This window comes from Flavobacteriales bacterium, assembly GCA_016713875.1.
Taxonomy (GTDB): Bacteria; Bacteroidota; Bacteroidia; order Flavobacteriales_F; family PHOS-HE28; genus PHOS-HE28.
Window position 1 is genome coordinate 745,604 of the sequence record JADJOI010000003.1, and the last position, 227,386, is coordinate 972,989.

Genomic DNA, 227,386 nt, shown 5'->3' on the forward strand with positions numbered 1-227,386 from the left:
GGTGCACCACGGCGCGCACATCGCCCTTGTCGATGCCCATGCCGAAGGCGTTGGTGGCGGCCACATAGCGCAGGCGGCCCTCCTGCCAGTCGCGCTGCACGCGCTCGCGCTCGGCATGCGGCAGTCCGGCGTGGTAGGCCTCGGCCGTCACGCCCATGCGCTGCAGCACGCCCGCCAGTTCCACGGTCCCACGCCGGTCGCGCATGTACACGATGCCGCTGCCGGGCACATGCTGCACGATCCGCTGGAGGCGGGCCAGCTTGTCCTCGCCGCGGCTGCACCAGAAGGTGAGCTCGGGGCGGTGGAAGGCGGACCGCAGCACGTTCGGCACGCGGAAGGCCAGGCGCTGCTGGATGTCGTCCACCACGGCCGGGGTGGCGGTGGCGGTGAGGGCCACCACGGGTGCGTCGGGGAACACGGCGCGGAGCTCGGGGATGCGCATGTACGCCGGCCGGAAATCGTAGCCCCATTGCGCGATGCAGTGGGCCTCGTCCACGGCGATGAGCTTCACGGGCATGCGGGGCAACCGGCCGCGGAACGCATCGGTGCCGAGGCGTTCGGGCGACACGTAGAGCAGGCGCAGCCGGCCCAGCGCGGCATCCTCCAGGGCGTTGTCGATCTCGTAACCGGCCATGCCGCTCATCACGGCCATGGCAGGGATGCCGCGACGGCGGGCCTGGTCCACCTGGTCGCGCATCAGGGCGATGAGCGGGCTGACGACGATGGTGAGCCCGGCGAATGCCAGGGCGGGCAGTTGGTAGCAGAGGCTCTTGCCGCCGCCGGTGGGCAGCAGCGCCAGCGTGTCGCGGCCGCTCAGGACGGACCGGATGACCTCCTCCTGCATGGGGCGGAAGGCGTGGTGCCCCCAATGGCGCTGCAACAGGTCGTGCAGGACCGCTGTTGAAGCGTGCACGCCCATGGCCGGTCCTCCGCCCTCGCGGTTGGTTACCTTTGGACGCACCAACGGATCCTGCTGCATGATCACCACCGGGCAAAAGATAGCCATCCACCGCACCGAGCGCTCGCGGCTGCCGGGAACGGACCTGGCCCACGTGAAGTTCGGTCGCGTGTTCAGCGACCACATGTTCGTGATGGAGTTCCAGGACGGTCGCTGGCAGGATGCGCGCATCACGCCCTTCGCCGACCTGGTGATGAGCCCGGCCGCGCTGGTGCTGCACTACAGCCAGACCATCTTCGAGGGGCTGAAGGCGTACCGCACGCCCGAGGGCGGCGTCAACCTCTTCCGGCCGCAGGCCAACATCGCGCGCATGAACCACAGCGCGCACCGCATGTGCATGCCGCAGCTGCCCGAGGAGCTCTTCCTGGAGGCGCTCGTGGAGCTCGTGCGGCTGGACCGCGATTGGCTGCCCACCGACAAGGAGGGCTCGCTCTATATCCGCCCCTTCATGTTCGCCAGCGATGAGTACATCGGGGTGAAGCCGAGCGACAGCTACAAGTTCATCATCTTCACCTGTCCGGCGCAGGCCTACTACCAGGAACCTGTGCGGTGGAAGATCGAGACCACGTACAGCAGGGCCTTCTTGGGCGGCACCGGCGAAACGAAGTGCGGCGGCAACTACGCCGGAGGCCTCTATCCCGCCAAGCTCGGCCAGGACAAGGGTTTCCACCAGTTGGTGTGGACCGACGGGCTCACCCACCGGTACATCGAGGAGAGCGGCACCATGAACGTGTTCTTCAACATCGATGGCACGCTGGTGACGCCCTCGCTGGACGGCACCATCCTGAAGGGCGTGACGCGGGACAGCATCCTGCGCATCGCGCGGGACCAGGGCGTGCCGGTGGAGGAGCGCCGCGTGAGCGTGGAGGAGGTGGTGGCGGCGGCCCGTGCGGGCCGCCTGCGCTCGGCCTTCGGTGCCGGCACGGCGGCCACCATCGCGCACATCGCCACCCTGGCGCACGGCGACGAGGTGTTCGAGCTGCCCGCCCTCGACCAGCGCTCGCTGGCCAACGACATCGGTCGCGCGCTCGATGACATCCGCCGCGGCCGCGTGAGCGACCCCTACGGCTGGATGGTGCCGGTGGCCTGAGCGATCAGTGCAGTTTCGGGAAGTCCTCCCACAGGAGGCGCGCCGTTCCGCGGCCCACATCGGCCCAGCGGTCCACATCCAGTTCCAAGCATACCGTATGGCAGGTGGCCATCTCGCCCGTGGCCCCGCATAGGTCGTAGGCAAAGGCGCTGATGCCCGGATTGTGGCCGAAGAGCATCACAGTGTCGGCAGCGTCGGGCAGCGCCTGCACGATGTCCAGCAGGGTGTCCTCGACGGCGTGGTAGGCGTTGGGCATCGGCACGATGGCCCGTTCGGGGATCCCCAACGCAGCGGCGAAGGCCTGTGCGGTCTGCCAGGCGCGGCGCGCGGTGCTGCTCACCAGCAGGGGAGTGGGCGATCCGCGATGCACGAAGCGCTCCGCCATCGTCGGGGCGTCGCGTTCGCCGCGCGGGTTCAGCGGGCGGTCGAAGTCGCTCTGCCGCGGATCGTCCCAGCTGCTCTTGGCGTGGCGGGTGAGCAGGAGCGTGCGCATGGCGCGGGCGATCAGTGCGCGTGGTAGCGCTTCAGCCCCTCCACCAGGCCGTTCAGCAGCAGGGTGTGGTCCATGCTGGGGCGCAGGGTCACCTGCACGGCATGCGCATCGCTGAACTGCGTCAGGCGGCGGCCCGCCTTGGAGATGGTGAGGTGCAGCGTGTCCGGGTAGGCACCGGTGAAGTGCAGGTCCAGCGGTTCGCCGCCGGCCATGCGCAGCACGTAGTGCGGGTAGTGGTTCACGGCGTCCTTCCAGCTGTCGTCCTCCTCCAGCACGTGGCCCTGCTCGCGCAGGTCGGCGGCCCATTGGTCCATGACGAAGAGCAGTACATCCTCCACGAACACCTCGGGGTCGGTGGGGAGCTGGTGTTGGCGGTGGTCGATCGGGGCCAGCAGGCGCGAACGCGTGCGGCGCAGGGTGGTGGACAGGTCGTCCAGTTGGGCGGTGAAGGTCATTTCGGATGTCGCTCGCTCGGTCTTCGGGGGGCAAACTAGTCCCGTCGGGGATCGCACGACCTGTTGGACGTCCCGTTTTTTTACACGATCGATCGCGCGATCCGCTGATCCTCAACCGGTGGACCTGTGGATGATCGACGTTCGGGGCGGGGCAGGTGGAGTGGTGCGATGGTGCGGAGGCGGAGTTCCCCGCACCCTTACACGTATGGCTCCCCGTAGATCCAGCGAAGGCGTTCTCGCTCTTTCGCACCCTTAACCTTGTGCATGCCCACCGCCTACACGGTGTACGTCATCGAGCTCAGTCGGAAGGTGTACACCGAGCACTGGAAGTTCCGTGCCGCCAACCCGCAGTACAACGGCGCGCTGGAGTGCCTCTACGTGGGCATGACCAGCAAGACCCCGCGCGAACGCTTCGCGCAGCACAAGACCGGCGCGCTCAGCAGGAAGGGCCACGACCTCAGCAGCGCGATCGTGAGGAAGTACGGGCGCTACCTGCGCCCCAGCCTCTGCCAGCACATCGGTCCGCTCAGCCGGGCCGAGGCGCTGGAAGTGGAGAAGGGGCTGGCGTTGGAGCTTCGTCGGAAGGGGTATGCGGTGTGGACGAATTGAGGGGCTGGCGAACGCGTGGGGCTGACATGCGAGCGGCCCCGATCGGGGCCGTTACGCATTTCACGTGACGGTTGGCTCACGCCTCCGCCTTTCTTGTCCGCCAACGACTCAGGCGGCGGCGGGCGCCTTCCTCTTGCCATTCCCGTTCTTCTCCTTCTCGTCGATGGGTTTGCGGAACACGATCTTCCCGTCGAACACGTCGATCACCTGGGGCTTGCCAGGCTCGAGCGTGCCGGCGATGATCTGGCGGCTCAGCTCGTTGAGCAGCTCCTTCTGGATCATGCGCTTGATCGGACGCGCACCGAACTGGGGGTCGAAGCCCTTGCGTGCTGATGTGGGCGATCAGCTCCTCGCTGGGGAGCAGGTGGATGTCCTTCTCCTCCAGCTTGTGCAGGAGCATGTGCAACTGCAGCTTCACGATCTCGCGCACATCCTCCTGGCTCAGCGGACGGAACATGATCAGCTCGTCCACGCGGTTGAGGAACTCGGGGCGCACGGTCTTGCGCAGCAGGTCCATCACCTCGCGCTGGGTCTTCTCGATCACCTCTTCGGCGTCCTTGCGCTCCAGGTTCTCGAAATTCTCCTGGATGATGTGCGAGCCGATGTTGCTCGTCATGATGATGATGGTGTTCTTGAAGTTGACCACCCGGCCCTTGTTGTCGGTGAGGCGGCCATCGTCGAGCACTTGCAGCAGGATGTTCCACACGTCGGGGTGGGCCTTCTCGATCTCGTCGAGCAGCACCACGCTGTACGGTTTGCGGCGCACGGCCTCGGTGAGCTGGCCGCCCTCGTCGTAGCCCACGTAGCCGGGAGGCGCGCCCACCAGGCGGCTGGTGCTGTGGCGCTCCTGGTACTCGCTCATGTCGATGCGCGTCATGGCGTGCTCGTCGTTGAAGAGCACTTCGCTGAGGGCCTTGGCCAGTTCGGTCTTACCGACACCCGTGGTGCCGAGGAAGATGAATGAACCGATGGGGCGTTTCTCATCGCCCATGCCCGCGCGGCTGCGGCGCACGGCATCAGCCACGGCATGCACGGCCTCGTCCTGACCGATCACGCGCTTGTGCAATTCGTCCTCGAGGTGGAGCAACTTGGTACGCTCGGCCTCCAGCATCCGCGTCACCGGCACGCCGGTCCAGCGGCTCACCACGGCGGCGATCTCCTCAACGTCAACCTCTTCCTTGATCATCTTACTCTCGCTTTGGAGCTTCAGCAGCTCGTACTTGGCGGCGGCCAGTTCCTTCTCGGTCTCCTGGATGCGGCCGTAGCGGATCTCGGCCACCTTGCCGAAGTCGCCCTCGCGCTCGTACTGCTGCGCCTGGTGCTTCAGCTCCTCGATCTGGTCCTTGGCGCTGTTGATGCGCTCCACCAAGGCGCGCTCGCTTTCCCACCGTGCCTTGAAGCCGTCGCGCTGGCCGCTGAGTTCCGCGAGCTCCTTGTTCAGCTCGGCGAGCTTGGCCTCATCGTTCTCGCGCTTGATGGCCTCGCGCTCGATCTCCAGCTGCATGATGCGGCGGTCGATCTCGTCGAGTTCCTCGGGCTTGGAGTTGATCTCCATGCGCAGCTTGCTGGCGGCCTCGTCGATCAGGTCGATGGCCTTGTCCGGCAGGAAGCGGTCGGCGATGTAGCGCGTGCTGAGTTCCACGGCGGCGGTGATCGCGGCGTCCTTGATCAGCACCTTGTGGTGGCTCTCGTACTTCTCCTTCAGGCCGCGCAGGATGGAGATGGCGTCCTCGCGGGAGGGCTCGTCCACCATCACCTTTTGGAAGCGGCGCTCCAGGGCCTTGTCCTTCTCGAAGTACTTCTGGTACTCGTTGAGCGTGGTGGCGCCGATGCTGCGCAGTTCGCCGCGTGCGAGGGCGGGCTTCAGGATGTTGGCGGCGTCCATGGCGCCTTCGCCTCCGCCAGCGCCCACCAGGGTGTGGATCTCGTCGATGAAGAGGATGATGTTGCCTTCCGCGCTGATCACCTCCTTCACCACGGATTTCAGGCGCTCCTCGAACTCGCCCTTGTACTTGGCACCAGCGATCAGCGCGGAGATGTCGAGGCTGAAGACCTGTTTGCCCTGGAGGTCCTCGGGGATGTCGCCGCTCACGATGCGTTGCGCGATGCCTTCGGCGATGGCGGTCTTGCCCACGCCGGGCTCGCCGATCAGGATCGGGTTGTTCTTGGTGCGGCGACTGAGGATCTGCAGCACGCGGCGGATCTCCTCGTCGCGGCCGATGACCGGATCGAGCTTGTTGTCCTTGGCGAGCTGGTTGAGGTTCTTCGCGTACTTGTTCAGCGCGTTGTAGGTCTCCTCTTGGCTCTGGCTGGTCACCTTGCTGCCCTTGCGCAGGTCCTTGATGGCCGCGATCAGGTCCTTCTTGGTGACACCGCTGTCCTTCAGCAACTGGCTCACGGTGTCGCCGCTGTCGAGGATGCCGATGAGCATGTGCTCCACGCTGGCGAACTCATCGCCGAACTCTTTCAGCGCGGCGAGGGCCTTGGTGAGCGCATCGCTGCTGTAGCGCGAAAGGCTGATCTGCCCGCCGCTCACCTTCGGGTAGCCCTGCACGATGCGGTCGAGCGCCTGCGTCATAGCGGGCACGTTGACGTTGAGCTTCTTCAGCAGGAAGGGCGTGACGTCGGGGTCCACTTCCAGGATGCCCTTGAACAGGTGGCCGTTCTCGAGCATCTGTTGGCCATATCCGGTAGCGATGGTCTGCGCCTGTTGGATGGCCTGCTGGGAGCGGATGGTGAATTTGTTGAGGTCCATGGTCGAACAGGCTTCCAGCCTGTTTGGGATTTGGTTGTGTTCTATTCGTTGCCGGTCACCGCTAACGGAGCGAAGCGGTCTTGTGGTCTGCTTCGTGAACGCTCCGGACCCATCAACCCCCGCACCGCCGCACGATAACGGCGTTTCTGGCAGGTGAAGCTCACCATGGGCGCCAGAATGTCAAAGTGTATGGGCCCGGGCTGAAGGAATGGCGGACGCGCTATCCTTGCGCCATGCATGCCGCAGGACCGTGGATACCACCCTTCGAGGTGCCCGACGACCCGAGACGCATGTGCCTATTGCATGTGCGGAGCTTCCGGACCGGCGAACTGCGCTTGTTCCTGGCGAAGCACGTCCGCAGCAAATGGGTTTTTCCGGACCGCAGCTGGCTGAGCAACGAATGGGAGGTGCTGCGCTGGGCCCTGGTGGAGGTGCCTGCAGCGGAGTGAGCATGGCGCGATCCCAGTTGGACCTGCAGCCTGGGGTGCTGCGCGAAATGATGTACGGCCTACCTTCACCTTGCCATGCCGAGCCCGCTGTTCCGCTCGATCCCGGCCCTGGTGTGCATCCTCACCGTGTGTGTGGCGAATGCGCAGTCGCACTGGTCCCGAACCATCGCGTCGCCGAGCGTGGAGCACGTGGAGGATGTGGTGGTGTCCCCGAACGGTGACCTGTTCGTCACCGGTGAGTTCAGCGGCTTGGCGACGATCGGGGGCCAGACCCTGCTATCCGCCGGATCCACCGATGTCTTTGTCGCGCGGCTGAGCGCTTCGGGGAATCCGGTCTGGGTGAAGCAGGCAGGAGGCCCCGGCCTCGACCGCGGGCTTCGGCTCGCCTTGGGCACCAACGGCCGATTGATCGTCGCGGGCCAGTTCATGGCCACCGCCGACTTCCAGGGAACGGTGTTGAGCTCGCAAGGCGGTTCGGTGGACCTGTTCGTGGCGGACCTGGATGCGGGCACCGGTCAGCAGCAGTGGGTGGTGCAGGGCGGAGGGCTCACCGGCTTCGACCGGCCGGCGGGCGTGTCCGTGGCGCCGAACGGCGATGTGGTGGTGGTGGGCGAGTTCCGCGAGACCTTCACGTTCAACGGGGCCACGTTGCAGAGCACCGTCGATCCGCAGACCCAATTGCCCGGCACCGATGTGTTCATCGCGGCCATGACGGCCACGGGTGTACCGCTCTGGACCAAGCAGGGCGTGGCCCCCGCGGACGATGCGGCCACGGCCGTGGTGCACGATGCAGGCGGTTCCGCGTACGTGCTCGGCCAGTTCACCGACACCATCGCGTTCGATCAGCCCTACCTCAACACCTGGGACGATGCGATGTTCCTGATGAAGGTGGACGGCAACGGACAGGACCAGTGGTTCCGGCGGTGCGGAGGGGCGGCCTTGAACCGCGGTGCGGACCTACGGTGGCGGTCGGGGGATGGGCTCTTTGTGCTGGGAGAGCTGCAGGGGGTGATGAGCTTCGAGGACGGCGCGCCGGATCAGGTGAGCGAGCTCGCGCCCGAGGGGTACTTCATCCTGCGCGCCGATGAACAGGGCCAGTTCATCGCCTCGGCGGGCAGCGGTTCCGCCCATGCCGTGGAGCCAGCGCGATCGGCCTTGATCGGGGACACCATCGCCGTGTACGGCAGCTTCAGCTGCCAGTTCACCGACCTGGCGCAGCCCTACGGGACCGGTGTGTTCCTTGCGGTGGGCGCACCCGACCTGTTCATCGCCCGGCATGCGGTGAGCGACCTGACGCTCCTTGATGCTCAACAGGTGGGAGGGGCGGGGGAGAAGCGGGCGGGCGGCATCGCCGCACAGCCGAACGGCCAGCTCGTGTTCACCGGCTCGTTCGATCATGTGCTCGTGATCCCGTCGAACGCGTCGTTCGATGCATCTCTGAGCACGCCGAATGGTCTGGTCGTTTCCCCGCAGCCTCCCGGGTATTGCGGCGATCCGCACTACGGTCGTTATGCGGGCGAGGCCAGCGCCGGCATGCTGGATGGCTTCATCACCCGGGGTTTCGTCAGCGGCCGGTCGCCCTACGACATCTGGGAACGATCCGGCGGCGGCTGCGACCGCAGCGCCGGGTCCTTGTGCGTGGGGACCTTCGATCCGCTCCAGCAACGCATGACCGATACCTGCTTCACGGCGCACGGACAATGCGGCGGCTTCTGGCTGGGCATCGACACCACCTTCAGCGTGACCGTGGAGGACTTCGATGGTTCCTTCGACATCGGCCCGGTGGTGCAGTACCAATGGAGCACCGGCAGCAGCACGGACAGCACCTTCGTCGGCACGAGCGGCCCGGTGTCGCTATCGGTGAGCTTCGCCAATGGCTGCTTCTCGATGGGGGAGACCGTGGTGGCCGAGGTGCTGGCTTCGCCGGATACGCCCGTTATCAGCGACTCGAAGGGCTTCAACAGCACGGCACTGGTCACCACCACCATCGAGCTCTGCACGGGTGACACCGTGACGATCACCTGCGACAACTACACCGGCGGCCCCTTCTCGTACTGGACCGATGGCGACACGGTGATCGAGGCACAGTCCATCGTTACGGACACCGTCGGACAGTGGACCTTTCTCGTGGTGCAGCCGAACGGCTGTGTGGCGCAGAACAGCGTCCAGGTCGTCATCGTGCCGTACGACCCGCTGCCTGCCCTGGCGCTCGACCTGGTTTACGACTTCCCCCAGGACCTGGACGGCAACGACAGCCTGGTGCTCTGCGGGCTTGGGCTGCTCGACCTCGGCCTGGACCTCACGTGGACGGAGAACGGGCAGCCGTTCGCCTACGACCCGACGCTGAACTACACCCTGTCGACCCTCGGCTTCCTGCAGCTGGTGCTGTTGGACACCAACGACGTGAGCACAGGCCTCTTTCCGCCGCAGCAGAACGGTTGGTTCGTGTTGCACACCAGTGTGGTCGTCACGAACCATCCCTGTGCGGACACGCTGGCCTTCCTGTTCACCGACAGCATCCACCTTACGTTCGCCAGCCCTGGTCCGCCCGCGCTGACCCTGACGGCGCCGCCCTTCCTCTGCCCCGGCCAGTCGGCGTGGCTGGTGGCGGAGTGCCCCACCTGCTTCGATTGGCTGTGGATCGGCCAGCAGTTCCTGGCGATCGACCAGGACAGTGCGCAAGTGTCGCAGCTGGGTTACTACGCGGTGCAGGTGACGGCCGTGGACAGCAACGGATGCCCGAGCCAGGCGTACGCCGATGTGTTCCTGGACGGACCGCCGCTGCCGGAGGTGCTGGCGGTGCCGGAGGTGTTGTGCCCGGACAGCGGGGTCACGCTCATCGGCACGGTACCGGGCGTGTACAGCTGGTTCGGTCCGAACGGCATGCTGCCCGACACGACCCTGATCGCCTATGCCACCGACCCGGGTCTTTACTACTGCGACGTGATGACCGACCAGGGGTGCGCGGTGCAATCACCGCCGGTGGAGGTCTTCCCTTACGCACCGCCCTTCCTGAACCTGCTGCCCGACTCCACCTTGTGCGGTCCGGCGGACAGCGTGTTGCTCCAAGTGGCGGCCGACGCGGTGAACAGCATCGTGTGGGCCGCGCCGTTAAGCGGCACTGATCCGCTCCAGGTGGTCGATCAGCCTGGCATCTATAGTGTGGATGTGACCTCGTGCGGGATCGTCACCACCTTGCAAGTGGAGATCGGTGGCGCGCCCCCAGTAGCCCAATTGCTCACCCCTGGGCCCTATGCCCTCTGCCCTGGCGACAGTGTGCTGTTGGCCGTGGTGCCTCTTGGCGGTGGCGCGGTGTGGTGGCCAGGTGGCGTGATCGGCGACAGCATCTGGGTGAGCCAGCCGGGCGGCTGGTCGGCCGTGGTCTTCGACGCAGGCGGGTGCACGGCGCTTACTGATACCGTGGTGGTGGATGCTGTGGCGTTCGCTGAGCCTGTGAGCGCGACGGATACCATCGGTTGTGTGGGTGATCTGTTGCAGTTGCTCGCCGCAGGCTCCGGCCAACTGACATGGTATGCGGACGATGCCGGCCAACAGGTGATCGGGACCGGGCCGACGCTCAGCTTCACGGTGCCACCGGGCGGTTCGGTGCTGTATGTCGGCCAGGAGGAGGGCGGCTGCATTTCGGACCTGGTGCCGGTGCTGGTGCAGGCGATCGCGGCCCCGCCGGCGCCAGTGCTCGACACGCCGTGGGTGTTCTGTTGGGGAAGCGAAGCGCTGCTGAACGCGACAGGTTCCGCAGGGGCCGGTTACACGTGGACGACCCCGGGCGGTCCGGCGAGCGGGCCCACGATCACGATCGACCCGGTGGAAGAGGATGCGATGGGCCTGTACAGCTGCGTGCTCACGGCGAACGGATGTGCGGGCCCTGCGGCGACCGGCGAACTGGTGGTGCTCCTCGGCAGCATCATCGACTTCCAGCCGCTCATCGGCTGCTCCGGCACACCGGAGGTGGTGGTGCTGGGTCCGGAGTTCACGGACATTGTGTGGAGCACGGGTGCCGTGGGCGACAGCCTGCTGGTGACCGTGCCGGGGCTCTACTCCGTGATCGCCACGGGAGCGGACGGCTGCTGGGCGAGCGGCACCATCAGCGTGGACTTCGTGCCGTGCGACCTCATCGTGCCGAACGTCTTCAGCCCGAACGGCGACGGGGTCAACGATGCAGTGGTGCTGGACGCGCCGTGGGGTGGCACGCTCACGTTCCAGGTGTTCAACCGATGGGGGCAGCGCGTGCACATCGGCTCCGCCGCGCATGTCGAGTGGAACGGGCGCAGCAGCTTCAGCGGTGAGCTCGTTCCGGAAGGCACGTACTTCTACACGCTGGACGTGGACAGCTACACGGGGGAACGGCGCAGCCAGCAGGGGACGTTGCAGCTGTTGCGCTGAGATCGGACACCCTGCGCGCCGCGCGCATTTGTTGACGGAGGTGTCGCTGGGACGCGGGTATTCCGGATCTTTTTTCAACCACAGGCAGCGGGATCGGTCGTTCGGATATCTTTGAGTAAACCCCACGACCATGGCTCGGACATGCGAGCGGTGCTGGCTTGTTGTGGTGTTCTTCACGATGTCCGTCGCGATGACGGCGCAGCCTCATTGGGCCTGGAGCCTGGGAGGAACGGGGAACGATCATGTGGCGGACATCCTGAGCGATGCCGCGGGTCATCTATACATCACCGGGGAGTTCAGCGGGGTCATCGTGTTCGATGGCCAGGGTTTCATGGCCGGGGGAGGCACGGACCTGTTCGTGGCGAAGCTCGATCCCAACGGCGGGCTGATCTGGTGGCGGCAGGGGGGCGGGCCCGGCATTGATCGAGGGGTGAAGCTTGCGCTCAGCGCGGCGGGCGAGCTTGCGGTCGTGGGGGAGTTCATGGGTCAGGCGGACGTGCTGGGCACCCCCGTACAGAGCGCAGGAGGCACCCCGGACATGTTCATCGCTGAGCTCGACGGAGCCACCGGGGCGACCAACTGGGTGCGGCATGGCGGTGGCGCGGACGGGGCCGACCGACCCTATGGGGTGGGCTATGCACCGTCCGGCCAGGTGACGCTGGCCGGCGAGTTCAAGGGCACGGCCACATGGGACGGTGTTTCCCTGGTGAGCACCCTGGAGCCGCTGACCATGGTGCACAGCATGGACATCGTGGTGGCCTCCTATTCGGGGCAGGGCAACCTGCTCTGGCTCCAGCAAGGTGCCGCCGAGTTCACGGACCGGGCGATCGACCTGGCCACGGATGCGGCGGGAGCGATCTATGTGTGCGGACAGTTCAGCGACACCATCGCCTTCGACCAGGTGCATGAAAACGCCATGTACAACGCGTCGTTCCTGCTGAAGCTCGATCCCGCCGGGAACGAGGTGTGGTTCCGTCGGTTCGGTGGCGCGGTGTACAACCATGTGCGCGACATGCAGATGGCCGGTGATGGGCACCTGTTGATCGCCGGTGACCTTCGGGGAACGATGATCTTCCTGGACAGCGTGCCCGATATGGTGGCGTCCGTCACGGACCACGCGTACTACCTCCTCGAGGTGGATACCGCGGGGCAGTACGTGCGTCATGCACGCAGCGGTTCCGATGAGCTCATCAGTGCGCGCAGTGTGGTGGAACGCAACGACACGATCGCGGTGCTCGGGCATTTCGAGTGCAGCTGGACGGAGAAGGCCGCCGTGCATGGTGCCGGGCGTTTCCTGGCGGTGGGTGATGAGGATCTGTTCATCGAACGCTTCACCCTGGACAGCCTCGCCCCGATCGATGCGCAACAGTTCGGTGGGTCCCAGGAGAAACTGGCCGGCCAGATGACCCTGCAGCCCGATGGGGCACTGGTGTTCAGCGGTTCGTTCGAGCGCGGGCTGGTCTTCCCTGCGGACGACTCACCGTTCCCCACCACGGCGCCGCCGATCGGAGAGGGCCGGGATCTGGACGGCAATTCCATTCAGGCCTGCCAGGACAGCTTGATGGGGTCCTATGTCGGCCTGGTCAGTGTTGGACTGAAGGACGGCTTCATCGCCAAAGGCTTCGTGGAGGGCCGTTCGCCGTACGATGCCTGGATAAGGAACGACACGGTGTGCGCGTTCCCGCTGCTGGACGCGTGCATCTGGTCCAACTACGACTGTCAGGACTCCATCCGGGTCTGTGGTACGGCGCACCTGTCGACCCGCATACCGGTGCGGACCACCTGGCCTGGCCTGCTCACCTTGGGCCCTGAGGTCGATATCCTGTGGCCCGATGGAGGCACTCGACCGGATACGGTGGTCAACACCAGTGGCTGGTATTGGGTGCAGGTCAGTTGGCGCAATGGGTGCATCGTGTGGACGGACAGCATCCACGTCATCGTCGATCCCGTTCCGCCCAAGCCGTTGATCTCCGATGATGTCGTGGTGAACACGGCCGCCTACCATCCACTGGACCTTGTTCTGTGCTCACCTGATACGGCCCTGATCTGGGTCGCGAACCCGGTGCCATGGGCGGACTATGTCTGGACGAACACGGCCGATTCGAGCATCACCCTCGGCACCTCGGTGCAGGCCGACACGACCGGGTGGTATGTGGTCGTGGCCACCACCGTGGAGGGCTGCAGCAGCGTGAACCACCTCCACGTGCAGCTCTGGCCGAGCGACAGTCTGCCCGCCCTCGATGCCACGATCACCATCGACTATGGCGCGGACACGTTGTGGCTCTGTCCGCAGGAGCAAGGCAACCTGGGATGGACCATCGCCTGGTCGGTGAACGGTGTACCGTTCACCCCACCGGACTGGATGGACCTGGCTGTGCGGGTGAATGGAGGTCCATGGGGCTCCAATTACTCGTTCACGATGGGATCGGAACAGTTCACCCCCACCGGCAACGGCGTCCACACGCACGTGATCGAGTGGCGGCTCACCAACGGCCCTTGTGTGCCGGATACCTTGTACTTCAGCGCGGGCGACTCGGTGGTCGTCGTCATCCACCCTGCGGTACCGCTGAGCTTCGCCGTCTCGGGCCCCGGGATCGCTTGTGAAGGCGACACGGTCCTGTGGACGATGCAGTGCGTGGGGTGCAGCTCGGTGACCGCTTCCTGGGGGGTGAGCCTTCAAGGCGATTCCGCGTGGGTATCGGTGGCCGGGCTCCACGTCTTCCAAGCCACAGCGGTGGATACGACCACCGGGTGCTCGGCGAACCAAACGGTCTACAAGTTCCTGGTCAACCCCGGGATACCCGAGCTCCAGGTCCTGCCTCCGGATGGCGTGATCTGCCCTGGCGATTCCGCGCTCATCAGCACCCCGGTGCCCGGCACGGATCACATCTGGTACGGTCCGATGGGTCCACAGCCCAACGGACTGCCCTTCGTGTACACGAGCGTGCCTGGTGAGTACTACATGACCATGATCGACACGCTGGGCTGCTTCCTGGCGTCCGACCCTGTGCTGATCACCGGCTACGCCACCCCCTTCCTCAACGTCACCCCTGACGGCGTCCTCTGCGCGAGCGATCCGAACGATGAGGTCACCTTGCAGGTGGTGACCACCGGCTACAACTCGTTGATCTGGGACGCTCCGCTCTCCGGGAACAACCTGGTGCAGGTGGTCGATCAGCCCGGTACCTATGGGTGCTCGGTGTCCGCCTGTGGCATCAGCACCGTGCTGAGCGTGGATGTCGTCGCCGGGGTCCCCGAGGCCATCGTGCTCGCACCGGACACCGTGCCGTTGTGCCCCGGCACGCCCGTGGTGTTGGAGGCCGCGCCGGGGCAGGCCCTCTATATCTGGGAGCCAGGCACGGTCTACGGCGCGCAATTGACCGTCACGGCACCAGGGGCCTATGTGTTGACCGTCATTGATGCCAGCGGCTGCACAGCGACCTCGGACACGGTGTGGGTGATCGAGCACATGTTCACGCCGGCGACGGCGACCGGCGATACCGTGTGCGCCGGCTCGGATGCCGTCCTGACCGTGACCGGCTCCGGCACCTTCCTGTGGTACGCCGACCCGGGGCTCGATTCGTTGCTGGGTTCCGGTCCGCAGCTGGTGTTGCCGGCACTGACCACGACCACGACCGTTCTCGTGCAACCACTGGACACCGTGTGCGGGGGCGTGGCCCCGATCCCGGTGACGGCTGTGGTGCTGCCCGTGCCGGGAGGTGCCATCGATGCCCCCGTAGCGGTCTGCCTGGGGCAACCGGTCCTGTTCACGTTCGGCCCCACGGATGACGGAAGCGTGCTGTGGGTCACACCCGGCGGTGCGTTCCAAGGCGACAGCCTGTCCATTCCGTCCGTTCAGTTGTCCGATGCCGGGATCTACAGCGCTACCTGGATGAACACCTGCGGTGTCGCGGTGGACACGGTGCTGCTGACGGTGCTCGGCCCCGCCTCGTTCTCGTTGGGTCCGGATACGGCGATCTGTCCGGGTGAGGTGGTGGAGTACACGTTGCCCGTGTGGGCTGTGGATGGCCTGTGGAACGGACAGGTCCAAGGCTCTTCCTTCATCACCGGCGCTGAAGGTGCGGTGATCGCATCGGCTTTGGATATGCAAGGCTGTGCCGTGGCTGATACGGTCATCGTGGATCTGCTGTGGCCGGACATCCCCTTGGTGGTGGACGACGTGGAGGTCTGCGCCGGAGCTGCCGTGGTGTTGACGGCCCAGGGCAGCGGGTACCTGAATTGGTTCTCCGATGGGGTGCTCCTTGGAGTCGGACCGCTCCTGGACCTTGGCGTGCCCGTGGATTCCCTCTTGATCACGGTGGATCAGGTGCAGTATGGTTGCACCACCACCGTGCAGGTCCAAGTGTCCGTCACACCGATGCCGATGCAGGCGAGCCTTGTGGGCCCGACGACCGCGTGTCTGGGTGAACCGTTCACCTTGGAGCTGGTGGGTGGTCCGGGGATCACCGGTACATGGACCGGCCCTCAAGGGAGCAGTTGGTCAGGGCCGGTCTGGTCCGTGCCGGCCGCTTCATCGGCGGACAGTGGTGTGTACGAGGTACTGCCGGCCATCGGCCCCTGCGTCGGGGACACGTTGATGTGGACCCTGGCCGTGGTCGAAGCCCAACCGATGGACCTTGGACCCGACACGACGATCTGCCTGGGGTTGTTCGTGACGCTCACCGCACCGCCGTGGGCCGCATCGCCGATCTGGAGCACAGGAAGCACCGCGACCGCGATCATCGTCGGTGCCGCAGGGGTGTACAGCCTGGAAGCGTTGGACGCCAATGGCTGTACGGTATGGGACGACATGGAGGTGTTCACGATCGAATGCGAAGGGGAGCCCCCCACGGTGTTCAGTCCCAACGGTGATGGCATCAACGACCATTGGCACCTCATCGGTGTGGGCGGGCAGCAGGTGGAGGTGCGTATCCTGGACCGGTTCGGAGCGGTGGTGCATGAGGGCGTCCTCGGGCGCATGGGTTGGGATGGGACGCACTTCCGCACGGGAACCCCGGTACCGGACGGTACCTACTTCTACATCGTGGAGCAGCGAAGGGAGAGCGGTGAGCCGATCGCCAGGACGGGGCACATCACGCTGCTGCGGTGAGCGTCCGACAGCGCCCGGCTAACTTGCCGGCCCATGCTCCCCGCGGAAGTCGTACCGGTCGCCGCCGGTGACCGCGCCGCCTTCGAGGCGCTCTTCCGCCTGCACTATGGGCCGCTGTGCGCCTTCGCTCGGGGCTATGTGAAGGACGCGGACCAGGCCGAGGACCTGGTGCAGGACCTGTTCTTCCGCCTCTGGCTGGACCGGGAGAAGCTCCACATCACCACCAGTGTGAAGGCCTATCTCTACGCCTCGGTGCGTAACCGGTGCCTCAGTGCCGTGAAGACGGGCGCCCGGGTGCGGGCCCTGAACGAGGACCGCGACGACCGAGGTCAGCAGGAGGAACGGACGGAGGATGAGCATGCCGAGCGGATCGCCCGTGTGCAGGCCGCCATCGAGGCGCTGCCCGAGGAACGCCGCAGGGTGTTCAAGCTGAGCCGCTATGAGGGATTGAAGTATCAGGAGATCGCGGAGCGACTGGGCATCTCGGTGAAGACGGTGGAGAACCAGATGGGCAGCGCCCTGAAGACCCTGCGGGCGGAACTGGCCGACCTCGTCCCGCTGCTGCCCTGGTTGTTCTGGCTGGGCGAAGGATCCGGATAGGGGGAATGAGCATCATGATCGTCACATCCATGAACACATGACCCCGGACCCGTCCATCGATAGCGACCTGCTGGCCCGCTACCTCATGGGCGAGGCGGACGACGCCCAGCGGCGTGCGGTGGAGGACTGGTGCGCCGCAGCGCCGGAGAACGCCCGCGAACTGGAGCGCATGCGCGTGGTGTGGGACCTGGGTGGTGAGGCCACCACCATGGACGGACCGGATGTGGACCTCGCCTGGCAGCGCCTGGAGGCGCGCATCTCCGCAGCGGAAGGCCGCGGCAGGGTGCGCGGGATCGCCGGCGGTCGCCTCTGGCGCTGGATGGCCGCAGCAGCGGTGCTGACGGGGCTCGTCTTCGCCGTGCGCTGGTTCGCGCGCCCGACGCCGATCGAGCACCTCGCCAGGGTCGAGGTCGTCCAGGTGCTGCTGGCCGATTCGAGCCGCTGCGTGCTGGCTCCCGGCTCCCGGATGCGGGAACGCATGGGCGAGCGGCGTGAAGTGCAGCTTCAGGGCAGCGCCTACTTCGAGGTCCGTCGCGATGAGCAGCGCCCCTTCATCGTGGAGGCCGGTGATCTGGACGTGACGGTGTTGGGCACGGCGTTCGAGGTCAGCGCGCACGATACGGCCATGCTCATCACGGTGCGCGTGCGCAGTGGCCGGGTGCGTGTGGAGGCGGATGGAGCATCGTTGGTGCTAGGCGCACACGAACATGCGGTGTACCACCGCGGCGGTCATGTGCTGGAGCGGAGGCCTGCGCCTCCGGCGGAGTCATGGGGCGTGCGGGTGCTTCACTTCGAGAACGCCTCGCTCGATCAGGTGGCCGCCCATCTCGAACGGTCGCACGGGGTGCGGATCATGCTGATGAACGATCGCGTCGCTGCGTGCCGTCTCACCGCCGAGTTCGACGACGAGCCGATCGACAGCATCCTGGAGGTGATCGCAGGCACCTTCGGGCTGGACGTGGAGCGAGCGGCCGATGGCACTTACCTCGTGCAGGGTGATGGGTGCTGATGGTGTGGCGGATCGCGGCTCGCGGAGGAGGAGCGGGATCGAACGGCTCCTTTGCGTCCTGGTCCCCTGCGGATTCGCCTTGGCGCTGCAGGCGCAGCCCCTGCTCGAACGACGCGTGAGCATCGAGGCCGACGGCGTACGTCTTTCGCGCGCTTTGGAACTGCTGGCCAAGGAGGGCGGGTTCAAGCTGAGCTACGATGCGGCCGCGGTGCCGGCGGACAGCGTAGTGGTGCTGCGGGCGGACCAGGAGGTGGTGGGCCGGGTGTTGCGCAGGCTGCTGCCCCAGGGAGTGCGATGGAGCGTGAGCGGTTCGCACCTCATCATCACCGGCGAGGCCGGACGCAAACAGCCGTTCACCTGTGCGGGAACGGTGGTGGACGCGGTCGGCGGCATGGGCATCGCACGGGCCACCGTGCTGGATGTGCGCCACGGTGCGTTGACGAACACGGATGAACAGGGGCTGTTCCGCATCACCCTTGTGGCCGAAGTGGAGCGGATCCCGTTACGCATCGCACGCACCGGATACCGGGACACGATCGTGTACGTGGATCGAGGCACTGATGCCGGACGGATCCGGGTGCAGCGGCTTCCCGCACTGGAGCGCATGGACCCCATCTGTTCGTTCGAGCGGTGCGGCGTGGAGGACCTGGGCGTGGCCCGCCTGTTGGTGTCGGACGAGCGGATGGAACAGGCCGCCAACCTGGGGCTGGACCGCGTGCGGGGCATTCAGCTCTCCGTCGTTCCTAGCGTCAGCACCAATGGCGCGGTGGCCGCTTCCACGGTGAACAGGATCTCGGTGAACCTTCTGGGCGGCTACGCGCGCGGCGTGCAGGGCGTGGAGGTCGGTGGTGCGGTGAACCTCCTCAGCCGCGACATGAAGGGCCTTCAAGTGGGCGGGCTCGCGAACCTCGTCGGCGGCCGCACGCGTGGTGTGCAGATCGGTGGCGCCATCAATCATGGCATGCGTTCGCTGGAGGGCCTTCAGCTGGCCGGATTGGCGAACACGGTGTGGGACACGCTCGCCGGGGTGCAGCTGGCCGGCGGTGTCAACGTGGTGAAGCGCGGCATGACCGGTGTGCAGGTGAGCGGTGCGGGCAACGTGGCCCTGGGCGACCTGGACGGCGTGCAGGTGACCGGTGGCGTGAACCTCGCGCATGGTGTGGTGAACAAGGCCCAGGTCGCCGGTGTGGTCAACTATGCCCGGGGCGTGCGCGGCGGACAGGTGTGCGCCGGGGTGAACGTGGCCTTGGGTGAAGTGGGTGGCGGGCAGGTGGGCTTCGCCGCCAACTACGCCCGGCAGGTGAGCGGCGGGCAGTTCAGCTTCGGGGTCAACGTGGCTCCGGGCGAGGTGAGCGGTGGCCAAGTGGGCTTCGCGCTCAACTATGCGCAGCAGGTCGCGCGCGGTCAGTTCAGTTTCGGCGCCAACATCGTGCCCGGCCGGGCGGGCGGAGCGCAGGTCGGCGCCGTCAACCTGGCGCGCACGGTCGACGGAGCCCAGGTCGGCATCGTGAACCTGAGCGACTCGCTGGGCGACGGCGCCGTGGGGTTGCTCACCATCTCGCTCAAGGGCTTTCACCGGATCGAGCTCGTGACGGGCGATGTGATGCCGTTGAGCCTGCAGGTGCGCACCGGTACCCGTGGTTTCCACAATATCCTCGGTGGTTCGCCACCGGTGACCGCCGACCGGCGTTGGAGCGTGTTGTACGGCATCGGTTCGGAAGCCCGCCTGGGGGAGCGCTTCGTCCTCGATATCGACCTCACCGCCGAGCAGGTGGTGGAGCAGGAGGCGTGGGTGGACGCGCTCAATCTGGTCGGCCGGTTCAGCCTCAGCCCCGGCGTGCGCTTCGCCAAGCGCTTCCATGTGGGTGCTGGTCCCGTGCTCAGCGCCTTGGTGACGACCTGGCGCGATGCCGACACCGGGGCCTATCGCAGTGCGCTGGCCCCCGCATCGGCCCTCCTGAACGAGGAGAGCGATGAAGCCTTGATCGGCCTGTGGGTGGGCTGGAAGGCCTCGGCCGGCGTGGTGTTCTGAGCCCTCCCCTCAGGTCACTGGCCGTGGGTAGCAGCGCCACTTGCCCGCCTGTGACGGAACGTTCCATCCATCGGATAGGGGTTTTCCGCGGGTGCGCTGTCACAGGGCAAACAAGACGAACGACCATGCGATGCCCGCTTCTCCCTTTGTTCCTCGCTCCGCTCCTGATCGCCCACGCCGCGCACGCCCAACAACCGGATGACCGTCCGGCGCGCACCCTGCTGGGAGGAGAGCGGCCGATGCATCACGGTGGCTGGGCCGCTCCGGAGGCCGCGTACACGCGCATGTTGGATCAGGACGTGATGCTCGTGGGGCTCCGCGCCGGGTGGATCATCGATCATCGCTTCACCATCGGTCTCGCGGGCAAGGGTGCGGTGACCGACATCCTGAACGCGGACTACGACCTGCAGCTGGTCGAGGCCGGGCACGTGATCCGCAAGCCCAGCCGCTTCCGCATGGGCTATGGCGGTCTCTTGCTCGAACCGGTGATCGCCTACCGCTCGCCGGTGCACATCAGCCTGCCCATCCTCATCGGCGCTGGCGGGGGCGGGTATGAGACCTTCATGCCACCGGTGCAGGATCTCGAGCATCAGTATCACTGGGATGATGCGCAGGCCTTCTTCGTGGTGGAGCCCGGCATCGATCTCGAGATCAGCATGATCCGGTTCGTGCGCATCGGGTTGGGCGTCAGCTACCGCTACACCACCGACCTGGACCTGCCCGCCACGGCCAAGGACGCGCTGCATGGGATCAATGCGGGGCTCAGCCTCAAGCTCGGTCGCTTCTGAACAACGCTCCGGAACCGACTTCAAGCCCATGCCGATGCAAGCCTTGATCGCCCTGAACCACCTGCGTCCGATCATCCGCGGAGCGCTTCTTCTGCTGAACCTTGTGATGCTCGTCGCTCCGGCGGCGGCGCAACAACGGACCCAGGCCGTGCGCGGCACCGTGGTGGACGCCGACACCCAGCTTCCCTTGGTCGGTGTGAACATCGTGCTCGAAGGTGCCACTACGCCGATGGCCACCACCACGGACCAGGAGGGTCGATTCGTCCTGGACCACGCCCCGGTGGGGCGGATCACCCTGCGCGTGTTCATGCTCGGCTACACCGAACAGACCCTCGCGAACCTGCTGGTGAACAGCGCCAAGGAACTCGTGCTCGAGGTCCGTTTGCAGGAAGCGCTCAACCGCTTGCAGGAGGTGGTGGTGAACGATGACAGGCGCCGCGGCGAGGTGCGCAACGACATGGCGATGCTGAGCGCCCGGATGATCTCTGTGGAGGAGACCTCGCGCATCGCGGGCGGCATCAACGATCCCGCGCGCATGGTGAGCGTGTTCCCCGGCGTGGCCAACGATCCCACGGGGAACAACACGATCATCGTACGGGGCAACTCGCCGACCGGTGTCCTCTGGCGCCTGGAGGGGATGGAGGTCCCGAACCCGAATCACTTCGCCGATGATGGCAGCACCGGTGGGCCCATCAACGTGCTCAACAGCGATGTGGTCGCCAACAGCGAGTTCTACACGGGGGCCTTCTCCGCTGAATACGGCAACGTGACGAGCGCCGTGTTCGACATGCGGCTGCGCGATGGCAACGACAGGCGGCGCGAACACACGTTCAAGGTGGGCGTGCTCGGCACGGACCTCACCACCGAGGGGCCGCTGCCCGGGTTGAAGGGCGGTTCGTACCTGGCCAACTACCGGTACAGCACCCTCTCATTGCTGGACGCTGCGGGCATCGTGGACTACCAGGGTGTGCCCAACTACACCGATGCCGCGTTCAAGCTGAAGTTCCCCCGGACGAAGGCGGGCACCTTCACGGTGTTCGGCGTCGGCGGACGCAGCAGCATCCGGCAGCGCGATGAAGGCGTCACGGGCGACACCTTGTTCGCGGAGAGCACCTTCGGGTCGCGCGTGGGCGTGGTGGCCGTGACGCACACCGCCTCCATGGGCGACCACAACTACCTGTACAGCACCGTGAGCCTGAGCGGGAACGGAAGCGGAACGGTGTACAACGAGGCCGGGTCGATGGGGGAGACCCCGTTGGAGCTCCGGCATGAGGATGACCTGGCCCGCTGGACCATCCGCGCCGCCAGTACGCTCAACACCCGGATCTCGTCGGCGCACCGGCTGCGGACGGGGATCATCGTATCGCTGGACCGGTTCCGGATGTACGCCAACAGTTACGACCGGGAGCAGGACCGGATGAACGTGGAGCTGGACCAGCGGGGCGCGGCCACCACCGTGCAGGCCTTCGCGAGCTGGAAATGGCGGTGGAGCGAGGCCTGGAGCCTCACCAGCGGAGTGCATGTGCTGCACTTCGGCCTCACCGGCCGCACCAGCGTGGAACCCCGAGCGGCCGTTCGGTACCAGCAGAGCCCTGCACGGGCTTTCACCGTGGGGGGAGGGCTCCATGGCCGCCGGATGAGCCTCATGGACCACCTGGCCTGGAGCACCGATGCCGAAGGTGAACGGACCCAGCCCAACCGGGACCTGCGCTTCTCCAAGGCCGCCCACGCGGTGCTGGGGTATGAGCAGCATCTGGCGGAGGACGTGCAGGTGAAGGCGGAACTGTACTACCAATATCTCTACGAACAGCCCGTGGAGGATCGCGTGGGCAGTGCCTTCTGGCTGGGCAACAGCGAGGCGTGGTACACCACGAAGGACCTGGTCAATGAAGGCATCGGCCGCAACATGGGGGCCGAGGTGAGCGTGGAGAAGTTCTTCACCCGGGGCTGGCATGCCCTGGCCACGGCCACCGTGTTCGAGAGCCGCTACAGGGCCATGGACGGCACCTGGTACAACGCACGCTTCGGCCTCGGTGTCGTCGGGAACGTGCTCGCCGGCAAGGAATGGAAGGTGTCGGCCACCAAGGACAAGGTGATCCTCACCGGTGTCCGCTACAGCGTGCAGGGCGGGCAATGGCGCACCCCGATCGACCTGGAGGCCAGCATCGTGGCCGGCCAACAGCAGGAAGGCTCACCGGCCATGGGCGTGAAGGGCCGACCCATCCACAAGGTGGACATGGTGCTGGCCTACCGCATCGGGCGGGCGAAGGTGAGCCACGAACTGAAGGTCGATGTGCAGAACGTGCTCAATGCCCGCACCCCGGTGCAGGAGTATTACGACCAACGCACCCGAACGATCCGGAGCGTGGACCAGCTGGCCATCCTGCCGGTGCTCCAGTACACGCTGCGGTTCTGATTGTGGGGCGATCGCCCCTAGGGATCGCACTCGGTGCGATCACGCCTCCACCTTGCCCGGCTCGCTGGTTGGATGCGCCTAGGTCGATCGTCGCTGTGGAGCCCTTAGTGGAACATGCTCACGGCGAGCACCACGATGGCCAGGCTCGTGAGCATGACCAGCCTGCCAAGCAGCACCGCGCGGGGCAGCACCTCGGTTCGCCCGCTGCGGGCTTTGCGCGTCAGGCCCGTGAGCAGGCCCACCATCCCGGCCAGCGCCACGTACAGCAGCAGCTTCGCGATCAGCAGGGGGCTGCTGCCCAAGGTGCTCCAGTAAGGCGTCATCAGGTATCCACCGGAGAGCAGCAAGAGCACCAGCCCCCAATGCCCCATGCGGCCCAGCAGGGTGGCGTTCAGCATGAACTCCTGGCCCTTGGCCGGCTCCATGTTCCGGCTCGCGATGCCCAGGAAGAGCATCGCGAATGAAGTGCCCAGGCCCATCGCCAGGCCCAGGAAGTGGATGATCAGCATCGCGTCGCGCATCGGCAACTGGTATTGGTGGGCCCTAACATAGGCACGATGCCTTGGATGGCGATCGCCGCGGCCGTCAAAGGCGCCGTGTGCTCACAGCACCCTTCGCATCGCCTTCAGCTTGTGCGTGTAGCGCGCCTCCTCGGCGTTGTCCGGTGCAGCTCCAGGCGATGTGCTCGACTCGGTTCGGCCTGCCTACTTGGTTGTCGGGTCTAGCACGATTACGTGCAGTTCATGGTCCAAGCGCTTGAAGCCCTTGTCGGCCGTGATCAACGGAAGTCCCAGCGAGATGGCGGTGGCACCGATCAAAGCATCGGCGAGTTTCATCCGGTACTCGCTGCGGAGGCGGATGCATTGGTCCTTGATGGAGCTGCTCATGTCCCAGAGGGCGAGAGCGTTTGGCGGATGACCTCCTCCGAGGCGGATCTCAGCCGGCTCATGGTGCGCCGTTCGATCTCGGTGACCACTGAGATATGCACTTCGGCATCGAACAGCACCCTCCCCGAAGGTGCATGGCCTTCCATGAACAGGATGAGCGCGCTCGTATCAGCGACAAGCGCGGAGTCACTCATCACGGAGCTCTTTCAGCAGGGGGAATGCCCAGGCGCTCATGCCAGGCAAAGCGCCGAAGAGGCTCCGGTTGCTGAAGACCTTGCCCTTGGGGCGTTGTGCGGCTTGCTTGAGCCTGCCGCTGCGGGGCGGCTTCGACTTGGGCGTTTTGGCCTTGCGGGCAGCGGGTCGCTTCGTGGTCTTCGGCCTGGGCATGAGGCGACGCTAACCCAAGCGCTACAGAACCCTTCGCATCGCCTTCAGCTTGTGCGTGTAGCGCGCCTCCTCGGCGTTGAAGATGCCTTGCTCATCGAGCTTGTCGATCCGCACGCGGCCGCTGGTGTGGATGATGCGCAGCTCATCGTCGTCGTTGCGGGTGAGGACGATGCCCATGGGGATGATGCTCTCCACGATGGTGATGACCTTGAACTGTTGGGCGGAAAGGTCGATCGCGGTGACGGCCGACAGAAGGAGGGGGAGGAGGATGCGCTTCATGGGAACGGGTTCCGTGTTGGAGTGGTCGGGATGTGTGATCGGTCGGATCACGCCACACGTTTCACCAGGCGGAGCTTGTGCGTGTATCGCTTCTCCTCGCCGTTGAAGATGCCCTGTTGATCGAGCGCATCGATCCGCACGCGGCCACTGGCGTGCACGATACGCCGGTCGCTGAGCACGATGCCCACATGGATGATGCGCCCGTCCTCGTTGTCGAAGAAGGCCAGGTCGCCGGGCTCCGCGAGCTCCACGAACTCCACCGGGTCGCCCTCCTCGGCCTGCTGGTGGGCATCGCGCGGCAGGTAGATGCCCATGAACATGAAGAGGGCCTGGGTGAAGCCGCTGCAGTCCACGCCCCACGGCGTGCGTCCGCCCCAGAGGTAAGGCGCGCCCAGGAAAGGGTGCATGTAGGTCTCCACCAGTTCGCCGCGGTCGCCGCTGCCGTCGAGGGTGTTGGTCACGGCGTTCACCGGTACGCGATGGCCTTGGAACAGGATGCTCGCCTCCTTGAAGAAGGGGAGGACCGCTCCGTACGGTAGCATCACCTGCCGTTCGCCCAGGTCGACGATGGATGTGGTGTCGATCACCCGCAGGTCGGGCTCGGTGTTGGGCTTGTCGCAGGGAAGGAGCTGCTTGTTATCCACCCAGCCTTCGTACCCGTCGTGGTCGAAGCAGAGGCGGCTCCATTTCTCCGTGCGCTCCAGCACCTCGGCCGTTTCACCGAAAAGCCATTGGGTCACCATCTCGGCGCGGTCGCTCGGGTCCTTGCGGACCGGGACGATGGACAGGGGGCAGATGACGGAGGGCATGGGCGTTGCTTGTTGGGTTATTGCGCGTCACGTGTTGGGGCGTCTTCAACGCGCAACACGTAACGCCCCAACACGCAACGTGGGCCCGTAGGTCAGAGCGCTTCGATCACCATCGCGCTCGCGCCACCGCCACCGTTGCAGATGCCGGCGCCGCCATACTTCGCTCCGTTCTGGCGCAGCACGTTCACGAGCGTCACGATGATCCGAGCGCCGCTGCAGCCCAGGGGGTGGCCCAAGCTCACCGCGCCGCCGTTCACGTTCACCTTGGCGGGGTCCAGGCCCATGAGCTTGGTGTTGGCGATGCCCACCACGCTGAAGGCCTCGTTCAGTTCCACGAACTGGAGGTCGCTCATCTTCAGGCCGGCCTTCTCCACGGCGCGGGGCAGGGCCTTGGCGGGGGTGGTGGTGAACCACTCGGGGGCCTGCTCGGCATCGGCGTAGCTCAGGATCCGGGCCAGCGGCTTCAGGCCGAGGGCCTTGGCCTTGTCCGCGCTCATGAGCACGAGTGCGGCCGCACCGTCGTTGATGGTGCTGGCGTTCGCGGCGGTCACTGTGCCGTCCTTCTGGAACACGGGCTTCAGGCCAGGGATCTTGTCGAAGCTCACGTTCTTGTACTCCTCGTCCTCGCTCACCACCAAGTCGCCCTTGCGGCCCTTCACGGTCACAGGCACCACCTCCTCCTTGAACTTGCCGGCGGCCCAGGCGGCGGCGCTGCGCGTGTAGCTCTCGATGGCGAAGGCGTCCTGCTCCTCGCGGCTGATGCCGTGCTCCTTGGCGCAGAGCTCGGCGCTCACACCCATGGCGGTCTGGTGGTACACGTCGGTGAGGCCGTCCTTCACGATGCCATCGACCAACTGGCCGTGGCCGTAGCGGTGGCCGTAGCGGCCCTTCTCCACATAGTAGGGGGTCTGGCTCATGCTTTCCATGCCACCGGCCACCACGATCTCGGCGTCGCCGAGCAGGATGTCCTGGGCGGCCATCATGATGGCCTTCATGCCACTGGCGCACACCTTGTTCACGGTGGTGCAGGCCACCTCGTTGGGCAATCCGGCGAAGCGGGCGGCCTGGCGGGCGGGGGCCTGGCCGAGGTTGGCCTGGAGCACGCTGCCCATGATCACCTCGTTCACGTCCTCGGGCTTGATGCCGGCCTTTTCCACCGCGGCCTTCACGGCGGTGGCGCCCAGCTGGGTGGCGGGCACATCGGCCAAGGCGCCGCCGAAGCTGCCGATGGGGGTGCGTACTGCGGAAACGATGACGACTTCGCGGGCCATGGATGGGATTCGTTTGGGGCGGCAAAGGTAACCGGGGGTCGTGGTGGATCGGGATGGGCTTCTATCTTTGCCGCCCCGGTCCCGGCCGGGTGTCGTTAGGAACCACCTGGAGAGGTGGGTGAGTGGCTTAAACCAGCAGTTTGCTAAACTGCCGTACTGGGTTTACTGGTACCGGGGGTTCGAATCCCCCCCTCTCCGCCAAGCCGCCCCGCGCAAGCGGGGCGCGTTCGTTCCGGGCAGCGGGACGAGCTTGCTCGGCCGAGCGGACCGGGACGAACACCAGCTTGCGCAACGGGCGCGGCTTGAAGCCTCCCCGAACGGGATGCGCAGCCCCCCCCCTCTCCGCCAAACCGCCCCGCGCAAGTGGGGCGTTCTTATTCGGTGCGGCGAGGCGAGCGTGCTCGGCCGAGCGGACGAAGGTGTACGGCAGCCTGCCTGCTGGCTCGATGAGTGGCCACTCTCAAGATGGCCCGTCCGGCCGAGCTCTTTCGGCTTTTTCACGCCATTCCTGCCCGGGAGGGCATGGGCGGCTACCTTTGGCGCCCCTCGGGGTGTAGCGCAGCCCGGTTAGCGCACCTGGTTTGGGACCAGGGGGTCGTGTGTTCGAATCACACCACCCCGACAAGGGATGATCCCGCCTCGCGGCGGGATCGTTCTTGTAACGCCCCCTCCATGATGGCCCGCGCAGCGGGCGATCCACCATCCCGACAAGGGATGGGGCTGTCTCAAAAAGGCAGCCCCTCTTCGGTTCTCTCGGATCGCTGCCCGACCTGGCTTGTCGAATACCCCAGTCTCGAACGCCTCGGCGACCTGGGAGACGGCCCCCGGCCGTTGGTTCGGCTCCTACCGGGATGGCCCGGCGCGGTTCCTCCGGGGAACCTGGATGGAATGGAGGCGCACAACGACCGGCCAGCCTGCGTTCGCCACCTTTGCACGATCCGATCCCGTAGCTCAGTTGGATAGAGCACCTGCCTTCTAAGCAGGTGGTCGTTGGTTCGAATCCAACCGGGATCGCAGCAGACCTGGCCGGCTTGCCGGTGCCCGAAGGTCGCCTGTTCTCGACCTGCCCTGGCTGCACCTGGATCGGTGCGGACGCGGTCGTTCCACCCGATCCAGCCGCTTTTCCGGGCTGTACGTGGACGCGCTCGGCAGGGCGTCATCCGCGTCGGTCGGGTGTCAGGGGTGACTGGTCGAATTGTTAGATCCTGAGGGCCTTTCAGGGGCGTACCGATGGAGGCTGGTGGGCAATTTCGCGCCACCAAGAACCCGCCGGAACCCATGCGCACCACCCTGACCTCGATCGCCACGGCGATCGCCATCGTCCTCTCCGCGGAAGCATGGGCCGTCACCTACTACGTATCGCCGACCGGCAACGACGCCAGCGCAGGAACGTCCACCACCTCCGCCTGGCGCACGATCGACCGGGTCAATCAGCTCGGCACGGCTCTGAACGCCGGCGACCAGGTCCTCTTCCAACGGGGCGGCGTATACCGCGGCAAGCTCACCATCTCCGACAGCGGGGTGTCCGGCAATCCGATGGTGGTGGGCGCCTACGGTACCGGCGCCGATCCGGTGATCGCAGGAAGCGTGGCCGTTACCGGATGGACGGTGTACAGCGGCAACATCTGGCAGGCCACCGTGAGCCAGGATGTGAAGTACGTGTACTTCAACGGCACCCTGCAGAACCTGGCGCGCTACCCGAACACGGGCTGGCTGCGCACGGACAATGCGGCGAGCACGAGCACCGTGGACGCCGCCCTCACTCAAGGCAGCGGCTATTTCACCGGGGCCACGATGGTGCTGCGGACCACCAACTGGAGCTATGACACCGCACGCGTGACCGCGCACACGGGCACCACGCTCACGCACACGAGCACGGGCAACACCATGGGTGCCCAGCAATGGGGCTACTTCCTGCGGAACAAGCTCAGCCTGCTGGATGCCGCCGGCGAGTGGTTCTACGACAAGGCCACGGACAAGCTGTACATGTGGTGCCCGTCCAACGCCAACCCGAACAGCAACCTGGTGGAGGCGGCCGTGCTGGACAACGGCATCTACATGGGCTGGCAGCGCAACAACTGGCGCATCCAGAACATCCAGTTCAAGCATCACACGGACGCCTCCCTGCGCATGAGCGGCACCTACAACGTCGAAGTGGCCAATTGCTCGTTCAGCGACACCTACCAGACCATCCGCAGCACGGGTTCGCAGCAGAACTTCCATCACCTCACCATCACCCGCACGTATGGCACGGCGGTGCTGCTCCTGGACGACAACAGCACGTTCACCAACTGTTCCATCGCGGACGTGGCCCTGCAGCCCGGGCTTGGGGAGAGCAACTGGGGCTACTTCGGCATCCGCTCCACGGGCAGTGGCATGGTCTTCTCGGACAACATCGTCACCAACGTCGGCTACATCGGGATGGTGATCGAGCAGAACGCCCTGATCGAGCGCAACGTGGTGACCCAGCCCCTGGCGATCCTGAACGACGGCGGCGGCATCGCGATCGACAATGCGGATGGTCTCATCATGCGGAACAACCTGGTGATGAACATGGTGGGCAACACCGAAAGCGTCGCGCCGGAGCACACCAGCTTTTTCCCCATCTGCCACGGCATCTATTTCGGCAACATCAGCATCAAGAACACCCTGATCGAGAAGAACACCGTGGCCAACTGCGCCAGCAGCGGCATCCATGTGGATCATACCATGGTGAGCACGGGCAACCAGATCAAGGACAACGTGCTGTACAACAACGGGGTCCAGCTCTCCATCTCGGACTACAGCAACTACAACGGCCCCGGCGCGACCGCCCCCTACCATGTGCCTGCCTTCAACACGGTGTACTCCGGCAACACGATGTACTGCCTCACCAAGGACCAGTTGTGCATGAGCCAGCTGCACGTTTACAACGCCAACAGCTGGGTGGACTACGGGGCCTTCAGCAACAACTACTACTACAACCCCTTCAATGAGCTGAGCGTCGAGCTGTTCAACACCAGCGGTGGGGTGCGGAAGTTCTTCACGCTGGAGCGCTGGCAGACCGAGCGGGCGGAGGACGCGACCTCCATGCGCAGTCCGCTCCGCCAGAACGCGTGGAGCACCACCGCCGAGCTCACGGGCAACCTGGTGGTCAACGGCACCTTCACCAGCAACGTGACCGGTTGGGGCGGCTGGCCCACCAACGCCACGGCCACCCACGACATCACCCGGCTGGACAATGGCTGCCTGAAGGCCTACATCCCCAACAACAGCGTCTATTGGGAGTACAGCATCCAGAACCCGGACCAGTTCGCCATGACGAACGGCCAGTGGTACCGGATGCGCTTCAGCCTGCAGAGCACCGCCCACGGTGAGGTGTACGCCGGGGTGAAGGGCATGTCGCAGATGACCAGCGCGAACCAGATCTACGGTCGGGGCTTCCCCTTCAGTCCGGAGCGGCGCGAGGTGGAGTTCTACTTCCAGAGCAACCTGACGGATCAGGCGCTGGTGCGCTTCCTGAACCACTACACGGAGCCGCTGTACTATATGGACAACGTGCAGCTGCACCGCGTGAACGTGGCGGCCGTGGACCCCACAGTGGAGCACAAGCTGCTGGTGAACGAGCAGGCGACGGCACAGACCTTCACCCTCAGCGGCACGTGGAAGGACGTCACCGGCACCGTGCAGGCCTCGACCGTCACGCTGCAGCCGTACACCTCCAAGGTGGTATACCGCACCAGCACCACGGGCGGCACCACCGGCACGGTCGGCGCCAAGGTCTTCCTCGACGGACCGATGAACTACACGGCCGGCACCATGGCCACCACCTTGCGCACCCAAGGAGTGCTTCCGCAGGCCGAGCCCTATACCGCACTGGGGATCACGGTGGCCAATCCGGGTGCGACCGCTGCTTCCAGCGTCTGGAACGCCACGGGCAGCACGGCGGTGGTGGACTGGGTGGTGCTGGAGCTGCGGAACGCGGACGCCTCCTACTCGGTGGCCGAACGCCGGGCGGCCTTGCTCCGTGCCGACGGCAACGTGGTGGATGCCAGCGGAGGCACGCAGGTGACCTTCAGCACCACCACGGTGGGCAAGCGGCTGGTCATCCGCCATCGGAACCACCTGTCGGCCATGGTGAACAGCACCATCAGCTCGAACGGCCAGGTGATGGACTTCACGCTGACCAGTGTTGGGCTTTACGGAACCAACGCCATGCGGGTGAACGGCAGCGTGCGGGCCCTTTGGGCGGGCGATGTGTCGCGAAATGGCACGGTGAGCTACACCGGCTCGTCCAACGACCGCGACCCGGTGCTGGTGGCGGTGGGCAGCACGGTGCCGACGGCCACGGTGAGCGGCTACCGCATCGAGGACGTCAACCTGGACGGCATCGTGAAGTACGTCGGGAGCGGAAATGACCGCGACCACATCCTGACCACGGTGGGCGGCACGGTGCCCACGGCGGTGCGTGTGGCGCAGCTGCCGTAAGGTGGCTCAGAACCTGTTTGCAATACCCGCATTTGGCTGCGCGTTGGTCTTTAACGACCATACTTCGCCGCGAGAACAGTCACGTAGCTCCGGCTATGCTCCTATTCTCGCGTCTCGTCTGGTCGCCAAATCCTCAGCGCTCGCTTCAAAAGGGGGTATTGCAAACAGGTTCTCAGATGGCTTGCAGCGAAGCGGCGGGCATCCAGCCCACGTTGCCGTTGGCGAGCGTCACCTCCACCCATCCGGAACGCTCGGTTCCGAGGCTCACCTTGGTGCCCGAATGCAGCATGAACAGTGTGGTGGACCCGTCACGCGGTTCGCTGCGCACATCCACCCGCGGCTGCATCACGATGGCCGCCGCCGGGTGCTCCACGGCGCGAAGCCTGCGCGCGGCGAGGCCCACGGCCATCAACGAGAAGACCGCGCTCGCGGCGGCGAGGGCAAGTCCAGCTGTCCTGAGCCCCCCACGCAGGAGGAGGGCGAGCGCGGCGATCACGAAGGCCAGGCTCCAGCCCCAGAGCGCGCGTCGGGCCCACTGGTCCACATCACGACCACCGAGATAGCGCTCCCACGTGCCGCCCAGCCGGAAGGCCGGCAGCTCGTTCACGCGGTCCATGGTCCGCTGCCGGGCCAGTTCCAGGTTCGCCTTCACGTCCTCCGCTCCGGGCTCGAGCAACAGGGCCCGCTCATAGTACACGAGGGCCTCGGGCACATGGTCCAATTTGAAGTGGCAGTTGCCGATGGCATAGGCCAGGCCTGCGCTGCGCCAGTGCTGGTACACGGAGTCGAACAGGGCGAGCGCACCGGCGTGGTCACCGAGCGTGTAGGCCACCGTGGCGCGGCCCACGAGGGTGTCGGCCGTGGTGCGGTCCATGGCCGGAGCGATACCGGGAAACAGGCAGAAGGCGAGGGCGATGGTGCGCATGGTCAGGGGCGTTCGAGGCGTTGCACCAGGGTGATGGCCTCCTCGTACAGGGCCTGCCGGGGCTTCACCTCCAGCGGGGCGTAGCGCGCCATGTCGCAGGTGGCGATGAGGTCCGTGGCTTGGCGGGCGAGCGCAGCGGCATCGGGCCGCTCGCCGAGGGCGCTTTCAAGGGCGGCCGCGTTCAGCTCGGCGGCACCCAGCCCGAAGCGGTCGGCGAGGTAGCCGTGCAGCGCTTTGTTCATCGCGGTGTAGAAGGGCTCTCGGGCATCGCGCTGCAAGGCGTCGTGCGCATCCTTGAAGCGACGCCGCGCCACCTTGTCGGCCTCGCGGCGGCGGCGGCCCGCCGGGTCGGCCGCCAACCGGTCCTCGCGCCGGCGCCACACCGCGAACACCGCGAAGGCCAGCACCGGGGCCACCATGCCCGACCACCAGGCCCAGGAGCCGAGCAGGTGATGGCCCGCCGGGCGCAGGTCCAGGTCGCCGGTGCGCAGGAAGCGGATGTCGGTATCCAGCACCTCCACGTCGGCCTTGCTGGGGCGTAACAACTGGGCCTGCCCACCGCCGTTGCCCGGGGCCACGCGCACGGTGAACGGACCGGCCTGCACGGTGCGGTACGCATCGGCCTCTGCGTCGAAGTAGGAAAGCTCGAAGGGGCCCAGCACCAGGTCACCGGCGTGTCGGGGGATCAGCAGGTAGGTGAAGCTGCGGGTGCCGCTCATCCCGCTTCCGCTGATGCCGATCCGGTCGTTGATCTTCGGGTCGTAGCGCTCCACGTCCGGCGGCAGGTCCAGCGCGGGCGCCTCGATCAGCTTCAGGTTGCCGCTGCCGTTCACCGTGAGGGTGAGATCCAGCGCTTCATCGGCGCGCAACTGGTCGCGGTCCAGCGCGCCGGAGAAGGTGAAGGTGCCCACGGCGCCCTGCATGCCCGGTGGGGCGTTCGGCGGCAGGGGCAGCACCTGGAGCTCGGTGGCGTTGCTCATGGCCTCCACCTGACTGCCGCGGTTGAAGAAGGAGCGGTTGACGACGCAGGTGATGCGCAGCGGTTCGATCTTCAGGCTGCCGGCGCGCTGCGGGAAGAGGAGCTGCTTCTTCAGCACGGCCACACGGTACTGCAGGCCGTTCACCGTGCGCAACTGGTCCTCCCAGGTGGTCTCGCCTTGGTCGATCTCCTCGGCCCAGAAGCCGTTCAACGCAGGCAGGTCGTACTTGCTCAACTCCAGATTGGGGTAGCGCGAGAAGAGCGTGTAAGTCGCCACCACCTGTTCGCCCACATGCACCTTGGACTTGCTGAGGCTGATGGTGACGAATAGGTCACGGTCGCGTTGCTGGCCATCGTTGAGCAGCCGGTCGCTGGTGGCGCCGGAGCCTTTCTCCACCTTCACGGTGATGGGCTGGGTCTGCAGGGTGCCACCGCCCACACGGGCGGATGCAGGACCGATGGTGTAGCTGCCCGGTCGTGTCGCGGTGATCACATAGGTGCGGCTCACTGTGCTGCTCATCCGTCCGTTCACGTAGTTGAAGCTGCTGCTCTCGAAGGGCCCCTGCACCACGGTGAGACCGCCCAGATCAGGGTTGGAGAAGCTGCCCTGTGCGTTGGCCAGCGTGATGGTGAGGCGGATCGACGCGCCCACCTCGAAGGTGCTGCGGTCCACACGGGCGTCGAAGGTGATCTCCTGGGCGGCCACGAGCAGCGGCCAGACCAGCACGGACAGCAGGAGGGGAACGACGCGTCGCATCATCACCAGTCCTTTTCGATGGGTACGCGCACGGGTACACGGAGCTTCTGACGCACCTTGTCCTGCACGTCGCGTTCCTGCCGGTCCAGAGCGTCCAGCAGTCGTTCCGCCTCCTCGCGGCTCATGCGCTGCGGTTGTTGGGACTGCTGCTGCGGTTCCTGCCGGCCCTGCTCGCCGGGCTTCTGCTGTTGTTGCTCCTTCTCCTGCTGATCCTGCTCCTGCTCCTTCTTCTCCTGGCCCTGCTGCTGTTCGTCCTGCTCCTTCTTCTCTTGATCCTCCTGTTTCTGCTGATCCTTGTTCTGTTGCTGCTGCTGCTGTTGCTGCTTCAGCATGCGTTGAGCGTAGGCGAGGTTGTAGCGGGTGTCCTCATCGCTGGGATCGCGGCGCAGCGCTTCCCGGTAGGCGGCGATGGCCTCCTTGGGCCGCTGTTGGGCCAAGTGGCTGTTGCCCAGGTTGTGGAAGGCGCGGGCCTGATCGGCCGGGTCGCTCGATCCCTGCGCACTGCGCTCGAACTGCTGTTGTGCAGCGGCCGGGTCGCCCTGGCGGTAGAGCGCATCGCCCAGGTTGAAGGTGGGTCTCAGATCGGCGGGGGCCAGGGTGCCGGCGCGCTGATAGGCGGCGGCCGCACCGGCATGGTCGCCTTGTCGGTAGCGCGCGTTGCCTTCGCTCAGGGCGGCATCGGCCTTGCGCTCCTGGGCGCAAGCCCCGGTCGCCGCGACGGTCAGCAGGAGGACGAGGATGCGCGGGTTCATGGGCGGAGTTCGATGAGGCTGTTCCGGACACGACGCCGTTCGGGCCACAGCATGCCGATCACCAGCAGCAGGCAACCGGCCGCCAGCGGGATCTGGAAGCGGTCCTCATGGCCGGCGAAGCGGTAGGTGCCGATGTCGCGCTGGTCCATGGTGCGAAGTTCGTCCACCAGCTCGGTGATGCCGGCCGATGCGCTCGTGGCGCGCACATAGGCGCCCTTTCCTTCCGCCGCGATGGCCTTCAGCATGGGCTCGTTCAGCCGGCTCACCACGGTGGACCCGTCCTTGTCCTTGCGGAAGCCCATCAGCTGACCGCGCCGCTTGATGGGCAGCGGACCGCCCTGCGGGGTGCCCATGCCGATGGCGTGCACGGTGATGCCGGCCTCGGCGGCCGCACGGGCGGCCCCTTCGGCGTCGTCCTCGTGGTTCTCGCCGTCGGTGATGACGATGATGGTGCGGCTGCCGGCCGCTTCTTCCCCAAAGCCTTTGCGGGCGAGCTCGATCGCAGCGCCGATGGCGGTGCCCTGCGTGGGCACCAGGTCGGGGCCGAGGCTGGCCAGGAAGAGCTTGGCGGCGCTCCTGTCCGAGGTGAGGGGCAGCTGCACGAAGGCCTCCCCGGCGAAGACCACGATGCCCAGGCGGTCGCCGCGCAGGCGGTCCACCAGCTGGCTCAGCGCGCGCCGCGCGGCTTCCATGCGGTCCGGGCGCAGGTCCTCGCACAGCATGCTGTTGCTCACGTCGAGGGCCACCATCACGTCCACGCCCTTGGCGCGCACTTCCTCCAGGCGGGTGCCGAACTGGGGGGCGGTGAGGGCCAGGGCCACCAGGCCAAGGCCGTGGCGGAAGGCCAGGAAGCGCACCGTGGCGTGGCCGAAGCTGACGGCGGGCGCCATGCGGTGCAGCGTGGGCGCCTGAGCGAAGCGCCGCAGGGCCGCGCCGGCGCCGCCACAGGTCGATGGCGAAGAGCAGCACGAGCACGGGCCCCACCGCCAGCCCCCACAGCATCTGCGGACGTCCGAGGCGGAAGGCGGGCTCGCCCTGCAGCACGGTGAACCAGAGCGCGGCCAGCACACCACCGACCAGCAGCTCCAGCAGGAGCACCGTCAGCAGGGCGGGCCAGAGGCGAAGGCGGTTCATGGCGTGGTGCGCAGCAGGTGGCGGTCGGTGACGAAGGCGAAGAGCAGCAGGCAGGCGCCGGCCAGCGCGTACGGGAAGTACTCCTCGTTGCGGCGGTTGTGCTCGGTCACCTTGATGCGGGTCTTCTCCAGCGTGTCGATCTCGGCATAGATGCGGGCGAGCGACTTCTCGTCAGTGGCTCTGAAGTAGCGGCCTCCGGTGAGGGTGGCGACGCGCTCCAGCATGGTCTCATCGATCTCCACGTCCACCAGGTCGTACTTGTACTGGCCGTTGGGGTAGATGGCCACCGGGCTGAGCGCCTTGCCGCGCGTGCCCACGCCGATGGTGTAGATCCGCACCCCCAGCTCGGCGGCGATCTGCGCGGCGTCCTCGGGCTGCACGGTGCCGGCGTTGTTCACCCCGTCGGTGAGCAGGATCACCACGCGGCTGCGGGCGTCGCTCTCGCGGAGGCGGTTCACCGCGGTGGCCAGGCCCATGCCCACGGCGGTGCCGCCATCGATCAGGCCGGAGCGCGCCTGCTTGAAGAGGTCCTTCAGCACGTCATGGTCGCTGGTGAGCGGGCACTGGGTGAAGGCCTCGCCCTCGTACACCACGAGCCCGATGCGGTCGTTGGGCCGCGCGTCGATGAAGTCGGCGGCCACGCGCTTGGCGGCCTCCAGGCGATCGGGCTTCAGGTCCCGCGCCAGCATGCTCGCCGAGATGTCCACCGCCATCACGATGTCGATGCCCTCGGTCTCCACGTCCTGCCATGCGTCGCTGCTCTGCGGGCGGGTGAGGGCGGTGAGCAGCAGGCCCAGGCCGAGCAGCGAGGCGGCGAAGGGGAGGTGCCGCAGCGGGACGGTCCATCCGGTGGGCAGCCGGCGAAAGGCGTGCGCGGTGCTGAGGGTGAGGCTGGCGCGCTGGGCGTTGCGCCGCCACAGGTGCACCGCGGCGATCACCGGCAGCAGCAGCAACAGCCAGCGGAGACCGGGCTTCGCCGGCTCGAAGCGTTGCAGCATGGTGTACACCACCGCCGCCGTGCCGGCCATCGCCAGCAGGCTCCACGCCAGGCCGCTGTTCAGGTCACCGGGTCTGCGCATGGGCGGGTTCGGGGGTGGGGGACAGGGATGCGGTGCTGTCCAGGATGAAGCGTCGGGCGGCAGGTACCGATGCTTCGTTCTCGGTAGGTGACGGGGTCAGCTTGGCGAACTTCACCAGGTCGGCGAGCCGCAGGATGTTCGCCAGTTGTTCGCGTTGGGCCGGGAGTAGCGCCGTCACGCGAAGGGCCTGCGCCAGTTCGTCGGTGGTGCGCTCCATCGCGGGCACGTTCAGGCGGGCCTCCACATAACTGCGCAGGATGTCGGTGAGGGCGATGTAGTGGGCCTTCACCTGGCCCTGCTGCCAGAGCCGTTGCTGTTCAAGCGCGTCGAGCCTGGCCAGCATGGCCTCGTGGAGCGGCAGGGGCGGCGGCGGGAGGTCATCCTTCGTGCGCTTGCGGCGCAGACGTTGCACCAGGGCGGCGCCACCGCCGATGAGGCCGAAGGCGGCCCACAGGCCCACCAGCCACGGCCAGTGCTCCTCCAGCCAGGCCAGCAGGCTGGGCTGTGCCTCGTAGATGTCCTTGATGTCGCGGAAGGCCTGTGTGGTGTCCACGGCCACGGTGCGTACCTCCAGCAGCAGCGGCGCGGTCTCCATCGTGTCCCCGTCGATGCGCAGCCGGAAGGGGGGGATGGCCCAGAAGCCGCTGTCCCAAGCGGTGATGGTGATGTGCCGGCGCTGCACCAGCAGCGTGGGGTCGGCCTCGTCGGCGCGGGCGGTGTCCACGCCGCTGTCCCACACCACCTCCACCTGGCGGGTGAGCGTGTCGCCGATCGCGGGCCACTGCACCTCCGGGGCGCCGTCGCGCTGGGTGCGGTAGAAGGCCTCGATGTCGATGACCACCTGCTCGCCGATGCGGACCACCGCGCTGTCCAGCGTGGCCCGCACGGCGGGGGCCTGGGCGGTGGCGCCGTGGAGCGCCGCCAGCAGCAGGGTGGTGGTCGCCAGGGCCCTCATGCACGTTCGCGTTGGCGGAAGAGGTCCATCAAGGGCCGCACATAACCCTCGCGGGTGCCGATCACGGCGTGGTCGATGCCCGAACGGCGCAGCAGGTCGCGCGTGCGGGCGGCATGCTTGAGGGCCTCGGTGCGGTAGGCCTTGCGTACGCGGGCGCTGCCGGTGTCCACCCAGTGGCGTTCGCCGGTCTCGGGGTCCTGCACCAGCACCAGGCCCAGGTCGGGCAGCTCGCCTTCGCGGGGGTCGGCCGTGCGCAGCACCACCAGGTCGTGGCGCCGGTCGGCGATCTTCAGCGCATCCTCATATCCGGTGCCCATCAAGTCGCTGATCAGGAAGGCGATGCTGCGCTTCTTGATCACGCTGTTGAGGAAGCGCAGGGCCCCGGCGATGTCGGTGCCGCGCTGCTGTGGGGTGAACTCGATCAGCTCGCGCACCAGGCGCAGGATGTGGCTGCGGCCCTTCTTGGGCGGGATGTAGCGCTCCACCGTGCCGCTGAAGAGGATGAGCCCCACCTTGTCGTTGTTCTTGATGGCGCTGAAGGCCAGCGTGGCGCACACCTCGGTGATCAGCTCGCGCTTGGTGCGCTCGGTGCTGCCGAAGTCGGCCGATCCGCTCACGTCCGCCACCAGCATCACGGTCAGCTCGCGCTCCTCCTCGAACACCTTCACGAAAGGGTGGTCCAGCCGCGCCGTCACGTTCCAGTCGATGGTGCGTACCTCGTCGCCCGGCATGTACTCGCGCACCTCGCTGAACGCCATGCCCCGGCCCTTGAAGGCGCTGTGGTACTCGCCGCTGAAGATGTGATCGGTGAGACCGCGCGTCTTCAGCTCGATCAGCCGCACCTTCTTGAGGAGCTCCTTGGTGTGTTGGGCGGTGCTCATGGTTCAGGGGCAGGGGCAGGGGCAGGGGAAGGGGCAGGAGTATTGCGGCCTGCTCCTGCCCCTGCCCCTGATCGCTCAGGGTACCTCCACCGTGTTCAGCACGCGGTCGATGAGCTCGCCGACGGTGATGTTCTCGGCTTCGGCCTCGTAAGTGAGGCCCACGCGGTGGCGCAGCACGTCGGGGCACACGGCGCGCACGTCCTCGGGGATCACGTAACCGCGGCGCTTGGTGAAGGCCAGGGCCTTGGCGGCGAGGGCCATGTAGATGCTGGCGCGCGGGCTGGCGCCGAAGCCGATCAGGCTCACCAGGTCGCTCAGCTTGTGCTGGTCGGGCTTGCGCGTGGCGTGCACGATGTCCACGATGTAGTGCTCGATCTTCTCATCCATGTACACCTCGCGCACCAGCTGCCGTGCCGCGAGGATCTCCTCGGACCGGACCACCTTGTGCAGTTCGGGCTGCGCGCCGGGCCGCACGTTCTGGCGGATGATCAGCTTCTCCTCCTCCTTGTGCGGGTAGTCCAGCACCACCTTCAGCATGAAGCGGTCGGTCTGCGCCTCGGGCAGCGGGTAGGTGCCTTCCTGCTCGATGGGGTTCATGGTGGCCAGCACCAGGAAGGGCTCGGGCAGGGTGTAGGTCTGCTGGCCGATGGTGACCTGGCGTTCCTGCATGGCCTCCAGCAGGGCGCTCTGCACCTTGGCCGGCGCGCGGTTGATCTCGTCGGCCAGGATGAAGTTGCTGAAGATGGGCCCCTTCTTCACGCTGAACTCCTCGTTCTTCTGGCTGTAGATCAGCGTGCCGATGAGGTCGGCCGGCAGCAGGTCGGGCGTGAACTGGATGCGGCTGAAGCCCACGTCGATGGTGCGCGCGAGGGATTTGATCGCCAGCGTCTTCGCCAGGCCGGGCACGCCTTCCAGCAGGATGTGGCCATCGGCCAGCAGCGCCACCAGCAGCTTCTGCACCATGTCCTTCTGGCCCACGATCACCTTCTCCATCTCGCGCTCCACCAGGTCCACGAAGGCACTGGCGTGCTGGATGCGGTCGTTCAGCTGGCGGATGCTCTCGGCCGTCACCGGCGCGGGGGAAGTGCTCAGGGGTTCCATGGCAGGGGAGTGGGCCGCAAAGGTGTGCCGCAAAATTGACCGGAGCCCTTGGCCGTCAGGGACGACCCGCAGTTAAAGAGTGTTAACCGTTGGGCCCTGGATCGGTGCAGGCAGCCCATGCTTCCGGAGCGTCCCATCGGTGCGCGCGAGGTCATGTTCGCGCAAGCTGACCCCTGGCGGTGTGACCAAAAGGGTTCCAACGGTCCACCGCACCCCGCCACTAGCCTCTTCTACCTTCGGCCACATGAGCGACCGTTCCGGACCCCTGACCCTGGCCGAAGCCATCGGCCATGTGCGCACCTTCCACGACGCCTTCGGCATCCCGAACGCGCAAGCACCGGCCGGCTCGATCGGCGACCGCGATGCGCTGCTGCGCTACAAGCTGATCCGCGAGGAGAACGAGGAATACCTGGAGGCGGCCCTGCGCGGAGATCTTGTGGAGGTGGCCGATGCGCTGGGCGACATCCTCTACATCCTGTGCGGCACCTTGCTCAAGCACGGGCTGGAGCACAAGATCGACGAGGTGTTCCGCGAGATCCAGCGGAGCAACATGAGCAAGCTCGGCGCCGACGGCCGGCCCATCCGCCGCGACGATGGCAAGGTGATGAAGGGACCGGCCTATTTCCCTCCGGATATCGCGGGGATCCTTGGACCACAGGAGGGAGAAAGGAGCAAGTAGGAAGAAGAAAGAAGAAAGGAAGGAAGAAAGGACGACCTGGATCAACGAACCCCTGCGCACCATGCATCTGCCCACCTTGCTCCAGAAGGCCCGCACCTCCTCCTTCACGCGCTGGCAGCTGAACGCCCTGCTGCCGTGGATGATCCCCTTCAACCGGCCGCACGGCTTCAAGGTGGTGCCGTTGAAGGAGGGCGGCATCAGTGTGCGCATCCCGTACTGGCGCATCAACCGCAACCACATCAAGGGCATCCACGCGTGCTGCCTGGCCACTGCGGCCGAGATGTGCAGCGGCCTGTCGGTGCTGGAGCAGCTCGATCCGCGGCAGTACCGCCTGATCATGCGCAGCCTGCACATGGAGTACCGCTACCAGGCCCGGCAGGCCGCCGTGGCCACCTGCGCACCGGCCGCCGAGCACCTCGCCGACACCGTGGTGCGGCCCCTGGCCACGCAGGAAGCGGTGGACCACACCAGCACCGTGGAACTGCACGACCGCAGTGGCAACCACCTGGCCACCGGCACCATCACCTGGCAGGTGAAGAAGTGGGACAAGGTGCGGACGAAGGTGTGAGCGCCGGTCACCGCCGCATCGCCCGCTTGGCCGCGCTCCAGAGCACCATCGCCAGCACGGCCCCGCTGAAGGCCAGCGCCATGTCCTTCTGAGCGTCCCAGATGTCGCCCTGCGAACCCAGGTAGGCATGGCCCTGCGCCGGGAAGAACACGTCGGCCACGGCCCATTCGATCAGTTCATAAGCGGCGCTGAAGCTCATGGTGATCTCCACCGGCAGCACCCAGCACACCCAATTCGGCCATTGGAAGTGGTTCTTGAAGTGGTCGCGCATGGGGTAGGCCAGCAGGAAGCCGAAGCTGAAGTGCACGATCCGGTCGTAGTGGTTGCGTTCGCTGTGGAAGAGGTCCTGCAGCCAGTAGCCCAGCGGGTTCTCGGCGTAGGTGTACATCGCGCCGTAGACGTGCAGCAGGATGTACACGAACATCAGCGTGTAGCTGAGGTCGCTGAAGCGGAAGCGCCGGTGGGTGAGCGCGAGGCCGCCCACGAACAGGATGGTCAGTGCGTTCTCGGTGATCCAGTTCGCGCGGTCGGTGGTGCCGATGAAGGTCCAGGCCCAGATGACGACGAAGGCTCCGGCAAAGGCCTTGAGCAGGGCGTTGTCCGCGAAGGGCGTGCGCGTGGGGGAGGAGGCGGTGGTAAAGGTCATGGGAAGGGTTCTGGCGGATCGGTACGGGTCACTTGCGCTTGTCACCGTCCTTCTCGTAGTAGTCGTCCTCCGCAGGTTCCTCCTCCTCCGGCTCATCGGCCTTGGGCTTGGGGCGGAAGCGGAAGGTGGCGTGCAGGCCGATCACCAGGTTCTGGCGGCGCACCACCGTGTCGAAGGGCGTGATGCTGTTGGTGCCGCGCACCTCCAGCTCGAAGGGGCCTTTCTCGAAACCCAGGCCCAGGCAGATGCTGAACTGCGTGCGCCGGATGTTCTCGGTATTGATGCCGCGGTCGATCAGCTCCTGTCCGTCCTGCGTCACCTGCTCGCGACCGCTGAGCAGATAGCCCGGCACCAGGCCCGCGCCCAGGAAGAGGCCCTGCGGGTTCTTGTTCACCGACACCTTCAGCACGAAGGGCAGCTCCACGTAGTGCAGGGTGGTGCGCGTGGTCTGCCGGAACTGGGCCGCCTGCACCAGGCTGCCCTTGGCCACGTACATCGGCTCCACCATCAGGCTCACCTGCCCGTTCATCTTGAAGTCGAAGCTGTAGCCGCCGATGGGGCCGAACTTGGGTAGACCGGTCCACGCGAGGAACTGCCCGGCGTTCACCGTGGCCATGCCGATGCCCAGCCGCGGGCCATGCCAGGTCTGGGCGTGCAGCACACCCGCGCACACGGAGGCCAGGACGAACAGGGGAATACTGTGCATCGCTGCGAAGATGCGAACCGGGCGATCGGTGTTCGTCGAAGAACGTCCTATTTCGTCGATGAAAAATGGCCATTCGTCTTGACATGGGGTGTCTTGGTCGGTCATCTTTGCCCCCGCATGGCCGCCGCTCCGGCTGTGCAGGCAACGGACCGCTGGGCGCTTGGACACCCCCATTAACCCCGTTCGCCGAACATGTGGCCCGTACAGACCCTGACGCTCCTGCTCTGCCTCACCGACGAAGAGCAGCTCTTCGCGATGCGCCTTCCGGAACCGGCCCCCGTGCTGGTCGAGCAGGAGGCGCCGGCCACCCCGGAGGAACCGGCGTGCGCTCCGTTCGAGCCGGTGGAGGAGGCCGCCTGAGCCTTGCGGTTACCTTCGGGCTCCGTCGCCGGAGGCCGTCGCGCCGACGTGCACGGGTGCCCATGTCCTCCATCCTCCGATCGCTCCTTCGATCCTCGCTGTTCGCGTGGTGTGTGCTGGGCGGCCGCTTTGTGCAGGCCCAGGCCTGGACCTTCACCGGTGATTCCACGCCCACCTGGGAACAGGTCATCGACAGCTACCGTGCGCTGGCCGAAGGACGCCGCTCCGCACGCTTGATGGAGATCGGCCGTGACGATGGCGGCCAGCCCATCCATCTGTTCGTCATCAGCGATGGAGGCCCCTTCGCACCCGACAGCATCCGTGCGCGCGGCCGCAGCGTGCTCTTCATCGTCAACGGCATCCATCCGGGCGAGCCCGACGGTATCGACGCCAGCCTGCTGCTCGCCCGGGCGCTGCTCGACAGCGATCAGTTGATGGGCCTCACGGCCAACACGGCGGTGTGCATCGTGCCCATCTACAACGTGAGCGGCGCGCAGCAGCGCGACACGGTCTTCCGGGTGGACCAGAATGGCCCGGTCGAGCACGGACAGCGGGCCAACGCGCGCAACCTGGACCTGAACCGCGACCTGGTGAAGGCCGACGCCCGCAACACGCAGGCCCTTGTGCAAGCGCTGCATCGCTGGGATCCCGATGTGCTCATCGATACGCATGTGAGCGACGGCGCCGACCACCGCTACGTGATGGAGCTGCTCACCACCCGGCGCGAGAAGTTGGATCCGGGCGTGGCGCGCTTCATGGATCACGTGCTGGTGCCCGGTCTGCATCGCTGGATGGATCGCAAGCGCATCGCCATGTGCCCCTACTTCGAGACGATGGCACAGGTGCCGGACAGCGGGTTGATGGCCTTCTTCGATGGACCGCGCTACACGTCCGGCTATGCCGCTCTCTTCAACACGGTGGCCATCCTGGCCGAGAGCCACATGCTGAAGCCTTACGCCGACCGGGTGAACGCCACTTTTCAGCTGATGCTCGGCGTGCTGTCCGTGTTGGATGAGCACGGCGCCGACCTGCGCAGGGCCCGGGCCGATGCTGCTCGCCACACGGCCGAGGCCACGGCCTTCCCCCTGCACTGGCGGCTCGATAGCACCCGCGTGGAACGGCTGCCGTGGAAGGGCTATGCGGCTACGTGGGAGCCCAGCACGGTGTCCGGCCTGCCTCGCCTGCGTTACGACCGCACGCGTCCGGTGGACATCTCCGTGCCGTGGTACGACACCTACGTGCCCGGACCGGTGCGGACCAAACCCGCGGCCTACCTGGTGCCTCAGGCCTGGCGCGAGGTGGGGCAGCGGCTCGCCATGGCGGGCGTGCGCTTCGAGCGGATCATGCGCGACACGGTGCTGCGGGCCGAGGTGCACCGGATCGCCGACATGCGCACGGCACGCGAGCCCTACGAGGGGCACTACCTGCATCGCGACATCGAGATCAGCACCCTCGAAGAAGAGGTGATCGCGCGGTCCGGCGACCTGCTCGTTCCGATGGGCACCCGCCACGACCGGTTCCTCATGGAAGTGCTGGAGCCCGACGCACCGGACAGCTATTTCACCTGGGGATTCTTCGACGCCATCCTGCAGCAGAAGGAGTGGTTCACGGACTACGTGTTCGAGGATGTGGCGGCGGACCTGTTGAAGCGGGATCCCGCGCTGCGCGCGGCGCTGGAGGAACGCCGCGCTGCCGATCCGGAGTTCGCCGCTGATGGCTGGGCGCAGCTCGCCTTCGTGTTCCAGCGTTCGCCGTACATGGAGCAGGCCTACCGCCGGTACCCGGTGGCGCGTGTGCTGCGCTGAGCGGTGGCCGACGATCTTCGCACCATGGCGTTCCGCACGAAGGCACAGCGCACCGAGGATCCAGGCATCGGCTCCTCCTTCGACCGCACCCTGGACCGGCTGATGAGCACGGACGGGAGTTTTCGTGTGCGGCGGGCCGGCGCGGTGGGGGGGCTTCGCGAGGCCTTCGTTCATCTGGTGAGCATCAGCGTGGGCCGCCTGGTGCTGACGCTGCTGGCCGGCTACCTCGGGCTCAACCTCGTCTTCGGCGCCCTGTTCATGCTCGTCGGCGTGGAGCAATTGGGCAATGCCGACCTCAGCAGCCCGGCCACCCGGTGGATGTCCGCCTTGGGCATGAGCATCCAAACGCTCACCACCGTGGGCTACGGCAGCATCTACCCCAACACCTCGGCCACCTGGCTCATCGCCGCCGTGGAGGGGGTGTTCGGGATACTGGGGTTCTCCCTCATCAGCGCCATCCTCTATGCCCGGTTCGCACGGCCCACGGCGAGGCTAGCCTGGGGGGATGCCGCGTTGATCGCCCCCTTCCGCTCCGGCTGGAGCCTGCAGGTGCGTCTGGCGAACCGCCGCAGTTCCCTGCTCACCGAGGTGGAGGCCCGCCTCATGCTCGTGATGGCCGATGTGGACGACCAGGGCGAACGGCTCAATTACTTCAACCTGAAGCTGCAGCTGGACCGCGTGAGCTTCCTGCCCTTGAGCTGGACGCTGGTGCATCCGATCGGAGAGGACAGTCCGTTGGCCGGTCTGTCCCATCAGGACCTCCAGGACCGGCGTGCGGAGTTCATCGTGATGATCAAGGGGGTGGACGAGGCGTACATGCAGCAGGTGATGACCCGGCGGTCCTACACCTTCCGTGAGCTGCACTGGGGCGCTCGTTTCCAGCGCGTGTTCAGCGCGCAGGACGGGGTGATGCACCTGGATCTGGATCGCTTGAGCAGCATCCAGGGCACCGAGGCCCCTGTTGTTCTTCCGCCTGCGGGGTAAGCCGACGCAGGTCAGTTCCACGGCGGATCATCCGTCCCTTACTTTGCCGGCACACATACAGTGCACCATACTCCTATGGACCGAACGAGCATGAAGCAGCAGGTGATCGACGGCGCTCGCCGTCGATTGCAGGAGGCGATCGCCGAACATCGTGAGCGACTGGAGGACCTCCGGTCGGTGGCGATGGACGCCGACCTGGCCGAGACCGCGAGCCAGAGCGAAGGCCGACGCGGGGCCGAGGTGGAGCTGATGAACGGGCTCGGCGATCAGCTAGAGCACTTGGAGCGCGACATGGCCCTGCTGGGACAAGTGGATGCCGGCGCAGCGCACGAGGTCGTGTCCTTCGGTTCGGTGGTGCATACCGACCGGCGCGACCTGCTGATCGCCACCAGTGTGGAGGAGTTCGAGGCCGCCGGTCGGACCTACCTCGGGCTGTCGGTGCGTGCACCCCTCTACCAGGCCCTCAGCGGCAAGCGGGTGGGCGAACAGGCCACCGTGAACGGCGTTGCCTACATCATCCGCGACGTTCTTTGAGCATGGAACTGCATGACATCAGCATCGGGGCCCGCGTGAAGCACCCCACGATGGGTGTGGGCGTGGTGTACGACATCGATCCGCGCATCGTGCACGTGTTCTTCCGCGAGCACGGCGAGCAGCCCATCAGCCGCAGCTTCGAGGGCCTGGTCACCATCGCACCCGGCGTGGAGATCGGCCAGGAGCCGCTGGACATCGAGCACGTGAAGGACGCCCTGCGCGAGGTGCTGGAGGAACTGCAGACGCCCCAGCGGCCGGTGAGCATGGCCCGCCGCTACGAAGGCGGGGTGATGGAGCTGCGCCCCAAGGACCCCGCGCTGAAGAGCAAGGAGGTGCCCGTCGACGACTTCTTCCACAAGATCGTCATGATCCGTGACCGCTTCCGCGTGCTGGAGCAGAAGATCAACGCCCACGCGGCGCTCAGCGAGGCGGACAAGGTGGAGCTGCAGCAGTACATCACGCGCTGTTATGGCAGCCTCACCACCTTCAATATCCTCTTCGAGGACAAGGAAGATCACTTCGTGGGGCAGAAAGGGGAGTAGGAACATCTGCACATCCCGCAGGGCGGGACAAGTCGTGAGCATGTGTCCATGGGGACGTATGCCCGGGACAGGGAGCGATGGTCGGCCCGGTGGCGGCTGTGTGGGGCGGATGATTTTTCAACCGATGGTTGCACGAGGCTGCCTGTGCGGTATACATTCGTACCGCAGACGCGTTCTTTCTCAGCCGTGCGCTGATCAACGACCAGCCCACACAGGCCTATAGTCTCAGAACCAACATTATTTGCTCAGGGACGGAAGATCCAAAGGGCAAAGGCGGGCCGCGCATCGCCTCCGGGCGATGATGCCTCCGGGCACACCGCGGATTACTGACCCCTTTCTGTCCGACCCGCTCATGTGATCCATGGGTTCTTTGAACTTCGGTCCTGTGTGGGCTTTTTTTGTCCTGCCGTGAACTCCTTTCCCACCACCCATGCGGATCCCGCCGTGGCCGCGACCTACCCGGTGATGGAACTCTTCCACACGGTGCAGGGTGAGGGGCTGTTCAGCGGACAGGCGGCCTGCTTCATCCGGCTCGGAGGTTGCGACGTGGGTTGTGTGTGGTGCGATGTGAAGGAGAGCTGGGACGCATCCGCGCATCCCCGGCGTTCAGCGGCGGACCTGGCGGTCGAGGCGGCCTCCCAGCCTGCCCGCATCGTGGTGGTCACTGGCGGCGAGCCCCTGATGCACGACCTGAAACCGCTGACCGATGCCCTGCGCGCCCGCGGCCTTCGCACCCACCTGGAGACCTCGGGTACCCATCCCCTCACCGGCGATTGGCACCATGTGTGCTTCAGCCCCAAGAAGTTCAAACCGCCCGTGCCCGGGTTCCACCAACACGCCGATGAACTGAAGGTGATCGTCGTCAACCGCCACGACCTGGCCTGGGCGGACACCCACGGGGCGCTGGTGCGGCCTGAATGCGCGTGTTTCCTTCAACCCGAATGGGACCGCCGCGAGGCGGTGATGCCCTTGATCGTGGTTCGCCACCCAAGCCCAACCCCCGGGCGGCTACACCACCAAGGAGAGCAAGGCGATCAAGCTCTATCAGGACGGACTGGACGCCATGCACGCGCGCAAGTGGGACGCGGCGGAGACCGGCCTGAAGAAGGCGGCCGCCTTCGACGAGCGGTTCGTGGAGCCGCGCTTCGCGCTGGCCGAGCTGTACGACATGAAGGGCAACGACCCGGAGGCCATGAAGTGGTACCGCGAGGCCATCGGCATCGCCCCGAAGTTCTTCCCCAACGCTTACCTGCACCTGGCCGACATCGAGTTCCGCCACCAGGACTTCGCCGCAGCGGAGGGCCACTACAAGAGCTACCTGGAGCTGGAGGACGAGCCGGTGCGCCGGCAGCGCGCCAAGCTCGGGGTGGACAACTGCACCTTCGCCGCCGAAGCCATCCGCCAGCCGGTGCCCTTCGAACCCGTGAACCTGGGCCCTGCGGTGAACTCACCGAACGCGGACTACTACCCCTGCGTCACCGCCGACGACCGCACCCTGCTGTTCACGCGCGACCTGCCGGATGCGGCTTCACCGTGGGGTCACCAGGAGGACTTCTACGTCAGCACCCGCGACGAGAACGGTGCGTGGACCCCGGCCCGGCCGGTATCCGGCGTGGTCACTCCCGCGAACGAAGGCGCCGGCACCCTGTCGCCGGACGGTCGCTTCATCATCTTCACCGCCTGCGCGGGCATCGATGGCGACTACGGTGCGGGGCGCAAGGGGTTGGGCAGCTGCGACCTCTTCATCAGCCGGCGCATCGGCAACCGCTGGAGCCCGCCGGACAACCTGGGCACGCCGGTCAACTCGCGCAACTGGGAGAGCCAGCCCAGCCTGGGCAGCGATGGCCGCACGCTCTATTTCGTGCGCGGCATGCAGGCGCGGGACGGCATCCAGAACATGGACATCTTCGTCACGCGGTTGCAGGAGGACGGCACCTTCAGCACGCCCGAGAAGCTCGGATCGCAGATCAACACACCCTTCCAGGAGGAGAGCGTGCAGATCCACCCCGACGGGCGCACGCTCTACTTCAGCAGCAACGGGCATCCGGCCTTCGGCGGGCTGGACATCTACGTGAGCCGCATGGGTGACGATGGCGTGTGGGGGCCTGCGCTGAACCTGGGCTGGCCCATCAACAGCGGGGGCGACGAGAACAGCCTGCTGGTGAGCGCCGACGGCCGCATCGCCTACTTCGCCAGCGACCGTGCGGGCGGACAGGGCGAGCTGGACCTGTACAGCTTCGAACTGTATCCCGAGGCCCGCCCCGAGGCCGTGTCGTACATCCGGGGCGTGGTGAGCGACATCACCAACGGCAAGCCGGTGGAGGCGGATGTGGAGCTGTACGACCTCGGCACAGGCAAGCTGGCCACGGCGGCCTACAGCGATCCGAGCACCGGCGAGTTCCTGGTGTGCCTGCCTACGGGCCGCGACTATGCGCTGAACGCCACCGCCGAGGGCTACCTCTTCTTCAGCGCCAACTACAGCGTGGCCGTGGCGAAGGACGGCGTGCCGCCGGCGCTGGAGGCGAAGCTGAGCCCGCTCACCAGCGGCAGCAGCATCACCCTGCGCAACATCTTCTTCAACACGGCCAGCGCCGATCTGCTGCCCGCCAGCAACACCGAGCTGGACAAGCTGCTGCGGCTGATGAAGGCCAACCCGGCGATGCGCATCGAGGTGGCGGGCCACACCGACAATGTGGGGGCCGATGCGGACAACCAGCGGCTGAGCGAACAGCGCGCAGCGGCGGTGGCCAGGTTCCTCACCAGCTACGGCATCGATGCGGCGCGGGTGACGAGCACGGGCCACGGCGAGAGCCGGCCGGAGGCCACCAACGACACGGAGGAGGGGCGCGCGCTCAACCGGCGGACGGAGGTGCGCATCCTGTGAACCGCTCCTACCTCCGCGACGGCCGCGCGCCCGTGCCCACGGACCCGCGCGTGAGCGCCACCATGAGCCGCGGCATAGGTCCGCGCTGGCCCGTCGGCAGCTGGATTCGGTATCTGGCGTGAACTGTCTCCCTGTTCAAACAGCCGAAACCCCGGATGCGGCTCGTTCCATCGGTGCAGCGCACCTTGAACCGAAGTTCTAGGAGAGGCCATGTTGACATGTGCCTTTGGGATAGAGGTCACCGGCGCCAACAAGCCCAGGATTGAGAGCCTGTTCACGATTGTTCGGAGACCAGCTCGGCGATACATCGACGGTCGTTCACCGAAAGATATTGAGCGGCGATGCGTCGCTCGGGGTGCCGGTCGAAGGTGTAAAGCACGAGCAGGAAGATCCACTCCAGAGGCTTCATGGCCACATGCACCACGTCCGATACCCACTTGCGGTCCAGTAGGTGGTAATGGCGCTCCACCTGCTCGCCCACACTGTCGTAGTACTTGCGGATCATGCCGTGCAGGCTCGGCGCCCGTTGCTGCACCAGTTCCTCGAAGGCGTTGGCCACGAGCAGTTGACGGTTGCAGATGATGGTGTTGCCCGCACGCACACCCAGCCGTTGCGGACGCACGACACTTGCATGCCCTCGCGCCGCCACCGTGCAGAGGTAATGTCCGCCGCAGACCACCCCCGCGCATTCGTGGTCCAGTTGCGACAGCCCGTGCCGATAGGTGTCGGTGAAGGCCCGGAGGAAGCTGTCCGGTCGCTGACCGAAGAGTAGCAGGGCGCAGGCGATCAGCGCAAGCACCGGCACGCACAGCACTAAGAGCAGGGGGTACTTGGTCCATGGATACGCGTGGAGCAGTTGCCAGCATTGGTGCTCCAGTATCGACGCGGGCTCCAGGGTGTGTGACTGAGCGAGGAAGAGTCTGTGGTTGCGTACCAGCACCATCAGGAAGAGCAGGATAATGGGCACGTGGAACAGGGCCAGCGCGCGGCCGAGGTCCTCGTCCTTGTGGTGGATGACCACGACCCCGTTCACTACCACGCCAAGCACAAGCAGCACGTTCACCAGGACTTCGGGAATTGGTGGGAGTACGCTCTCTCTTAAAGAGCTGAAGTAGTATGCGATCACGCAAAGCGAGATCAGCACGTAAACGGACATCCTATGTTCTGGGGAGAAAAAGGCGGTGTCGTTACAGCAGTCGTTCAAGGCGCCGTTATCTCCGACGGCGAGGAATACAAGCGGTAGCGCTACAAGGCTCATGAACTCGGCATAGCGAAATAGGTATGGATGCCACCTTCTTCCCATCGCATTCAACAGGGGGGCGGAGAGGACCACTATCCCCGGTGAAAGGAGCAGGAACACCTGAGCTCCGTAGAACACGGCTATTCCCAGTTCACTGCTCATTGGACCAAGGCCACCATCACCCCAAGCACGCCGTCCAACTGCTTCAGCCCTTCCTCAGGGATATAGGCGCGGCTCACGGCGCCGTCGAAGTAGAGCGCGTTGGTGCAGCCCTGCTCCTTCAGGTGCGTGGCGAGGTCGAAGAAGTTCACCGGTTCGCGGCTGATGGTGAAGAGGAGCCCGCCATCGGGTCGGATGCCCACCGCGTTGCGGATGTGGAGGTTGCTGCTGCCCTGCCGGAACTGCGCGTTCACCACGCCGTCCACCAGCAACATGGGGCCGCTCTGCGTGGCGTGGCGCGGGGTGGGCGCCTGCTTCATGGCCTGCGTGGTGCGTACGAAGGCGGTGCCGTCCTGCTCAATGCCGAACACGCCGTTGGGCTGCATGGTGAAGTTGCCCGTGCCGGTGGAGGCCGTGTTCAGTTTGTGCAGGGTGCGGCCGTTCTCCACGTAAAACCCCACTGGCACCTGCTGCGGGTCGTACATGCCGCCGTTCATCGCGAAGCGGAGGGTCTTGCCCGTGCGCGTCACTTCCTGTTCCAGCGCACCGATGTTCCCCATCACGCCTCCTTGCGCATCCTTCCAATGCACGGTGATGGGTTCCTTCACCGGGTCGACCCAGCGGTCGGCGAAGCGTCCATCGGGCATTGGCCGCAAGGCCAGGAGCGCTCCGGTCGCGCCGATCAGGAGCAGCGCACGAGGGAAGAGGGGCACGACACCCGTGGTTCTTCCGCTGTGCATGCGCATGTCCGAAAGCTACGCCTGCGGTGCAGCTTTGCACCGTGCTCGCCCGACCCTACCTCCGCGACGGCCGCGCGCCCGTGCCCACGGACCCGCGCGTGAGCGCCACCATGAGCCGCATCCGGGCGAAGCACACCGGACCGGAGCTGCTGGTGCGGAAGGCCCTGCGCGAGCGCGGATCCACCGGCTATCGGCTGCACTACGTCAAAGCGCCCGGCAAGCCCGACATCGCCTTCGTGGGACGCAGGGTCGCCGTGTTCGTGCACGGCTGCTTCTGGCACGGCTGCCCGCATTGCCAGCCCCGCCGCCCCAGGACGCACAAGGGCTTTTGGAACGCCAAGCTGGACCGCAACCAGGCCCGCGATGCCGAGAAGGCGAAAGCGCTGAGGAAGTCGGGCTGGACCGTGTTCACCCTGTGGGAGTGCCGGGTGAAGGAGGATGTGCGGAAAGAGGTGGGGCGGGTGGTGCGCAGCCTGGACGCCGCAACGCACCTTCAGCGGTCGCGCCGCCCGAGCAGCCGCCCGAAGAAGCGCTTCTCAAAGTCCCAGAAGAAGCGGAACTGACCGAAGAGCGCGCCGTAGGCGAGCAGCAGCAGGTTGTACATGGGCAGGATCAGCAGGTAGTACAGCGCGGTGAAGACCGCGCGTTGCTCGCCACCGGTGAACCAGGCCACCACCGGCCGCTTGAGGAACATCACCGTGAAACCGGTGCAGGCGAAGACCAGAAGGATGACCAGGACGCGCGATGGCGAGACCTTCCACCGCTCGGCCAGCCGGTCCACCCAGCTTTTCCGCTCACCCGTTGTCACGGCGCGAAGATCGACGCGATTTCCATGCGCGCGACCTGTTCCGCTCCAGCGGGATGGGCACATGCTCAAATGAGCACATGCCCATATGAGCACATGGTCTCAATCCTTCCACTCGGCCAGGAAGAGGTTGGTGTCACGCGTGCCGCCGTTGTACCGGTTGCTGCTGAACACGAGGTGCCGCCCGTCCTTGGTGAACACGGGGAAGGCGTCGAAGGTGTCGCTGGTGGTGAGGCGCTCCAGGCCGGTACCGTCCACGTTGATCATGAACAGGCTGAAGGGGAAGCCGCGCTCGGACAGGTGGTTGCTGGCGAAGATGAGCTTGGTGCCCGAGGGGTGCCAATAGGGGGCCCAGTTGGCCTTGCCCAGCGAGGTCACCTGCCGCGCATCGCTGCCGTCCGCGTTGGCCACGAAGAGCTCCATGTTGGTGGGCTGCACCAGGCCCCGCTTCAGCAGGTCGGTGTACTCCTTCACGTCCTCCGGGGTCTTGGGCCGGCTGGCGCGCCACACGAGCTTGCTGCCGTCCGGGCTGAAGAACGCACCGCCGTCATAGCCCAGTTCGGTGGTCACCCGCTTCACGTCGCTGCCGTCGATGGCCATGGTGTAGAGGTCGAGGTCGCCATCGCGTACGCTGGTGAACACGATGCGGTCGCCTTTGGGGCTCACGGTGGCCTCGGCATCGTAGCCCGGGCTGTTCGTCAGCTTGCGGCGGATGCCGCCTTGCAGGTCGCTCACGTAGATGTCGAAGCTGTCGTAGAGCGGCCAGACGTAGGGGCCGCCGTGCTTCCGTTCGGGCACAGGCGGGCAACCGGGGCCGGCCTCGTGCGTGCTGGCGAAGAGCACCAGGCTGTCGCCCGGCAGGAAGTAGCTGCACGTGGTGCGGCCGCCGTTCACGCTCACCTTGGTGGGCGGCCCGCTGCGCAGGTCGTCCGTGAAGGGGTTGAACCAGCGGATCTGGTCGCAGCTGTCGCCCCAGGCCTTGTTGGTGACCTGGAACACGAGCCGGTCGTTGGCGAAGTTCCAATACGCCTCCGCGTTGTCGCCGCCGAAAGTGAGCTGCTTCAGGCTCTTGAAGTGCGTTTCACCGGGCAGGATGAGCGCGGTGTCCGCGGCGGCGGTGAGGGTATCGGCCGTGGTTGTCGGGTGCTTGTCGGTGGGGGCGGTGCCGCAGCCGAAGGTGGCCAGCGGGGCGAGCAGAAGGAGGCGCTTCATCAAGGGGTGGGGTCGAAGGGGCCGCGAAAATAGGCCGGGGGGATCGAGGGCCGTGTCACCCTTCGGCAAGGCCCATTACCTTCTGACGCGATGGATGACGGGATGTTCGTCAAAGGCCGCGGGGCCGACCGCCAGGTGGCGAACCGCTTCCTGCAGCGGCACTACGGGGTGGTGGAGCCGACCGGGATCGACGAGCCCGAGCTGGGGGTGGACCATGCCACGCAGGTGCTGCCCACTTTCCCCCGCACCATCCTGAACCGGGTGGACAGCCCCGACCTGCCCTTCACCTGGAGCCTGAACCCGTACCAGGGCTGCGAGCACGGCTGCAGCTACTGCTATGCACGACCCACCCACGAGTACTGGGGCTACAGCGCGGGCCTCGACTTCGAACGCGTGATCCTCGTGAAGCGCGAGGCGGCCGCGCTGCTCGAGAAGGCCTTGCGCGCCCCGGCCTGGGCTGGCGAGCCGATCATGCTCTCCGGGGCCACCGACCCCTACCAACCGGTGGAGCGCCAGGAGCGGCTGACGCGCGCCTGCCTGGAGCTGTGCCTGCGCTTCGGCCAGCCCGTGAGCGTGATCACGAAGAACGCGCTGGTGACGCGTGACATCGACCTGCTGGCCGAGCTGGCCCGGGAGCGCCGCGCCGCGGTGGCCATCAGCCTCACCACGTTGAACGAGGACCTGCGCCGGGTGCTGGAGCCCCGCACGAGCACCGCGGCGAACCGCCTGAAGGCCATGGAGCTGCTCGCGGCGGCCGGCGTTCCGGTGTTCGCCATGATCGCGCCGGTGATCCCCGCGCTCAACGAGCCCGAGATCCCTGCGTTGCTGCGGGCCGCCCGGGAGGCCGGAGCGGTGGGCGCGGGCTACACCGTGCTGCGCACCAACGGCCCGGTGGAACCCCTCTTCCGCGCCTGGCTGCAGCACCACTTCCCCGACCGGGCCGCCAAGGTGATCGCGCAGACCAGCGCGTTGCACGGTGGCCGCATGAGCGATGGCCGTTCCGGCGTCCGCATGCGGGGCGAAGGAGCCTTCGCGCTGCAGATCAACCGCCTCTTCACGGTCATGCGGCGGCGGATCTTCGGACAGAGCGCCTTCCCCGCGCTGGACAGCAGTGGCTTCAACCGCCCTCCGCAGGGGCAGCTGGAGCTGTTCCCGCCAGGGGAAGGGTGAGCAGCGGCGTGTACCGCAGGCCTTCGGACGTGCGCCGACTTTCGTACAGCGCCAGCCGGTCCACCACCAGCTCACCGGGCAAGGGCCGTGCGGCGACCGCCGAATGGTGTGGCACCGCGGCGCGGGCCAGGGTCACATGCGGCCAGAGTGGTTCGCGATCGTCGGGCGTCAGGCCGAGCGCGTGCGACAGCCGGTGATGCAGATCGCGGTGGGCCGGGTGCGGCGCAAAGCGGGACCAGATCATGCGGGGGCGGTCATCAGGCATCGAGCAGAGAAGGGCCTCGTGGAGCGCGTACGGAGCGGTCGTTGCACAGACGGTCCGCAGCGATGCGTGGATCGTGCCGAGCTCGTCCGCTGCGCGCTCACCGATGAAGCGCGCGGTGAGGTGCCAGCCGTCCGGGTCCGTGGCGGCCCAGCCCGTGAGGTCCTGTGCGGCGAGCGCGTCGTGCAGGAGGGTCGACCACAAGGCCGGCAGGGGAGCGGCGATGAAGAGGCGCATGGGTCAACGCACGATGGGGAACCCGGCGCCGTGCTCTGGAGGCTCAGGGCGAACGGTCACCCGGGTCACCCGGGCGAGCGGCGGGCCGCTGCGGCACCAGGCCACGAAGCGGTCCACCGCATCGGGCGACCCTTCGGCCGCGGCTTCTACACCACCGTCGGGCAGGTTGCGCACCCAGCCGGTGAGGCCCAGGCGAAGCGCTTCCTCGGCGGCATGCTTGCGGTACCACACGCCCTGAACGGTGCCTTCGATGTGCAGGCGAAGCCGGATGGTGGGGGGCATGGGACAAAGGTCGCTTGACAGGTGGTGGGGTTCCGAGGTAGATTCGTCGACATTTTCGATGTACTGGTCGAAGAAACTCGCACAAGCCTCCACCTCATGAAGCACCCCTTCCACCGCCTGATGATCGCCGGTTCCGTAGCGTTCACCGCGCTCTGCACGTCGGCCCAATCGGTGCCCTCGGGTTTCGCGGACGTGCTGGTGATGGGCGGATGGGTGGCCCCGCAGGGCGCCGTGTGGGATGCCAACGACCGCATGTACGTGTGGGAGAAGGCCGGCAAGGTGTGGATCGTGGAGAACGGCGTGCGGCTGCCCAGCCCGTTGATCGACATCAGTCCCGAGGTGGGCGACTGGCGCGACCACGGGTTCCTGGGCTTCGCGCTGGACCCGAACTTTCTGACGAACGGCTACATCTATCTGCTCTACGCCGTCGACCGGCACCACCTGATGAACTTCGGCACGGGCAGCTACAACGCCAACACGAACGAGTATTTCAACGCGACGATCATGCGCCTGGCGCGCTACACCGCGGTGGGCCCGACCTTCAACACGGTGAACTATGGCAGCCGTCTGGTCCTACTGGGGGAGAGCCCCTCCACGGGTGTGCCGCTGCTGCACGAATCGCACAGCACGGGTACGATCATGTTCGGCACGGACGGCACGTTGCTCATGAGCCTGGGCGATGGCGCGAGCTATACGAGCACCGATGTTGGCAGCGCTTCGGAGACATATTATCAGCAGGCCCTCACTGACGGGATCATCCGTCCGGCCGAGAACGTGGGTGCGTTCCGTTCGCAGATGGTGAATAGCTTCAACGGGAAGATCCTTCGGTTGGACCCGGCCACGGGGAACGGCCTGCCGTCGAACCCCTTCTGGAACGCGGCCCAGCCGCGGTCGGCGCAGAGCCGCACCTGGGCCCTTGGCTTGCGGAACCCGTACCGCTGCACCCTGCGGCCGGGCTCGGGGAGCGTCGATCCGGCGGCCGGTGACCCGGGCACCATCTACATCGGCGATGTGCAGTGGAACACGTGGGAGGACATGAACGTGTGCTACGAGGGCGGGATGAACTTCGGCTGGCCCCTGTTCGAGGGCATGACCCCGCTGACGAGCTACACGAACGCGCTGACGTACAACATGGACGCGCCCAACCCGCTGTACGACGGCATCAACTGCACGCTTCCTTATTTCCGCTTCCAGGACCTGTGCAAGCAGGACACGCCGATCCACCTCAACGGCCATCCCAACCCATGCAACAGCGGGGTGCAGATCCCCAACACCGTGCACAAGTTCTACCACGCGCGGCCGGCGATCGACTGGCGCCACGGGCAGAACTGGGCGCGCACGGCCACCTTCAACGGCAATACGGCCACGGCCACCGATCTCAACGACCCGAACTCGCCGGTGCCGGGCCCCATGTTCGGTGGCTACGCCTCCATCGGCGGCACCTGGATCAGCGGCACCGGATGGCCCGCCGGCTACCAGAACGTCTATTTCCATGCGGACTATCCCGGCGCCTGGATCAAGCGCTTTGTGTTCGACGGCCAGGATCATCCGGTGAGCGGCCATGACTTCGGCGCGAACCTGGGCGCCATCGTGTGGGTGGGTGAAGGTCCTGAAGGGTGTCTTTACTACTCGAACTACGCGACGAACGAGATCCGCCGCATCTGCTACACATTGGCGGTGAACCTGCCGCCCGTGGTGGCGGCCTCCCAGAACGTGCAGTACGGACCGGGCCCGTTGGCCGTGCAGTTCACGGGGAGCGCCTCCTACGATCCGGAGTCGGGTCCGCTCACCTATCTGTGGAACTTCGGCAATGGCCAGACCAGCACGGCGGTGAACCCGAGCCACGTGTTCACCGCACCGCCCAATACGCCCACGAGCTACACGGTGACGCTCACGGTGACCGACAACAACAACCAGACGAACCAGACCTCGCTGTTGGTGAGCGTGAACAACACCCCCCCCGTGGTGACCATCACCAGCTTCGCCGATGGCGGCACCTACCCAGTGGGGGTGGACACCACTTACCTGCTGGAGGCCGCGGTGAACGACCTTGAACATGGACAGGCCCAGCTCACCTATGCCTGGCGCACCACGCTCCACCACAACACGCACACACACCCTGAGCCCATCGATGCCGCGCCCGTGACCAGCACGGTGATCAGCGGTGTGGGGTGTGACGGAGAGACCTACAGCTACCAGATCACATTGACGGTGACCGACGCCGGCGGACTGAGCACCACGGACACGCATTGGTTGTACCCGCGCTGCAACGCGATCGCCCCGACCGCGGTGATCGGGACGAACGTCACGGTCGGGACAGGGCCGCTCAACGTGCAGTTCAATGGCGAAGCCTCGCACGATCCCGGGACCATCGTGAGCTACTTCTGGGATTTCGGCGATGGCACCACGTCCACGCAGATGAACCCGGCGAAGACCTTTACGGACACGGGCGACCGGACCGTGATCTTGACAGTGACCGATAACGATGGGCTCACGGGCCAGGCCACGGTGGTGATCACGGTGATCACGCTGGACCCGCCGCAGTGCATCGGTGCCTCGGGCAGCGTGCTGCGCCACTACTGGAGCGGTATCTCGGGATCAACGGTCTCCACGCTCGTGTCCAGCCCCAATTATCCGGACAGCCCGACGAGCACCAGCTTCCCCACGAGCTTCCAGGCCAACTCCGTGGCGTATGGCAACAACTACGGCACCCGCATGCGCGGCTACATCCTGGCGCCGACAACGGGCACCTATGTGTTCACTGCGGTCTCCGACGATGAGTCCATCGTGTACCTGAGCCCGAACGCCGACCCGCGTTACAAGCAGCAGATCTGTTCGGTGCCGGGCTGGACGAACGAAGCGGAGTTCACCAAGTACCCGCAGCAGACCAGCGCAGGGATCACCCTGCAGGCCGGCATCTACTACTATGTGGAGATGCTGCACAAGGAAGGCTCCGGCGGCGACCACCTTGCCCTGTACTGGCAGACGCCGACGAACAGCGCGCGGACCATCATTCCGGGAAGCGTGCTCTCGCGCTGGCAGGACTGCCCGCCGAGCGTGAACCTGCGGGCGGTGCTACAGGGCGCGTTCGACACCCAGGCCAACCTGATGCGTGATGCGCTCCGCAGCAACGGCCTGATCCCCGGCACTGAACCCTTCACTGCGCTCGGGTTCACGCATACGGGCGGCGGCGGCGGCGAAACGGTGGGTGCCGGCGTGCTGGCCACCACCGGGGCGAACGCCGTGGTGGACTGGGTGCTTGTGGAGCTGCGCAACAAGAACAACCCGGCCCAGGTGGTGGCCACCCGCAGTGCGCTTCTGCAACGCGACGGCGACATCGTGGGCACGAACGGGCTTCCGCGTCTGCTCTTCAATGTGGCCGCTGACAACTACTATGTGGCCGTTCGGCACCGCAACCATCTGGGGGTGATGACCGCCACCAGCACCCTGTTGAACAAGGACCAGAAGCTCGTGGACCTGTCCCTGGGGACAACGGCGGTGCATGGAACAAATGCGCGCGCCGTGCTGTCGAACGGTAAACGGGCCATGTGGTCCGGGAACGTGTTGCGTGACAGCCAGTTGAAGTACGCCGGATCCTCCAACGACCGGGACCCGATCCTGGTGCGGATCGGGGGTACGGTGCCCACGGCCACCGCCAGCGGATATTGGAGCGAAGATGTGAACCTGGACGGCGTGGTGAAGTACGCCGGCTCGTCCAACGACCGTGATCCCATCCTGTTCAACATCGGAGGCACGCTGCCCACCGCAGTGCGGCTGGAACAGCTGCCCTGAGCTCAGCGACCTCGCCCGGAACGGTGCTGTGCCAAGGCCATGAGGTAGGCTTCGAGCCGCTGACCACGCTGTTCGACCAGCACACGGTCGAGCACGCTTCGGGTCCGGTGGTCGAGGATGCGGCGCACGGAACGGTCGCCAGTGCGATCGGTGTAACGTTTTCCGGTGGTGGACATGGCTTCGTCGGTTGAGGCGAAGGTGCTCGTCCGCACAGGCCGGTTCCAATACCACGATCGGGGGAGCGGGCGCCCGAACGATGAACCGCGGATCGTGGACGATCGCCGGTCAGAGGCCCTGGCCGTTCTTCCGCAGTACCAACAGCTGTAATCCCAAGGCGTCGAAGGTGCGGCCCACGGCCCAGATGCCCGAGGCGTCCTCGAGGAGCCGTGCGATCCGCTCCTCCTGGCCCGTGTCGTAGCGGCGCTCCCAGACCGGCGCTCCGAGCGCCGTCCGGCGCATCAGCATCGCATCGGTCGAATGGTCGAGGCCCACTTCACCGGCCACGAGCAGGTCGCCGTTGGTGGCTTCGGTGAGCCCGTAAGCCGAGCGCGCATCCAACGTGTCGCCGACGGCCCATGTCCAAAGCGTATCGCCGTCGCTTTCCAGCGCCATCAACCACACCTGGTCCTTCCGCCGTCCCAGCTGATCGGCGATGCCGTAGCTGCGTGTGGTGCCCGCCATCACATAGGTGCCGTTGGAGCGTCGGATCAACGCGTGCCCGAGGTCGTTCGCCACGCCGCCCCAGCTGGAGGACCAGGACACACTTCCGTTCGCATCCACACCGATGAAGAGGGCATCGCTCTCCCCGCTGAAGTTCATCTGCCGGCCGGTCACCATCGCGCCGTTGGCATCCCCGGCCACGGCCAGACCCTCTTCGTCGAGCGGCCCGCCCTCGACGGTCGTCCACAGCAGCACCCCGGCCGTGCTGATGCGCCCGAGCAGCACATCGTGCGAGCCGCTGGCGTTGTCGATGCCCGTGATGTGGAGCCCGGTGCCGCCCGCTTCGGCCGCGGCCAGCACCTGCTGATCGTGCGGAAGCGCCTGGGTCACGATCCACTGTACCGCGTTCTGCGCGTTGATCCTCACCACCAGCAGGTCGTGGTCGTCATGGCCGTCAGGAACAAGGCTTCCCACCAGGTAGCCACCGCCGCCCTGCGCAGGCACGAAGGCCTGACCGAACACGCGTCCCGCCAGCGGTACGGTCGTGGTCGCGGTGACCTGTCCCGAGCCGTTCACGGTCACCAGGGCGGCCGCGCGGCCTTCATCGCCGGTCCATGCTGAAACGGCGGCCACGACGCCCGATCCCTGTGGGACCGGACCGAGACCGAAGGTGCCGGCCGCTCCCCAGCGTGTCTCGAACGACTGGGCTGGCAAGGACGCTGCTCCCAAGAGGCACAGGAAAGGGGCGAGGAGGGAGGGGGAACGCATGCCCGAAAGTAGCACCGGAAGGCTCGGTTAGTTTTGGCGCATGGACCGCACGCGGAACGTCTCCGCTTTCACAGGCACTGCACTTGTGCTTGCACTGCCGGCGGTCATCGCCGTGTGGCGCACTGAACAGGTGTCGTTACATGCCGCAGTGAACCGCTGGCACGCCCCGTGGAGCGATGCCCTCCTGAGCGTGGTCACACATCTTGGGGATGGGCTGGTCCCCACCGCGATCGCCGCGGTGCTGCTCTTCGTAGGCACCTGGCGGACCGTTCTCCTGTTGGGGCTGAGCACCGGGTTGAGCGCGATCCTGGTGCAGGTTCTCAAACGGCAGGTCTTCTCGGATCATGACCGCCCGGCGATGTACGCTCATGACATGCCCATGCTGCACTTGGTGGACGGGGTGACCATGAACCACCATTTCAGTTTCCCTTCGGGACATGCCACGTGTGCCTTTGCCATGTGCCTGTCGTTCGCGGTGATGGACAGGGGTGAAGGCCGCGCTGCTGCCTGGGCGGTGGTGGCTGCGGTGCTGGCGTTCACACGTGTATACCTCTCGCAGCACTTCACCGAGGATGTGCTGGCCGGAGCTGCTTTGGGGGTGGCCACGGGTGTGCTGATGTGGTTCATCCTGTACCGTTCAACATGGGCCCGTGCCGCCTGGCTCGGACGGCGGCCCTGGCCCACAGGGCGCACCGCATGAGGGTGTCTACACCGGTCTCACAAGATGAAAGAGCTGCTCGGTACTGGCAGGGTCCAGGCTGGTGACGGCTTCGGCCCAGGTGCGCACAAGACGTTCACCGAGCAGGGTCTGTGCATGTTCCTCCACCTGCCGGTACAATAGTGCTTTGGTCATGCCGCTGAGATGGATCAGCGGTGTGTCCATGATCGCATCATCCCGGAGCTCGATCTCGGTATGCGCTTCGATGGTGAGAAAGAGGGCCAGTTTGGCGCTATACAGCGCGCGCGCCAGTTCGATCGCGTCAGCGCGCTCACGGGTCAGGAAGGAGATCCTCAGCATGGTCAGGGGGTTCGTTCGGACAGAGAGCGCCACAGGATACCGGCTTCCAGGTCGGTGGCGAACCAGGCCTTGCGCAGTTTCGATTCCAGTTCCACCTGCTTGATGCGGGATTCAAGCAGGGCCACTTCACGGGCGTTCACCAGGAACAGGGAGCTCTCACCCACTTCGAAGCGGCGGTTCTCCCCGTCGAGCAGGATGCCGTAGTTCCGCACGGTGAGGGCTCCCAGATCGGTCTGTTGGCGTAAGGTGCCCGTTTCGTTGGCGCGCTCCGCTACGCGATTGGCGATCACGGTCCGGTCCCGTTCCAGGGCCAGTTCAGCGTCGGTCACGCGCAGTCGGGCCAGGCTGAGCTCGCCGCGCTCTCGGCGCAACAGCAGCGGCATGCGGAAGCCCACTCCCCACTGCTGGTCGCCACCATCGATCCAGGCACCACCCTCACCACTGAACCGCTGCGCATCGCCCAGCACCATGTACTTCAGGTCCAGCTGGGGACGGAGCATCTCGGCACGGAGCCGGCGGTCCACCTCGAGCTGGTCGATGCGCGCCTGTGCTTGGAGGAGCAGAGGGTGCGACTCTTCGGCCCGGAGCACAAGGCTGTCCATGGACGGCGCGCCGTCCGGACTTTCCAGGTCGCGTTCCATAGGGCGCGTGGCCGGATCGAGCTCAAGCGGGCGAAGGGCTTGGTCCCACAGGTGGTTGGAGAGGCGCAGGGCCGTGTTGCGGACGTTCAGTTCGGCCTGGGCCAGCCGCATCTCGCGATCCTGCAATTGAAGAAAGGCCTCAAGCGTATCGATGGCCGGCCGGTCGCCACCGCGCCAGCTGCCGCGCACGAAGTCGTTCCGTTGTCGGGCCAGTTGCACGGCCTCCTGCGCGATCCGGAGGGCCTGATGGGCGGCCACCCAGTCGACGTGATCGGCGAGCGCTGCGTACAGCAAGGCGTTCAACATCTGCTCCTGTTCGGCCGTTGCCGCGTCCTGGAAGGCCTGGGCCCGACGCAGCGCCGCCCGCCGTTGATCCATGAGCAGCCCCTGGCCCAAGGCGAGGCTGACGCCGGCCTTCACGAGCCCCTCGATAGGCGTCACCAGCATGGGGTCCAGCAGATCGCCTGAGTTGTCCTGGTAACCAGCGAGCACTTCGATGCCCCACCAAGTGGGCACCTTCAGTCCGACGTCGAGCAAACGGAAGTAGTCCTTCTGATCGAAGGTCTTCTCGTCCAATTCGGCCTGCAGCACCGGATCGAAACCGCCCCGCGCGCTGCGCACGGTGGCGGACCCCAGTTCAGGACGCAACGCGGCCTGGCGTGCCACGGGATGATGATCCAGCACCAGTCGCACCAGGGCCTCGCGGGACAAGGTGGGGGCGACCTCCTGGGCGGACAGCCCCAGGGGGATCAGCAGACCGATGGCGAGGACGATGCGCATCACTTGCTCGCTTCCGCCGAGGCGGTCCCCGGTCTGTTGGATGAGGAGTTGGAGGGGGTGGAGGGTTCCAGGTAGAGGTCAGGCGGAAAGCCGTTCAGCTGCCGCCAGAGCTCGTACCAGATGGGGACATCCTGAAGCAGGGCGAAGCCGATGGCGCCGCTGCCCACGCGCAGGGCCTCGGGCCAGGCGGTGTCCTCTGGGTCGGGGCCGATCAGGATGCGGTACTTGCCGTTCGGACTGATGGAGTTGTCGATGGCGACCACCCGGCCGCCGAAGGTTCCGTAGCTCGTGTTGGGCCATCCACTGAACACGATGCTCGGCCATCCGTCGAACATGAACCGCACCGTGCTGCCCGTGCGGATCAGCGGCATGTCCATCGGACGCACGTAGAGCTCCACGGCCAGGTCGAAGCGCGCTGGCATCAGGGTCACCAAGGGCTCGCCTTCCTTCACCGTCTCGCCCAAGCCCTGGCGCACGGCCTTGGTGATGTAGGCCCGCTGAGGGGCGGTGATGTAGTAGAAGCCGGAGCGCACGCTGTAGTTGGCGAAGTCGTTCTGGAGCTTCGTCACTTCTCCTTCGGTGGTGTACATCTGGCTGAGGCTGGCGTACTTCTCGCTCTCCGCTTTGCTCAGCTTGTCCCGGTAGTCCTGGCGGATCCCATTGAGGTCGAGCTGGGCGTTGAGCAGTTCGTTGCGGCTGTCGAGCAGCTGGTTCTCGGCATCGATCATGGTGGCATTGGCCCGCTGTTCGTTCACGCGGCGGCGCTCCAGCTCCACCATGCTCACCAGGCCTTCCTTGAACTGCTCCTCACCGCGCAGCAGCTGGTCCTTCGCCACCTTGATCTCGGTGCGCGCCGCCACCACCCGGATGCTATCGCTCTGCACCTTCAGGACCGCCTGCTTGATCTTGTTGCGGGCTTGTTCCAGCTTGATGGTGAGCGCGCCGCTCAGGGCGTCGATCTGGGCATCGAGGCTGTTCACCTTTTCGGCGTAGCTGCGGGCCGTGGCCTCCTTGGCGAAGATCTGTTCCTGGGTGCGGTCCAGCAGCTTGGGGTCCATGTACTCGGGCCTCACTTCGCTCAATCGGAGGATGGTGTCGCCTTGTTCCACCAGCTGGCCTTCCTGCACGTACCATTGCTCGATGCGTCCGGCGATGATGCTCGGGATGGTCTGCGGACGCTGTTGGGGCGCCAGGCTGGTGACCACGCCGCGTGCGCGGATGTTCTGGGTCCACGGCAGGAACAGGCCGGTGATGAAGAGCACGAGAGCGAGCGCGGTGAGACGGCCGAAGAACTTGCCGGCGCGTGCGGGCAGCACTTTGCGGAACGACTCGAAGCTGGTCCGGTCCAGCTCAGGCGTGGCACACTCGGGGGCGGGAGAGATGTTCAGCATCGCGGATGTGCTCAGGCGTGGCCAAGTTCGTGGAGCCTTCCGTCATCCAGGTGGACATGTCGCTCGCAGCGCGCCTGGACGGAAGGGTCGTTGCTCACGAGCACGAGCGTCCAAGGAGCCCCCCGCGTGGTGAGCTCGTGAAGCAGCGCATCCCGATCGGCCGTATCGAACATGGCCAGGTCATCCTCGATCAGGAGCAGCTTCGGCCGCGAGGCCAGGCATCGAGCAAGGATGACGCGCTTGACGAGCGAGCGCGGTAGGCGCGTGCCGTTCGGGTCCAGTGGGGTCATCAGGCCCAGGGGAAGGCGGGCGATCTGCGCGGCGAGGCCGGTGCGTTCCGAGGCGATCCGCACATCCTCGGTGGTGACCCAAGGTCGGCCCATGGTGATGTTGTCCTGGATGGTCCCACTGAACACCTCGTCCTGGTTCAGGCTGTCGCCCATCATGCTGCGCGCGTGGTCGAGGTCGAGGCTGCCCAGGGGATGACCATCGAGCACGACCGTGCCGGAGGTCGGGCTCACCAGGCCCCCGATCATCTGCAACAGGGTGGTCTTTCCGCTGCCATTGGGCCCACTGAGACAGATCTTCTGGCCCGCGGCGATGGTGAGGTCCACGCCGCCGATCACGTCCTGGCCGGTCCATGGTGACCGGAACGTCACACCGTGGAAGGCGACCTCCATCCCGGCCGCGCCATCGGCCGAAGCGGGGATGTGCACCTGTCCTCCCTGTTCGAGCGGCAGGTCGGTCACGTTCCCGATCTTCTCCAGGGCGGTGAGCACGTCATAGATCGCTTCGATGCTGATGGTGAGCTTCTCCACCGCGGCCATCACCAGCAGGATGATGATCTCCGCGGCGACGAACTGGCCGAGGTTCATCTGTTCGCCCATCACCAGAAGCCCGCCGAGGATCAGCAGGCTCAAGGTGATGATGACCTTGAAGAGCACCATGGCCCCGTACTGCTGCAACAGGACCCTGAAATGGCCGTTGCGCGCAAGGATGTACTTCGACGTGATCTGGTCGGTGCGGTCCAGGGCCAGGTGGGTCCGTCCCGCCAGTTTGAAGGTGTTCATGTTGCGCCCGAGCTCCTCGAGCCAGAAGGCCACCTCATACTTGTACTTCGACTCCTCCAGACTGGTGCGAAGACCGCGCATGCCGGTCCACCGGAAGATGACGTAGAGGAGCGCGACGAGGAAGAGGCCGAAGGCGATGAAGAAGGGGTGGTAGAACGACAGCAACACCAGACTCAGGACGATCTGCAGCGATGCCACGGGCACGTCGATCAGCACCTTGGTGAGGCCTTTCTGGATGGTGAGGGTGTCGAAGAAACGGTTGACGAGCTCTGGCAGGTACCGCCCCTGTACCGCCTCCGAGCGCAGGCGGGGCAGCCGGTAGGCGAAGTCGAAGGCGCTCCGGGCGAACAATCGCTGCTTGATCGTCTCGCCGATGGTGAGCTGCAGGATCTGCATCACGCCGGCGAAGGCGACGCCGATGGTGACGAAGGCGATGAGCACTCCCCAGCTGGTGGCGATCTGCCCCCCGCTGATCAGGTTGATGATGGCCTGAATGCCCAGCGGCAGCGTGAGGTTGATGGCCCCGCTGACCAGCGCGTAGAGGTAGATGTAACCCAGCTCGCGCCGGTCCATGCTCAGAAGGCGCACCAGCCGTTGGAACGGGGTGATCACGGTGCTCATGAGCGGGGGCGGTGGGTGATGGACGACTGGGCGAGGTGGACGAGGAAGTCGGCCGTCCGGTCCTTCCGACCGAACCCGGAAAGCCCCGGGATGTGCTCGTGGAAGAAATGCTGGTCGAGCGAACCCTCGGCGAGGGTGCAGGCCAGGGCGGCCGGGAAGGGATGGTCGCGCCGCACGAGCACGATCAGCTCGCGCAGCCGGTCGCAGAGCCGGCCGAACGAGCTGAAGTGACCGTCGCGCCCACGGGCATCGACCTCCTTCACCAGGTAGGCCTTCGGGCTTTCGGCCTTGGCGATGCGGTACAGCGCGCGAAGGTCGACATGGCCGAAGGCCCCGCGCTCCTCCACGGGCTCGGCCAGGGAGCGGATGGCACGCTCCAGGAGCTGCTTCGGGTCCGGGATGTTGGCCGTGTCGAACACGAGCTTGTACTCCCGCCAGCTCCAGTACCATCCGATGAGGTAGACGAGGAGGAGGTGCTTGTTCTCGAAGTAGCGGTAGATGGAGCTCTCGGCGGTCCCGAGCGCCTGGGCCAGCTTGGCGAAGGTCAATCGCTCGAACCCGAGCTCATCGATCAGGGCGATCGAGCGCTCGATGATGCGCCGGCCGAGATCGGTGGTGGACGGATCCTTCAGGAACACACGTTCCTGGACGTGCATGTCGAGCTGGGCAAGTCGTTGCATCGGGGTGTGATGTGGACAGTCAGCTATCAACGAACGTGCCAAAACTATTGTTCACGAAATAAATACAAGTGATACTGATAGTAATACTATCGAACTATGGGTCGTTGTACGACACGCGGTAGATCCGATCGGTTGCATCGTCGCTGATGAGCACGCTCCCATCGGGGGCCTCCAGCACGTCCACCGGCCGGCCCCAGGCGCTGCTGCCATCCAGCCAGCCGTCGGCGAAGACCTCCGTGCGGGCGGTGCCGTCGGGTCGGGGAAAGGCGGCCACCACCCTGTAGCCCACCGGGGTGCTGCGGTTCCAGCTGCCATGCTCGGCGATGAGGATCGCGCCCCGGTATTTCGGCGGGAAGGAGGTGCCCGTCAGGAAGCACATGCCCAATGGGGCGACATGGGCGCCAAGACGGGCGGCAGGGGCGGTGAAGCTGCTGCAGGGCCGCTGGTCACCATATTCAGGATCGGGGACGTCGCCTGCATGGCAGTACGGATAGCCGAAGTGCAGACCTCGGGTGTCCAACCGGTCCAGTTCGCAATCCGGAGCGTCATCTCCCATCCAGTCGCGCCCGTTATCGGTGAACCAGAGCTCCCCGGTCCCGGGCCGCCAGTCGAACCCCACGGTATTGCGCACGCCATGAGCCTCGATGCGCAGGTCCTTGCCGTCCGCCGTCATGCTCGTGATCGTCGCGAACAGGCTGTCCTCGCTCAGGCAGTTGTTGCAGGGAGCGCCCACCGGCACGTACAACCGGTCATCGGGACCGAAGGCGATGAACTTCCATCCGTGGTGGTCCTCTGCAGGGAACATCTGCGGCAGCACAATAGGCGCCGGTGGGTCCTCCAGGCGGTCTTCGATCGAGTCGTAACGAAGGATCCGGTCCACGGCGGAGACATAGAGCGATCCTTTGCGGAAGGCCACGCCCGCCGGCATCCGCAGGTCCCTGGCAATGATGCGATGGATGTCAGCCTGTCCGTCCCGGTCCGTGTCCGTCAGCGCATGAACCACCCCTTCGGCCCGACTTCCCACGAAGAGGGTGCCCCGATCCCCCCAACACATGGCCCTCGCGTTGGTCACGCCTTCGGCGAACACGCCGATCCCGAAGCCTTCGGGCAGCTTGATGCGTGCAAGCTCCGGCGGGCCGGAGCGGATGGTCGGCGCACAGACTCCTCCAAAAAGCAGCCAGCCGGAGCAGATGACGACGAGCGTGCCGGTGCCTCGTGGGCTCATTCCGTGACGGTTGACGGGACGATGAGCAGGGGAGTGCGGGTGGCGGCCAGGACCTGTTGGCAGACGCTGCCCACGAAGAGCCGATGCAGGGCTCCGTGTCCGTGGGATCCCAGAACAACAAGATCGGCATTGATGCGTGAAGCCTGGTCCAGGATGGTGGCCACAGTGGGGCCTTGGACGAGCAATGCCCGGGCGTCGACACCATGGGCGGAGCGATCCAGGGCGATTTGTTGCAGTTCCTGATGCTCATCGCGCAGTTCGTGCGCGCGCTGATCACGGATATGCTGCGGGCCGGGTTCGAAGCCGACCAGGTCCGGATCCGGAGCGGCCACATGAACGATCCACAAGGTGGTCTGGTGAACGAGGGCCAGATCACCGGCGATGCGCAGGACCTCGTGTGAGATGGGGGACAGGTCGATGGCGGCGAGGATGTTCTTCATGTGCATATCCGAAGGTAAGCCACGGACCGGTCGCCCTGAATGACGAAGGGCGGCCCATCGGCCGCCCTTCTTTCTGAGATCAATCGGATCAGCGTTCGATGACGAGCTTGTCCAGATGCGAGGGACGCAGCTTTCCGGTGCTCTTGAAGAACCAGTCCTTCAGGCCGTAGTGGTAGCCCCGCTGGAGTCCGGTGCGGTAGGTGCCCAGAAGGCCGCGCCGTCCGCTGAGCTTCTGAAGCGCGCGCGTGAGCTTGGCCTCGGTCTCATCCGCAGTGGTCCCGGGTTCGTTCTTGGCGGCCCACTTCTTCACCACATCGTAGAGCTGCTGTTTGGTCATCATGCGGTTGTTGTTGGTCACGGCCGTCATGATGGCAGTGTCCCATCCGCTGAGCCGATACCCACCGCCCGTGATCGTCCGCTTCTTCCGACGGCCCGGTTTCCGCTTGCTACCGGCGGCTGCTTTACGGGTGGACTTCTTGTTGTCCTCGGGGACAGGTTTGCCGGCGCGAAGGGCCCGAAGTTCGCGGAGGGCCTTCTTCACGCCTTCCAGCTGGTAGGCCAAACGTCGGCGTTCGCCGCGGTAATGTTGCAGCAGTTGATGGATGTCTTTTTCAGAGAAACGCTTCGTTGCCATTCCTTTCGTGTTTAAGTGAGGCGTTGTGGAGCAGAAAACAGGGCGAACTTAAAGCATTCCTCGGCAAACCTCACAGGAACCGCTTCATCGGCAATGTGCATCCATCAGTGGATCCGAATGCCGGGCGGGCCTTGCGCAAGCATGCCGATCCGCTTGGCCATGGTCCCGGTGCGCTCGATCATGCGTTGTACGTCCTCCACAGCGCTTGGATCGATGGCGATCAGCAGGCCGCCGTTCGTCTGGGGGTCCGCGGCGAGGATCATGCGTTCCATGGTGTTCGCGCCCTCGACGTGGGCATGCACGGACCTCCAGTTGCGCATTCCTCCGTCGGCGTAGACACCCTTGGCCAGAAGATCCGATGCGCCTTCGATGATGGGGATGGCGTCCCATTCAAGTTCTGCGGAACAACCCGATCCCGCGCACATTTCCCAGAGGTGCCCCAACAGACCGAAGCCGGTCACATCCGTCATGGCGTGCACGGAGTCGACGGTCCCCAGGATGCTGCCGATCCGGTTCAATTCGGTGAGCCGTGCGGTGAGCGCTTGGAGGCCCACGGGGTCCAGCTGGCGGCGCTTCAGGGCAGTGGCCAGCACGCCGGTACCGAGCGGTTTGGTGAGCAGGAGCACGTCTCCGGCCCGGGCGGTGTCGTTGCGTTTCACGTGCGCGCGCCGAACCGCGCCGGTGACGGCCAGGCCGAAGAACGGTTCGGGGGCATCGATGCTATGGCCGCCCGCGAGGGCGATCCCCGCGTCGTGGCACGCATCACGCCCGCCCTCGACCACTTCGGCGGCCAATTCGGGCGGCAGCTTGTCGGCCGGCCAGCCCAGCACCGCGATCGCGAAAAGGGGTGATCCCCCCATCGCGTAGACGTCACTCAGGGCGTTCGCCGCGGCGATCCTGCCGAAGAGACGTGCGTCATCGACGATGGGGGTGAAGAAGTCCACGGTGCTGATCAGGGCCTGGTCGCCGTCCAGGTCATAGATGGCGGCGTCATCCTTGGTGGCCGGTCCCACGAGCAACCGGGGGTCGACGACATGGGCGCGATCGCTGCGAAGGATGCGGTCGAGCAGGTCGGGCGCCAGCTTGCAGCCGCAGCCGGAGCCGCGGCTGAACTGCGTGAGCGGTATCGGGGATTCAGCGGAGTTCGGCGCGGACATGGTCGGCGAGTTGTTGGGCGAGGCCGCGAAGATCGGTGCCACGTCCCGGGACGGTGCGGACCCGCGCGGGGCCGCGTTCACCCGCGCCATGCAGGTAGGCCTTGTCGTAGTACTTCAGGGTGATCCGCGCCACCTCGGCGAGGTCTCCGCGGTCCAAGGCCTCCAGCGCAGCCTTGCAGTGCTGCGGGCCCAATCGCTTCTCGATCCGGCGAACGGGCTCGCGGAGCTCCTCCACCGGGGTGGCGCCGTAGTCCATCACCAAGCGTTCCACCCTGTCCTCGACCGGCATGTCCACGAAGAACAGGTCGCTGCTGCGCATGCGCGCGTGGAACACGTCCGGTATGCGCACCCGCCCGATCATCAGGCTCTCGTCCTCGACCCAGACAGGTCGTTGCGGGTCCAAGGCCCCCAACTTCAGCCAAAGAAGATTCTCGAAGTGCTCGGTGCTGGGCTGCGGGCCCTGCCCGAGCCCACCGAAGGCCGAACCCTTGTGTTGCGCGAGCCCCTCGAGGTCCACGACCTGCTCACCCAGATCCCTCAACAAGGCCAGCAGCTCGGTCTTGCCGCTGCCCGTGTAGCCACCCAGGACCCGCAGGTCCCAGGGCCGGGCGAACCGATCCTGGATGTGCCCACGGAACGCCTTGTATCCGCCGCGAAGCGTGCGCACCTCGGCGAATCCGGCCTTGTCGAGGAGCCAGGCCACGCTGCCGCTGCGTTCTCCTCCGCGCCAACAATGCACGGCGATCCGACCATCGGTCGCGATCGCGCGGGTACGTTCCACCAGATCGCCCAGCCGGGGACCGACAAGCCGAAGACCGAGCAGCACGGCCTCATCACGCCCACGTTGTTTGTAACAGGTGCCGACCTCAGTGCGCTCCGTGTCCGAGAACAGCGGAACGTTGATGCTGCCCGGGATGTGCCCGCGGGCGTGTTCTGCAGGGGAGCGCACATCGATCAACGGAACGCGGTCCTCCTGCACCAACAGGTCAGCGGGTGGGAGAGGACGGATCATGGCCGAAGGTATTCGCGGGCGCCGACGGGCTGATGATCTCCACCAGGACATCGGCCAGTACGGCCTGGCCGCGGTCGTTGAGGTGGATCCGGTCGGTGTACAACGCGCTGTCCATGCGTCCGAGCAACGGCACGACGGGAACGTTCCACGCCGAGAGGGAGTCCAGGATGCGTGCGCCACGGTCGTCGTACCGGCCCATGGCCAGTTCGCCCAGCTCGGGATGAAGGACCACGGTGAGTGGCAGATCTCGGACGACGGCAGTGTCCCGAAGGTCGCTCCAGCCTGTGGCGAATCCATAGTGGCTTCGTGGTGGTCTCCGGTCCCTGAAGCAATGCGTCCTCCTGTGCAGTTCGGCCGAGAGAGCGGATCGCGGGCGCTCGGCCGGATAGGAGGGGTGATGACCGACCACAGGCTCGAAGGTCATCCTGTCATAAGCGTCGTGGCTGCTTAGAACGATGACCACGGCGTCCGCCTGCAGCAGGCCATTTGCTCGGATCCACGCCATCGCGTTCTCGGTGCCCCAGCTGCCTGCGCTGAGGTTGATCAGGTCGATCCCTGTCCGCCGTGCGGCCCGCTCCGTGGCCAGGCTGTCCTGGGTGGTCTGCTGTCCCCCGTTGATCACCGAATCGCCGATGATGAGCACGCGGCGGCCGCGCTTGGGACCGATCGGCGGCGACCGAAGCCCGAGCGCGTTGGTCACGTAATGGATGGGCCCGCACCACACATCCTGATCGGGGCGCATCAGGTACTCGTACCGGGGATCGGCCACGAACAGGGGATGGTCCAGCCGGCCCAGGCCCCTGAGCACGATCTCTGTGATGGCCAGGCTGGTCAGGAGGACGATCGTCAGGAGCACCCCTCTGCGGCGCATGCGTCGAAGATCGCACCGTCCGGCCTGAAACGAGGAAGGCGGGCTCGTGCCCGCCTTCAGTTCGCGTTCCGGCACCGGTCAGTCCACCACCACAGGTGTGAAGTCCGGTGCGATGTCCGTTTCTCCGCCGGCGTTGCTGATGTCGCCGTTGGATACGCCGGGTGCCGCCTTGTCCGGTTCGTGGCGAAGGGTGAGCAGCATGGAACCGGCGCTGGAGGCGCCGACCGTCCAGATCGAGCGAAGACCGATGGGGCGGCCGTTCACGTCCGCATCGTCGTAGGCGACGGTGATGTTCACCCCGGTGGGTTGGAAGAAGAACTGGTGCTCGGCGCCTTCATCTTCGATCTCGTGGGTGATGGTGTCCGCCGGGCTGGCGCTCTCATCGAGCACGTCGATCTCCACATGGTACACGGAATCGGCCGAAAGGGTGTCCACCTCCAGAACGGGGTCGTTGCCACCGGGGCCGTCGATGTCCCGGTAGGTCCAGTGTTTATGCTCGGTGCCGCCCGCCGAGTGGAAGTGAAGGCGAACGGTGGTGATGAGCTCTTCTTCGTTGGCCGGAGGGCCACTGGTCCCGGGTTCGTCCTTTTTGCACCCGGGCAAGATGAAGGTGAGGGGAAGGAGGAAGGCCAGGCCGCGCCGGGCGGCGTCGAACGTCGTTGTCATGGCAAGGAATGATGTGGCGCAGTGCGCCGGTGGGTTGATGGTCGGAACTGCACCCGGCTCTGGATGACGCCGGGTGTGAGGGCCTCTCTCAAAGCCCTGGGCTGCACGGACCGGTCCGGTCCGGCGATGGATCAACCGCGCAGTGGAGGTCCCCGATCGGAAGGGATCCGCGCCGGATCCGCCAGCTTGGAACGCTCGCAGGCGTTCACCGCTTCCCAGGCGAGCGCCACAGGAGGCTGGATGACCGCTGCGACCGCTGCGAGCGCGGTGGGAAGGCCTTCGGAACAGAGCGAACAGGACTCGGAGAGCGTCGGCCCCTGGCCGGTATGCGTCACATCGTCCGCATGAATGGCCAGATGCCAGCCATCACGCCCCACACCGCCCAACAGCAGCAGGGCGATGAGGACGAAGGCACGCACCGGGCGCAAGCGCTCCATGCCCGCAAACCTAATCACGAACGCACCGGACCGGCTCAGACCTGGGGGATGAGCGCCAGCAGGCGGCTCATGTAAGTGCGGCCGATGGGGATGCGCTTGGCGCCCCCCTCCAGGACCACATCGCCGTCGTCAATGCTCTCGATCCGGTCCAGCCGCACGATGTGGGAGCGGTGGATCCGCATGAAGTCGCGCGTGGGAAGCATGGTCTCGAACTCCTGCATGGTGCCGTGCACCACATAGCGGCGGTCCTTCAGGTGGAAGGAGGCATAGTCCTTCAGGGCCTCGACGTGCTCGATCTCGCGGAAGGCGACACGCATCGCGCGCCCCCTGTGCTTGATGAACACATGCTCATCATCCTGGCCTTTGCCCACCGAGCGCTTCAGCCGGTCGCGTTCCATGCGGAGCTTGCTCTCCTCGCCCCCCTTGAAGAGCGCGATCTCGATGTTGGAGCGCAGGGCCGCCTCGGTGAACGGCTTCACGATGTAGCCCAAAGGTTCGGCCAGCTTGGCCTCATGGAGGGTGCTGTCCTCCGAGAACGCGGTCAGGAAGACCACGGGGATGCCCATGTTGGTGCGGATGACCTTGGCGGCCTCGATGCCGGTCATGGCGCTCCGCAGCCGGATGTCCATCAGTACCATGTCGGGTCGTTGCTCCATGGCCAGATCCACCGCTTCCGCAGCATCGCCGGTGCTGCCTGCCACATCATAGCCCAGCAGGGTGAGGCTGCGTTCGATGTCCTTGCGGATGAGGGCTTCGTCCTCGACGACCAGGATGCGGGGATGGTTCATGGGGCGAGGGTTTGAGCCGTCGGACCGACACCGGTCGAGGCTTACAACGATACGTGCCTCCGGACCGGTTGTTGTGCCGATCTCGACGAAGCGGGTCGGATGAGCGATGTAGCGGGCATCCAGGACGAGGGATGCCCGCTCATCGAAAGGCTCAATGCTTCACCAGACGGATGGTGCCGGCCCCTGCGATCCGGATGAGGAAGGTGCCGGCGGGGAGGGCGTCGGTGGCCATCGATGTGCGGCCGTTGCTCACCGTCGCACGCTGCACGTCCACGGTCCTGCCGGTGGCATCCTCCACCAGCAGCGTCGTCGGTCCATCGGGCAGGCCCCCGATCGTCACCCGGCCCTGGCTCACCGGGTTGGGAGCCACCACCAGGCTGAGCTGCGAGCCTTCGGGCACACCTGTGGAGATGCCCGTGGGGAAGAAACCGTTCGGGTCGGCACCATGGTCAAGACCGGTGAAGCTCGGGTTCTGGGCGCTTAACGTGAAGCGATAGTACCCGAGCATGGGCAGTCCAGGGTGGTCGAACACCACGCGGTATTCCCCGAAGGGTACGTTGACGAAAGCGAAGAGCCCATTGGCATCCGTGCGATCGAAAGCGACCGGTTCGTGGGAAGGCCACGCTTCGAGGAAGACGCTGACCCCTTCCCAAGGGGTGCCCTGCTGGCTGCGTACGATGCCGAGGTCGCCCAGATAGCCGCTCACATAGCCCGTACCGGCCAGGTTGCCCACGCCCACCAGCGTGATGTCGGCATCGATGGTGGAATCGCATACGGCGCTCAGCACCTCGGCGAAGTCCCAGTAGTGGGTGTTCAGGTGATAGGAGGTGGCGTGCCCCGGTGTGTTGGTGGAGTCGGGAATGGCGCGCAGGATGTACTGGCCGTTCGGCTGGCCGGAAAAGCTGTACTCGCCCTGGGCGTTCACCGGGGTGGTGCCGATCAGCGTGGAACTGAGGCTGTTGAGGCCGTATTCCCAGAGCTCCACGGAGCCGCTGCTGACCGCGGCGCCTGTGGAGTCCATCACGGTGCCCGTGAAGCCGAGCACGGCCGAGGGGCAGCTCACCACCCAGAGCTGCACCTCGCGCGTCGTGCTGCCGATCCACACTCCGTTCCGGTACTCATCGATGCGATAGCCTACGACCCAGGCTCCGGCAGTCGTGGGGATCGCGCAATGGTTGCCGCCCGCCACGTCGAAGGCATGGCCGTTCACGGTCGGGAAGGGGTCCGTGGGGCTGAACGGCGGGTTGTACGAGGCCGGTCCGAGCGTTCCGTTCTGCACCGGCACCATGCTGAAGAGGAGCGAATCCCCGTCCACATCGAAGGTGCTGTTGTCCTGGCAGAACATCACATTGGAGCAGATGAACGGCATCTGGAGCTCCTGGTACACCGGCGCGGAGTTGCAGGGTGCGTCCACGGTGTTGAGCCCGGCATGGAGGTAACTGTTCAGTTGGTCCGGCGTCACGAGGTTGGAGATCGCCGCGTTCCTGCAGCACGTGGTCCACGTGAACTCGTAGTCCGGGCACGCCATGGGCAGCGAGATCGTGTCGCGGTAGACATAAACCTCCATCCCTGGGGCCTGTCCACCATCACAGGTCGACAGAAGGCCCGAACAGGGTGACGCGATGGTGGCCGTGTCGACCAAGTACACCGTCAACGATTGGCTGTAGCCGCATGCGCTGGAATTGATGTTCACGGTCTCCTGGGCCGAGACGGGAATGCCGGAACAATCCCTGTACAGCACGAGGCTGATGAGGTAGTCCGAGCCGCCGAGGCAGCGGTAGGTGAGCTCGCCGCCCATGATGTGCGAAGCGCGGACCTCGGGACCGAGGCCGAGCATGAGCAATAGAAGGAAGGTGGAGAATTGGCGCATGAGTGGTCCGGTTTAATGGTTGACGTCATGGGCTGCCGAGCAGTTGCCCACGGAGTGAAGATAGCGGCCCCGTAGCTTCGTGCGATCTGACCCTCGATCCATGCGCCCGATCACCGCCGTTCTGGTCCTCTGCATTCTTTCGGCCGTCCACGCACAGCCCTACCGGATGGGCTGCCGGATCCTCCACGAGCCCTACCGTCCGGGTCCCGAGTTGAGCCCGCTGCAGCGCACCCAGATCGACCAGACCATCGCGCGCAGCGATACGTTCGACATCCTGCACTACGACATCCGGTTGGACGTGACCCGTGTCCAGGACCAGTGGATCGGCGGCGTGTGCGCCGTGTCCTTCGCTCCACGCCTGGCCGGGCAGAACAGCATCCGGTTCGACCTGTACGACCTCACGGTGGATTCTGTGACGAGCGCACTGGGTGTGCATCCTTACAGCTATGACGGAGAGTTCCTCACGGTGGACATGCTGAGCGTTCCGACGGTGGGGGAGCAGCGCACGTTGACCGTGCACTATCAGGGAACGCCGCACCGCGATCCCGACTGGGGCGGCTTCTACTTCGAGAGCGGATACATCTACAACCTGGGCATCGGCATCAGCACCATCCCGCCCAACTTCGGCAAGGTGTGGTATCCCTGTTTCGATTCGTTCGTGGAACGGGCCACATACACCTATCATGTGAAGAGCGCGGGCACCTACCGCCTCCGGGGCCAGGGCGACTTCCTGGGCGAGGTGCAGCTGGGCGGCGATACCGTGGTGCGCTCGTATGGCATCGGCCGTGCATTGCCCACGCACGTTTCCGCGGTCGCGGTATCCAACTATGTGGACAGCACTTACCTGCACACGGGCGCGTACGGGGCCATCCCGGTGACCCTCACTGCCAAGCCGGCGCAATTGGCGGGGATGGTCTCCCGGTTCGGCGATCTGGGCGGGGCCATTGACGCGTGCGAGCACTGGTACGGCCCGTACGGCTGGGGCCGGGTGGGTTATGTGCTGACGACCGACGGGGCCCTGGAGATCCCCACCAACATCGCCTATCCCCAGTTCATGACCGGGCAGCCGGTATCCGACAACCGGCAACTGCTGAGCCACGAGCTGGGGCACCATTGGTGGGGCGACATCGTGACGCCTTACATCCACAACGACATGTGGCTTAAGGAAGGTCCCGCCGAGTACAGCGGCCACCTCGTGGATGAATGGGTCTATGGCCACGATCAGTTCATCACCACGGTGCTGAACAACCAGTACGATGTACTGAAGAACAGTCACCTCCAGGACGGCGGTTTCCAGCCCCTGTCACCGATGCCCGATCCGTACATCTACGGTCACCACACCTACTACAAGGGGGCGTCGGTGATGCACAACCTGCGGGGCTATCTGGGCGACACGCTGTTCCGGCAGGCGATGAGCGGCGTGCAGGCGGCTTTCGCGGACACGGCCTTGGACGCGGCCGACTTCCGCGATGCGTTGGAGCAGGTCACCGGGACCGACCTCGACCCGTTCTTCGACGCCTGGGTGTTCGCGCCAGGCTTCAGCGTGTTCGTGGTCGATGCGCTGAGCGCCGTGCCGCAAGGCGGGTCCTGGGCGGTGGACCTCACCCTCCGCCAGCGGCTTCGCGGTACGTCCACCTTCCATCAGCAAGTGCCGTTGGATGTCACCTTGATCGGTGCGGGGTGGCAGCGAAGCGAGCACCAGGTGCTGGCCGACGGGGAGCTCACCACGGTGACCCTCCTGGCGCCATTCGAGCCGGTGATGGCCGTGGTGAACGGTCACCGGCGATTGAACCAGGCGCGCATGGACCACGAGTTCGTCATCCGTCCGGGTGAGAGCTTCAGCTCAACGCTTCCGCGGGTGGACTTCCGTCTGTTCCCGGAGGCGGTCACGGATTCGGCCCTGTTCCGCATCGACCACAATTGGGCCGCACCCGAAGCATCGCAGACCACTGCGGAGGTGGAGGCCATCAGTGGCACGCACTACTGGGTGGTGGACGGGTTGTGGCCGGCGGGCACCCACCTCTCGGCCCGCATCAACTACTACGGCGCTTCGGACAGCCAGCTGGACTTCGACCTCTACGACGCCACGGAAGCCGGCGCCGCCGTGCTGTACCGCGCACATCCCGGAGCGCCCTGGACCACCTATCCGCACCAGGTGGTGGTGGCCGGGTCGCTCACCAACGGCACCGGCTACATGGAGCTGGACTCTCTTCTCGCGGGGGAGTATGCGCTGGGCAAGAGCGGGGCGATCGCTTCCATTCCGGGCGAGGGGACGGGCCAGGTGCAGGAACTCGTCGTTCACCCCATGCCGGCCGCGGAGGAATTCCTGGTAGAGGTGCCGGTCGGCTCCTGGGCGGAGGAGCTTTTGCTTGTGGCCGCGGACGGGCGGCTGCTGCTGCGGCAGAAGACCACGCGCGAGCCCGTGCAACGCGTGCCCGTGGTCGGACTGCCTGTCGGCGCTCATGTATTGGAAGTCCGCATGCGCGATGGCGGCATCCTTAGGACTCCTGTGATCATCCGGCGTTAGTCGTTGTCGAAAAGTTCCCCCAGGGACCACCGGTGAGGAGAGGTGCCGTCGGTTAGTTTCGACGCCTCAACACCCACACCCATGATCAGACCTTACGCGATGAGCGTGGCCTTGGTGATCCTGGCCCTACCGGCCCTGGACGCTTCCGCGCAACGGACGAAACAGGACATTGAACGGAACCCGGTCGCGCGCAAGGCGAGCACCGACCGTGCGGCAGCCCCCGGGGAGAAACAACTGCATGTGCATTCCGGAGCGGCCCCCAAGTCACTTCGCCCGGCGAACACCGGGATGTTCCGGGGTGGTGCACCGGTGAACGACAACTGCGCCGGAGCCATCAACCTCACGGTGGGCGCCACCTGCAACCCGGTGACGGGGAATACGGCCGGAGCGACCAACAGCCTGGCCGCCATCTCGTGCAACACGTTCACTGGCGATGCCGATGATGATGTGTGGTACAAGTTCACCGCCACGGCCACCGCACTCACCGTTCGTGTGGATGGTTCGCTGGACTTCGATGCCGTGGTGGATGTGCGCAGCGGGGCCTGCAACGGCACCAACATCGGTTGTGCCGACGCCACCGTGGAGGATGGCATCGAACAGGTCTCCCTGGCCGGCCTCACAGTGGGCGCGACCTACTACGTGCGGGTGTACGACTACTACACGGGTGCCGCACCCACGACGGATCTCACCATCTGCGTGTTCGGCACACCGCCACCGCCCTCCAACGACCAGTGCGCCAACGTGGTGGCCCAGAACCTGACCATCGGCGGAACGCTGACGTTCACGGGCAGCACGGCCGGAGCCACGGTCACGAATGACGCCGTGGTCGGCGGCGACTACGACGATGCGACGCCCAAGGTCTGGCATCGGTTCACTACAAGCACCTGCGCGAACGTGACGTTGGACTACTGCGGCACTACCCCGTTGTTCGATCAGATCTACATCGCGCTGGCGACCAGCTGCCCGGCGGATGCGGGCATCCTCGGCACGTTCGACTTCACCACGTGCGTGGACGGCAACGGTACGGTGGTCTTCGCGCAACTGCCGGCCGGCAGCTATTACGTCCCGGTCGGCCAGTTCGGCGCAGGGAGCACGGGCCCGTATACCATCGAGTTGAACGCCACCGCCTGCGCCGCTCCCCCCGCGAACAACGAGTGCTCCGGCGCCCAGCAGCTCGCGGTGAACACGACCTGCACGCCAGTGACGGGCGACGTGGCCGGTGCCACCCAGTCCATCGCCGCGATCACCTGTGCCACCTTCACGGGGGATGCCAACGATGATGTATGGTACAGTTTCGTGGCCACCGCCGCGTCGCTCACCATCGAAGTGGATGGCTCGACCGGCTTCGATGCGGTGGTGGACCTGCGCAGCGGAGCCTGCACGGGAACCAACCTCGCCTGCGCTGACGCCACCGTGGCCGACGGTGTGGAGACCATCCAGGCCACTGGGCTTTCCGTGGGTCAGACCTACTACGTGCGTGTGTACGACTACGCAGCAGGCTTCCCGGCCACCACCACCTTCACCATCTGCGTGTACGGTGGCGGGACCGCTCCCGCGAACGACCAGTGTCAGAACATCGTGCCTCAGGCGTTGAACGTGGGCGGCTCGCTCAACTTCACAGGGACCACCGTGGGCGCCACGACCACGAACGATGCGGTACCCTTGTCCGACATGGACGACGGGATCCCCAAGGTGTGGCATGCCTTCACGCTCAGTAGCTGTGCGAACGTCGTGGTCTCCTACTGCAACACGACCCCGGCGTTCGACGAGATCTACATCGTGTGGACGGACTGTCCGGCGAGCACGTTCAACCTGGGCACCTTTGACTTCACCACTTGTGTGGACGGCAATGGCACGGTGTTCTTCAACGCGCTGCCGGCAGGCACCTACTACCTGCCCATCGGCCAGTTCGGTGCCGGAACCACTGGCGCGTACACGGTGCAAGTGGCCGCTACGGCCTGCGCCGGTGTTCCCGCGAATGACGACTGCGGCGGGGCTACGGCGCTCACGGCGGGCACCACCTGCCAGTACGTGACCGGTGATGTGGCCAACGCCACGGAGTCGCTGCCTGCTCTGACCTGCAACGGCTTCACGGGCGACGCGAACGACGATGTCTGGTTCAGCTTCGTGGCCACGGCGGCACAGCTCACAGTGGAAGTCGCGGGGTCCGATTCGCTGGACGCCGTGATGGAGCTGTTCTCGGGCGGCTGCGCGAACCCAACGAGCCTTGGCTGCGCGGATGCCACCCTGGAAGGCGGTGTGGAGGTGATCCAGGCCAGCGGGCTCACGGTCGGCCAGACCTATCACGTGCGGGTGTATCACTACTTCACGGACATCCCGGCCACGACCACCTTCGACATCTGTGTGTTCGGCGGCGGTGCGGCCCCGGCGAACGACAATTGTTCCAACGTGACGCCGCAGGCCTTGGCTGTCGGTGGGACGGTGAACTTCACCGGCACCACCGTGGGCGCCACCACCACCGGCGACGCTGTCCCAGGCTCCCCGATGGACGACAACGTGCCCAAGGTGTGGCATGCGTTCACGCTCGCTGCCTGTGCGGATGTGACCGTTTCTTACTGTGGGACGACCCCCGTGTTCGATCAGGCCTACATTGTGTGGACGGCTTGTCCGGCGGACACGTTCTATGCGGGAACGTTTGAGTTCACCACGTGCGCGGACGGCAACATCACCATCGAGTTCGTGAACCTGCAAGCCGGCACCTACTGGCTGCCGGTGGGGCAGTTCGGCTCAGGGACCACGGGTCCGTACACCATCGCGGTGAGCGCCGTGGCGTGCGTCGGCCCACCCTCGAACAACGACTGCGCCAACGCCATCGGGCTCCCGGTGTGGGCGACGACGGACTGCCCGCAGAACAGCGCGCAGGGGAACAACGTGCAGGCCACACAGGATGCCGGCGATCCGACCTGCGACACCACCACCGGTTCCTACCTCGACATGTGGTATGAGTTCAACTCCGGACCCAACAATGCCGTGACCATCACATTCAACAATGTGAGCATGGGCGATGCCGTGGTCGTGGTGTACGATGGGTGCAACGGGGCGGAGCTCAGCTGCGACATCAATCCTACCGCACCTTACGACGTCACCGTGGCCCCGAACACCGACCATGTGGTGCGCGTGTACTCCAACACGCAGTTCGGCGGCGGGGGCGATTTCGAGATCTGCCTGTCCGCGGCCATCAGCACCGCGGTGGCCGAGTCCGTGGTGAACGGCTGGACGGTGTTCCCGAACCCGACCGCGGGCAGCGTGTCCGTGGTCTGGCCCACGGCGGCGAGCGATGCCCGACTGGAGCTATTCGATGCCACCGGCCGGGTGGTGTGGAGCGACCGGCGCACGCTGAACACCGGGATGAACCTGGTGCGTGATGGCGCCGAAGCGCTCATGGCAGGCACGTACATCCTGCGCGTCAGCACCGACGACGCGATCAGCGAACAGCGCCTCGTGGTGCAGTAAGCCGTTCGATCGAGCAGGAGCGGGGCGGTCCTTCGGGCCGCCCCGCTTCCTTTTCCAGGCTGCGCGGTTGTGAACAGAGGGCTGTTGATCGATCGTCCGGCCCGGAGGCCAGGGAGCCTTGGATCCCGTTGGTCGCGCCGATAGTTTCGCCGCCCGGTCCGCGCACCAGCCGGACCACCGCACACATGGGACGTCTGCGTGACCTGATGCTGCTGGCCACCGTTCTGCTGACCTGGACCGCGGAGGCGGCCCAGCTCAGGATCGTCGGCACGGTGACGGACAAGTTCACGGCGGCTCCGCTGGCGGACGCCCAGGTGCGTGTGTACCGCAATGGCGAGCGCGTGCGGACCCTGACCACCGGGCACACCGGGCGGTACGAACTGCTGCTGGACAACAACGCGGACTATGTGATCCGCTTCGTCCTGCCCGGTCATGTCACGAAGTGCTTCACGGTCACCACCCACGGGCCGATCTGGGAGGGGGATCACAGCATCAAGGAGGTCTTCATCGAAATGACGCTGTTCGACCGGGTGCCGGAGTTGGACCTGACCTTTTTCGACCTGCCCATGGGCATCGCCCGGTTCGACCCATTGGACGGGCGGATGGACTGGGACGAGAAGTACGACGGCCGTATCCGAGGAGAGGTGGCCGCGCTGATGGAGGAGGTGACGCGGGCCCTGGCCGCCCGAGGAGCCCTGGCGAAGCTGAACTGATCAACCGCCCGAGCGTCCCCGGGCCCGGGGATGATGCTGCAGGATGTTGCTGCGCAGGTATTCGCGGTCCAGGTGCGTGTAGATCTCGGTGGTGGTGATGCTGGCGTGGCCGAGCATCTCCTGGACGGCACGCAGGTCGGCACCGCCCTCCACGAGATGCGTGGCGAAGCTGTGCCGGAAGGTGTGCGGGCTGATGACCTTGGCGATGCCGGCCTTGGCGGCGAGCGTGCGCACCAGGTTGAACACCGCCACCCTGGAGATCGGCCCGCCGCGGGCGTTCAGAAAGAGCGTTTCACCGGCACGGGGCACCGCGGGCAGATGCACGCGTTCATGCTCACGGTAGTCCCTGATGCGATCCAGCGTGAGCGAGGCGATGGGCACCAGACGCTCCTTGTCGCCCTTGCCCAGCACGCGGATGAAACGTTCCTGGTCATGGATGTCGCTGAGGCGAAGGCCGCACAGTTCGCTCACGCGAAGGCCGCATCCGTACAAGGTCTCCACGATGGCCCGGTCACGATGGGCGAGGGGTTTGGACAGGTCGATGGCCGCGATGATGGCGTCGATCTCGGTCACGCTCAGGAACTCCGGCAGATGGCGCCCGAGCCGAGGCGCCTCAAGCAGTTCGGTGGGGTCCGTCTCGATGCGCCGATCGACGAGCAGGGCGTGATGGAAGGCGCGGACGGCACTGAGGAGCCGGGCCTGGCTCCGCGGTCCGAGGCCCTGCTTCACGGTGTGCATGAGGAAGGCCTGAAGATCCTCCAAGCGCAGGGCATCCGCCGCCAGGGCCGGGGAATGGGATTCGGCGAAGGAGCGCAGCTTGGCCAGATCGGAGAGGTAGGCCTCGACCGTGCGGTCGCTCAGGGAGCGTTCCAGCTTGAGGTGGGTGCGGAACAGGGTGAGCGCGCGGGGCCAGTCCACCGCACAAAGATGCCATCGGGCGGGCCTTTCGTTACTTCGCCCGCATGGCGGACATCCTGGTGGTCAACGGCCCGAACCTCGGCCTGCTCGGGCGTCGCGAGCCCTCGATCTATGGCAGCACGGACCTGGATGGCCTGATCGCCGGGTTGCGAGCGGCGTTCCCCACGCACCGGATCGATCACCGTCAGAGCGAACTGGAGGGGGAGCTGATCCGCTGGGTGCATGAAGCGGACGGGGTGTACGCCGGTGTGGTGCTGAACGCCGGCGGGTACAGCCACACCTCGGTGGCGCTGCGCGATGCGGTGGCGGCGGTGTCCGTGCCCGTGTTGGAGGTGCATCTCTCCAACCTGCTCGCGCGAGAGCCCTTCCGCCACACATCCCTCGTGGGAGCGGTGTGCGCGGGCAGTATCATGGGTCTTGGGGCCGAAGGCTATCGCCTGGCCGTGGACCACTTGCTACGCCGCGTGGGCACCCTCTAGGCGCGTTTCACGAAGGCCTCGTCGGGCAGGTCGCTGAAGCGGTCGTGCTTGAGGATGAACCGGTCGAACGCGATGTTGCGCGTGTACATGCCGGTGAGGTCGGGCTCCCGATCTTCCCGCATGAGCCTTGCGCGCTCGCGCAGCAGCGTGGGAAGGCGACCGAGGAAGTGGACGTGGGCGCGGGCCACCTGCCAGCTATGGGCACCGTGCCCCTCGAGCAGGAATTTCCAACCGGCCGCACCGTCCAGCAGGAAGCGGCGAAGCAAGCGGCCCGGCAGCCAGCCGGTGTGCAGGTTCTTGGTGAGCACGATGAGGCTGTTGCGGAAGTTGAGGTAGGTCTTTCGCGGGCTGCCGTACCCGAGCGCACCACCGCCAACGTGCAGCACGCTGGCGCGAGCCGTATAGCCGATGCGCCAACCACGCCGCCGCAGACGCCAGCACAGATCGATCTCCTCCATGTGCGCGAACAGGGAGGCATCGAAGCCGCCGGCCTCGCGGAAGGCCTGAGCGCGCACCATCAGGCAGGTTCCGGTGGCCCAGAAAACCTCCCGATCATCGTTATACTGGCCGTGGTCCGGTTCGGTGATCTCGAAGATCCGGCCACGACAGAAGGGATAGCCGTTGCGGTCGATGTATCCGCCGGCAGCGCCAGCATGCTCGAACCGCTCCGGATGGGCATGGGCCAGGACCTTGGGCTGGCAGGCCGCCATGCGCGGGTCGGCATCCAGCATGGCCCGCATACCGGACAGCCAGCCCGGCAGGACCTCCACGTCCGAATTGAGCAGTACGAAGTAGGACGCCCGCACCTGCTCGAGAGCGGCATTGTAGCCACCGGCGAAGCCGAGGTTCCGCTCCAGACCGATGGTGCGTACGGCAGGCATGGACGAGCGCAGCCAGTCCAACGAACCGTCGGAGCTGCCATTATCGGCCACCACCACTTCGGCACCCTCGGCGGCCCGCACCACGCCGGGCAGGAAGCGTTGCAGCCAGGTGAGGCCGTTCCAGTTGAGGATGACGATCGCCGTATCGCGCATGGGGGCTGCGTGCGGCGGCAAAGATGGACGTGGTGCCGGGACCGTCAGCGCGGGTTCAGGAAGAACTCGTCCGAACGTTCACCGCTCAGGGAGTTCACCGAGCCGGGCTGCACGTTGTTCATCGGCGTGTCGCGTGAGTGCAGCACCTGGTTCCAGCGTGGGTTCTGGATCTCGCCCGGGACCTCCGAGTGCAGAAGCTCGTAATCGTTCGTCACCATGTCCGGCAGGTAGAACACGAAGCGACGGTCGGTGTAACGGCCTGCGCGGTAGTAATGCCAGATCTGATACGGATACACGCCCATGTCGCTGGGGCGGTCGACGATGGTGTTGGGTGCCCCGTACTTCAGGTGCACGTAGCCGCGGTCGGTCTCATAGCCCCGCTTGATGCGCGAACCGTAGATCCGGTTCACGCGGACCACCTCCGCCCGGTAGGCTTTCCACGCTCCTTCCGGGTCCAGCCCGTTGCGGTTGAACCAGAAGCTGTAGAGGAAGCGGCGCATGAGGTCCATCTCGCGGTCCTTCCAGCGGTCGTCGATCATCTTGCGCTCCAGGTCGTCCGCGATGGGGCGCAGGCAATGGATGAACTCGGCAAGGCTGTCGGGCTCGGTGATCCGATCGGCGAAGGTGCCGCCCATGGCCACGGTGGACAGGTCGTCCATGCGATAGGAGATCGGGTTGTTGCGCTGGAGGAACCGTTCGGTGCGGGCCAGAAGCTGCCCGGAGCGGTCGCGCGCCTCCAAGGCCAGCACGTAATTGCCGCTGGGCAGCGAACGGATGTCGAAGCCTCCGAGAACGGGTTCCACCTCGCGCGCCTTCACCCGTGCCGCCGCCCGGAACGCACCGACCGGGGTTCCCGTTCCCTGGCCCTCGATCTGGTAGCTCAGGAGATAAAGGCTGTCCCGACCAAGGCGGGCATCCATGCCGTATAGCTCGGCGTACAGGTCCAGGCGTTCCACCGCGCTGGGGTAATAGGCCCCCACGAAGGGGATGAAGGTGCGGCCTGCGTGGGCGTGCCCGGAGGAGCCCTCCTCTCCGGTACCGGAGATCAGCAGCACATCCGAGAAGGTCGGTCCATCGGGCATGGCCGGCACCATCAGCGGGCGGCGTTCCGTCCGTACCGAGTCCGGACCCTGCAGGTCGCGCACCTGGACCTCCAGTGTGTAGTCGCCGGGCGGAAGGGCGAAGGCCGAGGTATACAGCAGATCGGGTGGGACCTCGGAGGTGCGCGGCGGGCCCGTGAGCTCCACTTTCCGATGATCAACGATGGCGCTGGCCTTCTCGATCAGGGCCACCAGCTCCAACCGGGCCTGGGATAGACCGGCGGTGGAGTCCTCGTGATGGACCGAAGCCCCGAGCACGGCCACGCTGAGGTCCACGAAAGGCCCCTGCTCCGGCACTTCGAAGCGTCTGACCTCCACGAGAAACTCGGGCAGCGATTGGGCTCCGATGGGAAGGGCGAGGGGCAGCAGGACCAGCGGAAGGATGGAGCGTGACATGATCTCAAAGGTACTTCGGCCGCCGGGCGGATCACCACCGTTCCTTGGCATGGTGCCACCGTTCCCACGGTCCATTCCGAGCGGATCGAGCGGAAGGGTCGAGGGGTGGATGGGCATCCCGCAAGGGGGCAAACCCCCGGGTCCGCTCGTCCGAGCAAGCTCGCCTCGCTGCCCGGAACGAACACGCCCCGCTTTCGCGGGGCGGCTTGGCGGAGAGGGAGGGATTCGAACCCCCGTTACCCTTGCGGGTAAAGCGGTTTTCAAGACCGCCGCATTCGACCGCTCTGCCACCTCTCCGAGCGGTGGCGAAGGTAGCGCCCGCCGATCGGGTAATTTGCGCACCGCTCATGCGCTTCACCTTCCTTGGAACGGGCACCAGCCAGGGCGTGCCGGTGATCGGCTGCCGATGCGCGGTGTGCACCAGCACGGATCCACGGGACCACCGGCTGCGGACCGCGGGCTGGATCCAGGTGGGCGGGCGGTCCATCCTCATCGATGCCGGGCCCGACCTGCGACAGCAGAGCCTCCGCGCCGGGATCGATCATGTGGATGCCGTGCTGCTGACCCACGAGCACATGGACCACATCAGCGGCATGGACGAACTGCGCAGCTTCAATCACCGCCAGCGCACCGTGATGCCGGTGCATGCCTCCGAGGCCACCCTGACCGCGGTGCGTCGGATCTACGCCTATGCCTTCGAGGCCGTCCGCTACCCGGGAGTGCCCGAACTGGAACTGCACCCCATCTCGGCCGGTCCCTTCAACGCCGCGGGTACCGGGTTGGAGGCCGTGGACGTGCTGCACCTGGGCATGCCGGTGCTGGGCTTCCGGATCGGTGGCCTCACGTACATCACCGACGCGAAAGAGCTGCCACCATCGACCAAGGAGCGCGTGCGTGGTTCCGAGGTGCTGGTGTTGAACGCGCTGCGCCACGAGCCGCACGCGGCGCACCTCAACCTGAAGGAGGCCCTGGACCTGGCCCGCGGATTGGGCGCGCGGCGCACCTTCTTCACCCACATCAGCCATTTGCTCGGCCTTCATGCCGACGTGCAGCGCACCCTCCCGGAAGGGGTGGAACTGGCCCACGATGGCCTCTCCGTGGAGCTGCCCGACCCCTCCTGATGGGCTTCCACGCACAAGGCGGGGGTCGGAGTTGTTCCGTTACCGACGGAGCACGACCTTCGATCCTCCAACCCGTTGCGCAATGCGTCACATCCTCCTTGTCGCCGGTCTGATCGCCGGCACCCTTTCTGCCATGGCCGTTGAAGGCGGCCGTGATGAGCGGAGCATCACCTTCATCCGCGATCCACGGCGCACACCGGACATCGCCTGGCAGGCGGAGCTCCGCGCTCGTCCTCAATGGCGGAGTTTCGTCGCCGAGCACGGTACCTGGTGGGCGGAGTTCAACGAGGGAAGCGGGTTGCCCCACCGGGCTTTCGGCAAACCCATTGCCGCGATGGGCGCTGATCCCGTGTCGAAGGCATGGGACTTCCTCCAGCACCAGCTGGCGGGCTTCAACCTGCCATTCGCAGAGGTCAGCGTGCGTTCCGTGTACCCCACCGCCAAGCACACCTATGTGCACTTTGCCCAGACCCATGCCGGCCTGCCCGTCGTGTTCGGCCAGGCAATGGTGAAGCTGGACGCCCAAGGCCGGGTGATCGCGTTCGGCACCGATCTGTATCCGGGGATCCAGGTGGAGACGCAGCCGGGCATCAGCGAAGCCGCCGCGGTGGTGAACGCGTCGAGCGGATTGACCGGTATCGTGGGATCCGTGGTCAACGGACTGCGCATCCTACCGGTCCCGGGGGATCGCACCGTGGACCACCGTCTGGTGCATGAAGTGATCGTCAACACCATGGAGCAAGGCGTTCCCGGTCGCTGGTCGTGCTGGGTGGACGCCCATTCGGGCGAGCTGTTGTACCGCCAGGACCTGGTGGTCCATCATGCTCCGCCGGCCTCCGCGGGCGCCGAGATCGCCGCTACCGGCGAGGCGTACACGGTGAACCCGTATGTGCCGGCCACTACCGAGGTGCTGCCCGACCTGCGTGTGGTCGTGAACGGACTGAGCCAATACCTGGATGATCAGGGCTACCTGAACACGGGCGTCGGCGGTCCGGTGAACGCCACCTTCTTCCTGGACGGCCGCTGGTGCAACGTGAAGACGGGAGGCAGCACGCCGAGCTTTCAGACCACCTTGCAGGAAGGCCCGAACGCCATCAGCTTCAACGCGAACTCCACCCTGCGTGAGCGGAGCGCCTACTACCATGTGAACGTGGTGCACGACCACATGAAGTCATGGCTGCCCAACTTCACTTCGATGGACATCCCGTTCACCACCAACGTGGATGTGGCGGGCAACTGCAACGCGTTCTACGACGGGGGCTCGATCAACTTCTACCAGGAGGGCGGGGACTGCCAGAGCTACGCGCAGATCGCCGAGGTGGTGTACCACGAGTATGGACACGGCATCAACGACAAGTTCTATGGCACGCTCCTGAGCCAGTTCACCAACGGGGCCATGAACGAGGGCTACGCGGACGTGTGGGCCCTATCGATCACCGAGGACCCGATCCTGGCTGAGGGAAGTTCGCTGAGCGACCCGGACGATTTCATCCGTCGCTACGATGAGAACCGTAAGGTGTACCCTTTGTGTGGAGGCCTTCCCTGGTCTGCAGGCGAACACGGTGAACGGAAATGAAGGACAGGCATTCCGCGATGTGCTGCTGGATGTGCTGCAGGCGGACGACACCGACGGGGACATCACCAACGGTACACCGAACGCGGGAGCGATCGTGGAGGCGTTCGCCCTGCACGGGATCACCCTGCTGAGCAACGCGACGCTCGTACACAGCAACCCGGAGACGGCCCCGGAGGCCCAGGGGATCGAGCTTGACGCGCAGCTGATCCTCGACCTGAACTTCCTGCCCTTCCTCTCGCAAGTGAAGCTGTTCTACCGGGTGAACAACGGGGCGGTATGGAACACCCTGCCGATGGTGGACTTCGGCAGCAACGATTACCATGTGACCATTCCTCCGCAGTCGGCGGGGACGGTGGTGGCTTACTACATGGGGGTGGAGGACAGCTTCCAGCAACTGAGCGCGGTGGTGCCGATCGGTGCGGCCGAACCCGACCCGAACGTGCCGTACTACATCATGGTGGACTTCGGCCTTGTGGCCACGGACGACGCGGACAACAACACCCAGCTCGGGAACTGGGACATCGGGCTTCCCACGGACAACGCCACCACCGGCGAGTGGGAGTTCAACATGCCCGTGGGCAGCTATGCCACGCCGGGTGACCTAAGCACCGTGGTGCAGCCCGGATACCAGCACACGCCGGGCGGCGAGATCTGTTACGTGACGGGCAACGCCTCGACCGAGCTCGCCCAGCTGGGGGAGAACGATGTGGACGGCGGCACCACCACGCTGCGGAGCGCCGCGCTCGACATGTCGAACATGCAGGAGCCGGCCATGTCCTACTGGCGCTGGTACGTGAACGATCCCCCGAGCGGCGCCAACCCCGGCGCGGACTGGTGGCAGGTGTGGTTGAGCAACGATGGCAACAACTGGGTGCCCGTCGAGAACACGAGGACGAGCGATCGTAGCTGGCGCCGGGTGGCCTTCCGGGTGGGCGATCTCGTGAGCCCGAGTTCCACGGTGTACATCAAGTACAACGCTTCGGACAGCATCCGGCCCGGACAGAACCTGGACGGCGGCAGCCTGGTGGAGGCCGCGGTGGATGACATCCAGTTGTGGGACCTGGCCGATGGCATCGGCATCGAGGAGACGGCCACGGTGGAGCTGCTGGTCTTCCCGAAACCGGCACAGGACCAGTTGCAGGTGCGCGGGGCCATGGGCGATGCGCGCTCGGCGGACCTGGTCGTGCTGGACGCTGCGGGCCGTGTGGTCATGCGTCAGCAGGTGGGTGGCGCTGCGCTGCGCGATCGCATCGTGCTGAACGTTGCGGACCTGGCACCGGGCAGCTACGTGCTGCAGGTGATCACCGACCGGGCGCGGGGCGAGGAGCGCTTCCAGGTGGTCCGTTGAGGGTCATACCTGCTGCGAACGCCCCGGGGGATCCTCCGGGGCGCTCGCGTTCAGGGGGTGGCCACGGGGTGGGCGAGCAAGGCCTGGAAGCTGCCCACGATCGCCTCGGTGACATGCTTGTCCATGCGAAGGCCATCGGCCGAAGCGAAGCGCTGGTTCACCTCAAGCTCGATCCCGGCATACCCCACGGGGTGGGAGGCCCGGATGGCGGTGGTATGGCCATCATCGGTACCGAGGTAGGGCTCGTTGTGGCGGACCACGAGGTCCGGTGCCGCGATGTGCAATAGCTGCTCCCACGCGTCGACCAACGCCCGTTCCCAAGCGCGGGCAGGGTCGCACAGCAGGCCGATGTCCATCGGACGCTGCACGCCGTCCAGCTCCGGGGTGAAGGTGTGCATGCTGAGGTGCAGGACACTCTTTCGGTCGGCACGCCAGGTGGCCACGGCATCGGCGGCGGCCGTGCGGAAGGGGGTGTAGTGCTCGTCGATGAGGTGGCTGCGCTGTGCGTGCGGCAGATCGCGCGTGAACGCGGAGAACAGGGCCGGGCTGTCGAGCGAGCGGTTCAGCTCCACCACCAGGCGGGAGGTGGTGCCTTCCAACGCGAGGTGCGCCAGCGGACGCAAGGCCGTGAACAGGTCCCGGGCGCCGGGGTCCCAGCCGCGGTGGGAGCGCAGGACCTCGTCGGCCCCTGAGAACAGGGCCCGCAGCTCGGTAGGCACCTCATGGCCGCCGTGCTCGCAGGTGAGCAGCACGGCGGTCATGCGAAGAGCCGGTCGTCCTGTAGGCAGGCGGCGAGCTCGGCGTAGACCTGCCGGATCCTGTCCGCCGACGGCTTGCGGCCGGTGCGGGCGAGGATGCGCTGGGCCAGGCAGCCCTTGGCGAGCAGATGATCGATCACGGCGCGCGCCTCCTCGCTCAGCTCGCCGCGCAGCTCCTGCACGATGTGCTCCCACAGGCGTTGGGCGGTCATCCGCTGCTCTTTCATCACGCCGAACATCAGCAGGTAGTCCTTATTGGCGATGACGGCTTTACCGGCGTCCTTGATGGTCTGCAGGAAGATGGGCAGCAGGTCGGTCTCGCCCCAGGCGCGCTGCAGGTAGGTGCTGGTCCAGCGGCCCTTGGTCATGGCGCGGCAGAGGGCCACGATCAGTTCGGCGATGGCCAGATCGGCCCCCGGGCATTCCTGGATATCGATCACGCGCAATTCGATGGCACCGCGGTCGAACCGGGCGATGGCCCCGCGCGAGTTGGCGAAGTGGTGGTCCATCACCTGTTCGGTGTCGAAGGGGGCGAGGGCGCGGCCGATGGGGTCGAACACTTCGCGGTAGTAGTCCTCCTGGGTGAAGACCGCTTCGGGGATCAGGGAGCCCATGAGGGCGGGGAGGCGCTCCTGATGGTGCAGGTAGGCTTCCATGCGCGAGTCGAGGAAGCCGGTGGGCTTGCCATCGAGCAGGGGCGAGCTGGCGGTGAGGGCGGGGATGATGGGAAGCACCATGCGCACGGCGGCGTGCAACTTGCCGAACTCCTCATCGGTGGCGAAGGGGAGGTTGAGGTGGGTGCTCTGGAGGTTGCTCCAGCCGTGGCCGCGGCAGTCGAAGATGCGGTTGTACAGCGCGTACACCTCGTTGTACTCGTGGGGCCAGATCACCGTTTCGGTGAAGGGGTCCATGAGCGGATGGGTGGCCGTGGGCAGCAGCATGGCGTCGTGTGCGGCGAGGGCGGCGTTGATGGCACGCACCTCACTGGCGAACTTCCGTCGGAAGGCCGGGATGCGGCGGGTGGGCCGGGCGGTCTTCAGTTCGACCACGTGGCTCACGAGCTCGTTGCTCCATTCCACGTCGCCGCGCTCCACGTCGCTGGTGATGCGGCCGACGACATCCTTGAACAGCTGGTCCACGATGGGCATCACGCGCAGGGTGCTCCGGTGCACCACCATGTACTCCAGTTCGATGCCAGTGACCTCGAAGAGCTTGAAGGCGTTCCGCTTGGGAGGGGTCATTTGCGTTGTGCCGGCGCGGCCGGTGCGGCGGTCGGTCGGATGCCGATCCTGCGTTCGATGCGGTGTTTCAGGGAGCAGATGATGGCCTCGTACAGGGCTTCGCCCAGAACGACATCCTCCACGCCATGATCGATGTTGGGGCACTCGTTCACCTCGATCACATAGGGGCGCCCGTCGCGCTCCTTCACATCGACGCCGAAGAGGCCCTGATCGCCCACCACGGCCAGCACGGCCTTCACGGCCGCATCCACGATGGCCTTGGGCGCCTGGTCGACCGGCAGGGTGGCGAAGTCGCCCGTCTGGTCCTTCTTGGTGCCGCTGCTCCAGTTGTAGATCTGCCAATGGCCGCGGGCCATGAAGTACTTGCAGGCGTACAGCGGCCGGCCATCGAGCACGCCCACGCGCCAGTCGAAGTCGCTGGGCATGAACTCCTGGGCGATCACCAGATCGCTCTCGCTCAGCAGCTCGTCGAGTTTCCGTTCCAGCTCCTCGGGGTTGTGCGCCTTCGTGACCCCCCGGCTGAAGGTGCTGTCGGGGAGCTTCAGGACCACCGGCAGGCCGAAGCGTGCGATCACCTCCTGGCGGTTCTCGGCGTGCACGATCAGGGTCCGCGGCGTGGGCACATCGTGCGCCTCCATCACCTCGGCGAGGAAGACCTTGTTGTTGCACTTGAGGATGGCGTCCGGGGCGTCCATCACGGCGAGGCCTTCCTTCTGAGCCTTCCGGGCGAAGCGGTAGGTGTGGTGGTCCACATGGGTGTTCTCTCGGATGAACAGCGCGTCGTACTCACCCACGCGATCGATGTCGTCGGGGCCGAGGATATCCACCTTGAAGCCGAGGCTCTCCGCGGCCTGGCGGAATTTCACCACCGCGCGCTTGTTGCTGGGTGAGGCCTGGTCCTCGGGGTTCACCAGGATGGCCAGGTCGTAGCTGCTGTGGTCCTCGCGGGCGCGGTCGTAGCGTTTCTTGGCGAAGTACTCGCTGGCGAAGCGCCGAAGGAACGGCAGGTGGTCCTCGGGGATGTCGTTGTACGGGATGGGGCGGATGGTGCGCAGCTCCCATTCCCCGCCGGTGCGCTGGAAACGTGCGCGCAGCAATGGCGATCGGAACACCTTGTAGAGCTCGTGCGCAAGGCGATCGTACCTGCGGTTGACGTTGCGGCCGAAGTAGATGCTGAGGTCGAACTGGTCCTTCTTCTTGTCCGCCAGCTGCTGCTGGATGAGGCCGTGCAGGTCGCGTCCCAGGACCTTCACCAGGCGTGGCGAACGAAGGTCGAGGATGCTCTTCGCGTCGGGGATCACCTTGTGGCCGCGGGCCTCGGCCAGAAGGCTCACGTAGTATCCGCGGCTCTGGTAGCTGTAGCTGCGGGCCAGGTTGAAGATGCGCACGTTGCGCAGCGCGGCATAGGTGGGGTCGGTGAGGTAGTCCTTGCTGGACACCACCTCCACACCGGAAAGGCCGAGGTGGAACTCACGCGGCTCGCGCACCACGATGATCTTCCTCATGGGCTCACGGAGGGGTTCGGACGCTTCGGGGCGCGCTCCTTCACCAGCGGCGGTGGAAGGGGCGAGCGCGACAGGATGAGCATGTTGGCGTCGTAGGTGACGATGCCGAGCATGATGGAGTTGATCAAACGGCCCACGTGCACCGGGTAGTGATGCTCGCGGCTGTAGGGGTTGTCCATGTACGGGTCCGCCACATGCACGGTCTTGCCCTCCATGGAGGTGAGCACCACGAAGTGCCCCATGGGCTTTCCGCGGAGGTCATCGAAGACGCTCTGCCCGTTGGCGCCGGGGTGTTCGCGCTTGCTGCGGTAGAGGTAGGTGGCGCTGAGCCCGGTGAGGATCGGCAGGTCCCGGTCCAGGTAGTCGCGCAGGAGGTCGGGGGTGGGGTCATCGAACCGGACCTCGCCGCCCATCTTCAGGAAGCGGGCGTAGGCCAGGCAGGCCGCGGTGAGCTTCTTGCCGTCCTTGAAGCGGGTCTGGGCCACGAGCTTCTTCCGTAGGACCTCACCCGGAAGGCCCTCCCAGGTGGGGTCGAACACGCGGAGGTTGTAGCTGTGGATGCGCGCATGGAAGCCCTGTTTCAGCGCGTGCAGGCCCAGGAAGACCGCCAGGGTGCCGCCGTCCTCCAGGGCGTGCACTTCCTGGATCACCTGGTCCAGCGGCATGTCGAGGCCCAAGTGCGCATAAACCGCCTGCAAGGCCGTGGGCCCGCAGGTGTTGTCATCGGGCTGGGGGAGGATGCGGAGCCTGGGCATGGAAGCCGGTTGGGCGGATCGTGCAAAGGTGAACGTGACCGGGTCGCGCGCGCGATCGGGCGACGGCCGGCCATGAACAGCCCGCCGTTCATGGCGCCTTAGAACCTGTTTGCAATACCCGCATTTGGCTGCGCGTTGGTCTTTGGCGACCATACTTCGCCGCGAGAACAGTCACGTAGCTCCGGCTATGCTCCTGTTCTCGCGTCTCGTCTGGTCGCCAAATCCTCAGCGCTCGCTTCAAAAGGGGGTATTGCAAACAGGTTCTTAGGGCAGGAAGAATCCGCGTGTCTTGAACATGCGCGTCAGCTCGCGCGAGGGGTCGAACCGCATCTTCGATCCGGGGTCGAGCGAGGTGGTACTACCAACCCCGACCAGCCGGTGTAGATGCTGACCGCGATGGGCGCGCGGCCATCATCGAAGCTCACTTCCAGTCCGTAGTCGGGGTTCAGCCCGGCGATGTTCACCGTGTCCGCAAAGGCCTGGGTGCGTGAGCGGACAAGGGGGGCCAGATAGCCGTCCACCTTGCTCTGATCCGCGGTATCGGCGTCCACCATCCACATGTTGCCTATACGCTCCACCACGAAGGCGGTATCCATGGAATAGCTGAACCGGAGACGCTGGATCCGCGCGGGATCACCGCGTACCAGCCACTTGGGCCGCCATTCGGCCAGGGGTTGTTCCGCCAGCATGCTCATGGTGCCCTCCACCGAGAAGACCTCGTCCTCGCCCGGGAGGTTCACCGTGGACCACATGCCCACCTGGCCGGGTGCGAAGGTGTTCCGCCCGTAATGCACGGTGCGCTCCGGACCGTCCACCAGCCTGAACACGGCGGTCTCGCGAAGGCTGTCGGTGAGGTCATAGCGCTCCTTCACCAGGTCCATGAAGCCCGTGAGCCGCTTGCTGCGCATGTGGGCGTGGCCTCCGAGGAACTCGCGGACACGTTCATCGTCAGCGCGATGGGTGCGGCCGTCCAGGCTCACCGTCCATCCATCGGGGCTGCGGTCGAAGTGCAGTTCCGCGGGCCGCATCGCGCTGGGGAAGAGGGAGAAGCCGGTGACCGCGGCGGTGTCCAGGGTCATCACCACATCGCGGAAGCTGCGGTCCTTGGCGCGCGGGCTCCACAGGTTGGAGATGAGGAAGAGCAGGCCGAGCACGCCGATGGCGATGAGCAGGGCCCGGGTGCTGAGGTTACTCCACATGGCCGGGGGCCGTTCGGGCCTTTCGTTGGCGGCGTCGCCACTGCATGCGCAGCACGCCTCCTGCGATCACGAGCAGGATGGGGAGCAGCAGGTTGGACCACTTGAGCGTGCCGCGCTCGGCATCGCTCAGCTCATCGAGCGGCCTGTAGTTGACGCCCTTGCCGCGCAGGTCGATGAGTCCGGTCTGATCGCTCACCCAGTCCACGGCGTTCACCAGCAGGTTCACGTTGTCCGGGTTCAGCTGGCCGCCTTCCGCGCCCGTGGCGAAGTTGCCGTTGCCGATCACCACGAGGCGTGCGCCGGGTCCATTGCCGAAGGGCCCTTCAACGGCGAAGGCGAGGTGGCGAGGGGCCTGGGTGAAGTCGGCATCGGTCCATTGGCGCTGCAGGTCGACCTCGTGCGGAAGGGCCACCGAGCCGGTGCGGTCGCTGGTGGAGAGCAGCGGGGTGTAACGGTAGGTGCTGTCGCCGGTGACCGTGAACGAGCGGGCGAACTGCATCACGACGGCCTCAAGGCCTGAAGCCACCGGATGCTCACCGAAGCGGGTCACCAGGGGGAAGTAGGGGAAGGCCATGGCCGTTTGCAGATTGAAGAAACCCCTCTGCTGCATCACCTGCACCTGGCCGCACTGGGCGTCGGTCACCAGGTCGAGGTCGGCGCGCAGGCCGTGGCGTGCGAGCCACGCGTCGATCCCCGTGTAGCGCAGCTCCACGAGGGGCGTGCGCTGCAGGTCGGCGGCGGCATTGCTGAAGGCGACGACCACCCCTCCGCCGCGCGCCATGAACTCTTCCAACCGCTGCAGCGCCATGGGGCTGATGGTGTCCGCAGGGTCGATGATGGCGATGGTGCGGAAGCGGCCGTGCACCGGCATGGTGTCGTAAATGGTCATGGGCTCCACGCTGTAGAGGACGCTGAGGCCCTGCATGGCCTGGGCCATGGCGTTCACCGAGGGTTCGCCGTGCCCCTGCATGATGCCGACCACGGGCTTCTCCTGCACGCTCACTTCCTTGATGCGGGAGCTGAGCTCCCACTCCATGGGCGATCCGGGCTGCACAACAGGGATCACGGCCTGCTGCTCGCCCATGCGCACCACGGCGCCCATGAAGGCCTTGATCTGCTCGGCCTTGTCCTTTTCCCGCGTGTTGACCAGAAGAGGGCGGATGCCTGTCTCCAAGGCCTGTTGTTCCAGTGAGTCGGCCGTGGACGGATCGATCATCTCGTACACCACGTTGCCGCCGGAGCGTTCGGCGTACTCCACGAGCAGGTCGCGGAACTCATCGCGGGCCACGGCCAGGTCCGGAGGCAGGTCCTCGGTGAAGTAGCCGGTGATGGTGGCGGCCTCGGGGAGGTCCTTCAGGATGTCGCGCGTGGCTTTGCTCAGCGTGTAGCGCTGGTCGCTGGTGAGGTCGAGACGGACGTGGTACCGCGAGCCGACGAGGTTGAGCAGCACCAGCACGGCGGCGAAGAGCAGCCCGAAGCGGATCATGGCGGCCTTGGTCCTCATGGCATCAGCGCTGCAGTCCGCGTTTGGCCAGTTGAAGTTCCGCGCCGACGAGCCCTGCTGCGGCGATGCTCAGGAAGTAGAGCACATCGCGACTGTCCACCACGCCGCGCGACATGGAGTCGAAGTGGACGCCCATGCCCAGGAAGTCGAACACGCGGCCCATGGATCCGGTGAGCGACGCGGCCACGATCCCGAAGAGGAGGTGGAAACACGCTCCGATGACCAGGGCGATGAGGAAGGCCACGAGCTGGTTGTTGGTGATGGAGCTGGCGAAGACCCCGATGCCGATGTAGCTGGCGCTCATCAGTAGCAAGGCCAGGTAACCGCACACGGCGGCGCCATGGTCGATGGGCCCGATGCGGGCCACGGTGATGTAGTAGGGCAGGGTGCAGAGAAGGGCCGCCGCGATCAGCAGCAGGCAGGAGGTGAACTTGCCGAGCACCACCTGCCAGTCGGTGACGGCTTTGGTGAGCAGCAGGTCGAGGGTGCCGGTGCGACGTTCCTCGGCCAGGGTGCGCATGGTGAGGGCGGGGATGAAGAAGAAGAGCGTCCAATAGGCGATGTTGAAGAAGCTGCCGAGGTCGGCCTGGCCCTGCATGAACACATCCGCGCCGAACCACCAGGTGAAGAAACCGCTGATGCCCAGGAAGACCACCAGCAGGATGTAGGCCATGAGGGAGTCGAAGAAGGAGGCGAGCTCCCGGCGGGCGATGGTCCAGGTCGTACGCACGGTGGATCAGTTCAGCGTAAGGTCTCGGAAGACATCCTCGAGGCGCGAGCCCGGGGAGTGCAGTTCGGTGAGGGTCCAGCCCCGGTCCACGCACAGGCGATAGACCGGGCGGGCGATGTGGGCGTCAGCAGCGGCTTGCAGGAGGAAGGCCCCGTCGGCCGCGACCTCCATGGCCTCCACGCCTGGCAGGCCGCGTAGGGCCGCGGCCGGGGCGCCAGGGGGAGCGTCCTCGATCCGCACCCGCACCAGCGGGCGGCCTTGGGCCTGCCGTCGCAGATCGCCCGGCGTGCCATCGGCCACGATCCTTCCCTTGTTGATGATGAGGATGCGGTCGCACGTGGCCTCCACCTCGGGCAGGATGTGGGTGCTGAAGATGACCGTCTTGGCCCGGCCCACTTCCTTGATCAGCTCCCGGATCTCCACGATCTGGTTGGGGTCCAATCCGGTCGTGGGCTCATCGAGGATGAGCACCTCGGGATCGTGGACCATCGCCTGGGCCAGGCCGACGCGCTGGCGGTAGCCCTTGCTAAGCTCTCCGACGCGCTTGTGTTTCTCGGCATCGAGGCCGCACACGCGCACCATCTCGGCCAGGCGCTCACGGATCCGGCCATCGGACAGGCCCTGCACGCGTGCCGCGAAACGCAGGTGGTCGAGCACGGGCATGTCCTCGTACAATGGGTTGTTCTCCGGCAGATAGCCGATGTGGCGGCGGACGGTCTGGAGCTCGCTCAGCACCGACCGGCCTCCGATATGGATGCCGCCCGCATCCGGTGCGAGCAGGCCGCAGATCATCTTCATGGTGGTGGACTTCCCGGCGCCGTTGGGACCCAGGAAACCGAGCACCTCACCGGGCCGCACCACGAAGCTGATGCCATCCACCGCGGCCTGCGGGCCGTAGCGCTTGGTGAGGCCTTCGATGCGGATGTCCATGTGAGCGGCGCAAAAATATCCGGCCACGTGCGGCGGCTTCGGGTGGTGTGCGAAAAAACGTTAACGGCCTGGGTGGGTCAACGGGGTGGGTCGGAGAAGAGCTCCTTGGGCAGGGCCCCTTCATGCTCCAGCAGCCATTTCTTGCGCCAGAGCCCGCCCACATAACCGGTGAGCAGCCCGTCGCTGGCGATCACCCGGTGACAGGGGACCAGGATGGGCAATGGGTTGCTGCCGCAGGCGTGCCCCACGGTGCGTCCCAAGGCGCGGCCACCGATGCGTTCCCCGATGGCCTGGTAGGTCAACGTGCGGCCGTACGGGATGTCGTCGATCGCAGCCCAGACCAACCGCTGGAAGCGGGTGCCGAGCCGCTGTAGGGGCAGGTCGAAGGTCCGCCGCTTTCCGGTGAAGTAGTGGTCCACCTGGCGCGCGGCCTCGGAGAGCAGGGGCGGGGTCTTGCTGCGATTGCCCGTGATGGCTTCGTAGGATACGCGGGTGATCAGTGCTCCATCGCTCTCCAGGAAGACCTTGCCGAGCGGACCATCGACGGCAAGGACATGGAGCGGGGCGAACAGCTCAGGTGCGCGGGTCCTGCGAGCGGCCGTGGGCATGGGCATTGGATTAACTTCCGCGCAAAATAGGCAGCCATGGCGTGGTTCGGTCCGGACTTCAACCGCTTCTTCAAGGAGCTTGCGGCCCAGAACAACAAGGAGTGGTTCGACGGGCAGCGCAAGCGCTATGAAGCGAGCGTGAATGAGCCGTTCACGGCGTTCGTCGGCGAGCTGATCGCGCGGGTTGGCGCGCTGGACAAGCGGGTACGGATCACCCCGCAGGAAGCGATCTTCCGCATCAATCGCGACGTACGCTTCAGCAAGGACAAAGCACCCTACAAGCTGGCGTGCTCGGCGATCATCTCCGCGGCCGGACGCAAGGACCATGGTGTGCCCGGCATGTACATCGAGCTGGGTCCAGAGAAGGTGGCGATCTATGGCGGAAGCTACCAGCCGGAGAAGGAGGCGCTTCTTACCATCCGGGAACGGATCGCTGCCAAGCCGGCCATCTTTCGATCGCTGTACACGGCCAAGCCGTTCACCAGCCGGTTCGGAACGATGCTCGGAGAGCGGAACAAGGTGCTTCCCCCGGACCTGCGCGAAGCGGCCGAGCGTGAACCCATGCTCTACAACAAACAGTTCTACTGGTGCGCCGAGCTGCCTGCATCCAAGGTCACTTCGCCGGACCTGGCCGACGTGATCATGGAGCACTATATGGCCATGCGACCCTTGAACGAATTCCTTCTGGGCAAGACCTGAAACGACGGAAGGCGACCCCGGGGGTCGCCTTCCGCGCAACTTGATCCGGGCTTATTGCCCCTTGCCCACCAGCGACACCACGATCTCGATGTCGTCGCTGAGCACCATGTCCTTCATCGGGTTGGCCCAGGACACGCCGTACTTCTGGCGGTTGAACACCAGCTTGCCGCTGGCGTTGGCCATGCCGTTCTCCTCGCTGATCACGATGTCGGTGACGGTCTCGGTGGCCATACGGCCGCGCACGTTCAGTTCGCCGGTGGCGGTATTGCCGCTCACGGAGGTCACCTTGAAGCTGGCCGTGGGGAAGCTGTCGACCGCGAAGAAGTCAGGGCTGGCAAGGTGGCCGGTGAGCTTCTCCTTGGTGTAGTCCTTGTTGTAGTTGGTGTCGACGGGCATCATGCTCTTCATGTCCACCACGAAACCTCCGGAGACGAGCTGGCCGCCCTTGGCCGTGAAGCTGCCCTCGGTGAAGGCCATGGTGCCCTCGTGGTACTTCACACCGATCATCACCCCTTTCCAAGTGAGCTTGCTGGCCGCGATGTCCACAGCGTAGGTCACTTCCTTGGCCGCCATGGAGGCCGCGCTGTCGATCGCACCTTCGCCTTCGGCGGTGCTACCGCCGCCGCAGGAGGCGAGGGTAAGGGCCACCATGGCGGTGGCGCTGAACAATTGGAGCTTCATCGGTTCTATCGTTGGGGTTTGGGGCGGCAAATGTAGCCTTGAAAACATCCCATGGAAAATAAATGATCGACGATCGGATGTTGGATCACCCATGGAAGGTGCGACCCTCGCGGACCATCCTGCGCAGCAGGGGGGAAGGTCGATATCGGTCCTCCCCATATTCGGTCTGCAGGCTTTGCAGCATGGACAAGCAGCGGTCCAGGCCGATCTCATCCGCCCACCTCAGCAGGCCCTTGGGATAGTTGACACCCTTGGTCATGGCCAACTCCAGGGCGTCGCGGTCGGCGATGCCGTGGTAGAGGGCATCCGCAGCCTCGTTGATGAGCATTGCAAGGATCCGGCGGAAGATCATGTCCTGCAGTTCCGGATCGTTCTTGGGCGCGGGAGGGGCGGTCGTGCCGCTGTGGTCGTAGTAGCCGCGCCCGGACTTTCGTCCCAGGCGACCGCTCTCCACCTGGCGCTGCTGGGTGAGGCTGGGCCGGTAGCGGGGATCGAAGAAGAAGGCCTCGAACACGCTGCGGGTGACGGCGAAGTTGACATCGTTGCCAATGAGGTCCATCAGCTCGAAAGGCCCCATGCGGAAGCCGCCGACCGTGCGCATGGCATGGTCGATGGTGGCCATGTCCGCCAACCCCTCGTCGAAGATGCGCAGGGCTTCGCCGTAGAAAGGGCGGGCCACCCGGTTGACGATGAACCCAGGCGTGTCCTTACAGACCACCGGGACCTTGCTCCATTGCTCCATCCACATACTGCACCGTTCGGCCAGCCCCACATCGGTGACGAGCCCGGGTACCACCTCCACCAACGGCATCAAAGGTGCGGGGTTGAAGAAGTGAAGGCCGATCACCCGTTCGGGATGAGCGCAAGCCCCGGCGATGGCCGTTACGCTGAGGCTGCTGGTGTTCGTGGCCAGCACACAGTCGGCATCGACCACGGATCCGAGCCGGGTGAACAGTTCGCGTTTGGCCGACAGATCCTCCACGATGGCCTCGATGACCAGACCAGGACCGGCGAGCTCGGTCACGGCCCCCACGGCTTGCAGCCGCGCGCCGGCCTGAGCCGCTTCGGTAGGTGTGAGCCTTCCCTTGTCGGCCAGCTTGTTGAGCGTTTCGCGGATGGCGTCCACGGCGCGTTGCGCGGCCTCCGGCCGTGCATCCATCAGGCGCACCGGATGACCGGCCAGGGCAGCCAGCTGCGCAATGCCGCTGCCCATCGCCCCGGCACCGATCACCGCCACGTTCATCGAGCTTTCCATGATCAACACCGCGTTGATGGCGGTCAAGGAGGCGAAGTTCGGGGCTGGCGGGGAACTGGCTGAGAAGCGAATGTCCCGGGAACATATGTATGGCCATACATGCTTTCTGTTGGTGTGTGTGTCGACCTCTACTCGATCCAGGGACGCACCTGGGAGCTCCACGCTTGTTAATCAGGCGGTTGATATAAGCGTGGGGATGGGGGCGCATGGCTCAATGCCGATATCCCGGACAGGAAGTATGTATGGCCATACATATTTCCATGAGGTTTTCTGAAACCAAGGCTTCGAAGGTCAGTGCGTGTGTGGTCAGTGAATGGGCGAAGGGACAGAGGATCAGTGCTGGCTTCGGAGCCGGTCGTCCATGTTCTGATGCGTTCTGAACGTATGTATGGCCATACATACTTCCGGATCGAGAGCTAGCGCATTACGCCTCGCGCTCGCCCGGCAGAACAACGTTGAATGCGCTGAACATCAGAGCCGTGCCACGGAGGGCGTTCTTTCGAACACGGCCCTCGGACCGGATCTGAGCGTCGTAACGTATGTATGGCCATACATATGTCGGCAGAACGCGGCTCCGACCAGCCTCTACCTTGCGCCTCCCATGCGCCATCGCACCATCATCCGCGACCCACGCGACCGGGTCCGCAACGGCCATCCGTGGATCTTTGACAACCAGGTGGTGCGTGTGGAGGGCGATCCCAAGCCTGGCGACGTGGTGCAGGTCTTCGATGACCGACGGCGACCGATCGGTCAAGGGTATTTCAACCCGGCCAGCAAGATCCAGGTCCGGATCCTGACCGCCGACCTTGACGAGCCGATCGACGATGCCTTCTTCTTCAGAAAGGTGAAAGAGGCTTGGGCTTTCCGCCAACGGATGGTGGATACCACCTCATGCCGGTTGATCTTCGGTGAATCAGATGGTCTGCCGGCTTGTGTCGCCGACAAGTTCGGCGACACCATCGTGCTCCAGACCTTGAGCTTGGGCATGGACCGTTGGAAGCACAGCCTGGTGGAAGCGCTCCGCGAAATGACCGGTGTGACCCGGTTCTACGAGCGCAACGACGTGCCCATCCGGGAAAAGGAAGGTCTTCAGCCGATCAAGGGCTTCCTCAGCGACGCGTTCACGACGCGCTTCCCCATTGTGGAGAACGGGTTGAAGGTGCAGGTCGATGTGGCGGAAGGCCAGAAGACGGGCCACTTCCTCGACCAGCGCGTGAACCATGCCGCCATCGCTCCGGTGGTCGCAGGCGCGCACGTGCTGGATTGCTTCACCCACACGGGGGGCTTCGCGCTGCATGCCGCCCACTATGGCGCGGCGCGGGTGGAGGGCCTGGACATCAGCCCTTCGGCCATTCAGGCTGCGGCGGCCAATGCCGAGTTGAACGGATCGGCCGACCGGTGTTCGTTCCGGGAGGCCAACGTGTTCGACTTCCTCACGGAAGCAGGGCGCACCGGTCGAAAGTGGGATGTGGTCGTGCTGGATCCACCGGCCTTCGCCAAAAGCCGTGCGACGGTCGCTGGCGCCACGCGGGGTTATAAGGAGATCAACCTGCGCGCCATGAAATGCCTGCCGCGCGGCGGGTTCCTGGTCACCTGCAGTTGCAGCCAGCACATGGCGCCGGACCTGTTCCGCGCCATGATCGCCGATGCCGCAAAGGACGCCCGACGGCAGCTGCGGGAGGTCTACTACGGGACCCAGCCGCCAGACCACCCGGTGCATTGGAGCATCCCGGAGAGCCTGTACCTCAAGTGCCTGATCTTGCAGGTGCTGTAGCACTGCTGTCCATGGCGGTCGGCCGAAGCAGGAGCTGGACCACGGGCAGCAGGGCTTTTGCACAGACCTCTCCGCCGGCTCCGTTCAGGTGGCAGTAATCGATCAGGAGCTGGCGTCCGTTGTGCGATGGGTCGTTGAACGGAACGTTCAGGTCGACCAACGGTACGCGCCAGCGTTGCGCCATGTCGTTCAGCTCCTCGAGCACCACTGGGTAGAGCGCCTTCACGTTCGGGTCCTGATGAAGGAACGCACGCTCCTCGGTGGCCAGTAGCGATGTATCGCGAAGTACCAGCATCGGTTGCAGGCAAAGCACGGCCTTCACCCCATCGCGCCGGAGCAAAAAGAGATTGGTCTCGATGGCCCGTAGGAATTGATCGCGGGAGATGGCCTTGTGATCGCTGACCGTGGTCGCATCGTCCACAAAGGTCGCCTGCCAGTCCACGCGTTCACCACACCGCACCGCATCGCGGATCATGCTCCAGGCCATGAATCCCCTGAATGCGGCGCTATAGCGCGAGAGCCAGTGGCCCAGGTAGGTGAACAGGCCGCCTGCGGAGGGCTCCTGTAGGCGTGCACGCCAGAACTGATAGCGGAAATCCTCCATATAGCGGTAGTCCGGGTCGTTCACATAGTGGTCGTTCGCGCCATCGAAGAAGATGACCATGTCGGGGTCATAGGACAACAGCTCGGTGAGCAGGTACTGGGTGTGTTGGAACACCTGGTAGCCGGTGACGGCCGCATTGATCACTTCGATCCGCGTCCCCGGCATCGCTTCGTTGAGCAGTCGTTCCAAGTGGGCGTCCACGGTCGCGGTCTGGTCCACATGAACCACCGGATAGGGTGCTGCGCTGCTGATCCCATGGGCTGCCGAGCCCCCTAGGAAGAAGATGCGGACGGTGCCAGGCGGCTTGGTCAAGGGCACATCCTCCGAGCGCCGGAACCCGTTCGCATTGATGGCCAACCGGACCCGATCGCCGTCGCGCTCCTCATAGCCGGGCACATGTTCGTACACCCGATAGGAGTTGAACCGGAACTTATTCTCGCTGGCCTTGTGCAGCACATGGCCCAGGTAGTAGCGCGCGCCCAGTTCCACGCAGGCGATGGTGAACACCAACAGGAAGAGAACGTACCCGATCCGTCCCCAGGAAGAGCGGCGCACGGGTGCTGTAGGGTTGGACATGTGGACCGGGTTGATCGGCGAAAGTACCCACCGCCGCCGACGGTACGGGACGATCGGATACCTTGGGTCGGTGGCCATGGAGCGATCATCGTTGTTCTGGTCCGGATGGCACTGCGCGCCCATGCTGCGGTTCGCTCTGCCGTTCGCCGCCGGCCTGGGGCTCGGGTCGTTGTTCTCCCTCTCCACGACCCTTGTGGTCGTCCTGGCGACCTTGGCCCTGACGTTGGTCGCTCTGCCAGCGTTCGTTCCGTTCCCCTTCCGCCTGCGCTGGCTGCCCTATGCGGCCGCGACGCCGGCTTTACTGATCACAGGTGTCTGTTGGTGGGCCCTCCGTACCGCGGACACGCGACCTCCACAGGGTGCGGAGGGCGCGCATCTGGTGGAAGTGGAGGTTGTGCATGGCGCATCGGCCCGTCATGTTCGGTGCGACGCAAGGTTGCTGAGGTCCTGGTCCGCGGATGGCACGGCCGCAACGAGCTCGTTGACCCTGTTGACACTCGCCAAGGACTCCCTGGCTCCCCTCGTCCGGCCCGGCGATGTGCTCATGGTCCATGCTGGCCTGAGCCCACCGACGCGTACGCCCGACCCTGGGGGATTCGATGTACGTGCCTGGGTCGGTCCGCGCGGGATCCATGACCAAGGCTTCGTGGAGGCCGGTCAATGGCGCCACCTCGCACATCGATGGCGATGGACGGACCTCTTCCTCCCTGCCCAGGAACGCGTGTGGCGATGGCTCGACCGCAGTGGACTTCCCGATCGGGAACGTGCCGTGGTGCTCGCCCTGCTGTTGGGGATCCGCAACGAATTGGACGCCGCGCAGAAGGATGCGTTCGCCCGAAGTGGCACCATGCACGTGCTTGCTGTGAGCGGAATGCATGTGGCGTTGATCTACTGGGTGCTCATGGCCCTGCTCAAGCCGCTGGGTGGAGGGGGCGTTGCGCGTTGGTCACGCGCTGTCATCGCGTTGCTGGTGCTGTGGGGCTATGCCGGTATCACCGGTGCGACGCCCTCCGTGTTGCGTGCCACGGTGATGTGCTCGCTGTTCGTCATCGCCGGCCTCTCGGAGCGCCGCTCCGCCACACTGAACACCCTTGCGGGGTCGGCCTTGCTGCTTCTTGTCTGGGACCCGCGGATGCTCTTCCAGCTCAGCTTCCAACTGTCCTTCCTGGCCGTCCTTGGCATCGTGCTCTGCTATGATCCCATCCGCCGCTTGTGGTCTCCGGGTAACGTGGTGCTGCGATATTGTTGGTCGCTCATCGCGGTCTCCCTCGCTGCTCAGTTGTTCACCACGCCCGTCTCCCTCGCCGTATTCAAGGCTTTCCCGGTCTGGTTCCTGCCGGCCAACATCATCATCGTCACGTTGGTCAACATCGGGGTCATTGGTGGTCTGTTGCTCCTGCTTACGCTGCCGATACCTGTCCTCGGTCCGTTCATCGCCGACGCCTTGGGCGGGTTGGTGCTGCTGTTGGGCAGAGTGGGCCGGTTCTTCGCGGATGCACCGTTCGCTTATCCCGATGTGCGTGTCACCGATGTCCAAGGGGCGTTGATCATGGCCATTGTCCTGGCCATCTGCCTCGATCGCCTGGGCGGTCAACGGCTTGGGCGCTGGGTGGCGCTCGCCATTCTGCCGGTGCTGGCGATAAGCATCTCAACCCAGGTCCTGCACACCTCTTCGGCGCGGGAGCTCGTGATCTTCGAGGAACGGGCCGGTCTGGTGATGGCTCTTCGCGAAGGCCCGCATGCCGTGGTGCTGGAGAGCGTTCCGGGGCTGGCGAACGCACGACAACGGATCGAGCGGTTCACCCGGTCAAGCGGTGCCAACGTATTGGACACGCTCTCGGTCATCGATCTCCACGCCGCGCAGCCGGTCCGGGCCGGTTTCTCCGCGGGTGGTAAGTGCGCTTGGTTCGGTGCGGGGATGAGCGTACTGGTGGTGGATGCCACCCCCTTGGCGAGCGGTGGACCCGCGTTCGATGTCCTGGTCTTCATCGCGGAGCAGGAACAGGCGGCCGACGCTGCGCTCGCTCGACTTCGCTCCGGAGGCCAGGTGGTCCTGTCCGGCTCCATGGATGGGCTGCAGCGCTGGCGTCTTCGGAAGCGCTGCACCGAGCTCGGGTTGGCCTGCCACGACGTACGGCGTGACGGGGCCTTTGTCCGCGTAGCGTCGGGGCCAGCCTAGCTCCAAGAGGGACCGGGCCCGGCCACGGCGCCGTGGAACCTACTGGGCCACAGCCGCGTTCAACGGTCCGCTCAACGGACCGACCCATGCGCTCTCTGCACCTCGTCTTCTTGTTCGCCACCACCGGCCTTCATGCCCAAGTGATCAACGGCTACGCGGAGATCACCGCCATCGCCGGGAGTACGCTCACGGTGGGCGCGACCAATGAGGCGGCTGCCCTGTTCCAAGCCGGGAAGGACATCGTCATCATGCAGGTGCAGGACAACGTCATCGGAACGAACACGGGCAACAATGCAGCCTTCGGCAACTTGTCCGCCATCCAGCAGGCCGGCCGGTTCGAGGTGCGTCGCATCGCCTCGGTGACGCGGGTGGCCGGTACCCTCACTAGCATCACCTTGGTGACGGCGCCGGGGATCACGTTCAACATCGGCACCAACGCGCGGGTGCAGGCCATCACGCACGAGCTGCTGGGCGCCGGAGGCAACTACACGACGACGGGCAACATCAGCGCCCTGGCCTGGAACGGCACCCTGGGCGGGGTGGTCGCGTTCCGCGTCGGTGGCACGCTGACCCTACAGCACAGCATCACGGCCGATGCTTCGGGGTTCCGCGGAGGTGCGCGGGACCGGTTCAGCTACTCGTTGCCGTGCAACACCACCGACTTCCGGTGGAGCAGCACGGCGGCCGGCACGGAGTATTTCGCCGAGAAAGGCGAGGGCATCTATCGCCTCACGAACAACAACTGGCGCGACGGCAGGGGCAAGATCATCAACGGTGGTGGTGGAGCGAACCAGGTGAACGGCGGCGGCGGGGGAGGAGGCAACTACACGGCCGGAGGCAGCGCGGTCCTGGGCTGGAGCTGTACGGCGGATGCTGGCGGGATCGGGGGCATCGCCCTCAGCGGTCACATCAGCGGGACGCGCGTCTTCATGGGCGGCGGCGGTGGTGGTGGCGAAGGCAATGATGACGCATCCACCAACGGCGCGAACGGAGGGGGTATCATCCTCATCGAGGCCGGCGGCATCACCACCACCGGTACCTGCTCGTTGGTGATCTCGGCCAACGGGGCCACGGCAGCCACTTCAGGCAACGACGGCGCCGGCGGGGGTGGTGCCGGAGGCACCATCCTCATCGATGCGGCCACCTGGTCCGTGGCGGCCGGGTGTCCGCTCACCATCCGCGCGAACGGTGGCAATGGCGGTTCGGTGAACTCCAGCACCCATGGCGGCGGCGGCGGTGGTGGCCAGGGCGCGGTGATCTTCAGCGGTCCGCAACCCACCACCAACATCACGACCAACACGGTCAATGGTCAGGGGGGCTGCAACGAGACCCCCTGCAGCACCTACGCCAACAGTGGCGCCGGCTCCAACAACACCGGGATCCTCACCGGGCTGTCCACACCAATGCCGGTCGAGCTGCTCAGTTTCCAAGCCATCCCCGTGAACGCACAGGTGCGGCTGAGGTGGGCCACGGCCACTGAGCTGAACAACGCATACTTCACCGTGGAACGCTCACCGGATGGACTTCTCTGGGCACCGGTCCTCATGGTGCCTGGAGCTGGTGACTCACAAAGCGAACAGCAATACGTCGCATTGGACGACCGGCCGCTGCCGCGCCTGTCATACTACAGGCTCCGCCAGACCGATCACGACGGCACCTCCACCACATCCGATGCAGTGGCCGTGCAGTTCGATGCCGCGAACGCCGGTGTGCACGTCTTCCCCAATCCGGCCAGCGACAGGGTGGTGGTGGTGCATGGGCCCCTGGCCCCGGCGGTGAAGGTGGAGTTGGTGGACGAACTGGGCCGGTCGATCCAGGTGCCCCTGAGCCTGGGCGATGGGGTCAGCGAGATGGATGTGTCGGCCTTGCCTGTCGGGGTCTACACGGTGATCGTCGCCACCACCGATCGACGCGAGGCGCAACGGGTCGTGGTGCGTCGCTGATGCGCGACGCTTACGCTCTCGCATCTTTGCCCGCATGTGGGTGGAGCGGATCCGATGGGCGCAGGTGGAGGATCCCCGGGCCCGTGCGCTCGCGCTGGACGCCCATCTGCGACTGACGGTCGATGGTCACGTGCTCCGGTTGGTGCGCACGGAGGCCGGGCTCTTCGCGTTGGAGGACCGCTGCCCGCATCAGGGTCGCAGCTTCGAGGGTGGATGGTGTGAGGAAGGCCGCCTGGTGTGCCCTTGGCACCGGTTCGCCTTCGACCCGGCCACGGGAAGGGCCCGGCATGGAAGCACCGTGAACGTGGGTACGCATCCGGTGGAACAGCGCCAGGACGGCTTGTATATCGGTTTCCCCTACACCACGTTCAGGCTGTTCGGCCTCGATCTGTGGTGATCAGGCGAGAAGAACGGCGGCGAGGGCCAGCAGTGCCGGAAGGCCCTGGACGAAGAAGATGGTGCGCTGTGCGCTGACAGCGCCGTAGATGCCGGCGACGGCCACACAGCCCAGGAAGAAGCAGGCTACGTTCCTCGCCCAGGCCGGATCGTCGATCAGCAGGCTCCAGAAGAGGCCCGCCGCCAGGAAACCGTTGTACAGCCCCTGGTTCGCGGCCAGCGCACGGGTCCGCGGGAAGAGGTCCGCTGGCATCGATCGGAACACCTTGGGCGCACGCGTGGTCCACGCGAACATCTCCAGCCACAGGATGTACAGGTGTTCGACGGCCACAAAGGCGATCAGCAGCTGGGCGACGAGGTGCATGGGTTCTCGGGTCAGACCGCGCTCAAGGGCAGCGCCTCCTTCAGCTTCACGCCTTTCTCCGTGCGCTCAAGCGTGGCGCATTCATTCATGTGGTCGTGCTCCAGGAACAGCACGAAGTCCCCGTCGGCCGCACGCTCCAGGAAGGCGCCCTTCTCCTGCATCGTGAGCAGCGGGCGCGTGTCGTAGGCCATCACCCACGGAAGAGGGATGTGGTGCACGCTGGGCAACAGGTCGGCCATGTAGCACACTGTGCGGCCCTTGTAGCGGATGTGCGGGATCATCATGGCGTCGGTGTGGCCGTTCACCACCAGCACGTCGAAACCGGGGAAGAGGTCCTGCACGATGCTGTTCGCGGTCGGGTCCGTGCGCCCGATGTCCACGAACTCCAGCTGGCCGCTCTCCTGGATGGGCAGGATGTTCTCCTTCAGGAAGCTGGCCTTCTCGCGGGCGTTGGGCTTGGTGGCCCAGTCCCAATGGTGCTTGTTGCTCCAGTAGGTCGCGTTCTTGAAGGCGGGTGCGAAGCCTTCGCCCCGGCGCACGATGCTGCCGCCGCAATGGTCGAAGTGAAGGTGCGTGAGGAACACGTCGGTGATGTCGTCCTTCGAGAGCCCCAGCTTCTTCAGCGATCCATCGAGCGTGGCCTCGCCGTGCAGGTCGTAGTGCCCGAAGAACTTGGCGTCCTGCTTGTCGCCGATGCCGTTGTCGATCAGGATCCGGCGGTCGCCATCGGTCACCAGCAGGCAGCGCATGGCCCAGGTGCAGAGGTTCTTCTCGTCGGGCGGATGGGCCTTGCTCCAGAGGGTCTTGGGCACCACGCCGAACATGGCGCCGCCGTCGAGCTTGAAGAAACCGGTGTCGATGACGTGGAGTTCCATCTTGGTGCGCCGAAGCTACGCCGCCGGCCAGCGGCGGTCGGTGCGCCGCTGCCCACACCCCCGTTGAAGCATTCCATGGGCACATGGGCGCAACATCGGTCGAGCACGTGCACCTTCGCGCCATCGCCTTCGCTTCAGCTTCGGCGAGCCAAGCATGCGCACCGTCCACTTCATCGCCATCGGCGGCAGCGCCATGCACAACCTGGCCATCGCGCTGCACCAGAAGGGCTACGAGGTCACCGGCAGCGACGACGAGATCTTCGAGCCCAGCCGCAGCCGCCTCGACCGTCTGGGGCTTCTGCCCGACAAGCTGGGCTGGGACCCGCTGCGCATCCACACCGGCATCGACGCGGTGATCCTGGGCATGCACGCCCGCGCCGACAACCCCGAGCTGGTCCGTGCGCAGGAGCTCGGCATCCCCGTGTTCAGCTACCCCTCGTACTTCCACGAGCAGACCAAGGACAAGACGCGCGTGGTGATCGGTGGCAGCCACGGCAAGACCACCATCACCAGCATGATCATCCACGTGCTGCGGCATGCGGGCGTGGAGTTCGACTACCTCGTGGGTGCGCAGCTCGAGGGCTTCGACTGCATGGTGCGCCTGAGCCCTACCAGCCGGGTGGCGATCATCGAGGGGGACGAATACCTCGCCTCGGCGCTGGAGCCCGTGCCCAAGTTCCACCTGTACCGACCCGACATCGCGCTCATCAGCGGCATCGCGTGGGACCACATCAATGTGTTCAAGACCTTCGAGAGCTATGTGGACCAGTTCCGGAGGTTCGTCCAGGTGATCGAGCCCGGCGGAAAGCTGGTGTACTGCACCGAGGATGCCGAGGTGAAGCGCGTGGCGGAGGAGCCCGAGGTGCAGGCCGTGCGCATCCCGTATGACGTGCCGGCGCACCGCATCGACGACGGCACCACGGTGCTGCTGACCCCCCGCGGTGAGGTGCCCCTCAAGGTCTTCGGCCGCCATAACCTGATGAACCTGGAGGGCGCGCGCCATGTGTGCCACCAGCTCGGCATCGGCGACAGCCTGTTCTTCGAGGCCATTCGCAGCTTCCACGGGGCGGCCAAGCGGCTGGAGAAGCTTGCCGAGCACGGGCGGAAGGTGGTGTACAAGGACTTCGCCCATAGCCCCAGCAAGCTGAAGGCCACGGTGGAAGCGGTGCGCGAGCAGTTCCCCGGCCGCAAACTGGTGGCCTGCATGGAGCTGCACACCTACAGCAGCCTGAGCGAGGGCTTCCTCGACCAGTACGCCGGCGCCATCGACCGGGCCGATGCGGCCATCGTGTTCTATGACCCGCACGCGGTGGAGCTGAAGCGGCTGCCGCCGATCCCGCCGGAACGCATCCAGCGAGGTTTCGCACGCGCCGATCTACAGGTGCTCAGCGATCCCATCCAGTTCATGGGCGCGGTGCGTGCGGCACAGGCCGACCCCGGCGTGCTGCTGATGATGAGCAGTGGCAACTTCGGCGGCCTCGACCTTCAGGCCTTGAGCGAGGCGTTCATCGCCTGATCCGCCCTGGTTCAGCTCATCCTGCGCAGCACCTTGTGCACCAGCAGGGTCGTGAGCAGCGTGTTGAACGCGCCCAACAGCAGGAGCAGGAAGAACGAAAGACCGGCGTAGTTGAACGGGGTGAAGAACCGCTCGAACCGCGCACGCGCGTCGGCCTCCGGATGGCCGGCGGCCACCGCCTGGTCCACCAGTGCGTTGATGTGCACCGGGAACGAGGTGACGTCCATCCAGGTGTAGAACGCCAGCAGGAAAGCGGCGGTGAGCAGGATATAGAGCGCCGAAGCCCTGAACCCCACGCGGAACAACTGCGGCATCCCGCTGCGTGGTTCACCGTGCAGTTGCGCCCGCGCCGCGATGAAGGGGATGAGCACCAGCGCGAGCAGATGCACCGGCATGTAGAACGGAGGATCAGGGGCCCGGCCTGCGCCCAGCAGCACCACGCGCAATACCATCGCGGCCAGGGCGACGAAGAAGGCGATTTTCATGAGGGTTGTGGGATCGCTGCGTGGAGTGGCGAGCATTGAGTGACGAGTGGCGAGTGAATGCGCCCTTCGACAGGCTCAGGGTGATACGCATTCACTCGCCACTCGCGACCCGCCGATCATCACGTTCCGGCGTTAGCCGTTCATCGATACCAGGAACTCCTCGTTGCTCTTGGTGCCCTCCATGCGGGTCTTGATGAACTCCATGGCTTCCACGGGGTTCATGTCGGCGAGGTGCTTGCGCAGGATCCAGGTGCGTTGCAGCACGTCCTTGTGGTGCAGCAGGTCGTCCCGGCGGGTGCCGCTGCTCTGGATATCGATGGCCGGGAAGATCCGGCGGTTGCTGATCTTCCTATCGAGCTGGAGTTCCATGTTGCCCGTGCCCTTGAACTCCTCGAAGATCACCTCGTCCATCTTGCTGCCGGTCTCCACCAGCGCCGTGGCGAGGATGGTGAGGCTGCCGCCGTTCTCGATCTTGCGTGCCGCGCCGAAGAAGCGCTTGGGCTTCTGCAGGGCGTTGGCGTCCACTCCGCCGGACAGGATCTTGCCGCTGGCAGGCTGTACGGTGTTGTAGGCGCGGGCGAGGCGCGTGATGGAATCGAGCAGGATCACCACGTCGTGCCCGCATTCGGTGAGGCACTTGGCCTTCTCCAGCACCATGCTGGCCACCTGCACATGCCGGCTGGCCGGTTCATCGAAGGTGCTGGCGATCACCTCGGCGTTCACGCTGCGGGCCATGTCCGTCACTTCCTCCGGACGTTCATCGACGAGCAGCACGATGAGATACACCTCCGGGTGGTTGGCGGCGATGGCGTTGGCCACGTCCTTCAGAAGGATGGTCTTGCCGGTCTTGGGTTGCGCCACGATGAGGCCGCGCTGACCCTTGCCGATGGGGGCGAAGAGGTCCAGCACGCGCATGCTGAGGTTCGGGTTCTTGCCCGTGAGGTTGAACTTCTCATCGGGGAAGAGCGGTGTGAGGAACTTGAAGGGCACCCGGTCGCGCACCCACTCGGGGTCGCGGCCATTGATGCGATCGATCTTCACCAAGGGGAAGAACTTGTCCCCTTCGCGCGGCGGGCGCACGAACCCGCTCACGGAATCGCCCAGCTTGAGGCCGGCCTGCTTGATCTGCTGCTGGCTCACGTACACATCGTCCGGAGAGGCCAGGTAGTTGTAATCGCTGCTGCGCAGGAAGCCATAGCCCTCGGGCATGATCTCCAGCACCCCTTCGCACTCCACGAAGGCATCGAAGGTGATCTGCTCACGCGGCTCCTGCCGGGGACGGTCGTGACGTTGCTCCTGTGGTCGCTGTCCCTGACCCTGTTCGCGAGGGCCGTCGGGGCGTCCCTGGTCATGCCGCGGTTGATCACCGCGGTCGCGGCGGTCATCGCGGCGGTCGCCGTTGGCCTGTCCACCGTCGCGCCGCTCGTCGCGGAAGCGCTCACGCCGGTCATCGCGCTCACCACCTTCGCGGGGCGGTGTCACCTGGTCGCCGCGCTCACGGCGCTCTCGCCGCTCGAAGCGTTCGCGCCGGTCGTCCCGACGCGGCTCGCGGTTCTCGCTCCGCACGACCTCCGGCCCGGGTGATGGAGAGGCTTCCGGCTTGGCTTCGGAACTGGACTTGTCGCCCGCCGTTCCGTCCTGATCCTCCTCCTCATCATCGTCATCCTCTTCGTCGCCCTCCTCATCATCATCGTCCCCGTCCTCTGCAGGTACGGGCTCCGGATCGGGGGTGGGGACGGGGTCCTCGTCGGCCACGGCCTCCAGGGCGATGGCATCGGTGTCCTGACGGGCTGAAGCGATGGGCGCTCCGCCCTGGGCCTCCACGATGCGGGCGATGAGGTCCTGCTTCTTCAGCGTATCGGCCTTCTTGATGTTGAGCTGCTTGGCGATCTCCCGGAGCTCGGCGAGCTTCAAGCTCTCCAGCGCGTTCTTGTCTGCCATGGGGTAGGGCTATGGGGCGTTGGCGCGTGCTGCGCCTTGGCGGAGGACCCGGAGGGGTCTCGTGCGGTTCGGAAAGGACTTCGGGTGGGGCGCTGGCCACCATGGGGGGGCCTGCGCGGAACGGTCGGCGCAAACGTAGATCATTCGGCGTGAACCGCAAGGGGGGAGGTGCCATCTTTGCCAGCCCATGATCCAGCGCAAGCAGACCCTGTTCCTGGCCCTCGCCGCCGTGGTGGCGGCCCTGGCCAACCTGTTCCCCTTCGCCACCTACACCGTGGGCGACCTGCACGTGGTGTTCCGTTCCACAGGCCTGTTCATGGGCGATGGCACCGCCCTGGAGGAGGCCAGCCCGAAAGTGCCGTTCGCCGCCGTGCTCGGCCTGCTGGCCGTGCTGCCGCTGGTCGCCATCATTTTCTACAAGGACCGGGGGCGCCAGCTCCGGTTGGTGCGCTTCACCTACCTCCTCGCGTTGGGAGCCCTGGCCTTCGGTGTCATCACCGACCGCTCGATCCAGGTGTACATGGCCGGGCGGGGTGCGGTGGCCGTGTCCTACGGAGCCGCGTTCGCCGCCCCCCTCCTGGTGCTGGTGCTGGCCTTCCTGGCCGAGCGGGGCGTCAAGGCCGATGAGGCGCTGATCAAGAGCATGGACCGGCTCCGGTGAACTGGGTTTTCTGGTCTCGAGTGGCGAGTTGCGAGTGGCGAGTGAACGGCCTTAGCGGCACTTCACTCGCCACTCGTCACTCAGTACTCGCCACTCGTCACTCAGTACTCGCCACTCGTCACTCAGTACTCGCCACTCGTCACTCAGTACTCGCCACTCCTCCCCGTTTCCCCAGCTCGACCACCTCCAGGTCCTTGAGCTGACCGGCGGATATGGTGAACCGCAGTATCGTGCGCACCTGGTGCCACCCGTGCCGACCGCAGGCGCCGGGGTTCATGTACAGCATGTTCAACGCCTCATCGAACCTCACCAGGCAGATGTGGGAATGCCCGCAGACGAACAGGGTGGGCGGGTCGCTGCGTAGCGCGTTGACGATCCCGCGCTCGTAGCGCGGAGGGCGACCGCCGATGTGCGTGATCCATACGCGGACCCCGTCCAGCTCGAAGCGCAGGTCGGTGGGGAAGGCCCGTCGCGAAGCGGCATCGTCGATGTTGCCCACGATGGCCCGCAGCGGCTTGTCCGGGTACCAGGACCGGATCTCGTCGGTGATGTGCAGCCCGCCGATGTCGCCGGCGTGCCAGATCTCGTCGCAGGAGGCGAGGTGGTTGCGCAGGCGTGGGTCGAGCCAGCCATGCGTGTCGGACAGCAGCCCGATGCGCCGGCCCGGTGCCAGGGTCGCGGACATGGAGGCGAAGGAACGCAGGCGACCGGACACCACCGAAGGCGGAGCTAGCTTTGCCGCCCGCCGGACCAGCAGAGGGCCCGAGCGCCTAGGCTTCGCATCGGGTCGTTCAGGGCCCACCACCGATGGAGATCATGCCGCGCTACTTCCTGGAGATCGCCTTCCTGGGCACGGCCTATCGGGGCTGGCAGCTACAGCCGGACCGGCCCAGCGTGCAGGCCGAGGTGGAGCGGGCCATGCGGTTCGCGCTGCACCGGGAGCGCGTGAGCGTGGTGGGATGCGGCCGGACGGATACCGGAGTGCACGCTTCCCAGTTCTTCCTGCACTTCGACCAGGGCGGCGAGGCCCCGCTGGACGTCCGCTTCGTGTACAGCCTCAACAGCCTGTTGCCCGACGATATCGGCGTGAAGCGCCTCATCGCCGTCCCCGATGATGCACATGCGCGGTTCAGTGCCATCGAACGCGGGTACAGGTACCGGATCCATCGCCGGAAGGACCCCTTTCTCGAAGGACGCAGCCATCAGCTGAGGCCGGCATTGGACGCCGAGGCCATGAACGAGGCGTGCGCCGTGCTCCTCGGTAAGCAGGACTTCAGCAGCTTCTGCAAGGCCGGCAGCGATGCGCGCACCATGCTGTGCGACGTTCGGCTCGCCCGGTGGACGGAGCACGCGAACGGATACGACTTCGAGATCAGGGCGGACCGTTATCTGCGCAACATGGTGCGCGCCATCGTGGGCACCTGCCTGCTGATCGGTCGGGGCCACCGCCCTCCAGGGCACATGGCGGAGGTGCTGGCAGCGCAGGACCGTGGAGCGGCGGGCAAGTCGGCCCCTGCGCGCGGGCTCTATCTGGAGCGTGTGGTGTATCCCTTCATCCCCGTGCCCGGATGAGCGGCCAGGCCAGGGCCTTCGACCGGCGTCTGTTCGTGCGCGTGATGGCGTTCGTGCGGCCGCACAGGACGTTGTTCCGGGCCACCTTCGGGCTCACGGTGCTGCTCAGCGCCATCGGTGTGGTGAGGCCACTGCTGATGGGCGACATGATCGACGGCTACGCGCTCACCGGCGACGGCGCCGGGCTGCTGCGCATGACCCTCATCGTCCTGGGGCTGCTCGTGCTGGAGACCCTGTTGAGCTTCCACCAGGCCTTCTGGACCAGCTGGCTGGGCCAGGCCGTGAGCTTCCAACTGCGCACCCGCCTCTTCGATCATGTGCTCGGCTTCAAGCTCCGCTTCTTCGACCGCACCCCGATCGGCACCATGGTCACCCGGGTCATCAGCGACATCGAGACCATCGAGGACATCTTCTCGCAGGGGCTGCTCTCCATCCTGGGCGACCTGCTGAAGCTCGTGGTGGTGGTGGTGGTGATGTTCGCGGTCAACTGGAAGCTGGCCCTGCTGAGCATGGCGCCGGTGCCCCTGCTGCTCTGGGGGACGAACATCTTCAAGAACAGCATCCAGCGCAGCTTCGAGGACGTGCGGACCTATGTGGCCCGGTTGAACGCCTTCGTGCAGGAGCACATCCAGGGCATGGCGATCGTGCAGGTCTTCGGGCGCGAAGCGCAGGAGATGCGCAAGTTCCAGGCGATCAACCGCGAGCATCGCGCGGCGCACATCCGTTCGGTGCTGGCCTATTCCATCTTCTTCCCCGTCGTGGAGATCCTCTCGGCCCTGTCGCTGGCCTTCCTGGTGTGGTGGGGCGTGAAGGACGCCCTGGCCGGAACGGCCTCCTTCGGTGACATCGTCGCCTACATCCTCTTCATCAACATGCTCTACCGGCCGATCCGCCAGCTGGCCGACCGCTTCAACGTGCTGCAGATGGGCATGGTGGGCAGCGAACGCGTCTTCAAGCTTATGGACACGGCATCCACGATCACGGACGAGGGAACGCGCGGTTCCGCGGCCGTGCGGGGGCACATCCAGGTGACGGACCTCTGGTTCGCGTATGGTGAGGTGAAGGAAGGTGAAGCGCCTGAGTGGGTGCTGCAAGGCATCGACCTGGACATCCCGGCGGGGACCACCGTGGCGCTGGTGGGGGCCACCGGATCGGGCAAGAGCTCGATGATCAACGTGCTCAGTCGGGCCTATGAGCACCAGCGGGGCCATGTGCTGCTGGACGGGGTTCCCGTGGAGGCGTATCGGCTCGGTGAGCTCCGGCGGTGCATCTCGGTGGTGCTGCAGGACGTGTTCCTTTTCAGCGGAACGGTGCACGATAACATCACCTTGCACGACCCCTCGATCACACGGGCGCAGGTGGAGGCCGCGGCCCGGGAGGTGGGGGCCGACGCCTTCATCCAGCGCCTGCCCCGGGGCTACGACACCGACGTGCGCGAACGCGGTGGCATTCTCTCCACCGGTCAACGGCAGCTCCTGGCCTTCATCAGGGCCATGGTGCATCGCCCCGCCGTTCTGGTGCTCGACGAGGCCACCAGTTCGGTGGACAGCGCCAGCGAGCAGCTGATCCAGGAAGCCACCGAGCGCATCACCAAAGGCCGTACGAGCATCGTGATCGCCCACCGGCTGAGCACCGTGCAGAACGCCGACCGCATCGTGGTGCTGGACAAGGGGCGCATCATCGAGCAGGGAGGGCATCAGGAACTGCTCGCTCTCAACGGAGCTTATCGTCGTTTGTACGATCTTCAGTTCCGGTAAGCGTTCGTATTTTTTCGACGTTCGGCAACGGCGGATCCGTTGGCCGCGTCTCTTCGACAACCCCATCAAGGAACCATGGACAGCCCCCTGTGCAGCCGGCTTGCGCGCCTGACGCTTCTCGTTCTTCTCCTGTCCGCCATCGGCCGGAACGCGTCCATGGGGCAGGGTATCGTGCCCACCATGGGCACCGAGTTCTGGTTGGGCTTCATGAAGAATTATCAGGGCAATCCGGTGCAAAGCCTCGACATCTTCATCTCGTCGCCCACCAACACCTCGGGGCTGGTGGAGATGCCCCTGATGGGGTTCAGCCAGGCCTTCACGGTCACGGCGAACGTCACCACCACCGTCACCATCCCGCTGGCCCAGGGCATGCACCAGGCGAGCGAGGTGGTGGAAGGCCGCTCCGTGCTGGTGCGCACGCAGGACACCGTGGCGGTCTTCGCGATCAACTTCGAGCAGTTCACCGCGGATGCTGCCGTGATCTATCCAGTGCAGTCGCTGGGGAGCGACTACCGCATCATGGCGTATCCGGGCCTCAGCGGCCTGCCCGAGCTGGCCTCCGAGTTCTTGATCGTGGCGCGGCAGGACGATACCGAGGTGGAGATCACCCCGACGGCCACCACCTTCGGCGGCCAGCCGGCGGGTGTGCCGTTCACCGTGATGCTCGACTCGGGCCAGACCTACCAGGTCATCGCCGCCAACGAGCTGGGTGACTTCACCGGCACGGTGATCCGCGGCACGCCTGGCAGCGGTGAGTGCAGGACCTTCGCAGTGTTCTCCGGCTCCGTGTGCACGAACATCCCGGATGGATGTTTCGCCTGCGACCACGTCGTGGAGCAGAACCTGCCTCGTCGGGCCTGGGGCACGCGCTACTACTCGGTGCCCTTCAGCACCACCACGCAATACACCTACCGCGTGCTGGCCGATCAGGACGGCACCCAAGTGACGGTGAACGGCGGTCCGCCCCTCAACCTGAACGCCGGCCAGTTCGTGGAATTGAACTCCTTCCCCGACGCCGCCTGCTTCGAGGGCAACCTGCCTTTCGTGGTGGCCCAGTTCATGGAAGGGATCACCTGCGGTTCCAACGGCGATCCGGCCATGTTGCTGCTCAACGCCGAGGAGCAGCGGATCGACCGCATCACCTTCGCCACGGTGGTGTCCACCGTGATCACGAACCATTACGTCAACATCATCGTGCAGCAACCGAACGTGGACGACGTGGTGTTGGACGGGGTGCCCGTGCCGTCGTCGGCGTTCACACCCTATCCCGCCTGCCCCACGGTGGCCCACGCCTCCCTGCCGCTCCCCGTCGGCAGCCACACGCTGGAATGCATCGGGGGCCTCACGGCCTACGTGTACGGCATGGGCAGCGCCGAGAGCTACGCGTATTCGGTGGGCTCCTTCACGCCGGAGCCCATCCTCCCACTGGACACCGTGCTGTGCCTGGCGGACACCAACACCACCATCACCCTGTCCATCCCCGAACCGCTGAACGATCCCTACTGGACCACCCAGAGCGACCCCAACACCGTCCTGTTCCAGGGGGCCACCTACACGTTCACGCCCACGGCCTCCGACGTGTACATCGTGACGGGCACTTCCGGCATCAGCGGGTGCGAGAAGCAGTTCTTCTTCAGCATCGAGCTGGCGATCCCGCCGATCATCCAGGCCTTGGCGAGCGGCGACAGCACCGGGGTGGAAGCCTGCCTGCTGCAGCCCGTGCAGCTGGGGGTGGACGTCTCGCCGCCTGGGACCTACGTCTACTCGTGGAGCCCGGGGGCCGACCTCAACGACCCGTCCATCGCCGACCCGGTGGCCAACCCCGCGCACACCACCTGGTACACGGTCCAAGTGAGCACCTTGAACGGTTGTGCGGTCATCACCGATAGCGTTCTGGTGACGGTGGTGAACGGGGATGTCCTGGCGTTGAACACCACCGCCGACCCGCCCTTGATCTGCTCCGGTGAACAGAGCCAGCTCGGCCTCACCGCCCAGCAGGTGATCCAGGGGCTGGACGTATTGGACGTGGCCCCTTCCTCCTTGTGGAACGGCATCCTGAACGGCAGCATCAGCAACGCATGCGGCTCGGTGGCCGGCAACGCCCTCTACTTCGATGGACCGGGCCAGCGCAGCGCCACGGCCGGACCTGTGGACGTGTCGACCGGCGGCACGGTGCGCTTCGCGATCAAGATCGCCACCGGTACGGCCCCCTGCGAGGATGCCGATCCCGGGGAGCATGTGGTGCTGGAGTACAGCACGAACGGGGGAGGGGCGTGGACCATCATGGACACCTACTATGAATATGCGCACCCCACCTTCACGGTGATCCAGGTGAACATCCCCGGCCCGGCGCAGACGGCCAACACCTTGTTCCGCTGGCGGCAGCTGGCGAACGGTGGTGTGGGCGAGGACAATTGGAGCCTGGATGACGTGGCCATCGCCACGAACACGGTGGGCGGGCTGACCTTCACCTGGACGCCGGCCGCCACGCTCAACGATCCGTCGATCGTGGACCCCTTGGCCACGCCGCCCACCGACCAGTGGTACGCCGTGAACGTGTTCGATGCCCAGTTCGGCTGCACCTACACCGATTCGGTCTTCGTGCAGGTGGGCCAAGCCTTCGACGTGCTACTGGTGGACGACACCACGATCTGCAGCGGTGGCTCGGTGGTGCTGAACGCGCAGCCCACCTCGGGCACCGGCCACTCCTGGTCCTGGTCGCCCGGCACGGGCCTCAATGCCACCTTCCTGCAGGCGCCGACGGCCTCTCCGACGGCCACCATCACGTACTTCGTGACGGTGACGAACGCCGAGGGCTGCGTGCGTACCGACAGCGTCACCGTGCAGGTCGACGTGCCTCTGGTGGTGGTGGCCTTGAACGGCACCGACCCTATTTGCAGCGGAAGCAGCACGCAGCTCACTGCCGTGGTGAGCGGTGGCCAGGGCGGCTACAGCTACACCTGGTCGCCCCCGACCGATCTGAACGATCCCTCGGCGCAGGCTCCGGTGGCCTCACCCGACATCACCACGGCGTACACGGTGACCGTGACGGACACCTTGTGCGCCACGAGCGCATCGGCCAGCGTGACGGTGAACGTGATCCCGGGCGTGACCGTGGACCTGGGCCCCGATCAGGTGCTGTGCCCGGGCGCCAGCACGGTGCTGTCCACCGGCCTCAGCGGTCCTGACCATGCCTGGAGCACCGGCGCCACCACGTCGTCCATCACCGTGGACCAGCCCGGCAGCTATTGGGTGCAGGTCACCCTTGCCCAGTGCGGCGGCACCGACACAGTGGATGTGTCGCTGGCCCCCGACCCTGGACCGCTCGACTTCGATGCGGTGGCCTGCCCGGGCGACAGTGTGCTGCTCATCATCCCCTATGAAGGGGTGTCCTACACCTGGTCGGGCGGTGCCACCACGCGCGGCATCGTGGTGGGCGAGGAGGGCAGCTATGGCTTCAGCGTCACCGATGCGTTCGGCTGCACGTATTCGGGCGTCGCCTCCGTGATCCCCGATCCGCTCGGTACGGACATCGTGGTGCCGAACGTCTTCAGCCCGAACGGTGATGGAGCCAACGACCGGTTCGAACCGCAGGCCAACGGCAGCCAGGACGTGGAGGTCTCCGTGTACGACCGGTGGGGGACCGAGGTGTTCCGCTCCACCAGCCTCGCGGTGACGTGGGACGGTAACAACCCGGACCGGAAGGCCAGTGAGGGGACCTACTTCTACGTGATCCGGTACACCCCCTCCTGCGATGACACGCTGCGCGAACTGCGCGGGCATGTCACCGTGCTGCGGTAGGGCCGTCAGTACCGGGTGATGAGCGCAATGCCGTCGTAGTCCTTCAGGCTGCCAGAGGGGAGCATGCGGACCTCCCCGCCATGATGCAGTTGCGCGGTGATGATCCGGTCCACCAGGTCGCTTCCGTCGTTCGGCGCATCGGGCTGAACGCGGCCTTCCACCACCACGCCGGGGATCACCAGATCGCGTTCCACCAGCAGGGTCTGCCCCCGGCCCTCCTGCACCCGGGCCCAGATGTCGTCGACGGTGGTCACGTGCTTGTCGGCCGGGGTGCGGGCGAGGATCTCCAGGTCGGCCATGTGCCGACGCTTCTGATCGTTGTAGGCCAGCGTCCACGCCTGCCGCACGAGCTCGGCCGGTGCGTCGTGCTCATGGTTGCCCTCGAGGTGCGCGATGAAGAGCGCAGCATGAGGTGCGGCATCCAGGAACGGGGCGTAGTGGGTGGCTGTGGTCGCGACCACCACACGGCCCTGAGGACCGACGGTGTGTTCCACCGCCTTCGCCACATCCGTATACCAATGGCGCGCCTGGTTGTCCTGTCCGCGGGAGGTGGTCACCTGTGCCGCGTCGGTGGTGTAGTGCCTGTTCTCCAAAGGCAGACCGCCGCGGACCTCAGCGACGAGGTGATCATCGGTGGCGGCGAATAACCGGGCCGTGTGCTGGCTGAGCGCGAGGATATGATAGTGGACCGATCCGAGCCGGGCGCGCACCACATCGCGCACCACATAGGCATCGCCCACCGCGACGCGCGGTTCGATGCTGAAAGGCAGCTTCACGGTTTCGGCGTGGTCGGTGGACGCGAAGAGCGCTAGGCCATCCATCTGGTGCTTGTGGTCCAGGGACCCGGCCAGTGTCTGCAGGTGCTCGACGATGGGCGCCATGGCCCGTTTCTCGCCCATCCCGGCCAAGCGTTCCCCGGCCTCCCGGAGGAGGTCCTTGAGCAGGATGATGTCCCGGTTCGCATCGGGCATCGTCCGGTGCGTGGGCAGGGTGATGGTGACGCAGGGGCCGGGGCGGGCCTCCATCAGGCGTTCGATCACCGGGTCGAGGAGCAGGGTGCGGGTGGTCATGGGTTGGTCGCTTGGGGACCTTGAAGGTCCGACACCATCGCTTGGGATAGGATGACGGGCGTCGATCCGGCCGGTGACAGGCGTCAGGCCAGCCGACCGCGGAGGTGGGCGCCGGTGAGGCTGGTGGGGTGAGCGGCCAGGGCCTCCGGCGTCCCTTCGAACACCAGCAGCCCTCCGGCATCGCCGCCGTCGGGGCCGAGGTCGATCACATGGTCGGCGCAGGCGATCACCTCCGTGTTGTGCTCGATGCAGATCACGCTGTGCCCGTTGTGGATCAGCATCTCCAGGGCCTTGAGCAGGCGGGCGATGTCGTGCACGTGCAGGCCGGTCGTGGGCTCGTCGAAGATGAAGAGGGTGGGCCGCTCCTCCTGGCCCTTCGTCAGGAAGCTCGCGAGCTTGATGCGCTGGGCCTCTCCGCCGCTGAGGGTGCTGCTGCTCTGCCCAAGCTTCACGTAGCCGAGGCCCACGTCCTGGAGGGGCTTGAGGCGCTGGACGATGCGGGCGCAGGCCGTTGGTCCGGACGCCCCGCCGAAGAAGGCGATGGCGTCGTCCACCGTGAGGTCGAGCACCTCGGCGATGTCGCGGCCCTGGAAGCGGACATCGAGCATCTCCTCCTTGAAGCGCTTGCCGCGGCAGGCTTCACAGGTGAGCCGGATGTCGGCCATGAACTGCATCTCGATGTGCACCTCGCCCTCGCCCTGGCAGGTCTCGCAGCGGCCGCCGTCCACGTTGAAGCTGAAGAAGGACGGTTTGTAGCCACGCACGCGGGCCACATCCTGGTCGCTGAAGAGCTGCCGGATCTCCTCATAGGCCTTCACATAGGTCACCGGGTTGCTGCGGCTGCTGCGGCCGATGGGGTCCTGGTCCACCAGTTCCACGGCCTCGATGCGCTTGAGGTCGCCTTCCAGGCCGCGGTGCTCGCCCGGGCGCTCGCTGAAGCCATCCAGTTCGCGGCGCAGGGCGGGGTGGAGGATGCGTTTCACGAGGGTCGTCTTCCCGCTGCCGCTCACGCCCGTCACCACCGTGAGCATGTGGAGGGGGAAGGCCACATCGATGTCCTTGAGGTTGTTGGCCCGGGCCCCGCGCACGATGAGCCGGTCCTTCACCGGCCGCCGGTGTGCCGTACGGGGTATGCGCAGGCGGCCAGTGAGGTACTGCGCCGTGAGGCTGTCGCTGGCGAGCAGGTCGGCGTGGCCGCCCTGGAAGACCACCTGGCCGCCGTGGGATCCCGCTTCCGGGCCCATATCGATGATGTGGTCCGCGGCACGCATCACCTCCTCATCGTGCTCCACCACGATCACCGTGTTGCCCAGGTCGCGAAGGCGCTTGAGCACACCGATCAGGCGCTGGGTGTCGCGCGGGTGGAGGCCGATGCTGGGCTCGTCGAGGATGTACATGCTGCCCACCAGGCTGCTGCCGAGGCTGGTGGCCAGGTCGATCCGCTGGGTCTCACCGCCGCTCAGGGTGTTGCTGCGCCGGTCGAGGGTGAGGTAGCCCACGCCCACATCGCTGAGGTATTGCAGGCGATTGCGGATCTCGGTGAGGAGCCTGGAGGCCACATGGCGGTCATGCTCGTTCAGGTCCAGCCCGCGGAAGAAGGCGAGCAGCTGATCGATGGGCATGCGCACCAGCTCGGTGATGGTGCGGTCGGCGATGCGCACGTAGGAGGCCTCCTTGCGCAGCCGTGATCCATCGCAGGTCGGGCAGGTGGTCTTGCCCCGGTAGCGGCTGGCGAGCACCCGGTACTGGATCTTGTAGCTTTTCTCCTCCACATAGCGGAAGAAGGCGTCGATGCCTTGCAGACCGCGAGCTCCCTTCCACAGCAGGTCGCGCTGCTCCGGCGTCAGGTCGCGATACGGGCGGTGGATGGGGAAGTCGTGGCGTTCGGCGCGTTCGATGAACGTGGCGCGCCATTCGCCGAGCTTCTCGCCGCGCCACGGGGCCACGCATTCATCGAAGACGCTCAGGCCCTGGTCGGGGATCACCAGGTCGTGGTCGATGCCGATCACGCTGCCGTAGCCTTCGCACCGGGGGCAGGCCCCCACCGGGTCGTTGAAGCTGAACAGGTTGGTGCTCGGCTCCTCGAAGCGGATGCCGTCGCGCTCGAAGCGGTCGTTGAGGATGGTGCGTCGCTCATCGCCGCGACCGTCGGTCCCCAGCACGTGCAGCTCGCCCTGGCCTTCGAAGAAGGCGGCTTCGGCGCTGTCGGCGATCCGGCTGTCGTTCTCGGGGTCATCGGGGTTCACGCTCACCCGGTCCACCACCAGGCACCAGTCGCCCTTGGGCAGGGATCGGAGGCTCAACAGTTCCTCGATGCGGTGCACCGTGTTTCCGTCGTGCACGCGGGCGAAGCCCTGCTGATGGAGCACATCGAGGTGGGCGGCCAGGGTGCGGCCCTGCGGCAGGTGGATGGGGCAGAGGAGAAGAACGGCCTCCCCTGGGGGATGGGCGTGCACTGTGCGCAGGACATCCTCCACGGTGTGGCGCTTCACGGGTTCGCCGCTCACCGGGCTGTAGGTGCGGCCGATGCGGGCGAAGAGCAGCTTGAGGTGGTCGTACACCTCGGTGCTGGTGCCCACTGTGCTCCGCGGGTTGCGGGTCATCACCTTCTGTTCGATGGCGATGGCCGGGCTGATCCCGAGGATGCGGTCCACATCGGGCTTCTCCAGCCGGCCCATGAATTGGCGGGCGTAGCTGCTGAGGCTCTCGACATAGCGCCGCTGGCCCTCGGCGTACAGGGTGTCGAAGGCCAGGCTGCTCTTGCCGCTTCCGGAGAGGCCGGTGATCACCACCAGCTTGCCGCGCGGGATGTCGACATCGATGTTCTTGAGGTTGTGGACGCGGGCACCCTGCACCCGGATCAGGCCGGCGGACCGGGGCGGGGCGGGGGGGGCACCGTTCGTTGGGGCGGGTGCTGCTCGTCGAGTGCGGGAGGGGGCAGGCAAGGGCGGCGCGAATTTAGGCATCGGTCCGCGCGACTTTGCCCGGGGATCACTATCTTCGCCTTGGTCCGACGAAAATTCCACCTGGTCGCACAATACGGACGATCAGGCAACGTTCTCTCCCCGGGCCACGTCTCATTCCCGAACCCGGCCGACAGGCCCGCACCTTCAAACCCCCTTCGCCCATCGCGTGACCACTACCCTGGATCGTTGATCCGAACCGGACTAAAGGGAAGGTCACATGCGTACGAAGGTGCTCACCGATACGGAGCTCGTGCACGCCTACACGGCGGGGAACGAGCAGGCATTCGAAACCCTGCTGCTGCGCCACAAGCGCAAAGTATGGAGCCACATCTACCTGATGGTGCGTGACCGGGAGGTCACCGAGGACCTCTTCCAGGAGTCCTTCATCAAGGTGGTCCACACCCTCAAGACGGGGAAGTACAACGAGGAGGGCAAGTTCCTTCCTTGGGTGATGCGCATCGCGCACAACCTGGTGATCGACCACTTCCGCCGCAGCAAGAAGATGCCTCTGGTGCGCGGAACGGAGGACCACGACGTGTTCGCCACGGTGGCCCGGCCCGAACAGAATATCGAGCAACAGCTCGTGAACGTACAGATCGACGAGGATGTGCGGAAGCTGATCGAGCATCTGCCCGAGGAACAGCGGGAGGTGGTGATCATGCGCACCTACCTCAGCATGAGCTTCAAGGAGATCGCCGAGCACACCAACGTGAGCATCAACACCGCCTTGGGTCGGATGCGCTATGCGCTGATCAACATGCGCAAGCTCATCAAGGAACACGACATCCATCTGGAGCGCGCATAGGCCTGCCAGCTGCATGTCCTTGAACGCCGGCCCGTAAGCCGGCGTTCGCATTTTCAGGGGATGATAATCGTCTGAACGTCAGGTGGTCGAGGAGTCGTTCGTGATCCTATGCAATAGCGAGGGATGCCCCGGCGTTCATCATCACGCACACCAACCATATGGCATGAAGCACACTACCCTCCGCCGGCGCGATCGCCGGTCACCAGTCCGCCGCACCACCATGGACCTTCAACCGGGTCCCCGTCCCGCCACCCTCCAGGCCATCCTCAGCTACAGCAAGGCCCTGTCCGTGGTGGAGGCACCTCCGCTGGGCACGGTGGCGCTGGTGCTCAACTGAGTCTGGGATCACCGCCCCGCGGTGAACGATTCCTTGCGCCCGATCACGCTGCAGATGGGGCACTTCCGAGGGTCATGGCCCTTGGCCGGGCAGTGCTCGCGCCCGAAGTAGATGATGCGCAGGTGCAGGGCGTTCCAGCTGTCCTCCGGGAAGAGCCGCTTCAGGTCGGCCTCGGTCCGCTCCACGTTGTGGCCCGTGCTCAAGGTCCAGCGGTAGGCGAGCCGATGGATGTGCGTGTCCACCGGGAAGGCCGGCACCCCGAAGGCCTGTGCCATCACCACACTGGCCGTCTTGTGCCCTACGCCCGGCATACGCTCCAAGGCCGCCATGTTCGCTGGCACCTTTCCTCCGTGCTCCTCCAGGATGATCCGCGAAAGACCATGGATCCCCTTGCTCTTCATGGGTGAAAGACCACATGGCCGGATGATGTCCTGGATCTCCTCCACGCTCAGCTTCACCATCTGCTGCGGCGTGCGCGCCCTGGCGAAGAGCAGTGGTGTGATCTCGTTCACCTTCTTGTCCGTGCACTGCGCGCTGAGCACTACGGCCACCAGCAGGGTGTAGGGGTCCGCATGGTCGAGGGGGATGGATGTGCGCGGGTAGAGCTCGGCGAGCTTGGCGGCGACGAAAGCGGCCTTTTCGGGGCGGGTCATCGGCGCGAAGGAACAACGCTCACCGGATCCGTTCGTGCAGGTGTGTGCAGCGGCCGTGGGCCTTCTCGATGTGCTGGTGGTCCTGCGGCCGCTGCCAGCGTCCGCCCCAGGTCCAGCCGTGCGGGGCCAGGTGCTTCAGGATGCGGGGGTGGGTGAGGGTGCCCGGGCGCCGCGGATCGTAGCGGCCATGGGCGGGCTCGCGCACCGTGCCGTTCGTGCCCGCGCGCACCAAGGGGTTCAACAGCGGGTTGATGTCGATGGCGATGCCCTGCGCGTGCTTGGAGGTCTCCGGCACGTGGGCCTTGCCGCGGAAGTTGAAGGCGCTGGTGTTGTTGTCGGCCATGGAGGCGGCATCGTCCCAGCCGGTGCTGTCGGCGTTGAGGCCGTAGCGGTTGATCGGGATCACATGCGCGATGGGGAAGCGGTCGAGCAGCAGCCCGTCGAAGATCGCCCGCACCTCGCCGGCCACGCACGCATGCACCAGCAGGACGCCTGTGCACAGGCGCGTGCTGTCGACCGCCGTGCAGCTGCTGTCCGTGAAGCCGTAGTAGGTGACCTCCACGGCCTGCAGGTGGTCGCGGATGTCAGCATCCAGCGGGCCCAGCTTGCGCTCGATGATCCGCAGGTCGGCCTCGAGCCCTGCCGTATCCGCCAGGGTGCTGTGGGCGATCAGGGTGTCGTGTTGGGCGGTCGGAGGCCGGATCGTGGGCTCTGGATCGGAACTGACCGGCCGGCATGCCACGGCCAGCAAGGGTATCAGCAAGAGAAGGGTTGGACGATGGTGGCGCATGACCGGGCCGACGCCTGCGAAGGTCGGGGCCTTCCGCTCACTCGGGTTTCTTCGAAAGGGGGCGCCAGCTGTAACTCTTCTGCACGATCCTCCACGAACCTTCGTAGCGGAGCAGCAGGAAGTAGTCCGTGAAGACCCGCCAGCCCGGCACCACGATCTCGGCTTTGGCCATGGCGGTGTTGTTCTCCACGTCGATGGAGATGATGCGGCCCTGGCGGTCGTTCCGTTCGCCCGGCTTGATGCCTGCGATGTACTTCTCCCCCGACCGTACCCACAGGCTGTCCTGCTCGTTCACCGTGTAGAGGTTGAAGTCGGGGTCGAACGCGCGGCGCAGGCGCTCCGGTTCGCCGTGCCCTCGATGTAGTCCATCAGGGTGGCGCGGACCTGTTCGATGTCGGAGGGCGCTGTCTGGGCGCACGTAGCCGCTGTGGACAGCAGTCCGGTGAGGAGGAGAAGTGTGCGCATGGGGGCGGACCAGTTGCGCTGCGCGCACAAAGCCTGGGCCACCCGTCCGCGGTTCATCCGCTGGGCGCGAAGACCCTTACGCCCGGCGCTCCGGCACCTGTGCCATGGCGCGCTCGGCGATGGCGGTGATGGTGAGGCTGGGGTTCACGCCGGGGTTGGCCGAGATGGCGCTGCCGTCGCACACCCACAGGTCCGCGTACCCGAACACGCGGTTGTCGCGGTCGATCACACCGGTGGAGGCATCGGCCCCCATGCAGGCACCGCCGAGGATGTGCGCCGTGGTGGGGATGCCCAGCAGCGTTTCCTGCATGAGCACCATGGCCTTGCCGTTCACGATGCGCTCCACGCGGTGCGCGATGTCCTGCGCCTGCGGGTTGAAGGCGGTGGGCGCGGGGCCCGACTCCAACGCGGTGCCGGTGCCGCCCAACGGTCCGCGCTTGAGCCGCAGGGTGGAGTCGATGGCCTCCATGTACAGCAGGATGTGCGTGCGACGGCTCCAGTCGCTCACGAAGAAGGTGCGCAGGTAGGTCCACGGCTGCTTCAAGGGCTGTACCACCATGTTCACCAGGCGCATCGGCCACGAACTGCCCTTCACCATCGGCGCCATCAGGATGCGCCAGATGCCGTTGCCCGGCGGGTACTTCACGGGTTCCACGTGCCGCTGTGCGTCGAGCTCCACGATGGAGCCGATGGCGATGCCCTCCGAGAAGGTGACGTCGCGGTCGAAGGTGGTGACGCCGATGAGGCTTTCGGAGTTGGTTCGCACGCCGTGGCCTACGCGGTCGGAGAGCTTCGGCAGGCTGCCGGCCTTCAACTTCAGGAGCAGGGGCAGGGTGCCCATCACGCCGCCGGCGAACACCACGCCTTTGGCGGTCACGGTGCGGATGCGCGGGAACCAGGCTGAAGGGTCGCGGTAGCGGATGCGGTAACCGACGCTGCCATCGGGGCTCAGGGGCTGCACATCGACCACCTCGGCGTTCGCGCGGATGCTGCAGCCGAGCTGTTGAGCCAGGTGGAGGTAGTTCTTGTCGAGCGTGTTCTTCGCATTGTGCCGGCAGCCGAGCATGCAGCCGCCGCACTGGATGCAGCCAGTGCGGTCGGGGCCCTTGCCGCCGAAGTAGGGGTCCTTCACGGTGACGCCCGGGGCGCCGAAGTGCACGGCGGCGTCGACGGTGTCGAAGCCCTGCGGGACGCCCATGTCCGCGGCGAGGTCGCGCATCACCCGGTCGCTGCGGCTGGTGTAAGGGTGGCGCTCCACGCCGAGCATGCGCCTGGCCAGGGCGTAGTAGGGGGTGAGCTCGCGCTCCCAGTCGCACAGGTCCTTCCAGCTGCCGGTGCGGAAGAAGGGCGTGCGTGGCACAGGCAGGGTGTTGGCGTACACGAGCGAGCCGCCGCCCACGCCGGTACCACTGAGCACGGTGATGTGCCGGAAGAAGCTGATCTTGAAGAGGCCTTTCCAGCCCGCACGCGGCCACCACAGCCAGCGGCGCAGGTCCCAGTTGGACGCGGGGAAATCCTCGGCCTTGTTGAACCACCGGCCCTTCTCCAGCACGAGCACGCGGTAGCCCTTCTCGCTGAGGCGCAGTGCCGCCACCGAGCCACCGAAGCCGCTGCCGATCACCACGTGGTCGAAGTCGTGCGTGGGCTCGGCCATGGGTCAGGCGAGCGCCCCGTGACCGGCGCGTTGTTTCAAGCGGTCGATCTCGCGGTCCATCACGCGGAACCAGAGGGGCGGCAGGAAGGCCAGCACCATCATGGCGGGATATCCGGCGGGCAGCTGCGGGCTCTCGTCGAAGTGGCGCAGGACCTGGTATTTGCGGCTGGCCAGGTAGTGATGGTCGCTGTGGCGCGTGAGCTCCAGCAGGATCAGCCGGCCGAGCGGGTGGTCGGAGTTCCAGGAGTGGATGGGCAGCGGGCGTTCGTAGCTGTCGCCGACCTTCCTCCGCCGGAGGCCGTAGTGCTCGATGTAGTTCACCGTTTCGAGCAGCAGGATGCCGATCAGGGCCGCACCCAGGAACCAACCCATCGCCTCCGGCCCGAACACGCCCGCAATGGCCGCCACCAGCGCGAGCTGGATCATCTGGAAGCGGAGCATCTCGTTGTGCAGGCTGAACACGGGCAGGCCCTTCTTCTGCAGCCGCGCCGCCTCCAGCTTCCACGCGCTGAGCCAGCTGCCCGCGATGGTACGCAGAAAGAAGGCGTAGAGCCATTCGCCGCGGCGGCTGCTCGCGGGATCCTCGTCGGTGCTCACGTGCTTGTGGTGGCCGCGGTTGTGCTCGATGAAGAAGTGCATGTACAGCGTGGTGAGCAGCAGCGCCTTGGCCATGAACTGCTCGTGCTTGGTGGCCCGGTGCCCCAGCTCGTGCGCGGCGTTGATGCCCAGCACTCCGCAGGCCATTCCGAAGGCGGAGGTGAGCCCCAGCTTCAGCATCCACGACAGCTCGGCCGCGCTGACCTGCACGAGGAAGAACAGCAGCAGCCCCCATTGGATGGGCACCAGGCTGAAGAGGATCAGGTCGTACAGGCGGTCCTCCTTCGCCAGAGCCTCATGCGCCGCGTCCAGGTTGCGGGGGTCGGGCTTCAGGATCAGTTCGAGCACCGGCAGGAAGCCGAAGATGAAGGCCACCGCCGCGAAGGACCATTCGTTCCGCACCGCGAGCGAGGTGGCGACCACCACGGGGACCAGGTACACCAGGCTGTACTTGAGGGCGGAGGGTCGCATGGGTCAGGCACGGGTGGAGGAGACCCGAAGGTACGGAGGCGTAGGGGGGACTACCTGATCCGGCCTGGCGGTGTATGACCCCGGAGGAAGGTGTGCGACCGCGTCATGGGCATCCCGCCCTCCAGGTGCACCAGGTACCAATGGTCGAGGATGATCAGCACGACCGGGACCACTGGCCGTGTCCCGGGTCATTCGACCACATTGCCGTCGCCGTACCGGTGATCCTTGTCCTCGGCATCGGCCTCACCGAGGTAGTGCGGATACACCTTGAACGTGAGCGGGTCGGCGCCGTGCACCCGTTGCATCCGGAAGTACACGCCATTGATGTCCACGGTGTACTTCTCATCCAGGATACGAAAGGTCGCGCGGTCCACTCCCTCAAAGGGCATATCGTTCACGTAGATGTGCCCCGTATCCTGCGCATAGAGCACCTCACCACTGGAGCGCTCGTTCTCAGCGAACAAGGTGAAGGTCGCAGGATCGGCGCCCGCGACATGCCGTCCGCGGAAGAACACGCTGCGACCGTCCCTGGCGTAGCCTGAGCCGAGCAGCACGAAGCCTTCGGGCAAGGCTCCCGGGATGCGCCGACCCTGGTGAAAGACATGAGCCCGGTCCACCGCATAGGTGTGGTCCAGAATGCGGAAGGTAGGCGGGTCACAGGGGATGGCGGCGACGGCCACCTCATTGCCGCTCCCCTGGATGTAAAAGCGGTGCAGCGTGTCGCGCGCATAGGTGTGATCGATGAGCGCGAAGCTGCGGCCGTGGCTCCCGGGGATGGGCTTGCGGTCCAGGTAGGCGCTCGTGTCGTCCTTCACGATCCGTGGGCTCAGGGCTTGCAGGCTCCGCAGGTCCTTCACCCGGAAAGGCTGATCGCGGTACCACGCCTGCCGGTCATCCTTGGCGTACGCATGGCCAAGCACTTGGAAGGATGCTGCATCGGCCCTATCCAAACGGTCGATCACGTGCTTCTTCGTAAGGAAGTAGTCGCGGCTTTCGCGGTAACTGTCGAAGTGGAACACGCGCCCCGAGTCCTTGCAGAACGACGCGTCCAGCACTTGGAATGAGCCGGCATCCACCCCGTCCAGGACCATGTTGTGGTACAGGATGCTGTCCCCACTTCGCCTGAAACCCTCCGGCAACCGGCCATGGGCATCGCCGTTCCGCGTGCAGTTGGACGAGCATGTCGCCAAGATGATCAGAACCGCCAGGGCGGGTGCGGATGGCCGCAGAGGTCGATGTGGACGGAGGTCAGCGTGCATGATCCGGGCTCACCACGCGAAGGTGTGCGGTGTGCTTCCCCGGATGAACGTGTGCGAACGCGTGGGCAACTTCTCGCCCTCCACGTGCACCAGGTTCTGCTGTTCGAGGAAGACGTCCTGCAGCAGGCTGTTCTGCACGAGCAGGTCCTTCGGTGAGGCGATGTCGTCCACCTGCAGGTAGCAGTACAGCGTTTCGCCATCGAGCTCCTTGCCGACCCAGGTCCAGGTGAGCTGCTTGTCCTGCATGAGCATCAGATGCTGGATGAAGTAGGCGTTGAGCAGGCTGTCGGCCTTTGGGTGCTCCTTGTCGGAACCGAGCTTCAGCGGGGCCATGTTCTCCAGCGCGTGCTCGATGTCGTGCGCCGTGATGCGCCAGGTGAGGTCGAGGGTCTGCGTGGCCGGCGTATGGCGGATGGTGAGGATGGAGACGAAGAAGTCGTGGACGGCCAAGGTGCCGGAGGTCAGGAGGGCGAGCAACAACATGTGCATGGCACAAAGATGGCCTGCGGCCCGGCTGTACGGCACCGTCCAACTACTTCAGGAAAGGATCCGCATCTTTGATGCATGAGCACACCGTTACTCTGTATCTCTTGGATCATCGCCGCCAATGCGGCCGCACTTTCGCTCCTGGCCCAACCGGGATCGCTCGACCCCACCTTCGCCACCGCCGGTAAGTACGTGCAGAACTTCGGCGCCAACGATAACCTGACCTGCGTGAAGGTTCAGCCCGATGGGAAGATCCTGGCCGCAGGCACCGCCATCGACGCGAACTTCTCGGGCAAGTTGCTGGTGGTCCGGTTGAACCCCGACGGCACGCTGGACAGCGGTTTCGATGGCGACGGCACGCTGGTCGTCAACGCCTTCAACGAATCCTATGCGTACGACCTTTTCGTTCAGGCGGACGGCAAGATCGTGGTGGTGGGCACGCGCTATGATGGGAACTTCTCCGCCTCCATGCTGGCCCTGCGTCTGAACGTGGACGGGACACTGGATACATCATTCGGTACTGGGGGCTACAGCGAGCCGAACGTGAGCACCGGAGATGACTTCGCGTTTGCGGTGGCACCCCTGGTCAATGGGCAGTTCCTGTTGGCCGGATCGCGGATCGACGCCAACTTCAACAACCAGCCGGTGGTGATCCGGCTGAACGCGGACGGCTCGGTGGACAACACCTTCGGTAACAACGGCCTGGCCGAGGTCACGGTGAACCAGATCGAGAACCAGTTCTGGAGCGTCGGCGTGCAGGTGGACGGGCGCATCGTGGCCAGTGGCAGCTTCTCGCGCGACATCGGCGGCGGCCTCAGCGACCGTGATGTGCTGGTGGCCTGCTTCGATGCCAACGGTGTGCTGGACCCCGGTTTCGGCACGGATGGCATAGTGATCAAGGCGATCAACGCAGGCGAGCAGGAAGTGGCGTTCGGCCAGGCGCTCGACCCTGCGGGCAACATTTTCCTGTCCGGCTTTACCGAAGACCCCGACTTCTCTTTCGATGGCTTCCTGATGGAAATGGATGCCGATGGGGGCGACGTGCCCTCCTTCGGCACGAACGGCACCGTGCTGTTCAACACACCGGCGTTGCAGAACGTCTTCAACGACCTCATCCTGCAACCCGATGGCAAACCCTTGGTTTGCGGCACATCCGGCGGTTTCTGGTTCGATCCGCGCGACCAGGTCCTGGCACGCTACACTACAAGCGGTGCCCTGGACAACACGTTCGGCACGAACGGCTACGTGCTCAACAGCATCAATGGCGGATTCGATGAGGCCAATGCGCTGGCCTTGCAGAGCGATGGCGCGATCCTCGTCGCTGGCCGCGGCTACTCCGGCACGAACAACGACATCACGGTGTTCCGGCACATCAACGACATCAACACATCGGTCGCGGAGGCGGTCGGGCCGATTGCCTTGATGGCGCATCCGAATCCGGCGCGGGCGGGCATGCCCATCACCATAGGGTCGGTGGAGGATGTGTCGCTCGTTCGGTTGTTCGATGCGCGTGGGGCGGAAGTGGTGGTCGACGCGCGTTCACTGAACGGCCCGGTGCGCATCGTGGAGCTGCCTGCCGGCCTCGCACCGGGCACCTACCTGGTTCAGGTGGTCGGCGCTTCGGGCCGCACCTCGGGCGCACGGTTGGTGGTTCAGGACTGACCCGTGCCGAGCCCGCTGATGGAGCCCTGGCTCCGCATGGCGTGCCGGATGAAGGACTCGATCTCCTTGAGCAGCTCCACCATCCAGGAGTAGCTGAGGTTGTCGTTGGTGAGCCGCTGGTAGAACACGTCGGTCACCACGTGGAGCATTTCCCGGGCCGGTCCGAGCTGGCCCGGGATGCCCAAGGCTTCGGCCCAGCGCGGCATGATCCGCTCCACCACGCGCTGGTGCGCCTCCTCGAAGCAGCGTTGGAACGCCGCGTTGCCGCGGGACACCCGTAGCTGCCGCTGGAACAGCAGGTCAATACGGTGCTCCACGAGCAGCTGGATGAACCCCGGATCGAAACTGGCGCATGTCCCCGCCTTGGACGCGAGCACATCGGCCCGCAGCAAGTGGAAAGCAAGCAGCTGCTCGATGAACGCCGGCACGTCCTCGAAGTGATGGTAGAACGACGACTTGCTGATGCCCACCTGACGGGCGAGCTGCTCCACCTTCACGCCATCAGGGCCGTGGAGGGCGAACAGGCCGTAACCTGCTTCGATCCAGGGTTGTTCGGCGGTGGTCGGCATCGGCGCCAAGGTATCGCCCCCTTCCGCACGACCGGCAGCGGACCATCCCGGTCGGCGTGTGTGGGACGGTGAGGATCGAGACGAAGATGTCGGGGGGGGCTACCATGGTGTCCAGGAACGAAACCAGCAACAGGGACTTGATGGAGAAGCAGAACTGAGGAAGTGGATCGTGTTGGGATCCGAATGATCACCTTCAAGGCCGGAAGGCCCGGAGCGACTTCCGGGTCATTCCCTGATGAGCCGCTCGACAACCGTCCGTTCGCCGATCCGTATGTTCAGGAAATACACGCCGGCCTCCAGTCCGCTCAGGTCAAGTGTTGCTTGAGCGTCGGTCAGTGGCACCCGAAGAACAGTGCGTGAGCGCAGATCCAGAACACCGACGGAGCCGGCAGGTGCACCTGTCGGAATTTGCACGGTGACCAGGTCTTCCGCCGGGATCGGGAACACCCGGACCTCCGGGGTCGGATCGATCGAACTGATGCCGACGGTCCCAAGGTTGATCGCATGGTCCATGACGACCAGGGTCCGTGGTCCTTGCTCAAAGGCGTTAACCCTGATCCAGCCGTACAGCGTATCGATCCCGGCCAGCATCCGAAGCCCGATGAAATGTTCACCGATACCAAGCCAATCATTGATGATCGGTGCCATGGCCCAGCCGTAGGACCCGGACCATAGATAGACCTCATCTTGAACGAAGCTGTCCTGAGCGGAGATGGTATCTCCTATTCGGATCGTATCGGCCAGAAGCGCGATGTACTGCCCTGGACAGCATCCGTTCGATGTATCAAGATGAGCCATGATGGAAACCCACGGTTCCGGTTGAAGCTGGCAGCCTCCCGCTCCACCTCCCAAGCCACCTCCGCCGTAGGTGACGAATCGTGCATCGTACATCCCGTCGCTGTCCAGGTCGATCCGGAATTGCTCCCCTGGGTAGGGCGAAAGGTGAACGTTCAATTCGCTCAACAGGGTGTCCGGCACCACGTCGACATAATGGTCATCAAGGCCGACCATCCCTGCTGCGATCGACTGGCCAGAGGCAGCGCCGACGATCACGAGGCAAACAAGAAGGAGAACAGATCGGCGCACGTCCGGCGGATCGACCAAGAGGGCTATCCGGCACCTCAGCGGAGTCAGCGAAACCATGTCGGAGGATGAAAATGCCAGGCGGTTCCAACCTGGTGTGAAGTTAGGGGGTCGGACTGCATCGGTGGCTTGTTGATGTCCTGTGGTCAGGACGATCCGGTCACCTTTCAGGGCACCCTTTACCTTCGCCCAATGCTGTTGAAGCGCACTCTTCCCGTGCTCGGCCTCGTGGCCGGCCTCACCGCCCTCGCCCAGGACAGTCCCCGTTACGGCCGCGACAAGTTCCGCCAGCTCGACCAGGAACTGCCCACGCCCAACGAGCAGCGCACCGCCAGCGGAGCCCCCGGCCACGCCTACTGGCAGATGAAGGCCGATTATGACATCCATGTGGAGATCACCGAGCCGAAGGCCGGAGAAGGCGAGCTGCCCAAGCTCATGGGCTACGAGACCATCACCTACCACAACCAGAGCCCGGACAAGCTGGAGTACCTCTGGTTGCAGCTCGACCAGAACATCTTCGAGCCTGGAAGCGATGCGAACACCACGCGCACCGGCACCATGCCGGACAGCGTGAGCATTGACCAATTGGACAAGTGGGTACATCCCTTCGATGGCGGATACAAGATCACCGGCGTCACCGATGCCAGCGGCGGCAAGCTGAAGTACACGATCAATAAGACCATGATGCGTGTGGACCTGCCGAAGCCGCTCGCGCCCGGCGCCACCTTCAGCTTCAAGGTGAGCTGGTGGAACTGGATCAACGACCGCATGAAGTGGGGCGGCCGAGGCGGCTACGAGTACTTCCCCGAGGAGGACAACTACATCTACACCATCGCGCAATTCTACCCGCGCATGTGCGCTTACATGGACTACAGCGGGTGGATGCACAAGCAGTTCCTCGGCGCCGGCGAGTTCACCCTCGACTTCGGAGACTATACCCTCAGCATCAGCGTGCCGAGCGATCACATCGTAGCGGCCACCGGCGAATGGGCGAATGCTTCAACCGTACTCACCGCCACCCAGCAGAAGCGCCTCGCTCAAGCGCGCACCAGCGACAAGCCCGTTATGATCGTTACGCCACAGGAGGCGCTGGACAACGAGAAGGAGCGCAGCAGCGGCACCAAGACCTGGGTTTACAAGAGCAAGAACGTGCGCGACGTGGCCTTCGCCAGCAGCCGCAAGTTCATCTGGGATGCCATGAACCAGCCGGTGAAGACGAATAATGTCCTGTGCATGAGCTACTACCCCAAAGAGGGCAATCCGCTCTGGGAGCAGTACAGCACCAAGGTCGTTGCGCACACCATCAAGACCTACAGCAAGTTCACCGCGGACTACATCTACCCGGTGGCCATCAGTGTGCACACCGACCGCATCGGCATGGAATATCCCATGATCTGCTTCAACGGCGGAAGGCCGGAGAAGGATGGCACCTACAGCGAGCGCACCAAGTATGGGATGATCGGCGTGATCACGCACGAGGTGGGTCACAACTTCTTCCCCATGATCATCAACTCCGACGAACGGCAGTGGACCTGGATGGATGAGGGTCTCAACACCTTCGTGCAGTACCTCACCGAGCAGGAGTGGGACAAGGATTATCCCAGCTGGCGCGGCAAGCCCCGCAACATCGTCGATTACATGAAGGGCGACCCCAACGCCGCGCCGGACAAGGTGAAGGCGCGCATCGAGCCGATCATGACCAACAGCGAGAGCTTGCAGCAGTTCGGCAACAACGCCTACGGCAAGCCCTGCACGGCGCTCAACATCCTGCGCGAGACCGTCATGGGCCGCGAGCTCTTCGACCACGCCTTCAAGACCTATTGCGAACGCTGGAAGTTCAAGCACCCCACGCCCGCCGACTTCTTCCGCACCATGGAGGATGCCAGCGGCGTGGACCTCGACTGGTTCTGGCGCGGCTGGTTCTACACCACGGACCATGTGGACATCGACATCGCCAGCCTGCGGTACACGCACCTGCATCCGCGCGACCCCATCCTGGCTGAGAAGCTCCGCCGCGAGGAGAAGGCCCGCGAGGTGCCCGACCTGAGCCGCCAGCGGAACATCGATAGTGAGATCGACTTCGTGGTGGACATCGACCCATCCACGCGCGACTTCTACAACAGTTACGACCCGCTCACCGCCACTGAGCGCGATATGGCCGCCTATGAGAAGTGGAAGAAGGGCCTGAAGCCCGAGGAGCTCGCCCTGCTGAACGAGCAGCTGCACCTCTACGAGCTCCGGTTCAAGAACATCGGCGGGCTGGTGATGCCGCTGATCTTGGAGTGGGAGTACCTCGATGGTACCAAGGAGGTGGAGCGCATCCCCGCGGAGATCTGGCGCGTGAGCGACGACATCTCCAAGGTCTTTGTGAAGCGCAAAGAGGTGGCGCGCGTCACGCTTGACCCCTTCCTCGAGACCGCCGACTGCGACCTGAACAACAACAGCTGGCCGCCGAAGATGGTGCCTGCTCGCTTCGATGTCTTCAAGGAGCAGCAGTGGCGCCAGCCCAATCCCATGCAGCAGGAGCGCAACCGGATCACGGGTGGGGAGATGAAGGGGCAGTGAAAGGGATGCGGCCCTCGATCACCTTTATTGTCGCGATCGCGCTGTTGTGCTGTTCATGTGATCGAGAGGTCGGGCGCGGAACGGTTTGGAGCCACTACATGATGTACGCCTGCGGGACCTGTGCAGCGCAGTTTCACGTGGATCCGGTCAACTCAAAGGATCTGGAGGATATCACGGATCAGGATATTCGGGTGGTCAGGATACTGAATGGCGAAGAGCATGATGTGTCTGAAGAGCTTGATCGCTTGATCTGCCATGATTTCGTCACTCGCGACCGAGTGGTTCTGACAGCAAATGGCTGCACGATGATCGCGGATTCAGTTGTGACCACCTTGCGGGCGGATCGTTGTGACGAGTGAAGCTCAGCCCTGATCCTCCGCCCACGCCCTGAACCGCTGCCGGATCTTGGTGCTCGCTGAGTGCGGCGAGCCATATTTATCATCAGCCAAATATGACCTCCTGAGCCTACATTTGGCTGCGGATAAATTTACCTGCCACCATGCTCATCGGCCGTGATGAAGAACGCGCGTTACTGCTGGATGCCCTGGAGTCAGGGCATTCGGAGTTGATCGTGGTGCATGGCAGGCGCAGGATCGGTAAGACCTTCCTCATCCGCAGCGTGTACGAAGGGCAGGTGAGCTTCGAGTTCAGTGGCATGCACCGGGGCGCGCACAGGCAGCAGCTCAAGAACTTCCACATGGCCTTTCCGGCCAAGGCCCGGCCCAAGGCACCACCAGCGGATTGGATCGATGCCTTCGATCGCCTCGGCCGCTACCTGGACAAATTGAAGGGGAAAGCCAAGAAGGTCGTCTTCATCGATGAGTTCCCCTGGCTGGATGGGCACAAGAGCGGCTTCCTCGCGGCCTTCACCAACTTCTGGAACGGCTACGCCACCAAGCGCAACGACCTGGTGGTGGTGATCTGCGGCTCGGCGGCCTCGTACATGATCAAGCGGGTGATCAACAACAAGGGCGGGCTGCACAACCGGCTCACACGGCGCATCCGGCTGGCGCCCTTCAACCTTTGCGAGACCGAGCAGTTGCTGCGGCACAACAAGGTGCTCTTCACGCGCTACGACATCCTGCAACTGTACATGGTCCTGGGCGGCGTGCCCTACTACCTGCACATGGTGAAGCGGGGCGAGAGCGTGGCCCAGGCCATCGACCGCTTGTGCTTCGACCGGCAGGGCTTCCTGCGCGGGGAGTTCAACAACGTGTTCGCCTCGCTCTTCGACAATGCCGGCAACCACGAGGCCATCGTGCGTGCCTTGTCGCTCGTGCGCAAGGGTCTTACGCGTAATGCGATCCTCAAGAAGAGCAAGGTGCCATCCGGCGGCACGCTCAGTAACACGCTCATGGAACTGGAGGAGTCCGGCTTCATCGAGCACTATGCGCCTTACGATGCCAAGAAGGACCCGCTCTACCGCATCACGGATGAGTACACGCAGTTCTACCTGCGATACATCGAGCCTAGCACGCCCTCGAAGCGTGGCGTTTGGAGCAAGCTCAGTGGCACACCGGGCTTCAAGGCCTGGGCGGGCTTCAGCTTCGAGACCATTTGCATGAAGCATGTGGAGGGGATAAAGGAAGGCTTGAGGATCGGTGGTGTGCGGAGCGTGGAGGGCAGCTGGATCGGCAAGGGCGATGAGAGCGGCGCGCAGATCGACCTGCTCATCGATCGTGACGATAACGTGATCAACCTCTGCGAGATGAAGTTCGCGGGCGGATCCTTCACCATCGACAGGAAGTACGCGAACGAACTGATGACCAAGGCCGGGGCGTTTCGCACGGCCACGCGCACGCGCAAGAGCATCTTCATCACGTTCATCACCACGCACGGCCTGGCGCATAACGCGTACAGCCGCCAATTGGTGCAGAACGAACTGACGATGGACGCGTTGTTCACATCCGTATGAGCACTAACTACCGCAGCCAAATGTGCCTGCAGATGGCCACATTTGGCTGCGGATAATGAACAGGCCGCATCAGACCTGCTTCTCCGCCCACGCACTGAAGCGCTCCTGGATCTTCCTGCTCTCCTTCTTGAACGCGCCCGGCATCAGCAGGGCCATCACCTTCATGAAGCCGCGCATGCGGAACTCGTTGTCCGAATGCCAGACGGTCCGGGTGGGACCCGCCTCCTCGAAGGTGTTGCGCACCTCGTTCCACACACCTTGCGCCTCGTAGGTGCCGCTGAACTCCCGCGGGAGGTCGCGCTGGGTCACCGTTCCGACCATCTCGATCTCGCGGTTGCCCATCCTGTACCGCGACCGGCTCTTCGCACCCACCTGGCCGGGTGTGCCGCTGATCGGCTCGAAGCTGATGAGGGTGGGTTGCCACTCCTTCATCGTGGCCGGGTCGTCAAAGAGCTGGGTCATCCGCTCGCGCGGCAGATCGATGGTGATGGAGGTCCGGAACTTCATGACCACCCAGGTGATCGGGGGCGCCGGGCGTCACAACACGCTGGGCCGGGCGGTGGATCACCGCACCACCCACAGCCGCTTCGGCTCCAGCCGGAAGCGCACCTCGCTCCCGATAACGACGGGTTCTCCATCCAGATGGGCCAGTGATCCGGCCTGGTGCACCTGGGCCTCGCGCGTCACAAGGGTCTTCACGTACCTGCTTTTATCCGCACGGTTGGTGTACACATCGTAGAAGGCCTTCATCAGCGGGAGGAAGGACGGCTTGCTGACGAGCTGCAGCTCGGCCAACCCGTCATCGGGCAGTGAGCCGGGGCTGATGATGGCGCCATTGCCGAACTCGCGCGTGTTGCAGAAGACCAGCATGAGCACGTCGTGCTCCGTGGTGTCGTTGTTGGCCTTCACCACCACGCGCATCGGCTTCGCGCCCAGAATGTCCTTGAGGATGATGCGCATGTAATTCCACATGCCCCTGGCCTCGCTGCGGTCGAAGTCCCATGCCACGCGTGCATCGAAGCCGATCCCAGCGGTGCCCAGGAACAGCTTGTCGTTCAGGGAACACACGTCCATCAGTGTGGGCGTTCCTGTGAATGCGCGGCGCAGTGCTTCCTCCGGCTTCAGGGGCAGCCTCAACGACCGCGCGTAGCCGTTGCCGCTGCCCATGGCCACCACTCCGAGAGCGACCCTGGTGCCCACCAGTCCGGCGGCCACGGCGTTCAGGGTGCCGTCACCGCCCACACTGAGCACGCGTTCCGCACCGTTCCGCACCGCCTCCTGCGCGAGGGTGGCACCCTGGCCGGGCGCTTCGATCACCCGCACCTCCAGCGACCAGCCGAGCTCCGCGGCGATGCGCTCCGCGGCCTGCCGCACGGTGAGCGCACGCTTCCTTCCGGCGCGCGGGTTGAGCAGCAGCCAGGCCTTCATGGCACCTGAGGGTCCGCCGTGAGGCTGTTGTTCAGCAGGTGACCGTTGAACTGCTGGATGGCGGCCTGCAGACGGGTGAGCATGTCGAAGGCCACCAGGTCGCGCGGTTCGCCCAGCGGCCCGGTGCTGTCCGCCCCGAGCGGGTCCACACCGAGAAGGCGTTCGCCATCGTAGTGAAGGATGAAGCGGTCACCGACGGCATGGAAGACCTGGTTGTTCGCCATCACGGCATAAGGCGGGCTGGACGGCCGCAGGGCGCTGTGACCGAAGCTGAAGAAGGGTTTGCGGTGCCCGATGAGGTCGAGCACGGTGGGCAGGATGTCGATGTGCTGCGTCACCCGGTGCTGGTCACGTGCCGGCAGGTGTGCAGGCATATGGAAAAGTAGCGGCACCCAGTAGTCGATGGCCTTGCTGTAGTTCTGCCCGTCCCGATCCAGGTCGGCCGTGTGGTCGGCGGTGATCACGAACAGGGTGTTGGCGAACCAGGGCTTGGTGCGGGCCGTGTCGAAAAAGCGGCGCAGCGCCTCGTCCGTGTAGCGGAGCACGGGGTGGATCTTGTGCGTGCCTCCGCTGAACTGCGCGGCCAGGTCGGGCGGCAGGTCGTAGGGATGATGGCTGCTGAGGGTGAAGACGCAGCTCATGAAGGGCTGCTGCTCCCGGCTCATCTCCTCGGCGAAGTACTGCAGGAACGGCGCGTCCCAGATGCCCCAGTGGCCGTCGTAGTGCTCCTGCACGGGATACTCGTTGCGCCCGATGTAGCGGTGGAAGCCGGCGCTGCGGGCGAAACCATCGAAGCCCATGGTGCCGTTGTTGCCGCCATGGAAGAAGCTCGTGCGGTAGCCCTCCGCGGCCAGCACGCCGGCCAGCGAGGTGAAGGGCTGCTGGGCGTAGCGCGAGGTGATGAAGGCCTCGTCCATCAACTCGGGGATGGAGGCCAGCACGGCGGGGATGCCGTCGATGCTGCGACGGCCGTTGGCATAGGCGTGCGTCATCGTCAGGCTCTGGTCCATGAGCGCATCCAGAAAGGGCATGTGGCCCGGACCACCGGTGAGGCGGGCGCTGTACGCCGCGCTGAAGCTCTCCAGCACGATCACCACCACGTTGGGCCGGGCGGGGATGTGGCTGAACGGATCGGCCGGTGCGTCGAAGCGGTGGGTGACCGGCCAGAGCAGATCGGCCTGCATCGGCGCCATGTACGGACGTTCCTGCACCGCGGGCTTGCCGAGGGTCATCAGGATGGTGAACGGTGTGTTGAGCACCACCGGCACCTGGGTGGGCGGAGCGTAACGGGCCGCATCGATCACCTGCAGGGGGATCAGCTGCAGGCCCCCCCGGGAGGCGACCACGAGGGCGGCGATGGCGATGCCGGCGCCCGCCAGCCGTCTCCCGGTGCGCAGGGGGGATCCGTCGTCGAGCCGGGCCGCCCACCGGTAACCCCAGGCCAGCAGCGACAGCAGCGCCAGGTAGATGAGCACGATGTACCAGTAGTCGCGGGCGAAGGCCGGGGCCAGGTTGGCGGTGTCGCTGCCGGCGGTGAGGATGTGCAGGAAGTCGGCCGTGCTGCGCTTGAGGCTGAACTTGTAGTACTCCAGGTCGACGCAGGCGAAGAAGAGGGCCACGGCGTTCACCCCCAGGTAGAGGCCGGCCAGCACGCGGCGCCAGGCGTGCGCGGGACGTGGCATCGCCAGGCTGCCCACCACCCAGAGAGCGTTCAGCCAGGCCAGCGCGCTGAGGTCGAAGCGCAGTCCGCCCCAATAGGCAGCGGCCGGCGCGTCGGCGAACGACCCGGCATTGAGCAGGACGAAGAGGACGCGCAGCAGGGCATACACCCCGAGCAGCAGCCCGGAGCGCACCGCCAACACCGAGAAGGGACCGCGCAGCATCGCGCGAAAGTAACGGGGCGCCGGGAGCCCGACGAAAGGCGGCGCCGCGGATACCTTTGGGCCGCCGGACCGCCCGGGCGCCCGCCCCACCGGTGCATTCCATGACCCCATTGACCATCGAGGACCGCCAGCTGCGCTTCGAACGCGGCACGCGCGACGACGCCTTTCTGCTGGACACCTACACCAAGCTGGTGTACCCGCGCATCATCGAGGAGAAGATGCTGAGCCTGCTGCGGCAGGGCAAGATCAGCAAGTGGTTCAGCGGCATCGGCCAGGAGGCCATCGCCGTGGGGGCCACGATGGCGCTGCGTGATGACGAGTACATCCTGCCCATGCACCGCAACCTGGGCGTGTTCACCACGCGCGGCATGCCCTTCCGCAAGCTCTTCGCCCAGTGGCAGGGCAAGGCCACGGGCTACAGCAAGGGGCGGGAGCGCAGCTTCCACTTCGGCAGCCAGGAGCATCGGGTGGTGGGCATGATCAGCCACCTCGGCCCGCAGATGGGCATCGCCGACGGCATCGCCCTGGCCCACAAGCTCAAGAAGGAGGACCGATGCACGATCGTGTTCACGGGCGACGGCGCCACCAGCGAGGGCGATTTCCACGAGAGCGTGAACGTGGCCGCGGTGTGGGACCTGCCGGTGCTTTTCATCATCGAGAACAACGGCTACGGCCTAAGCACGCCCAGCAGCGAGCAGTTCCGCATGAAGAGCTTCGTGGACAAGGCCGTGGGCTACGGGATCGAGGGCGTGCAGATCGCGGGCAACAACATCCTGGAAGTGCAGGAGACGCTGGCCCGCCTCGCCGACAGCGTGCGCGAGAGGCCCCGGCCCATCCTGGTGGAGTGCATCACCTTCCGTATGCGCGGCCACGAGGAGGCCAGCGGCACCAAGTACGTGCCCAAGGAGCTCTTCGAGGAGTGGGGCCGCAAGGACCCCGTGGCCAACTACGAGGGTTGGTTGCTGAAGCATGGCGTCCTCACCATCGCCACGCGCGACGAGATCCGCGCCCGGTTGAAGGATGGCATCGAGGAGGACCTGAAGCACGCGTTCGAGGAGCCGGAACCGGTGCCGGTGATGGATGCGGAACTCGGGGATGTTTTTGCTCCGGACCAGTTGGCAGTCGGTAGTTCGCAGTTGGCCGTTGATCCCGGTTCCGCTGGAGCTCCTGAGAAACGCATGATCGACGCCATCCAAGAGGGCCTGGAGCAGAGCATGGAGCGGCACCCGCAGCTGGTGTTGATGGGGCAGGATATCGCGGAGTACGGTGGCGCCTTCAAGATCACCGAGGGCTTCATGGAGCGCTTCGGCAAGGACCGCGTGCGCAACACGCCGCTGTGCGAGAGCGCCATCCTGGGAGCGGCGCTGGGGCTCAGCATCAAGGGCATGAAGGCGATGATGGAGATGCAGTTCGCCGACTTCGTCAGCGAGGGCATCACCCAGATCTGCAACAACCTGGCGAAGGTCCATTACCGATGGGGGCAGCACGCCGATGTGGTGGTGCGCATGCCCACCGGCGCCGGTGTGGGCGCGGGGCCCTTCCACAGCCAGAGCAACGAGATGTGGTTCGTGAAGACGCCCGGCCTGAAGGTGGTGTACCCCAGCAACCCATACGACGCGAAGGGCCTGCTGATGACCGCCTTCGACGACCCCAACCCGGTGATGTTCTTCGAGCACAAGGCGATGTACCGCAGCATCACCGGGCCGGTGCCCGAACAGCCCTACGGCATCCCCTTCGGCCAGGCGCGCGTGGTGCGCGAAGGCTCAGCCATCAGCATCATCACCTACGGCATGGGCGTGCACTGGGCCGTGGAAGTCCAGCGGGAGACCGGTATCGACATCGACATCATCGACCTGCGCACGCTGGTGCCACTGGACGTGGGGACGATCCTCTCCAGCGTGAAGAAGACCGGCAAGGTGCTGCTGCTGCACGAGGACACGCTCACCGCCGGTTTCGGGGGCGAGCTGGCCGCGATCATCGCCGAGCATGCCTTCCAGCACCTGGACGCCCCGATCGTGCGCGTGGCCAGCTGGGATACGCCGGTGCCCTTCGCCATTCCGTTGGAACAGGGGTTCCTGCCGAAGGGCAGGTTGAAGGCGGCGGTGGAACGGTTGGCGGGGTATTGATCGTTCGTCGGCAACGCGCCGACGTTCCATCATGGCACCGGCAGCGTCGAACCTCCGCGCAGCCCGCCTCACTCCTTGACGAAGGGCCAGGCGCGCACCTCGGTCCCGCTCGACCTCCGCAGCCAATAACTGCCTGGCCGCAGGCCTGAGACGTCGACCCCGTTCCGCGCTGCGGTGGTGCGGAGGACCTCCCGGCCCAGGGCATCCAGGATGCGCAACTCGGCACCGGCCCATGGGGCGGGATCAGCGAGGAAGAGGCGGTCGGTGGTCGGGTTCGGGTACAGGTTGAGCGTGGTCCGTTCGGCATCGTTCAACCCCATGGGCATGGTGCCTTCCACCACCGTGAGCAGGGTGTCCGCCGCAGGCATCGGCACCACGTCCACGATGCCGCTGGGCCAACGGACGACGACCTGGTCGATGGCGGGGGAGGCGCCCAGCCCGAAGTGAGCATAGAGACTGCTCATGAAGCGTGCGCCCTCGCCGCTGCGGATGTCGCGGATCTGTAGGCCCTGCGCCGTGTGCACCTCCACCCGCGCGCCGATGCCGCTGCGGTTGCTGACGGTGCCCACGGTGCGCACGCGCAGCCAATGGTTCGCCGTGCCGCTGCTGAGCATCACCACGTTGTAACCGGTGAGGTCGAGGCTGCCATCGTTGTTGAGGTCGCCCACGGCCTCGGGCATCAGCACCCCGCCGCGCACGAACTGCATGTTGCCCATGCCATAATGCACGCGCCCGCCGCCCAGGATGTCCAGCCGACCGTCGTTGTTCAGGTCGTGGGTCACCCACTCCGAGCCCGTGGCGTGGAACACGTCCAGCCCGGAGCCCAGGATCACGTTGGTGAACGCGCCGTTGCCGTCGTTGCGCAGCAGCAGGTGGCGGAAGCTCCAATTGGGGCTGCCGCTCGCGCCCACGAAGGCGTCCATGTCCCCGTCGTTGTCGAAGTCGCCCCAGGCGCTGCTGCGGGCATCATGGTCCTGCACCACCACGGGGTCGTTCACCGCGGTGAGCACCAGGCTGCCGTCGTTGTGCATCAGCACGTCCTCCTCGGTGCAACCGCTTTTGGTGAAGTAGGCGTCCACCCGACCGTCGTTGTCCACGTCCGACCAGATGGACGCTTTGTTGCCGCAGATGGTGCCGTAGGTGTGGTTGGTGAACGCCAGGTTCCCGGCGCCATCGTTGTGCAGCAGCAGGTTGAGCGCCAGATCGCTCGTCACGAAGCCGTCCAGATGCCCGTCCGCGTCCACGTCCACCAGGTTGTTGCGAAAGGTGGCCCCGCCGAGGCTGATGGCGGTCGGGACGTAGCTGGTGCCGTTGGCATCGGCCATCATCACCTGGAAGCTGTTCTGCGCGCCGGCGTAGAAGAGGTCGGGCCGCCCGTTGTTGTCGATGTCGCCCACGGCCAGACCTTGCGAGGCCGGGTTGACGATGAGCCCATGCGGGGTCACCTGTGGCACGAAGGTGCCGTTCGCCTGCTGGTGATGCACGGTGAGCGCGAACTCCCCCGGCACAACGAGGTCGTCCAACCCGTCGTCGTTCAGGTCCACCACGCCCAGGATGGGCTGCGGGTCGTTCAGGCCGAAGCCGCTGAAGGTGACCATGTCCACCGGAGCGGATGGGTTGGCGAACTCGGAGAGCTCGAAGGCGCAGCCCTGGTTGCCGTTCGTGTTCTCGATGATGATCCGGTAGGTGGTGCCCTGTTCGGCGCGGAAGCTGAAGGCTGAGGTGAGGTTGGGACCCGAATCATCATCGCCCGTGAGGCAGCCCAGGGCGGTGCACAGCCCGACGGCCACACTGACGCGGGTATCCTGGTCGGGCTGGCCCTGCACATGTGTGACGATGCGCACATTGGTGTCCTGGGCGGCGGTGTAGGCGTACCAGGCGCTGGCCGAGGCCATCACGGCATTCTCGCTACAGACCAGGGTGGCCGGTGCGCCAGTGATGGCAGGCACCACGTGAATGCCAGGGCCGATGGGGAGCGCGGTGCTGCACGAGTTCTGGGCGGCCATGGACGGGCTCAGCACGATGGTGGCGAGGAAGAGGTGGTGGCGCATGGGCAGGACTGGTGGGAACATGACCGACGAGGATGCTTCGAGGTTGTCCGGCCACGGCGGCGCGCGTCCCATCTTTGCGGCATCACCCCCGACCATGCCGCAGAAGAGCAGACAGAACCGCAACCGAAAGCGCAAGGCCACCCTCAAGCTGGTGAAGCGCATGATCGCCCGTGAAGAGCGGGAGCAGGCAGCGCAGGGTGTGGCGGGAAAGGAGGCTCCCGGCAAGGAGGCGTGAACGGATGCCCGCCCACAGCGGGCGGGTTGTGCACAAGCAGCGGTGAACAAGCCGCGCGGATGGCGACACCGCTTGACGGCCAAGCGGATAGCACGATCGGACCCGTTCCTTCAAACGAGCCCTGTTGATGAACGCCGTGGGGCTGCCCATCCGAACGGGTGGTGCCGGCCTTCACTTTGGCACCATGAGCTCGGCCGTGTTCGATATCCGCTGGAACAGGATCCTCCGTGCCCGTGAACAAGGGCAGGAGGAACTGGACGATTTCCTCGGCCCCCGGGCCGATCGGGGCCCCCTGGTCCGCCTGGGGCTGATCCGCCGACGCGAGGTCAACGGCGAGTTCCAACGCTACCACGGTTACGTGCCCACGCCCAAGGGCAGCGAGTACCTGCTCCATATTCCCGAGAAGGAGCTGATCCTGGTGCGGCAACAGCGTGGGGCGGCCCTGATGGCCGAGCTGCGGAAGGACCCCGCCAGCGACGCGGTGTTCAAGCCCACCTATGCCGAGCCCACGCACGACCAGTTCGAGCTGGTGCGGCAGATGCGCGAGCAGGCCGGCCGCGACGTGTGGAGGGTGCAACGCGCCGATCACCTGCGCGATCGCCTGATGGAAGGCTTCATGGACTTCCGCTCCTTCACCAAACGCACCGGCATCGGCGAGGGTGCGTTGCTGCGCCACATGCTGTGCACGCCCCGCAATGAACGCGCCCATGAACGCGCGCTCCACCTGGAGCTCACCCCCTCGGGCGCCCGCTTCCTGGCCGTGGCCGACCCGTGGGAACTGTTGCTTGTGCGTCCGGGGATGGAGCTGCCGTTGTTCGAGCGGTGCGACCCCATGGCCGCGGCCTACCACTGTGCGCTTCCGTGAGCGCGACCGGTGATGCGCCGGTGCTGCCAGGCGGCCTCCACCGCGTGGAGGTGTTGGGTGCGGTCTTCCTCAACGCCACCGTCAAGCGGTTCACTCTCAGCCGCCCGAAGGGGTTCCGGTTCACCCCCGGGCAAGGCTGCATGGTGTCCATCGATAGGGACGGTTGGCGCGACAAAGCGCGGCCATTCACGTTCACTGCGCTGCCCCGGGCGCGCACCCTGGAGCTCATCGTCAAGATCTACGACGCGCACGAAGGGGTCACGCGGCAGTTACGCACGGTGGGGACGGGCGAGCACCTGTTGCTGGGCGAGGCCTTCGGGACCATCAGCTACCAAGGGCCGGGCGTCTTCCTCGCGGGTGGCGCCGGCATCACCCCCTTCCTGGCCATCCTGCGCCAGCTGCATCAGGACAAGGCCCTGAGGGGACACACGCTCATCTGGTCCAACCGTCGCGCGGACGATGTGTTCCTGGATGACGAACTGGGCCGGATGCTGGGCCGGCACTACCTGAAGACCTTCACCCGCGAGAGCGTCATCGGGTTCCGCGACCGCCGGATCGATCGGGATGACCTGGTGAGCGTGGTGCACGACTTCGACCAGCGCTTCTACCTCTGTGGTCCGGAGAACTTCGTGACCGACCTGAAGGTCCAGCTACTGGACCTCGGCGCGGCGGCGGAAAGCCTGGTGTTCGAGGCCTGAGCCCCGGTGTACACGGTGCGTTGTTCGTCGCTTGCGATGGACGGCCCGGCAGGGCGTTGGAGGCCCGGCTATGTTTGGCCGCACTGACCGCGATCACGGTCGAGCGCCCACCACCCATGAGCATGGACAACGCCTTCATCGCCACCACCTTCGACTGGGACCACCGCACGCCGACCGCGTGGCAGCTGTTCATGAACAAGGCCTTCCGCAAGCTTCGGCTGCCCATGCGGCTCACGCCCGCTCCGAGCGACATGGCCAACGTGGAGGCCCGCATGAACCTCTTCCACCTCCTGGAGCAGGTGATCGCCTACAAGGTGCCCGGCGATATCGTGGATCTGGGCTGCAATGCGGGGGACAGCACGATCGTGATGCAGAAGGTGGTGAGCGCGCTCGTTCCGGAGCGGCAGGTGCATGCCTTCGACAGCTTCGAGGGCCTGCCCGAGCTCACCGGCACGGACGTGGCCGACGGGGTCTACGGCAAAGGCTACATGGCCGCGCCGTTGGACCTGTTCAAGCGGAAGTTCGATGCGCTGGGCTTGAAGCAGCCCCACATCCACAAGGGGTGGTTCCAGGACACTGTGCCGCAAGGGCTGCCCGACCGCATCGCCTTCGCCCTCATCGACGGGGACCTGTACGAGAGCACCAAGCACGTGCTGCCGCACGTGTATGCCCGCATGGCGCCCGGAGCCATCGGCATGATCGCCGTGTACTACGATGAAAAGGTGCTGGCGCGCCGCGGGCTTTCCGGCGGATACCGCTCGCCCGGCGTGAAGCGGGCCTGCGATGAGTTCTTCGCCGACAAGCCGGAAAAGGTGCACGTGCTCTACGCGAACGAGTACTCGAACGGGTACTTCCGCAAGCGCTGAGCGCTCACCGCACCGCGATGCTGTCGAGCACCGCTGGCGTCCCCTTGTCGCATCCGCCCGAGTGGATGCGCGAGAGGGTGTAGGTGAAGCTCAGCTTCAGCCCCTCCTTCCGGAAGCGCTCGTCCAACCCGACGGGCATCAGGTGGCCGATCTCCCCGGGCGGCTCCAGCGCGATCAGCACCGCACAGCCCTCCGCGGCGTGCGCGAGGGTCACCGTGCCGAGCGTGTGCCCCTGCGGAGGTCCGCCTGTGCCGCCGGACGGGGTGCTTTTCCCGCCCGCGCAGCCGACCAGCACCGCGATCGCGGCCAGCAGCCCGTTCACACGCCGCCTCATGGCAGCACGATGCGTTGGACCTTCTGACCCGCAGTGTGGCCCACCCGCACGAAGTACACGCCGCCGGCGAGGCCCTCGGTGCTGAAGCGGCCCTGCCAACTGCCGGCCGGGGCGCTCACTTGCTGGGTGCGGACGATCCGTCCGTCCATGCCCATCAGATCGGCCACCAGGTCGTCGCCCGGAGCACCGACATACAGCACGCGGAGGTCCGTGCCGTCGAGCCAGGCGTTCAGCGTGCCCTGTGGGATCACCGCGTCCCCATCCAGGCCCACGGTGGCCACCAGGTCGAAGGAGGCGATGCGCGTGCGGGGCTGCCCGCTGGCGCTCAGGTACTCACCGGTGAACCAGAAGGTGGTGCCGTTGGGGTCCAGCGCGGTATGCGAGTAGTCGCCGTAGCGGTTGAAGCCCGTTTGCGATCCACCGCCGTCGATGATGGTCTGTTCCGGCACGGTCATCACGCCGGCGGGATCGTTGGCGTAGCGGCCCGTGTAGCGCAGCCCTGGGAACACGGACGTGCTGGCGTTGGTGTGGCAGTAGCCCATGCCGATGTTGCCTTGGTTGTCCATGGCGATGCTGGCCATCCAGCGGTTGCCGTTGTCGGGGGCCCAGGTGCCCTGCTGGTGGATGCTGAAGTTGCCGTCGTTGGCGTCGCGCAGCTCATACCAGCGGATGCCCGCGCGGTTGCCCCCGTTCACGTCCACCACATGGCAGAGCATCACGCTGCTGTGGCCCACGAAGCGCACGTGCTGGGCGCGGAAGTAGAGGATCTGCGCCACGGCGTCGAGCTTGTCCGAGGTGCCGGGCTGGCTGATGTTGCTGAAGCCGAAGCCGAAATTGGTGTCGAAGGGTTGGGTGTTCAGCGTCTGGCTCTGCACCACCTGGGTGTTCCCCGGAGTGGCCCAGTCGGTGGTCATCTCGTAGACCTTGATCCGATCGTCCGGCACGCCGCCCCAGGCGTCATCCTCCAGGTTGAAGAAGTAGCAGGGCGTGCCGTTGGGCGGCAGGTCGCCGTCGGCATCGGCGGGCAGCACCGACCGGAACCCGGCGTTGGAGGCGCTGGGGGCCGATAGCTGGATGCGCTGCGCCGGAAGGCCCTGCAGCATCTTCTCGCGCTCGAACACCACGGCTGTGTGGGTGCTGTTCGAGGTCATGTAATAGCCATCCCACCAGATGGAGAACTTGGGGTAGTCGGGGAATTGCGAGAACGACCACGAATAGGTGTAGTAGTCGCCTGTGGGGTCGTTGGTCTCGCTGACGGCGATGAGGATCTCGTTACCGCTCACCTGGAACTGGCTGACGAACCAGCGGTCGGCATGGCGGTCGTAGAGCACGATGGGGTCACCGTCGTTGGAGCTGCCGGGCCACAGGCTGGCCAGGCTGAAGGAGCCGCCGGCGCTGCCGCCGGTCTTGGTGAACGGGCGGCACGAGGTGTTCACGCACTGTAGATAGTGGTTGGGGCCGGCCGAACCGGTGGGGTCCGGCGGGATGCCCGAACCGTTCTGCCCGGCGAAGCTCACCAGGGGCTGGCGGGAGAGCCGCGAGGCCGCGCTCTTCTGCAGGGCCGGGTCCTCGCCCTTCGGCAGCGCCTCGGGGTTCACGGACTCGCGCTGCACCTGGATGTTGCGCGTGAGCTTGCGCTCGGCCGCGCTCAGCTCTTGCTCGGAGAGGGTGGGAAGGTCGCGGAGCGGACCCACCTTCCGGGCGGGCACCGGCGCGCTGATGGCGATGTGCTGCCCGAGGGCGTTCACCCAGATGCGATCACCGGGCAGCGCGTTCGGGACCTGGGCGAGGAGGGGAAAGGCGGACAGTACAAGGCCGCCAAGGGTGAGGATGCGAAGCATGGGTGGTCAACAAGGGTGCCCAAGGTAAGCCGGGCAACCGTCCGTCACCTCCGCACCGGACCGACCCTTCGCCCGGCCCGACGGAGCAGGCCCGTTCACCGACGAGGTGGGCGATCGCCGGGGCCCTTGCCCACCTGGAAGTCGCCGGCCTCGAAGCGGCGGAGCAGCTCGGCCACCCGCTTGGCCTGCGTAGCCTCGGTCTTGGCGCTGCCCACCCAATAGCACATGCTGCGCCGCATGCCGGGCGTCAACGCGTCCCACGCGGCCTTCATCTCGGGGAGGAAGTCGAGCGTCTCGGCCAAGGCTTCAGGCAGCTCCAGCTCATCCGGGTCCGGGTGCTTCCAGAACTCCACCTGGACGATGTCGCCCACACGCTTCAGCTTGGCCGCCCTCCGGATCTCACCGCCCAAGATGATGATGTGCACGCCGCTCTTCTGGGGCATCAGGGCGCGGTCCACCGCCACGCCGTTCACCGTGCCTTGCACACGTACGCGGCTGCGGGTCCCGAACTCCTTCTCCACGTCGATGGGCACCTCCACGTACATGAAGGCCATCTGTGCGTTCATCTTCTCCAGCGGAGCGGTGAAGCGGTAGGTCCTGAGGGCGGGTTTCCGGGCGGCCACGGGGCGAAGGTGGTTCACCGCCTCGTGATCCGCTGCAGCACCCCATCCTCCGCGCGGATCTCCCCCCCGCTGAATACGCCCAGGACCTCCACGCGAAGGCCCCGGGCAGCGCAGGCGGCCGGATCGATCGGTGCATGGCTGAGGACGTGCACACCGGGACGGGCGGAGCGTTCCGCCAGGTCGATGAGTTGCTCGGGCGAGGCTTCCGGCGTGGCCGGATACCACCGGGCGAAGCTGTGGAGCTGACCATCGGTGGCGAAGAGCACGCGGCGGCCCAAGGTGGCGCTGATCGCGGGTGCCAGCGACGGGCGGTCCACCGCGAAGGGCAGCTCGGCCAGGCCGTCCTTGCGCACCGGGTCCACCGCGGCGGCGGCCAGGGAAAAGGGCCGTTGTGCGAAGTGCCAGGAGGCCAGGACGCCGCCGGCCACCTGGAGGAGGAGCAGCGCTGCGACCAGGGCCCGCTTGACCGTGCGCCACAGGGGAGCCGGACCGGTGGCCGTGCCGTGCCTCCAGGCCACCGCGAGCGCCACGAACACCAACGGGCCGGCGTAGCGCATCGCGTGGAAGGGTGCGACCAGGGGAGTACGATTACGGCGAAGGCGCAGGCCGCGAAGCGCCACCGACCGGGGCCATGGACGGGCAGCAGGGCGATGGTCGTCAGCAGAGCGGCCAGACCGAACGACTCTGCGATCCACACCGGCGCGCGCCACATCCACGAGCTCCCCCACAGATGGGCTGCGGCCGGGTCGGGCCATGGGAACGCCACGGCCGTCAGCAGCCGCAGCAGCCGCGAGCGATGATCCGGGTCCAGCAGCCGGGCCGGGTCGGGTCCATAAGGCAGGGGGTCGGTGGGCAGGGCGCAGGCCAGGGCGAGCCCGCACGAGGCCAGCACGGGCAGCGCGTGCCGCACGATCCAGGAGGGGGAGCGCTGCTCCCACAGGTCCGCCGCGATCCAGGTGGCGGCCACCAAGGTGCCCCACAGATGGGTCTGGGCCAGTAGGACGAGCGCCGCAGTGCGCCACGGCGAACGCCGCTCCATGCCTGCGGCCACCAGGAGCAACAGCCCGCCCAGCGCGTAGTTGCGCGAGAGCGCGGCGAACTCGAACACGAAGAAATGGCCGAACACCACGGCGACCCGGACGAGCAGGGGGAAGGGAGCCCGGAAGAGCACGACGGCGACCGTGGTGCTGGCGATCACGCCGTGCAGCACCTGCATGCTCCAGGCGGGAAGGCCGCCCTTGGCCAGCGGGACCAGCAGGGCATACCAGAGCCAGGGATGGCCTTCGTTGCGCATGTTCCATCGCCATTCGGCCCAGGATGCACTGTCCCGCACCAGGCACCAGGCCTGCGCTTCATCCAGCCAGACGGCATGGTGCGCCAAGTTGAAGGCGATGAGCACCGTGGTGGCCGTCCAGATCGATGCTTCGAACCATGGCGAACGGGTGCTGGGGCGTCCACGAGCGGTCGACATCAGAATGGAAAGGTCGGACATCCAGGGCCGTGCCGGGCAGCCAACTAGGCTCCCGCCTGTTCCTATTTTCGCGCCGCAGAACTTGCATCAGATGATCCGTTCCCTCATCCACAGGACCGTTCTCACCCTTGCGATCTGCGCCGGGCCAGTGGCCGTCGCGCAGGAGGTGGCCCTCAGCAGCGCATACCTGGTCGAGCCGGGCAGTCCGTATCCCGTATTCGACGGAGAGAAGCGGTACTTCGCCTTCGGCGATGCGCTCATCGCCGTGAAGAACCGCGGTGCGTTATGGTACCTGCAGCGGTTCGATGTGAACGGGCTCCAGGAGACCGCCTCGCGTGAATACGATGATATGCCCAAGGACATGACGTTCGAGGGCGTGCGCCGGATGGGCGACCACCTGTTCCTGTTCTACTCCACCTGGGTCAAGGACAGGGAATTGGAGCAGTTGCACGTTCGCGAGATCGATGTGGCCACGGCCACGTTCGTGGATCGCGGTAGAATGGTGGTGGAGGTGAAGGGGAAGCTCAGCGGGGATCTGGTGCAGAAGGCGGGCATCTATCGGTACGCCGTCCAGAACAAGTACGCCTTCACCCCCAGCCTCGACCGGAAGTATCTCGGGATCAGTTGGTCCATGAAGCTGGACAAGAAGGAGGCGGAGCCGGCGAAGACCGCACTCCAGTCGTGGCCCATGGTGGTGTTCGACCAGACGATGACCGAGGTCTGGAAAGGCGAAGTGACCATGCCCTGGCCGGACGAGAACGTTTCGGTCATCGATGACATGGTGGACGCCCAGGGACGCCTGCATGTGCTCGCTTCGGTCTTCAACACCGAGAACGGTCGGCAGATCGCGGATACAGGCCGCTTCCTGTTCACCTATGATCATCTTACGAATGACTGGTCCCGGGTGCCCGCACCTTACGACGTGCGGTCCCAGGGGACCAACTTGATCGAAGGCGGTGATGGCTTGTTCCGTGTTGTCGGCTACTACGGGACCGAGGGAGACCCAAGCGTGAAGGGCATCTTCGTCGGGATCATCCGTCCGGGTGAGGGGCTCGTGGATCTCAAGGAGCATGCGATCCCCGATGAGATCCTCAGCATGTACTCCACACCCAAGGAACTGCGCAAACAGACCAGGAAGGAGGAGAATGGGGAGGAGGTCGGATTGAACGATGTGGAACTGGTCGGGAGCTACCATGACGATGATGGCAGCATGCTGCTGATCGGCGAGGAGCGCTACACCACCACACAATGCTTCACGGATTCCAAGGGCCGCACCCGATGCACCGACCGCTACCATGCCGACGATCTGGTCCTCAGCCGGTTGGACCCCAACGGGGAGCTGCGCTGGACCCGCCGGCTCGCAAAGCGCGAGATCAGCGGTGCCCCCATCGGGGGCGCGTACGAGGTCCTGGTCACGGACGGCTCCATCCATGTCCTGCACTATGGCTTCGGGGACAACTTGGACATCCGGCCGGAAGAGCCACCGACCATGAAGGGAGGAAGGTTCCTTGTGGTGGACCGGATCGACAATGCGAGCGGGGAGGTGGTCCGGGAAGCGGTCCTGAACCCGGCGAACGTCTCCGGGATGAAACTGGGCCAGTTCCATATGGACAGGGTGGTGCGGACGAAACGGGACCAAGCCGTGTTCGAGGCCTACATCGGGGGCAAGAAGGACGTGCTCTTCCGTATCGCCCCGACGCAGTGAGCGACCTCCGCCGCCGCGTTCGCACCATCCATGGTCCGATGGATCCGCGAGGGGGCCCCATCGGCGCTTGTTGATCGGAACCTGCCGTCACCGCAGTCCCGACCGGCACTGAGTGCCCAGGCCTCCAGCTCCTCCGGCGGCCCGCAGGCCTGCTGAAGGTGATCCACGATCGGTCCGTGAACCGGGGTCCAGGTCGGCAACGCACCGTTCAGCCGCTCGGAGGGCCAAGGAGGAGGGTGGCTGCATCGCGCGGCAAGAAGGAGCGGACGGCTGGACCCATGTGCGCGACTTGTCCCGCCCAGCGGGATGTTCACGACCTGTCCCGCCTCGCGGGATGGTCACGACTTGTCCCGCCCAGCGGGATGAGCACATGGAGCGGCAGGTAGCGGATGGATCGCATGGTCACCTGACCTACCCCCCCGCCTTCTTGGCCTTGTACCCCTTCTCCGTCAGGTAGGCCAGCACCTTGTCGCGGTGGTCGCCTTGCAGCAGGATCACGCCGTCCTTGGTGTTGCCGCCCACGCCGCATTTGCTCTTGAGCGTGCGGCCGAGGTCATCGAGGTCGCCGGGCTTGCCCACGAAGCCCACGATCCGCGTCACCACCTTGTTGCCCCCCAGGCGGTCCAGGTGGATGCGGAGGTCCTGCTGCTGCGGTGGCAGGGTGGCAGGCTCGCGTTCGGTGCTGAGGCCCTTGTTGGTGCTGTACACCAGGCCACCGAGGTCGGAGAGGGTGTGGCGTTTCTTCATACCGTGCAAAGATCCACCACAGAGGCACAGAGCGCACAGAGGGTGTGTTGAAGAACGTCGACCTCAATTGTGTTTTCTCTGTGTCCTCTGTGACTCTGTGGTGAAGCACTCACTTCCACCACGTAATGAGGGGCCTTGTCATCTCCAGCCCGAACCTCCGCGCTTCTTCCAGCTTGAACGGCCCGTGCATCTTCAGGTAGAGGTCGAAGGTGATGGGCCCTTCCTGGTCGGCTTTGAAGTTGGTGTGCCAGGTGTTGTTGAGGGCGTAGAGGTAGAGGGTGCTGCTGCTCTTCGCCTCGGTCTTCCACGCCTTGTACAGCTCCGGGTTCGTGCCTTTGCCAGGGTTCACCTTGCGTTCGTCCACCATGTCGCCGACCTCCCAGATCGCGCCTTGCGGGCATACGATGGTGACGCCCATGCTGTCGTTGCTCACATCGATCCAACGCTGTGCGCAGAAGAAGTCGTTGTTGCTGCCGGGGATGCGGCCGCTCTCGGGCGTCACGCAGGTATCACCGATACCGATGCGCACGATGGCGTTGGGGATGTTGAAGGGGAGGGCGAGGTGGCTCGAGTGCTTCGAACGGCTAGGGTTAGGGTCGATCTTGTAGTGAACATGCTGGTATGCTTCGTCCATTTCATCCTCTACCAACCCTCCAGCATCCTGTCTTCGAACCATCGTCGGATCCAATCCTTCGACGAAATACCAGTCAAACTCAGGCGGTAAAGCATCGATTGAATATCCAGTCATCGCCGCTGGCTTCACTCCACTCCGCTTTTCGAGCTCCATAAGATACCATCCCGCACTATCCGCGAACGCCTTCTTCACCCTCCATTGGTCCTTGGTGAAGTGCGCATCCGGATCGCTGATGCTGCACCACGCGCCCCAGGTGTGCTCGTGCCACATCACGATGCTGCGCTTGGCGCGGTAGAGCAGGTGCGGGTCGATGGGTTTGTCGAGGAGCTTCGCCGCTTCGATCAGGTTGCTGAGCCGCGCGCTGAGCACGCGCACATCGCCTTCCTCCTTCGCCGTGCTGTAGGCGCCATCCTCCCAATAGGGCGTGAAGTCACCGCTCCAGGTGGGGATCTGCTTCCCGTGCTTCTCTTCGAACTCTTGCAACATCGTGCCCGCATTGGCGAAGATCAGGCGCGGTGAGATGTACTTCTCGTTCCAGTCGCGCACGAAATCGCTGAGGGTACTGTCCACCGGACCGTTGTCGCTCACGATGTTGTAGCGCCACTGCACCATCTCGTAGGGATAGCCCTTCGCGGCGAGCTCGTCCATGTAGGCAGCGATCTTCCGCGTGCCGCGCTCCTTGATCGCCCCGGCGGTGTACCCGTGCCAGCCGCCGTAGCCCTGGCCGGCCGTCCACACGAGGATGCTGTCCCTGCCGGTGGTGCCCTTCCACCAGTAGGGCTTGTCGCCTTGTTCGCGCAGGGTGCTGCCGATGCGGTCGCCGCCGTCGGGCATGTCGGGGATGTAGTTCGGTCCCTGGCTCAGGTGGCGGATGCCGTGCGCGGCGTAGGCGTCCACCATGCTCCAGCTCATGCCGGGCACGTCGGTCTGCATCGCCATGGTGATGGGGAGGTCGTACCAAGCACGCAGCGAATCGGCGTACTCCACGATCCAGTGCATCTCTTCCGGGGTGCAAAGTCCGGTCATCAGGTTGGCGTAGTTCGCGCTGAGGGCGATGCTGCCCGACTTCACCGCCGCGATGAAACGTTGCTTGTCCTGCTCGCTGGCGATGCCCAGGAAATTCTCCACGGCCCAGAGGCTCTCCACGTTCCACACGAAGCGGCTGTCTTCGGGATAGTCCTTCGTGCGGTCGATCAGCTCCAGCGCCTTCCAGATGTTGTTGTTCTGGATCTTCTCCACCTCAGCCTGCAGGTGGCTGTAGCCAATGTCGGTGTGGCTGTGATGGACCAAATACACATTGCGATGGATGACAGGCTTTGTTTCGATAGTTGCGTCTATGAGAAGGCGCCCATCGATCCAAGCGCGAACCGACATACGCCCGGGACTACGCACCAATGTGATCGGCGTTTCGATGGTTTGAAGTCCATTCCTGATTTCGAATGTGCGCTCATGGAACGGACCCTCAACCTTCAGCTTCGACGGTCCCCCGAAGTGCATCACCGTAAGCTGTAACGGTTGTGTCTCCTTATCCGCGGCGCCATAGATGAACGGCAACACTTCCACCTCCACCTTCTCCTCGAACGTGTACCGGAAGGTCATGAACCAATCCGGACTGTCCTGCGCGTGGCCCACCACTTTCAATTTCACTGGCTCACCAAGCGTGATGTACTTCCTAGGTACTCGCAGATGCGCGAAGCCGTGCGCATCGCCGTGGCGGTCCGCCTTGATGAACTCGAAGAGGAGCTTGGTACTGTCCGCACCGGCTGCCGACCATGTGCCCGGCTTGGTGCTGTGGTGCGTGGTGAAGGTGAGCGCCTTCGCATCGTTGATGTAGAGGTCGAAGCTCCGGTCCCCACCGCTGGTGGTGCTGTTGTGCGCCGCGATCCAGCTGAAGTAGTAGTAGGGGACCGATTCGCGTTCCGAGAGCGGTGTCGCAGCCGTTTCCCACGCGATGGCCTTCTTCCCATCCGTGCAACGCGTGAGCAACGCCGTGGTGGCATGCTCGGGGTACACGCTGAAGTAGGAGAGGACCTCGCCCTCCCCGTCCTTCGCGTAGCCGTTGATCACCTGCTGCTTGCCGAAGACGGGCAGGTTGACCTGGGCGTGGAGCAGGGCGGGCAGCAGGCTGAAGGCGAGGGCGGCGTGCATGCGGGTGGTCGTGATCAACCGTTCGGCACCTCGGCCCGGGCGCTGGCGCGGGTGGGCACCAGGAAGCGCAGGGGGTGGCGCCGGGCATGCCGGCCGATGGCCAGCAGGATGGCGGACAGGTCGCGGTAGGGGATGGCGCGGCTGCGCATGGCCAGGGAGAGGCTGAGGCCGAAGCTCACCGCGAAGTTGACGAAGCCGATGAGGCCGATGCCCGCCACGCTCCACATCAGCACCCACGGGCCGAGCTGCCACCCGGAGCCGAACAGGCCGATGGCCAGGTTGCCGGCCGCGAAGGTGATGTGGCGGATGTCCAGCGGAAGGCCAAGGAACAGGCCGATGGCGGCGGTGCTGCCCATGAAGACGCCGAACCACAGGTTGCTGGCGATGCCCGCCCATCGGCGCGCGTACAGGTCGGCCAGGCGGCGGGCGCCCCGGGTGCCCACGGTCCGCTTCAGCCACGGGTGCTCGGCGATGCGCTCGGGGATCCGCTCGTGGCGGGTGGTGTTGGCCACGCTGCCGGCGATGAGGCCCGACAGGAAGAGGAAGACCCCGGCGATGGCGGCATGGGGGAGCGCCAGGGACGTGAGCGGGTTCAATTCGCTCACCAGCTTCAGCCAGATGTGGCCGCCGACGTTGAAGCCGGTGAGGGCGTGGAGGCCGGCCACCAGCCCCAGCGCCACGGGGAAGGCCAGCAGCACGTTGCCCATGAAGGCCACGAACTGCGAACGGAACAGGCGGGCGAAGAGCTCGGCGAAGGCCGCATAGTCACCACCCCGGTCCTCCTTGAGGCTGCGCACCAGCGTGGCGGCGGTCATCGCGGGCTGCTTGGTGGCCAGGGTGGCGCCAGCGAGGTAGATGAGGATGAAGCCTGCGGCGTAGTTGAGGCTGGCGAGCAGCGCCTTGACGAACAGCGGCGGGTGCAGCAGGCCGAGCATCACCTTCACGATGCACATGAAGGCCACGATGGCCCCGCCGCCTGCGGCGCTCAGGAACATGTGCCGGTACTCGGCGGCCGTGGACGTGATGTAGTGCTCGCCGGTGCGGCCCGTGTGCTGGGTGATCTCGAAGGACACCTGCTGGGTGCTGTCGGCCAGCAGGTCGCGGATGTTGTTGCGGCCGCCGTTGATCACCGCCAGGGTCCGTGCGAGGGCCACGGTGCGGTCCTCCGCATCGGCCTCCGGTGCCACGGCCGCCAGGTGGAGCAGCACGCGCATGCGCTCCAGCTGCTGCCGCATGCGCAGCAGGCTCTGGTTCACCCGCAGGCTGATGCCCTGGGTGGCGCTGTTGGCGAAGGCCTGGTCGATGGTGGCCATGCACTGGCCCAGCAGCACCAGCAGGTGCCGGTGGTCCAGGTCGTCCGTGCGGATGAGCTGCCGGTCGCGGTGCACCCGCTGCTGCAGGTCGTCCAGCTCACGCTGCAGGGCGAGGAAGGGGTTCTCGTAGCGGTCCAGGTCGGGCACCATGCGCAGCAGCTCGGGTTCCATGGCGCGGCCGGTGACCCGATGGCCCAGCACCACGGCCGCCTGCAGCACCTCGGCATAGGCCCCGTCGTCGCCGCCGTCCGCGCGGAAGGCCCGCCCGCCGAGCAGCCGGAACAGGGTGCGCGCATCGTCATCCGGGATGCGCGACAGCCAGCGGTCGTCGCCGCGCTGGTAGAAGAGCTGCACGAGCAGCCGTTGGATGGAGCCCTCCTCGGGCAGTTCGGGCAGCAGTTTCTTGCGCACGCGGCGCAACACCTCGCCGAAGAGGTCGCTGTGGGCCAGGATGCCCGGGTCGGTGAGGGCGCCGCGCAGGCTGCGGCCCTCCACCTGCGCGCGCAGGCAGGCGGCCAATGCGGCCCGGTGCGCAGGCATCTGCTCCAATAGCTCGATCAGGGCGGTGAGCGGCACGGGAGCCTCCGGTCGCCGCGGACGATGGCGGCGCAGGGCGTTCACCAGGTCCACCAAGGGGCGCAGCGGGTCCGACGCTTCGCGCCAACCGTCGGGCGCATCGAAGTGGTGCCGGAGCACGGCCTCCAGTGCGGCTTGCAGGGTGGGGGAGACGGCGGAGGGCGCGTGCACGGGTCGCGCCAAGATAGCCGCCGCTCAGCGCCCGAAGCGGTAGGCCAGCCCCAGGTTGGCCACCAGGCTGCGGGTGAGTCCGTCGGGCCGCACCGTGCGGGTCACCAGCGGCGAACCATAGCTCAGCTCCAGCGCCCAGCGATCGCTCAGGCGCCAGCGGGCATCCACCGTCACGTTCAGCGTGAGGCCCTCGGAACCGGGAACACCCTCTTCCACGGCGGCCAGCAGGTCATGGGTGAGCGTGGTATCGGTCGGTGTGGCCAGCCGACGGTCCTGCCCCAGGTGGACGATCGCGAGCAGGCCAGGCTGCACCGTCACGCGACCGATGGGCACGGCATATTGCAGGCGCACCACCGCATCGCTCGCCCGTTGGAGGAAGGCGCTCTCGAAATAGCCCGCGGCGCGCATGTCGTCCATCCAGACCTCGTGCGAGAACCGGTTCTCGTTGTGGTGGACGAGCACCTGCTGGTAGGCCATCGCCACGGTCCACCGGTCGTGCCGGTAGTGGATGCCGGCCAGCAGGTCGGTGGTGCCCAGGCTGGTCTGGTAGGGCATGGGCAGCGGTTTGCCGTCGTCGGTGGTCGCGTCGGCCTGGTTGCTGGGGGCCTTCACGCCCAGGAGGACATCCAGCCGTCGGGCCCCTCTCCACCGGATCTTTCGACCATCCATCAGGACCGGATCGCGGCGCCAGGCGGCGTAGCTGAGGGTCGCCACCGGGTCGCCGACGCCGCTGACGGAGCCGAGCTCACCGCTGGCCTGTTGGAAGGGCAGGCGCACGTGAAGGCCGAGCCGGCGGGTGAGGCCCAGGCTCAGCTCGGCCACCTCCTGGATCACCGTGGTGCCCTGCTCGCCCACCGCGTAGCTGAAGGTAAGGCGCAGGAGGTGGCGGGGCTCGTTGGTCACGGCCGCGCTGTCGCCCAGCAGCAACGGGGGTTCGCCGAGCGGACCTGCCGTGCACACGCCGGCATCGCTGCACCCTTGGGCGTAAGCGCGATGCATGGTGAACAGCAGGACGGGGGTGAGCAGGAGCGCGCGTTTCATGGGGTGAAGCTAACGCCGGACCCGGGGCCCTATTGTCGGCTCGCCGACAACGGGGCGACGGCCCTTGGCTGGCTACTTTCGCGGTCCCAACGACACGCAACCCATGCCCGGCACCGAACTTTTCGGCGAAGAGGAGAAGAAGGAAGTGATGGACGTCCTGAACACCGGCGTCCTGTTCCGCTACAACCACGATGCCCAGCGCAAGGGCATCTGGAAGGCGAAGGACTTCGAGGCCGAGATCGCGAAGTTCACCGGCGCGAAGCACGCGCTGGCGGTGAGCAGCGGCAGCACGGCGGTGAGCAGCATGCTCGCGGCCTGCGGCGTAGGTTACGGTGATCATGTGATCGTGCCGCCCTTCACCTTCGTGGCCACCATCGAGGCGGTGCTGCTGGCCGGCGCCATCCCCGTGTTCGCCGAGATCGACGAGACGCTCTGCCTCAGCGCCGAGGGCATCCGCAACGCCTGCACGCCACAGACCAAGGCCGTGCTGCTCGTGCACATGTGCGGCGCCGCGGCCGACATCGACGGCATCCTCGCTGTCTGCAACGAGAAAGGCATCATGCTCATCGAGGACACTGCCCAGGCGCTCGGCGCCACGTACAAGGGCAAGCACCTCGGCCTCTTCGGCAAGATGGGCAGCTTCAGCTTCGACTTCTTCAAGATCGCCACCTGCGGCGAAGGCGGCGTCATCATCAGCAACGATGAGCAACTGCTGAAGACCGCCGAGTACATGAGCGACCACGGCCACAACCACGAGGGCGACAATCGTGGCATGGAGCAGCACCCCATCATGGGCACCAACTTCCGCATCGGTGAGATCAACGCCGCCATCGGCCTGGCCCAGACGCGCAAACTGCCCATGATGGTGGCGAAGCAGCGCGCGAACAAAGCCGTCATCCAGGCGCGACTTTGGAAGATCCCTGGTCTATCCTTCCGCAAGCAATGCGACGATGCGGGCGACAGCGCCACCTTCTTCCACCTGCTGCTTCCCACGGCCGATGCGGCCTTCGCGCTGCACAAGGAACTCGGCGGGCAAGGCATCGGCACCATGTACTGGTTCAACAACATGTACCACTACATCAAGCAGTGGGACCATGTGAAGAACCTGAGCATGCCCTACAAGCTGGTGGCCCACGAGCTCGGTCTGCCGCAGGACCTCAAGACCATGACCTTTCCCAAGAGCGACGCCGTCATCAGCCGCTTGGTGAGCTTCAACATCCGCGTGACGTGGACCGTGGAGGAGTTGGATGCGTTGCTGGGGAAGATGGAGGGAGCAGTGCGGAAGGCGATGGAGTCCGCCTACGCTTAGGCTTCGGCGGATGATAGGGGTGGTGGTGTATACGCTTGAATAACGCTGAGATGAAGGTCTGGCGTATCGCAGCATGGGCAGGTGCGGCTGCGGTCCTTTTGACCGCTATTGCCTGGCTTGCTCTGCGCTTCGCCATACAGAGTGAGCGCGATCGCATCTACAGGACGGCTTGGATAACTACACACTTTGTGGAGCCCTTCGACAGTTTGGAATGTGTCAACTTCAGCTTTGGTGGGGAAGTTCACAACTACTCTGTCGAACAACTGTTGGACACCACCGGGGAGAACATGCTCATAGAGGACAAGCCGATGCCATTTCCAGTTCGGTTGACTTATCGTTTCATCGGCGGCCGCACTCGGGAGCTGGTCGCGGACAGCTTCGATTGCAGCAGGTGTTCAGGTGCCCATGAGTATGTGCTCTGGCGCCATTCAGTGAGCTACCGGTACCACCCTTGAACGATCGGATCCGAGTCGGCTGCACCGGTACTTTGAGGACACTACATGTCGCTACCTGCTCCCCTCCCTCACGCGGGCTTCTGAGCGCATCCAGTACAACCGCTCACTGAACCTGCCTGCTGCAGGCAGGGCCGCCTTCCTGCTCAAAGGTCTTGACCTTGCTGTTCAATTGGCGGTTCAGCAGCACGATCGCGGTGGCCGTGCGTGCAGGGGCGGTAGGAATGAGCACCGGCTGCGACCCCTTCGGGGTCGGAACCGGACCGGATGGATCATTCAACATGCTGCGACCCCTTCGGGGTCGAATACACGCATGCTGAACGCATGCTACAAGCTGTGCCCCTTCAGGGTCAAATGCCATTCGACTGGTTCGTGCAGCATGCTGCGACCCCTTCAAGGTCGTGTGGTCTGGGGCGTTCCTTGCTATGCGCTGCGACCCCTCCGGGGTCGAATACACGCATGCTGGTCGCATGCTACAAGCTGTGCCCCTTAAGGGTCAAATGCCAAACGGCTGGATCGTGCAGCATGCTGCGGTTCCTTCAGGGTCGTGTGGTCTGGGTGTTCCTTGCTATACGCTGCGACCCCTCCGGGGTAGAATACACGCATGCTGGTCGCATGCGACAAGCTGTGACCCCTTCGGGGTCAAATGCCATTCGACTGGTTCGTGCAGCATGCTGCGACCCCTTCAAGGTCGTGTGGTCTGGGGCGTTCCTTGCTATACGCTGCGACCCCTCCGGGGTAGAATACACGCATGCTGGTCGCATGCGACAAGCTGTGACCCCTTCGGGGTCAAATGCCATTCGACTGGTTCGTGCAGCATGCTGCGACCCCTTCAGGGTCGTGTGGTCTGGGGTGTTCCTTGCTATGCGCTGCGACCCCTCCGTGGTCGAATACACGCATGCTGGTCGCATGCTACAAGCTGTGCCCCTTCAGGGTCAAATGCCATTCGACTGGTTCGTGCAGCATGCTGCGATCCCTTCAGGGTCGTGTGGTCTGGGGTGTTCCTTGCTATGCGCTGCGACCCCTCCGTGGTCGAATACACGCATGCTGGTCGCATGCTACAAGCTGTGCCCCTTCAGGGTCAAATGCCATTCGACTGGTTCGTGCAGCATGCTGCGACCCCTTCAAGGTCGTGTGGTCTGGGGCGTTCCTTGCTATGCGCTGCGACCCCTCCGTGGTCGAATACACGCATGCTGGTCGCATGCTACAAGCTGTGACCCCTTCAGGGTCAAATGCCATTCGACTGGTTCGTGCAGCATGCTGCGACCCCTTCAGGGTCGTGTGGTCTGGGGTGTTCCTTGCAATGCGCTGCGACCCCTCCGTGGTCGAATACACGCATGCTGGTCGCATGCGACAAGCTGTGACCCCTTCGGGGTCAAATGCCATTCGACTGGTTCGTGCAGCATGCTGCGACCCCTTCAGGGTCGTGTGGTCTGGGGTGTTCCTTGCTATGCGCTGCGACCCCTCCGGGGTCGAATACACGCATGCTGGTCGCATGCGACAAGCTGTGACCCCTTCGGGGTCAAATGCCATTCGACTGGTTCGTGCAGCATGCTGCGATCCCTTCAGGGTCGTGTGGTCTGGGGTGTTCCTTGCTATGCGCTGCGACCCCTCCGGAGTAGAATACACGCATGCTGAACGCATGCTACAAGCTGTGACCCCTTCGGGGTCAAACGCCATTCGACTGGTTCGTGCAGCATGCTGCGATCCCTTCAGGGTCGTGTGGTCTGGGGTGTTCCTTGCAATGCGCTGCGACCCCTCCGGAGTAGAATACACGCATGCTGGTCGCATGCGACAAGCTGTGCCCCTTAAGGGTCAAATGCCAAACGGCTGGATCGTGCAGCATGCTGCGACCCCTTCAGGGTCGTGTGGTCTGGGGTGTTCCTTGCTATGCGCTGCGACCACTCCGGGGTCGAATACACGCATGCTGAACGCATGCTACAAGCTGTGACCCCTTCGGGGTCAAACGCCATTCGACTGGTTCGTGCAGCATGCTGCGATCCCTTCAGGGTCGTGTGGTCTGGGGTGTTCCTTGCAATGCGCTGCGACCCCTCCGGAGTAGAATACACGCATGCTGAACGCATGCTACAAGCTGTGACCCCTTCGGGGTCAAACGCCATTCGACTGGTTCGTGCAGCATGCTGCGATCCCTTCAGGGTCGTGTGGTCTGGGGTGTTCCTTGCAATGCGCTGCGACCCCTCCGGAGTAGAATACACGCATGCTGGTCGCATGCGACAAGCTGTGCCCCTTAAGGGTCAAATGCCAAACGGCTGGATCGTGCAGCATGCTGCGACCCCTTCAGGGTCGTGTGGTCTGGGGTGTTCCTTGCAATGCGCTGCGACCCCTCCGTGGTCGAATACACGCATGCTGGTCGCATGCTACAAGCTGTGACCTCTTCGGGGTCAAATGCCATTCGACTGGTTCGTGCAGCATGCTGCGACCCCTTCAGGGTCGTGTGGTCTGGGGTGTTCCTTGCAATGCGCTGCGACCCCTCCGTGGTCGAATACGCCATCGGAACCGATGCGCACGAATGACCCCGAAGGGGTCACAGCATGTAGCCCGTAGGGCGTTGTCACGTCGCGGGTATTTCGACCCCGAAGGGGTCGCAGCCGGTGTTCCCTACGGCAGATAGTTCGGATCGAATTCCACGCCCGCCTCGTTCAGCATGTGGATCAGTTCTTCACGGAAGGACGTGTGCCGATGATGGTCCTCCTGCCCAGCGATGTAGGACTTGATCGCATCCCGTTCGCGCCAACCGACGGAGAACACACCATAGCCTTCCTGCCACTGAAAGGTCTTCTCTCGTGTGTTCTGCCGCACCCATTCGGTGGATGCCTTCTTCAGTTCGCGCACCACATCAGCGATCACCTGCGTCGGCTTCAGGTCGATGAGCAGATGCACATGGTCATTCCATCCACCAACTCCATGCGGCACACCACGCAGTCCGCGAATGGTTCCGCCCATGTACTCCCATAGCTGTGGTCGCCAGGACTTGTCCAGGCAGGCCACCCTGTTCTTGGTGCCGATCACGATGTGAAAGTGCAGCTTGAAATAGGTGGACATCTCTGCTGGTATTGGTGCTTGGTGAATGTAAAACACCGGCTGCGACCCCTCCGGGGTCGTGTGTCTGCCGGCTCAGGACATGAACACCCACATCCCCCCCGCGCACAGCAGGAAGTAGGGCACCAGGCTCGCCGCCCCCGCATAGTCCTTCGCCACGCGCTGGCCGAAGAAGAGCATGGTGATCGCCAGGGCGCCCAACAGGCAGCCCCAAGCCCCGAGGGTGGCATCCCCATGGAAGGCCACCTGCACAAGACCGATCGCCGCACAGGACCCGGCGGACAGCTCCACCGCCGTGATCACCGGCAGCAGCAGCGGCACGGAGTCCTTCAACGGCGACTTCGCGAAGTGCCCCGTGAGCCACTCCAGGTTGCCCTTCCAGTTCAAGGCCTTGTCCAGCCCCGATTGCAGGAAGAGGATGGCCACCATAGCGGCGAAGGCCATGCGCAACAGGTCGATCCCGGTGTAGCCGAGAAGCAGGTCTGTACCCATGGGTGTGAAGATGGGGGTTCTCCGGCTTCCTCCGGCTGCGTTCCTTTGCACGATGCAACTGTTCCGCAACTTCAAGTCCGTCACCAAGACCTGCTACGGCCGCGGCAGCTTCGGCAAGCTGGGCGAGATCCTGGATCCGCACCGCAGCACCGGCAAGGGCTACATGGTCTTCCTCGTCGACCACTACTTCGAGGGCAAGGCCGACTTCCTGGCGCGCATCCCCAAGCAGGCGCAGGACGAGCAGATCTTCTGCAGCACCAAGAAGGAGCCCAGCACGGAGCAGATCGACAGGCTGCGCGACGACATCCTCACGCGCCGCGGCCTGCCCGCGGGCCTGGTCGGCATCGGTGGTGGCAACGTGATGTACGTGGCGAAGGCGCTCAGCCTCATGTTCACCAACGAGGGCAGCAGCGTGCAGTACCAAGGGCTCAACCTGATCAAGAAGCCCGGTATCTACCATTGCGGTGTGCCCACGATCAGCGGTACGGGCGCGGAGGTGAGCATGACGGCCGTGCTCACCGGACCCGTGAAGAAGCTCGGCCTCAAGTGCGATTGGACGGTCTTCGACCAGATCGTGCTCGACCCGGACCTCATCGCCACGGTGCCCACCGACCAGTGGTTCTACACCGGCATGGACACCTACATCCACAGCGTGGAGGCCATCACCGGCACCAAGAAGAACACCTTCGCCGAGGCCTACAGCGAGAAGGCGCTCGACCTATGCCGCGAAGTGTACCTGAAGCGCGACCGCAGCGACCCCAAGAGCGACGAGCTGCTGATGGTGGCCAGCTACATGGGCGGCCTCAGCCTCACCTACAGCGAGGTGGGCGTGTGCCACGCACTGAGCTACGGCCTGGGCAAGGTGCTGGAGATGCACCACTGCTTCGCGAACTGCGTGGCCTTCAACCAGCTGGAGGACGTGTACGGAGAGTACGTGCACGAGTTCAAGCACATGGTGAAGGAGCGCGGCGTGAACCTGCCCGCCAACCTGAGCAGGGACTGGGACGAGACCACCCTCGACGCCATGGCCGAAGTGGCCTACAACCTGCCGCACATGTGGGACCACGCCTTCGGCCCCGACTGGATGCAGGTGCTGGACCGTGAGCGGATCAAGGGGTGGTATCGGAGGATGTGATCACTTCAGGAATTCCCCATCCACCGCGATCATCTTCATCGGCCCGTTCGTCCGCGAACGGTGCGAACTGAGCCCATCGCTCACGTGGTAGGACATCCCGGCCTTCAGGACGTTCACGCGGCCGTCCTCGTGTTCGTTGATTCCCCGGCCTGTGAGCCGGGGTCGCCCTCCAGCACGAAGACCAAGTGACCGAGCGGGCACCAATGATCGGCGAGGTAACCGGCGGAGTATTCCAGCATGCGGATGCGGAGCCCGTCGTGCTGCACAGTGCGCAGGGTGGCCGTGCCGTTGGTACCGTTCACGGTGGTGATCGGCAGCTGCGACCAGTCGATGGTCTCGAAGGGGATCTTCATCCTTGTGCAATGGGTTCGGCGAGGGCCAGCACATGGCCATCGGGGTCGGCGAAGTAGGCCACGCGGTGCCCCCAGTCATGGTCCTTCGCCGCCGCAACGACAGTGGCGGACGCCAGGTGGGCACGTTCGATGGCTGGACCCAGGGCCTCCAGCAATAGGTAAAGCTCACAGCGCGGGAGGCCGGTCCCTTCACCGGGATGTGGCAGGGCAGGCGTGATGATCCGCGCGATGCCGTCCTCCGGCATCAGGCCCAGCTTGCAATGGCCGAGGTCGAACTCCGTCATGCCCGGCACATCGAGCACCGGTTCAGCGCCCAGCAGGGTGCGGTAGAAGTCGCGGCTGACGGCCTGCGAGCGGACGTATAGGATGAAGAGCACGTGCATCACCTCAAAGATGGCGATCATCCCCATCTTCGGTGCAACGATGCATCACCTGCTGCACCTGATCTTCGAGCTGGCCGCCTTCGCGGTGGGCTACGCCTACTTCCAACGGCTGCGCGCAGGGCAGGGCGATCCGATCCCCGAGCCGAAGCGCGTGTGGATCATCATCGGTGCGGCGGCCGGTGCCTTGCTGGGTTCACGCCTCCTCGGTGCCCTGGAGGATCCCGCCAAGCTGGCGGCCGATGGGTGGTCGCTCTTCATCGCCTTCAACAACCGCACGATCGTGGGCGGGCTGCTCGGCGGACTGGTGGGGGTGGAGCTCACCAAGAAGGCCATCGGCGTGCGCACCAGCAGCGGCGACCTCTTCACCTACCCGTTGATCCTGGGCATGGTGATCGGCCGCGTGGGCTGCCTGCTCGGCGGGCTGGAGGACAACACCTACGGCGTAGCCACCGACCTGCCCTGGGGCATCGATCTGGGCGATGGCGTGCGCCGGCACCCCACCAACCTGTACGAGATCCTGTGGCTCGGCGCGCTGTGGCTCGGGCTTCGCGCCATCGAACGGCGCTGGACCCTGGCGAACGGCGCGCGCTTCAAGCTCTTCATGGTCGGCTACCTGGCCTTCCGCCTCGCCATCGAACCCATCAAGCCGCAGCCCATCCTCGCCCTCGGCCTTTCCACCATTCAGTGGGCCAGCGTGGCCGGTCTGCTGTATTACTTCCGGGTGTGGATGCAACCGCGGACGCTCTTTATTTCAACCACAGATGGACACAGATGAACACAGATGAACACGGATAGGGGAGGCGAAGGCGCGTACCTGTTCGCCAGCGAAACGGAGGAGATCATCGGGTGCGCCATGGAGGTGCTGAACGTACTGGGGCATGGGCTCCTGGAGAAACCCTATGAGAATGCCCTTGCGGTGGAGTTCCGGCTCCGGGGCATTTCATTCGAGCAGCAGCCGGCGTTCGACGTGATCTACAAGAACGAGCAGGTTGGTTTGTACGTTCCTGATCTCATCGTTCGCGGCGGGGTGGTGGTGGACGCCAAGACCATCGACCGGATCACCGACCATGAGCTCGGCCAGATGCTCAACTACCTGCGCATCACCGGCCATCGTGTCGGACTGATCCTGAACTTCAAGCGCGCCAAGCTCGAATGGAAACGTGTCATCCTCTGACCATGCGCATTCATCTGTGTCCATCCGTGTTCATCAGTGGTTCCCCTTCTGCGCAGGCGAAACCGAGCGCCACCCTCATGGAGTTGGGGGCTAATTCGGAGACGCGCATTCATCTGTGTCCATCCGTGTTCATCAGTGGTTCCCCTTCTGCGCAGGCGAAACCGAGCGCCACCCCCATGGAGTTTGGAGCCAATGCGGAAGAGCGCATTCATCTGTGTCCATCCGTGTTCATCAGTGGTTCCCCTTCCGCGCAGGTGAAGCCGAGCGTCACCCTCATGGAGTTGGGGTCTAATTCGGAGACGCGCATTCATCTGTGTCCATCCGTGTTCATCAGTGGTTCCCCTTCTGCGCAGGCGAAACCGAGCGCCACCCTCATGGAGTTGGGGGCTAATTCGGAGACGCGCATTCATCTGTGTCCATCCTTGTCCATCTGTGGTTCTTCCTCCTCCCATGCCTGAACGCCCCTACACCTACTACGACTTCACGTTGAGCCTTTGCCCGGAGTGCCTCAGGCGCATCGACGCCAAGGTGGTCTTCGAGGATGAGCTCGTGTACATGCTGAAGCGCTGCCCGGAGCACGGCGCGCAGAAGGTGCTCATCGCCACCGACGTGGACTACTACAAGCGCTGCCGGCACTACCTGAAGCCCGGGGAGATGGTGCGCATCTTCAACACGAGGACCCACTACGGCTGTCCGTACGACTGCGGCATCTGCCCTGATCACGAGCAGCATGGCTGCCTGACGCTGATCGAGGTCACCGACCGGTGCAACCTGGAGTGCCCGATCTGCTACGCCAGCAGCGGCCCCCTGCACGGGAAGCACCGCACGCTGGAGGAGGTGGAGCGCATGCTCGACGCCGCGGTGCGCAACGAGGGCGAGCCCGACGTGGTGCAGCTCAGCGGCGGTGAGCCCACGGTGCACCCGCAGTTCTTCGAGATCCTCGATGCGGCCAAGCGGCGCCCCATCCGCCACCTCATGGTGAACACCAACGGCATCCGCATCGCCAAGGACAAGGCCTTCGCCGAGCGGCTCGCCACCTACATGCCCGACTTCGAGCTCTACCTGCAGTTCGACTCGTTCAAGCCCGAGGTGCTGAAGCGGCTGCGCGGCGAGGACCTCACTGCCTTGCGCATGAAGGCCTTGGAGCACCTGAACGAGGTGAACCTGAGCACCACGCTGGTGGTCACCGTGGAGAAGGGTGTGAACGACGACGAGGTGGGCGCCATCATCGACTTCGCGCTGAAGCAGCGCTGCGTGCGGGGCGTCACCTTCCAACCCGTGCAGGCGGCAGGACGCACCGGGCACTACGATCCCGCCACCGACCGCATCACGCTCACCGAGGTGCGTCAGGCCATCCTGGACCAGGCGCCGCTCTTCACCCCCGAGGACATCGTGCCGGTGCCCTGCAATCCCGACGCGCTGGCCATGGGCTACGCGCTGAAGCTGGGCGGCGAGGTGTTCCCGCTCACCCGCATGATCGATCCGGACGACCTGCTGAACAACAGCCGCAACACCATCGTGTACGAGCAGGACGCCCGCCTGAAGGAGCACATGGTGAAGCTCTTCAGCACCGGTACGCCCAGCGACAAGGCGCATGAGACGCTCCACCGCATCATGTGCTGCCTCCCCGACATCGACGCGCCCGAGCTGAAGTACGAGAACCTCTTCCGCATCATCATCATGCGCTTCATCGACGCGTACGACTTCGACGTGCGGGCCATCAAGCGCAGCTGCGTGCACATCATCGACCCGCGCACCATGAACGCCATCCCGTTCGAGACCATGAACCTGTTCTACCGGGAGGAGGCGCAGCGGAATCGGTTGGCGGAACTGCAACACGGCGAACCTATCTTGTGAGCCGATGAACTCCAAGCTCCTCCGCACGAACCTGCTGGTGCTGCTCGGTTACGCCGTGTTGATCCAGTTGCTATCCCTGTTGGAGAAGAACGGTGCCAGCATGGTGGTGCTGATGGGCATGATGGTCGCCGTGGCGGTGCATGTCTGTGTGCTGGTATTGGGCGCGGTGGTGGTGCTGTTCACCGAAAAGCGGCGTGATGCGGCCACCTGGGTCCTGTGCGCGTTGGCCGTGGGGGTCATCGGCTTCGGCACCTGCTGGGGCGGCGCCTCGCTGGCCGAGCTCTGCTCCGGCCCGGCGAACTTCCACTAAGAACCTGTTTGCAATACCCGCATTTGGCTGCGCGTTGGTCTTTGGCGACCATACTTCGCCGCGAGAACAGTCACGTAGCTCCGGCTATGCTCCTATTCTCGCGTCTCGTCTGGTCGCCAAATCCTCAGCGCTCGCTTCAAAAGGGGGTATTGCAAACAGGTTCTAAGGAGCCTCGGGGTCGAATCCCTTCAGCAGCGCCGCGGCGCGTTCGGCCGCCTTGGCGATGAGCAGGCTGCGCACGGAGGCACCCCGGCCCAGATCCTGCTTGGCCACATGCACGAGCTCCGACCGGTGGATGCGGCCGGTGCCGACGTCCATCAGGTTCACCTGCATCTCCAGGTGCCTCCCGAGGCCTTCCTCATACCGCAGCAGCTTGGTCATCAGCACGTAGCGGGCGCCCAACAGCTGGCCGGCCCGCGCGGCGGAGCGTTCGTCATAGATGCCGTCCAGCGCCCGCTGCTGTTCGGCGAGCAGGGTTTCGGTCTGCTCCCGGGCCACCAGCACCATGAACGGGTCGCGCAGGGCCAGAAGCTCCTCTTTGATGGCAGTGGCAAGGGCGGGAGGCACACCGTTCACCCGGGCCGCATAGGTGGCACGGGCGGCGATGCCCTGCTCCTCCACCGCCACCAGGGCCAGGGTGTAGCTGGCGTTGGCACGGGCCGCATCGCGCAGCGAACGGGCATCCTTGTACGCGGGATCTTCGGCGAGCAGCGCGTCAAGGCCGGCATGCGCCTCGCGCCAGCGGCCTTCCTGGTAGGCCCTGCGGGCCAGGCGGTACTTCGGCACCAGTTCGGCCATGCGAAGCAGGTAAGGGGCTTCGGCGTGGTCGGGCTCCAGGGTCAGCACCTCGTTCAGCAGCTCGCGGCACGGCTGGAAGCGCTCCTCTTCGAAGGCCTGAAGCGCACGCTCGTACAACCCCGCCACGTGCGATCGCCGGGCCTCCAGACGCCGCTCCTCCACCTGCGGCTCCCGCCGCAGGACGAGGCCTTCCGCGGTGGCGCGAGCGGCGAACTCGTTCACGGTGCGCCACCGCTGCTCGCCCAGCTCGTGGTCACCGGCGAGGAAGGCGCTGGACGCCGCGGCTTCCAGCTGCATCAGCACCTGCTGACCCGTCCGCTGCGCACCGGCACGCGCCCTGGCATGTCCCGGTCGCTCCAGCATCGCGGTGCGGTAGGAGGAGAATGCCGCTTCGGGATCGCCGGCCCGCTCGGAACGTTCACCCTCCTTCGCCAGGCGACCGGCCCCCGAACAGGCGGCCAGCACGAACAGCAGGGGGAGCAGTGCACGCATGGGGCGAAGATGGCACAGCGAACCGCATGCCGGACCGCGCTTGCACCCGGCCGTATGTTTGCCCGATGCGTCCCGTCGGTGCTCTGGCCGCCGCGCTCCTCGCGCTGTCGGCCCTGCTGCTGTTGCATCTGGGCACGGGGCCTGTCCCGGTCCCGATGCGTGAGGCCGTGCGCGCGCTCCTGGGCCTCTCCGGCGTCGATCCGGCGCTCATCACGGTGGTGCGCGAGGTCCGGCTTCCTTCCGCACTGACGGCCATGCTCGTGGGCGCCGCTCTGGCATGCAGCGGTGCGGTGATGCAGACACTGTTCGCCAATCCGCTCGCGGGCCCGAGCGTGCTGGGCGTCAGCTCCGGCGCGGGCTTGGGCGCGGCCCTGATCCTGCTGGTGCCCGGCCTTTCCACGGCGCTGGGTACCGCGGCCGACGGCGCCCTTGTGCTGGCCGCATTCGCCGGTGCGCTGGTGGTGCTTCTGGGCATCGTGTACGCCGACAGGCGTCTGGGGGACCCGGTCACGCTCCTCATCCTGGGCCTCATGGTGGGGCACCTCAGCGGCGCCCTCGTCAGCGTGCTTGAGGTGGCGGCCGGAGAGGGCTCCCTGCGGGGCTTCGTGCTGTGGGGCATGGGCTCCTTCGCCGGCGTGGGCCTGGACCGGATGCCGTGGCTCGTGCTGCCCATCGCGGTCGGGCTGCTGCTGGCCCTGGGGCACGTCCGCATGCTGGATGCCCTGCTGCTCGGGGAGGAGTATGCCCGGTCCATGGGCGTAGGGGTGCGTGCTGCGCGCACCCGCCTGATCCTGGCCACCGGCCTCATGGCCGGCGCGTCCACCGCGTTCTGCGGCCCCATCGCCTTCATCGGGCTGGCCACCCCGCACCTGGCCCGCGCGGTGCTTCGCTCGGCGGACCACGGCCTGATCCTGCCCGGCAGCGCCCTGCTCGGCGCCCTGCTGGCGTTGGCCTGCGATATCCTGGTGCGCCGTGTGGACGGATTGCCGCTCAACGCCATCACCTCGCTGATCGGTGCGCCGGTGGTGGTATGGGTGCTGTGGAGCGGACGGCGCTGGGCGCGAATGGCCACCGGATGACGAGCACGACGCTGCATACCGAGGAGTTGGTGATCGGGCATGCGCGCCGACCGTTGCGCCCGACCCTCGAGCTGCTCTTGCGGCCGGGCACCGTCACGGCCCTGCTGGGCAACAACGGTTCGGGCAAGTCCACGCTGTTGCGGACCCTTTCGGGAGCACTGCCGACGATCTCCGGACGCGTGCTTCTCAACGGTCGACCGGTGCACGGCATGACGGAGCGCGATCGGGCCCGCCAGGTGGCCGTGGTGCTGGCCCACCGCCCGCGCACCGGCCTGATGCGGGCGAAGGAGGTGGTGCGCCTCGGCCGCGTGCCGTGGAGCGCGGGCTGGTTCCGGGCACACGCCGATGATCACGCCCTGGTCCTTCAGGCCATGGCGCATACCGGCACGGCGGCGCTGGCCGACAGGCTGTTCAACGAGCTCAGCGACGGCGAGGCACAACGTGTGCTGATCGCCCGCGCCCTCGCGCAGGACGCGCCGGTGCTGTTGCTGGACGAACCCACGGCCTACCTCGACGTCAGCCAGCGCGCGGTGCTGATGCAGCTGCTGCGCCGAACGGCACGGGAGCGCGGCCTCACCGTCCTGCTGGCCACGCACGACCTGCAGCAGGCGCTGGACAGCACGGACGCCGCGCTGGTCCTCGGCCGGGACGGGACCTTCTTCCATTGACCTCCCGAGGAGGCTGTGCGGAGCGGTGCGATCGCGGGAGCCTTCGCGGTGGACGGGCTGAGGTTCGATGCGGAGCACCGGGTCTTCAGGCCTCTGGAATGACGAAGCCCCGGCAGGCCGGGGCTTCGCGATGGGACAGCAGGACCGCTTACTTGCGCAGCGAGTCGCGGATCTCCATGAGGAGCTTCTCCTCGTTGCTGGGGCCTGGCGGCGGGGGCGCCGGCTCCGCCTTCTTCATCTTATTCACGGCCTTCACCACCATGAAGATGGCGAACGCCACGATGAGGAAGTCGATGATCACCGTGATGAACGCGCCGTACTTCACGGAAACTTCGGCGACCGCTGGTGTCACCACCGCCCCGGCGGCATCCTTCACCTCCGCCACACCGTGTTGGATCACCCACTTCAGCTCCTTGAAGTCGACACCGCTGGTGAGCATGCCCACAAGAGGCATCACCATGCCGTCCACGAAGCCGCTGACGACCTTTCCGAAGGCGCCGCCCATCACGAACGCGACCGCCGTGTCCACCAGGTTGCCGCGCATCGCGAACTCCTTGAACTCCTTCATCATGCTCATGGTCAACAGGGGTTGATTGGTTTGGGTTATGAGGCGAAGCTAGCGATCGGCGCGATGTGGCCTGCGTGGTGATCAGCGTGACGCGAACCGGTAGTGGTCTTCCTGCGGTGTGCCCTTCGCCAGGCCCGAGACGACCGCATGCCAACCGGACCCTTCACGGAAATAGCGGATGTGCTGGGGGAAGTCGTGCGCCAGGTTGGTGAAGTGCAGGGTGTCACCCCCGGCGGGCACGGCGTTGAAGTCCGTCCACTCGCCATTGTTCTGCCCGCCGGGCAGAGCGGAATACACCAAGGTTCCCCCGCGCCGCATCAGCTTCAGCCCTTCGATGAACACCGTGTCCGCGCCGGCCAGCACGCGGCCCGCTCCGGACAGCGTGCTGTCGTCCACCTGCGTCCAGGCCTCCACCACCGTAAAGGTGTCGCTGCTGGTGCTGTCCACCCAGTCGCCTAGCAGGGTGCGGGCGAGGTCCCACCCGTCCTTCGACGCCTCGGCGAGCGCGGCGGACGGGGGCTGACAGCCGGGCAGGAGGGTAAGCAGGATGAGCAGGGAGTGGAGCGTGGTCCTCATGTCAGGGTCTCGATGGCAGCGCGGATGGGGGCGGGGATGGGCACCTTATGACCCTTGGCATAGTCATACATCACCTGCACGCTGGTGCCTTCGGCCAGCAGGGAGCCTCCGGCATCGGTGAGGCGGTAGGCCAGGGTGAAGCTGGTGGTGCCCACATGCACCGCGCCGGTCCGGATGTGGAGCGTGGCGGGCCAGTGCACCGGGTACTTGAAGTCACAGGTGGTGCTCGCCAGGATCACGCCGATGCCGTGCTCGGCGTGCGAGCGCAGCGCCCCGATGCGGTCCAGATAGTGCATGCGCACGCTCTCCATCCAACGGAAGTAGACCACGTTGTTCACGTGGCCGAAGAGGTCCTGCTCGCCCCAGGCGACGGTGATGTCGAGCCCGATGGGCAGATCGCGGTCGGCTGCGCTCACGCCTGTCGCAGCTCCTTCACCAGCTGCTTGTGCTGTTCGCGCAGGCGCTCCACATCACGACGGGTGCGGTCGGCCTGCTTCTCCAGTTCCTTCCGCATGGCCTCGCCGCTGGCGCTCTTGAAGTTGAACATGCCCATCTTGTTCTCGAACTGGCGCAGCTCGTTCTCCAGCTCCTCGATCTTGCGTTTCACGAAGCGGGTCTCTCGCTCGATACGGTCACGGCCGTCGGGCGCGCTCTTGAGGCTCTCCACGTGGTCGTGGAACTGGGCACGCCGGCGCTCTTCGCCTTCCACCTTCAACTGGCCGTAGTGCTTGTCCAGCGCCGCCCGGTAGCGGTCCTGCAGGGTGTCGAAGTGCTTGGGGGACACCCGGCCGCATTCCAGCCAGCGCCTGCTGAAGGTCTTCAGGGTGTCCAGGTCGGCATTGCGGTCGCTGGTGAGGGCGAAGCCTTCCAGCTCCGCCAGCAGGGCTTCGCGGGCCTTGAGGTGCTCGGCCTGCTCGCCGTCCAGCTTGTCGAAGTGGGCCTTGCGGGCGGCGAAGAAGCCGTCGCACGCCTCGCGGAACCGGTTCCACAGCTTCTGCTCGTCGCGCGGACCGGCCGACCCCGCCCCCCTCCACTGTTGCTGCAGGGACTTCAGATTGTCGGCGGTCTGCCGCCATTCGGTGCTGTCCTTCAGGGCCAGCGCCTGGTCCAGCAGGGCCTGCTTTTTCTCACGCGCACCCTTGAACTGGTCCTTCAGGGTGTCGAAGTACTGCTTCTTCCGGTCGAAGAAGGCGTTGCAGGTGTTGCGGAACTCCTTCCAGATGCGCTCGTTGTCCTTCTTGGTGGCGAAGCCGATGGACTTCCAGGCGTTCTGCGCCTCCAGCACCTGGTCGGTGAGGGCCTTCCAATCCTTCACGGCCACCTCGGCGCTCTGGTCCACCAGGGCCTGCACTTTGTCGATCAGGGCCTGTTTGGCGGCCAGGTTGGTCTCGTGCTCGGTACGGCGGGCCTTGTAGTACTCGTGGATGCGCTCGTACACCACGCGGGTGGCGTTCCAAAAGCGGTCGCGGACGGTCTCCCATTCCTCCTTCACCACCGGGCCGATCTGGTGCCACTTCTCCTGGTAGTCCTTCACCAGGGCCTCGGCCTCCTTCACGCTGTCCACGCGTTGCACGGCCTCCATGTCGGCGATCAGGGCCTGTTTCAGCGCGGTGTTCTTCTTCAGGTCGTGGTCGCGCAGCTCCTTGTAGATGCGGATGTGGTAGAAGAAGTCGTCCAGCAGGTGGGCGTAGTCGCGCTGCAGGTCACGGTAGGCCTGCTGGGGCACGGGGCCGATGGTCTTCCACTTCTCCTGCAGGTCCTTGAAGCGCTGGAACGCGCTGCCGATGTTCTCCTCCTGATGGATGAGGGCTTTGAGCTCCTCCATCACGGCCAGCTTGGCGGCCAGGTTGTCGGCCTCCTCCTTGGCCTTGCGACGGCGCACATCGTTCACCTTCGTGTGGAAGGCGTCCACCAGCTGTTTGAACCGCTTGTCGTCCTCGTCGCCCAGCGGCGCTGATTCAATGGGGACCTGCGCGGGTGCATCGGCACCCTCGGCAGGCGGTTCTCCCGCGGCCACGGTGGCGGCATGCTGGGCCTCGGCCACCAGCGCCTCATAGCTCTCCTTCACGGCATCCACCAGCTCAGCGGTGTGCTCCAGGTCTTCGTTCTGGAGCAGCGCCTCCATTCGGGCGATAAGCTCCGCTTTCGTGGTCATGGTCAACTGCGGCCGACCGCTCAGGCGCACCGCCGACCAAAGATAGACGGCCCTTTTGGAACGGGGCGCGCGCTAGACGGCCAGCCCGAGCACGCACACATCGTCCATCTGCTCGTGGGCGCCCTTCCAGGCGTCGAACGCGCGCTCGAGCTCCTCGGCCTGCAGGGCCAGCGGAAGGTGCTGGTGCTGCTGCAGGATGGCGCTCAGCCGCGTGGCCATGAACTTGCGGCCGTCGGGCCCGCCGAACTGGTCCACGTAGCCGTCGCTGAACAGGTAGATGCGGTCGCCGGCATGGTACGCCAGGCGATGCACGGTGAAGCGGCGTTCCGCATCATGCTGGTTGCCACCGATCGGCCGGCGGTCGCCGTTGATCACGGTGAGCTGGCCATCGTGCATCCAATACAGGGGCCGGAAGGCACCGGCGAAGAGGATCTCGCGCTGGGCGCGGTCCACCCGGCACAAGGCGATGTCCATGCCGTCCCCCGCTCCCAGGTGTTCACCGCGCTGGTTCAAGGCCTGGATCATCCGCTGATTGAGCAGGGCCAGCAGCTCGGCCGGGTCCTTGTCCGGATGCTGGGTCACCAGCTCGTTGAGCAGCGAACAGCCGATGGCGGCCATCATGGCGCCGGGAAGGCCATGCCCGGTGCAGTCCGCCTGGGCCACCAGCCGCACATGCTCGCTGAGGCGGTGCACCCAATGGAAGTCGCCGCTTACCACGTCCTTGGGACGGTTGAGCACGAAGTGGTCATCGAAGAGCTCACCATAGCGCTCGGGCCGGGGGATGAGCGCCGATTGGATCTTGCCGGCGTAGGCGATGCTGTCGGTCACTCCATCATGCCGCTGCTGCAGCGCATTTCGCGCCTCTTCCTCCCGACGAACCAGGCCCCCCACGAACCGCATGAGGAAGCCGCCCACCAGGACCAAGGCCAGGGCCAGCAGTCCCACGTTGCGCCACAGGCGCCCCAGGGCCAGGGCATCGAGCTCCGCGGTGGGCAGCTCGGCCACCAGCGCGGCCACCACCTTGCCGCGGCCGTTGCGCACGGCATCGAAGGCCACCACATGGTCGTCCGCCAGCGCCCGGCCGGGGTCGATGCGGCCTTCGATGATGGTGGCGATGAGCGCGGCCTGGGCCGGACCGGTGTAAGCCTCGCGGAGCACCGGCGTTCCTGCGCTCGTCACCACCACCTGCAGTTCCTGTTTGCCGGCATCGTAGGCCACCAGGCGCAAGGGCAGGCTCAGCCGGTTGGCCTCGGCCGGCTTGCGCAGGTTCTCGTGCAGCACGTAGTACCAGGGGTCCTGGGCGTTGTGCAGCAGCATCCCGCGCGAGTCGTACTTCTCCAGCAGACGCGTCACCCGGCTGCCATCGAGGGCCGTGGCCAGCGTGCCGGTGATGCCGCTCAACCGCGCCACCGCCTCGTGCCGCAGGGTGCGCCGGGTGGCGGCATGCGACCAGGCCACCAGCGCCGCACCCACGGTGAGCAGGGTGGCCAGGAGCACCAGCAGCACGGTGCGGGTGGTGGAAGGGCGGTGCAGGTCCAAACGCGGAGCGCCCGGGTGGTCCGGGCCGGGTGTTCATACGGGCCCGGACGGAGGTGGGTTGCCCCCGCCTGCCGAACTTCGCGCCGCATCAACGCGCACCCATGAACGACGGCTACGTCAAGCACGCCGTGGCGGACGGCATCGCCACCGTCACCTTCCATCACCCCAAGAGCAACAGCCTGCCCGGGCATGTGCTGCGCGACCTGGCGGACGCCATCACCCGCATGGGCGCCGATCCGGCGGTGCGCGTCATCGTGCTGCGGAGCGACGGCGACAAGGCCTTCTGCGCCGGGGCCAGCTTCGATGAGCTGCTCACCATCGATACGGCCGCCAAGGGGCTGGCCTTCTTCAGCGGGTTCGCGCTCGTGATCAACGCCATCCGCACCGCGCCATGCCTGGTCATCGGCCGGGTGCATGGCAAGGCGGTCGGCGGTGGGGTGGGCCTGGCTGCGGCCTGTGATGTCAGCTATGCGCACAGCGGATCGAGCGGGCGTCTCAGCGAACTGGCCATCGGCATCGGCCCCTTCGTGGTGGGCCCGGCGGTGGAGCGCAAGGTGGGCACCGGGGCGTTCGGGTTCATGAGCTTCACCCCGGCGGCTTGGCGCGACGCGGAGTGGTGCCGGCAGCACGGCCTCTACCAGGCGGTGTTCGCCACGGTGGAGGAACTGGACAAGGCCTTGGACGCCCATGCCCGCGAGCTGGCCGCATACAGCCCGGATGCCATGCGCGACCTGAAGCGCGTGCTCTGGCACGGCACCGAGGATTGGGACAGCCTGCTCGCCGAGCGCGCAGCCACCAGCGGGCGGCTCATCCTCTCGGACTTTGCGGTGAACGCCATCAACCGGTTCAAGGCCGAGGCGGCGAAGCGGTAGTCCCAGGGGTCGGACGGGGAAGCCCCCGGCTCACACGCCGGTATACGCCGGCTTGCGCTTCTCCAGGAAGGCCTTCACGCCCTCGTTGTAGTCGTGGCTGCGGCCGGCGATGCTCTGTAGCTCGTTCTCGTGGTCCAGCTGAGTGTCGAGGCTGCTGTGCTGCGCGCGGTTCAGCGCCTCCTTGGTAAGGGCGATGGCCTTGGTGGGCATGGTGGCCAGCTTCTTCGCCAGCGCGGTGGCCTCGTTCATGAGCTCGGCATCGGGCACAGCCTTCCAGATCATGCCGAGGGCCTGGGCTTCTGCGGCGCTCACCTTGGGCGCCAAGATCATCTGCCCGAAGGCGCGCTGCATGCCCACCAGGCGGGGTAGCGTGGACGTGCCGCCGCTGTCGGGGATCAGCCCGATGTGGATGAAGCTCTGGATGAAGGTGGCGCTCTCGGCCGCCAGCGTGAGGTCGCAGGCGTAGGCGATGTTGGCTCCGGCACCGGCCGCCACCCCGTTCACCGCGCATACCACCGGTTTGGGCAGGTTGCGCAGGCGCCGCACGATGGGGTTGTATTGCGTGGAAATGATCTCCTCGATCCGGGTGCCGGGCGCGATGGCCTCGGCCAGGTCCTGCCCCGCGCAGAAGGCCCGCCCTTCGCCGGTGAGCAGTACGGCCCGCACGTTGGCATCGTCCTTGGCCTTGTCCAGCGCATCGATGGTCTCCAGCGCCATCTCCCGGTCGAAGCTGTTCAGCTTGTCCGGACGGTTCAGGGTGATGGTGGCGACGCCGTCGGCGACGGTGTAGTGGATCTTAGTGTAGTTCATTGATCGAGCTTATCGAGTCCGGTTTGGCGGAGGATGGCGAGCAGGGTGCCCTTCGGCAGATCGCCACGGTGCAAGGGTACCACGGTCATTTTGCCGGTAGCGCGGTTCTTGAAGATCTGGTGCGATCCCTTGGATCGAATGTGTTCAAAGCCGTGCTGCTTCAACAGGCGGATCAGGTCGGCCGCCGTCATGCTGGGCGACTTGGCCATCAAGAAGCCAGGACGAGGGAATACTCGAAGGTCTTGCTGTCGTCCGGAACCGGGTCACCTTCAGCTTCCAATGTTTCCACATAGAGTTCGATGGCTTCCTTGGCCATGCTCAACGCGTGGTCGATCGATTCCCCGTAAGTGATGCAACCGGGAAGGGCCGGTACGGAAACCGTGAACCCTCCTTCAGGTTCTTGTGTCAGTAGGACGCGGTAGGTGCGTTGCGACATGTATGCAAGATACTACCGGTCACAAACACTTGAACTGATCGAACGGCTCCAGGCAGTCATTGCACTTCCACAGCGCCTTGCAAGCCGTGCTTCCGAAGAGCGAGAGCATCACGGTGTTGGTGGAACCGCACTGGGGGCAGGCCACCACGGGCTGTTCGCCCTTCAGCGCGCGGATGTCGGCGGTCTTCTCCGGCGGCGCGATGCCGTAGGTCTTCAGCTTGCGCTTGCCGGTCTCGGTGATCCAGTCGGTGGTCCAGGCGGGGGAGAGGCTCATCTTCACCTCCACGGCCGGCACGCCCGCTTCCAGCAGTTCCTTCTTGATGTCGGCCGCCATCACGTCCATGGCCGGGCAGCCGGTGTAGGTGGGGGTGATGGTGACGATGGCCTTGCCGTCCGCTTCCACCTCCACCTGCCGCACCACGCCCAGCTCCAGCACATTGATGGCCGGGATCTCCGGGTCCTTCACGTAATCGAGGAGCTCGAGGATGCGGTCCTTGGTGATCATGCGAACGCGATTAACCGCGACGACGCAACGGCGCAACGGTAACGCGGAGAAAATGGACTTTCACGTTGCGCATCCGTCGCGTCGTCGCGTCGTTGCGGTTCTTTTCTACCACTCGGCTCCCGGGTACGCCCGCTGCAGGTACTGCATCTCGGCCAGGATATAGCCGAGGTGCTCGCTGTGCTTGCCTTGGCGACCACCCGTGGCCATGAAGCCGTCGGCCGGGCGCTTCAGTGTGGCCTCGGCCAGCACGCGGTCCACCGTGGCGTCAAAGGCGGCCTTGATCGCCGCCATCGCGGGGGCGATGCCGGCCTTGACCAAAGCTTGGTGCACGGCGTCCTCCTCGAAGAGCTCACCGGTATAGGTCCAGAGGTGGTCCAGTGCTTCCTGCGCACGGCGGTGGCTTTCCTCCGTGCCATCGCCGAATCGGACCAGCCACTCGCTGTCGCGCTTCAAGTGGTAGGTCACTTCCTTCACCGCCTTCGCGGCGATGGCGGCGATGGTGGCATCGCCGCTATTGGCCAGCGCCTCCTGATAGGGTAGGTGCCAGGCATCAAAAAGGAACCCGCGGACGATGGTGTGGGCATAATCGCCGTTGGGCTGCTCCACCAGTTTGCAATTCACGTACTGTCGCTCATTGCGCAGGAAGGCCAGGTCGTCCTCGTCGCGGCCCTTTCCCTCCAGCCCACCGGCGTAGGTCAGGTAGTTGCGCGCCTGCCCGATGAGGTCGAGCGCCACGTTGCTCAGGGCCAGGTCCTCTTCGAGCACGGGTCCGTGGCCGCACCATTCGCCCAGGCGATGGCCCAGGATGTGCGTGTCATCCGCACGGCGCAGCAGGAATTGGATGAGCGCTTCCTTCTGGTCCATGGCTCAGATGTACTTGGCGCCTTCAGGCATCACGTAAAAGGTGGGATGCCGGTAGGCTTTGTCGTTGGCCGGCTCGAAGAAGGGGCCGATGTCCTCGGGGCTGCTGGCGCTGATGGCCGCTGCCGGCACCACCCAGATGCTCTCGCCCTCGTTGCGGCGGGTGTAGATGTCACGGGCGTTCTCGATCGCCATTTGGGCGTCGGCGGCGTGCAGGCTGCCGCAGTGCTTGTGCTCCAGGCCCCGCTTGCTCTGGATGAACACCTCCCATACGGGCCAATCCTTCTCGTTGCTTGCCATGGTTGTTGTCCTGTGATCCGCCTGGCGGCGGTGGGTTCGAAATGCTCAGGCTGCCACGACGGTCTTCCGCGAGGCCTTCTTCGCCGCGTGGGCTGCGGCAGCCTCGCGCACCCAGCGGCCGTTCTCGTGGGCCTCGATGCGCGCCTTCATGCGTTCACGGTTGCACGGACCATTGCCGGCGACAACGTTGTTGAACTCGGTCCAGTCGATGGGGCCGAAATCGTAATGGCCGCGCTCCTCGTTCCACTTCAGCTCGGGATCGGGCACGGTGAGGCCGATGGCCTCGGCCTGTTGCACGGTGCGGTCGACGAAGGTCTGGCGCAATTCGTCGTTGCTCTGACGCTTGATCTTCCACTTCATGCTCTCGGCGCTGTGCGCGCTCTGGGCGTCGTTCGGGCCGAACATCATCAGGCTGGGCCACCACCAGCGGTTCATGGCGTCCTGGGCCATCTCCCGCTGCTCGGGGGTGCCCTTCATACAGCTGGCCATGATCTCGTAACCCTGACGCTGGTGGAAGCTCTCCTCCTTGCAGATCCGCACCATGGCGCGGGCATAGGGGCCATAGCTCGTCCGGCACAACATCACCTGGTTCATGATGGCGGCACCGTCCACCAGCCAGCCGATCGCACCGATGTCGGCCCAAGTGAGGGTGGGGTAGTTGAAGATGCTGCTGTACTTGGCCTTGCCGGTGAGCAACTGCTCGATGAGCTCGTCGCGGCCGATGCCCAGTGTTTCGCAGGCGCTGTAGAGGTACAGGCCGTGCCCGCCCTCGTCCTGCACCTTGGCGAGCAGGATGGCCTTGCGGCGCAGGTTCGGGGCGCGGGTGATCCAGTTGCCCTCAGGCAGCATGCCCACCACTTCGCTGTGCGCGTGCTGGCTGATCTGGCGGACGAGGGTCTTGCGGTACTTCTCCGGCATCCAGTCCTTCGGCTCGATCTTCTGCTCGTCGTCGATCTTGGACTGGAAGCGTTCCTCAAGGTTCTGTACGTCGGTCATGGCGGGTGTGCGAACGGCAAAAATAGGCCTTGCGACCCAGCTTGGGCTGACGCCGGTCAACCCGATGAACAGAAAGTCGGCCACAGCGGTTCACGGATGGCGCACGCGACAACGACGTTGCTTGATGACGACATGACCACTTGGACCCTAATTTCGCGCCCGCCGATCGGCACCCTTTCCATGGCCCGTTTCCATCCTTTGACCGTATCGCAGGTGACACAGGAGACCCCTGACGCCATCGTGATCGGGTTCACCGTACCGTCCGCCCTGCGTGACGAGTTCCGCTTCACCCACGGTCAGTATGTCACGCTCAAGCTCTCCATCAACGGGGAGGAGCTGCGGCGCAGCTACAGCATCTGCAGCAGCCCACTGGACGTGGACGGCTTCCGTATCGCGGTGAAACGCGTTCAGGGCGGGCGGGCGAGCACCCAGCTGGTGGAGAAGCTCCAGGCGGGCATGTCTCTGGAGGTGATGGCCCCGATGGGCCACTTCACCACCGCGCTCGACCCGGCGAGCAGCCGGCACTTCGTGGCCTTCGCGGCGGGCAGCGGCATCACCCCGATCCTCAGTATCCTGAAGACGGTGCTGAGGACCGAGCCCAACAGCAGGTTCACGTTGTTCTATGGCAACACCGACACGGACCGGATCATTTTCCGCGGCAGGCTGGCCGAACTTCAGGCCCAGTTCGGTGCCCGCCTCGCGGTACACCACATCCTCAGCAAGGGCCGTGAACAGGATGCCCTGTTCAACGGGCGGATCAACGCGGAAAAGGCCCGACAGTTGCTGACGCGCTTCGTGACGGACGGCATGGACAAAGAGTTCTTCATCTGCGGCCCCGAGCAGATGATGGTGAACGTGAGCGAGGCCCTGGAGACCGCCGGCGTGGAGAAGAAGCGCATCCACATCGAACTGTTCACCAGCCCGGTGACCGCCGAGGCGAAACGGGAGGTGGCCCATGCCACCACTGCGGCGTTCACAGGCCAGGCAGAGGTGGTGGTGCGGCTGGATGGCCGTGAGCAGGTGCTGCACATGACGGCCAAGGGCGACCCCGTTCTTGATGCGGCCATCGACGTCGGTATGGACGTGCCCTACGCCTGTAAGGGAGCGGTCTGCTGCACCTGCAAGGCCCGCGTGGTGGAAGGCCAGGTCGAGATGGACATGAACTACGCCCTTACGGACGAAGAGGTGGCGCAGGGCTATGTGCTCACCTGCCAGACCCATCCCCGCAGCGCACGGGTGGTGATCGACTACGATCAGCACTGAGCCACGGGCAATGGAAAAGGCGGGCTTACGGGCCCGCCTTTCGTGTTCCTGCCGGCCGGGTTGGTGGTGGTTGTGGCCGGGCGGGGAACAGGCTTTTCAGAAGGAGGCCTGCGCGTGGCCGACCACTTTGGTCTGGATGTGCTCCAGGTAGCGCTCACTGTGGTAGAAGCCGCCCATCTCGGTGTTCCAGCGCACGATGGCGCTCGGGAAGTCGGCATAGAACGGATCGATGCCGGCGGTCTTGCCCTTCGGGATGAGGTTCACGTAACACTCATAGTCCGGATAGGTGACCAGGTCGGGCGGAAGGCTGGTGTCGATCAGCACGAGCTTGTCCTCGAAACCCTCCTTTGTGACCCGCACCAGGAAGCTCTGGTCGATGTCCAGGTCCAGGGAGAATCCCCCTTTCTTGTCCACGGCGACCTGGCCCATCTTCTCATCACCTTTCCAAAGTTCGACTTGATAGTCCTGGACCTGCTTGCCATCGGCCAGCACCTCGCCGCGAATGGGAACGTACCAACCATCGGCCTGGTCGCGCCGGTCCACGAGCTTGCGTTTCTGGGCATGCACGGCGGGCAGCGTGAGCAGCACGAGCAGGGGGAGGGTCATCAACTTCTTCATGGGAAATGGGTTCTCAAGGGTGGTCGTCCTGGTCGTGGTCACAGAGGTGTTGTTCCTACGCCGGTGCCGGGGAAAGGGTTACGGACGGTCCTTAGGACGCGAAGGGCAGCGCGGTGCGCTCGGCGACCGCGCCGTTCATGCGCAGGTGGATGGTGGTGCCCTTGCCCACGGTGCTCTCGGCCCGGACCTCGCCCCCGTGCTTGTTCACGATGCGTTGCACGATGGCCAGGCCGATGCCGCTTCCTTCGAACTGGTCCGCGCGATGCATCCGCTTGAAGGCGCCGAACACGGCCTTGGCCCCGGTGCTGTCGAAACCGACCCCGTTGTCCTGCACACGAAGCACCTCACCGCCGGCGTCCTGGTCCAGCCGTACCTCGATGCGCGGGGCTTCCACCTGGCGCGTGAACTTCACGGCATTGGACAGCAGGTTAACGAGCACGACCTTCAACATGGCAGCGTCAGCGTGCAGCACACTTTCCGTGGGCACGGCGTTCACCAGCTGCGGTGCATGGGGCGCGGACGGCAGTTCGTCCATCACCTCCTGCACCAGGTCGCGCAGGCGGATGTCGCTCCGCTGGAGGTCGCGGTTGTTGGTCTGGGAGAAGCGGAGGAGGTCATCGACGAGCTCGAGCATCCGGCCCGCGCCACGCTGGATGCGGCTGCTCAGCTCGCGTCCGTCGACGTCGGTGGAGGGCTGGTGCTCCTGCAGGAGCTGACACAGGGCCAGTACGTTCTTCAATGGGCTGCGCAGGTCGTGCGCCACCGTGTAGGAGAAGGCGCCCAGGTCCTCCAGGGCCTCCAAAAGCTGGCGGGTGCGCACGGCCACGCGGCGGTCCAGGTCGCTGTTGAGCTTTCGGAGCTGAAGCTCCTCGGCACGCCGATCGGTGATGTCCTTGATGATCACCTGGAAGCTGCGGTGTCCGTCATCGGTCTTCCCCAGATAGCTCACGGTGAGCAGCCCGTCGATGGGGTCGCCAGCGCTGTTCCGAAGGGTGAGGTCAACGTTGCGGAACGAGCGCCCCCGCAGTCGGCCGCTCAGCGCAGGGCCCAAGGAGGTGGGATCGGAGAGCAGGTCGTTGAAACTCCGCGCCAAGAGTGCCGCACGGTCCAGGCCCACCAAGCGCTGCGTGCTCGGATTGGCATCGTGGATGCGCCCGGTCTCATCGAGGATCACGATGGGGTCGCCCGAGGTGGCGAAGACCTGTTCATACCGGCGCAGCAGCCGGTCGCGGTCCACACGAAGGCGGAACACCTCGTGGGCCTGCTGGATGCGCAGCAGCAGGTCGCTCGCATCCCAGGGCTTGGTGACGTAGGCATAGATGCGGCCTTTGTTCACCGCATCGATCACGGCCTGGATGTCGGCGTATCCGGTGAGCAGCATCCGAATGGTGTCCGGGTGCCGCTGTTTGACCTGAGCGAGGAAGTCCACCCCGGTCACCTGGGGCATCCGCTGGTCGCTGATCACCACGGGGATCGGCGTACGCTCCAGGATCTCCAGGGCCTGCTCTGCGGTGGAGGCGGTAAAGACCTCCAGATCACGGCGGAAGTTGGCGCGGAAGGCGACCAGGTTGCCTTCCTCATCGTCCAGGTAAAGGACCTTGATGCGTTCCTTGTTCATGTCTTCAAGCGCGTTGCTCCTGTTGCTCATGGCGCTGGTGAGGCTGGCGCTGAGGCAGGGTGACATGGAAGGTGGCGCCCGCTCCCGGCAGGCTCTCCACGGTGATCCGGCCGCCGTGCTTCTCCACGATGCTATAGGCGATCGACAGCCCCAGCCCCGTGCCTTCGCCCACGTCCTTGGTGGTGAAGAAGGGCTCGAAGACCTTGGCCATGACGGCCTCGGTCATGCCCGGCCCGTCGTCGGCGATGGAGATCCGCACCGCATCGCCGACCGTCGTCGAGCGAACGGTGATCGTGCCACGGCGCAGGTCCTTCCGGGAGGCGATCGCTTGGATGGCGTTGTTCAGGATGTTCATGAATACCTGGTTCAGCTTGCCCGGATGGCACTCCACGGCGGGTAGCTGGCCCAGCTCAAGCTGCAATTCGGCATGGTCTTTCAGCTGGTTGGCCAGCACGGTGAGGGTGCTTTGCAGGCCCTCGTTCAGGTCGGCCAGCTTGAGGTCGTCCTCATCGAGCCTGCTGAAGTTGCGCAGGCCGCGGACGATCTCCGCCGTGCGATCCGCACCTTCTTCGATGCTGCGCAGGATCTCGCCGAGCTCGACGATCGACCCGTCGAGGTCCAGTTCGGCCTCGCGCTCCCTGAGCGCCGGTAGGGAGGTGGTGGCCTGCGCTGCATCCACCGAACGGTAGCCGTTCAGCACCTCCAGCACATCGGCCAGGTCACGGCGCAGCGGGGGGATGTTGCTGGTGATGAAGTTCACCGGGTTGTTGATCTCGTGCGCGATGCCCGCCGTCAGCTGACCCAGGGAGGCCATCTTCTCGGCGTTCACCAGCTGGCTCTGCGTGCGCTTCAGGTGGTCGTTGCTCTCCTGCAGCTCCTTGGTGCGCTCCTGCACCTTGGACTCGAGCATCACGTTCTGCTCGCGGATGATGCGTTCGTTCTCCTGGGCCATGGACAGCGCATCGGCCTGGCTCCGTTCCTTTTCGCGTCGGAGGATGTTGATCCGGTCGGCGAGACCGAAGGAGAGCAAGAGCACCTCGGCCACGGAGCCGATCGGCATGGTATAGTTGGAAAGGGCGTTGTAAGGGATGATGTCCTTGTCCTTGAGCACGAAGAGGATCACTCCGGCCAGGAACATGCTCCACGCAAGCAGGAAAAAGGAGGCCTCACGCGCACCGCGACGATGAAGGACGATAGCGACCCAAAGCTGATAGACCGCGTAGGAGCCTGCGGCGGCCTGGGCAAGCTGGTACCCGATGAGCGGCAGACCGACGGTGGCCATGACCACACAGGACAAAAGGACCAGGATGGCCAATATCCGAACCGGAACGTACAGGGCCACCTTCGACCTTACCTGGAGGAACCGTCCCATGAACTCGCCCGCCACGATCGCCGTGGCACATGTCAGGACGAGGGATGAGTTCGTTGCGAGCCAATTGCTGTATGGGAGCAGTTCGAATCCGAGGGTTCCGAGGAAACTGAGCTGCGTCAAGCAAACGAGTCCGATGTAGATCACATAGAGCAGGTAGCTCCTGTCCTTGATCGAGAAGAAGACGAAGAGATTGTACAGCCCCATGACCGCCATGATCCCGATGAAGGCACCGATCCAAAAGGTCCTGGTGGTGGCGTAGTTCTGGAAGTAGGTCTGGTCGCAAATGGCGATCGGAGCATGCAGTTGTTTCAAACTGCGCAGTCGGATCAGAATGGTGGTGCTCTGGTCTTTGGGGAGCGGTACACGGAAACCGTACAATGGTGTGCTCTGTGCACTCAGGTCCAACGCCCTGCGCTGTCCAACACGGGCGACGGCGATCATCGTGCCGCCGGAGACGGCGTATACATCGACCTCTTCGACCTCTGGATACTGGAGGAGCAGCACCGGGTCGGTGCTGGTTCCATTGTTCATGATCCGAAGTCTCAACCATGTGGTTGATGCGGAGATACCAAGGTTCGGGATCTCCTTTCCCGCCATCGCGAAATCCCCGTTGGCAAGCACCTCACGAGCCTCCATGGTGGACGTGCTGTCCACAAAGACACCTGTCTGCCTTCCCAGCCAGCCGGTGTAGGGTTCGCCACGATAGACGACCAGGTCGTTACCAGGCTGGCTCGCCATGCCCGGAACGGCCGTCGCAAGAATGACCAGGCACGCAATGACCGCACGCATCCCGCGCTTCTACGCGGTGCTCGGTGCAGTTGTTCCGCCCAACGGTTAAGCGGAGTACTTCAGGCGCTCCATGAGGATGGCAGAGTAGGTCTCCATGCCTACGTGGCAGTTCGAAAGGCAGAGATTGTAGTGCACCTCGAGCGGTTTCCCGGAAGGCGACTCCTCTCGCACCTGGGTCGGACGAAGCCTGAGGCTGAACAGTAGCTGCCGGTGTGCCTCCTTCGCATGAGGAAGAAGGGTGGTATCGGGGTTCACCATGGCGACCGCCGTGTGGGTCTCGATCGGGTAGTGAGGGAAGGTCCCGCCCTGCCCGATCGATCCCATCCGGATGAACCCGTTCGAGCGCGGGTGCCTTTCGGTGTAGTGCGCGACCAGGCACACCATGCGCTTCATGCCGACAGGCAGGCTAACGGCAGTGACGGCATGACTAAGGAGCACCGGGACACCGAATCCCGCGAACCGGTGAGCGTTCCAAAGACCACAGACCTCTCCCAGTCCGAAAGGACGAAGAGCGGATATCTCATCCGTGATCATCGGTGCGAGCGTGAGCAATGACCGCTCCATGGGAAGCAGATGTCCTTCCATTGAACGTTGCAGGCGGATGCCGCCTACCATACCGAGCTCGCGATGCAAGGCCACGATCACGATGCAGTCCGGGTCGGTCGTCCATTCGTTCGTGTTCGACGATACTTTGGAGATGCCGTAGTCAGCAAGTACCTGCCGATGCTCAGAAAGGAATTCCCCGCACAGGTCGGGACGTTCCGGCGCCCGAAAGGCGTGCAGTTCAATGGAGTTCGTTCTCATGGGTCGGATCGATCAGTGAGGAACAACGTGCTCAAGGGCCGCCTGACGGACCGTGTGGTCGGACCCTTGGTCCTGGACAGGCGGATCATGAAGACCGGTTCCAGGCCGTTCAGGTGGAAGACACTGGTCAGAGAGGTGAAGAGCGAGAGGGCCTCTTCGCGTTCCTGAGCGGAAAGCGAAGTATCTCCCGGTCGCCGCGCGGGACTTGCGAGAAAGATGGGTGCGGACAGCGGATGCACGGCCAGCCCCAGCTGCGTGGCCTGAAGCCAGAGCCGCTCCGCCGCCCGCCCTCCTTCAATGCACCGTTCTGCGTCGACATCGGGCATGGTCAGTAAGGCCACCGCTGAAGCGGTCCGGACCGCGTTGGCGGAGAGCTTCTCGAGCGCTTTGCCCCCGGACACTCCGCGCAACGCACGCATGGCCAGGGTGGATGAGGCCATACGGAGACCCACCCGGTCGGTGGCCGAAAGTTCCAAGGTCTCGATGTCCAGACCATCACCAGCGCGCACGGCTTCCTCGTGGCTCCACCGGATCTGCTTGGTGAAGAACTCCTCATGACCGTGCTCGTTCATGATCCTCAGGCGGTCCGCCTTGCCACAGATCTCAGCGATCCGTTCGATCTCGACCCTGTCGGTGAGCAGGCGCACTTCAGCACCACGGATCGATGAGGCAGCGTTGTGCAGGCTGTCCATCTCGGACGTACGCAAGGGACTGCTGTCGCCATGGGTCCGGTCCGTATGCCGGTGCTTTATTTGTGCTGCAAGCGATCGATCGAGAGCTTCTGGGTCACGGTCAACGCTTCTGTGCAGAGCGGCGACCAGTGAAGGATGGTCTTGGTCCGGGAACAGGGTGTGCTCAAGTGGCCTGCCCGCCTCCGCGGAGGACAGTAGGATGTTCTCCAGGCACATCCCAAGGCCGATGTGCGGGATCATCTCCTCGCTATCGAGTTCGGAACGGGACCGAAGCCGGTCATGAAAGAGCAACAGCCGACCGTCGCGAAGTACGATCCTCCAAGGCTGCATGTTGTCCGCCCCAAGGGAGGTGAAGCCAGAGGCTGCGGCTCAAGTAGGATGCCGGAGTCCAGCTGAAGTTCCGCGGCTTCAGGAAGGCGTTCGATCTCCTTCGCAGGCGTCGCCGTCGTGTCGTCGGTGACCAGCTCCTCCAGATCAACGTACCATCGACCGGAGGAGCGCATCCCATCCAGCGCCATACGCCGGTGCAGATCACCGACCAACGCACCCCCGAGTTGCACGCCAGTGGCTAACTGAGGCCAGGTCGTCAGGCTCTGTCCCACCTCGACCATGCTCGCCTTCATGCGCGCGCTAAGTCCGTCCATACCCGCGATCGGTGCCAGGAAAGGCAGTTTCTCCTCGTTGGTCCGGGCCGCTGCCGCCGCCTCGGGGTCGAGGTGGTCGATCAGCCCGTGCAACAGCGGTCGCTCCGGCTCCAGATCGAAGCGTTCCACGTCGATCATGCCCCGGTCACTGGTGTCCATCACCACAGGGATCCGATGCGCTTTGGCGCGCTGACGGGCCAGGATCTTGATGTCCACACTGTCGCACTCCTCCACCAGCATGTCCAACTTACCGCCGTCCGTCAGGAACCGGTCAAGGTTATCGCGGGTGATGCCGTCGTGGAAGCAGGTCACCTTCAGGAAGGGGTCGATCTCGGCGATCTCGCGGGCCACGTTCACGGTTTTGGGCAGGCCCAGGTTGTGCACGCCGCTGCGCAGGCGGTTCAGGTTGCTCAGGTCGAGGCGGTCGTGGTCGGCGATCCGAAGCTCCCCGAAGCTGCGCTCGAGCGCGAGCGCCAGGCTGACGCTCTGGCCCACGCTAAGGCCGATGACACCGATGCGTTTGGTGTAGAGGAGCTCCTGCTCCTCCCGCGTGATCTTGTTGCGGTTCCGGTCGGTGCGTACCCGGGCGAAATCGACCTCGTCGAGCAGGTGCACCAACCGGCCGCTCCAGGGGTAGTAGACCCAGACCCCGTGATCCTCCATGCGGGTGCCGGCCAGATGATCGCTCACCGCCAAGTCCAGCTCGTGCGCCGTGAACCGACGGGCCGGGGACTGGATCCGCAGCAGTTCGCCGAGCTGTTCCCGGAGGCGGTCATGCACATGCAACACCCGGCCCGCTCTGAAGAGGGACTCAAGGCCGGCCCGGTCGGCCTCCACGGTGGGCCTGAACACCTGCGCTGCGCAGGTGAGCGCATCCGTTCCCGCCTCGCGCAACCGCGCGTGGAGTCCCATGTCCATGGTCCTGAAGAGATCGCCGGTGAGGTGTCCAAGTTCACCCGGCGGGTCAAAGCTAATCAACTATGGATTATTAACAACTTATGAACATTTATCGCCGTGGAGGCATCGTAACCTGGCAGGCCGGCGTTCCGTAAAGGCGAACGCGGACGAACCCATGTCCGGTGCTAGCCATGGCCACACGCGTGTTCAACCTGGGTACCGATCCCGACCGCCCGGTCGTGCTGTTCGTCGACGATGACGCGGGCAATAGGCAGGCGTTCCACGCAACGTTCCGGCGCTCGTTCGAGGTGCTCACGGCGAGCGGGTTCGAGGAGGCCTGGCAGTTCCTGTCGAACCGGCCGGTGGATGTGATCATCACCGACCAGCGCATGCCGGGCACCACGGGCAGCCAGCTCCTTTCAATGGTCCGCGAACGATTTCCCCAGGTGCGCCGCATGCTGGTCACGGCCTATTCGGACATCCAGGCCGTGATCGACGCGGTGAACCTGGGCGGGGTCACCAACTACATCGCCAAACCATGGGATCCGGCACGCCTGGAGGCCTTGGTGATGGCGGCCCACGCCGAGATCAAGGCGGAGCGGCAGCGCGAACAGTACACGCAACAGCTCGTGGAGGCCAACCGCCAGCTCGAGTTCGCCCTGCGCCAGCGGTTGCTTTCCTGACCAGCGGTGAGCCGCGCGCGCCGTCCATGGCGCACCGGCCGCAGCGCTGCGCCATCTTTGGCGCCCCATGAGCATCATTCCGCGTTCCGCGCTGCTGTGCGCGATCATGCCGTTCGGTATCGCGGCCTCCGGCCAGTGCGACCGGTGGCAGCAATGGATCGACGTGGACCTCAGCGTCGACCTGGACGTGCGCACCCACCGGTTCGCCGGCCACGAGCGGCTGGTGTACCACAACCAGAGCCCGGACACCCTGCACGAGCTATGGTTCCACCTCTATTTCAATGCCTTCAGGCCCGGTAGCGAAATGGACAGCCGCTCGCGCACCATCGCCGACCCGGACCCGCGGGTGGGCGCACGGATCGCCGCCCTCGGGCCGGATGACCAAGGTGAACTGCGGTGCACCGCCGGAAGCCAGGACGGCCGGCCTGTGCAGATGGAGCACCTGGGCACGGCCTTGCGGCCTGACCCGCCACACCCGTTCCACCGGGTGCCCGGAGCACGTTCGAGCTGGACTTCACCGGCCAGGTGCCCGTGCAGATCCGCCGCTCGGGCCGCAATAACGCTGAGGGTGTGGCCTACAGCATGACCCAGTGGTACCCCAAGGTGGCCGCCTATGATGATCGGGGCTGGCACGCCGGGCCGTATGTGGGGCGCGAGTTCTACGGGGAATGGGGCGGCCATACCCTGCGCATCACCATCGACAGCGCGTACACGGTGGCGGCCACGGGGGTGTTACAGGACCCTGCGGCGATCGGGCACGGCTACGCAGCCCCTGACCCGGCGCGGGCCGGTCGTGCCGCGCGCAACACCTGGGTCTTCCGGGCCGACAGTGTGCACGATGTGGCCTGGGCGGCCGATCCCGACTACGTGCAGCTCACCGCCCAGGTACCCGGTGGTCCACTGATCCGGTGCTTCTTCCAGGATGATCCGGAACTGCGGTCCGTGTGGGAGCAGCTGCCCGGATACATGGTGCGGAGCTTCGAGTTCATGAACGCGCACTTCGGGCGCTACCCCTGGCCGGAATACAGCTTCGTGCAAGGTGGCGACGGCGGCATGGAGTACCCCATGATGACGCTGATCACCGGCAAACGCAAGCTGGGCAGCCTGGTCGGCGTCAGCGTGCACGAGAGCGTGCACAGCTGGTACTACGGCGTGCTGGCCAGCGATGAGGCGCACTACGCCTGGATGGACGAAGGCTTCACCGAGTTCGCCAGCGCCCGGGTGATGCAGCACCTGTTCGGCGGGGACAAGGACCCGCATGCCGGTGGGTACGAGGGATACCGCATGCTGTTGTCGCTTCCGGACAATGAACCGATGACCGTGCATGCCGATCACTTCATCACCAACCGGGCGTACGGCATCACTGCATACAGCAAAGGGGAGATGGTGCTGCACCAGCTCGGTGCCGTGATCGGGGAGCGCACCGTGGAGCAGGCCTTCGGCGGCTGTACGACAAGTGCCGGTTCCGCCACCCGCGCCCGGTGGACGTGGAGCGCAGCATGGAACAGGTGAGCGGGGTGGAGCTGGACTGGTATTTCGATGAATGGATCAACACCACGCGCGTGCTCGACCTGGCCGTGGACAGCGCCATGGCCGTGGGCGAGGGCACCATGGTGGTCCTGCGGCGTGCGGGAGAGATGCTGATGCCGGTGGACATCCGGGTGACCGCTCGCGATGGGGGCATGGTGCATGTGCACGTTCCCCTGAGCCTCATGCGCGGGCACAAACCGGCGGGCTCGGAAGCTTACACCTTCGCTGTCGGGCGCCCCTGGTCGTGGCCGGAGCACACGCATCGTGTGCTGGTGGACCTACCGTTCAAGGATGTGCTGAACGTGGAGCTGCTGACCGTGGGCCGCATGGCGGACATGGACGCGACCAACGACAGTTGGTCACCCTCCACACCGCCGGAGGAAGTGCCGCAGAAGCGGAAGGGGAAGCGCTGATCCGCTCAGCCGCGGGCCAGGAGCGTGCTCTCGGTGACCACTTGATCGGAGCCCCGACCGCGCAGCATGTTGGCGAGCTGCCCCAGGATCCGGTCATGACGGGCCACGAAGGGGTTCTTGCGGTCCCACACATAGCCGGCCAGCACCGAGATGATCTGCTGTTTCACCTTGGGCTCAACCACCGGATTGAAGAAGATGGTCTGCAGGTCGCCGTTGTACCAACCGTCGATGTAGCTGCGGAACACCGCTGCGCCCCACCGGATGTGGTCGCTGTAGTCGTGCTCCCAATCCACTGCCTCGCCTTGCAGCACACGTTCGGTGAGCTTGGCGGCCAACAGGCCGCTCTCCGTGGCGAGCATCACCCCGCTGCTGAACACCGGGTCGAGGAAACCTGCACAATTGCCGGTGAGCACGTAGTTGCGGCCGTACAGCTTCTCGTTGTAGTGGGTATAGTCGTGCAGCACATGGGGGTCCCACAGCGGGGCCTGGTCCATGAAGCGCTCGCGGAAGCGGACCGACCGCTCCACCATGGCCCTCCAAGCCTCGCGCAGGGGCCGTTCCGGCGTGAAGGGGTCGAAGTGCCGCGGATCGCCGACGAAGCCCAGCGAGGTGCTGCCATCGCTGAAGGGGATCACCCAGAACCACAGATCCACCGCCATCACCTCGAAGGTGATCTGCATCGGCTCGGGCCAAGCGTCGCGATCGCGTTCTCGCACATGCGTGAACACGGCCATCCGCGGGTTCGGGCTTCGATCGTCGCGAAGTCCCAGCAGCTTCACCAAGGTGCCGCCATAGCCGCTGCTGTCGATCAGGAACCGGCCTTCCACCTCCAGTGCACCGTTCCCGTCCCGCGCTGTCACCCGCACACGGTCCTCCCGGGAGAGGTCCACCTCCTCGGCGCTGATGCCGTAGCGGATGTCCACCCCCTGCGCGGCCGTGGCATCGGCGGCCACCTTGTCGAAATGGGCACGAGGGGCTTGCCAGGTGCGGGTCCAGCCGGTGGTGAAGTTGTCGTTGAACTGCAGGTCGATGAGCTCGTGATCGCCGCGGATGAAGCGCGCACCCAGTTTGGGCGCGTAGCCTTGCTCCATCAAGGCAGGCAGCAGGCCGGTCTGCTCCCAGTGCTCCATGCTGCGTGGCAGCAGGCTCTCACCGATCACGAAGCGGGGGAACACCTGCTTCTCCAGGATCATCACACGTCGGCCCTGCCGGGCAAGGTGCGCGGCGGCCACACAGCCGCTCGGTCCGGCACCGATCACGATCACGTCCACCTGTTCCATCGCTGCAATGCTAGTAAAGCTAGCGTTCACGGCCACTGATCACCGTCATAACGCACAGCACCCGGACCTGCGCCCGGGTGCCGATAGCGGTGTACGGATCAGGCCTCGACGACCTCATCCCGGTGCGATCCGATCAACCGGGCCTGCACCTCATGCGGCACGGGCTGGTAGGTATGGAACCGCTCGGTGTGGGTGCCGCGCCCCTGGGTGAGGCTGCGCAGGGTGGTGCTGTAGCGGTCCAACTCGGCCAGCGGCACCAGGGCCTTCACCACCTGGAACCGCCCCTGGCCTTCCACGCCCACGATCACCGAGCGGCGCCCTGCAGGTCGGTCATCACCTCGCCCATGAGCTCCTCGGGCATGCGCACCTCCAGCTCCTGGACAGGCTCCATCAGCAGTGGGTCGGCCATGGTGAACGCCTCCCGGAAGGCCTGCAGACCGGCGATCTTGAAGCTGATGTCGTTGCTGTCCACCGGGTGCATCTTGCCGTCGGTCACCAGCACGCGGATGTCGCGCGCGGGGCTGCCCGTCAGCGGTCCTTTCTCCATCTTCTCCATCACGCCCTTCAGGATGCTGGGCAGGAACTTGGTGTCGATGACCCCGCCGACGATGCAGTTGTAGAAGACCAGATGGCCGCCGGTGGGCAGCGGATGCATCTCCTTGTGGCGCACGCTGATCCCGGCCGGCTCGGGCATGCCCTCGAGCCATGGCCCGATCCGCAGGTGCACCTCGGCGAACTGGCCCGCGCCGCCGGTCTGTTTCTTGTGGCGGTACATGGCCTCGGCCTCGCGGCGGATGGTCTCGCGGTAGGGCACCTTGGGCGAGCCGAACTCGGGCTCCACCTTGTAGTGATGCTCCAGCTTCCACTTCACCAGGTTGAGGTGCAGCTCGCCTTGCACGCCCAGTACCTGCTGGGCACTTTCGCGCAGGTAGTGCAGCTCCACGGTCGGGTCCTCCCGGTGGATCTCCAGCAGCGCGGCGTGCAGCTTCTCCTCGAGCTTGGCGTCACGGGCCTTCACGGTGACGCGCAAGCGCGGCTCGGGGAAGGCGATGGGGGCCAGCTTCACGGCGGGGCCGGGGGCATGCAGCGTGTGCGCGGTGCCGGTATCCTTCAGCTTCAGGGTGGCCCCGATGTCGCCCGCCGCCAGGCTGTCCACCGGCTTGCGCTCCTTGCCGTCCACGATGAAGAGCTGGCCGACGCGCTCGGTGGCGCCCGTGTTGTCGTTCAGCAGTTCGATGCCGGCCTTCACCTCGCCGCTCATCACCTTGAAGAAGGAGATCCAGCCGGTGCGCGGCTCCAGGACGCTCTTGAAGGTGAAGAGCACCGGAGGTCCGTCGGCGCGGCAGGGGAGGCCGCCCTCGCCGGCCAGGGGCGCCGGTGGCATCTCCACGGCGCTCGGCGCCACGTTGTCGATGAAGGTCATCATCCGCCCGCTGCCCATGTTGCGCAGCGCGCTCATGCAGAACACCGGGTAGCAGGTGCGCTTCATCATGCCCTGCTTCAGGCCGAGGCGCATCTCGTCCTCGTCCAGTTCGCCCTTGTCGAAGTAGTGCTCCATCAGCGTCTCGTCGTTCTCGGCGGCCTTTTCCACCAACTCCTTGTGCAGCGCTTCGGCGCGGGCTTTCTCGCTTTCGGGGATGGGCTGCTTCTCGGGCTTCCCCCCGGCGTCCTTGAACACGTACATCGTCATCTTCAGCAGGTCGATGATGCGGTGGAAGCCCTCGCCCTGCTCCACGGGATACTGCATCACCGTCACCGCCGGCCCGAAGTGCTCACGCGCCTGCGCCACCGTGCCGTCGAAGTCGGCGTTCGGATGGTCCAGCTGGTTCACCGCGATGATCACTGGGCGGTCGTAGCGCTGCATCTGCTCCCACACCAGGTCGGTGCCCACCTCCACGCCGTGGTGGCCGTTGAGCAGCAGCACGCAGGTGTCGGCCACCCGCAGCGCGGGGATCGTCTCACCCACCAGGTCATCCAGGCCCGGCGTGTCGATGATGTTGATCTTGTAGTCGCGCCACTCGGTGTGCAGGCAGGTGGCGAAGACCGAGCTGCCGCGCTCGTGCTCCAGGTCCGTGTGGTCGCTTACCGTGTTGCGGTCCTCCACGCGGCCTCGGCGTAGTGATCAGGCCCGCCTCGAACAGCATGGTCTCGGCAAGGGTCGTCTTGCCGGATCCATGGCTGCCCAGGAGGGCGATGTTCTTGATGTGCTTGGCATCGAAGACGGTCATGGCGAAAAGGGTTTTGGTCGGACGGGAAAGAACGCATGGAAGGTAAGGCCGCGGCCGGCGGAAAACAATGCGCCCCCGCCAGGCGGCGGGGCGCGGAATTTGCTAGGGGGCCGGCCTCAGTTCATCACCTCCCAGGCACGATCGCCCTGCAAGCGCTTGAAGCGCTTCACCACCTCGTCATAGGAGGTCGGCAGGTTCAGGTCCTTGTGGGGACAGAAATCGAACCGCTGAGCGGGTGGGGCCACCGCAGCCTGGGCCGTCGGCTCGGTCGTCTCCGTCATCTCCTGGTCGGTCTGCGCACGCTCGGGCTTGGGGCTCATCGGGGACGAGGCTTGGGTCGGCAAGGGGGCAAATGTAGGGGCGTCCGTCGGCGGAACGCAACGATCGAAGAACACCCTTGGGCTCCCAACGGTTCGTTCATCCACGGCAGGCTGTTCGCCGACCACCCACCCGACCTGCGTGCATGGACCTCCGAACGCCACACCTTCGCACCATGCGCAGACACCTCCTTACCGCAGCGGTGGCGGCCCTGGGCTTGCTGCCGACCTCCATCCACGCCCAATGCAACCAGCCCGGCACCGTCCACATCAGTGCCGGTGGCAACTTGGGCATCCACGCCACGAAGTACGTTGAGACCGCCTCCGGGATCACGGATCAGGGCCGCGACGGGGCCATCTCCTACGGCTTCCCCCTGAAGGTGCATGTGGGCGTGGTGAAGCCGCTCAGCATCGGCGTCTACGGCGAGTTCGGCGGCTACGTGGACACTGCCGGCACGCGCAGCAACCGCACGGGGGTCATCGGCATCGAGCCCCGCTTCTATCCGGTGAACACCGATCACTTCAACCTGCGCTTGTTCATGCAGGGCGGCTACAGCATGCTGCGCATCGAGGACCGCTACCAGTTCGCGCAGGTGGGTGTAGCGCGCTACGCCGGACCGCACTTCGCCTTCGGCACCGGCCTGGGCTTCTATGCCAAGAAGGTCTTCGGCATGTACTTCGACCTCAAGTACGTGCGGCACTGGCTGCCGCTGCGCAGCTTCGAGGCCAACGGCCAGGAGATCGACTTCGACGCGTTCGGGTACGAAGCCAAGCTCACCACCAGCGGCATCCAGCTCGAACTGGGCTTCAACGTGCGCTTCTAGAGCACATCGAAGTCCGTGGCGTGGAAGCGCACCCCGCCCGCGGTGAGCTGACGGCCGCCCCCGCGGAGGTCCTTGAAGATGAGGTTGAGCGGGGCGGGTCGCAGCCGCATGGGCACGTTCCAGTAGGTGGACCCGCTCCAGCGCAGGGCGGGGTCGAGCCCGATGAAGGCCTTCAGCAGGGGCGGTGCCACCCGGGGAAGCCCACCGGCTTCCGGGGAGCCCGGTTCCAGGCCCAGCACGAAGCGGAAGCCCTTCATGCGGCGGGCGCTCAGCAGCACGGTGTGGTCGCGCTGGACGGCCTGGCCGTAGCGGTAGGCCGGATGCGCCAGCCTCCAGGCCAGCTTGCGGGCGTCGTGCACCGGGGCGAAGCGCGGTGCGGGCGCGTCCGCGCGCCAGGGCAGTGGACCGGCCCCGATGCGGGCGTCCAGCGGCGCCACCAGCTGGAAGCCCAGCTTGCGCGTGAAGCCGGGCGTGCTGTTCGCATTGGCCACGCCCACCACGAAGCCGCGGCCCTGCGCCGCCCCTGCCGCGTAGGTGGCCTCGGCCAGCCGGGTGAACAGCCCTTTGCCCTGGTGCTGCGGGTGCGTGGCCGTGTTCAGCGACAGCAGGCCGGGCTCCTCCACGCCGTCCACCACCGCCCGCAGGGGGATGGTGACGTAGTGCGCCGCCAGCGTGCCGCCCGCCCAGGCATTGAAGCCTACGGCGGCACCATCGGGGTTGTGCACGTACTGCCAGCGCAGCACCTCCGGGGTGAAGTGCCCGGCCTCGGGGAACACGGTGCGCAACAGGTCCGTCACCGGCGCCAAGCCCGCGTCGGACAGGTCCAGCGGGCGCAGCTCGTAGGGGGCGCTCATCGCGGCCAAGATACCGTTCGGGCGCTGCGCCTACCTTCGCCCCGCATGCCGGTGCGCCGGTGCCGCAAGGCGCCGGACACAGCCCGGAGGGAGCGTCGCCGCCAGGTGCCGCGTCAGACGGAGCAAGAGGGAATCCCGTGTGAACCGGGAGCTGTTCCCGTAGCTGTGAACCACCGAGGCCCCGGGCCGACGCCACTGTCCACCGAAAGGCGGATGGGAAGGCGCCCGGGGTAGGGGGGTGAGCCAGAAGACCTGCCGGCCTGCACTGTCGATCGGCCCCCGGACCGGGGCGGGAGCGTGCGGTACAGGCTCCCCCGCGGACCGACGGGTTTCACGAAACCGCCGCGCGGTGAACGCGGTACCAAAACCCTCCCGTCCATGTACCGTTCCCTTTGCTCCGCCGCGCTCAGCGGCCTGGTGGCCATGGCCACCGCCCAGTCGTTCGTGCACCAAGTGTTCGTGCTCAACGAGGGCTACTACAACATGAACACGCAAACGCAGGAGGTGCCCGTCTCCCTCGGCAGCTACGACCCGGCCGCGGGCACCTACCAGACGGTGGCCACCATCGCCGGGCAGCGCTTCGCCAGCGATGTGGACGTGGCCGACGACGTGGTGTACGTGGCGGCCGACGGCCAGCTGCTGAAGTACGATGCGGACAGCTACGCGCTGCTGGACCAGGCCGCGGTGCCCGGCATCCGCAAAGTGGCGCTGTGGAACGGGCAGGTGCTGCTCACCCGCGGCGAGCTCGGCGGGCTGCCGCACTACTTCGAGGCCCGCGACGCCGCCACCCTCGACCTGCTCTACACACTCACCCCAGCCGACGGCCTGCTGCACAGCGCCGAGGACGTGCAGGTGGTGGGCGACAAGGCCTACTTGGCCGTGGGCAACGCCTTCGACTGGGGCAACCTGGTGGGCTACCTGGGCATCGTGGACCTCATCGCCCAGAGCTATGAGCAACAGGTGGACCTGGGCCCCGATGGGCGCAACCCCGAGCGCATCCTGGTGGCCGGGCAGGACCTCTACGTGTTCTGCAACAAGGACTTCAGCGGCAGCGCCATCAGCAGGGTGGCCACCGATGGCGCCTTCAGCTACACGGCCAACGTGGCGCTCAACAGCGGCTGCGGCGCCAGCGAGCTGGTGGCGGACAAGGTGGTCTTCAGCGAGTACGCCGTGGGCCGCATGGCGCGGTTCGACACGGGCACCGGTGGGGTGCTGGACACGCTGGCCAGCCCGCTCTTTCCCTACGGCCTGCTGCACGACGCCCTCAACGGGGTGCTCTACGCCACCACCACCGACTTCCTCACCAGCGGCACGCTGCACGTGCTGACCCCGGACGGCACCGAACTCAGCAGTACCACTGTGGGGGTGAGCCCCGGACGCCTGGCGCTGGACGTGCGCGCGGGGACGGCCGTGTCCGGAGCGGGCGCAGAGCGGTCTGTCGCTCTTCCCCGTGCCGGCGGATGAGCAGGTGGTGGTGGAGAGCGACGCGGTGGGCGAGCTGCTCACGCTGCGCGATGCGTCGGGCCGGGTGCTGCGGCAGGAACGCCTCGCCACCGGCCGCCACCCGATCGACCTCTCCGGCCTGGCACCCGGGGTCTACCACGCCCAGCTGCCCGGACGTGCGGCCGTGCCCGTGGTGAAGCGGTAACGCCTACATTTGCAGCCCCGTCGACGGAACGGTCGGCGGGGTCCGGCCTCCTTAGCTCAGCGGTAGAGCAGCTCATTCGTAATGAGCAGGTCGTCAGTTCAAATCTGACAGGAGGCTCCACCAAGGGATCGCGCAAGCGGTCCCTTCGTCGTTTTGGTCGTTCTCGCCCGGATCTTCAGGGCGGGCCAGAGGCACCCCCCTGGCCCACCCTGGGCGGGAGTTAGGCGCGCATGGGCCCGAGGGCGGGAAGGCCGTCCTCCCGTGCCTTCGGCGTCCCTCACCACCCTGGGGCGGGAGTCAGGCGCGCATGGGCCCACGGGTGGGAAGGCCGTCCTCCCGTGCCTTCGGCACTGTGCCCCCGAAGATCCAGCCTGGCCTCCGCGCGGTCCCTCACCACCCTGGCGCGGGAGTTAGGCGCGCATGGGCCCACGGGCGGGAAGACCGTCCTCCCGTGCCTTCGGCACTGTGCCCCCGAAGTTCCAGCCTGGCCTCCGCGCGGTCATTCACCACCCTGGGCGGGAGTCAGGCGCGCTTGGGCCCGAGGGCGGGAAGGCCGTCCTCCCGTGCCTTCGGCGAACGACAGGAAGTACAGGCCCTCGGCATCGTGCATCTTGTACTTGCGGCTCACACCAATAAGATCGTGGTGGGAAGGTCAGCAAGGTGTTTCATCATGGCACGGGAGGACGGCCCCTGCCCGCACCAGCCCGCCCGCGCCTAACTCCCGCGCCAGAGATCCGGGGCTTCCTGCACGCCGACCCGCCGGCCGATGGGGCGGCCCTGCGCCGCCGTGTGGACGCCGCCTTCCAGGAAGAGAATGCCGTGCGGCCGTTGGATGCCTTGAACGGGCTCACCCCGGACGAAGCGTATTTCGGCTGGCCCACCCGGGTGCCTGCGAGCGCTCCGCGATATGCGGCGGAACGCGTGGCGGCGCGCGCCCTTCGCCGCAGCACCAACCCCGGCCTTGCTTGCGGGGCGTGCGACCCGGAGCCGGTGGGACCGAAGCGTGCGCCTCCTTGAGCATCGGCTCCGTCATGGGGGGCGCGGAAGCTCGGCTCGCACTGCGTGATCGCGTGATCGGATGCTGAGCGCTGCGGACCGGTGCCCCGAAGGAACCTAGCTGCCCGTGTGAGAACCGGTGCAGCGCTCACGGATCAGGACCAGCCAGCCCTCATCGCCACCGGCGCGTTGTCCAGTGCTCGTCCCAGCTCATCACCACGGGTCCCAAGCTTGGAACGGGTGGGGTGCATGCTGAAGTGGGATTGTGCAGGGGAACATCCGCGCCATCAGGGGGTTTAGGTCCACTTGAGCACGACAAGCCCATGAGAGGCTTGCACAAAGCAGAAATAGGACGTGGTTCTTCATCAATTACCACCAATAGGTTGGGGAGTGTTCGTAGGTGCCCGATCCAGCGCGGTGCACGAGCGAAGGACGCTCGCGCGAGTTCAGGGACTAACAGGTAAGTCAGCAGGTATCAGGACTCGCTTTATGAGCTTGTTCTTCTCGTAGTAATCAATGCGGAAGATCCTTGCACCGTCATAGAAGTAGGATATGCCGTCCAGTTCGCCATCGTTGTAGGACATGACACGATCAACCTCTCCATTGTTGCGGAAGAAGACCCACTCACCCTGCTGCCGTTGTCGCCCCCCGCGATGATCCAGAGTACCCTGCCCATAGACCTGACCTGTAGGGTAACGCATTCGACCAACTCCGTCCGATTCCACCTTGGCGTAGTAAACGCTGCTGTCTTGGACAGCCCGCTGGGCGGGAAGATTTGCCACGGCACCTATCGCCCAGAGCACCAACGACAGTCTTTGCAATAGCGTAGATTTCATCTTGAGTACAGTGGATCCAAAAGGGTGCCACCACGATTCCCAAAATCGCGCAAGTCTTCCCGCGCCCTGGGTTCGCGCGGGGCGACTTGTGCGGAGGATGCCTGTCGGCCAGCCGCCGACGAGCCTCGCGAAGTCTGTGACTTCGCCCACCGCTGTCCGGGATCGTCCGCTCGGAGAACAGGACCGGGTTCATCAGAGGGTAAGATAGTTCGCTGTGGCCAGTTTGAAACTGGCCGAGGATCGGTTCGATGAGATCTTCCGCACAAGTCGCCGGCCTGCTCGCCCGCCTGGCCCACCGCACGCCGAAGACTTGCGCGATTTTGGGGCTTTCGCAGAGCGACCTGGCCAAGGCCGCCAAGGTCCACTTCTCCAACATCGGCCGTTACGAGCGCGGTGAGGCCATGCCCGCCGCCGACATCCTTTCACGCATCGCTCAAGAGCTCGAGGTGTCACAGGACTTCCTCTCCAACGGCACCCTGCACGAGAAGGCTTCCGCCCAGATCAAGGATCAGGAGCTGCTTTCTCAGTTCCACCGCGTGGAGCAACTATCCCCAGCCAAGAAGGCCCTGGTCAAGGAGTTCCTCGATGCCTTCCTCTTCAAGGATCACGTCAAGGGGCAGCTCGCGTAGATCGAGTGAGGCGGGCGGGACGCCTTACAACCAACCATGCAGCACTCGGGAAAAACCCGAGCGCTTGCACCGCGCGACAGCCGGGGCGGTGCGGGGCAGACTATCGGGGGACTCTCGCGCCAGTCAGGGCAGCTTGTTGAAGACCAAGAGCGACTTCCCAAGAGCTTTCTCTATTGACACTTTGAGGGTGCTGTCTTCTTGGCTACGCATCCGACGAAGCTGGCTTCCAAGACGAGTATGAGAGATGTCAATAACTCGTACTGCGGGATTGTCCAGCCTTAGTGCATTGGCTTCCAATGAGTCACTCGTGAGGACTAGCTCATCAATTCGAGACGCTTGTAGGAAAGCTGGGAGTGATCTGTAGGAACCGTGAAGTATCAGGTCAGGGACTGTGACCGGACTCATATCGGTCGAATAGTGCGGCATGTAGAGATCCAAACTCTGAAGGTTGGGAAGTGCGCTAAGCAAAGGCTGAATCTCGTGTGCCGAACAAGCTTGGATTAAGAGATGTCTGATCGAGTCATTGGAACACTCAGGCACAGGCACATTGCGGCTGGTATCACAGAGGTCCAGAGAAAGGTTGGTCACCGACAGTGAACAAAGAGACTGAGAGAACCCCGACAGATTGGTAACCTTGATGGCCGCGCTACTTGCAGGATAAGGTGCTATGCCTGAAAACCCGGACAAGACTGAGTCCTGGTGGACAAAAGCACGCTGGGATTCACTGGTATTCGATCGTGGTGGCTCCCCCTGACTACAGGCTGTCACGCTGCAACCAAGGCAGAGGCCAACAACAATGTTGGCTAACACCTCACTAGTGTGCCGTGTGCGGAACAATTTTCAGTGGTGGGTTATCGTAGCGACCAACCTCATTGGGTGCTGGACTACCCAGGTTCGCCGGAGCCGAAAGAGTGGCCTTACCATCCTTCTGGGTGGACATGACATACGCGCCAATCGCGTTCACCATTTGTTGAACAACCGACCTTGGGCCACTACCCGCTCCGACCAAGCTGCCGCGCTCCGTGTTGTCGGCGGTACCACTGAAGATCTTACCAATGAGACTGCGATCGCGCACAGGTACGCCAGGGAAGTCTTCATAGGTATAGTCAACGTAGCGATCATCAAGCTTCAACAGGTGGGCCGTCTCGTGCGCATACGTCTCGCCATCGGCTGTTGCATCCCACTCGCCGGTTCGCATCGACTCACCATCCACGTATGAACGGAAGTGCCCATCCTCCATTTTGCGATCTGGACGAGTAGCCGGGTCGACCAGTGTAATGATGTTCCAACCCTCTTTGAATTCTTGAGGCGGTTGGCCAGGTCGGTCAGGCTCGACCCTATGCACCTGGATATCGAACTTCACATTGTACGTCTGGCCTGTCGCCGGATCCTTGTATACCTGCTTCTTGCCCCAGTAGCCCATTATTTGCCGCTGCATGCTCTTGGCTTTGGCGGCTGTTGCTCCGTGTCCGTTGATGTAGATGTGAGAAGTTACAGTGATCGTATTGCCCTTGATAGAGACCACACCTTCCTTACCATCAGCATCACGCAGGTAGATTGGACTGTTCTCGACGTACGCGTAGGGACTAAGATTCGGGTACTTGGCTGATAGCGGGTCCAAGCTCAACCACCTTCCAACTCTCGGATCGTACATCCTCGCCCCGAAGTCATAGCTCGTGCCGGTCGCGTTGTGGACCTCATCGTCTTTCTCGGCCCCGTTGAAGCCCCAACGGTAATTCGCCGCGCTGTAATTGCGCCCGGGCAGCAGGGACCCGAATGGGTCATAGTCCGCATACGCCATCACCTCCGCACTGAAGTGGGTTGGGATGGGGGTGTTCTGAGGATGGAAGTCGCTGAGCTTGCGGTCGCCGAGCACCACGCGCACGTTGCCCAGGTGGTCGGTGAGCTCGTAGCGGCGGCGCCCCAGCTGGCGGGTGCTGGTGCTGCGGTCGGGGCCGATGATCACCGGCTGCAGGGCCAGGGCCTGGCGCAGGCCGGAGAGCGGGTAGGTGCTGGTGCCGGGGCTGGCATCGTCCGGCTGGGCGATGCGCACCAGCCCCGTGGCGGTGGTGCCCAGCATGTGGGCGCCGCCCAGCTGGGCGTTGCGCCGCACATCGGTGACGCCGTTGAGCACGGAGGCCGGCGCCCCGCCGGAGAGGGGCTTGCGGTAGAGGCGTTGGGTGCCGGGGTACATCAGGCCGCTGACGGTGTAGTAAAGGTAGTCGCCGGCGGGGCTGAAATCCAAGCCGGTCACCCGGCCGTTGGTCGTGGTCCAGGTGATGGGGGTGCCGGTGAGGCTCAGGCGGTCGGGCGCCAGGTGCAGCACGCGCAGCTCGGCGTTGTTCCACTGCAGCAGGCCGGTGTTGGGGCCGTGGGCGCGCACGTAGGCCAGGCGGCGGCCGTCGGGGTCGGGCATCAGGCGGCCGGCGGTGCTGGCGGAGGTGGCGGGCACGCTCTCCAGGGTGTGCCAGGTGGGGGTGCCGGGGTCGGCATGCAGGTCGGCCACCGACAGGGCGCGCAGGTGCAGCTGTCCGCCCTGGTGGTCCAGCAGAAAGAGGGTGGTGGGCCCGTAGCCGCTGCGGTCGTCCACCACGGCCAGGCCGCGCTGGGCGGTGCCCAGGGTGCCGGTGGTGTACAGCGGCAGGTTGGCCTGGCCGGCCACCACCTCGCCCACGCTGCCATGGCCCATTTGCGAGAGGTCGATGAGGTGTGCGTAGGGTGGCTCGAAGGACCTCGAACGGATGGCGCGCGAAGCGCTCGTTCGCCCAGGCAAGGCGCGGCGAAGCAAGGATACTGGACCGAAGTATCCGGCTGAGCGGGAACGAAGGATGGGCGAATGAGGGCGAGCACCCACACGGCGCGGTCGCCATGGATCGCGCCGCCGGAGCGAGGTCCTTCGAACCACCCATCTGGCTTGCCGTCGGCGGCGATGGTGAACAGGTAGTGCAGGTGGGGCTCGCCGGGCACCTGGGCGCTGATGCTGGCGCCGTTCCACAGGCCGGCCACCAGCTGGCCGTGGCTGTACATAGGCACCCCGTTGCGGTCGAAGATCTGGGTGCTGGTGATCTGCGGCAGGGGTTGCATGAGCTTCACGCTCACGACGCTGAAGAGGGTGTTGCCCTGGCGGTCCTCGGCACGGTAGGTGTTCTCACACTGGTCAGCGAACCAGAGGGGTTGGCCGCCGTTCACTTCGTTGATGCTGAAGTCGGCCGGGTCGTCGGGGTCGCTGTGGCGCGGGCGGATGTTGGTGATGGAGGTGAGGCCGAGGAAGTTGCCCTGCACGGTATGTCCGCTGGCCAGCCCCAGGTGCAGGGCCTCGGCCTTGCGGGGGTGCTCCAGGGGCTGCGGGGTGGCAGTGGAGCCGTCCCAGGTCACACCTCCAGCAGCTCCACCGCCTGCCGGGCCACGCGGATGCCGATGGCCACGCCCATGCCGCTGAGGCCGACGGCGGCCACCACGCCGGGCGCCATGTGTCGCACCAGCGGGGTCTTGCCCTGGCCGCAGAAGCCCATGATGCCGCTCCACCGGTGGGCGATGGCCACGCGCCGGCCGGGCACGATCTGCCGGTGGAGGAAGTCCTCCAAGGCGGCCTGCAGCAGGGGGCTGGTGCCGTCGGCCCAGGTGGTCTCTCCGGTCTTGTCCAGGTGGCGGGCGCCGCCCAGCAGCACCGCCCCGTCCAGGTCGCGGAAGTAGTAGTAGCCTTCGTGGGCGTGGAAGGTGCCCCGCAGCCGCAGGCCGGGCACGGGGGCGGTGAGCAGCACCTGCCCGCGGGCGGGCACCACATCGGCCTGGGGCAGCAGCTGGCGCGCGTAGCCGTTGGTGGCCACCAGCACCTGGCGGGCGTGCAGCGCGGGTCCCTGGGTGGGCACCAGGTCCACCCCGGCCGGGCCGGGCTCCAGGCGCTGCACGGGGTGGTCCCAGCGGAACTCCACGCCATGTTCGCGGGCCAGGTGCAGCAGGGCCTGCATCAGGCGACCGCTGTCCACGGGCCCTTCGAGGTCGGTGCGGGCCACGCGGGTGCCGGGAGCCAGGCCGAAGCGGTCGGCGCCGTCGGCGAGCCAGTGGAAGGGCGCGGGCCCGGTGATGGGGGCCAGCAGCCGGTTGAGGCGATCGAACTCCTCGGCCACCCGGGTGTACAGCGGGTCGTCCGCCGCGTACACCTCGTGGCCGCCGGTGGCCTCGAACCCGATGACGGCATCCCCCAGCTCGCGCCGCAGCTCCAGCAGCCCCTGCCAGCGTTCGGCCACGCGCGCCAGCGCGGCCTGTTCCCCTTCGGCGGCCAGGTCGGCCAGCAGTTCGCTGGGGCTGCCGAAGCAGGCGAAGCCGGCGTTGCGCACGCTGGCGCCGGCGGGGTGGGGGCCGCGCTCCACCACCAGCACGCGGCGGTGGGGCCAGCGGCGGCGGGCGTGCACGGCGGCCCACAGGCCCACGAGGCCGGCGCCCACCACGGCCAGGTGGACCGGAGCCCCGAAGCTGCGCTGTTCCCAGATGCTGTGCACGGCGGGATGTGGATGGGGACGCGGCGGTGGCGGCGCACCGCAGCCACCGGGATGTCGTACTTTGCGGGGTCGTTCAGGACATCCGCAGCGCATGCGAATCCCTTTCGGAACCCGTTGGCAAGGTAGGCTGCTCGGCCTGGTCTGCGCGTTGGTGCTGATGGTCGGCGCCGCCCGCGCCCAGGTGGACAACGTGTACGTGTACGGCACGGTGAAGGACTACACCAGTGTCAAGAAGATGGACGGGGTGATCGTGAGCGTGTACAAGAACGGCGCGAAGCTCACCGAGACCACCACCAACGCCAGCGGCAAGTACGAGTTCAACCTGGACTACGGGGCGGACTACAAGATCGTGTACTCCAAGCAGGGCATCGTCAGCAAGAACATCACCATCGACACGCGGAACATCCCCGAGGAGGAGCGGGTGGGCGGCCACGGGATGAACATCGAGATGACGCTGTTCCAGGAGCTGCCCGGCATCGACTTCAGCGTGCTGAACCAGCCGATCGGCAAGGCCAAGTTCGACCCCACCAGCAGCGAGGTCACCTGGGACCTGCAATACACCGAGCAGATCCGCAGCGAGATCGCGCGGTTGATGAAGGAGTACGAGGACAAGAAGCGCCGCGAGGCCGGGGCCGACGCCGAGTTCGCCAGGCTGATGCAGCAGGGCGAGGCGGCCATGGGCGCGGCCGATTACAAGAAGGCGGTGGAATCGTTCACCGGGGCGCTGGCCCTGAAGGCGGGCGACCCCGTGGCCACGGCCAAGCTGAGCGACGCGAAGATGAAGCTCGATGAGCTGGAGGGCCAGAAGAAGCGGGACGAGCAGTACGCGGCGCTGATCAAGGAGGCCGATGCGCTGTTCGGCAAGAAGGACTACGAGGGCGCCAAGGTGAAGTACAACGCGGCCCTGGACGTGAAGGACCAGGAGGCCTACCCGAAGCAGAAGCTGAAGGAGATCGACACCCTGCTGGCCGATCTGGCCAAGAAGGCCGAGGAGGAGCGCAAGGCGAAGGAGCTTCAGGCCAAGTACGACGCGGCCATCAAGGCGGGCGACGAGGCTTTCAAGGGCGGCAAGTTCGAGCAGGCCAAGGCCCCCTACACCGAGGCTGCTGGCCTGAAGCCCGAGGAGAAGTACCCCAAGGACCAGCTGCTGGCCATCGATGCCAAGCTGGCCGAGCTGGCCAAGAAGGAGGAGGAGGAGCGCAAGCGCAAGGAGTTGGAGGCCCAGTACACGGCCCTCATCGCTGCGGCCGATGCGGCCTTCAAGGCGGCCAACTACGACCAGGCCAAGGGCAAGTACACCGAAGCGTCCACGCTGAAGCCGGAGGAGAAGTACCCCAAGGATCAGCTGGCCGCCATCGAGGCCAAGCTGGCCGAGCTGGCCAAGAAGGCGGAGGAGGAGCGGCTCGCCAAGGAACTACAGGCCAAGTACGATGCAGCGGTCGCCGCCGGCGATGCCGCCTTCAAGGGTGCGGATTTCGAAGGTGCCAGGGGCAAGTACAATGAGGCTCTCGGCTTGAAGCCTGCCGAGAAATACCCGAAGGACCAGCTGGCAGCCATCGACAAGAAGCTCGCCGAGCTGGCCGCCAAGGCGGAGGAGGAACGCAAGCAGCGCGAGCTGAACGAGAAGTACCAGGCCGCCATCGCCGCGGCCGACGCGGCCTTCCAGAAGGACGGCTTCGACGAGGCGAAGGCGAAGTACACCGAGGCGCTCACCCTGAAGCCGTCCGAGAAGTACCCTAAGGACCAGCTGGTGGCCATCGACAAGCGCATCGCCGAGCTGGCCGCGAAGGCCGAGGAGGAGCGCAAGCGCAAGGAACTGGAGGCCCGCTATAACGATGTGGTGGCGCTGGCCGATGCGCTGTTCGGCAAGAAGGAATATGACCAGGCCAAGGCCAAGTTCATCGAGGCGGCCAACCTGAAGCCCGAGGAGCGCTACCCCAAGGAGAAGATCGCCGAGATCGACGGCATCCTGGCCGAGCTGGCCCGCAAGGCCGAGGAGGAGCGCAGGCGGCAGGAACTGGAGGCCCGCTACGCGGAACTGATCAGCAAGGCGGACAAGGCCTTCGCCGCAGAGCAATGGGCCGCTGCGTTGAACGATTACAAGGACGCGCTGACGCTGAAGCCGACCGAAGGTCATCCCAAGGCGCGCATCGCCGAGATCGAGCAGAAGCTAGATGCCGCGGCACGCGAGAAGGCTGAGCAGGAGCGGCTGGCTCGGGAGAAGGCTGACCTCGACGCGCGCTACCAGGGCTTCGTAGCCAAAGCGGACAAGGCCTTCAGCCTGAGCAAGTACGACGACGCCCGCACGGCCTACACCGACGCGCTGGGCGTGAAGCCTGACGAGCGATACCCCAAGGACAAGCTGGCGGAGATCGACCGCATTCTGGCCGACCTGGCGGCGAAGGACGAGGCCGCCCGTGCCGCTGCCGAGAAGGCCGCCCGCGACAAGGCCGCTGCGGATGCCGCCGCCGCCGAGGAGGCCCGTCGCAAAGCGGGGGCGGAGGCGCTGGAGCGGCAATACCGAGAGCTCATCGCTGCGGCCGACCTGGCCTTCGACGGGGAGCAGTTCGACCGGGCCCGTACCAAGTACACCGAGGCCTTGACGGTGAAGCCGGAGGAGCAATATCCGAAGGACCGTCTGGCCCTGATCGAGAGCGAGCTGGCCAAGCGCGCCGCCGCCCTGAGCGAGGCCGAACGGCTGGCCGAGGAGCAACGCCGCGCGGAAGAGGAGCGCCGCCGCCGCGAGGCCGAGGCCGCCGAGGCCGCCCGCCTGGCCGCCGACGCCGAACGCATGAAAGGCGAGGCCGCCCGCCTACTGGAGGAGCGCTACCGCAAGGCGATCACGGAAGCCGACCTGGCCTTCGGGGCGAAGAGCTGGGCTGAGGCACGGGGCCTCTATGCCCAGGCCCTGGACATCAAGCCCTCCGAGACCTATCCCAGCGACCGCATCGCCGAGATCGACCGGCTGGTGGCCGAGGAGGAGGCGCGCCGCCGCCGCGAGGCCGAGCTCGCCGCTCGACCCGTGGTGAAGGAGGAGCCGCCTCCGCCGCCCAAGCGCAGCAGCACCACCATCGACATGCGCAAGGAGCAGGAGGCCGAGGAGTTCATGCGCGAGGCCCGCCTCCGCGAAGAGGCCGAGAAGTACGAGCGGATCAAGAAGCTGCGCCGGGACTTAACGGATGAGGAACTGGCCTACCAGAACGAGGCCTACACCAGACGGCAGGACGGGGTCACCTACAAGCAGCGCATCGAGGAGAACGACCAGCAGTTGTACCAAGGCAGCGAGGAACAGCGCAAGGCCTACGCGGAGCAGATGAGGGCGTATCAGGAGTCCTTGGCCGAGGCCGAGCGAGCCCGGCAGGAGCGGTCGGCGCAGTCCCGGGGCGGTGCCCAGGGCACGGTGGACGCCACGCGTGAACAGCAGGCCGAGGCGGCCCGTCTTCGGGATGAGGCCCACGCCGGACAGGTGGCGGCCCAGCGCACGGCGGTCGAGCAATGGCAGGCCAAGCAGGAGCAGAACGCCCGCATGGGCCTGGACCGCAACCAACAGGCGCGCGATCAGGTGGTGGCCCAGATGGACCGGCAGGTGGCTTTGCAGGAGCGCGGCGCCGAACTGGCCCGCGGCCAGCGGGACCAGGTGCAGGACACCAAGGATGTGCAGGCGCGGGTGGGCCAGCAGCTCAGCCAACGGGCCACCGACCAGCGCCTCGCCGCCCAGGAACAGTTGGCGCGTACACCGCTCAACCAGCCCAAGGATTTCGCCGACTACAATCGCAGCAAACTGGCCACCGACTACCCACCGGGTGTCACCGAGGAGAGCTATACCGAAGGCAATAAGGTGATCATCCGCCGTGTGGTGGTGAACGGCAACAAGGCGGACGAGTACAGCAAGGTGATCGCCAAGTGGGGCACCTTCTACTTCAAGAACGGCCAGAGCATCACCGAGATGATCTGGGCCAACGAGACCGAGCGCGACTGAGCCGCCGGTCGGGGCGGTTCACGCTTCCACGCACGACCGTGGATCACCGTGGAGCGCTGAAAGCCGGAGGAAGCGATAGGATGCCGGCGACGCCGCACCCAGCGCACATGTTCACATGCCCACATGGGCAAATGGGCAGATGAGCATTCCGCTTCCCAGCGATCCTGGAGAACCTCCTATGGCTTCGCCCCCGCCTTGTCCCGTTCGCGGAGGCGCTTCACCAGATCGGCCACCTGGGTGGGGTTGAGCTGCTTGCCCACGATCTTCCGGTCCGGACCGATGAGGAAGTACTTGGGGGTGGCGTACACGTCGTAGCTGTCCGCGTAGTTGAGGCTCTGGATGGTGGTGAGCTTGGGGATGTACTTGTACGGGTCCTTCTTGGCCTCTTCATACACGGTGTAGGTGAGGCCCACGTTCACCCAGTCCATCTTGTGCTCGCGGATGAAGGCCTTCCAGTCGTCGAAGAGCTTCTTGTCGGTGGCCTTGGCGACGCTGAAGACCTCGATGCCCATGGGGCGAAGCGTGTCGCGATAGCTGGTGTACAGGGCGGGGAGCTCCTTCTTGCAGTGGCCGCAGTGGGGGTCCCAGAACACCAGCAGCACGTAGTCGTTCGGCAGCTTGTGCAGGCTCTTCCATACCTGCTCGGTGGTGTCGGGCAGGATGAGCTCGGTGGCCTTGGCACCGATCACCAGGGGGGCCTGCTTCTGGGCGCGCTCACACAGCTTCTTGAGCTTCTCCTCGCTCATCCAGAAGGCCTTGCTGTTGCCGCCGGCCTTGGGGCAGTAATAGGTCAGCGCCATGTGCACGAACACGGCGTCCATGCCCATGATGTCGCTGGTCTCGTACTTGTAGGTGATGCCATGCACCACGAAGCGGAACAGGTCCTCGCTGGGTCCGAGCCGGCCGATGAGGTCGTCGGCCAGCTTGATGATGGTGTCCGGGATCTGGGGCACCACCGCGCCGATGTACTCGTCGAATTTGTTCTGGAACACCGGGGTGTGGATGATGCGCGGGTCCTTAAGGTCCACATGGTCCCAGTAATGGGCCCGGTACTGGTAGTAGGCGGCGATGCTGTCCACCCGGCCGTCGGGCAGCTTGGGTTTCTCCAGGTCGACGGGCATGCTCATGCGCACGATGGCGGCCACGAGGGAGCCGGGGGCTTTGGCGACCAGGTCGGTCTGGTAGGCGCGCACCTCCTTGTCCAGTTCCTCCAGGCGCCCTTTCAGCACGCTGCGGCGGAGCGGGTCGGTGGCGTCGTTCAACAGGGTGCGCAGGCTGTCGCCCTGGGTCTTCCGCTCGTTCAGGAAGCGGATGTAGCCGAAGAAGAGGTTGTTCTCCTGGCTCTTCTCCACCATCATGGCGCCCATCAGGTCGGCCGCGGACGTGCGCATGCGCACCAAGGGCTCGTTGACGATGAGCTCGAAGTACTTGGGGCCCTTCACCACCACAGCGTACACCCCGGCCTTGTAGCCCTGGGGCCGGTCGAAGACGACCTCGCCCTTGGCGTCTGCCACGGCGGTATCGGCGTAGAACAGCTTGTTGCCGTAGTAGTTGGCCAGGTAGACCGTATCCTTCTCGGTGCCGGTGATGCGGAACTCGAGACGCCGTTGTTCCTGGGCCACCAGGCCGGTGAGTGGCAGGGTGGCCAGCAGCAGGGAGAAGCGGATGCGCATGGGGCAAAACTAGCCGGGCCCATAGGCGGGGGCAGGCCGTTAACACCTGATCAACAAACAGCGGGCCGGGGAAAAGGATCCCACGTCGGATCGTGGGCAAGGCAACGTTCCGGGCTTCCGTGCGTCCATGGGGTGACCTATCTTTGAACCTCACAATCCCCAGGACATGCGCAGGAGCATCCTTACCCTTTCGTTCGCCGCGTTCGCTGTGCTGGCCTCCGCCCAGGAGCGCCAGGTGAAGGTCGTGGACACCCCGCAGATGAAGGCCAAGGCCGAGGAGCGCACCGAGCTGGTGCATCGCACGGTGAACCTGTCGGAGGCGCAGCGCACCCAGGTGCTCGATGCCTACCTGGAAGTGGAGCGCTACCGCGATGCGCTGCGCCAGCGCTTCGAAGGACAGGCCGCCGAAGTGGTGGAGGGCGATATGCCCGGCCAGTACAAGGTGATGGACGAGATGGTGGAGACCCGTCTCAATGCCGTGCTCACTGAACAGCAGCTCAAGGTGTGGCACGAGGCCGCCAAGTGAGTTGACCGGACCGACGGAATGAGGGCCGCCTTCGGGCGGCCTTCCTCGTTTCAGGAGGCCACGGCCGTCTTGAACTCGCTCGTGGTGTGGAAGGTGATCGCCGGATTCTCGCGCCGCTCCAGGTCGAGGATGTAGGCCGTCGGCGCCATGAACACGGGGTTGCCGTCCTTGTCCTGCACCACCTGCTGGGCCTTCACACGGATGAAGCGGTCCAAGGCGTCGGGGTCGGAGGCCGTGAGCCAGCACGCCTTGTGGGCCTGGATGGACTGGAAGGCGCAGCGGGCACCGTACTCGTGCTCCAGTCGATAGGCGATCACCTCGAACTGCAGGTCGCCGACACAGCCCACGATCTTCTTGTTGCCGGGCTGCTGCACGAAGAGCTGCGCCACCCCTTCATCGGTGAGCTGGCGGATGCCCTTTTCCAGTTGCTTGCTTTTCATGGGGTCCATGTTCACCAGCTCGCGGAAAAGCTCGGGTGAGAAGGCGGGGATGCCGCGGAACTGGAACCGGGCACCCTCGGTGAGCGTGTCGCCGATCTTGAAGCTCCCCGTGTCGAAGAGGCCGATCACATCCCCGGGCCAGGCCTCGTCCACAATGGTCTTCTGCGCGGCCAGGAAGTTGGTAGGCGTCGCGAAGCGGAGCTGTTTCTCCAGGCGCACATGGTGGTAATACGTGTTCCGCTGGAAGCGCCCGCTGCACACCCGCAGGAAGGCGATCCGGTCGCGGTGGTTGGGGTCGAGGTTCGCGTGGATCTTGAACACGAAACCGCTGAAGGCCTTGTCCTCCGGTGAGACCTCGCCCTGGTCCGTGGGGCGCGGCTGGGGCGGCGGGGCGATGCGCACGAAAGTGTCCAGCACCTCCTTCACCCCGAAGTTGTTGAAGGCGCTTCCGAAGAAGACCGGCGCCCGTCGACCGGCCAGGTAGTCGGCCTGGTCCAACGCACCGTACACGCCCTCCACCAGCTCCACGTCCTGTCGGAGCTGCCGGGCCTCATCCTCGCCGAGCTGCGCGTCGAGCCGGGGGTCGGCCAGGTCGTCGATGTGCACCGCAGCGCCCTCGACCTTGGTCTTCACTTCCTCGAAGAGACGCAGGTCCTTATCGTACAGGTCGTACACGCCCTGGAAGGTGTGGCCGATGCCGATGGGCCAGCTCAGCGGGGTCACCTTGATGCGGAGCTCCCGTTCCAGTTCGTCCAGCAGGTCGAAGGGGTCGCGGCCCTCCAGGTCGAGCTTGTTGATGAAGACCATGACCGGCGTGCTGCGCATGCGGCACACCTCCATCAACCGGCGGGTCTGCTCCTCCACGCCCTTCACGCAGTCCACCACCAGGATCACGCTGTCCACGGCGGTGAGGGTGCGATAGGTGTCCTCGGCGAAGTCCTTGTGGCCGGGCGTGTCGAGCAGGTTCACCAGCTTGCCGGCGTAGTGGAAGGTCATCACCGAGGTGCTGACGCTGATGCCGCGCTGTCGTTCGATGTCCATGAAATCGCTCGCGGCCCCCTTGCGGATCTTGTTGTTCTTCACCGCACCGGCCGTCTGGATGGCACCGCCGTACAGGAGGAACTTCTCGGTGAGGGTGGTCTTCCCGGCGTCGGGGTGGCTGATGATGGCGAAGGTGCGCCGGCGTTCGATCTCCTCGTGCAGGACCATGGGGCGGCAAAAGTAGACGCACGGCCCCAAGGCCACCTCCATGGGAACCCAAGGGGGTTCCGTCGGATCTTCCGAATGCCTGCAGGGATGCACAAGTACATTGGCGGCAAACCGAAAGCGAACGAATGGATCAACGCTCACTTCTGGTCGGTGCCTTGGCGCTGGCCTCCTTGCCCATCGCGGCCCAGAACCCGGTGGAACTGCAGCTCATCCCCTGGGCCAACGGCCTCAGTCAGGTGGTCGACCTGGCCCATGCCGGTGACGACCGCCTATTCGCCGCTCGCCGGCAGGGGATCATCACCATCATCGACGACAGCATGACGGTGGTATCCCAGCCCTTCCTGAACATCACCGCTGCGGTGAACGATCAGAACGGAGAGCAGGGCCTCCTGGGGCTGGCCTTCGACCCGGACTACGGCAGCAACGGCTTTTTCTATGTGCACTATACGGCCGGTACGGGCAATGGCATCAGCCGCATCAGCCGGTGGCAAGTGAGCAGCGACCCGGACTCGGCCGATACGGCCAGTGAACAGGTGCTCTACGAATGGCCGCAGCCCTTCGTCAACCACAACGGCGGCGACCTCGATTTCGGCCCGGACGGCATGCTGTACGTCACCTTTGGCGATGGCGGCGATGCGGGCGATCCATTGAACAATTCCCAGGATCTGAGCGACCCCTTGGGCGACATCATCCGCATCGATGTCAGCGATCCGGATACGACCTGGACCGTGCCGCCGGACAACCCGTGGGCGGGGCTCAACAACGATACCCTGCCGGAGATCTGGGCGAGCGGGCTGCGCAACCCGTACCGCTTCGGCTTCGATCGGCTCACCGGCGACCTGTGGATCGGCGACGTGGGGCAGAACGCCTGGGAGGAGCTCGACTTCTGGCCGGCGGGTGACCACAGCGGCCCCAACTTCGGCTGGCGCTGTTACGAGGGCGATGCACCTTACAACACGGGCGGCTGTCAGGGCATGTCGAACTACGAGTTCCCCGTAAGCGTGCACGAGAACGTGTGGACGGGCGGCACCTGGTGCAGCTCCATCGGCGGCCGGGTCTACCGGGGCACGGCCTACCCGCGCTTGGCGGGGCGGCACATCTACACGGACTACTGCGCCGGTGAGTTCTGGATGATCACCCCGGACGGTCAAGGAGGTTGGGTGGACGAGCTGGGCCTGGCCACCGGCACACAAGGCTATGTGGTGATCGCCGAGGACGTCAACGGCGAACTGTACGCGGGCAACACGAGCAACGGCGAGGTGCGCAAGATCGTGGACCGCTGCCCGATGGACCCGCCCTCGATCACCTTCGACGGGGCCCTGCTCAGCAGCACCCCGGCGACCGACTACCAGTGGCACCTCGATGGGAACCCGATCGGCGGGGCCACGGGCCAGACCTGGACCCCGACGAGCAATGGGCTCTACTATGTGGTGGGCGGCTTCGCGAACAACTGCGATCTGCGGTCCGATACGATCCAAGTGCTGACCATCGGGCTGGACGAAGCCACGGCGGACGGCGCCCTGCGCGTGTATCCTCAGCCGGCGGAGGAGGAACTGATGGTGGAGTGGACGCCGGACGCCGCCGGTCAGTACTGGCAGCTGGTGGACGCCACGGGCCGTGAGCTGTTGGGCGGTGGCTGGCCGGCCGACCGCGCGACGATGCGGATCGATGTCCGGGGGATCGCGCCGGGGCCCGCCGTGCTCCGCCTGATGGACGCCGAGGGCCGCACCCGCGCCAGCCGCCCCGTGCTCATCCGGTGATCGACACCCCATCCACGAAGAAGCCCCCTTGGCCAGCCAAGGGGGCTTCTTCATTCCGCACAGGTCCGTCAGCGACGCACCACGAGGCGCTCGGTCAGGACGCGGTCGCCGGTCGTGAGGCGGACGAGGTAGAGACCGGTCGGCAGCTGCTGCTCGAAGGCGATGGTCTGGTCCACCCGGCCGGCCACCACGGCCAGCCCGCGGGAGCTCACCAACCGACCCTGACCGTCGATCACCTCAAGGACCGCGCTGGTGGTGGCGCCAAGGTCGCTGAAGCGCACCGCGAAGGCACTGCCCTCATTCGGGTTGGGGAACACGGCGAACGTGGACGGTGCGGACAGGCTCGAACTGCTGGAGCGGAACTCCATCAGAGCGCCGATGGTGACCTCACACACATCCCCTGCCGGGCAGAAGGTGGCTGCATTGTCCAGGCTGGCCTGCACAGTGACAGCGTAGGTGACGCCATCCTGCAGGGGCAGGGTGGCCCAGTTCAGCACCAGGTTGGTGCTGGTGATGGTGATCTGGCGCACGAACCCACCTCCGTCCGCCTCAAAACGGAAGCGGTAGTGGGAGGCGCCGGCCACGGGGTAGCAATGCACCTTGTCCGAGGTGCCGAACTCACGCGTCACCCCGCAGGAGAAGTTGGCGTTGTTGGGGTTGTCGATGAGCTTGGTGGTGGGGCAGGTGACGGCCGGGCTGGGGATCCGGAAGCGGCAGGCGGGGCCGAACTCGGCATCCGTTCCGTTCACGCGGCTGCGGATGCGGACGTTGAGCAGGCGGTTGGTGGGCAACGGCAGGGTGACGATGCTGCTGAGCTTGAGGTGGCACGCGCGCGTGGCGTTGGCCGGGCCGAAACCGCCGGTGGCAGCGTGGCTGCGGAAGATGCGGCGGCTGTACCCGCCATCCGGGTCGAAGAACCAGAACTGGTAGCCGTCATCCGTCTGGTCTCCCACGGTCCACTCGGCGCTCACGGCCGGGTTCTCGGTGGCCACGATCACGCCGGTGGGCAGCCAGTCCTCCTTGTCGCACAATTGGAAGATGGGACGGTCGGTGCCCAAGGGCACGCAGAAGGGATTGTTGGCGGTGCCGGTCGTGGTGTAGGACCCATCGCTGTCAAGCACACGTTGGCCCAGATCATCGGCCAGGATGTAGCCGCCAGGGGGGTCGATGCCATCGCCGAAGCTGTCGAACATCACCAGCTCGTAGCAGCCATCAGGCAGGCAGCAGGATTCCGTGACGGTGCTGAGCTGTTGGAAGTACGGGCCGCCCGAACAGACCGTGGGGCCTCCACCGGCCTGTTGGATCACCCAGGTGATCTCGCCCGGGTAGGTGTCGGTCTCGATCGTCAGCTCCATTTCGTTCTCCGTGCAGGGCGGGGGCGGGGTGCAGTCCTCGGTGATGCTGCCGATGGTCACGTCGCACTGCGCGTAGGTGTCGTGCGTGACCGTGATGGCCACGATATCGAAGTTGTTGAACGTGCCGATCGTGTAGAGACCCGTGCCAACGGCCGACTCCACGTCGAAATTGAGGTCGTTGAAAATGTCCACCGTAGCACTGCTGCCCATGTCGGTCACGTTCACGATGATGTCCCAGGTGAGGTCATCCACGCACACCGGGTTCACGGTGAAGGTGGGCGGTTCGCAGAGGCAGAACTGGTTGGTGGCCACGTTGGCGGCACCCGGGGTCACGCAGCGCAGGCTGAAGTCCACGTTGTTCTGGTCGGTGTCCACCCCGTCGGGGAAGCGGGACAGGCCCTGCTGCTCGTAGCTGGGGATCAGCGCCGGGTTGTCGTCCAGTCCCACACCACTTCCTTCGGTGTAGCCGGCGATGTTGCCTTCATAGGTCATGGCATCGAGCAGGACGTTCGTGGGATCGAGCAGGGCCACCCCGTCCGGGGCGCCGTTCTGGATCAGGTTGGTGGCCGTGCCCACCTGGAGGTCGCAATTGGCCACGCTGCTTCCGGTGCCGCAGAGCACATAGTAGTCGCCGGCGGCCAGCGAGAAGCTCGGCAGGGTGTAGGTGGCATAGGGCAGTCCGTTCGAGCCGTTGATCAGCTGCACCTTCACACCAGCGAGGTCCAGGGCCAGCGCACCGGTGTTCTTGATCTCGATGAACTCGAGGGCGTCCGTGCCGTCCTGGTCGTAGTCCACCTCGTTGATCACCAGCACGGTGTAGTCCAGTGGCGGTTCGCACGACGGAGCGGCACCGCTCACGGTGATGGCATCGCAGGGCGCCGTAAAGGTCACCGAGTAAGCGTTCGCATCGCTGATGCCGCTCACCACGATGGTGCCGTTCGACACGGCGGCAGGGTCATCTCCGCCGATGGCGCCCGAACCGCTGTTGTTCACTACGGTGATACCGAGCTGCACGCCAGTGTAAGCGATGCTGAGGTCATAGCTATCACCGGGCCCGGGGTTCGTGCTGTTGCACGTGGCGGTCACCGTACCGATCGAGATCCCGCACGACGGGGCGGCGAAGGTCTGCCCGTTGTTGAATGCTCCCGGGGTCGCGGTGGCCTGCGCGGCCCATGTGAAGTTGGTGTACACCGTTCCTGAACCGGTCAGTTGGAGCGATTGCCCTTCCACGTTGCCGGGCTCGGAGACTCCGATGTCCGTGCTGGTCTGGCCATTGGCCGCGCCAGCGGTCGCCGTGAAACTGCCTTCATAACTGAGGAACTGGATCACCACGTTGCTTCCGTTCACCAGGGCCACGCCGTCGGGCGCACCGTTCTGAAGGCCCGCGATGGGTGTCCAGACCACCCCATAGCCGCCGCCCAGATCGGGGATGGTCCCGCTGAGGGTCCCGATGGGCGTGTAGTTGGCGCCGCCCGAACCGTTGTACGGGATGATGGTCCAGCCGGTGAGGTCGGTTCCTGCCGGGCCAGCGATCTCCACACCTTCGCCACTGTCGGTGCTGGCGTCATCGTAGTGGATCTCGTTGATGAAGACGGTCTGCGCGGAAAGCGCGCCGGCCGCGAGGAGCGCCGCAAAAAGCGGCACCGTTCGGGCGGTATGTGTCGTGGATCTCATGGGTGCGGGTTTTGGGATGGGGACGCAAAGCTCGAACGGGAAAGTTAACCGGGATCTGGGGAACTGTTAAACCTGCGGATGCACCGGATCGGGGCCATCCCCTATTTTGCACCATTCCCGAACCCATGCGCATCGCCATTGCCCTCCTTGCCTCCCTGATGGGGGCCATCGCTAACGGCCAGACCATCCTCTACACGGAGAACTTTGAAACGGCGCCCACCTTCACTCTGAACACCTCGGATGTGGGTTCCACGGCCGGTGGTGCGAACACCTGGCTGATCAACAACACGTACGCAGGCGGCAATGGGGATGTGGACTGCAGCGGCTTCACCATCACCTTCACCATCCCCTCCACGGCCGGTCAGCCGGGCGGCATCCAGCCCGCGAACGGGGGCTATCTCCACACGGCCAGTACGGAGGCCGTGGCCGATGGCATCACCTGCTGTTCGTTCGCCGCCGCCGACGGCTTCTGCACCAGCCCCGGCAACCACTTCGCCCGGATGAGCGCGGACATCAGCACCGTGGGACAGAGCGACGTGACGCTCTCGTTCTGGTGGCTGTGCAACGGGGGCAACCAGAACTATGGCGAGGTGTACTACAGCACGAACGGTGGCGGCAGCTGGAACCTGATCACCACGCCCATCGGCCAATACCGGAACCAACCGACCTGGACCCAACAGAGCATCATGCTGCCGGCCTTCGACAACCAGGCCACCCTGCGGTTCGGCTTTCGCTTCGTGAACGGCACCTCGCTGTTCGGCGCTCAGGACCCGGGGTTCGGCATCGACGACATCCAGGTGACCGCGGCCGGGGCCCAGCCGAACGCGGTCACCACCACGACGGTGAGCCCCTTGCAGGTGTGCGTGGGCAGCACGGTGCAGGTGGTGTACA

191 protein-coding genes, 5 tRNA genes, 5 pseudogenes and 1 riboswitch (2 of these 202 cut by a window edge) are annotated in these 227,386 nt (G+C 65.6%); of the genes and pseudogenes, 81 read left to right on the forward strand and 120 right to left on the reverse strand.

Annotation, left to right across the window (positions count from 1 at the left end):
• Positions 1–961: the 5' portion of a RecQ family ATP-dependent DNA helicase gene (locus IPJ87_04585; protein ID MBK7941141.1), read on the reverse strand. Its footprint begins 872 nt before the window's first position; only the first 961 of its 1,833 coding nucleotides appear in the window; its start codon is at positions 959–961; the stop codon falls past the left edge of the window.
• A gap of 16 nt (positions 962–977) precedes the next feature.
• On the opposite strand from IPJ87_04585, the gene IPJ87_04590 reads away from it, so the two are divergent.
• Positions 978–2,048 carry a branched-chain amino acid aminotransferase gene (locus tag IPJ87_04590; protein ID MBK7941142.1) on the forward strand — a complete coding sequence of 357 codons (1,071 nt, stop codon included), beginning with the start codon at positions 978–980 and terminating at the stop codon, positions 2,046–2,048.
• A gap of 4 nt (positions 2,049–2,052) precedes the next feature.
• Here IPJ87_04590 and IPJ87_04595 read toward each other — a convergent pair whose 3' ends face one another.
• Positions 2,053–2,541 (reverse strand): histidine phosphatase family protein, encoded by a 489-nt coding sequence (locus IPJ87_04595; protein ID MBK7941143.1) that lies wholly within the window; start codon positions 2,539–2,541, stop codon positions 2,053–2,055.
• Positions 2,542–2,552: 11 nt separating this feature from the next.
• Positions 2,553–2,996, reverse strand: coding sequence for a hypothetical protein (locus IPJ87_04600; protein MBK7941144.1), 444 nt, complete (start codon positions 2,994–2,996; stop codon positions 2,553–2,555).
• 264 nt (positions 2,997–3,260) lie between these two features.
• Here IPJ87_04600 and IPJ87_04605 point away from each other — a divergent pair, with 264 nt between their 5' ends.
• Complete coding sequence (locus tag IPJ87_04605) at positions 3,261–3,605, forward strand: ribose-5-phosphate isomerase (protein MBK7941145.1); 345 nt, start codon at positions 3,261–3,263, stop codon at positions 3,603–3,605.
• A 108-nt stretch (positions 3,606–3,713) separates the two neighbouring features.
• Here the strand turns inward: IPJ87_04605 and clpB are convergent.
• Positions 3,714–6,360, reverse strand: a pseudogene (clpB, locus tag IPJ87_04610) (ATP-dependent chaperone ClpB).
• 233 nt (positions 6,361–6,593) lie between these two features.
• Here clpB and IPJ87_04615 point away from each other — a divergent pair.
• From IPJ87_04615 to IPJ87_04650, 8 genes are all read left to right on the forward strand, one after another.
• Positions 6,594–6,809: a hypothetical protein gene (locus tag IPJ87_04615; GenBank protein ID MBK7941146.1), complete on the forward strand. Its 216-nt coding sequence runs from the start codon at positions 6,594–6,596 to the stop codon at positions 6,807–6,809.
• Positions 6,810–6,884: 75 nt separating this feature from the next.
• Positions 6,885–11,213 (forward strand): gliding motility-associated C-terminal domain-containing protein, encoded by a 4,329-nt coding sequence (locus IPJ87_04620; GenBank protein ID MBK7941147.1) that lies wholly within the window; start codon positions 6,885–6,887, stop codon positions 11,211–11,213.
• Positions 11,214–11,391: 178 nt separating this feature from the next.
• A complete protein-coding gene (locus IPJ87_04625; protein MBK7941148.1) occupies positions 11,392–16,323 on the forward strand; it encodes a gliding motility-associated C-terminal domain-containing protein in 4,932 nt (1,643 codons plus the stop codon).
• A 33-nt stretch (positions 16,324–16,356) separates the two neighbouring features.
• On the forward strand, positions 16,357–16,923 hold the full coding sequence (locus tag IPJ87_04630) for an RNA polymerase sigma-70 factor (GenBank protein ID MBK7941149.1): 567 nt from the start codon (positions 16,357–16,359) through the stop codon (positions 16,921–16,923).
• Between the two features lie 37 nt (positions 16,924–16,960).
• Positions 16,961–17,932, forward strand: a complete 972-nt coding sequence (locus IPJ87_04635) for a FecR domain-containing protein (protein MBK7941150.1) — start codon at positions 16,961–16,963, stop codon at positions 17,930–17,932.
• 79 nt (positions 17,933–18,011) lie between these two features.
• On the forward strand, positions 18,012–19,964 hold the full coding sequence (locus tag IPJ87_04640; GenBank protein ID MBK7941151.1) for a hypothetical protein: 1,953 nt from the start codon (positions 18,012–18,014) through the stop codon (positions 19,962–19,964).
• A gap of 125 nt (positions 19,965–20,089) precedes the next feature.
• The gene (locus tag IPJ87_04645; GenBank protein MBK7941152.1) at positions 20,090–20,752 is read left to right on the forward strand and encodes a hypothetical protein; all 663 of its coding nucleotides are present in this window, start codon (positions 20,090–20,092) and stop codon (positions 20,750–20,752) included.
• A 28-nt stretch (positions 20,753–20,780) separates the two neighbouring features.
• Positions 20,781–23,168, forward strand: coding sequence for a TonB-dependent receptor (locus IPJ87_04650; protein ID MBK7941153.1), 2,388 nt, complete (start codon positions 20,781–20,783; stop codon positions 23,166–23,168).
• 104 nt (positions 23,169–23,272) lie between these two features.
• Here the strand turns inward: IPJ87_04650 and IPJ87_04655 are convergent, their stop codons facing one another.
• The 6 genes from IPJ87_04655 to IPJ87_04680 all read right to left on the reverse strand — a co-directional run bounded on the left by IPJ87_04655 (position 23,273) and on the right by IPJ87_04680 (position 26,801).
• Entirely contained in the window at positions 23,273–23,689 is a 417-nt protein-coding gene (locus IPJ87_04655; protein ID MBK7941154.1) for a hypothetical protein, read from the reverse strand.
• Positions 23,690–23,872: 183 nt separating this feature from the next.
• Positions 23,873–24,055, reverse strand: coding sequence for a PIN domain-containing protein (locus tag IPJ87_04660; GenBank protein MBK7941155.1), 183 nt, complete (start codon positions 24,053–24,055; stop codon positions 23,873–23,875).
• Positions 24,056–24,241: 186 nt separating this feature from the next.
• Positions 24,242–24,442 (reverse strand): hypothetical protein, encoded by a 201-nt coding sequence (locus IPJ87_04665; GenBank protein MBK7941156.1) that lies wholly within the window; start codon positions 24,440–24,442, stop codon positions 24,242–24,244.
• 21 nt (positions 24,443–24,463) lie between these two features.
• Positions 24,464–24,721, reverse strand: coding sequence for a hypothetical protein (locus IPJ87_04670; protein ID MBK7941157.1), 258 nt, complete (start codon positions 24,719–24,721; stop codon positions 24,464–24,466).
• Positions 24,722–24,768: 47 nt separating this feature from the next.
• The gene (locus tag IPJ87_04675; GenBank protein ID MBK7941158.1) at positions 24,769–25,530 is read right to left on the reverse strand and encodes a C40 family peptidase; all 762 of its coding nucleotides are present in this window, start codon (positions 25,528–25,530) and stop codon (positions 24,769–24,771) included.
• Positions 25,531–25,622: 92 nt separating this feature from the next.
• Positions 25,623–26,801: an acetyl-CoA C-acyltransferase gene (locus tag IPJ87_04680; protein ID MBK7941159.1), complete on the reverse strand. Its 1,179-nt coding sequence runs from the start codon at positions 26,799–26,801 to the stop codon at positions 25,623–25,625.
• Between the two features lie 108 nt (positions 26,802–26,909).
• Here IPJ87_04680 and IPJ87_04685 point away from each other — a divergent pair.
• The 4 genes from IPJ87_04685 (at position 26,910) to IPJ87_04700 (ending at position 31,268) form a co-directional block, all read left to right on the forward strand.
• Positions 26,910–27,002 (forward strand) — tRNA-Ser (locus IPJ87_04685).
• 346 nt (positions 27,003–27,348) lie between these two features.
• Positions 27,349–27,423: transfer RNA gene (locus tag IPJ87_04690), tRNA-Pro, on the forward strand.
• Between the two features lie 318 nt (positions 27,424–27,741).
• Positions 27,742–27,815 (forward strand) — tRNA-Arg (locus tag IPJ87_04695).
• A gap of 264 nt (positions 27,816–28,079) precedes the next feature.
• Positions 28,080–31,268 carry a right-handed parallel beta-helix repeat-containing protein gene (locus tag IPJ87_04700; GenBank protein MBK7941160.1) on the forward strand — a complete coding sequence of 1,063 codons (3,189 nt, stop codon included), beginning with the start codon at positions 28,080–28,082 and terminating at the stop codon, positions 31,266–31,268.
• A gap of 172 nt (positions 31,269–31,440) precedes the next feature.
• On the opposite strand, the gene IPJ87_04705 is transcribed toward IPJ87_04700, so the two are convergent.
• From IPJ87_04705 to IPJ87_04740, 8 genes are all read right to left on the reverse strand, one after another.
• Entirely contained in the window at positions 31,441–32,193 is a 753-nt protein-coding gene (locus IPJ87_04705; GenBank protein ID MBK7941161.1) for a tetratricopeptide repeat protein, read from the reverse strand.
• Between the two features lie 2 nt (positions 32,194–32,195).
• Positions 32,196–33,932, reverse strand: a complete 1,737-nt coding sequence (locus IPJ87_04710; GenBank protein ID MBK7941162.1) for a protein BatD — start codon at positions 33,930–33,932, stop codon at positions 32,196–32,198.
• A complete protein-coding gene (locus tag IPJ87_04715) occupies positions 33,932–34,681 on the reverse strand; it encodes a tetratricopeptide repeat protein (GenBank protein ID MBK7941163.1) in 750 nt (249 codons plus the stop codon). Before IPJ87_04715 ends, IPJ87_04710 begins: the two co-directional genes overlap by 1 nt.
• The gene (locus tag IPJ87_04720) at positions 34,678–35,571 is read right to left on the reverse strand and encodes a VWA domain-containing protein (protein MBK7941164.1); all 894 of its coding nucleotides are present in this window, start codon (positions 35,569–35,571) and stop codon (positions 34,678–34,680) included. Before IPJ87_04720 ends, IPJ87_04715 begins: the two co-directional genes overlap by 4 nt.
• Before the next feature lie 240 nt (positions 35,572–35,811).
• On the reverse strand, positions 35,812–36,813 hold the full coding sequence (locus tag IPJ87_04725; protein MBK7941165.1) for a VWA domain-containing protein: 1,002 nt from the start codon (positions 36,811–36,813) through the stop codon (positions 35,812–35,814).
• A gap of 64 nt (positions 36,814–36,877) precedes the next feature.
• On the reverse strand, positions 36,878–37,849 hold the full coding sequence (locus IPJ87_04730) for a hypothetical protein (protein ID MBK7941166.1): 972 nt from the start codon (positions 37,847–37,849) through the stop codon (positions 36,878–36,880).
• Positions 37,846–38,730: a DUF58 domain-containing protein gene (locus tag IPJ87_04735; GenBank protein MBK7941167.1), complete on the reverse strand. Its 885-nt coding sequence runs from the start codon at positions 38,728–38,730 to the stop codon at positions 37,846–37,848. The genes IPJ87_04730 and IPJ87_04735 overlap by 4 nt, the downstream gene beginning before the upstream one ends.
• 75 nt (positions 38,731–38,805) lie before the next feature.
• Positions 38,806–39,831, reverse strand: coding sequence for an AAA family ATPase (locus IPJ87_04740; GenBank protein ID MBK7941168.1), 1,026 nt, complete (start codon positions 39,829–39,831; stop codon positions 38,806–38,808).
• 244 nt (positions 39,832–40,075) lie between these two features.
• Between IPJ87_04740 and IPJ87_04745 the strand changes: the two genes are divergently transcribed.
• Together IPJ87_04745 and IPJ87_04750 are read left to right on the forward strand one after the other, a co-directional pair.
• Entirely contained in the window at positions 40,076–40,510 is a 435-nt protein-coding gene (locus tag IPJ87_04745) for a nucleoside triphosphate pyrophosphohydrolase family protein (protein ID MBK7941169.1), read from the forward strand.
• Between the two features lie 61 nt (positions 40,511–40,571).
• Positions 40,572–41,078 (forward strand): DUF4442 domain-containing protein, encoded by a 507-nt coding sequence (locus IPJ87_04750; protein ID MBK7941170.1) that lies wholly within the window; start codon positions 40,572–40,574, stop codon positions 41,076–41,078.
• 7 nt (positions 41,079–41,085) lie between these two features.
• Here the strand turns inward: IPJ87_04750 and IPJ87_04755 are convergent, their stop codons facing one another.
• A complete protein-coding gene (locus IPJ87_04755; protein MBK7941171.1) occupies positions 41,086–41,724 on the reverse strand; it encodes a DUF2238 domain-containing protein in 639 nt (212 codons plus the stop codon).
• Between the two features lie 28 nt (positions 41,725–41,752).
• A complete protein-coding gene (locus IPJ87_04760; protein ID MBK7941172.1) occupies positions 41,753–42,430 on the reverse strand; it encodes a PorT family protein in 678 nt (225 codons plus the stop codon).
• Positions 42,431–42,622: 192 nt separating this feature from the next.
• On the opposite strand from IPJ87_04760, the gene IPJ87_04765 reads away from it, so the two are divergent.
• From IPJ87_04765 to IPJ87_04795, 7 genes and pseudogenes are all read left to right on the forward strand, one after another.
• A complete protein-coding gene (locus IPJ87_04765; protein ID MBK7941173.1) occupies positions 42,623–42,790 on the forward strand; it encodes a hypothetical protein in 168 nt (55 codons plus the stop codon).
• A 62-nt stretch (positions 42,791–42,852) separates the two neighbouring features.
• Positions 42,853–44,595, forward strand: coding sequence for a hypothetical protein (locus IPJ87_04770; GenBank protein ID MBK7941174.1), 1,743 nt, complete (start codon positions 42,853–42,855; stop codon positions 44,593–44,595).
• Positions 44,596–44,619: 24 nt separating this feature from the next.
• Positions 44,620–45,579, forward strand: a complete 960-nt coding sequence (locus tag IPJ87_04775; protein MBK7941175.1) for a hypothetical protein — start codon at positions 44,620–44,622, stop codon at positions 45,577–45,579.
• 75 nt (positions 45,580–45,654) lie between these two features.
• Positions 45,655–46,113, forward strand: a complete 459-nt coding sequence (locus IPJ87_04780) for a hypothetical protein (protein MBK7941176.1) — start codon at positions 45,655–45,657, stop codon at positions 46,111–46,113.
• Between the two features lie 2 nt (positions 46,114–46,115).
• Positions 46,116–46,655: a hypothetical protein gene (locus IPJ87_04785; GenBank protein ID MBK7941177.1), complete on the forward strand. Its 540-nt coding sequence runs from the start codon at positions 46,116–46,118 to the stop codon at positions 46,653–46,655.
• A 465-nt stretch (positions 46,656–47,120) separates the two neighbouring features.
• Positions 47,121–47,645 (forward strand): annotated as a pseudogene (locus IPJ87_04790) (7-carboxy-7-deazaguanine synthase QueE).
• Between the two features lie 73 nt (positions 47,646–47,718).
• A complete protein-coding gene (locus IPJ87_04795; protein ID MBK7941178.1) occupies positions 47,719–49,539 on the forward strand; it encodes a PD40 domain-containing protein in 1,821 nt (606 codons plus the stop codon).
• Positions 49,540–49,813: 274 nt separating this feature from the next.
• Here the strand turns inward: IPJ87_04795 and IPJ87_04800 are convergent, their stop codons facing one another.
• Positions 49,814–50,695, reverse strand: coding sequence for a hypothetical protein (locus IPJ87_04800; protein MBK7941179.1), 882 nt, complete (start codon positions 50,693–50,695; stop codon positions 49,814–49,816).
• Positions 50,696–50,937: 242 nt separating this feature from the next.
• Complete coding sequence (locus IPJ87_04805; GenBank protein ID MBK7941180.1) at positions 50,938–51,684, reverse strand: phosphodiester glycosidase family protein; 747 nt, start codon at positions 51,682–51,684, stop codon at positions 50,938–50,940.
• Between the two features lie 104 nt (positions 51,685–51,788).
• Between IPJ87_04805 and IPJ87_04810 the strand changes: the two genes are divergently transcribed.
• Positions 51,789–52,241 (forward strand): very short patch repair endonuclease, encoded by a 453-nt coding sequence (locus IPJ87_04810; protein MBK7941181.1) that lies wholly within the window; start codon positions 51,789–51,791, stop codon positions 52,239–52,241.
• Here IPJ87_04810 and IPJ87_04815 read toward each other — a convergent pair.
• Both IPJ87_04815 and IPJ87_04820 read right to left on the reverse strand, forming a co-directional pair.
• On the reverse strand, positions 52,172–52,459 hold the full coding sequence (locus tag IPJ87_04815) for a prolipoprotein diacylglyceryl transferase (GenBank protein MBK7941182.1): 288 nt from the start codon (positions 52,457–52,459) through the stop codon (positions 52,172–52,174). The two genes, IPJ87_04810 and IPJ87_04815, sit on opposite strands and share 70 nt — an antisense overlap.
• A gap of 126 nt (positions 52,460–52,585) precedes the next feature.
• Positions 52,586–53,695, reverse strand: coding sequence for a PD40 domain-containing protein (locus IPJ87_04820; protein MBK7941183.1), 1,110 nt, complete (start codon positions 53,693–53,695; stop codon positions 52,586–52,588).
• 90 nt (positions 53,696–53,785) lie between these two features.
• Between IPJ87_04820 and IPJ87_04825 the strand changes: the two genes are divergently transcribed.
• Positions 53,786–54,865 (forward strand): PA0069 family radical SAM protein, encoded by a 1,080-nt coding sequence (locus IPJ87_04825; protein MBK7941184.1) that lies wholly within the window; start codon positions 53,786–53,788, stop codon positions 54,863–54,865.
• Here the strand turns inward: IPJ87_04825 and thpR are convergent.
• Positions 54,813–55,364 carry an RNA 2',3'-cyclic phosphodiesterase gene (gene thpR, locus IPJ87_04830; protein ID MBK7941185.1) on the reverse strand — a complete coding sequence of 184 codons (552 nt, stop codon included), beginning with the start codon at positions 55,362–55,364 and terminating at the stop codon, positions 54,813–54,815. The genes IPJ87_04825 and thpR overlap by 53 nt on opposite strands.
• Before the next feature lie 3 nt (positions 55,365–55,367).
• Positions 55,368–55,646 carry an acylphosphatase gene (locus IPJ87_04835; protein MBK7941186.1) on the reverse strand — a complete coding sequence of 93 codons (279 nt, stop codon included), beginning with the start codon at positions 55,644–55,646 and terminating at the stop codon, positions 55,368–55,370.
• A gap of 96 nt (positions 55,647–55,742) precedes the next feature.
• Between IPJ87_04835 and IPJ87_04840 the strand changes: the two genes are divergently transcribed.
• Positions 55,743–59,438 carry a PQQ-dependent sugar dehydrogenase gene (locus tag IPJ87_04840; protein ID MBK7941187.1) on the forward strand — a complete coding sequence of 1,232 codons (3,696 nt, stop codon included), beginning with the start codon at positions 55,743–55,745 and terminating at the stop codon, positions 59,436–59,438.
• A 2-nt stretch (positions 59,439–59,440) separates the two neighbouring features.
• Here the strand turns inward: IPJ87_04840 and IPJ87_04845 are convergent, their stop codons facing one another.
• Positions 59,441–59,614: a hypothetical protein gene (locus IPJ87_04845; GenBank protein ID MBK7941188.1), complete on the reverse strand. Its 174-nt coding sequence runs from the start codon at positions 59,612–59,614 to the stop codon at positions 59,441–59,443.
• 109 nt (positions 59,615–59,723) lie between these two features.
• The gene (locus IPJ87_04850) at positions 59,724–60,866 is read right to left on the reverse strand and encodes a hypothetical protein (GenBank protein MBK7941189.1); all 1,143 of its coding nucleotides are present in this window, start codon (positions 60,864–60,866) and stop codon (positions 59,724–59,726) included.
• A 40-nt stretch (positions 60,867–60,906) separates the two neighbouring features.
• Here IPJ87_04850 and IPJ87_04855 point away from each other — a divergent pair, with 40 nt between their 5' ends.
• Positions 60,907–61,566 (forward strand): phosphatase PAP2 family protein, encoded by a 660-nt coding sequence (locus IPJ87_04855; GenBank protein ID MBK7941190.1) that lies wholly within the window; start codon positions 60,907–60,909, stop codon positions 61,564–61,566.
• 6 nt (positions 61,567–61,572) lie between these two features.
• Here IPJ87_04855 and IPJ87_04860 read toward each other — a convergent pair whose 3' ends face one another.
• From IPJ87_04860 to IPJ87_04930, 15 genes are all read right to left on the reverse strand, one after another.
• The gene (locus tag IPJ87_04860; GenBank protein MBK7941191.1) at positions 61,573–61,884 is read right to left on the reverse strand and encodes a hypothetical protein; all 312 of its coding nucleotides are present in this window, start codon (positions 61,882–61,884) and stop codon (positions 61,573–61,575) included.
• 2 nt (positions 61,885–61,886) lie between these two features.
• Positions 61,887–63,305 carry a TolC family protein gene (locus IPJ87_04865; GenBank protein MBK7941192.1) on the reverse strand — a complete coding sequence of 473 codons (1,419 nt, stop codon included), beginning with the start codon at positions 63,303–63,305 and terminating at the stop codon, positions 61,887–61,889.
• Positions 63,305–64,696: a biotin/lipoyl-binding protein gene (locus IPJ87_04870; GenBank protein ID MBK7941193.1), complete on the reverse strand. Its 1,392-nt coding sequence runs from the start codon at positions 64,694–64,696 to the stop codon at positions 63,305–63,307. The genes IPJ87_04865 and IPJ87_04870 overlap by 1 nt, the downstream gene beginning before the upstream one ends.
• Before the next feature lie 11 nt (positions 64,697–64,707).
• The gene (locus tag IPJ87_04875; GenBank protein ID MBK7941194.1) at positions 64,708–66,387 is read right to left on the reverse strand and encodes an ATP-binding cassette domain-containing protein; all 1,680 of its coding nucleotides are present in this window, start codon (positions 66,385–66,387) and stop codon (positions 64,708–64,710) included.
• The gene (locus IPJ87_04880) at positions 66,384–67,067 is read right to left on the reverse strand and encodes a TetR/AcrR family transcriptional regulator (protein ID MBK7941195.1); all 684 of its coding nucleotides are present in this window, start codon (positions 67,065–67,067) and stop codon (positions 66,384–66,386) included. The genes IPJ87_04875 and IPJ87_04880 overlap by 4 nt, the downstream gene beginning before the upstream one ends.
• Before the next feature lie 94 nt (positions 67,068–67,161).
• On the reverse strand, positions 67,162–68,292 hold the full coding sequence (locus IPJ87_04885) for a PQQ-dependent sugar dehydrogenase (GenBank protein ID MBK7941196.1): 1,131 nt from the start codon (positions 68,290–68,292) through the stop codon (positions 67,162–67,164).
• Complete coding sequence (locus IPJ87_04890) at positions 68,289–68,732, reverse strand: universal stress protein (GenBank protein MBK7941197.1); 444 nt, start codon at positions 68,730–68,732, stop codon at positions 68,289–68,291. Before IPJ87_04890 ends, IPJ87_04885 begins: the two co-directional genes overlap by 4 nt.
• Positions 68,733–68,820: 88 nt before the next feature.
• Positions 68,821–69,366, reverse strand: a complete 546-nt coding sequence (locus IPJ87_04895; protein MBK7941198.1) for a hypothetical protein — start codon at positions 69,364–69,366, stop codon at positions 68,821–68,823.
• Positions 69,367–69,470: 104 nt separating this feature from the next.
• A complete protein-coding gene (gene selD, locus IPJ87_04900; GenBank protein ID MBK7941199.1) occupies positions 69,471–70,523 on the reverse strand; it encodes a selenide, water dikinase SelD in 1,053 nt (350 codons plus the stop codon).
• Complete coding sequence (mnmH, locus tag IPJ87_04905; protein ID MBK7941200.1) at positions 70,501–71,535, reverse strand: tRNA 2-selenouridine(34) synthase MnmH; 1,035 nt, start codon at positions 71,533–71,535, stop codon at positions 70,501–70,503. Before mnmH ends, selD begins: the two co-directional genes overlap by 23 nt.
• A complete protein-coding gene (locus tag IPJ87_04910) occupies positions 71,510–72,406 on the reverse strand; it encodes an SGNH/GDSL hydrolase family protein (GenBank protein ID MBK7941201.1) in 897 nt (298 codons plus the stop codon). Before IPJ87_04910 ends, mnmH begins: the two co-directional genes overlap by 26 nt.
• Before the next feature lie 78 nt (positions 72,407–72,484).
• Entirely contained in the window at positions 72,485–73,072 is a 588-nt protein-coding gene (locus IPJ87_04915) for a type 1 periplasmic binding fold superfamily protein (protein ID MBK7941202.1), read from the reverse strand.
• A 131-nt stretch (positions 73,073–73,203) separates the two neighbouring features.
• The gene (locus tag IPJ87_04920; protein ID MBK7941203.1) at positions 73,204–73,509 is read right to left on the reverse strand and encodes a hypothetical protein; all 306 of its coding nucleotides are present in this window, start codon (positions 73,507–73,509) and stop codon (positions 73,204–73,206) included.
• 35 nt (positions 73,510–73,544) lie between these two features.
• Positions 73,545–74,297, reverse strand: coding sequence for a response regulator (locus IPJ87_04925; protein MBK7941204.1), 753 nt, complete (start codon positions 74,295–74,297; stop codon positions 73,545–73,547).
• 151 nt (positions 74,298–74,448) lie between these two features.
• The gene (locus tag IPJ87_04930; GenBank protein MBK7941205.1) at positions 74,449–76,167 is read right to left on the reverse strand and encodes a carboxypeptidase regulatory-like domain-containing protein; all 1,719 of its coding nucleotides are present in this window, start codon (positions 76,165–76,167) and stop codon (positions 74,449–74,451) included.
• 100 nt (positions 76,168–76,267) lie between these two features.
• Here IPJ87_04930 and IPJ87_04935 point away from each other — a divergent pair, with 100 nt between their 5' ends.
• The 3 genes from IPJ87_04935 (at position 76,268) to IPJ87_04945 (ending at position 82,881) form a co-directional block, all read left to right on the forward strand.
• Positions 76,268–78,694, forward strand: a complete 2,427-nt coding sequence (locus tag IPJ87_04935; protein ID MBK7941206.1) for a hypothetical protein — start codon at positions 76,268–76,270, stop codon at positions 78,692–78,694.
• An 81-nt stretch (positions 78,695–78,775) separates the two neighbouring features.
• The gene (locus tag IPJ87_04940; GenBank protein ID MBK7941207.1) at positions 78,776–82,168 is read left to right on the forward strand and encodes a T9SS type A sorting domain-containing protein; all 3,393 of its coding nucleotides are present in this window, start codon (positions 78,776–78,778) and stop codon (positions 82,166–82,168) included.
• Positions 82,169–82,353: 185 nt separating this feature from the next.
• Complete coding sequence (locus tag IPJ87_04945; protein ID MBK7941208.1) at positions 82,354–82,881, forward strand: carboxypeptidase regulatory-like domain-containing protein; 528 nt, start codon at positions 82,354–82,356, stop codon at positions 82,879–82,881.
• On the opposite strand, the gene IPJ87_04950 is transcribed toward IPJ87_04945, so the two are convergent.
• Positions 82,882–83,799: a tyrosine recombinase XerD gene (locus IPJ87_04950; protein ID MBK7941209.1), complete on the reverse strand. Its 918-nt coding sequence runs from the start codon at positions 83,797–83,799 to the stop codon at positions 82,882–82,884.
• A gap of 44 nt (positions 83,800–83,843) precedes the next feature.
• Between IPJ87_04950 and aroQ the strand changes: the two genes are divergently transcribed.
• The gene (aroQ, locus tag IPJ87_04955) at positions 83,844–84,278 is read left to right on the forward strand and encodes a type II 3-dehydroquinate dehydratase (protein ID MBK7941210.1); all 435 of its coding nucleotides are present in this window, start codon (positions 83,844–83,846) and stop codon (positions 84,276–84,278) included.
• On the opposite strand, the gene IPJ87_04960 is transcribed toward aroQ, so the two are convergent.
• The 3 genes from IPJ87_04960 to IPJ87_04970 form a co-directional block, all read right to left on the reverse strand.
• Positions 84,275–85,312, reverse strand: coding sequence for a glycosyltransferase family 2 protein (locus IPJ87_04960; protein ID MBK7941211.1), 1,038 nt, complete (start codon positions 85,310–85,312; stop codon positions 84,275–84,277). The two genes, aroQ and IPJ87_04960, sit on opposite strands and share 4 nt — an antisense overlap.
• A 44-nt stretch (positions 85,313–85,356) precedes the next feature.
• A complete protein-coding gene (locus tag IPJ87_04965) occupies positions 85,357–86,808 on the reverse strand; it encodes a GWxTD domain-containing protein (protein MBK7941212.1) in 1,452 nt (483 codons plus the stop codon).
• 207 nt (positions 86,809–87,015) lie between these two features.
• A tRNA-Ser gene (locus tag IPJ87_04970) sits at positions 87,016–87,105 on the reverse strand.
• A 50-nt stretch (positions 87,106–87,155) separates the two neighbouring features.
• Here IPJ87_04970 and IPJ87_04975 point away from each other — a divergent pair.
• From IPJ87_04975 to IPJ87_04985, 3 genes are all read left to right on the forward strand, one after another.
• A complete protein-coding gene (locus tag IPJ87_04975; GenBank protein MBK7941213.1) occupies positions 87,156–87,929 on the forward strand; it encodes an MBL fold metallo-hydrolase in 774 nt (257 codons plus the stop codon).
• Positions 87,930–88,011: 82 nt separating this feature from the next.
• Positions 88,012–89,505, forward strand: a complete 1,494-nt coding sequence (locus tag IPJ87_04980) for a hypothetical protein (GenBank protein MBK7941214.1) — start codon at positions 88,012–88,014, stop codon at positions 89,503–89,505.
• Positions 89,432–90,853: a T9SS type A sorting domain-containing protein gene (locus IPJ87_04985; protein ID MBK7941215.1), complete on the forward strand. Its 1,422-nt coding sequence runs from the start codon at positions 89,432–89,434 to the stop codon at positions 90,851–90,853. The genes IPJ87_04980 and IPJ87_04985 overlap by 74 nt, the downstream gene beginning before the upstream one ends.
• 50 nt (positions 90,854–90,903) lie before the next feature.
• On the opposite strand, the gene IPJ87_04990 is transcribed toward IPJ87_04985, so the two are convergent.
• The 9 genes from IPJ87_04990 to IPJ87_05030 form a co-directional block, all read right to left on the reverse strand.
• Positions 90,904–91,614, reverse strand: coding sequence for an N-formylglutamate amidohydrolase (locus IPJ87_04990; GenBank protein MBK7941216.1), 711 nt, complete (start codon positions 91,612–91,614; stop codon positions 90,904–90,906).
• Complete coding sequence (locus IPJ87_04995; GenBank protein MBK7941217.1) at positions 91,611–92,852, reverse strand: glutamate--cysteine ligase; 1,242 nt, start codon at positions 92,850–92,852, stop codon at positions 91,611–91,613. The genes IPJ87_04990 and IPJ87_04995 overlap by 4 nt, the downstream gene beginning before the upstream one ends.
• On the reverse strand, positions 92,849–94,357 hold the full coding sequence (locus IPJ87_05000) for a RimK family protein (protein MBK7941218.1): 1,509 nt from the start codon (positions 94,355–94,357) through the stop codon (positions 92,849–92,851). Before IPJ87_05000 ends, IPJ87_04995 begins: the two co-directional genes overlap by 4 nt.
• The gene (locus IPJ87_05005; protein MBK7941219.1) at positions 94,354–95,112 is read right to left on the reverse strand and encodes a hypothetical protein; all 759 of its coding nucleotides are present in this window, start codon (positions 95,110–95,112) and stop codon (positions 94,354–94,356) included. Before IPJ87_05005 ends, IPJ87_05000 begins: the two co-directional genes overlap by 4 nt.
• Positions 95,113–95,414: 302 nt before the next feature.
• Positions 95,415–96,311 carry a hypothetical protein gene (locus IPJ87_05010; protein MBK7941220.1) on the reverse strand — a complete coding sequence of 299 codons (897 nt, stop codon included), beginning with the start codon at positions 96,309–96,311 and terminating at the stop codon, positions 95,415–95,417.
• Positions 96,301–97,815 (reverse strand): Gldg family protein, encoded by a 1,515-nt coding sequence (locus IPJ87_05015; GenBank protein ID MBK7941221.1) that lies wholly within the window; start codon positions 97,813–97,815, stop codon positions 96,301–96,303. The genes IPJ87_05010 and IPJ87_05015 overlap by 11 nt, the downstream gene beginning before the upstream one ends.
• 4 nt (positions 97,816–97,819) lie before the next feature.
• Positions 97,820–98,488 carry an ABC transporter permease subunit gene (locus tag IPJ87_05020; GenBank protein MBK7941222.1) on the reverse strand — a complete coding sequence of 223 codons (669 nt, stop codon included), beginning with the start codon at positions 98,486–98,488 and terminating at the stop codon, positions 97,820–97,822.
• 63 nt (positions 98,489–98,551) lie between these two features.
• Entirely contained in the window at positions 98,552–99,475 is a 924-nt protein-coding gene (locus tag IPJ87_05025; GenBank protein MBK7941223.1) for an ATP-binding cassette domain-containing protein, read from the reverse strand.
• Between the two features lie 77 nt (positions 99,476–99,552).
• Positions 99,553–100,083, reverse strand: coding sequence for a methylated-DNA--[protein]-cysteine S-methyltransferase (locus IPJ87_05030; GenBank protein ID MBK7941224.1), 531 nt, complete (start codon positions 100,081–100,083; stop codon positions 99,553–99,555).
• A gap of 36 nt (positions 100,084–100,119) precedes the next feature.
• On the opposite strand from IPJ87_05030, the gene IPJ87_05035 reads away from it, so the two are divergent.
• Entirely contained in the window at positions 100,120–100,782 is a 663-nt protein-coding gene (locus tag IPJ87_05035; GenBank protein ID MBK7941225.1) for a DUF2461 domain-containing protein, read from the forward strand.
• A gap of 51 nt (positions 100,783–100,833) precedes the next feature.
• Here the strand turns inward: IPJ87_05035 and IPJ87_05040 are convergent, their stop codons facing one another.
• Both IPJ87_05040 and IPJ87_05045 read right to left on the reverse strand, forming a co-directional pair.
• On the reverse strand, positions 100,834–101,463 hold the full coding sequence (locus IPJ87_05040; GenBank protein MBK7941226.1) for a YceI family protein: 630 nt from the start codon (positions 101,461–101,463) through the stop codon (positions 100,834–100,836).
• An 85-nt stretch (positions 101,464–101,548) separates the two neighbouring features.
• Positions 101,549–102,706 carry a 3-hydroxybutyryl-CoA dehydrogenase gene (locus IPJ87_05045; protein ID MBK7941227.1) on the reverse strand — a complete coding sequence of 386 codons (1,158 nt, stop codon included), beginning with the start codon at positions 102,704–102,706 and terminating at the stop codon, positions 101,549–101,551.
• Positions 102,707–103,319: 613 nt separating this feature from the next.
• Between IPJ87_05045 and IPJ87_05050 the strand changes: the two genes are divergently transcribed.
• The gene (locus tag IPJ87_05050) at positions 103,320–104,492 is read left to right on the forward strand and encodes a class I SAM-dependent rRNA methyltransferase (GenBank protein MBK7941228.1); all 1,173 of its coding nucleotides are present in this window, start codon (positions 103,320–103,322) and stop codon (positions 104,490–104,492) included.
• Here the strand turns inward: IPJ87_05050 and IPJ87_05055 are convergent.
• Positions 104,464–105,672: an SGNH/GDSL hydrolase family protein gene (locus tag IPJ87_05055; GenBank protein MBK7941229.1), complete on the reverse strand. Its 1,209-nt coding sequence runs from the start codon at positions 105,670–105,672 to the stop codon at positions 104,464–104,466. The genes IPJ87_05050 and IPJ87_05055 overlap by 29 nt on opposite strands.
• Before the next feature lie 76 nt (positions 105,673–105,748).
• Between IPJ87_05055 and IPJ87_05060 the strand changes: the two genes are divergently transcribed.
• The 3 genes from IPJ87_05060 to IPJ87_05070 all read left to right on the forward strand — a co-directional run bounded on the left by IPJ87_05060 (position 105,749) and on the right by IPJ87_05070 (position 110,191).
• Complete coding sequence (locus IPJ87_05060) at positions 105,749–107,851, forward strand: ComEC/Rec2 family competence protein (protein ID MBK7941230.1); 2,103 nt, start codon at positions 105,749–105,751, stop codon at positions 107,849–107,851.
• 86 nt (positions 107,852–107,937) lie between these two features.
• Positions 107,938–109,794 (forward strand): T9SS type A sorting domain-containing protein, encoded by a 1,857-nt coding sequence (locus tag IPJ87_05065; protein ID MBK7941231.1) that lies wholly within the window; start codon positions 107,938–107,940, stop codon positions 109,792–109,794.
• A 34-nt stretch (positions 109,795–109,828) separates the two neighbouring features.
• Complete coding sequence (locus tag IPJ87_05070; protein MBK7941232.1) at positions 109,829–110,191, forward strand: Rieske (2Fe-2S) protein; 363 nt, start codon at positions 109,829–109,831, stop codon at positions 110,189–110,191.
• Here IPJ87_05070 and IPJ87_05075 read toward each other — a convergent pair whose 3' ends face one another.
• Complete coding sequence (locus tag IPJ87_05075; protein MBK7941233.1) at positions 110,192–110,554, reverse strand: DUF1304 domain-containing protein; 363 nt, start codon at positions 110,552–110,554, stop codon at positions 110,192–110,194.
• Between the two features lie 11 nt (positions 110,555–110,565).
• Positions 110,566–111,429, reverse strand: a complete 864-nt coding sequence (locus tag IPJ87_05080) for an MBL fold metallo-hydrolase (GenBank protein MBK7941234.1) — start codon at positions 111,427–111,429, stop codon at positions 110,566–110,568.
• Between the two features lie 154 nt (positions 111,430–111,583).
• On the opposite strand from IPJ87_05080, the gene IPJ87_05085 reads away from it, so the two are divergent.
• Positions 111,584–112,945 carry a peptidoglycan synthetase gene (locus IPJ87_05085; GenBank protein MBK7941235.1) on the forward strand — a complete coding sequence of 454 codons (1,362 nt, stop codon included), beginning with the start codon at positions 111,584–111,586 and terminating at the stop codon, positions 112,943–112,945.
• Between the two features lie 11 nt (positions 112,946–112,956).
• On the opposite strand, the gene IPJ87_05090 is transcribed toward IPJ87_05085, so the two are convergent.
• Both IPJ87_05090 and rho read right to left on the reverse strand, forming a co-directional pair.
• Positions 112,957–113,430 carry a hypothetical protein gene (locus IPJ87_05090; GenBank protein MBK7941236.1) on the reverse strand — a complete coding sequence of 158 codons (474 nt, stop codon included), beginning with the start codon at positions 113,428–113,430 and terminating at the stop codon, positions 112,957–112,959.
• Between the two features lie 132 nt (positions 113,431–113,562).
• A complete protein-coding gene (gene rho, locus IPJ87_05095; GenBank protein MBK7941237.1) occupies positions 113,563–115,371 on the reverse strand; it encodes a transcription termination factor Rho in 1,809 nt (602 codons plus the stop codon).
• Between the two features lie 187 nt (positions 115,372–115,558).
• Between rho and IPJ87_05100 the strand changes: the two genes are divergently transcribed.
• Positions 115,559–116,032, forward strand: coding sequence for a DUF4293 domain-containing protein (locus IPJ87_05100; GenBank protein MBK7941238.1), 474 nt, complete (start codon positions 115,559–115,561; stop codon positions 116,030–116,032).
• A gap of 139 nt (positions 116,033–116,171) precedes the next feature.
• Here the strand turns inward: IPJ87_05100 and IPJ87_05105 are convergent, their stop codons facing one another.
• Positions 116,172–116,717, reverse strand: coding sequence for a metallophosphoesterase family protein (locus IPJ87_05105; GenBank protein MBK7941239.1), 546 nt, complete (start codon positions 116,715–116,717; stop codon positions 116,172–116,174).
• A gap of 122 nt (positions 116,718–116,839) precedes the next feature.
• Here IPJ87_05105 and truA point away from each other — a divergent pair, with 122 nt between their 5' ends.
• From truA to IPJ87_05120, 3 genes are all read left to right on the forward strand, one after another.
• A complete protein-coding gene (gene truA, locus IPJ87_05110) occupies positions 116,840–117,604 on the forward strand; it encodes a tRNA pseudouridine(38-40) synthase TruA (protein ID MBK7941240.1) in 765 nt (254 codons plus the stop codon).
• On the forward strand, positions 117,601–119,361 hold the full coding sequence (locus IPJ87_05115) for an ABC transporter ATP-binding protein (protein ID MBK7941241.1): 1,761 nt from the start codon (positions 117,601–117,603) through the stop codon (positions 119,359–119,361). The genes truA and IPJ87_05115 overlap by 4 nt, the downstream gene beginning before the upstream one ends.
• A gap of 75 nt (positions 119,362–119,436) precedes the next feature.
• Positions 119,437–123,162 carry a gliding motility-associated C-terminal domain-containing protein gene (locus tag IPJ87_05120; protein ID MBK7941242.1) on the forward strand — a complete coding sequence of 1,242 codons (3,726 nt, stop codon included), beginning with the start codon at positions 119,437–119,439 and terminating at the stop codon, positions 123,160–123,162.
• A gap of 5 nt (positions 123,163–123,167) precedes the next feature.
• Here IPJ87_05120 and IPJ87_05125 read toward each other — a convergent pair whose 3' ends face one another.
• Entirely contained in the window at positions 123,168–124,232 is a 1,065-nt protein-coding gene (locus IPJ87_05125) for a hypothetical protein (GenBank protein MBK7941243.1), read from the reverse strand.
• Between the two features lie 83 nt (positions 124,233–124,315).
• Complete coding sequence (gene uvrA, locus IPJ87_05130; GenBank protein ID MBK7941244.1) at positions 124,316–127,198, reverse strand: excinuclease ABC subunit UvrA; 2,883 nt, start codon at positions 127,196–127,198, stop codon at positions 124,316–124,318.
• 217 nt (positions 127,199–127,415) lie between these two features.
• Here uvrA and IPJ87_05135 point away from each other — a divergent pair, with 217 nt between their 5' ends.
• Positions 127,416–128,003 (forward strand): sigma-70 family RNA polymerase sigma factor, encoded by a 588-nt coding sequence (locus tag IPJ87_05135; protein ID MBK7941245.1) that lies wholly within the window; start codon positions 127,416–127,418, stop codon positions 128,001–128,003.
• 163 nt (positions 128,004–128,166) lie between these two features.
• On the forward strand, positions 128,167–128,340 hold the full coding sequence (locus IPJ87_05140) for a hypothetical protein (GenBank protein ID MBK7941246.1): 174 nt from the start codon (positions 128,167–128,169) through the stop codon (positions 128,338–128,340).
• An 8-nt stretch (positions 128,341–128,348) separates the two neighbouring features.
• Here the strand turns inward: IPJ87_05140 and nth are convergent, their stop codons facing one another.
• The 7 genes and pseudogenes from nth to IPJ87_05175 form a co-directional block, all read right to left on the reverse strand.
• A complete protein-coding gene (nth, locus tag IPJ87_05145; GenBank protein ID MBK7941247.1) occupies positions 128,349–128,993 on the reverse strand; it encodes an endonuclease III in 645 nt (214 codons plus the stop codon).
• Between the two features lie 19 nt (positions 128,994–129,012).
• Entirely contained in the window at positions 129,013–129,735 is a 723-nt protein-coding gene (locus IPJ87_05150) for a M15 family metallopeptidase (GenBank protein ID MBK7941248.1), read from the reverse strand.
• 85 nt (positions 129,736–129,820) lie between these two features.
• Positions 129,821–130,248: pseudogene (locus tag IPJ87_05155) on the reverse strand (nuclear transport factor 2 family protein).
• A 76-nt stretch (positions 130,249–130,324) separates the two neighbouring features.
• On the reverse strand, positions 130,325–131,902 hold the full coding sequence (locus tag IPJ87_05160; GenBank protein MBK7941249.1) for a GMC family oxidoreductase: 1,578 nt from the start codon (positions 131,900–131,902) through the stop codon (positions 130,325–130,327).
• A gap of 3 nt (positions 131,903–131,905) precedes the next feature.
• Entirely contained in the window at positions 131,906–132,970 is a 1,065-nt protein-coding gene (locus IPJ87_05165) for an alkane 1-monooxygenase (GenBank protein ID MBK7941250.1), read from the reverse strand.
• Positions 132,971–133,158: 188 nt separating this feature from the next.
• Positions 133,159–134,061 carry a DKNYY domain-containing protein gene (locus IPJ87_05170; protein MBK7941251.1) on the reverse strand — a complete coding sequence of 301 codons (903 nt, stop codon included), beginning with the start codon at positions 134,059–134,061 and terminating at the stop codon, positions 133,159–133,161.
• Between the two features lie 177 nt (positions 134,062–134,238).
• Positions 134,239–134,718, reverse strand: a complete 480-nt coding sequence (locus IPJ87_05175) for a hypothetical protein (protein ID MBK7941252.1) — start codon at positions 134,716–134,718, stop codon at positions 134,239–134,241.
• Positions 134,719–134,793: 75 nt separating this feature from the next.
• On the opposite strand from IPJ87_05175, the gene IPJ87_05180 reads away from it, so the two are divergent.
• A complete protein-coding gene (locus IPJ87_05180) occupies positions 134,794–136,377 on the forward strand; it encodes a T9SS type A sorting domain-containing protein (protein ID MBK7941253.1) in 1,584 nt (527 codons plus the stop codon).
• On the opposite strand, the gene IPJ87_05185 is transcribed toward IPJ87_05180, so the two are convergent.
• Positions 136,368–136,946, reverse strand: coding sequence for a TetR/AcrR family transcriptional regulator (locus IPJ87_05185; GenBank protein MBK7941254.1), 579 nt, complete (start codon positions 136,944–136,946; stop codon positions 136,368–136,370). The two genes, IPJ87_05180 and IPJ87_05185, sit on opposite strands and share 10 nt — an antisense overlap.
• A 225-nt stretch (positions 136,947–137,171) precedes the next feature.
• Complete coding sequence (locus tag IPJ87_05190) at positions 137,172–138,089, reverse strand: T9SS type A sorting domain-containing protein (GenBank protein ID MBK7941255.1); 918 nt, start codon at positions 138,087–138,089, stop codon at positions 137,172–137,174.
• A gap of 132 nt (positions 138,090–138,221) precedes the next feature.
• On the opposite strand from IPJ87_05190, the gene IPJ87_05195 reads away from it, so the two are divergent.
• The 3 genes from IPJ87_05195 (at position 138,222) to IPJ87_05205 (ending at position 142,509) form a co-directional block, all read left to right on the forward strand.
• On the forward strand, positions 138,222–140,594 hold the full coding sequence (locus IPJ87_05195) for a M1 family metallopeptidase (protein ID MBK7941256.1): 2,373 nt from the start codon (positions 138,222–138,224) through the stop codon (positions 140,592–140,594).
• Positions 140,595–140,599: 5 nt separating this feature from the next.
• Positions 140,600–140,953, forward strand: a complete 354-nt coding sequence (locus IPJ87_05200; protein MBK7941257.1) for a hypothetical protein — start codon at positions 140,600–140,602, stop codon at positions 140,951–140,953.
• Positions 140,954–141,093: 140 nt separating this feature from the next.
• Positions 141,094–142,509: an AAA family ATPase gene (locus IPJ87_05205; GenBank protein MBK7941258.1), complete on the forward strand. Its 1,416-nt coding sequence runs from the start codon at positions 141,094–141,096 to the stop codon at positions 142,507–142,509.
• A 69-nt stretch (positions 142,510–142,578) separates the two neighbouring features.
• On the opposite strand, the gene IPJ87_05210 is transcribed toward IPJ87_05205, so the two are convergent.
• The 3 genes from IPJ87_05210 to IPJ87_05220 are packed head-to-tail and all read right to left on the reverse strand — an operon-like array spanning position 142,579 to position 145,820.
• A complete protein-coding gene (locus IPJ87_05210) occupies positions 142,579–143,016 on the reverse strand; it encodes an SRPBCC family protein (GenBank protein MBK7941259.1) in 438 nt (145 codons plus the stop codon).
• A gap of 57 nt (positions 143,017–143,073) precedes the next feature.
• Complete coding sequence (locus IPJ87_05215) at positions 143,074–143,937, reverse strand: hypothetical protein (GenBank protein MBK7941260.1); 864 nt, start codon at positions 143,935–143,937, stop codon at positions 143,074–143,076.
• Entirely contained in the window at positions 143,934–145,820 is a 1,887-nt protein-coding gene (locus IPJ87_05220) for an LTA synthase family protein (protein ID MBK7941261.1), read from the reverse strand. The genes IPJ87_05215 and IPJ87_05220 overlap by 4 nt, the downstream gene beginning before the upstream one ends.
• A 101-nt stretch (positions 145,821–145,921) precedes the next feature.
• Between IPJ87_05220 and IPJ87_05225 the strand changes: the two genes are divergently transcribed.
• The gene (locus IPJ87_05225; GenBank protein MBK7941262.1) at positions 145,922–147,946 is read left to right on the forward strand and encodes a dehydrogenase E1 component subunit alpha/beta; all 2,025 of its coding nucleotides are present in this window, start codon (positions 145,922–145,924) and stop codon (positions 147,944–147,946) included.
• A gap of 68 nt (positions 147,947–148,014) precedes the next feature.
• Here the strand turns inward: IPJ87_05225 and IPJ87_05230 are convergent, their stop codons facing one another.
• Positions 148,015–150,018, reverse strand: a complete 2,004-nt coding sequence (locus IPJ87_05230; GenBank protein MBK7941263.1) for a VCBS repeat-containing protein — start codon at positions 150,016–150,018, stop codon at positions 148,015–148,017.
• Between IPJ87_05230 and IPJ87_05235 the strand changes: the two genes are divergently transcribed.
• The 4 genes from IPJ87_05235 to IPJ87_05250 all read left to right on the forward strand — a co-directional run bounded on the left by IPJ87_05235 (position 150,017) and on the right by IPJ87_05250 (position 152,661).
• The gene (locus tag IPJ87_05235) at positions 150,017–150,232 is read left to right on the forward strand and encodes a hypothetical protein (GenBank protein MBK7941264.1); all 216 of its coding nucleotides are present in this window, start codon (positions 150,017–150,019) and stop codon (positions 150,230–150,232) included. The genes IPJ87_05230 and IPJ87_05235 overlap by 2 nt on opposite strands.
• 127 nt (positions 150,233–150,359) lie before the next feature.
• Positions 150,360–151,097, forward strand: a complete 738-nt coding sequence (locus IPJ87_05240; GenBank protein ID MBK7941265.1) for a hypothetical protein — start codon at positions 150,360–150,362, stop codon at positions 151,095–151,097.
• 23 nt (positions 151,098–151,120) lie between these two features.
• Positions 151,121–151,795: a flavodoxin reductase gene (locus tag IPJ87_05245; protein MBK7941266.1), complete on the forward strand. Its 675-nt coding sequence runs from the start codon at positions 151,121–151,123 to the stop codon at positions 151,793–151,795.
• A 122-nt stretch (positions 151,796–151,917) separates the two neighbouring features.
• Complete coding sequence (locus tag IPJ87_05250) at positions 151,918–152,661, forward strand: class I SAM-dependent methyltransferase (GenBank protein ID MBK7941267.1); 744 nt, start codon at positions 151,918–151,920, stop codon at positions 152,659–152,661.
• A 4-nt stretch (positions 152,662–152,665) separates the two neighbouring features.
• Here IPJ87_05250 and IPJ87_05255 read toward each other — a convergent pair whose 3' ends face one another.
• From IPJ87_05255 to IPJ87_05270, 4 genes are all read right to left on the reverse strand, one after another.
• Positions 152,666–152,995: a hypothetical protein gene (locus IPJ87_05255; GenBank protein MBK7941268.1), complete on the reverse strand. Its 330-nt coding sequence runs from the start codon at positions 152,993–152,995 to the stop codon at positions 152,666–152,668.
• A complete protein-coding gene (locus IPJ87_05260; protein ID MBK7941269.1) occupies positions 152,992–154,836 on the reverse strand; it encodes a hypothetical protein in 1,845 nt (614 codons plus the stop codon). The genes IPJ87_05255 and IPJ87_05260 overlap by 4 nt, the downstream gene beginning before the upstream one ends.
• 95 nt (positions 154,837–154,931) lie before the next feature.
• Complete coding sequence (locus IPJ87_05265) at positions 154,932–155,459, reverse strand: DUF1905 domain-containing protein (GenBank protein MBK7941270.1); 528 nt, start codon at positions 155,457–155,459, stop codon at positions 154,932–154,934.
• A gap of 14 nt (positions 155,460–155,473) precedes the next feature.
• Positions 155,474–156,016, reverse strand: coding sequence for a hypothetical protein (locus IPJ87_05270; protein ID MBK7941271.1), 543 nt, complete (start codon positions 156,014–156,016; stop codon positions 155,474–155,476).
• Positions 156,017–157,021: 1,005 nt separating this feature from the next.
• Between IPJ87_05270 and IPJ87_05275 the strand changes: the two genes are divergently transcribed.
• A complete protein-coding gene (locus IPJ87_05275) occupies positions 157,022–158,635 on the forward strand; it encodes a hypothetical protein (protein MBK7941272.1) in 1,614 nt (537 codons plus the stop codon).
• Positions 158,636–159,046: 411 nt separating this feature from the next.
• Here the strand turns inward: IPJ87_05275 and IPJ87_05280 are convergent, their stop codons facing one another.
• From IPJ87_05280 to IPJ87_05295, 4 genes are all read right to left on the reverse strand, one after another.
• On the reverse strand, positions 159,047–159,382 hold the full coding sequence (locus IPJ87_05280) for a translation initiation factor (GenBank protein ID MBK7941273.1): 336 nt from the start codon (positions 159,380–159,382) through the stop codon (positions 159,047–159,049).
• A 109-nt stretch (positions 159,383–159,491) separates the two neighbouring features.
• On the reverse strand, positions 159,492–162,164 hold the full coding sequence (locus IPJ87_05285) for a hypothetical protein (GenBank protein ID MBK7941274.1): 2,673 nt from the start codon (positions 162,162–162,164) through the stop codon (positions 159,492–159,494).
• Positions 162,165–162,178: 14 nt separating this feature from the next.
• On the reverse strand, positions 162,179–164,224 hold the full coding sequence (locus IPJ87_05290; GenBank protein ID MBK7941275.1) for a recombinase: 2,046 nt from the start codon (positions 164,222–164,224) through the stop codon (positions 162,179–162,181).
• A gap of 24 nt (positions 164,225–164,248) precedes the next feature.
• The gene (locus IPJ87_05295; GenBank protein ID MBK7941276.1) at positions 164,249–165,265 is read right to left on the reverse strand and encodes a hypothetical protein; all 1,017 of its coding nucleotides are present in this window, start codon (positions 165,263–165,265) and stop codon (positions 164,249–164,251) included.
• Positions 165,266–165,368: 103 nt separating this feature from the next.
• On the opposite strand from IPJ87_05295, the gene IPJ87_05300 reads away from it, so the two are divergent.
• Together IPJ87_05300 and IPJ87_05305 are read left to right on the forward strand one after the other, a co-directional pair.
• Positions 165,369–166,574, forward strand: coding sequence for a DegT/DnrJ/EryC1/StrS family aminotransferase (locus IPJ87_05300; GenBank protein MBK7941277.1), 1,206 nt, complete (start codon positions 165,369–165,371; stop codon positions 166,572–166,574).
• Positions 166,575–166,624: 50 nt separating this feature from the next.
• Entirely contained in the window at positions 166,625–167,029 is a 405-nt protein-coding gene (locus IPJ87_05305) for a hypothetical protein (protein MBK7941278.1), read from the forward strand.
• 2,616 nt (positions 167,030–169,645) lie between these two features.
• On the opposite strand, the gene tnpA is transcribed toward IPJ87_05305, so the two are convergent.
• Both tnpA and IPJ87_05315 read right to left on the reverse strand, forming a co-directional pair.
• Entirely contained in the window at positions 169,646–170,089 is a 444-nt protein-coding gene (gene tnpA, locus IPJ87_05310) for an IS200/IS605 family transposase (protein ID MBK7941279.1), read from the reverse strand.
• A 72-nt stretch (positions 170,090–170,161) separates the two neighbouring features.
• A complete protein-coding gene (locus IPJ87_05315) occupies positions 170,162–170,578 on the reverse strand; it encodes a DoxX family protein (protein MBK7941280.1) in 417 nt (138 codons plus the stop codon).
• A 52-nt stretch (positions 170,579–170,630) separates the two neighbouring features.
• On the opposite strand from IPJ87_05315, the gene IPJ87_05320 reads away from it, so the two are divergent.
• Positions 170,631–171,713: an iron-containing alcohol dehydrogenase gene (locus tag IPJ87_05320; protein ID MBK7941281.1), complete on the forward strand. Its 1,083-nt coding sequence runs from the start codon at positions 170,631–170,633 to the stop codon at positions 171,711–171,713.
• On the opposite strand, the pseudogene IPJ87_05325 reads toward IPJ87_05320, so the two are convergent.
• Both IPJ87_05325 and IPJ87_05330 read right to left on the reverse strand, forming a co-directional pair.
• Positions 171,714–172,066: pseudogene (locus IPJ87_05325) on the reverse strand (DHCW motif cupin fold protein).
• Positions 172,063–172,449 (reverse strand): VOC family protein, encoded by a 387-nt coding sequence (locus tag IPJ87_05330; protein MBK7941282.1) that lies wholly within the window; start codon positions 172,447–172,449, stop codon positions 172,063–172,065. Before IPJ87_05330 ends, IPJ87_05325 begins: the two are co-directional and overlap by 4 nt.
• 10 nt (positions 172,450–172,459) lie before the next feature.
• Between IPJ87_05330 and IPJ87_05335 the strand changes: the two genes are divergently transcribed.
• Genes IPJ87_05335 through IPJ87_05355 form a run of 5 tightly spaced genes read left to right on the forward strand, consistent with a single transcriptional unit; the run spans position 172,460 to position 175,790 of the window.
• A complete protein-coding gene (locus tag IPJ87_05335) occupies positions 172,460–173,224 on the forward strand; it encodes a prolipoprotein diacylglyceryl transferase (protein MBK7941283.1) in 765 nt (254 codons plus the stop codon).
• Between the two features lie 6 nt (positions 173,225–173,230).
• Positions 173,231–173,623: a GxxExxY protein gene (locus IPJ87_05340; protein MBK7941284.1), complete on the forward strand. Its 393-nt coding sequence runs from the start codon at positions 173,231–173,233 to the stop codon at positions 173,621–173,623.
• Between the two features lie 2 nt (positions 173,624–173,625).
• Positions 173,626–174,081: a hypothetical protein gene (locus IPJ87_05345; GenBank protein MBK7941285.1), complete on the forward strand. Its 456-nt coding sequence runs from the start codon at positions 173,626–173,628 to the stop codon at positions 174,079–174,081.
• Positions 174,074–175,480 (forward strand): radical SAM protein, encoded by a 1,407-nt coding sequence (locus IPJ87_05350; GenBank protein ID MBK7941286.1) that lies wholly within the window; start codon positions 174,074–174,076, stop codon positions 175,478–175,480. Before IPJ87_05345 ends, IPJ87_05350 begins: the two co-directional genes overlap by 8 nt.
• A gap of 4 nt (positions 175,481–175,484) precedes the next feature.
• Positions 175,485–175,790: a hypothetical protein gene (locus IPJ87_05355; protein ID MBK7941287.1), complete on the forward strand. Its 306-nt coding sequence runs from the start codon at positions 175,485–175,487 to the stop codon at positions 175,788–175,790.
• A gap of 162 nt (positions 175,791–175,952) precedes the next feature.
• Here IPJ87_05355 and IPJ87_05360 read toward each other — a convergent pair whose 3' ends face one another.
• Positions 175,953–177,080, reverse strand: coding sequence for a hypothetical protein (locus IPJ87_05360; protein MBK7941288.1), 1,128 nt, complete (start codon positions 177,078–177,080; stop codon positions 175,953–175,955).
• 65 nt (positions 177,081–177,145) lie between these two features.
• On the opposite strand from IPJ87_05360, the gene IPJ87_05365 reads away from it, so the two are divergent.
• Positions 177,146–178,159 (forward strand): iron ABC transporter permease, encoded by a 1,014-nt coding sequence (locus IPJ87_05365; GenBank protein ID MBK7941289.1) that lies wholly within the window; start codon positions 177,146–177,148, stop codon positions 178,157–178,159.
• On the forward strand, positions 178,156–178,827 hold the full coding sequence (locus tag IPJ87_05370) for an ABC transporter ATP-binding protein (GenBank protein MBK7941290.1): 672 nt from the start codon (positions 178,156–178,158) through the stop codon (positions 178,825–178,827). Before IPJ87_05365 ends, IPJ87_05370 begins: the two co-directional genes overlap by 4 nt.
• A gap of 148 nt (positions 178,828–178,975) precedes the next feature.
• Here IPJ87_05370 and mscL read toward each other — a convergent pair whose 3' ends face one another.
• The 5 genes from mscL to IPJ87_05395 form a co-directional block, all read right to left on the reverse strand.
• A complete protein-coding gene (mscL, locus tag IPJ87_05375; protein ID MBK7941291.1) occupies positions 178,976–179,404 on the reverse strand; it encodes a large-conductance mechanosensitive channel protein MscL in 429 nt (142 codons plus the stop codon).
• Positions 179,405–179,476: 72 nt separating this feature from the next.
• Positions 179,477–179,971, reverse strand: coding sequence for a hypothetical protein (locus tag IPJ87_05380; GenBank protein ID MBK7941292.1), 495 nt, complete (start codon positions 179,969–179,971; stop codon positions 179,477–179,479).
• Complete coding sequence (locus IPJ87_05385; protein MBK7941293.1) at positions 179,968–180,387, reverse strand: acyl-CoA thioesterase; 420 nt, start codon at positions 180,385–180,387, stop codon at positions 179,968–179,970. The genes IPJ87_05380 and IPJ87_05385 overlap by 4 nt, the downstream gene beginning before the upstream one ends.
• Positions 180,384–182,096, reverse strand: a complete 1,713-nt coding sequence (locus IPJ87_05390; protein MBK7941294.1) for a DUF349 domain-containing protein — start codon at positions 182,094–182,096, stop codon at positions 180,384–180,386. The genes IPJ87_05385 and IPJ87_05390 overlap by 4 nt, the downstream gene beginning before the upstream one ends.
• Positions 182,097–182,198: 102 nt before the next feature.
• On the reverse strand, positions 182,199–183,632 hold the full coding sequence (locus IPJ87_05395; GenBank protein ID MBK7941295.1) for a SpoIIE family protein phosphatase: 1,434 nt from the start codon (positions 183,630–183,632) through the stop codon (positions 182,199–182,201).
• A gap of 134 nt (positions 183,633–183,766) precedes the next feature.
• Between IPJ87_05395 and IPJ87_05400 the strand changes: the two genes are divergently transcribed.
• Positions 183,767–184,537 carry an enoyl-CoA hydratase/isomerase family protein gene (locus IPJ87_05400; GenBank protein MBK7941296.1) on the forward strand — a complete coding sequence of 257 codons (771 nt, stop codon included), beginning with the start codon at positions 183,767–183,769 and terminating at the stop codon, positions 184,535–184,537.
• 30 nt (positions 184,538–184,567) lie between these two features.
• Here IPJ87_05400 and IPJ87_05405 read toward each other — a convergent pair whose 3' ends face one another.
• The 7 genes from IPJ87_05405 to paaA form a co-directional block, all read right to left on the reverse strand.
• Entirely contained in the window at positions 184,568–185,347 is a 780-nt protein-coding gene (locus tag IPJ87_05405) for a 2-(1,2-epoxy-1,2-dihydrophenyl)acetyl-CoA isomerase (GenBank protein MBK7941297.1), read from the reverse strand.
• Complete coding sequence (locus IPJ87_05410; protein ID MBK7941298.1) at positions 185,344–185,538, reverse strand: type II toxin-antitoxin system HicA family toxin; 195 nt, start codon at positions 185,536–185,538, stop codon at positions 185,344–185,346. The genes IPJ87_05405 and IPJ87_05410 overlap by 4 nt, the downstream gene beginning before the upstream one ends.
• Before the next feature lie 17 nt (positions 185,539–185,555).
• On the reverse strand, positions 185,556–185,783 hold the full coding sequence (locus tag IPJ87_05415) for a type II toxin-antitoxin system HicB family antitoxin (protein MBK7941299.1): 228 nt from the start codon (positions 185,781–185,783) through the stop codon (positions 185,556–185,558).
• 19 nt (positions 185,784–185,802) lie between these two features.
• The gene (gene paaJ, locus IPJ87_05420) at positions 185,803–186,288 is read right to left on the reverse strand and encodes a phenylacetate-CoA oxygenase subunit PaaJ (protein MBK7941300.1); all 486 of its coding nucleotides are present in this window, start codon (positions 186,286–186,288) and stop codon (positions 185,803–185,805) included.
• A gap of 105 nt (positions 186,289–186,393) precedes the next feature.
• Positions 186,394–187,152 carry a phenylacetate-CoA oxygenase subunit PaaC gene (gene paaC / locus IPJ87_05425; GenBank protein MBK7941301.1) on the reverse strand — a complete coding sequence of 253 codons (759 nt, stop codon included), beginning with the start codon at positions 187,150–187,152 and terminating at the stop codon, positions 186,394–186,396.
• Between the two features lie 3 nt (positions 187,153–187,155).
• Positions 187,156–187,449: a 1,2-phenylacetyl-CoA epoxidase subunit B gene (gene paaB / locus IPJ87_05430; protein MBK7941302.1), complete on the reverse strand. Its 294-nt coding sequence runs from the start codon at positions 187,447–187,449 to the stop codon at positions 187,156–187,158.
• 45 nt (positions 187,450–187,494) lie between these two features.
• Positions 187,495–188,445 (reverse strand): 1,2-phenylacetyl-CoA epoxidase subunit A, encoded by a 951-nt coding sequence (paaA, locus tag IPJ87_05435; GenBank protein ID MBK7941303.1) that lies wholly within the window; start codon positions 188,443–188,445, stop codon positions 187,495–187,497.
• A gap of 180 nt (positions 188,446–188,625) precedes the next feature.
• Between paaA and paaK the strand changes: the two genes are divergently transcribed.
• Positions 188,626–189,708: a phenylacetate-CoA oxygenase/reductase subunit PaaK gene (paaK, locus tag IPJ87_05440; protein ID MBK7941304.1), complete on the forward strand. Its 1,083-nt coding sequence runs from the start codon at positions 188,626–188,628 to the stop codon at positions 189,706–189,708.
• Between the two features lie 96 nt (positions 189,709–189,804).
• On the opposite strand, the gene IPJ87_05445 is transcribed toward paaK, so the two are convergent.
• The 6 genes from IPJ87_05445 to IPJ87_05470 all read right to left on the reverse strand — a co-directional run bounded on the left by IPJ87_05445 (position 189,805) and on the right by IPJ87_05470 (position 197,163).
• Complete coding sequence (locus IPJ87_05445) at positions 189,805–190,326, reverse strand: hypothetical protein (GenBank protein MBK7941305.1); 522 nt, start codon at positions 190,324–190,326, stop codon at positions 189,805–189,807.
• 91 nt (positions 190,327–190,417) lie between these two features.
• Complete coding sequence (locus IPJ87_05450; GenBank protein ID MBK7941306.1) at positions 190,418–192,010, reverse strand: response regulator; 1,593 nt, start codon at positions 192,008–192,010, stop codon at positions 190,418–190,420.
• Entirely contained in the window at positions 191,949–194,054 is a 2,106-nt protein-coding gene (locus tag IPJ87_05455) for a GHKL domain-containing protein (GenBank protein ID MBK7941307.1), read from the reverse strand. The genes IPJ87_05450 and IPJ87_05455 overlap by 62 nt, the downstream gene beginning before the upstream one ends.
• 96 nt (positions 194,055–194,150) lie before the next feature.
• Positions 194,151–194,909 carry a hypothetical protein gene (locus tag IPJ87_05460; GenBank protein ID MBK7941308.1) on the reverse strand — a complete coding sequence of 253 codons (759 nt, stop codon included), beginning with the start codon at positions 194,907–194,909 and terminating at the stop codon, positions 194,151–194,153.
• Complete coding sequence (locus tag IPJ87_05465) at positions 194,906–195,601, reverse strand: hypothetical protein (GenBank protein MBK7941309.1); 696 nt, start codon at positions 195,599–195,601, stop codon at positions 194,906–194,908. The genes IPJ87_05460 and IPJ87_05465 overlap by 4 nt, the downstream gene beginning before the upstream one ends.
• A gap of 236 nt (positions 195,602–195,837) precedes the next feature.
• Positions 195,838–197,163: an Rv1355c family protein gene (locus IPJ87_05470; protein MBK7941310.1), complete on the reverse strand. Its 1,326-nt coding sequence runs from the start codon at positions 197,161–197,163 to the stop codon at positions 195,838–195,840.
• A 170-nt stretch (positions 197,164–197,333) separates the two neighbouring features.
• Here IPJ87_05470 and IPJ87_05475 point away from each other — a divergent pair, with 170 nt between their 5' ends.
• From IPJ87_05475 to IPJ87_05490, 4 genes are all read left to right on the forward strand, one after another.
• Positions 197,334–197,825 (forward strand): response regulator, encoded by a 492-nt coding sequence (locus tag IPJ87_05475; GenBank protein ID MBK7941311.1) that lies wholly within the window; start codon positions 197,334–197,336, stop codon positions 197,823–197,825.
• 67 nt (positions 197,826–197,892) lie between these two features.
• Positions 197,893–198,411, forward strand: coding sequence for a hypothetical protein (locus IPJ87_05480; protein ID MBK7941312.1), 519 nt, complete (start codon positions 197,893–197,895; stop codon positions 198,409–198,411).
• Positions 198,351–199,337, forward strand: a complete 987-nt coding sequence (locus tag IPJ87_05485; protein ID MBK7941313.1) for a M1 family metallopeptidase — start codon at positions 198,351–198,353, stop codon at positions 199,335–199,337. The genes IPJ87_05480 and IPJ87_05485 overlap by 61 nt, the downstream gene beginning before the upstream one ends.
• Positions 199,307–199,768, forward strand: coding sequence for a hypothetical protein (locus IPJ87_05490; protein MBK7941314.1), 462 nt, complete (start codon positions 199,307–199,309; stop codon positions 199,766–199,768). The genes IPJ87_05485 and IPJ87_05490 overlap by 31 nt, the downstream gene beginning before the upstream one ends.
• A 5-nt stretch (positions 199,769–199,773) precedes the next feature.
• Here IPJ87_05490 and IPJ87_05495 read toward each other — a convergent pair whose 3' ends face one another.
• The 3 genes and pseudogenes from IPJ87_05495 to IPJ87_05505 all read right to left on the reverse strand — a co-directional run bounded on the left by IPJ87_05495 (position 199,774) and on the right by IPJ87_05505 (position 203,596).
• Complete coding sequence (locus tag IPJ87_05495; GenBank protein ID MBK7941315.1) at positions 199,774–201,048, reverse strand: tryptophan 7-halogenase; 1,275 nt, start codon at positions 201,046–201,048, stop codon at positions 199,774–199,776.
• 98 nt (positions 201,049–201,146) lie between these two features.
• A pseudogene (locus IPJ87_05500) lies at positions 201,147–203,276 on the reverse strand (elongation factor G).
• 116 nt (positions 203,277–203,392) lie between these two features.
• The gene (locus IPJ87_05505; GenBank protein MBK7941316.1) at positions 203,393–203,596 is read right to left on the reverse strand and encodes a hypothetical protein; all 204 of its coding nucleotides are present in this window, start codon (positions 203,594–203,596) and stop codon (positions 203,393–203,395) included.
• Positions 203,597–203,769: 173 nt separating this feature from the next.
• Between IPJ87_05505 and IPJ87_05510 the strand changes: the two genes are divergently transcribed.
• Positions 203,770–204,417 (forward strand): hypothetical protein, encoded by a 648-nt coding sequence (locus tag IPJ87_05510; GenBank protein ID MBK7941317.1) that lies wholly within the window; start codon positions 203,770–203,772, stop codon positions 204,415–204,417.
• On the opposite strand, the gene IPJ87_05515 is transcribed toward IPJ87_05510, so the two are convergent.
• Positions 204,414–205,271 carry a GNAT family N-acetyltransferase gene (locus IPJ87_05515; GenBank protein MBK7941318.1) on the reverse strand — a complete coding sequence of 286 codons (858 nt, stop codon included), beginning with the start codon at positions 205,269–205,271 and terminating at the stop codon, positions 204,414–204,416. The two genes, IPJ87_05510 and IPJ87_05515, sit on opposite strands and share 4 nt — an antisense overlap.
• An 86-nt stretch (positions 205,272–205,357) precedes the next feature.
• A riboswitch (cobalamin riboswitch) is annotated at positions 205,358–205,546 on the forward strand.
• Between the two features lie 103 nt (positions 205,547–205,649).
• Between IPJ87_05515 and IPJ87_05520 the strand changes: the two genes are divergently transcribed.
• From IPJ87_05520 to IPJ87_05530, 3 genes are all read left to right on the forward strand, one after another.
• Entirely contained in the window at positions 205,650–206,735 is a 1,086-nt protein-coding gene (locus tag IPJ87_05520) for a hypothetical protein (protein MBK7941319.1), read from the forward strand.
• A complete protein-coding gene (locus tag IPJ87_05525) occupies positions 206,722–206,919 on the forward strand; it encodes a hypothetical protein (GenBank protein ID MBK7941320.1) in 198 nt (65 codons plus the stop codon). Before IPJ87_05520 ends, IPJ87_05525 begins: the two co-directional genes overlap by 14 nt.
• A 45-nt stretch (positions 206,920–206,964) precedes the next feature.
• Positions 206,965–207,039 (forward strand) — tRNA-Thr (locus IPJ87_05530).
• A 1,322-nt stretch (positions 207,040–208,361) separates the two neighbouring features.
• Here IPJ87_05530 and IPJ87_05535 read toward each other — a convergent pair.
• The gene (locus tag IPJ87_05535) at positions 208,362–208,751 is read right to left on the reverse strand and encodes a hypothetical protein (GenBank protein MBK7941321.1); all 390 of its coding nucleotides are present in this window, start codon (positions 208,749–208,751) and stop codon (positions 208,362–208,364) included.
• A 248-nt stretch (positions 208,752–208,999) separates the two neighbouring features.
• Between IPJ87_05535 and IPJ87_05540 the strand changes: the two genes are divergently transcribed.
• Positions 209,000–209,380 carry a helix-turn-helix transcriptional regulator gene (locus IPJ87_05540; GenBank protein MBK7941322.1) on the forward strand — a complete coding sequence of 127 codons (381 nt, stop codon included), beginning with the start codon at positions 209,000–209,002 and terminating at the stop codon, positions 209,378–209,380.
• Positions 209,381–210,194: 814 nt separating this feature from the next.
• On the opposite strand, the gene IPJ87_05545 is transcribed toward IPJ87_05540, so the two are convergent.
• Entirely contained in the window at positions 210,195–212,069 is a 1,875-nt protein-coding gene (locus IPJ87_05545; GenBank protein ID MBK7941323.1) for an RHS repeat-associated core domain-containing protein, read from the reverse strand.
• Positions 212,070–212,751: 682 nt separating this feature from the next.
• Positions 212,752–213,879 carry an FAD-binding oxidoreductase gene (locus tag IPJ87_05550; GenBank protein ID MBK7941324.1) on the reverse strand — a complete coding sequence of 376 codons (1,128 nt, stop codon included), beginning with the start codon at positions 213,877–213,879 and terminating at the stop codon, positions 212,752–212,754.
• Between the two features lie 91 nt (positions 213,880–213,970).
• On the opposite strand from IPJ87_05550, the gene IPJ87_05555 reads away from it, so the two are divergent.
• Positions 213,971–217,858, forward strand: coding sequence for a hypothetical protein (locus IPJ87_05555; protein MBK7941325.1), 3,888 nt, complete (start codon positions 213,971–213,973; stop codon positions 217,856–217,858).
• A gap of 176 nt (positions 217,859–218,034) precedes the next feature.
• Here IPJ87_05555 and IPJ87_05560 read toward each other — a convergent pair whose 3' ends face one another.
• Positions 218,035–219,531, reverse strand: a complete 1,497-nt coding sequence (locus IPJ87_05560; GenBank protein MBK7941326.1) for a DUF5106 domain-containing protein — start codon at positions 219,529–219,531, stop codon at positions 218,035–218,037.
• Positions 219,532–219,697: 166 nt separating this feature from the next.
• Between IPJ87_05560 and IPJ87_05565 the strand changes: the two genes are divergently transcribed.
• Entirely contained in the window at positions 219,698–220,057 is a 360-nt protein-coding gene (locus IPJ87_05565) for a hypothetical protein (protein ID MBK7941327.1), read from the forward strand.
• A 50-nt stretch (positions 220,058–220,107) separates the two neighbouring features.
• On the opposite strand, the gene IPJ87_05570 is transcribed toward IPJ87_05565, so the two are convergent.
• Positions 220,108–221,706 (reverse strand): peptide chain release factor 3, encoded by a 1,599-nt coding sequence (locus IPJ87_05570; GenBank protein MBK7941328.1) that lies wholly within the window; start codon positions 221,704–221,706, stop codon positions 220,108–220,110.
• Between the two features lie 125 nt (positions 221,707–221,831).
• On the opposite strand from IPJ87_05570, the gene IPJ87_05575 reads away from it, so the two are divergent.
• On the forward strand, positions 221,832–223,466 hold the full coding sequence (locus IPJ87_05575) for a PQQ-dependent sugar dehydrogenase (protein MBK7941329.1): 1,635 nt from the start codon (positions 221,832–221,834) through the stop codon (positions 223,464–223,466).
• A 68-nt stretch (positions 223,467–223,534) separates the two neighbouring features.
• On the opposite strand, the gene IPJ87_05580 is transcribed toward IPJ87_05575, so the two are convergent.
• Positions 223,535–226,495, reverse strand: a complete 2,961-nt coding sequence (locus IPJ87_05580; GenBank protein MBK7941330.1) for a lamin tail domain-containing protein — start codon at positions 226,493–226,495, stop codon at positions 223,535–223,537.
• Positions 226,496–226,620: 125 nt separating this feature from the next.
• Here IPJ87_05580 and IPJ87_05585 point away from each other — a divergent pair, with 125 nt between their 5' ends.
• Positions 226,621–227,386, forward strand: the start of a protein-coding gene (locus IPJ87_05585; GenBank protein ID MBK7941331.1) for a hypothetical protein. It continues 1,211 nt past the right edge of the window; only the first 766 of its 1,977 coding nucleotides appear in the window; the start codon lies at positions 226,621–226,623; its stop codon lies beyond the right edge, outside the window.

What these genes read in the sequence shown, in the direction of transcription:
- IPJ87_04590 (MBK7941142.1), top strand. Translation starts at nt 978, where the DNA reads ATGATCACCACCGGGCAAAAGATAGCCATCCACCGCACCGAGCGCTCG.
- IPJ87_04595 (MBK7941143.1), bottom strand. Translation starts at nt 2,541, where the DNA reads ATGCGCACGCTCCTGCTCACCCGCCACGCCAAGAGCAGCTGGGACGAT.
- IPJ87_04600 (MBK7941144.1), bottom strand. Translation starts at nt 2,996, where the DNA reads ATGACCTTCACCGCCCAACTGGACGACCTGTCCACCACCCTGCGCCGC.
- IPJ87_04605 (MBK7941145.1), top strand. Translation starts at nt 3,261, where the DNA reads ATGCCCACCGCCTACACGGTGTACGTCATCGAGCTCAGTCGGAAGGTG.
- IPJ87_04615 (MBK7941146.1), top strand. Translation starts at nt 6,594, where the DNA reads ATGCATGCCGCAGGACCGTGGATACCACCCTTCGAGGTGCCCGACGAC.
- IPJ87_04620 (MBK7941147.1), top strand. Translation starts at nt 6,885, where the DNA reads ATGCCGAGCCCGCTGTTCCGCTCGATCCCGGCCCTGGTGTGCATCCTC.
- IPJ87_04625 (MBK7941148.1), top strand. Translation starts at nt 11,392, where the DNA reads ATGTCCGTCGCGATGACGGCGCAGCCTCATTGGGCCTGGAGCCTGGGA.
- IPJ87_04630 (MBK7941149.1), top strand. Translation starts at nt 16,357, where the DNA reads ATGCTCCCCGCGGAAGTCGTACCGGTCGCCGCCGGTGACCGCGCCGCC.
- IPJ87_04635 (MBK7941150.1), top strand. Translation starts at nt 16,961, where the DNA reads ATGACCCCGGACCCGTCCATCGATAGCGACCTGCTGGCCCGCTACCTC.
- IPJ87_04645 (MBK7941152.1), top strand. Translation starts at nt 20,090, where the DNA reads ATGCGATGCCCGCTTCTCCCTTTGTTCCTCGCTCCGCTCCTGATCGCC.
- IPJ87_04650 (MBK7941153.1), top strand. Translation starts at nt 20,781, where the DNA reads ATGCCGATGCAAGCCTTGATCGCCCTGAACCACCTGCGTCCGATCATC.
- IPJ87_04655 (MBK7941154.1), bottom strand. Translation starts at nt 23,689, where the DNA reads ATGCGCGACGCGATGCTGATCATCCACTTCCTGGGCCTGGCGATGGGC.
- IPJ87_04660 (MBK7941155.1), bottom strand. Translation starts at nt 24,055, where the DNA reads ATGAGCAGCTCCATCAAGGACCAATGCATCCGCCTCCGCAGCGAGTAC.
- IPJ87_04665 (MBK7941156.1), bottom strand. Translation starts at nt 24,442, where the DNA reads ATGCCCAGGCCGAAGACCACGAAGCGACCCGCTGCCCGCAAGGCCAAA.
- IPJ87_04670 (MBK7941157.1), bottom strand. Translation starts at nt 24,721, where the DNA reads ATGAAGCGCATCCTCCTCCCCCTCCTTCTGTCGGCCGTCACCGCGATC.
- IPJ87_04675 (MBK7941158.1), bottom strand. Translation starts at nt 25,530, where the DNA reads ATGCCCTCCGTCATCTGCCCCCTGTCCATCGTCCCGGTCCGCAAGGAC.
- IPJ87_04680 (MBK7941159.1), bottom strand. Translation starts at nt 26,801, where the DNA reads ATGGCCCGCGAAGTCGTCATCGTTTCCGCAGTACGCACCCCCATCGGC.
- IPJ87_04700 (MBK7941160.1), top strand. Translation starts at nt 28,080, where the DNA reads ATGCGCACCACCCTGACCTCGATCGCCACGGCGATCGCCATCGTCCTC.
- IPJ87_04705 (MBK7941161.1), bottom strand. Translation starts at nt 32,193, where the DNA reads ATGCGCACCATCGCCCTCGCCTTCTGCCTGTTTCCCGGTATCGCTCCG.
- IPJ87_04710 (MBK7941162.1), bottom strand. Translation starts at nt 33,932, where the DNA reads ATGATGCGACGCGTCGTTCCCCTCCTGCTGTCCGTGCTGGTCTGGCCG.
- IPJ87_04715 (MBK7941163.1), bottom strand. Translation starts at nt 34,681, where the DNA reads ATGAACCCGCGCATCCTCGTCCTCCTGCTGACCGTCGCGGCGACCGGG.
- IPJ87_04720 (MBK7941164.1), bottom strand. Translation starts at nt 35,571, where the DNA reads ATGGCGCCCGCCGTCAGCTTCGGCCACGCCACGGTGCGCTTCCTGGCC.
- IPJ87_04725 (MBK7941165.1), bottom strand. Translation starts at nt 36,813, where the DNA reads ATGCTGCAACGCTTCGAGCCGGCGAAGCCCGGTCTCCGCTGGCTGTTG.
- IPJ87_04730 (MBK7941166.1), bottom strand. Translation starts at nt 37,849, where the DNA reads ATGAGGGCCCTGGCGACCACCACCCTGCTGCTGGCGGCGCTCCACGGC.
- IPJ87_04735 (MBK7941167.1), bottom strand. Translation starts at nt 38,730, where the DNA reads ATGAGCACCGCCCAACACACCAAGGAGCTCCTCAAGAAGGTGCGGCTG.
- IPJ87_04740 (MBK7941168.1), bottom strand. Translation starts at nt 39,831, where the DNA reads ATGGAACCCCTGAGCACTTCCCCCGCGCCGGTGACGGCCGAGAGCATC.
- IPJ87_04745 (MBK7941169.1), top strand. Translation starts at nt 40,076, where the DNA reads ATGAGCGACCGTTCCGGACCCCTGACCCTGGCCGAAGCCATCGGCCAT.
- IPJ87_04750 (MBK7941170.1), top strand. Translation starts at nt 40,572, where the DNA reads ATGCATCTGCCCACCTTGCTCCAGAAGGCCCGCACCTCCTCCTTCACG.
- IPJ87_04755 (MBK7941171.1), bottom strand. Translation starts at nt 41,724, where the DNA reads ATGACCTTTACCACCGCCTCCTCCCCCACGCGCACGCCCTTCGCGGAC.
- IPJ87_04760 (MBK7941172.1), bottom strand. Translation starts at nt 42,430, where the DNA reads ATGCACAGTATTCCCCTGTTCGTCCTGGCCTCCGTGTGCGCGGGTGTG.
- IPJ87_04765 (MBK7941173.1), top strand. Translation starts at nt 42,623, where the DNA reads ATGTGGCCCGTACAGACCCTGACGCTCCTGCTCTGCCTCACCGACGAA.
- IPJ87_04770 (MBK7941174.1), top strand. Translation starts at nt 42,853, where the DNA reads ATGTCCTCCATCCTCCGATCGCTCCTTCGATCCTCGCTGTTCGCGTGG.
- IPJ87_04775 (MBK7941175.1), top strand. Translation starts at nt 44,620, where the DNA reads ATGGCGTTCCGCACGAAGGCACAGCGCACCGAGGATCCAGGCATCGGC.
- IPJ87_04780 (MBK7941176.1), top strand. Translation starts at nt 45,655, where the DNA reads ATGGACCGAACGAGCATGAAGCAGCAGGTGATCGACGGCGCTCGCCGT.
- IPJ87_04785 (MBK7941177.1), top strand. Translation starts at nt 46,116, where the DNA reads ATGGAACTGCATGACATCAGCATCGGGGCCCGCGTGAAGCACCCCACG.
- IPJ87_04795 (MBK7941178.1), top strand. Translation starts at nt 47,719, where the DNA reads ATGCACGCGCGCAAGTGGGACGCGGCGGAGACCGGCCTGAAGAAGGCG.
- IPJ87_04800 (MBK7941179.1), bottom strand. Translation starts at nt 50,695, where the DNA reads ATGTCCGTTTACGTGCTGATCTCGCTTTGCGTGATCGCATACTACTTC.
- IPJ87_04805 (MBK7941180.1), bottom strand. Translation starts at nt 51,684, where the DNA reads ATGCGCATGCACAGCGGAAGAACCACGGGTGTCGTGCCCCTCTTCCCT.
- IPJ87_04810 (MBK7941181.1), top strand. Translation starts at nt 51,789, where the DNA reads ATGAGCCGCATCCGGGCGAAGCACACCGGACCGGAGCTGCTGGTGCGG.
- IPJ87_04820 (MBK7941183.1), bottom strand. Translation starts at nt 53,695, where the DNA reads ATGAAGCGCCTCCTTCTGCTCGCCCCGCTGGCCACCTTCGGCTGCGGC.
- IPJ87_04825 (MBK7941184.1), top strand. Translation starts at nt 53,786, where the DNA reads ATGGATGACGGGATGTTCGTCAAAGGCCGCGGGGCCGACCGCCAGGTG.
- thpR (MBK7941185.1), bottom strand. Translation starts at nt 55,364, where the DNA reads ATGCGCCTCTTCATCGCCGCTCCCCTGCCGGCCTTGTGGTCGACCCTC.
- IPJ87_04835 (MBK7941186.1), bottom strand. Translation starts at nt 55,646, where the DNA reads ATGCCCCCCACCATCCGGCTTCGCCTGCACATCGAAGGCACCGTTCAG.
- IPJ87_04840 (MBK7941187.1), top strand. Translation starts at nt 55,743, where the DNA reads ATGAAGCACCCCTTCCACCGCCTGATGATCGCCGGTTCCGTAGCGTTC.
- IPJ87_04845 (MBK7941188.1), bottom strand. Translation starts at nt 59,614, where the DNA reads ATGTCCACCACCGGAAAACGTTACACCGATCGCACTGGCGACCGTTCC.
- IPJ87_04850 (MBK7941189.1), bottom strand. Translation starts at nt 60,866, where the DNA reads ATGCGTTCCCCCTCCCTCCTCGCCCCTTTCCTGTGCCTCTTGGGAGCA.
- IPJ87_04855 (MBK7941190.1), top strand. Translation starts at nt 60,907, where the DNA reads ATGGACCGCACGCGGAACGTCTCCGCTTTCACAGGCACTGCACTTGTG.
- IPJ87_04860 (MBK7941191.1), bottom strand. Translation starts at nt 61,884, where the DNA reads ATGCTGAGGATCTCCTTCCTGACCCGTGAGCGCGCTGACGCGATCGAA.
- IPJ87_04865 (MBK7941192.1), bottom strand. Translation starts at nt 63,305, where the DNA reads ATGCGCATCGTCCTCGCCATCGGTCTGCTGATCCCCCTGGGGCTGTCC.
- IPJ87_04870 (MBK7941193.1), bottom strand. Translation starts at nt 64,696, where the DNA reads ATGCTGAACATCTCTCCCGCCCCCGAGTGTGCCACGCCTGAGCTGGAC.
- IPJ87_04875 (MBK7941194.1), bottom strand. Translation starts at nt 66,387, where the DNA reads ATGAGCACCGTGATCACCCCGTTCCAACGGCTGGTGCGCCTTCTGAGC.
- IPJ87_04880 (MBK7941195.1), bottom strand. Translation starts at nt 67,067, where the DNA reads ATGCAACGACTTGCCCAGCTCGACATGCACGTCCAGGAACGTGTGTTC.
- IPJ87_04885 (MBK7941196.1), bottom strand. Translation starts at nt 68,292, where the DNA reads ATGAGCCCACGAGGCACCGGCACGCTCGTCGTCATCTGCTCCGGCTGG.
- IPJ87_04890 (MBK7941197.1), bottom strand. Translation starts at nt 68,732, where the DNA reads ATGAAGAACATCCTCGCCGCCATCGACCTGTCCCCCATCTCACACGAG.
- IPJ87_04895 (MBK7941198.1), bottom strand. Translation starts at nt 69,366, where the DNA reads ATGGCAACGAAGCGTTTCTCTGAAAAAGACATCCATCAACTGCTGCAA.
- selD (MBK7941199.1), bottom strand. Translation starts at nt 70,523, where the DNA reads ATGTCCGCGCCGAACTCCGCTGAATCCCCGATACCGCTCACGCAGTTC.
- mnmH (MBK7941200.1), bottom strand. Translation starts at nt 71,535, where the DNA reads ATGATCCGTCCTCTCCCACCCGCTGACCTGTTGGTGCAGGAGGACCGC.
- IPJ87_04910 (MBK7941201.1), bottom strand. Translation starts at nt 72,406, where the DNA reads ATGCGCCGCAGAGGGGTGCTCCTGACGATCGTCCTCCTGACCAGCCTG.
- IPJ87_04915 (MBK7941202.1), bottom strand. Translation starts at nt 73,072, where the DNA reads ATGACAACGACGTTCGACGCCGCCCGGCGCGGCCTGGCCTTCCTCCTT.
- IPJ87_04920 (MBK7941203.1), bottom strand. Translation starts at nt 73,509, where the DNA reads ATGGAGCGCTTGCGCCCGGTGCGTGCCTTCGTCCTCATCGCCCTGCTG.
- IPJ87_04925 (MBK7941204.1), bottom strand. Translation starts at nt 74,297, where the DNA reads ATGAACCATCCCCGCATCCTGGTCGTCGAGGACGAAGCCCTCATCCGC.
- IPJ87_04930 (MBK7941205.1), bottom strand. Translation starts at nt 76,167, where the DNA reads ATGCGCCAATTCTCCACCTTCCTTCTATTGCTCATGCTCGGCCTCGGT.
- IPJ87_04935 (MBK7941206.1), top strand. Translation starts at nt 76,268, where the DNA reads ATGCGCCCGATCACCGCCGTTCTGGTCCTCTGCATTCTTTCGGCCGTC.
- IPJ87_04940 (MBK7941207.1), top strand. Translation starts at nt 78,776, where the DNA reads ATGATCAGACCTTACGCGATGAGCGTGGCCTTGGTGATCCTGGCCCTA.
- IPJ87_04945 (MBK7941208.1), top strand. Translation starts at nt 82,354, where the DNA reads ATGGGACGTCTGCGTGACCTGATGCTGCTGGCCACCGTTCTGCTGACC.
- aroQ (MBK7941210.1), top strand. Translation starts at nt 83,844, where the DNA reads ATGGCGGACATCCTGGTGGTCAACGGCCCGAACCTCGGCCTGCTCGGG.
- IPJ87_04960 (MBK7941211.1), bottom strand. Translation starts at nt 85,312, where the DNA reads ATGCGCGATACGGCGATCGTCATCCTCAACTGGAACGGCCTCACCTGG.
- IPJ87_04965 (MBK7941212.1), bottom strand. Translation starts at nt 86,808, where the DNA reads ATGTCACGCTCCATCCTTCCGCTGGTCCTGCTGCCCCTCGCCCTTCCC.
- IPJ87_04975 (MBK7941213.1), top strand. Translation starts at nt 87,156, where the DNA reads ATGCGCTTCACCTTCCTTGGAACGGGCACCAGCCAGGGCGTGCCGGTG.
- IPJ87_04980 (MBK7941214.1), top strand. Translation starts at nt 88,012, where the DNA reads ATGCGTCACATCCTCCTTGTCGCCGGTCTGATCGCCGGCACCCTTTCT.
- IPJ87_04985 (MBK7941215.1), top strand. Translation starts at nt 89,432, where the DNA reads ATGAGAACCGTAAGGTGTACCCTTTGTGTGGAGGCCTTCCCTGGTCTG.
- IPJ87_04990 (MBK7941216.1), bottom strand. Translation starts at nt 91,614, where the DNA reads ATGACCGCCGTGCTGCTCACCTGCGAGCACGGCGGCCATGAGGTGCCT.
- IPJ87_04995 (MBK7941217.1), bottom strand. Translation starts at nt 92,852, where the DNA reads ATGACCCCTCCCAAGCGGAACGCCTTCAAGCTCTTCGAGGTCACTGGC.
- IPJ87_05000 (MBK7941218.1), bottom strand. Translation starts at nt 94,357, where the DNA reads ATGAGGAAGATCATCGTGGTGCGCGAGCCGCGTGAGTTCCACCTCGGC.
- IPJ87_05005 (MBK7941219.1), bottom strand. Translation starts at nt 95,112, where the DNA reads ATGCCCAGGCTCCGCATCCTCCCCCAGCCCGATGACAACACCTGCGGG.
- IPJ87_05010 (MBK7941220.1), bottom strand. Translation starts at nt 96,311, where the DNA reads ATGTGGAGTAACCTCAGCACCCGGGCCCTGCTCATCGCCATCGGCGTG.
- IPJ87_05015 (MBK7941221.1), bottom strand. Translation starts at nt 97,815, where the DNA reads ATGAGGACCAAGGCCGCCATGATCCGCTTCGGGCTGCTCTTCGCCGCC.
- IPJ87_05020 (MBK7941222.1), bottom strand. Translation starts at nt 98,488, where the DNA reads ATGGCCTACATCCTGCTGGTGGTCTTCCTGGGCATCAGCGGTTTCTTC.
- IPJ87_05025 (MBK7941223.1), bottom strand. Translation starts at nt 99,475, where the DNA reads ATGGACATCCGCATCGAAGGCCTCACCAAGCGCTACGGCCCGCAGGCC.
- IPJ87_05030 (MBK7941224.1), bottom strand. Translation starts at nt 100,083, where the DNA reads ATGCCCACGGCCGCTCGCAGGACCCGCGCACCTGAGCTGTTCGCCCCG.
- IPJ87_05035 (MBK7941225.1), top strand. Translation starts at nt 100,120, where the DNA reads ATGGCGTGGTTCGGTCCGGACTTCAACCGCTTCTTCAAGGAGCTTGCG.
- IPJ87_05040 (MBK7941226.1), bottom strand. Translation starts at nt 101,463, where the DNA reads ATGAAGCTCCAATTGTTCAGCGCCACCGCCATGGTGGCCCTTACCCTC.
- IPJ87_05045 (MBK7941227.1), bottom strand. Translation starts at nt 102,706, where the DNA reads ATGAACGTGGCGGTGATCGGTGCCGGGGCGATGGGCAGCGGCATTGCG.
- IPJ87_05050 (MBK7941228.1), top strand. Translation starts at nt 103,320, where the DNA reads ATGCGCCATCGCACCATCATCCGCGACCCACGCGACCGGGTCCGCAAC.
- IPJ87_05055 (MBK7941229.1), bottom strand. Translation starts at nt 105,672, where the DNA reads ATGTCCAACCCTACAGCACCCGTGCGCCGCTCTTCCTGGGGACGGATC.
- IPJ87_05060 (MBK7941230.1), top strand. Translation starts at nt 105,749, where the DNA reads ATGGAGCGATCATCGTTGTTCTGGTCCGGATGGCACTGCGCGCCCATG.
- IPJ87_05065 (MBK7941231.1), top strand. Translation starts at nt 107,938, where the DNA reads ATGCGCTCTCTGCACCTCGTCTTCTTGTTCGCCACCACCGGCCTTCAT.
- IPJ87_05070 (MBK7941232.1), top strand. Translation starts at nt 109,829, where the DNA reads ATGTGGGTGGAGCGGATCCGATGGGCGCAGGTGGAGGATCCCCGGGCC.
- IPJ87_05075 (MBK7941233.1), bottom strand. Translation starts at nt 110,554, where the DNA reads ATGCACCTCGTCGCCCAGCTGCTGATCGCCTTTGTGGCCGTCGAACAC.
- IPJ87_05080 (MBK7941234.1), bottom strand. Translation starts at nt 111,429, where the DNA reads ATGGAACTCCACGTCATCGACACCGGTTTCTTCAAGCTCGACGGCGGC.
- IPJ87_05085 (MBK7941235.1), top strand. Translation starts at nt 111,584, where the DNA reads ATGCGCACCGTCCACTTCATCGCCATCGGCGGCAGCGCCATGCACAAC.
- IPJ87_05090 (MBK7941236.1), bottom strand. Translation starts at nt 113,430, where the DNA reads ATGAAAATCGCCTTCTTCGTCGCCCTGGCCGCGATGGTATTGCGCGTG.
- rho (MBK7941237.1), bottom strand. Translation starts at nt 115,371, where the DNA reads ATGGCAGACAAGAACGCGCTGGAGAGCTTGAAGCTCGCCGAGCTCCGG.
- IPJ87_05100 (MBK7941238.1), top strand. Translation starts at nt 115,559, where the DNA reads ATGATCCAGCGCAAGCAGACCCTGTTCCTGGCCCTCGCCGCCGTGGTG.
- IPJ87_05105 (MBK7941239.1), bottom strand. Translation starts at nt 116,717, where the DNA reads ATGTCCGCGACCCTGGCACCGGGCCGGCGCATCGGGCTGCTGTCCGAC.
- truA (MBK7941240.1), top strand. Translation starts at nt 116,840, where the DNA reads ATGGAGATCATGCCGCGCTACTTCCTGGAGATCGCCTTCCTGGGCACG.
- IPJ87_05115 (MBK7941241.1), top strand. Translation starts at nt 117,601, where the DNA reads ATGAGCGGCCAGGCCAGGGCCTTCGACCGGCGTCTGTTCGTGCGCGTG.
- IPJ87_05120 (MBK7941242.1), top strand. Translation starts at nt 119,437, where the DNA reads ATGGACAGCCCCCTGTGCAGCCGGCTTGCGCGCCTGACGCTTCTCGTT.
- IPJ87_05125 (MBK7941243.1), bottom strand. Translation starts at nt 124,232, where the DNA reads ATGACCACCCGCACCCTGCTCCTCGACCCGGTGATCGAACGCCTGATG.
- uvrA (MBK7941244.1), bottom strand. Translation starts at nt 127,198, where the DNA reads ATGCCTAAATTCGCGCCGCCCTTGCCTGCCCCCTCCCGCACTCGACGA.
- IPJ87_05135 (MBK7941245.1), top strand. Translation starts at nt 127,416, where the DNA reads ATGCGTACGAAGGTGCTCACCGATACGGAGCTCGTGCACGCCTACACG.
- IPJ87_05140 (MBK7941246.1), top strand. Translation starts at nt 128,167, where the DNA reads ATGAAGCACACTACCCTCCGCCGGCGCGATCGCCGGTCACCAGTCCGC.
- nth (MBK7941247.1), bottom strand. Translation starts at nt 128,993, where the DNA reads ATGACCCGCCCCGAAAAGGCCGCTTTCGTCGCCGCCAAGCTCGCCGAG.
- IPJ87_05160 (MBK7941249.1), bottom strand. Translation starts at nt 131,902, where the DNA reads ATGGCCGAGCCCACGCACGACTTCGACCACGTGGTGATCGGCAGCGGC.
- IPJ87_05165 (MBK7941250.1), bottom strand. Translation starts at nt 132,970, where the DNA reads ATGCGACCCTCCGCCCTCAAGTACAGCCTGGTGTACCTGGTCCCCGTG.
- IPJ87_05170 (MBK7941251.1), bottom strand. Translation starts at nt 134,061, where the DNA reads ATGGTCCTGGACGGGGTGGATGCCGGCTCATTCCAAGTGCTGGACGCG.
- IPJ87_05175 (MBK7941252.1), bottom strand. Translation starts at nt 134,718, where the DNA reads ATGCACATGTTGTTGCTCGCCCTCCTGACCTCCGGCACCTTGGCCGTC.
- IPJ87_05180 (MBK7941253.1), top strand. Translation starts at nt 134,794, where the DNA reads ATGAGCACACCGTTACTCTGTATCTCTTGGATCATCGCCGCCAATGCG.
- IPJ87_05185 (MBK7941254.1), bottom strand. Translation starts at nt 136,946, where the DNA reads ATGCCGACCACCGCCGAACAACCCTGGATCGAAGCAGGTTACGGCCTG.
- IPJ87_05190 (MBK7941255.1), bottom strand. Translation starts at nt 138,089, where the DNA reads ATGGTTTCGCTGACTCCGCTGAGGTGCCGGATAGCCCTCTTGGTCGAT.
- IPJ87_05195 (MBK7941256.1), top strand. Translation starts at nt 138,222, where the DNA reads ATGCTGTTGAAGCGCACTCTTCCCGTGCTCGGCCTCGTGGCCGGCCTC.
- IPJ87_05200 (MBK7941257.1), top strand. Translation starts at nt 140,600, where the DNA reads ATGCGGCCCTCGATCACCTTTATTGTCGCGATCGCGCTGTTGTGCTGT.
- IPJ87_05205 (MBK7941258.1), top strand. Translation starts at nt 141,094, where the DNA reads ATGCTCATCGGCCGTGATGAAGAACGCGCGTTACTGCTGGATGCCCTG.
- IPJ87_05210 (MBK7941259.1), bottom strand. Translation starts at nt 143,016, where the DNA reads ATGAAGTTCCGGACCTCCATCACCATCGATCTGCCGCGCGAGCGGATG.
- IPJ87_05215 (MBK7941260.1), bottom strand. Translation starts at nt 143,937, where the DNA reads ATGAAGGCCTGGCTGCTGCTCAACCCGCGCGCCGGAAGGAAGCGTGCG.
- IPJ87_05220 (MBK7941261.1), bottom strand. Translation starts at nt 145,820, where the DNA reads ATGCTGCGCGGTCCCTTCTCGGTGTTGGCGGTGCGCTCCGGGCTGCTG.
- IPJ87_05225 (MBK7941262.1), top strand. Translation starts at nt 145,922, where the DNA reads ATGACCCCATTGACCATCGAGGACCGCCAGCTGCGCTTCGAACGCGGC.
- IPJ87_05235 (MBK7941264.1), top strand. Translation starts at nt 150,017, where the DNA reads ATGACCGACGAGGATGCTTCGAGGTTGTCCGGCCACGGCGGCGCGCGT.
- IPJ87_05230 (MBK7941263.1), bottom strand. Translation starts at nt 150,018, where the DNA reads ATGTTCCCACCAGTCCTGCCCATGCGCCACCACCTCTTCCTCGCCACC.
- IPJ87_05240 (MBK7941265.1), top strand. Translation starts at nt 150,360, where the DNA reads ATGAACGCCGTGGGGCTGCCCATCCGAACGGGTGGTGCCGGCCTTCAC.
- IPJ87_05250 (MBK7941267.1), top strand. Translation starts at nt 151,918, where the DNA reads ATGGACAACGCCTTCATCGCCACCACCTTCGACTGGGACCACCGCACG.
- IPJ87_05255 (MBK7941268.1), bottom strand. Translation starts at nt 152,995, where the DNA reads ATGAGGCGGCGTGTGAACGGGCTGCTGGCCGCGATCGCGGTGCTGGTC.
- IPJ87_05260 (MBK7941269.1), bottom strand. Translation starts at nt 154,836, where the DNA reads ATGCTTCGCATCCTCACCCTTGGCGGCCTTGTACTGTCCGCCTTTCCC.
- IPJ87_05270 (MBK7941271.1), bottom strand. Translation starts at nt 156,016, where the DNA reads ATGCGCTACGCCGGCCCGTTGGTGTTCGTGGCGCTCGCGGTGGCCTGG.
- IPJ87_05275 (MBK7941272.1), top strand. Translation starts at nt 157,022, where the DNA reads ATGATCCGTTCCCTCATCCACAGGACCGTTCTCACCCTTGCGATCTGC.
- IPJ87_05280 (MBK7941273.1), bottom strand. Translation starts at nt 159,382, where the DNA reads ATGAAGAAACGCCACACCCTCTCCGACCTCGGTGGCCTGGTGTACAGC.
- IPJ87_05285 (MBK7941274.1), bottom strand. Translation starts at nt 162,164, where the DNA reads ATGCACGCCGCCCTCGCCTTCAGCCTGCTGCCCGCCCTGCTCCACGCC.
- IPJ87_05295 (MBK7941276.1), bottom strand. Translation starts at nt 165,265, where the DNA reads ATGAAACGCGCGCTCCTGCTCACCCCCGTCCTGCTGTTCACCATGCAT.
- IPJ87_05300 (MBK7941277.1), top strand. Translation starts at nt 165,369, where the DNA reads ATGCCCGGCACCGAACTTTTCGGCGAAGAGGAGAAGAAGGAAGTGATG.
- IPJ87_05305 (MBK7941278.1), top strand. Translation starts at nt 166,625, where the DNA reads ATGAAGGTCTGGCGTATCGCAGCATGGGCAGGTGCGGCTGCGGTCCTT.
- tnpA (MBK7941279.1), bottom strand. Translation starts at nt 170,089, where the DNA reads ATGTCCACCTATTTCAAGCTGCACTTTCACATCGTGATCGGCACCAAG.
- IPJ87_05315 (MBK7941280.1), bottom strand. Translation starts at nt 170,578, where the DNA reads ATGGGTACAGACCTGCTTCTCGGCTACACCGGGATCGACCTGTTGCGC.
- IPJ87_05320 (MBK7941281.1), top strand. Translation starts at nt 170,631, where the DNA reads ATGCAACTGTTCCGCAACTTCAAGTCCGTCACCAAGACCTGCTACGGC.
- IPJ87_05330 (MBK7941282.1), bottom strand. Translation starts at nt 172,449, where the DNA reads ATGCACGTGCTCTTCATCCTATACGTCCGCTCGCAGGCCGTCAGCCGC.
- IPJ87_05335 (MBK7941283.1), top strand. Translation starts at nt 172,460, where the DNA reads ATGGCGATCATCCCCATCTTCGGTGCAACGATGCATCACCTGCTGCAC.
- IPJ87_05340 (MBK7941284.1), top strand. Translation starts at nt 173,231, where the DNA reads ATGAACACGGATAGGGGAGGCGAAGGCGCGTACCTGTTCGCCAGCGAA.
- IPJ87_05345 (MBK7941285.1), top strand. Translation starts at nt 173,626, where the DNA reads ATGCGCATTCATCTGTGTCCATCCGTGTTCATCAGTGGTTCCCCTTCT.
- IPJ87_05350 (MBK7941286.1), top strand. Translation starts at nt 174,074, where the DNA reads ATGCCTGAACGCCCCTACACCTACTACGACTTCACGTTGAGCCTTTGC.
- IPJ87_05355 (MBK7941287.1), top strand. Translation starts at nt 175,485, where the DNA reads ATGAACTCCAAGCTCCTCCGCACGAACCTGCTGGTGCTGCTCGGTTAC.
- IPJ87_05360 (MBK7941288.1), bottom strand. Translation starts at nt 177,080, where the DNA reads ATGCGTGCACTGCTCCCCCTGCTGTTCGTGCTGGCCGCCTGTTCGGGG.
- IPJ87_05365 (MBK7941289.1), top strand. Translation starts at nt 177,146, where the DNA reads ATGCGTCCCGTCGGTGCTCTGGCCGCCGCGCTCCTCGCGCTGTCGGCC.
- IPJ87_05370 (MBK7941290.1), top strand. Translation starts at nt 178,156, where the DNA reads ATGACGAGCACGACGCTGCATACCGAGGAGTTGGTGATCGGGCATGCG.
- mscL (MBK7941291.1), bottom strand. Translation starts at nt 179,404, where the DNA reads ATGAGCATGATGAAGGAGTTCAAGGAGTTCGCGATGCGCGGCAACCTG.
- IPJ87_05380 (MBK7941292.1), bottom strand. Translation starts at nt 179,971, where the DNA reads ATGAGGACCACGCTCCACTCCCTGCTCATCCTGCTTACCCTCCTGCCC.
- IPJ87_05390 (MBK7941294.1), bottom strand. Translation starts at nt 182,096, where the DNA reads ATGGAGGCGCTGCTCCAGAACGAAGACCTGGAGCACACCGCTGAGCTG.
- IPJ87_05400 (MBK7941296.1), top strand. Translation starts at nt 183,767, where the DNA reads ATGAACGACGGCTACGTCAAGCACGCCGTGGCGGACGGCATCGCCACC.
- IPJ87_05405 (MBK7941297.1), bottom strand. Translation starts at nt 185,347, where the DNA reads ATGAACTACACTAAGATCCACTACACCGTCGCCGACGGCGTCGCCACC.
- IPJ87_05410 (MBK7941298.1), bottom strand. Translation starts at nt 185,538, where the DNA reads ATGACGGCGGCCGACCTGATCCGCCTGTTGAAGCAGCACGGCTTTGAA.
- IPJ87_05415 (MBK7941299.1), bottom strand. Translation starts at nt 185,783, where the DNA reads ATGTCGCAACGCACCTACCGCGTCCTACTGACACAAGAACCTGAAGGA.
- paaJ (MBK7941300.1), bottom strand. Translation starts at nt 186,288, where the DNA reads ATGATCACCAAGGACCGCATCCTCGAGCTCCTCGATTACGTGAAGGAC.
- paaC (MBK7941301.1), bottom strand. Translation starts at nt 187,152, where the DNA reads ATGGACCAGAAGGAAGCGCTCATCCAATTCCTGCTGCGCCGTGCGGAT.
- paaB (MBK7941302.1), bottom strand. Translation starts at nt 187,449, where the DNA reads ATGGCAAGCAACGAGAAGGATTGGCCCGTATGGGAGGTGTTCATCCAG.
- paaA (MBK7941303.1), bottom strand. Translation starts at nt 188,445, where the DNA reads ATGACCGACGTACAGAACCTTGAGGAACGCTTCCAGTCCAAGATCGAC.
- paaK (MBK7941304.1), top strand. Translation starts at nt 188,626, where the DNA reads ATGGCCCGTTTCCATCCTTTGACCGTATCGCAGGTGACACAGGAGACC.
- IPJ87_05445 (MBK7941305.1), bottom strand. Translation starts at nt 190,326, where the DNA reads ATGAAGAAGTTGATGACCCTCCCCCTGCTCGTGCTGCTCACGCTGCCC.
- IPJ87_05450 (MBK7941306.1), bottom strand. Translation starts at nt 192,010, where the DNA reads ATGTCACCCTGCCTCAGCGCCAGCCTCACCAGCGCCATGAGCAACAGG.
- IPJ87_05455 (MBK7941307.1), bottom strand. Translation starts at nt 194,054, where the DNA reads ATGGCGAGCCAGCCTGGTAACGACCTGGTCGTCTATCGTGGCGAACCC.
- IPJ87_05460 (MBK7941308.1), bottom strand. Translation starts at nt 194,909, where the DNA reads ATGAGAACGAACTCCATTGAACTGCACGCCTTTCGGGCGCCGGAACGT.
- IPJ87_05465 (MBK7941309.1), bottom strand. Translation starts at nt 195,601, where the DNA reads ATGGACAGCCTGCACAACGCTGCCTCATCGATCCGTGGTGCTGAAGTG.
- IPJ87_05470 (MBK7941310.1), bottom strand. Translation starts at nt 197,163, where the DNA reads ATGGACATGGGACTCCACGCGCGGTTGCGCGAGGCGGGAACGGATGCG.
- IPJ87_05475 (MBK7941311.1), top strand. Translation starts at nt 197,334, where the DNA reads ATGGCCACACGCGTGTTCAACCTGGGTACCGATCCCGACCGCCCGGTC.
- IPJ87_05480 (MBK7941312.1), top strand. Translation starts at nt 197,893, where the DNA reads ATGAGCATCATTCCGCGTTCCGCGCTGCTGTGCGCGATCATGCCGTTC.
- IPJ87_05495 (MBK7941315.1), bottom strand. Translation starts at nt 201,048, where the DNA reads ATGGAACAGGTGGACGTGATCGTGATCGGTGCCGGACCGAGCGGCTGT.
- IPJ87_05505 (MBK7941316.1), bottom strand. Translation starts at nt 203,596, where the DNA reads ATGAGCCCCAAGCCCGAGCGTGCGCAGACCGACCAGGAGATGACGGAG.
- IPJ87_05510 (MBK7941317.1), top strand. Translation starts at nt 203,770, where the DNA reads ATGCGCAGACACCTCCTTACCGCAGCGGTGGCGGCCCTGGGCTTGCTG.
- IPJ87_05515 (MBK7941318.1), bottom strand. Translation starts at nt 205,271, where the DNA reads ATGAGCGCCCCCTACGAGCTGCGCCCGCTGGACCTGTCCGACGCGGGC.
- IPJ87_05520 (MBK7941319.1), top strand. Translation starts at nt 205,650, where the DNA reads ATGTACCGTTCCCTTTGCTCCGCCGCGCTCAGCGGCCTGGTGGCCATG.
- IPJ87_05535 (MBK7941321.1), bottom strand. Translation starts at nt 208,751, where the DNA reads ATGAAATCTACGCTATTGCAAAGACTGTCGTTGGTGCTCTGGGCGATA.
- IPJ87_05540 (MBK7941322.1), top strand. Translation starts at nt 209,000, where the DNA reads ATGAGATCTTCCGCACAAGTCGCCGGCCTGCTCGCCCGCCTGGCCCAC.
- IPJ87_05545 (MBK7941323.1), bottom strand. Translation starts at nt 212,069, where the DNA reads ATGGGCCATGGCAGCGTGGGCGAGGTGGTGGCCGGCCAGGCCAACCTG.
- IPJ87_05555 (MBK7941325.1), top strand. Translation starts at nt 213,971, where the DNA reads ATGCGAATCCCTTTCGGAACCCGTTGGCAAGGTAGGCTGCTCGGCCTG.
- IPJ87_05560 (MBK7941326.1), bottom strand. Translation starts at nt 219,531, where the DNA reads ATGCGCATCCGCTTCTCCCTGCTGCTGGCCACCCTGCCACTCACCGGC.
- IPJ87_05565 (MBK7941327.1), top strand. Translation starts at nt 219,698, where the DNA reads ATGCGCAGGAGCATCCTTACCCTTTCGTTCGCCGCGTTCGCTGTGCTG.
- IPJ87_05570 (MBK7941328.1), bottom strand. Translation starts at nt 221,706, where the DNA reads ATGGTCCTGCACGAGGAGATCGAACGCCGGCGCACCTTCGCCATCATC.
- IPJ87_05575 (MBK7941329.1), top strand. Translation starts at nt 221,832, where the DNA reads ATGGATCAACGCTCACTTCTGGTCGGTGCCTTGGCGCTGGCCTCCTTG.
- IPJ87_05580 (MBK7941330.1), bottom strand. Translation starts at nt 226,495, where the DNA reads ATGAGATCCACGACACATACCGCCCGAACGGTGCCGCTTTTTGCGGCG.